This is a genomic window from Streptomyces sp. NBC_00659, from assembly GCF_036226925.1.
GTDB lineage: Bacteria > Actinomycetota > Actinomycetes > Streptomycetales > Streptomycetaceae > Streptomyces.
Window position 1 is genome coordinate 8,384,653 of record NZ_CP109031.1, and the last position, 229,209, is coordinate 8,613,861.

Here is a 229,209-nt window from a genome sequence, read left to right on the forward strand (position 1 = left end):
ACGGACGGCCGTCACCGCGCCCGCCGTCTGCTCGTCGACCGCGTACAGCGTCCGGCCGTCCGGATGCACCGCGAGGAAGGAGGGGTTGTCGACGCCCGTCACCACACCGCCGCCCGTGACCGCGCCGGTCGCCGGGTCGTACGTGGCGACACCGATCCCCTTCCCACCGCCGTCGCCCGAGGTGTAGGTACCCAGGAACAGCGGACGCGGACCGGAGGCGGGAGCCGGGGACACGGGTGCCGACGCGGCCGCCGACGCCGAGGGACCGGGCGGCGGCGCCTTCGGGAGCGGCGCCGTCACAGCGGGGTCCGCCCGGGGCGCCGCGCATGCCGGGACCGTCGTGATCGCGGCGGCCCCCGCCAGCGCGCCGAAGAAACGCCGTCTGGTCCAGCCGCCGCCCGTGCCGCGCGACGGCCCTGCACCACTGCTCATGCCTGCACCTCGGGGTGTCGGTTGCCTCGGCCGGAACGGCCACCTTGGCGTGCGACACCCCGGACGTGCAAGAACGGCCCTGCGCGTTGCGCCCCGCGCAACGCCGCGACCTACCAGTCGCCGTCCCCGACGGGCTTGCCCGGCGCGTCACCCAGCGGCTGCACCTGATGGGGCGAGGGCTGCTGCCAGGGCTCGTGGTCGTCGCCCAGCCAGTCGCCGACCGGCTGCACCGAACCGAGCTCGTCCGTGGGCGCCAGATCGGTGGCGTCCTGGTCGTAGTAGTCGAACCAGGGAAGCCCCGCGCGGGTGTACGCGGCCCGGTCCACCGGGGACGGCGGCGGCGCCTCGCCGGTGATGCGGCGCCACTCCGGCGGAGTCACGAGGTGGACGAACACGCGTCCGGCCGGCTCCTTCGCCCAGGCCTTCAGCGGCCGGTCGTCGCGGTAGACCTCCTGGCGCATCGAACCGCCGACGCCGAGACCCATCGCCGGGGCGCTGCGCGGACGCGGGGCACCCCCTGGACGCGCGGCTCCGGGCGCGGCGCCCGGCGCGGGCGGCGCGGCCGTCATCGGCATGGCACCGCCGTACGCGCCGACCGAAGGAGGCATCGGAGGCATCCGCAGACGCTCCTCCGCCTTGCGGCGCTCCGCCTCCCGCCACGCCGCCAGCTCCCCGGCCTCGAGCGGGAACGACTGGAGCTGGACACCGCCCCAGACCTCCTCGCCGGTGACCTGGCCCTCGACCGTCGCGCCCAGCCCCAGCGGCACGGCCACGAACTGGCGGACCGTCCCCTTGCCGGAGTTGATCCCGTCGAGCCAGGGCTGCCGGGGGAGACACACATAGTTCTGCGGGTCACGGGTGAGCCGGGAGGTCCAGGGTTTGCCGGACACGGCGCACACCTTGCCGACGCCCACCTGCAACGCGGCCGGCTCCGCCGTCCCGGCGAAACTCAGCCACATGGCCTCGCGCAGATACACCGGCAGCATCACGCCGCCGCGCGCCCGCCACTCGGCGGGCACCCGGTCCCCGTAGTCCTCGACGCGCCGGACGGGGAACTCGCCGAGCCCCGGCGGCAACGCGTGCGTGCCCGTCTCGGGCAGGCGCAGCGTCCGTATGAACCGCACCTGCACCCCGCCCGGCAGCCGCAGCGCGTTCCCGTCGATCCGCACGGTGTCCTCGGTCATCCGCCCGCCCCCTCGTTCTCCTGCCGCCGGGGCGGCTCACCGCCACGGCTTCGTGCCGTTTCCTCTCACGGAACTCCTCACCTAGAACGCCCGGAGACGGGGGAACGGTTCCGGTTCCGACGCGGCAGACGCAGCCGGCGCCGCAGCCGGGTCAGGCGCGGCCGCCGCTCGTGCTGCTCGCGGGTGCAGCGGTCCAGCTCCTCGAACAGGCGGCGGGTGCGGTGCTCGGTGTCCAGTTCGTCGAGGATGCGGGTGACCTCGGTCAGCACGGAGCCGTGAAGCTGCCACTGGCTCGGATCGCGCCGGACCTCTTCGAGGAAGAGCTGGGCCAGTTTGTCGCGGGTGGCGGCGGCGGTGGCGAGTTCCGCGCTGAGCCGCTCCTCGGCGGACGCGGCGTTCCGGGCGACGTCGCTGGTCACCAGCACCGCGAAACTGACGATCGCGTCGGCGACCTCGGACAGCAGCTCCCGCAGGACGGCCCCGGCCTGCGGTTCGAACAGGGGCCGGGGCTCGCGCTCCTTGGCCAGGTCGGTGAGGCTGCGCGCGATGACCCGCAGGACCACGGTGCAGATCTCCAGGGTGTCCAGGCCGGTACGCAGCACGACCCGGTGCAGCAGCCCCTCGCGCACCCGCGGGTTGAGCTTCAGACTGTCCTCGGCCTGCCGCAGGGCCGCGTCCACCCCGGCGATGTCGTTGTCGAGCCGGCGGGCCTCGTGCAGCCGCTCGGCCGCCACATGGGAGGGAGTGTGCGCCACGGCGCCCTCGCCGACCCGCAGCATGAGCTGCCGCATCCGGCGTGCCAGGTCCTCGATCTGCTCACCGGCCACGCTCACCCACACGGGGGGCGCGAGCACGAGGTTGCAGGCGAGACCCACCACCGCCCCGATCAGCGTCTCCAGCACGCGGGCCCACGCGGTGCTGCCCACGCGGGTGACACCGAGGACCAGCATGGCGCTGATCGCCACCTCCGGCACGAACTCGTCGACCCGGACCAGATGTCCCACCACCAGCGAGGCGAGGATGATCAGGCCCAGACTCCACCAGGTCAGGCCCACCAGGCTGCTGAAGCCGATGGCGATGACGACGCCCACCACCACGGAGTTCACCCGCCGGATCGCGGTGGTGATCGTCGAGTACAGGGTGACCTGAACGACCAGCAGCGCGGTCAGGGGCGCGGTCAGCGGCGCGGGCTCGGGACTGAGATGGATGGCCACCACGTACGCGATCGTCGCGGCGGCCGTCGAACGAAGTGTCTGGACGACCACCGGCTCCCGGCGCCGCTCCACGATCTTCGCGACGGATGTCGTCCACTCACCGCGTGCCTCTTGCATCCTTCGGGCCTTCCCGTTTAACACGGGTACCGAACGTGCCGATTGCGGACCGATCCTGTCCGCAAAGGGTCCTGGATTGAAGGCATCAACCGGGTCGGACCGCATCAGGAGGCACCGAATGAGCGCAATGAGCGACGTCGAGGGCATCGAACTGCTGACGCTGTCGTACGACCGGCTGCGCGCCGTGGCCGCCGGTGTGCCGGAGGGCGCCTGGTCGGCGCCGACGCCGTGCGGCGAGTGGACGGTGGCCCAGGTACTCAACCACGCCCGGCTCGACCAGCAGGCGTACGGCGCGGCGGTCACCGGCACGGGGTGGCCCGAGCAGGACGCCTTCCACCCGCAGGACACTTTGGAGGCCGACGTGACGGCGGAGCTCGACAAGGTCCTCGTGGGCGTCGCCGACGTCTACGCGGGGCTGTCCCCCGAGGCGGAGGAGGTGGCGACGCCGCTCGGGCCGCTGCCGTTCCGTGTCGCGGCCGCCGCGGCCGCCATGGACGCGGGCGTGCACGCCTGGGACATCGCCGTGGCGACCGGCCAGACGTCCCCCCTCGACGACGCCCTGGCCGGCGGCATCCGGCTCGCGGCGGACCGGCTGGCCGACCACCTGCGCGACGCGTTCGGCGTGTTCGCCGCCGCGCGCGAGGTCCCGGCGGAGGCCGGCCGGGCCGAGGCACTGCTCGCCTTCCTGGGCCGGGACCCGCACTGGACGCCTGCCGCCATCTGACGCGTCCGGGACGGCCCCCGCCCCCTCCGGCGGGGCGGGGGACGCTCCCCGGGCCCCGGGGAGCTTCCCGGGCGCCCGCGGGAGTGCGGGCGGTGCGCAGGGATCAGCCGTGCAGCTTCGCCAGGAAGGCCGAGAGGTTGCCGACCGTCCTGGCGATCTGCTGCTCCGTCGTGAGGGTCTCCTCGAAGCGGCTGCCCGACTCCAGGGACTTCTTCCCGCGTACATAGAGCGAACAGGCCAGGTCGGCGCAGATGTAGATGCCCACCGAATTGCCCTCGCGGCCCGCCGCGCCCGCCTTGCGGGCCGTCATCAGCGAGACCCCGCTGCCCGGGTGCGTCGTCAGGCACAGCGAGCACATGCTGCGGTGCAGGAGCCCGCGCCGGGAGGAGGGAAGGCGCAGGGCGACGCCCACGAGGTCTCCTTCCTGTTCGGACACGAGATAGCTCCGGTCGGGAGCTCCGGGATCTCGCCAGCCCAGGAAGTCCAGATCGTCCCAGGGGCGTTCGGCGAGATCGCGAGGCGTCGCCAGCCGCTTGGCCTCCCCCCGGGAACAGTTGACGAACGAGTCGCGGACGGCCTGCTCGGTTAGTGGTCGCATGGGGTTCTCCTGGTTCGCTCGGGTACCTTCGGTAAAACCTAGGGGTACTAGGTTTTGGCCGAAGGTACCTAGCCCGACGGAGAGGATCCACTGGATTTCCGGAATGAACGGAACCGTGTCGCGCGACGGCTGCCGATTCAGGGGTTCACCTGACAGGGTGGGCGCATGGACGAGGAGGGCTCGGGAGCCGGAACGGACGAGTGGGAGCGGGCCGGGCGGGCCCTCCGGGAGGCCGGGCTGCCGCCCGGGAGTCTCGTCGGCCGCCGGGCCCTGTCCGGCGGCACGTACAACACCGTCGAGGAGCTGAGGCTCACCGACGGCACCCGCTACGTCCTGAAGGTGCCTCCGCCGGACACCGCCCCCGCTCTGGCGTACGAGCGGCAACTTCTTGTCTCCGAAGCGGAGTTCTACCGGTGGGCTGCCACCGTCGGCGTACCGGCGCCCCGGGCGGTCGGAGATCACCGCGACGGCCACCTGCTCATGACGCACTGTCCGGGCGAGCCCTGGGGAAACCTGCCCGACGGTGAACGCAGGCCGCTGCGGCGAGAGTTGGGGCGCATGGTGGCCCGGCTGCACGGGGTGACCGGCCCGGGCTTCGGCTATCCCTCCGGCGCGCTCGGTCCGCTGGCTCCCGACTGGCGGACCGCCTTCACCGGGATGTACGAAGCGCTCCTGGACGACGCCCACCGCTACCGTGCCTGGCTGCCGCGCCCCGTCGACGAGGTGGCCCGTACCGCGCGGACCGCCTTCGACGCCCTGGACGAGGTCACCGTCCCCCGCCTCGTCCACTTCGACCTGTGGCGGGGGAACATCCTGGTCGAGCGGGCGGAGGCGGGCCCGCGCATCGGCGGTCTGATCGACGGCGAGCGCATGCTCTGGGGCGACCCGCTCGCCGACTTCGTCTCCCTGGCCCTGCTCGGGGACATCCGCCAGGACACCGATTTCCTGACGGGATATCAAGAGGGTGGTGGAGTGGCCGAGTTCGATGGAGCGGCTCGGCAGCGCCTGGCCCTGTACCGCAGTTACCTCTATCTGATCATGCTCATCGAGACCGTTCCCCGCGCCTCCGGCGACGAACGGGACGCCTGGGTACGCGCGACGGTGGCCCCGCAGTTCACGGCCGCCCTCGACGAGATCGGCCGGGGCGCGAACACCCCGGCCGAACACGGTTCCTAGACCCTGCCGCTTGGATCACGCGGCGGGACGCGCGGCCGGACGGCAGGCCCCGGAGCCGGCCGCGCGCCCGGCGGTCGGCCGGGCTCAGGCCGCCTTGCTCGCGCCCCCGCGGTGCTCGCGGACGATCTCCGCGTAGCGGTGACCGCTGCCCTTCACCGTCCGTACCTGCGTCTTGTAGTCGACGTGCACCAGCCCGAACCTCTTGTCGTAGCCGTACGCCCACTCGAAGTTGTCCAGCAGCGACCAGGCGAAGTAGCCGGCCAGCGGAACGCCCTTGCGGGCCGCCGAGGCGCAGGCCGCCAGGTGCTGTTCGAGGTACGCGGTGCGCTCCGGGTCGTCGACGGTCCCGTCGGGGCGTACGACGTCGGGATAGGCGGAGCCGTTCTCCGTGACGTACAGCTTGCGGGCGCCGTACTCGTTCGTCAGGCGCAGCAGCAGACTCTCGATACCGGCGGCCTCGACCTCCCAGTCCATGCCGGTGACGGGCACGCCGGGCCGGCGGACCTGGCGGGCGTACGGGGCAGGCCCGGTCGGGTCGTCGACGACGCTGGAGGGGAAGTAGTAGTTCAGCCCCAGCCAGTCCAGCGGCGCGGCCATGGTCTCCAGGTCGCCCGCGACCTCCGGGAGTTCGACCCCGTACACCTCGACCATGTCGGCGGGGAAGCCGCGGCCGTGCACCGGGTCGAGCCACCAGCGGTTGGTGTGCCCGTCCTGCCGCTTCGCCGCCGCAATGTCCTCCGGGCGGTCGGTGGCGGCCTCGATGCTGCCCAGGTTGTTCACGATGCCGATCTGCGCGCCGGGCGCGGCCGCGCGGATCGCCTGCGTGGCGAGCCCGTGGCCGAGCACGAGGTGGTACGAGGCGCGGACGGCGGCCGTGAGGTCGGTCAGGCCCGGGGCCATCCGCCCCTCCAGGTGGCCGATCCAGGCCGAGCACAGCGGCTCGTTGAGGGTGGTCCAGTGCTGGACACGGTCGCCGAGCCGCTCCGCGACCACCGACGCGTAGGCGGCGAGGTGGTGCGCGGTGTCCCGGGCGGGCCAGCCGCCCCGGTCCTGGAGCACCTGCGGCAGGTCCCAGTGGTAGAGCGTGACCGAGGGCGTGATGCCCGCCTCCAGCAGGCCGTCGATCAGCGCGTCGTAGTAGTCGAGCCCCTTGGCGTTGACCGCGCCGTCGCCGCCCGGCATCACCCGGGGCCAGGCGACGGACAGCCGGTAGGCGTTGGTGCCGAGCCCGCGCATGATGCCGATGTCCTCGCGCCAGCGGTGGTAGTGATCGCAGGCGACGTCCCCGTCGTCACCGTTGTCGATCTTGCCGGGGGTGTGCGAGAACGTGTCCCAGATGGAGGCGGAGCGGCCGTCCTCCGCGACGGCACCCTCGATCTGGTAGGCCGACGTGGCCGTGCCCCACAAGAAGTCCTCGGGGAGGGCGGCAAGGTCGATGGTCACTGAAGTCCCTTCGTCGTCAATGGTGTCGATGTCCTCGGCGGGGCCGGTCACTTGACGGCTCCCGCCGTGAGACCGGCGACGAGATAGCGCTGGAGCAGCAGGAAGCCGGCCACCACGGGGACGCTGACGACCAGCGAGGCGGCCATGATCTGGTTCCAGTACACGTCGTTGAGCGTGGAGTAGCCCTGGAGGCCGACGGCGAGCGTGCGGGTGTCGTCGTTGGTCATCACCGACGCGAACAGCACCTCGCCCCAGGCGGTCATGAAGGCGTAGACGGCGACCGCGACGATGCCCGGGATCGCCGCGGGAACGACGACACGGAAGAGCGCCCCGAGCGGGCCGCAGCCATCGACCAGCGCCGCCTCGTCGAGATCGCGGGGCACCGAGTCGAAGTACCCGATCAGCATCCAGATCGAGAACGGCAGGGAGAAGGTCAGATACGTGAGGATCAGACCCCCGCGCGAGCCGAACAGCGCGATCCCGGTGGCGTTGCCGATGTTGACGTAGATCAGGAACAGCGGCAGCAGGAAGAGGATGCCGGGGAACATCTGGGTGGACAGCACGGTGACCGTGAACACGCGCTTGCCGCGGAAGCTGTAACGGCTCACGGCGTAGGCGGAGAAGACGGCGATCACGACCGAGCAGATCGTGGCCGCCCCGGCCACGATCAGCGAGTTCGCGAAGTACTTCGCCAGCGGCACCGTCGACCAGATGTCGATGTACGGCCGCAGCGTCAGTCCGCTCGGCAGCCAGCGGAACTTCCCCGAGACGTCCGCGAGCGGCTTCAGCGAGCTGGAGACCATGACGTAGACGGGCACCAGGACGAAGCCGGTGAGCAGGGTGAGGAAGATCCGCCGGGACCACAGGAAGGACCGCGGGGGAGCCATCGGCGAGCGGTGGGTGGTGGTGCTAGACATCGGCCGTCTTCCTTCCCCGGGAGGTCAGCAGGAGGTAGACGCCTGTCACGACGAGCAGGAAGAGCAGCAGCAGCACGGACATCGCCGAGCCGGTGCCGAAGTTCCACGTCACGAAGGACGCCTGGTAGATGTGGACCGATATGAGGTCCGCCGCCTCCGGGGCCGTCTTGCCGAACAGGACGAACGGCGTGTTGAAGTCGTTGAACGTCCACAGGAACAGCACCAGCACCAGGACCTGGTTGACCGGCCGCAGCGACGGCAGGGTGATGCGGCGAAGCTGCTGCCACAGACCGGCCCCGTCGAGAGCGGCGGCCTCGTACAGCTCGCCCGGGATGTTCTGCAGGCCCGCCATGACGATCAGGAAGGCGAACGGCCAGCCCTTCCAAACCGACACGGTGAGCAGGGCGTAGAAGCTGTTGTCGCCGATCAGCCAGAACGAGGGCTTGTCGGTGAGGTGGAGCTGGTCGTGCAGGACGTGGTTCACCAGGCCGTTGTCGTGCTGGAACATGAACACCCAGGTGATCACGGCCGCGTAGACGGGCAGTGCGTACGGCACCAGGAACAGGGCCCGCAGAATGCCGCGCCCCCGGAAGGTGTCCTGCATGTAGATCGCGGCCGCCGTGCCGATCAGCCAGCACAGGCCGACCGAGAGCAGCGTGAAGCCGATGGTGACGAAGAAGGAGTGCAGCAGCGCCTCGCCGACGGGTTCGTCGAAGTGCACCGACACCGAGTAGTTGTCGAAGCCGGCCCAGGGCGCCGTGCCCCAGTCACGGATGTAGAACTGGGTGAGCTCCTTGAAGCTCATCACGATGCCGATCACCATCGGCACCAGGTGGACCAGGAGTTCGAGGACCAGCGCGGGCAGAAGCAGCAGGTAGGGGAGTCCGATGCGCTTGATCCGCCCGGTGCGGCGCGGGCCGCGCGCCGCACCGGGGGAGCTCTTGCGCACCGTCCGCTCGCCGGGTTCGGCGGAAGCGGCGGTCGTGGTGGTCATGACGGTGTCCGCACTCACTTCTTCGGCATCTGCTGCTGGGCCTTCTCGAGCGCCGCCTTCACCGACGCGGTGGTCACCGCGCGGCCGCCGGCGGCGTCGGCGAACAGACCCTTGATGGCCGTACCGACCGCGGTCTCGAACTGGGACTCGTCGGCGACCTGCGGAAGCGCGGCGGCACTCTTGGCCAGGGTGTCCTTGAGAACCGCGTTCGAGGGGGAGTTGAACGCGGTGTCCGTCTGGGCGGTCTTGACCGGCGGGATGGAGCTGTAGGCGCCGTTGAGGATCTTCTGCTCGGCATCGCTGGTCAGGAACTTCACGAACTTCGCTGCGCCGTCGAGGTTCTTGGTGTTCTTGAACACGGCGAGGTTGATGCCCGCGACCATCGAGTTGACGTTCGTGCCCGTGCCCGGGGTGCCGGACTGCACGGGGACGGGGGCGATGCCGTACGCGTCCTCGCTCATCCCCTGCGACTTGAGGTTGGCGGCCGCGGACTGCCACAGCAGCATGGCGTTCTTGCCCTTGGCGAAGTCGCTCACCGACTGGTTCTGCGCGTACTCGGCGTTGCCCGGGGCGATGATCTTGTCCTTCGCCATCAGGTCCACGTACTGCTTGACCGCGGCCACGGCCCCGTCGTTGGTGAAGTCGGCCGCGCCGTCGGCGGTGAAGAAGTCGGCGCCGTGCTGCTTGGCGAAGACGAACGCGTGGTGGATGTTCTCCGAGGCGTTCGAGCCCTCCGCGCCGATGCCCCACTTGCCGCCCTTGGAGAGCTTCTTGCCGTCGGCGACCAGCTCGTCCCAGGTGGCCGGCGGGTTCGCGATCCCGGCGTCGGCGAACATCTGCTTGTTGTAGTAGAGCGCGTACGCCATCGAGTACAGCGGCACCGCGGCGGGGTCCTTGCCCTCGGCGCCCGTCGAGCCGAGCGCGGAGTCGACGAAGCGGTCCTTGCCGCCGATCTTGGCGAAGTTCTTGGCGTCCCAGGGCAGCAGCGCGCCGGTGGCCTGGAGCGAGGCGCTCCAGGTGTTGCCTATGTTGAGGACGTCCGGGCCCTGGCCCGAGGTGGTGGCGGTGAGGATCCGGTTCAGCAGGTCGGACCAGGGCACGACCTCCAGCTTCACCTTGATGCCGGTCTGCTTCTCGAACTTCGCCAGTTCGGGGGCGAGCGTCTTCTTGTCGATCTCGATGCTGGCACCCTGGTTGGACGCCCAGTACGTGAGCGTCTTCGGCGAGGCGTTGGACCCGCCGCTCGACGAGCCGCCGCCACAGGCGGTCGCGGCGGTCAGCAGGGTGATGGTGACCGCACCGGCGGCCGCGGCTCGGATTCTGCGCATGGCTGCTTCTGTCCCTTTCCCGGAGGGAGCGCACGAGGGACGCCCGGGTTCACTTCCCGAACGATCCTCATGGCTTAATTTAGGACGTGAGTTAAGACCCGGAAGAAAGTCGCGTCAAGGGATCGCGCAGGGGTATCTTGCAGTTCGGGCAGGCCGGAAGGGACTTCACATGGCGGGGCGGAACGGACGGACAGTGCGTGACCTGCGACGGGGCAATCGCACCGCCGTACTACAACGGTTGTATTTCGACGGGCCGATGAGCCGCTACGAGCTCGGCCCGGCGACCGGGCTGAGTTCCGGATCCATCAGCAACGTCGTCGCCGAACTCGTCGCCGACGGTCTCGTCGAGGAGGCCGGAAGCGTCGACTCCGACGGTGGCCGCCCCCGCACCCTGTTGCGTGTGGTGCCCGGAAGCGGCCACATGATCGGTGTGGACGTCGGCGAAACCCGCGTCCGTATCGAGCTGTTCGACCTGACCCTCACCGAACTCGCCCGCACCGAACATCCGTTGCAACGCCAGGGCTACGAGGCAGACCGGCCGCTCAGGGGCCGGGAGTACGACGTCGACGTCATCGTCGGCCACATCCGCGACGGCATCGCCGAGGTCCTCGCCGAGGCGGACATCGCCCCCGAACAGCTCCTCGGCGTCGGCATAGGGGTGCCCGGCATCGTCGCCCGCACGCCCGAGCGCGGCGCGGTCGTGCACGGCCAGACCATCGGCTGGGACGCCGTCCCGCTGGAGTCCCTGCTCCGCTCCGCCTGCGAACTCCCCGACACCGTCCCGTACTTCGCGGACAACGGCGCCCGAACCCTCGGCCAGGCCGAGATGTGGTTCGGCGCCGGACGCGGTGCCCGCAACGCGGTGGTCGTCCTCTTCGGCTCCGGCGTGGGCGCCTCTCTCGTCACCGAGGACGTCGAGAACGGCCGGTCCGTCGAGTGGGGGCATCTGACCGTGCGGGTCAGGGGCCGCCGCTGCCGCTGCGGCGCCCTCGGCTGCCTGGAGGCGTACGCGGGCGCCGAAGCGCTGCTGGACCGCTGGCGCGAGGAGGGCGGGCGGCCCCCGGAGGGCACGGACGAGGAGACCGCGCTCACCGCGATGCTCGCCGCCGCCTACCCGCCCGAGGGCACCGAGCCCGACCGCATCGCGCTCGCCGTCCTGGAGGAGACCGCCGAGTACCTCGGCGCCGGCCTCTCCGACCTGATCAACCTCTTCCAGCCCGAACGCATCCTCATCGGCGGCTGGGCCGGCCTCCAGCTCGGCTCCCGCTTCCTGCCCGCCGTCCGCCGCTACGCCTCGTCGTACGCCCTGCGCTATCCCGCCCAGCACGTCACCGTGGACCTCGGGCGCCTCGGCCCCGACGCCGTCACGGTCGGCGCCGCGATCCTCCCGCTGGCCGACTTCTTCGCCCGCGGCGGCCGGCGCGCCGAACCCGCGCCGACCGGACCGTCCCCCGCCTGGCGCACGGCCCTGGAGGAACGGGCACCGCACTGATCCCCTCCGCAGGCGACCGCGTTCGCATGACCTCCGGGGTAATCGACCCCGTCGCCGCCTCCCGGAAGCATGAAGGGCACAGCGACTGCCCGAGGGCCTGTCTGGCAATTCCCGTCTGCCCTTCGGGCGACGACGCGAATTGTCAGACAGACCCTCGTACCACCGGATCCCGGGAGGACCCATGCCGTACTTCGCGAGCCCCGTCGACGGTGCCCGGCTGCACTTCGTCGACTACGGCCCCGCCACCGGCCAGGTGGCCGTCTTCGTCAACAGCTCCTACTTCGGTACGGAGATGTGGGAGTACCAGATGCTGCCGCTCGCGGACGCCGGCTACCGGTGCGTCGGGTTCGACCGGCGCGGGCACGGCCGGTCCGAGGACGTCTGGGGAGGATTCGACCTCGACAGCCTCGCCGACGACGTCGACGGGCTGCTCCGGCACCTCGATCTGCGGGAGGTCACCCTGGTCGGACACTCCGTCGGGACCGCCGAGATCGTCCGTGCTCTGACCCGGCACGGGGTCGAGCGGGTGGCGAGGGTGGCGCTGGTCGCCGGTATGACACCGGGCCCCGTGCGGTCGGTGAACCATCCCGAGGGGGTCGACCCGGCACTCGTCGAGGCGGGCAACAAGGTGTTCCGCCACGACCGGGCCGCGTTCTTCGAGGACGGCGCCCACGCGTTCTTCGCCCTCGGCCTCCCCGGCAACGACCTCTCCGAGGCCTACGTGCGATCCATGATCGACCGCTGCCACGGCGCGACCGCCCGTGCCGGGGCCGCCCTCGGCGACCTCGTCGTCACCCTGGACGTCGCGCCCGAGCTCGCGAAGCTCGACCTGCCCGCCCTCGTCGTGCACGGGACGCACGACGCGTCGGCACCGCTGGACCTGACCGGCCGCCGGGCCGCGGAACTGCTGCCCGACAGTACGTTCAAGGTCTACGAGAATGCCGGACACGGCCTGTTCGCCACGCACCGCGAACAACTTACCGCGGATCTACGGGAGTTCATGTCAGGCTCCTGATGCGGCTGATGCGGCTGATGCGGCTGATGCCCGCGTGGCTCAGCCGAAGGCGTTCACCCCGGTCAGTTCGGCCGACAACTCCCACAGCCGGGCAGCCTGTTCGGGGTCCGTCGCGTGGGCGCTCACGCCGGTCCGGGTGCCGTCCGCCGGGGCGGGCTCGGCGATGTCGCAGTCCTCGCAGTACACCCCGCCCATGCCGGCCAGTTGCGGTGAGGTCGCGGCCCACACCTGAGTGGCCGCTCCCTGCCGGGGCGTCTTGAAGCCCTCGGGGTTCAGCGGCGTGCCGTTCTCGTCGATCCAGCCGCGGTCGACCATCTCCTGTTTGGGCAGGTGCCGTTGGAGCGGGGTGAGGATGCCGCCGGGGTGCAACGAGAAGGCCCGTACGCCGAAGTCCCGTCCCCTTCGGTCGAGTTCCACGGCGAACAGGACGTTCGCCGTCTTCGCCTGCCCGTAGGCCTCCCATTTGTCGTAGCCGGTCCGCCAGTGCACGTCGTCCCAGCGGATACCGGAGTAGTGGTGGCCCGCGGAGGACACGGAGACGACCCGCGCGCCGCCCGGCGCGATCGCGGGCCACAGCCGGTTGACCAGCGCGAAGTGACCGAGGTGATTGGTCGCGAACTGGGCTTCCCAGCCGGGGCCGACCCGCGTCTCCGGGCAGGCCATGATGCCGGCGCTGTCGATGACGATGTCGATGACGCGGCCCGAGGCGAGGAACCGTTCGGCGAAGGCGCGCACGCTCTCCAGGTCGCCGAGATCCAGTTCGTCGGTCTCGGCGCCGTCGATGTCCGCCAGCGCCTCGCGCGCGGTCGCCGGGCGCCGTGCCGGGACCACGACGTGGGCGCCCGCCCCGGCCAGCGCCCGGGTCGTCTCCAGGCCGAGGCCCGAGTAGCCGCCCGTGACGAGCGCGAGCTTGCCGGAGAGGTCGATGCCCCGCAGGACGTCGTCCGCGGTGCTCCGGGCGCCGAATCCCGAACCGATCTTGTGCTGTGCAGTGCTCATGCCTCGCACGCTACGAATTCGAGCGGACTCGAAGTCAAGCGGACACGGCCGTTGCGGCGAGCGGACGGCCTGGGCAAAGGAAAGACCCCGACCGGACGGGGGAATCTCGGTCGGGGTCGTCTGTGGGGGCACAGATGGCGGTCGCCTCGCGGCGAAACACTCCGCAGGGCTTCAGCCGGACGATCGTCCCTGCGGGCTGAGGTGAGGCCCGGGGACGCTGTCCCATCCGCACCCACGGCTTGTTCAACGGGTAACTACCTGTGGGTGTTCCCCGGAACGGGGCCGTCGGCGGTGACGTGTGTCACGGTGTCTCGTGGGTCCGGGTCCAGGCGAGCAGGTCCTCCAGCGTCCATGTGGTGACGACCCGCTCCGGCGGCACCCCGCACTCCTCGGCCCGCGCGCACCCGTAGATCTGCCAGTCCAGCTGTCCGGGAGCGTGCGCGTCGGTGTCCAGGGAGAACAGGACACCCGCCCCGACCGCCTGGCGCAGCAGCCGGCGCGGCGGATCGAGGCGTTCCGGACGGCTGTTGATCTCGACGGCCGTGCCGGTCTCCGCGCAGGCCGCGAAGACGGCTTCCGCGTCGAACGCGGACTCGGGACGGCCGCGGCCCGAGATCAGCCGGCCGGTGCAGTGGCCGAGGACGTCCGCGTGCGGATTGCGCACGGCGGCGACCATACGGCGGGTCATCGGCCCCGCTTCCATCCGCAGCTTGGAGTGCACGGACACGACCACCACGTCCAGCAGCTCCAGCAACTCCGTCTCCTGGTCGAGCGATCCGTCGTCGAGGATGTCGCACTCGATGCCGGTGAGCAGCCGGAAGGGCGCCCAGCGTTCGTTGAGGGCGGCGACGACCGCCAGTTGCCCGCGCAGCCGCTCCGGCGACAGGCCGTTCGCCACGGTCAGCCCGGGCGAGTGGTCCGTGAGCACCGCCCACGCGTGGCCGAGCCGTGCCGCGGTGCGCCCCATCTCCTCGATCGGGCTGCCGCCGTCGGACCAGTCGGAGTGCAGATGGCAGTCCCCGCGCAGCAGTTCCCGCAGACCCGCGCCGCCCTCGGCGAGCGGCCCGGCGGCCTCCCGCTCCACCTTCTCCAGGTAGCCCGGCACCTCGCCGGCCAGTGCCTCCCGCACCACCTGCGCGGTCTTCGGGCCGATGCCCTTGAGCGATTCCAGTGTCCCGGTCGCCGCGCGCTCGCGGACCTCGTCGGCCGGCAGCCCGGCGAGCAGGCCTTGCGCGGTACGAAAGGCCCGTACGCGATAGGTGGGCGCCAGACTCCGCTCCAGCAGGAACGCGATCCGGTCCAGGGCCTCGACGGGGTCCATCGGCACTCCTCCCTGCGGTCGCGACGGCCGCCGAACGCTCTCCCCAGCGTTGCCCAGCCGTCGGCGGACCGCACGGCGGACGTCCGGTGCGAGGGTGGTGCCGGGTTTCCGGACGTGGGGGCGGGCACGTCACCCGACCGGGCGAACGCGTCGATGTCCGCTGCCGCGCCCCTGCCGGGCGGCACGGGCCGGACGCTCCTGGTGCTCCACCACTGACCAGCGGGAACAGCGGGAATCGCTTTACGCTCTAGTCATGACCGAAAGCGCGAGCCCTCACATCTCCCACCCGCGGATCATGGTGCTCGGGGTGCAGCCGGGCACGCCGCCGTTCCGGATCATGGAGATCGACGGCGAGATGGTGGGCGAGGCGAAGGCGATCACAGATGTCCTGGAGTACGCGGCCGCGTACGGCATCACGGTCCACGATCTGGACGACCCCGAAGTGGTCCGCTGGGTGGGCGGCGACAAACTCACCTGGCATCCCGGCTGACGCGGTTCGGGCCCGGAACCCCGTCGCAGCGTGACCCCGCGCCGGGCTCCGGCCCGGCGCGGGGTCACGCGGTCTCGTACGGTGTGGTCAGCCGCCGGTGGCGAAGCCGGGGAAGAGGGTCATCCCGCCGTCGACGAACAGGGTCGTGCCGACCACGTAGTCCATGAGGTCGGAGGCCAGGACCGTCACCGCGTCGGCGATGTCCTCGGGCTCGCCGACCCGCCGGTAGGGGATCAGCTTGAGCAGGTCCGCCTCGGCCTCGGGGGTCTCCCAGGCGCTGCGGTTGATCGGGGTCTTGATGGCGCCGGGCGCGACGGCGTTGACCCGGATTCCGTGCGGGCCGAGTTCCTGGGCCAGCGTCTGCATGAGCATGAGGACACCGCCCTTGGACGCGGCGTAGTTCAGGTGACCGGACCACGGGATGATCTGGTGCACGGAACTCATGCAGACGATCTTTCCGGCGGAACGGGAGACCTCCGGCACGACACCGCGCCGCAGGAACTCCTTCGTCGCCTCCCTGGCACACAGGAACTGGCCGGTGAGGTTCACGTCGATGACCTTGTGCCACTTCTCGAGGGTCATCTCCGTCACCGGCGCGTCCCGTTGCAGGCCGGCGTTGGCCACCAGAACGTCGATCGTGCCGAACTCCTCCAGCATGCGTGCGAACATGCCGACGACCTGACCCTCGTCGGACACGTCCGCCTCGTGGGCGAAGGCCCGCACGCCGAAACCCTGGATCTGCCGGACCACGTCCTCCGCGGCCTCCTGTCCGGCGACGTAGTTGACGACGACGTCGGCGCCCGCCCGGCCGAGCGCGACCGCCGTCGCCAGTCCGATGCCGGAGTTCGCCCCGGTCACCAGGGCTTTCTGGCCCCGCAGCAACGGCAGTGCCGCGAGCTGCGCTTTGACGTCCACATCTGAGGTCACTGCCGTCTCCCGTCGCCCGCCGAACTTCGGCACCGGGGCACAACATTCCTCGGCCCTCGGCGCGTACGCGGGCCGACGGGTCGCCCCACCCGCCCATTCGGGCGGAGATGCCCCTCCAACGGCTCAGCGCGGGCTCGGTCAGGCCTGGTCCGGCATCCCCCGCTCTCGTGGGCGCCCGAGGTCGCCGTCATCCTTCGGGCAGGGCCGTCGGCGCCGCGGCAGGCCCTCCGGCGGCGGGGAACCGGTCGGAGGAGATCCGCTGCCGGAAGACGTGGTAGGTCCAGCCCTGGTAGCAGAGGACGACGGGGAGCAGGACGAGGGCGACCACGGTCATGACCTTGAGCGCGTAGGGGCCGGACGCGGTGTTGTGGACGGTCAGGTCGAAGGCGCTGCCCGTGCTGGAGACCATCACCCTGGGATAGAGCTCGGTGAAGAGCGACGCCACGGTTCCGGCGATCGCGAAAGCGGTGGCACAGAACGCCCAGCCGTCGTGGCCGCCGCTGATCAGCCAGGCCGCGGCGGCGACGGCGACGACGGTGGCGAGTTCGGTGAGGTTGAGGAGGACGCCGCCGCTCGCGAGGGAGCGGGTCCAGAAGACGTAGGCGAGGACCACCAGACCGGCGGGCAGGACGGTGAGCCGCGCCAGTCGGCGGGCCCTCTCGCGGATGTCCCCGCTGGTCTTCAGCGAGAGGAAGGTCGCACCGTGCAGGAGGCAGAGCACGGTGAGAGTGATCCCGGTGAAGACGCCGTAGCCGGTGAACAGGTCGGCGAAGGTGCCCGTGTACTCCTGGCCGTGGCCGATGGGCACGCCGTGCAGCAGGTCACCGAGGGCGATGCCGAGCACCAGGGGCACGGTCACGCTGCTCGCGGTCAGCAGGACGGTCCAGTTCCGTCGCCATCGCGCGCTGTCGACGCGGCCGCGGTACTCGATGGCGATGCCGCGGACGATGAGTCCGGCCAGAAGGAGCACGAGAGCGAGATAGAAGCCGGAGAACAGGGTGGCGTACCAGCCCGGGAAGGCGGCGAACATCGCGGCGCCGGCGGTGACCAGCCAGACCTCGTTGCCGTCCCATACCGGTCCGATGGTGTGCAGCACGGCCTGGCGGCGCGATTCGTCGCGGGAGAGCAGTCCGTGGAGCATGCCGACCCCGAGGTCGAAGCCCTCCAGGACGAAGAAGCCCGTCCACAGCACGGTGACGAGGATGAACCAGAGGGTGGTGAATGCCATCGCGGGCCTTCCGGCGGCTCGGGACCTCAGTAGGTCATCTCGGATGCGGGCTGGTCGTCCTGGTGCAGGGGGCCGGTGCCCTTGCGCGTGTGGCGTGTCATCAGCACGGCGGCGATCACGGCCATCGCGGCGTAGAGGAGGAAGAAGGCCACGATGCTGATGGCGACCTCGGTGGTGCTGACGGAGGAGGAGACCCCGTTCTTCGTCAACTGGATGCCCTGCACGATCCAGGGCTGGCGTCCGTTCTCGGTGAGGAGCCAGCCTGAGGTGTTGATGAGGAACGGCAGCACCACGGCCCACACCGCCGCGGTCAGGAACCAGCGTGAGCGCGTGAGCCGTTCGCGCCGCAGCAGCCACAGACCCCACACTCCGAGGAGGAGGGCGAGCGAGGCGAGGTAGGCCATGACGCGCATCGCCCAGTACTGGATGAAGACGTTGGGCACGTAGTCGCCCGGACCGTAGGCCTGCTGGTACTGGCTGTTGACCTCGTTGAGGCCGAGGACCTTGCCGTTCCAGTGGTTGGTGGCGAGCAGGGAGAGCAGGTGGGGGATCTCCAGGACCTTGGTGGGCGTCTGGTCGTTGTTGCCGCCGCCGATCTGGAAGAGGGAGAAGGAGCAGGGCTGGCAGGTCTCCCACTGCGCCTCGGCCGCCGCGATCTTCATCGGCTGGTACTTGCCCTCGGTCACGCCGAGTTCGCTGCCGACGAGCATGTTGAACATCAGGGCCGGCACGAGGATGAACAGCGACAGGCGCGCTGACAGCCGGAACCCCGAGGCCGCCTCCTTCGCGGCGTCCGGGGCGCCCTCGTCCTGAACCTCGGCCTGGACCTCAGCCCCGACCGGGGTGGCCTTGTCGCCCTCGACGCTGCCCTTGTCCTCGCGGAGGACCTTGCGCAGATGCCAGGCGGACACGGAGAGCATGACCATCGAGCCGGTGACCAGCGCGGCCAGCAGTACGTGCAGGTAGCCGCGAAGGAAGACGGGGTTGGTGAACAGGGCCCAGACGTCGTCGAGCTGCGGGCGGCCGGTGGACGGGTCGACCTTGTAGCCGACCGGGTGCTGCATCCACGAGTTCGCGGCCATGATGAACAGCGCCGACAGTGCGCTGCCGGCCGCCACCGCCCAGATGGTCGCCAGGTGGACGCGCTTGGACAGTTTGTCCCAGCCGAAGATCCACAGGCCGAGGAACGTCGACTCCAGGAAGAACGCGGCGAGGCCTTCCATCGCCAGGGGCGCTCCGAACACGTCACCGACCGTGCGGGAGTAGCCCGACCAGTCCATACCGAACTGGAACTCCTGGACCAGACCGGTCACCACGCCGACGGCGACGTTGATCACCAGCAGGGTCCCGAAGAACCGTGTCAGCCGCAGGTACGCGACCTTCCCTCCCCGGTACCAGGCCGTCTGGAGCAGGGCCGTCAGCAGGCTCAGCCCGATGGTCACCGGGACGAACAGGAAGTGGTAGATCGACGTCATCGCGAACTGCAGCCGCGCCAAGTCCAGCTGGCTCATCTGCCCTCATCCATCGGATCGCACTGCGACGCAGCTGATGCGGCCGCCCAGACAAACACACTGGTTCCCTGGCAGTCGGCAAACCGTGCTCGTGAAAGACCGCGGCCATTCGTTCGGGTGATTCGCGCCGTCGTCACTGTCGTCACCGTCGTGGTCGGCGGCGGTGCCGTCGTCCTGGCCGTCAACGTGCCTGCCCGGCAACGGCGCGGACGTTCCGGGTCACCCGGACGGCTTCGTGGCGGTGCGTGCCGTACGCAGGTGTAGTGGATTGGACCTCGACGTGACTGCCTCATCCCTACGGCCGGTCCGGGTACGGCGTGCTCGGCGGATGCTCTGAAGGCAACCGTCGTCGGCGTCGAGTCGGGCACCATCGGATTTCAAGATCCCCTGCAGGCGGGGCACAGGGCTTGTGGACGCGCTTGAGATCCCGCGGCCCCGAGCGGTGGAAGGAGGACGACCGCCATGACCGACGAGGACATCCTCCTGGGCATCGCCCTGACCGTCGCCCTCGCCACGGGCTCGCAGATCCTCGCCAACAAGCTGCGCGTCCCCGCGCTGATCATCCTCCTGCCCGTCGGCTTCACGGCGGGCGCCCTGACCGACATCATCCACCCCGGGCGCCTCATCGGCCCGGACTTCCCCGCGCTGGTCTCGCTGTCCGTCGCCGTGATCCTCTACGACGCGGGTCTCGGGCTGAACCTGCGCAACCTCACCGGCCGTACCCGCTCGACCGTCGTGCGGCTGCTGGTCATCGGCATCCTGGTCACCTTTCTCGCCGTCGCCGCCATCGGGCCGGCCCTGTTCGGCATCCCGCTGCGGGGTGCCGCGATGATCGGCATGATCCTCGTCGTCTCCGGTCCCACCGTCGTCGGCCCGCTGCTCGAGTACGTCCGGCCGACGGACAGGCTGCGGCGCATCCTGATCTGGGAAGGAACGCTGACCGACCCGATCGGCGCCATCCTCGGAGCGGTCGTCTTCCACGCCGTCGCGACCTCCCACCGGGTCGACATCGGCCGGGGCTACCAGATCGGACAGTTCCTCATCAGCGTAGGAGTCGGTCTCGTGGGTGGTGCGGTGGGCACCGCCATCCTCTGGCTGACCCTGAACAAACTGCGACTCGGTGAAACGCTCGGCACCCTCGCCCAGTTGGCGACGGTGATCCTCGTCTCCGCGGGCTGCGACATCGTCCGTGACGACACCGGCCTCATCGCCGCCATCTTCACCGGACTCGCCATCACCAACCTGCGGGGGATGGACATGCCGGCCCGCCGGCCCTTCCTCGAGACACTCGTCCAGATGATCATCGGCCTGCTGTTCATCTCCATCTCCTCCGCGGTCACCCCCGACTCCGTGGTGCCCGTGCTCGTCCCCTCGCTGATCCTGATCGCCGTGCTCGTCCTCCTGGTCCGGCCGCTCATCGCGTACGCCTCCGCATGGGGTTCCGACCTGACGGTGGGCGAATGGGGCTTCATCGGGTGGATGGCACCGCGCGGCATCGTCGCCGCCTCGACCGCGTCCGCCTTCTCCGCCACCCTCGTGGCGAAGGGACTGCCCGGCGCGTCCAAGATCCTTCCGATCACCTTCCTCGTGATCGTGGGGACGGTCCTGCTCTACGCCCTGACCGCCGCGCCCGTGGCCCGGAAGCTCGGCGTCGTCCAGTCCGCGCGGACACGGCCGCTCCTGGTGGGCGGAGCCCCCTGGGTCATCGGCCTGGGGAAGGCACTGGAGGCCGCCGGACTCCACGTCCTGATGTGGGCCGGACTGGACGAGGAACGCGAGCGGATCGCCGCGGCCGGAATCGAACTCGCTCACGGGGAGATGCTGGCGACCGCGACCAATCCCCGGGCCCGTCTGGAAGGCGTGACGGCGGTGTTCCTGCTCACCGACGACGACGATTTCAACGCCCTGGCCTCCGTCGTCATCAAGGACAACGTGCGAGGGCCCGTCTACCGGGTGGGGCCGCCGCGGGACAGCCACGGCGTGGTCGCCCCCTACACCGGCGGCGACATCCTCTTCGGCCACCCGCTCGTCCGGCACCGCCTGGCGGCTCGCTACGAGCAGGGTGCCCGCTTCCACGTCCAGCCCGGATCCCAGCCGATCCCCTCGGACCGCGACATCCTGTTCGTGGTCCGGGCCGACGGCCGGCTGGTTCCGGTCACCGGCGCGCAGACGATCACACCACAGCCGGGCGACACCGCCGTACTGATGGGCTCCGTATGACCTCGTGGGCCACCCGCTTCCGGCTGCGGCAGTACGCCAAGGCGAGTCTGTGGATCGTCCCCCTCTTCGGGCTCGTGCTCGGCGTCGCCCTCGCCGAGGCCGCGGCCGCCGTGGACGGGGCGTCCTGGCTGCCGAAGACCTGGGACTACTCCGCGTCGACGGCGAGCAGTGTCCTCAGCTCCGTGGTCGGCGCGATGATCGCGCTGCTCGGGTTCGTCGTCACCATCGGGGTCCTCGTCATCCAGCAGGCCACCGGCACCCTCTCACCGCGCTACATGCGGCTCTGGTACCGCGACCGGTTGCAGAAGGCCGTGCTGGCCACCTTCACCGGCACCTTCGCGTTCGCCTACACACTGCTGCGGAGCATCGAGACCGACTCCGTGCCCAACCTCGGTGTGACCCTGGCCGGTATCGCCGTGTCCGTGAGTCTCCTGCTCCTGCTGATCTACCTCAACCGCTTCACCCACAACCTGCGGCCGGTGGCCATCGCCGACATCGTGGGACGCCTGGGCGAACAGGTCCTCGACCGCATGGCGGCCCATGTACGGAGCACCGGGGTGTCCGACGGGGTCCCACCAGCGGCCGGCCCGGTGGCCCGCATCCGGTCGGAACGCGGCGGTGTCATCCAGGCGCTCGACGCACCTGGCATGGTCTCGCTCGCGGCGCGGCACGACTGCGTGTTCGTGCTGGCCGCGTCGGTCGGCGACTTCGTCCCGCCCAGTGGCACCGTCGTCGAGATCCACGGCGGTGCGCCCGCGCCCGACCCGCGCCTGGTGACCGGCCTCCTCGCCCTCGGCGCGGAGCGGACCATCGAGCAGGACCCGGCCTTCGCCCTGCGCATCCTGGTCGACATCGCCATCCGCGCCCTCTCGCCCGCGGTCAACGACCCCACCACGGCCATCCAGGTGCTGAACCACATCGAGGCGTTCCTGCACGCCGTCGGACGTGCGGGAACGCGCGGTCACTACGTGCTCGCCGACGAGCGTGGACGGCCACGCGTCGTGGTGCCCGGCCGGCCCTGGGAGAACTACCTGGAGCTCGCGGTCACCGAGATCCGCGACTACGGCGCGACCTCCGTCCAGGTCTGCCGACGGCTCCGGGCCCTCCTCGAAGGTCTCCTCGCGGCGCTGCCGGACGCTTGCGGGCCCGCTCTCCGTGCCGAACTAGGACTCCTCGACGACGCGGTCGAGAGGGAGTTCGCCGACGCCCCCCGCCGGGCCGACGCACGGACGGCCGACCCCCAGGGCATCGGGGGGCGGCGCCGCCAGGACGCGCCCCCCGATGTGTCACCGCCCGGCGAGCCCGGCCCGTAGGACGGTCGCAGGGCGTTCCTCGCTCAGCTCAGGCGTTCCGCGATGTGGTCGCCGACCCGAAGGGCGTTGGCGATGGCGGTCAGCGACGGGTTCACCGCGCCGATGCTCGGGAAGAAGCTGGTGTCGACGACGTAGAGGTTGTCGAGATCGTGGGCCTTGCAATCGACATCGAGGGCCGAAGACTGCGGGTCCGTGCCGAAGCGCACGGTGCCCGCCTGGTGGGCGGTGGCGCCGATCGGCATGCCTTTGTGCAGGTAGAGGCTGTGCGGCAGCAAGTGGTGGGGGTGCATGCCCAGATGGCCGAGCATCTTCTGGAGTTTGTGCTGAAGACGCGTCAGCCCTTCGGTGTTGTTCTTCTCGTCCAGGGCGAGGTGAATGTCACCGTTGCCGTCGAGCGTGACCCGGTTGTCGGGGTGAGGAAGATCCTCACCGCAGAGCCAGAAGTCCACCGCGTGATGGGCCAGCACCTCGAAGGGAAGATCCGGCGAGGCCATGCCCGCCCACCGCGGTGCCTCGCCGCGGATCTGGTCGGTGTCCGACTTGCCGAGCATCTGGATTCCGCCCAGCGGGTAGTCCCAGTCGTCCGCGCCCAGATACCAGTCGTTCAGGGCGAGGGTCTTCTGGAACTGGGTGTCGTTGGGTTCCTTCGACACCGCCATCAGCGCGAGGTTGTTGTGCCGCATGTAGTGGCGGCCCACCACGCCCGAACTGTTGGCGAGGCCGTCCGGATGGCCGTCGTTCGCCGAACGCAACAGCAGGGCGGCGGAGTTGACGGCGCCACAGGCCACCACCACGATGTCGGCGGAGTACTGTGCGACCGTCCCGTCGGCGAGTTCGGCGATCACCTTGTCGACGCTGCGGCCGGTCGGCCCGGTCTCCAGCTTGCGAACGTTCGCCCCGGTGATCATGGTGACGTTGTCGTGCTCCAGAGCCGGGTCGACGCAGATGACCTGGGCGTCGGCCTTGCCCTGCACCAGGCACGGGAACCCGTCGACCCGGTTGCAGCGGATGCACACGCTTCCGTGGGCCGCGCCCCCGTCGGCGTCCTGGGTGAGGTTGACGCCGATCGGCAGGTGGAAGGGGTGCAGACCCTGCTTCTCCAGGTCGTCGCTGAGCTGCTGGATCCGTGGCTCGTGCTGCACCGGCGGATACGCGTACTGGGCACTGACCGGCCCCTCACCCGGGTCCTCGCCGTGCCGGCCATGCACCAGGTACAGGTGTTCGGCCTGGGTGTAGTAGGGCTCCAGATCCTCGTAACGGATCGGCCAGGCCGGGGAGATGCCGCCATGGTGACGCAACTCGCCGAAATCCTCGGGGCGCAGACGGAACAGCGCGGCGCCGTAGAACTTGGTGTTGCCGCCCACGTAGTAGTTCACCTCGGGCGGGAACTTCTCGCCGTGCTTGTCGTACCAGAATTCCGGTGCGCGGTATTTGCCCTTGACGAAGACCGCGGTGGACTCCCAGTTGTCCCGCTCGCGCGGCAGGTATCCGCCGCGTTCGAGGATCAGGACACGCTTGCCGGAGGGAGCGAGGCGATGGGCGAGCGTGCCGCCGCCTGCTCCGGTGCCGATGACGATGACGTCGTAGTGCTCGGTTCCTGTCATGGGGGGTGCCTCGGATCATGGGGGGATGGGTGCGGGCAGACCGGGACCAGTCGGCTCGTGGGTCATTCGCGGGTCGTTCGTGGTCGTTCGCGGGTCAGAGGACGGCGATCGGGTTGACGGGTGAGCCGGTGGCCGCGGGGAGCCGCAAGGGTGCGACGACGCAGAGGAACGACCAGCGGTCCGCCTCCTCGCAGAGCGGCACCAGGTCCTCGAACCGCAGGTAGTCCATGAAGTGCAGCCCGAGGGCGTGGATGCCCAGGACGTGCACGGGGAAGTCCACGCCCTCGGTGAGGCTGGGAGCCGTGTCGTTGTTCCCGTCGCTGCCCAGTACGGCGACCCGGCGCTCGGCCAGGAATTCCATGGCGGCCGGGTGCAGGCCGGCCCGGCTGCGCGAGGCGTCCCACGGCCCTGCCTCCTCACGCCTGCGGCGGTGGCCGACCCGCACGAGGAGGATGTCCCCGGCCCCGACCCGCACGCCCTGGGCGGCCTCGGCGGCTCCGAGGTCGTCGGCGGTGACGTGGTCGCCGGGCTCCAGCCACGGCACGCCCCGCAGCCGCGGGATGTCGAGCAGGACGCCACGGCCGACGATTCCGTTGCGAACCAGGTCGACGGACAGAGCCGTGGCGCCCTCCGCCGTCACGGTGCTCGCCGGGACGCCGCCGTACAGCGTGCCGTCGAAGACGACGTGACACAGAGCGTCGAGGTGGCTGTCCGCGTCGCCGTGAACGTTCATGGCGAAGTGGTCGGTGGCGAAGTGCAGCTCTCTGTCCGCGGTTTCGGCCTCGGGGCCGCTGGTGAGCCGGTGGCCGGCCGGGTGCGGATTGTCGGGACCCGCGCCGGTCTCGATCGGGGACGACAGGGACACCGTCTGGCCGGAGAGGACCTCGGCCGCCGCGGCGAGAACTCGCGCCGGTGTGATGGTGGACAGCGCCCCGCGGCCGCCGGCGGAGGCCGGCGGTCCGGCGGCCTCCGCCTGCTGCCGCAGGCGCGCGTACAGGGCGTCGAAGGCGGCTCGGCTCTGCGGGCGGCCGTCAGGGTTCGGCGCGCCCGGACCCGGTTGCCCGGGTTCCGGCTCAGCCACGTTGCCGCTGCCGGTTGATGGCCTCGTCCAGGGTCGACGCCGCCATGATGAGCGACAGATGGGTGAACGCCTGCGGGAAGTTGCCGAGTTGCTCGCCACTCGGGCCGATCTCCTCGGCGAACAGGCCGACATGGTTGGCGTAGGTATGCATCTTCTCGAAGGTGTAGCGGGCCGGACTGATCCGCCCGGCGCGGGCCAGGGCGTCGACGTAGAGGTAGGTGCAGAGGCTGAAGGTCCCCTCCGAGCCGCGGAGACCGTCGGGGGAGGCGGCCGGGTCGTACCGGTACACGAGACTGTCCGAGACGAGCTTGCGCTCCATGGCGTCCAGGGTGGAGAGCCAGCCGGGGCTCTTCGCGGCGAGAAACCCGACGCGCGGGATCAACAGGAGGGAGGCGTCCAGGACGTCTCCGCCGTAGTGCTGCACCAGGGCCTGCTCGGTCTGGCTCCAGCCCTTGTCCATCACCTGTTCGAGGATGCTGTCGCGGGCGTTGCGCCAGCGCGGGATGTCGGCGGGCCGGCTGAGTTCCGTGGCCAGGCGCAGGCCCCGGTCGAAGGCGACCCAGCACATCACCCGGCTGAACGTGAAGTCGCTGCGGCCCCCTCGCGTCTCCCAGACGCCTTCGTCCGGACGGTCCCAGTTGTCGGACAGCCAGTCCAGCGTCCGCGCGAGCCCCTTCCAGCCGTGGAAGCCCAGCTCCTCGCTGACATCCATGCCCTCGGCCATCGCGTAGATGGCCTCGCCGTAGATGTCGAGCTGCAACTGGTCCGCGGCGGCGTTGCCGGCTCGTACGGGCCGTGATCCCCGGTACCCCTCCCAGTGGTCGAGGATCTCCTCGGTCAGGTGCGGGTCCCCGTCCACCCGGTACATGATCTGCAGCCGCTCGCCGGGCAGGTCCGCCCGGTCGCGCATCCGCTCGCCCAGCCACTTGGTGAACGCCGACGCCTCCTCGGCGAAACCGAGGTCGAGCAGGGCGCGCACGGAGAGGGACCCGTCCCGCACCCACGAATACCGGTAGTCCCAGTTGCGCTCGCCGCCGACCTGCTCCGGCAGACCCATGGTGGCGGCGGCGACCGGCGCACCCGTCGGGTGGTAGGTCAGAAGTTTGAGCGTGATGGCGGAGCGGTTCACCATCTCGGCCCAGCGCCCCCGGTAGTGGGAGGTGTGCAGCCACCTCTGCCAGAAGTCCACCTCACGCCACAGCGACTCCGTCACGCCGTCGACCGTGAGCGGAGGCGGCGCCTCGCCGTCGACGGCGCACGTCGTGAACACGGCGACGGCCGACTCTCCGACGCCGAGCGTGACCGCGCCTTTCACGTCGTGCCCGTCCCGTACCAGCGGAAAGGACGTCTGCAGGTGTCCCGCGATCCCGGGCCCCCGGAACACCGCCTCCTGGGCCCGTAGATCCAGCTCGTGGTCGGCCCGGCCGTAGTCGAACCGCGGCCTGCACTCCAGCAGGAACCGCACGGTGCCGCGCACCACGCGAATCACCCGCGTCAGGCTGTGCCGGTCGGTGGGGGTGCGGCTGGTGTTCGCGGGCATCCAGTCGATGACCTCGCCGACGCCCTCCGGCGACATGAACCGCGTGACCAGCACACCGGTGTCCGGGTAGTAGAGCTGTTTGCACGTGACGTCCGAGTGCTCCGGCGAAAGCCGGAAATACCCGCCGCGGTCGTGATCGAGCAGCGAGGCGAAGACACTCGGCGAGTCGAATCTCGGCGAGCAGAACCAGTTCACCACGCCCTCGGACGACACCAGGGCGGCGGTCTGCAGGTCGCCCACCAGTCCGTGGTTGGCGATGGGGGGATAGCGGTCCATGAGCGTCCAATCAAGGAGGTTCCGGCGCGGTCCACTATCTGACAGGCCGTGCGCGGGCGCCTCTCGGCGTCACGGACGGTCGCATCAGGCCATGGACGACGGCCCGCAGTGCCCACGAGCCCGGATGTTCCGCGCCGCCTGCCTCCATTTCCGCCGCTCCACGGTGAGGCGGCACTCCCAGTCGGGCCGTACGGGCTACCGGGCGTCAGGCTGCCCGGTCCCCGGTAGGGGCCGATCGGCCCAGGCCAGGGCCGATCGGCCCCTACCAGGGACCTGCGGCCCCTGCGCGACGAGCCCATCGGACGCGACGCTTGAACCGGAACCCCGGTTCAGGAGGTGGACGTCATGCCCCGCACTGTCGGCGCAGGCCTCGACGGCTCCCTGGAGAGCCTCGCCGCCGCCGAATGGGCCGCCCGTGAGGCGCGGCTGCGCGGACTGCGGTTGCAGCCGGTCCACGTACGGGAACCGGTCCCGGCCCCCATGGCCCAGGCGCCGTTGCCCGGCGCCGAGACTCGCCGGCACCGGAGCGGGGGAAGCGGGACGGGGGTAGCCCCGTCCGAAGGCCGGGGGAGGCCGAGACCGGGGCCGACCGGCCCATGCGGTGCACCCGGTCAGCCCCTGGGGCATGCCCCAGGATCGCCGGATGCTCGAAGTGCCGACAGGTTTCGAGGAGGCCCGTGATGACGGACGACGACCGCCCCCCGGTGCACGCGCTGCTTCAGGACGGCACCACGGTGTGCATACGCTCCGTGCTGCCGGGCGACCACGAGCAGCTGCACGGTCTGTACGAGGAGATGTCCCCGGACAACCTCCGCCTCCGGTTCTTCGCCGCGAGCCACCGCTCCGCCGAGACGGCCGCCGACAGGGCCTGTGCCCCGCCGCGGCCCGGCTACCGGGCGCTGCTCGCCGAGACACTGGGCCAGGTCATCGGTCTCGCCGAGTACGAGACCGGGGACGCGGCCGGGGACGCGGCCGGTGACGGAGCGGGCACGGCCGAGATCTCCATCGCGGTCGCCGACGGGCTGCACCACCGGGGCGTCGGCACCCTGCTCGTCGAGCACCTGGTCTCCGCCGCCCGCGCGGAGGGCGTCCGCGCCTTCACCGCCGACGCGCTGTCCGAGAACCACGAGGTGCTGCGGCTCTTCGCCGACCTCGGTCTGCGCACGTCCCGGCACTTCGAGGGCCCCGAAGTGCGCTGCACGATCGAGCTGGCCGAGGACGGCGCCTACCTCGGTGCCGTCGAGACACGCGGCCGGGGTGCCGACGTGGCGAGCCTGGAGCCGCTGCTGCGTCCCGACGTCGTTGCGGTGATCGGCGCGGGACGCCGGTCAGGATCGGTGGGCCGGGCCCTCCTGCACCACCTGCACGCGGGCGGCTTCAAACGCCGGCTGTTCGCCGTGAACCCCGGCGTGAACTCGATCCTCGGTGTGCCGTCCTTCCCCTCGGTCAGCGCCCTGCCCCGCGTTCCCGACCTCGCGGTCCTCGCGATCCCGGCCTCCGCCGTGCCCGCCACCGCCGAGGAATGCGGCAAGGCCGGGGTACGGGCCCTGCTGGTGGTGACGGCCGGGCTGGACGCGGGCCAGGGCAAGGCACTGCTGGACGCGTGCCGCACGTACGGCATGCGGCTCGTCGGGCCGAACTGCCTCGGTGTCTCCAACACCGACCCGGAACTCGTCCTCGACGCCACCTTCGCCGCCGGCCACCCGCGCCCCGGGACGGCGGGGATCGCCGTGCAGTCGGGCGGTGTCGGCATCGCCCTGCTCGACGGGCTGTCCCGGCTCGGCATCGGCGTCTCCTCCTTCGCCTCGCTGGGCGACAAGTACGACGTCAGCGGCAACGACATGCTCCAGTGGTGGGAGAGCGACGGGCGCACCGACCTCGCCCTGCTGCACCTGGAGTCGTTCGGCAACCCCCGCGCCTTCTCCCGCACCGCGCGCCGCGTGACCCGCCGTATGCCCGTCCTCACCGTCGACGCGGGCCGCACCGACGCGGGCCGCCGCGCCGCCGCCTCGCACACCGCGGCCGCCGCCACCCTCACCATGACCAGGCAGGCCCTGTTCACCCAGGCCGGCATCACCGCCACCCGCTCGGTGGGCGAACTCCTGGAAACCGCGGCCCTGTTGCACGCGCAGCCGTTGCCCTCCGGCAGCCGCGTCGCGATCGTCACCAACGCGGGCGGCGCGGGCGTCCTCACCGCCGACGCCTGCGCGGAGGCCGGACTCTCCCTTCCGGCCCTGACGCCCGAGCTGAGGGACGACCTGCTCGGTGTGCTCCCGGAGGGCGCCGCCGTGGGCAACCCCGTCGATGCCACCGCCGCCGTGAGCGAGGAGCAGCTCAGGGAATGCGTGGAGCGGGTCGCCCGGCACGCGGGGATCGACGCGGTCCTGGTGGCCCTTGTTCCCACCGCCGTCGCCGCGGCGACCGGCGACGACCTGGTCCGGGCGCTCACCGCCGGGCCCGCACGACGGGAACGTCCTGTCGCCGTCGTACGACTGGAGCAGGCCCTGCCGGTCGAGCTGCTGCCCACCGCTGACGGCGGCACCATTCCGTCGTACTCCGAACCCGGCGCGGTGGCACGGGCGTTGGCGCACGCCGCCCACCGTGCGGCCTGGCTGAGCCGGCCCGCCGGAACCGTCCCCGACCTCGCGGACATCGACAGCGCACGCGCCCGAACGGTCGTCGCGGACTTCCTCGCGGCGCAGCCCGACGGCGGCTGGCTCGACCCTCGTACCTGCGCCGAACTGCTCGCCTGCTACGGCGTTCCGCAGCTGAACTGGGCCTGGGCCGAGACCGAGGACGACGCGGTCGTCGCCGCCGAACGGCTGCGCGGGCCCGACGGCCGTGTCGTCATGAAGGCCCACTGGCCCGGTCTGCTCCACAAGAGCGAACAGCGCGCCGTGCATCTCGACCTCCAGGGCGACGCCCAAGTGCGTTCCGCCTTCCGGGACTTCGAGACCCGGTTCGCCGGACTCATGACCGGAGCGGTCGTCCAGCCGCTCGCCGCGCGCGGCACCGAACTGTTCGCCGGGGTCGTCCAGGACGAGGTCTTCGGACCCCTGGTCCTGTTCGGTCTCGGCGGTACGGCGACGGAGGTGCTGGCCGACCACGCGGCCCGCCTCGCTCCCCTGACCGACCACGACGTCCACGACCTGATCACCTCGCCGCACTGCGCGCCCCTGCTCTTCGGCGCGCACGGCTCCGGACCGGTGGACCTCGAAGGCCTGGAACAGGTGCTGCTGCGCCTGTCCCGCATGGCGAGCGATCTTCCGCAGCTCGCCGAAGCCGACTTCAACCCCGTCCTCGCGACCCCCGGCGCGGTCAGTGTGCTCGACGCACGCGTCCGCCTGCTGCCGCGCCGCGCACAGGACCCCTATCTGCGCCGACTGCAGGGGGGAACGGACACGAAGGCTGAGCGTTGATCCCTTGGAGGCCGGCCGGCAACGAGGTCCTTGGAGGCCGGCCGGCAAGCAACGAGGGCCAGCCGGCAAGCAACGAGGGGATGCTCTCGCACGATGGCCGTGCCGCCCCCTGAGGGATCGACACGGCACCGCACTTGTGGCCGTTTCACCGCTCCCGGGTGCGCTCCGGGCCTGTGAGGTCGAAGCCGACGTCCACCACTCCTTCGACGGCCCGCACCAGACGGGCGGCCACCGGCACCAGCGCTGTGTCGCGGACGCGCCCGGTGAGGGTGACGACACCGCCCCGCACCTCGACGCGGACCGGCGGGGGCGCCCCGTGGAAGAGGTAGGACACGATCTCCCTGCGCACCTCCTCGGCGATGTCCTCGTCACTGCGCAGGAACACCTTGAGGAGGTCGCCGCGGCTGACGACGCCCTCGAGGCCGCCGGTCTCGTCGACGACGGGCAGCCGCTTGACCTTGGCGTGCGCCATGATGCGGGCCGCCTGCGCCAGGGGCGCGTTCGCGCGCACGGTGACCGCCGGAGACGTCATCAGCTCCTCAGCGGTCAGTCCGCCGGCCTTGGCAAGATCGTTCAGCCGCCGCAGTTGCGTCTCGCGGTCGGGGTCGCCGTCGCGGAACTCCTCCTTGGGCAGCAGATCGGCCTCGGAGACGACGCCGATCACCCGGCTCTCGCCCTCGACGACGGGCAGGGCACTGACCTGCCACTGCTCCATCAGTTGCACGATCTCCTTGAAACCGGCCCCGCGGCCGATGGCGGCGACGGTGTGGGTCATCACGTCGCTCACGATGTGCGGACTGCCGTGCACGGTGACTCCTTGATCGGTTCCGGAAACGTCGGTCAGCGGAGGTCGCCGCTGCCGTACGGGGCGTAGAGGTCGAGCAGCCGGGCCCGGGTAGACTGGAGCCGGTGGGCGACGATCTCGCCGGTCCACTGGGTTATGGCGACGCCGAATCCGGGATCGGCTCGGCACATCGCCCTGACGGTCTCCGCGTCGAACTCGTAGGCGCGCACCGGGCTGGTCGCCTTGGCGCCCAGATGCCAGGTGTGCGGGTGGAACAGCCAGGACCAGCCGACGAGTTCGTTGTGTCCGAGGATTTCGACGACGGCCGCTCGGCGGCCCGGCACTCGTAGGTCGAGGGCCACCGTTCCGGTCCGGATGATCCAGAACCGGTCGGCGAGCCGGCCTTCCGCGAACAGGCAGGCGCCTGCCGGGAAGGACACCTCGCGGGCCACCCGCATCAGCCGTTCCCGGTGCTCGGTGGGCAGCGCCCTCAGCGTGGTGGATGTGGTGGTGGAAGTGTTCATGATCCTGCCTCTTCCTGGCACGCGACCCTCCCACCCCCAATCTCTGCCCGTGTCCCGCCCACCGCCATGGGCCACCCGGCCCCCGCAGCGGGCCGCATGGCATCGGCGGGGGCCGATCGGCCCGGCGGAGGGTACTGCCCGGCCCCTGCGCCCGGCCCTCGACCCGTACCAGGCTCGACGGGAGAAGGGATTCCGCAGGCGGCGGTGACCACCGCGAGGTCTGTGGGCTCTCCGCCGAGCGCACGACGCCGGAGGTGCGGATCATGCTTCGACCGGTCGCGGCGGGGACCGACGGGTCCCCGGAGAGTCTGGCCGCCGCGCACCGGGCGGCCCGCTGGGCCCTGCGCCGGAACACGGTGGTTCCGTCGCCGTCGTCCGTACGTCCGAACACACCCGGAGAGTGAAGGACATGACCCGCTACGTGTACGAATTCGCCGACGGGGGCCGTGACATGGCGGACCTGCTCGGCGGCAAGGGAGCCAACCTCGCGGAGATGACCCGGTTGGGACTCCCCGTACCGCCCGGCTTCACCGTCACGACCACCGCGTGCCGCGAGTACCTGGCCACCGGAGAGGAACCGGGCGAGCTGGGCGCACAAGTCGTGCACGCGCTCGCCGAGTTGGAGCGGAGCACCGGTCGTGAGATCGGCGGACGGGACAACCCGCTGCTGCTCTCGGTCCGTTCGGGCAGCAAGTTCTCGATGCCCGGGATGATGGAGACCATCCTCGACATCGGCCTCGGGGACGAGTCCGTCCTCGGCCTCGCCAAGGTCACCGGCAGCGAGCACGTCGCATGGGACTCCTACCGCAGGCTCCTCCAGATGTACGGCCGCACGGTGCTCGGTATCGCGCCGGAACGCTTCGACCGGCACGCCGGCGGAGGCGACCCCGCGGCGCTCGTCGAGCACTTCAAGCAGGTCGTCCGCGACGCGACCGGCGAGGAGTTCCCGCAGGACCCGGCCGAGCAGCTCCAGCAGGCGATCCGCGCCGTCTTCGACTCCTGGAACGGTGAGCGCGCCCGCCTCTACCGCCGCCGCGAGCACATCCCCGACGACCTCGGGACCGCCGTCAACATCCAGGTGATGGTCCTCGGCAATCTCGGCCCGGACTCCGGCACGGGCGTCGCCTTCACCCGCGACCCGGCCACCGGCGCCCGGGGCGTCTACGGCGACTACCTTCCCGACGCGCAGGGCGAGGACGTCGTCGCCGGCATCCGCAACGCCGTCCCGCTCGCCGAACTGGAGCGCCTCGACCCGGCCTCCTACCGTCGACTCCTCCAGCACATGGAGACCTTGGAACACCACTACCGGGACCTGTGCGACATCGAGTTCACCGTCGAGCGCGGCAGGCTCTGGATGCTCCAGACCAGGGTCGGCAAGCGCACCGCCGAGGCCGCCTTCCGGATCGCGGAGGCGCTCGTCGACGAGAAGCTGATCGACGAGGACGAAGCGCTGGCCCGGGTCGGCGGGGCGCAGCTGGCACGGCTGATGTTCCCCCGGTTCGAGGCGCACGCCGAGGCCACGCCGTTGGCCCAGGGTGTCCCCGCCTCGCCCGGCGCCGCGGTCGGCGCGATCGTCTTCGACTCGGCGGAGGCCGTGCGGCGCGCGGACGCGGGGGAGCACGTCGTCCTCGTACGGCGCGAGACGACGCCCGACGACCTGCCCGGGATGGTCGCGGCCGAGGCCGTACTGACCAGCCGGGGCGGCAAGACCAGCCACGCCGCCGTCGTCGCCCGCGGCATGGGCAAGGTCTGTGTGTGCGGCGCCGAGGAACTGACGGTGGACGTCGCGTCCCGCACCCTCACCGCACCCGACGGGACCGTGCTCACCGAGGGCACCGTGATCTCCGTGGACGGCACGGCGGGCACCGTCCATCTCGGCGCCCTGCCGCTGACCGACTCCCCGGTCGGGCACTTCCTCGACACCGGAGAGGGCGACGGCGCGCTGACCGACGCGGTCGCGCGTACTCTCCGGCACGCCGACTCCGTACGGCACTTGGAGGTGCGCGCCAACGCCGACACCCCCGAGGATGCGGCCCGCGCCCGCCGCTACGGTGCCCAGGGCATCGGGCTGTGCCGCACCGAGCACATGTTCCTCGGCGAGCGGCGGAGCCTGGTCGAGGCGATGATCCTCGCCGGGGACGAGACCGGACGGCGTGCCGCCCTGGACGCCCTGCTGCCCCTGCAGCGGGGCGACTTCACCGGGATCCTCGCCGCGATGGACGGGCTCCCGGTGACGATCCGGCTCATCGACCCGCCGCTGCACGAGTTCCTGCCCGACCGCACCGAGCTGGCCGTCCGTCTCGCCACCCGGCCCACCGAGCACGACCGCCGTCTGCTCGCCGCGGTCGAGCGCATGCACGAGTCCAACCCCATGCTCGGACTGCGTGGTGTCCGCCTCGGACTCGTCGTCCCCGGCCTGGTCGAGATGCAGGTACGGGCGATCGCCGAAGCCGTGGTGGAACGGATCCGCGCCGGGGGAGAACCCCACGCGGAGATCATGGTCCCCCTGGTCGGCACGGTGGAGGAGCTTCGGATCGTCCGCGCCGCGGCGGAACGCGTCCTCGCCGACGTCTCACGGGAGTCCGGGCTCACCGTCGAGTGCCCCGTCGGCACGATGATCGAGCTGCCCCGGGCCGCGCTGACCGCGGGCCGGATCGCCGAGGCCGCCGACTTCTTCTCCTTCGGCACCAACGACCTGACCCAGACGGCCTGGGGCCTGTCCCGCGACGACGTCGAGGCGTCCTTCTTCCCGGCCTATCTGGCGCAGGGCGTCTTCGTCGTCTCGCCGTTCGAGACCCTCGACCGGGACGGCGTCGGACGTCTGGTGCGTATCGCCGTCGAGGAAGGCCGCGCCGCCCACCCCGGCCTGAAGATCGGCGTCTGCGGCGAACACGGCGGCGACCCCGACTCCATCCACTTCTTCCACGACATCGGCCTCGACTACGTCTCCTGTTCGCCGTTCCGCGTCCCGGCCGCCCGTCTCGAAGCCGGCCGGGCCTCGCTCGCCGACGGAAGGGACGGCGCGTCGGCTTCGACCTAGGGTGACCCTCACCCTCGCCCTCACCCTGACCGCGACCGTGCGGCAGGCCGGCCTCGGGGCGCCCCCGCGCATGTGCGGGGGCGCCCCGCGGCGCTCCCGCGTGCGGGAGCGAGCGCTCCACCGATGGGGCCGGCCGACCCACCGACTGCCGATCGACGGACACCGCCCGGCCCACCCACTGCCGTTCGGACGACACCGGCCGACCACCCACGGCCGGTCGGCGGACACCCTCCGACCGGGGCCGTGAAGTCCCTGTCCATGTAGGCCAGTTGGTCCCGTTCCAGGACCAGCGGCCCCTCCTTGCGCAGCCGGGCGGACACGAGACTGATCACGTATCCATCAAGGAGGCCATCACATGTCCCGCACCATCGTCGTCGGTCTGGACGGTTCGCCCGAGAGTCTCGCGGCGGCCGACTGGGCGGCTCGTGAAGCCCTGCGCACGGACGCCCACCTGCGTGTCGTGCACGCCTGGCAGTGGCACCCCTACATCTACGCCCCGCTCGTCGGCGTCGCCGTTCCGGCGCCGGAGGACGATCCGCAGCGCGAGTGGGCCGAACGTCTGCCGCACGAGACCGCGGCCCAGCTGGCTGCCGTTCATCCGGGCCTGTCGGTCAGCGCCGAGCGCGTCGCCGAGCAGCCTGTCACCGTGCTCCTTGCCATGGCCGAGGACGCGGAACTGCTGGTCCTCGGGTCCAGGGGGCTGAGCGGAGTCGCCGGATTCCTGACGGGTTCCGTCGGGCAGGCCGTGGTGGCCAGGAGCCGCACGCCGATCGTCCTCGTACGCGCGGCAGAAGGTTCCGAGGGCGTGCGCGAAATCCGGCATGTGGTCCTCGGCCTCGACCTGGAGCACTCGGACGCATCCGTGATCGAATTCGCCTTCGCGGCGGCGGCTCGCAGGACGGCGGACCTGCGCGTCGTCCATGGCTGGAGTCTGCCGGCCTACTACGGCTACAGCGGAGCCACCGACGCGGGGGCCGATGCGGAACTGTTCGCCGAGGCACAGCGGCGCCTGACCGACGTGCTGCATCCCTGGCGTGAGAAGTTCCCCTGCGTCCAGGTTCACGAGCAGGCCGTGGTGGGCGGTGCGGGCCCCCACCTCGTGGACGCTTCACGCGACGCGGAACTGGTCGTGGTCGGTCGCCGCCACCGGCAGACTCCGGTCGGCACTCACATCGGACCGGTGACCCAGGCGGTGCTGCACCACTCCGTCGCACCGGTCGCGGTCGTCCCGCACGAGTGAGCGCCCCGGTCGGGGAAGTGCCGTGAGGGGCCCGGGGTACTCGACCCGGGCCCCTCATGCCGGGACGAGGTCCGGTCGGGAACCGCGGCGCCTTTGCGCGGTGGCGGGGGCCGTCCGGTCCCCCGGTGGGGACCGGACGGCCCATGCGCGGAGCATCCGCCCCGGTCAGGCTGGAGCTACCACGTCAAGTCTCGACTTGAAGGGGATCGTCATGAAGGCACTCGTGTTCCACGGCCCGGGAAGCTCCGCGTGGGAGAGCGTGGCGGATCCCGGTATCGAAGAGGCCACCGACGCCGTCGTCCGGGTCGACACCGTCACCATCTGCGGCACCGACCTGCACATCCTCAAGGGCGACGTGCCGGAGGTGACCCCTGGCACGGTCCTCGGCCACGAGGCCGTCGGTGAGATCGTCGAAGTCGGCGGCGACGTGCGCACGGTCCGGCCGGGCGATCGTGTCCTGGTCTCCTGCATCACGGCGTGCGGCCGCTGCCGCTTCTGCCGGGAGGGTGCCTACGGCCAGTGCCGCGCCGGCGGCGGCTGGATCCTCGGCCACCTGATCAACGGCACACAGGCCGAGTACGTCCGGGTCCCGCACGCGGACCTGTCCACACATCTCCTGCCCGGGGCCGTGGACAGCAAGGACGCGGTCCTGCTGGCCGACATCTTCCCCACCGCCTACGAGGTCGGCGTGCTCAACGGGCGGGTACGCCCCGGAGACACCGTCGCCGTCGTGGGAGCGGGGCCCATCGGGCTCGCCGCGATCGCGACGGCGGGCCTCTACTCACCCGAGAAGATCATCGCCGTCGATCTCGCTCCGGCCCGGCTCGACGCGGCCAAGCGCCTCGGCGCCGACGCCGTCGCGACGGGCGAGGAGGCCGAGCAGCTCGTCTCCGATCTCACCGACGGGCTCGGAGCCGACGTCGTCATCGAAGCGGTCGGTGTCCCGGAGAGCTTCGAGATGTGCACGCGCATGGTGCGGCCCGGCGGACACGTCGCCAACGTCGGCGTGCACGGCAGGCCCGCGACCCTGCACCTCGAAAGCCTGTGGATCAAGAACGTGACGATCACCACCGGCCTGGTCGACACCCACTCCACCCCCACTCTGCTGCGCATGATGGCCGCGGGCCGGCTTCCGGCCGCGTCCCTCGTCACCCACACGTTCCCGCTGGACCGCATGGAGGAGGCGTACGACGTCTTCGCACGGGCCGCCGACACGGGCGCCCTCAAGGTGGTTCTCGGTGAACCGCAGCACGACGCGCTGACGGTCAGGACGCCCTGACGGAAGGAAGCGAAGGTCATGTCCGAACAGACACGAAGCGGCACGCTCACCGCGACACCGCGGGACGAGGGCACACCCTGGCCCACGTCGGTCGCGACAGCAGTCGCCGGGGAGACACCCCGGCCGACGGTCCGCACGGCCGCTTCGGCCGCGGCGGCACCGGGCGACATCGGGCGGCGCATCGCGGCGCGACGTGAGGAACTCGGCCTGACCCGGGAGGACACGGCCGCCCGCGCGGGCACAGCCGCCGGTTACCTTCGGTACCTGGAAGAACAGTCCACGGCGAGACCCGGAACCAGCGTCCTGATCCGGCTCGCGGGCGCCCTCGACACGAGCGTCGCCGCCCTGTACGGCGGAGAATCCGGCCTGCCGCCCGGCCTCGGCCAGGCCGCCGGCCACGCCGAACTGATCGAGCTCGGTCCCGAGGACTGCCTGGAACGACTGTCGACGCACGGCGTCGGAAGGCTCGCCACCGATACCCCGGGCGGCCTTGTCATCCTCCCCGTCAACTACAGCGTCGTCGATGGCGCGATCACCTTCAGGACCGCGCCGGGTTCGACGATCGCGGCAGCGGTCGGATCGAACGTCGCTTTCCAGGTCGATCACGTCGACGAGGCCCTCAGCCAGGGCTGGAGCGTACTCGTCCAGGGCAGCGCCCGGGCCGTGACCGACCCGGACGTCAGGCGCCGGCTCGACGCCCTCGCCTACAGCCGTCCCTGGGCCGGCGGCGAAGCGCGCGACCTGTGGGTACGCGTCGAACCGGACCGGATCAGCGGACGCCGGATCGCGGTGGGGTGATTCAGGCCCTGCGCGCAGAGCAGCCGGAAGGAATGACCTTCTCCGTTCCCCGGAGACCGGCAGGGCCGATGAGCCGTGGCCCCGATTGTTGTCCCGCCACAGGTGGAAGCGTCGCTTGCGGCCGAAGCGCTGTACCGCGTGAGAGTTGACCCCGCTGATGAATCCCAACGACGGATTTCGTGAACTCGGCCGGCAGGAATGCCTGGACCGGCTCGGTGACGCGCCCATCGGCAGGGTCGTCCACACACGAGACGCCCTGCCCGCGGTCCTGCCGGTCAACTTCTGTCTCGACGCCGACTCCGCCGTCGTCCTGCGGACGTCGGCGGACTCGGAACTGGCCCGCACCATCGACGGCGTCGTGGTGGCGTTCGAAGCCGACGCGGTGGACGCGACCGCGCACTCCGGCTGGAGCGTCGTCGTGACCGGCCACGCCCTGGTGGTGACCGATCCCGCCGAGCATGATCGCCTGGCCCGGTCAGGACCTCGTTCCTGGGTGCCCTCTCCCCGCGAGGTCTTCATCCGGATCGCGCCCGAACTGGTCACCGGCCGGGAGCTCGTCGGCGGCCGCACACAGTACGGCGTGGAGCGGACTTTCTGACGTCCGCCATCGCGGGGTGGGCCGAACGGCCCCTCGGACGAGGGCGTTCGGCGCCCCGGCCGGTGCTGTCCGGCCCTCGTCCCGGCCACCCCGAACGACAAGTATCGACGGTGCAGGACATTCCGAGCAGCGTGAGGGGAGACCGGCGATGACCACGACAGCGACGGCTGGGAGCCGGACGGGTGAGGCATGGCGGGGCTTCGCCGGCACGGCGTGGCGCGAGCGCGTCGACGTCCGCGACTTCATCCAGGCCAACTACACGCCCTACGAAGGAGACGCGGCCTTCCTGACCGGCCCGACGGAGCGCACCCGTGCCGTCTGGGGCACGGTCAGCGCACTGTTCCCGGAGGAGCGGCGCAGGGGAATCCTCGACGTCGACACCGCGACCCCCTCCACGATCACCTCGCACGCGCCCGGATACATCGACCGTGAGCGGGAGTTGATCGTCGGTCTGCAGACCGACGCGCCGCTGAAGCGCGCCATCATGCCCAACGGCGGTCTGCGGATGGTCGAGAACGGGCTGAAGGCGTACGGCTACGAGCCCGACGAGTTCGTCACCCGCGTCTTCGGGACCTACCGCAAGACCCACAACGACGGCGTCTTCGACGCCTACACCCCCGCGATGCGCGCCGCCCGCAAGGCCGGCATCATCACGGGTCTGCCCGACGCGTACGGCCGCGGCCGGATCATCGGCGACTACCGGCGGGTGGCGCTGTACGGAACGGCCCGGCTCATCGCCGCCAAGCGCGCGGAACGCGCCGGACTCGACGCCGCGCCGTCGACCGAGCACATCATCCGCGACCGCGAGGAACTCGCCGAGCAGATCAAGGCGCTGGACGAGCTGACCCGGATGGCCGCGACGTACGGCTGCGACGTCTCCCGCCCCGCCGGCACCGCCCACGAGGCCGTGCAATGGCTCTACTTGGGCTATCTCGCCGCCGTGAAGGAGCAGAACGGCGCGGCGATGTCGCTGGGCCGCACCTCGACCTTCCTGGACGTCTACCTCCAGCGTGACCTGGCCGCGGGCGTCCTCGACGAGACCCACGCCCAGGAACTGATCGACGACTTCGTGATCAAGCTGCGCATCGTACGGTTCCTGCGCACCCCCGAGTACGACGCCCTGTTCTCCGGTGACCCGACGTGGGTCACCGAATCCATCGGCGGCATCGGCGAGGACGGCCGCCCGCTCGTCACCCGCACCTCCTTCCGCTTCCTGCAGACCCTCTACAACCTGGGTCCGGCCCCCGAACCCAACCTCACCGTGCTGTGGTCGCCCCGACTCCCGTCCGGCTTCAAGGAGTTCTGCGCGAAGGTCTCCATCGACACCAGCGCCGTCCAGTACGAGTCCGACGACCTGACGCGGCCCCGCACCGGCGACGACACCGCGATCGCCTGCTGTGTCTCCGCGATGGCCGTCGGCAGGCAGATGCAGTTCTTCGGAGCCCGCGTCAATCTCGCCAAGGCCCTGCTCTACGCGGTCAACGGCGGCCGGGACGAGATCAGCGGCGAGCGGATCGCCCCCGAGACGCCGCCCCTGACCGGCGAGTTTCTGGAGTACGAGGAGCTGTCGAAGGCGTACGACGGGATGCTGGACTGGCTGGCGGAGACCTACGTCAACGCGCTCAACGTCATCCACTACATGCACGACAAGTACGCCTACGAGCGGGTCGAGATGGCGCTCCACGACTATCCCGTGCACCGCTTCATGGCGTGCGGGATCGCCGGCCTCTCCGTCGCGGCAGACAGCCTGTCCGCCGCCAAGTACGCCCGGGTCAAGGTGATCCGGGACGAGAACGGGCTGGCCGTGGACTACGAGATCGAGGGCGACTACCCGGCGTACGGGAACAACGACGACCGGGCGGACGCCATCGCCGTCGGCCTGGTGGACTCCTTCATGACGAAGGTGCGCGAGCACCCCACCTACCGGGACGCCGAACACACCCAGTCGGTGCTGACGATCACCTCGAACGTCGTCTACGGCAAGCACACCGGCAACACACCCGACGGCCGCCGAGCGGGACAGCCCTTCGCCCCAGGCGCCAACCCGATGAACGGCCGCGACCGGCACGGGGTGGCCGCCTCCGCGCTCTCCGTCGCCAAACTGCCCTACGAGCACGCCCGCGACGGCATCTCGCTGACGACGACGATCACCCCGGAGGGTTTGGGACACGTGCCCGTCGAGCGCGTCGGCCATCTGGTCGGCATCCTCGACGCGTACACGGCCTCCGGCGGCTTCCACATGAACGTCAACGTCCTGGACCGGGCCACCCTGGAGGACGCGATGGAACACCCGGACAAGTACCCGGAGTTGACCATCCGGGTGTCCGGCTACGCCGTCAACTTCGTCCGCCTGACCCGGGAACAGCAGCTCGACGTGATCAGCCGCACCTTCCACGGAACGCTGTGAGGACGATGACGACGGGCCGGATCCACTCCTGGGACCTGTCCACCGGCGTGGACGGTCCCGGGACCCGGTTCGTCCTCTTCGTCAGCGGCTGCCCGCTGCGCTGCCTCTACTGCGCCAACCCCGACACCTGGCACATGCGGGACGGGCGGGAGGTCACCGTCGACGAGGTGATGGCGGAGATCGAGAAGTACCGGCCGTTCGTCACCACCGCCGGGGGAGGCGTGACCGTCACGGGTGGCGAGCCGCTCCTCCAGCCCGCCTTCACCGGCGAGCTGCTGCGGCGCTGCAAGGAAGCCGGGCTGCACACCGCCCTGGACACCTCCGGCTTCCTGGGCGCCCGCGCGACCGACCGGCTCCTCGCCGACACCGACCTGGTGCTGCTCGACATCAAGTCCTTCGACGTCGCCGCCTACCGCCGGCTCACCGGCGGCGAACTCGCCCCCACCCTCAACTTCGCCACCCGGCTGGACCGTCTCGGCATCCCGGTATGGATCCGCTACGTCCTCGTCCCCGGCCGGACCGACGCCCCCGAGCCCATCGACGGACTGGCCCGATTCCTCTCCGGCCTCGGGAACGTCGACCGCGTGGACGTCCTCCCCTTCCACAAACTGGGCGCCCCCAAGTACGAGGCCCTGGGCATCCCCTTCCCCTTGCAGGACAACCCCGTTCCCGACCCCGCCCTGACCGAACGTGTCCGGGGTCAGTTCAGGGCCCGCGGTCTGTCCGCCAACTGAGAGCCGAGTGCCGGGTACGGCTCCCGGCCCTGGCCGTCGGGAGCCTCACGTCCGACGGACACGTGACCCGACGCGAGAGTTGACGTGCCCGAAGCGCCACCTTGAGCCCAACGGCCATGGAGAACAGGGCCGTTCGGCCCTCCGGCCGCGGACCTTCGGCATCCGTCGCCGACCGGCGTGCACAGCCAGAGTGAGTGATGTCAGGCACCGATCCGATCGCGCTCGAAGGGAACCATGACCATGGCCGTGCACGAGCAGCCTCGCCGGAGCTCCGGCTTCCACCTGCCGTCGTTCCGCGGGAACCGGACCGCCTCCGCACCCGGGTCGGCCGTGTCGGCAGGCACCGGCACGCACGCCGCGCGGGCCTACGCCTTCGCGTCCCTGCGCCTGCTCACGGGGTTCGTCTTCCTGTGGGCGTTCCTCGACAAGACCTTCGGCCTCGGCTACGCCACCCCCTCCGGCAAGGGCTGGATCGACGGCGGCTCGCCGACGCAGGGCTTCCTCGGCTCCGTCGCCGTCGGGCCGATGGAGTCGACCTTCCACTCCTGGGCCGGCGACCCGTGGGCCGACTGGCTGTTCATGCTCGGGCTGCTCGGGATCGGCCTCGCCCTCGTCGGCGGTGTCGCGCTGCGCATCGCCGCCCTCGCCGGCACCGCGATGATGGCGCTGATGTGGATCGCCGAGTGGCCGCCGGCCAAGCACCTCTCGGACGGTTCGCCGAGCATGTCGACGAACCCGTTCGTCGACTACCACGTGATCTATGCCGTCGCCCTGATCGTCCTGGCCGCCGTCGCCGCCGGCGACACGCTGGGCGCGGGCAGGCTCTGGGCCAAGCTGCCCTTCGTCCGCGACCACAGCTGGCTGCGCTGAGCACCCACGGCGCGGTGGGCCCGTCACCCGGCCCACCGCGCCGCGCAGGGAGCCGGACGGCCCGAGGTCGGGACCACTGGCCCCTGCCCGAGCAACCGCTCGAAGACGACTCTGGAATCGGAACCCTCGCCCTAGGAGGTGGAGATCATGCTCCGCACCATCACCGTAGGTCTCGACGGCTCGCAGGAGAGCCGTGCCGCCGCAGAATGGGCCGCTCGCGAGGCGGAGTTGCGCGTCCTGCCGCTGAAGATCGTGCACGTCTGGGAGCCGGTGCCGGAGCCCATGGCTCAGGCCCCGCTCCTGGGCGCCGAGACCCAGCAGCACTGGACCGAGCGGATTCCCCGGGAAGCGGCCGAGGGGATCCGGCTGCGTCACCCCGGCATCGAGGTGTACACGGAGCAGCTCTCCGGCCACCCGGGTGACGCACTGGCCGAGGCCGCGAAGAGTGCCGAACTGCTGGTGCTGGGCTCGCGCGGCCTCGGCGGGATCGGCGGATTCATGGTCGGCTCGGTCGGCCTGTCCGCAGTCGGGCACACGGACACCCCTGTCGTACTGGTCCGGGCGCTGGAGACAGCCGCCGACGAGCACGAGCTGGACCCGGCGGGTGTTCCGTCCGCCGCGACGCCGTTCCGGCCCGTGGTCCTCGGACTCGACGTCGAGCACCCGGACGAGACGCTGATCGCCTTCGCCTTCGCCGCCGCCGAGTTCCGTGCGACGTCCCTGCGGGTCGTCCACGGCTGGACCCCGCCGCCCTTCTACGCGTACGGCACGCCCGCCAACCCGGCGCTGCACGAGGCACTCGCCCTGAGCGCGTCCCAGGCCCTGACCGAGGTGCTGCTCCCCTGGCGGAAGAAGTTCCCGGACGTGGAGGTCGTCGAGGTGTCCCGTTACGGCAGCGCGGCTGTCCACGTCGTGGGCGCTTCGCGCGAGGCCTCGCTCGTCGTCGTGGGCCGGCGCATCCGGCGCAGCCCCCTCGGCGCCCACATCGGACACGTCACCCACTCCGTCCTGCACCACTCCACCGCTCCTGTCGCCGTAGTCCCGCACAGCTGACCCGTCCCGAGGAGAAGAGACCCATGAAGGCAGCGACGGCCCTCCCGATCGTCGTCGGCGTGGACGGCTCCGAACCCAGCCTGCGGGCCGTCGACTGGGCGGCCGACGAGGCCGCCCTGCGCGGGGCACCGCTGCGGCTGGTGTACGCCTCCTTGTGGGAGCGCTATGAGGGCGCCGCTCCCGGACAGGACCTCGGCAAGCCGTCCGAGGAGGTCACGGCCGGGGACATCGTACGGACCGCCGCACAGCGCGCCCGCCTGCGCCGGGCCGAGTTGGAGATCTCCACCGACGTGCTGCCGGAGGAGCCCGAGTACGCGCTGGTCCGCGAGGGACGTGAGGCCGCCGCGCTGGTGCTCGGCACCCGAGGTCGCAGCGGCTTCGTCGAGATGCTGCTCGGTTCGGTCAGCCTGACTGTCGCCGCCCGAGCGGACTGCCCGGTGATCGTGCTGCGCGGCAGCCACGACAACCAGGTCCGCGCCGGGGCGCGCGGCAGGGTCGTCGTGGGCGTCGGCGAGAAGGCGGCGGACTCCGCCGCACTGCGCTTCGCCGTCCAGGAGGCGAAGCTGCGCCACGCGACCCTGGACGCCGTGCGGGCCTGGCGGTGTCCGGCGCACGAGACCACCGACCATCCCCTGCTCGCCGGCGAACCCGCGCGTCTGCACGAGTCGCATGCCTCAGAGGTGCTGGACAAGGCGCTGGAGGACGCACCCGCGGATGTGGACCTGAACCGGCGCACGGTCGAGGGACCCGCCCGCAGGATCCTGCTGGACGCCTCGCACCAGGCCGATCTGCTGGTCGTCGGTGCTCGGCGCAACCCGGGACACCTCGGACTCCAGCTGGGGCGTGTCGCCCACGCCGTGCTGCACCACGCCGCCTGCGCCGTCGCGGTCGTACCCGAGCAGAAGTGAGAGAGGCCGGCGCCCGCTCGGCCACTGGGGCGCCTCGCCCGGCCTCGACCTCGTGCACCCACACGGGCCTGGAACAGCTGACCTGCTCCTCCCGAGCCGCCCCAGGACCCGTATCCGCGCAGAATGCGCTGAGGAGGGAACGGCCATGAGACACAACAAGGTCGGCTCCGTGATGACCGCGGACGTCGTCCGCGCCGAGTCCGGCACACCGTTCAAGGAGGTGGCCCGGCTGCTGGCGGGCAGCGTCGATGTCTCGGTGACGGAAGGCGTTGTCACGTTCACCGGGCACATGGAACGCAAGAGCGAGACGGAGATCGCCGTGTCCATGACCCGCCGGATCGACGGCGTGGTCCACGTGTTCAGCAAGCTCACCCATCGGCTGGACGACGCACACCTGCGCCCCGACGATCGCGCACCGCACGGCGTGGCCGAGGACTGGCTGCGCCGGTTGTGAGAGGAGGCGGACCGCCATGACCGATACCGTGTTGGTCACCTACGGAACGACGAACGGATCAACGGCGCAGATCGCCGAAGCCGTCGCCGACATCCTGCGCAAGGACGGACTGACCGTCGAGTCGCGGCCGGCCCGGTCCGTGACAGGCGTGGCGCCGTACGGCGCCGTGGTGGTCGGCGGCGCGCTCTACGCGGGCCGCTGGCACAAGGACGCACGCCGGTTCGTCCGCCGGCACCGCGTCGAACTCGCGGAGCGTCCGGTGTGGTTCTTCAGCAGCGGACCGCTCGACGCCTCCGCCGCCGAGCGGGACATCCCGCCCGTCCGCGGCGTGCAGCGCACCATGGTCCGACTGGACGTCCGGGAACACGTCACCTTCGGAGGGCGCCTGGAGGAAGGCGCCAAGGGACGGATGGCGGGGATGATCCTCCGCTCCGGGAAGGGCGGCGACTTCCGGGACTTCGGCGCGATCGAGGCCTGGGCGCACCGCATCGCCGAGGCACTGGCGCACACATAGGGGAGGGGAGGGGAGGAGTGGTTCCGGCCCTTTCAGGCCGGCCCGGGTGCCCGGCGCGGGCCGGGCACCCGGGCCGGCCTCATGGCGTCGTCCGGGCCGGCACCACGCAACGGGGCAGGCGGCCTTGTGGGAGTGCTTGGGCCGGAGTGAGGAGAACGACGTCTTCTCCTGCTGAGCACCGAGGCAGCTGAGGATCTACGGCAAGGACCGTTCGTCGAGCGATGGGGCCGGACGGCCCAAGCGGATCGGAAGAAGACGGGACAAGCTGGATGTATGGGGCAGGCGCCCGCGAGGAGCCCGAACAGCTGATCGCCGATCTCACCGACGGTCTCGGTGCGGACGAGGACGGACCAGCGCGGTACCGCTCTGTCCGGTGAGAGACGAGAAGGCACATGTACGCCAACGACGGATTCCGCGAACTCGACCGGCAGGAGTGCCTGGCCCTGCTGGCCACCGTGCCCGTGGGGCGCATCGTGTACACGCGGCAGGCGTTGCCCGCCGTCCTGCCGGTCAGCTTCTGCCTGGACCGTGACGGCGCGATGGTGGTGAACACCTCGGCCTCTTCGGAACTGGCGGGCGCGATCGACGGAGCCGTGGTGGCCCTCGAGGCCGACGACCTCGACGCTGCCGCACATTCCGGCTGGAGCGTCGTGGCCATGGGGTTGGCCACCCTCGTGACCGATCCCGTCGAGCACGCACGACTTCTGAGGACCGGGCCGCTTTCCTGGGCGCCGGCGCCGCAGGAGGTCTTCGTGCGCATCGCCCAAGGGCTGGTCACCGGACGTGAACTCGTGGGCGGACACACCGTGTACGGCGTGCGTCCCCCTTCCTGAACGTCCGTCGCCACCTTCGCCAGGACCTCGTCACCCTGTCCCGTCCCCGACCGAACGGCCCCTGGAACAGGGGCCGTTCGGCGTCCCTTCGGACCTCCCGGCTTCTGCCCGGGGTGATGGCCCACGAGGAGCATCGTCGGAGGAGGTCGGCGCGTCGCACGAGCGTCGCCTCCGCCGAACGGTCACTCATCGAAGGGACGGGTACGGTCATGACCTCACATCACATAGTCGTCGGGGTGGACGGCTCTCTGATTTCCGTACGGGCGCTGGACTGGGCCGCGGCCGAGGCCGTACGGCACGGCACAGGCCTGCGCGTGCTGTACGCGGTTCCCGACCGGGACGAGGCCGCACCGGTGCTGGGCAACGCCGTGTCACGCACACGTGCGCGGCATCCGGAACTGCCGGTGGAGGCCATTGCGACGGAGGAAAGCGCGGCACATGCGTTGGCCCGCGAGAGCGCGGACGCGGTCCTGACCGTCGTGGGCACACGTGGCTTGGGCGCGTTGACCGGCCCGGCGTTCGGTTCGGTGAGCCTGAGGCTGGCCGCGCTCGCTCAAGGACCGCTCCTGGTCGTCCGCGGGGACCACCCGTGCGACGACGGGCAGGACGTCGTCCTCGGACTGGCGGACGACACGGACGTGCCGGCGGCGGAATACGCCTTCCAGGAGGCCGAGCGGCGCGGTGCGAGGCTCCGTGTCCTGCATTCCTGGAGCCATCGGCACATCACCCCCGAACTTCCCTCCCTCATACCGACGTGCGGTCCGGGCCAGGAACACAAGGTCAGGGAGGCCCGGGAGGCCGGGGCAGAGGAGGCCGTACCCCGCTACGCCCTCACCCAACTGCGGGACCGGCACCCCGGAGTCATCGTGGAGACCCGGACGGTCCGCGCCGCTCCCGCGGACGAACTGCTGACAGCGACCCGGAAGGCTGCCGTGGTCGTCATCGGCGCCCACCGCCGTACCGGTGTGCTCGGCCCGCGCCTGGGGCCGGTCGCCCACACGCTCTTGCGCCGGGCGCACTGCCCGGTGGTCGTCGTGCCCCAGGTCGGTTGAGCGGGCGGACGGCCGGAAGCGCGTGCCGGGTGAAGACGATCCCCCCAGGACACGCGCCTTCGCACAGGTGCCGACGGTCCCCGGCGTGGACCGAACAGCCCTCGCACCTCGGTGACCTATCGACGGTGCATGGTCTCCAGAGCCGCCGCCAGTACGTGCGGGTCGTGGTGGCCCTTGTAGACCTGCGGCGGATGCTTGTCCAGCTTCAGGAGCTGCGCCACCGCCGTCCAGGCGGTGCGTACGGAGTACTCGACGGTGAAGACGACATCGTCGGGCACCTCGGCGAACTGCCCGATGAAGGCGAGGTTGACCGCTCCCTTCGGGACCACTCGGGGCCGGTCGTCGCGGCGACGGGCCAGGAACTGGCTGGTGATGTACGGCATCACACAGGGCACGACGGTGGAGGTCTCCAGGATCCGCGCCGCCGTCCGCTCGTCGAACGGAAGGTGGTGCAGGACCTCTTCGAGGATCTCGCGGCCCGTGCACATGGTCATCGGCTTGGGCGTGTTGTTGCCGGCGCGGCCGGGGAACAGGCCGTAGCCCCACCAGACGCCGACGTCCTCCGGCTGGTCGCGGTAGACGGGCTGGCGGTTGGCGACGATGGTGAGCAGCCAGTTGGACTCGGTGAAGGTCATCAGACCGCCTCGGCCGGCCGGACGCCCGCTGAACTCCTCGAGCGCCTTCAGGAAGGCGGGGTCTTTGGTGGTGACCGTGAACGACTCCCAGCGGGACTCCTTCACGTGTTTGTCGAAGGCGTCGGGGTTGCCGAAGTCGTCGCGGCCACGGGCCAGCCGGTGCCACAGGAGCCAGGCGTCCGAGCGATGCGGAGCCGGCGGAGGTGCGGAGGTGTGCGATCCGAGACTGGAGGCGTCGGTCATGGATCCGTTGGTGACGAGGACCAGGTCCTCGGGTGCGACGGTGACCTCTTCGTCGAAGCCGCCTCGGTTCAGGTGGATCGTCTCGACCGTGCCGCTCCCGATGCCCGGGGTGAAGCCGAGGTCGGTGACGTGGCAGCCGGTGTGCACGGTGACGCCGCGCTCCTGGAGCCAGGCGGTCAGGGGCCGGACGACGGAGTCGTACTGGTTGTAGCGGGTCCGGTGGATGCCCGACATGGACGCGAACTCGGAGAACAGGTGGACGAAGCGCCTCAGATAGCGGCGGAACTCGATCGCGCTGTGCCAGGGCTGGAAGGCGAACGTGGTGCACCACATGAACCAGAAGGTGGTGGTGAAGAAGTGCTCGCCGAAGCAGTCGGTGATCCGCTTGCCGTCCAGGTGCGCTTCGGGGGTGGCCAGGCAGCGGACCAGCTCCAGCCGGTCACGTTCGGAGAAGCCCATCGAGGTCGTGTCGACGATCTTGCCGTCCCCGTCGACGAGCCGGGCGATGTCGTCCCAGGCGAAGTCCTCATGTCCGGCCAGGATCTCCTCGGTCACCGAGACGGCGGGGTCGTCGAGGCTGGGAATGCCGGACAGCAGGTCGTAGGTGCAGCGGAACTCGGCTTCGAACATGCGCCCGCCGCGCATGGTGTAGCCGGCGTCCGGCGTGCCGCCCGCGTCCAGGCTGCCGCCGAGGGTCCGTTGTTCCTCGAAGAGGTGAATGTCGGAACCGTCGAAGCCGCCATCTCTGATCAGGAACGTCGCCGCGGCCAGGGCCGCGATCCCGCTGCCCACCAGATATGCCTTCGCCATCACACAACTCCTCGTTCTCGCCGGTCGATCGGGTGCCGCGCCTCCCACGGTTCCCTACCGCCCGGTGGTGTGTCAGGGGCCGTTGGTCACCTCATCGGTCCGGACGGCCCTGAACCGGTCCGGGCGTTGCCGCTCGCGGGTGCGGACAGCGGCGGCCCGGCCGGTGCGCCGTGACCGGCCGGGCCTGTCGTCACATGGGGGATCACGGCGTACGGGAGTCTTCCGCCCCGCTGCCGGGTCCCGCGGTGGTATCCGACCCGTCGGCTGTGCCGCGCCAGGGCGGGGCCGTCGTCCGGCGTCCGTTGTTCCAGGCCGGGGCGGCCTTGTCGGTCTGGGGTTCAGCCCGCGGTGTCGGGCAGCCACTGGTCTGGGCCGAAGACCTCGTACCGGATGCGTCGCGCGGGAACCCCGGCGCCGAGCAGCTGTCCGCGTACGTCTCGCATGAAGGGCAGCGGACCGCACAGGAACACCGCGGCGTTGTAGGGGAGTTCGGTGTTGCTCAGGTCCATCAGGCCGGTACGGGCGTCGGGTTCCTCCGGCCACGGCGGGCAGGGTGGCCCGTACGAGGGCGGCGGATTCCGCGGACAGCATGGAAGCTCCTGGGAAGGCGAGGTGAAGGGCGGGGAAGGGGGCGGGTTCGGTCAGGCCGTCTCAGTTCGCCGGAACGGTGCCACCGGTCTCCACGCCGTGGCCGTAATAGGCCGCACGCATCAGCTCCGCCATGTCGTCGAGCATCGGCATCCGGGGGTTGGCGGGCGCGCACTGGTCCTCGTAGGCGTTGAGGGCCTGCTGGGGCAGGGCGTCGAGGAAGGCGTGCTCGTCGACGCCGAGGGACCGGAAGGTCGGTTCGATGCCCACCGCGTCGCGGAGCCGCTCCACCGCCGAGGCGAGCGCTTCGACGCCCTCGGCCGGGGTGGCGGCGGGCAGACCGAGGGTGCGGGCGATGTCCTGGAAGCGTTCGGGGGCGCGGTAGCTCTCGTACTTGGGCCAGCCGGTGAGCTTGGTGGGAATGGTCCCGTTGTAGCGGATGACGTGCGGCAGCAGTACGGCGTTGGTGCGGCCGTGCGCGACGTGGAAGGTGGCGCCGAGCGTGTGGGACATCGCGTGGACGATGCCGAGGAAGGCGTTGCCGAACGCCATGCCGGCGATGGTCCCGGCGTTGTGCATCTTCTCCTGGGCCTCCGGCCGGGCCGCGCGGTCGTTCACCGCCGCCTCGATGTTCTCGAAGATCATCCGGATCGCGTGCAGGGCGAGGCCGTCGGTGAAGTCGTTGGCGTAGACGGAGACATACGACTCGATGGCGTGGGTGAGGGCGTCGAAACCGCTGTCGGCGGCCAGTGCCCGGGGCAGCGCGGTGGTGAGGAGCGGGTCGATGACGGCCACGCTGGGGGTGAGCGCGTAGTCGGCCAGCGGGTACTTCTTGCCGGTGACGGGGTCGGAGATGACGGCGAACGGGGTCACTTCGGCGCCGGTGCCGGAGGTGGTGGGGACGCACACCAGGCGGGCGAGCTTGCCGAGCACGGGGAAGCGGAAGGCGCGCTTGCGGATGTCGGAGAACTTGTGCCGCATGTCGGCGAAGTCGACGTCCTTGCCCTCGGCCTGCTGTTCGTACAGCAGCCACATCACCTTGGCCGCGTCCATGGGGGAGCCGCCGCCGAGGGCGATGATGGTGTCCGGGCGGAAGTCGCCCATCAGACGGGCGCCGCGCCGGACGGAGTCGATGCTCGGCTCGGGTTCGACGTTGTCGATGACCTGGATGGTGACCGGCTCGCGGTGTCGCCGCAGTACGCGCTCGACCCGGTCGACGAGGCCGAGGCGGGTCATGGTCGCGTCGGTGACGACGGTGACGCGGTGCACGTCCGGCATGGAGGCGAGGTAGCGGATGGCCCCCGGCTCGAAGTAGATCTTCGGCGGGACCTTGAACCACTGCAGGTTGTTGCGACGCATGGAGACGCGCTTGATGTTCAGCAACTGGGCGGCGGAGACGTTGTTGGACACCGACGTGCTGCCCCAGGAACCGCAGCCGAGCGTCAGCGACGGCAGCAGGCTGTTGTAGATGCCGCCGATGGCGCCTTGCGAGGACGGGGCGTTGACGATGATCCGCACGGTCTTCATACGCCTTCCGTACGACTCCGCCAGCGCGAGGTCCCGGGTGTGGATGACGGCGCTGTGGCCCTGGCCGTGGAAGGCGACCATGTCGGCGGCCAGGTCGAAGCCCTGCTGCTCGGAGCCGGCGCGCAGGACGGCGAGGACCGGGCAGAGCTTCTCGCGGGTGAGGGGCTCGTCGGGGCCGACCCGGGCCGCCTCGACCAGGATGAGGGAGGTGTCGGCGGGGACGGCGAAGCCCGCCTGCTCGGCGATCCATGCCGGACTCTGCCCGACGGCCGCGGAGTTGACCTTGGGCTCGCAGCCCGCGCCCGCTGCGCCGACGGGGAACAGGAAGGCTTCCAACTTCGCCTTCTCCTCGGCGGTGGCCAAGTGGGCGTGCAGGACGCGGAATTCGGCGAGGACCGCGTCGTAGATCTCCTCGTCCAGGATGACGGCCTGTTCGGAGGCGCAGATCATGCCGTTGTCGAACGACTTGGACAGCACCAGGTCGTTGACGGCCCGGCGCAGATCCGCGCTCCGGTGGACGTAGGCGGGGACGTTGCCGGCGCCCACGCCGAGGGCGGGCTTGCCGGCCGAATAGGCAGCCTTGACCATGGCGTTGCCGCCGGTGGCGAGGATCAGCGAGACACCCGGGTGCCGCATCAGCGTGCCGGTCGCCGCGACGGACGGGGTCTCGATCCACTGCACGCAGCCCTCCGGCGCACCCGCGGCCACCGCCGCGTCGCGCACGATGCGGGCCGCCTCGGCGCTGCAGCGCTGGGCGGAGGGATGGAAGGCGAACACGATCGGGTTGCGGGTCTTCAGCGCCATCAGCGCCTTGAAGACGGTGGTGGAGGTCGGGTTGGTGACCGGGGTGATCGCACACACCACGCCGACCGGCTCGGCCACCTCGGTCATGTCGTCGATGTCGTCGCGGGCGATGACGCCGACGGTCTTCATCGGGCCCATGCTGTGCGTGACGTACTCGCAGGCGAACATGTTCTTGGCCGCCTTGTCCTCGAAGACGCCACGCCCGGTCTCCTCCACCGCGAGCCGCGCGAGCTTCGTGTGCTGGTCCAGCGCGGCGACCGAGGCCTTCTTCACGATGTGGTCGACCTGTTCCTGATCGAGTGCCTCGTAGTCGGCGAGTGCCTTGAGCCCGGTCGTCACCAGGCCGTCCACCGCTACGGCGATGTCGGACGGCGCGGCTGCGGGGTCGGTGGTCGCGCTGCGGTCGTCGTGGCGGGTCATGGGGGCGAGCCTCCGTCGTCGAAAGGGCGGCACCGCGCGATCGGCGGCGCGGGGTGGGAGCAGCACCGCGAGGGACGGTGGCCGGTAGCGCTCACACCGGCAGCGTCTCTCGTCAGCCGTGTTCCACCCAGACCCCGTTGGTCCCTTCGCGGGGCCGACCGGCCCCGAAGGAGTGCGGACGGCCGGCCGCGAAGTCGTACACGTGACGGACCATGGCACTGGTCTCCTACGACGCGCTCCGATTCGCGCGACCCCACTCACAAGGGCCGATCCCGGCCCGGAGGAGACCCCCGCGACGTGCGGGGACATGGGCCGAACGTCCCCGCCGAGGGCCGGTCCGCCCCTCGTGCGGCGTGCCGATCGGTGCGACCGTGAAATGGACCCCTGTGCTGCATGGAAGGCGGTGGGGACGATGACACTTCCCCTGGTCACGGGCGTCGACGGCTCCGAGGAGAGTCTGATGGCGGTCGACTGGGCGGTGGACGAGGCCGCCCGGCACGGTCTCCCGCTGAGGCTGGTGCATGCCTCACGCTGGGAGCGGTACGAGCGGGCCGTTCCGTCCCACAGCCTGAACCGCCCGTCGGAGCGCGTGTTCCTCGAGAATCTCGTGGCCACCGCGGCTGAACGCGCCGGGCGGCGCAATCCGGAGGTGAAGGTCACCACCGAGATCGTCCCCGACGACGCGGTGGACGCCCTCCTGCGCGACGACGACAACGCGTTCGCGCTCGTGACGGGCGCGCGCGGACGCGGTGAGCTGACGGGCCTGCTCCTCGGCTCCGTGGGCTTGGCCGTGGCGGCCCGTGCTCGGTGCCCGGTGATCGTTGTCCGGGGCGACAAGGCGGGCTTGGCCGGCTCCCACGAGAGGATCCTGCTGGGTGCGGGCGAGCCGGCGACCGGTGAGGAGGCCGTGCGCTTCGCCTTCGGCGAGGCCGAGGCACGCGGATGTGCCCTGGACGTCGTACGTGCCTGGCGCTGCCCCGCGCGCGAGAGCGCCGACGATCCCGCGCTCGCCGACGAACCGTCACGCGGGCACGAGGAGCGGGCCTCCGAACTGCTCGACGCGCTGCTGCGGGACGCCATGGCCGACCATCCGTGGGTCCGGGTACAACGCGTCGTGGTCGAGGGACCGGCTCACGGTGTCCTGGTGCGCCGCTCGGCAGCCGCCGACCTGGTGATCGTCGGGGCCCGGCGCAGGCACGGCCGCCTCGGGCTTCAGCTCGGCCGGGTGAGTCACACCCTCCTCCACCACGCGGACTGCCCGGTGGCGGTCGTGCCGCACACGGTGTGAGCCTCGTACGTGCCTGTGCGTGGCGTCCGAACAGGCCGACGTGCTGATGCTCCGCCCTCCCTTGGCGCCAACTGAACTCTGATGCCGCGGTCCACCACGTCGGTTGCCCCGTCGCCGTCGTGCCCCATTTCTAGAGGAGCCCCCGAGTTTCCAGAGAGCGCCCGAGAGCGCGGGCCCGTTCTCGAAGGACTCGCGACAGCGCGAACGGACGAAGGAGGCGACGGTCATGACAAGGCCAGTGGTAGCCGGCCTGGACGGTTCGAAGGAGAGCCTCGCCGCAGCCGACTGGGCGGCCAGGGAAGCCCTTCGCCGCGGACTGCCGCTCCGTCTGGTGCACGCCTGGGAGGGCCTGCCCGACGACGGCACCGCCGCGGACCTGCCCGAGATCCGGGCACCCCAGTACCACGCACGGCGGCTGCTGCGCGGGGCCGTCGACGTACTGCACGAGCGCTATCCGGGGCTGTACATCGCCGCCGACCAGGTACGCAGGCAGCCAGGTCCCGCGCTCCTGGCCGAGGCGGAGAACGCCGAGCTGCTGGTCATCGGAAGCCAGGGGACGAGCGGTGTCGGGGGGTTCCTCTCGGGGTCGGTCGCCATGACCACCGTGGCTCACGCCGACCGGCCCGTCGTCCTCGTACGGGCGGGCGGGACGGCGACGGACGAACACCTCCCCGACGCTCTCGGAAAGGCGTCGACCGACACCCCCTACCGTGACGTGGCGGTCGCCGTCGACGCCGGCGCGCCCTGCGACGCCGTCCTCGACCACGCGTTCCGCGCGGCCGAACTCCGTGCGGCGCCGCTGCGCGCCGCGTACGCCTGGCACGTGCCGCTCACCAGAGGTGTCCCGGGCGTCGAGGAGCGTGCGCGGATCCGGGAGGCGGCGGATCGGGCGCTCGCGGAGCGACTCGAACCCTGGCGTGCGAAGTACCCCGGCGCGGTCGTCCACGCGAACCTCCACGAGGGCCGCGCCGCCCACGTCCTCGTACGCGCGGCGGGCGGGGCCGGACTACTGGTGGTGGGCCGTCGTCGTCGGCGTACCGCGGTCGGCACCCACACCGGTCCGGTGGCCCACGCGTTGCTCCACCACATGCTCCAGCCGGTCGTGTTGGTCCCGCACGACTGACAGCCGCGCCGTTCGGTCGCCGCCCGCCCCCGGTCGCCGCCCCCCGCCCGCCCCGCCCCCGGCCCCGGGACCGTGTTCCGTCGCCGGGCCCGGCGACGAGTGAGGTGACGCCGGACGGCCCTGGCGGCCGGGTCGTCCGTCCCCCTCTCGACCTGCCCCATGCCGATGGCGGCCTGGCTCCCGGGTAATTCGACAACCTGCGCTCTGCCTCTGTGGCCTGAACAACGTCCTGCGTCCGCGCTTCACCCAGGAGGAGGAGAACTGCTTCTCGCCGGCGACCTCTCCGCCCGCCGGAGGCCGCCACCAGGGCTCATACGAGGGCTCACTCGATGTCCAGCACCTCGCCCGCGGGGCGGCGCGGTGTGCCACGGCCTGCCGGGCCGTATCCGATCCTGAGCACCATCTGGATGATTCCCATCGCCGGCTCCGGGTCGCGCGCGGCCCAGCGGAGTTCGGGCCATTCGAGGGCCTGGGAGGTGAGCGAGGTGGCGAGCCCGTCGAGGGTGGCCTGGAGCAGAACGCGTTCCATGGCCTGGCCCCCAGCAGCCAGTCCCCCTGCCGGTCGCCCGTGGTACCCAGTACGGCGAGCTGGGGCGTGTTCTCGAACGCGGCGGCCGCGCGGCCGGGAGGGCTTTCACCGTCGTCGTGCCGAGTTCGCGTACGGACATCGGTCCTGCCTCCCTTCAGGCCGACCGGCCATTCACGGAAGGGCGATTCCCGTCTCTCCACTGTTCCACGGAGGCCCCGGGCGTGCGGTGCCGGGCGCGTGACCGCGGAAGCCGGAGTCTGCGGGCGGGATGCCCCTGATCCGGCACGGTTCGGATCGGCCGATCGGTTCAGGGGCGGCGCCGGTCGGCGCTCTCTGCCCTGCGACGGCGGGGACATCGAGGCCGTCGCCATCACCCCGTTTCGTGAGCAGCAGTGATGGTGCCGCAGTGCGGGGACGGCAGCACCAGGCGGACGGTGAAGGACAGCCCCGGCATGGGGCCCCGTCGCAGCGCGGGCACTGCCGCACACATCGCCGGTTCATCCGGATCGGCCGGCGGCGGCGACCCGGCCGGCTCCCGGTCGGGCGCCCGGCGCCGGGCAGATGCTCGCCGCGCCTGCGACGGCGCCCTGAAGGGCGCCGTCGCAGGATGTGTCCGCCGGTACCGGTGCTTCTCGCCCGTTCCACGGCCACGCGCATCCCTAGTTGAGATCATTCCGATATGGCGACTTGAAGAAGTCTTCATATCGTGGGCACACGTAAGCCCAGGGCTCCGAGCGTCCTAGATTTCCAGCTGCTCCTCGACGCGCTTGAGGTGGTGGCGGGCCATCGCCAGGTTCGAACGCGCCCTGTCGAGCACGAGGTAGAGGAACAGGCCGTTGCCGCTGCGCCCGGCGACCGGTCGAATGAGGTGGTACTGCTTTCCGAGGGTGATCAGGATGTCCTCGATCCGGCTCTTGAGACCCAGCTGCTCCATGGCGCGCACCTTCGCGCGGACGACGTCCGTATTGCCGGCCGCGGCGATCGTCATGTCCAGATCCTTGCCGCCTCCCAGTGTGCCCAGGGCCATGCCGCTGGTGTAGTCGACGACGGCCGCCCCCAGCGCTCCCTCGGCCTCGGTCATCATTTCCTTCAGCGACACTTCCACACTCGCCATAGCGTTTCCCCTTGGTTGTCGGCTGGGTGACAAGACCGGAAATGACCGTCCTGCCACGTGACCGCACCGTAGGTGCGCGCCCGAGCCGCTCGCGGAGTATCTCCGAGGCTGACATCCAGTGACCGGGAGTGATCGCAGGAGCACCGCTTAACGACTGCTCCTGTTGAAATCGAGTACCAGAGGCGTTGCTGTGGAACCGAACCGTCGGCGTCTACCGATCGGCCGCGGTGATACGGCGGCCCGTGAGGGTCGCGGGCCGGATCGACACCCACAACTGGCGCTCACCGCCCGCCCGGGGTGTGGTGTGCGCGTCTTGGGTGAGCCTGCCCGTGGCCTCCGGGTCCGTCACCAGCTCGTGGGTGTCGACGGGTCGCCGTCCTCGTACGAGGCCCTGCGCTGGGCCGTGCGCCACGCGGGCCTGGTCGGTGCCACCGTGGAAGCGGTCGCGGTGTGGGAGCTGCCGGGCCTGTACGGCTGGTCGGGGCCCGCCGTGGACATGGAGGCCGACGAGCAGGAGACCGGACAGCGGATCCGCACCGAGATGGCCGAAGTCCTGGGCCCGGACGCGGCCGAGTCGGTCCGGACCCATGTGGTGCACGGCAATACCGCCGACGTGCTCCTGCGGGCGGCCGAAGGAGCCGAGGTTCTGGTCGTCGGCAGCCGGGGCAGGGGCGGGTTCGCGAGCGCCCTGCCCGGGTCCGTCAGTCAGCACGTGTCCCAGCATGCGACTTGCCCGGTCGTGATCGTTCGTACCGGGAAGGAGTGACCCGAGGCCCGGATCGCTGTCGGACTCCTGCGGCTGAGCACAGCGGGTGTCGGTCCACGCCGCCTTCCAAGAGCCGAGGGGGTCCCGCCGTTGCCGAAGGTGAGTTCGCCGGTGGGGCGAAGGCGACGGTCCAGCAATGTCCGGCGGATACGGCTGACGGCCCAACGGACCCTGGAGACGGCCGGGATGCCCAGCTCATCCGGCTTGTGAAGGTGGCGCCGGAGGCTCTCGCAGGACGCTCCCGGCGAGCGGGCCGAGCAGGTCGCCGAGTCTGCGGAAGACGTCGAGAAACAGGTCGTCGATCGCCAGTACGCCGACCACCCGGTCCGCCTCGAGGACCGCGAGCCGGCGGACCCCCGTGCGGCGGAACGTCCCGTAGGCCACCTGGAGGTCGTCGGCGGCTTCGACCGTGATGACGCGTGGCGACATGACCGCGTCCACCCGGGCCCCGGTGTCCAGGCCTCCACCCAGGCCGCGCAAGGCGAGGTCGCGGTCGGTGACGATGCCGTGCAGCGCGCCGTCCTCGACCACGAGGACCGACCCGACGGCGTACTCGGACATCTGTCTGATGACCTCGGCCAGGGAGACGTGAGGCGCCACGCACACCGGAGGAGCGGTCATCGCCTCCGAGACTTTCACGCAATTCATCCTTCCTGTCCGATGTGTCCGGGTCAATGGACTTCGAGACCTCATGCTTTCACCTGCATTGTTCCGCTGCCGGGCGTGACGGTCCGGGGCCGAATGGTCCAGGATCAGTGGGCCATTGCGCCCCTGGAGGCAGCCGGGTGCAGGCCGGGATCTCCCGGACCTTCACGCCGGTCGGAAACCCCCGGCGGCCACACGGCCACCGGGGGTTTCCGACCGGCACTACAACGAGCGAATGATCAGGCATGCGTTCGTCTCGCGATGGTGTCCCTTGGGCCGGACGAAGGCCGAGGCGATGGAGAAGGGGACACCGGAATCGCGAACCCGCAAAGCAGTTCGAGCGGTGTCAGCCCACCGTCCACTTCTGGTTGGCGCCACCCGTGCAGGTCCAGATCTGCAGGCGGGTGCTGTTGGCCGAGTTGTTGCCCGTGACATCCAGGCATTTGTTCGCCTGCGGGTTCACGATGTCGTGGGCCGCGGTGACCGTCCACTTCTGGTTGGGCCCGCCGGCGCAGTCCCAGAGCTGGACCGTCGAGCCGTCCGCCGTACCGTTGCCGGTGACGTCCAGGCACTTGCCGAGCGCGCGGATCGTGCCGTCCGGGGACACCGTCCACTGCTGGGCGCCCGTCCCGTTGCAGTCGTAGAGCTGTACGGGCGTTCCGTTGGCCGAGTTGGCGGCCGCCACGTCCACGCACTTGCCCGCGAGGCCCTTGATCGGACCGCTGGTGCCGCCCGGGCTGTCGCTCGTGGTCACCTTCACCTCGTCGACGACGAGTTGCTGCGGGAAGGAGGTGGAGCCGTCGGGGTCCCCGGGCCAGTAGCCGCCGACCGCGAGGTTCAGGATCAGGAAGAACGGCTTGTTGAACACCCAGGTGTTGCCGCCCAGATCGGCGGGTGTGCGCCGCTGGTATACGGTCCCGTCCACCGACCAGGTGATCGAGTTCGGCGCCCAGTCGACCGCGAAGGTGTGGAAGGCGTCCGCGAAGGCCTGGCCGTTCGGGAGGGTGTAGCCGGCACCGATGCCTGCGGATCCGGAGTACCCGGGGCCGTGGATCGTGCCGTGCACGGTTGACGGCTCGAAGCCGACGTTCTCCATGACGTCGATCTCACCGGAGTTCGGCCAGCCGACCTGCCCGATGTCGCTGCCGAGCATCCAGAACGCCGGCCACATGCCCTGCCCGCGCGGGATCTTCATCCGGGCCTCGACATGACCGTAGGCCGTGGTGAACTTCCCGGAGGTGTTCATCCGGGCCGACGTGTACTGACATGTGCCGTACCAACACTGGTAGTTGGCCGGATTCTCCTTGCGGGCGGTGATCACCAGATGGCCCTGGCCGTCCAGCGCGGCGTTCTTGTTGCCCGAGGTGTAGTACTGCCGCTCGTGGTTGTTGACGTTGTCGCCGGTCTCCAGCTGCCACTTGGAGGAGTCGACGGCCGAACCGGCCGCCCCGTCGAACGTGTCCTGGAACGTGACCGCCGCGGTGGCCGCCGCCGGGCCCGCGTGCGCGGGGGTGACGACGGCCGAGGCGGAGGCGACGAGCGCGGCGGACAGCGCGGCGAAGAGACATCTGCGGAGCAGGCGTGGGGAGTCCATGACTCTCATTTCCGTACGGTCACCCGGGGGGAGGGTGCGCCGACTGAGGTGGGGGGTCCATGCTTCGCCTCTTGATTTAAGGAGTGAGGTAACGAGGTGTCAATACTCTGGTCCGTACCAGTGGTTGAGGGGATGCCTCAGACGCGAAGTCGTTTCCTGGGGTGCACCGCCCGGCCGAGCCGTCGGCCCAGAAGGAGGTAACCCACCAGCGCCCCGGTCGTGTTGAGGATGACGTCGTCGATGTCGAAGGAGCGTCCGGTGATGAGGGCTCCCTGAACGAGCTCGACCAGGAGCATGACCGCCGCGGTGAGCGCGAGGACGCGCAGGATTCCACGGGTCTTCGGGAACACCACCGGCAGCAGCACTCCGAAGGGCACCCCGAGCAAGAGGTTCCCGCCGATCTGCTTGACGGCGTCGCGCAGCTCCGGCTGGTCGAGATAGGCCCGCAGAGAGCGCCCGGGGTGGAGATTGTCGTGGATCAGTGCCGTGGACGCAGGTGAGGGCTCCAGGGTCAGCCTGGCCAGCGCGACGGCGAACGCCACCATGGCCGCGAAAGCGATCAGCATGGCCAGTAGCCGGAAGGGCAGCGCCAGAGCCCGGGTCTCCGGCGCGGGTGCGGGCGTCGGCCTCTTTCGGCCGAGCAGCCACCGCGACCTCTCCGGCTTCCCCCGCTCGGCCTTCGAGGCCTTTCCGCCCCGCTCCGCCTTGGACGCCGGCTTCCCCCGGTCCGATCCCGACTTCGGCGCCGGTTTCCGCCGGCCGGCCACGGCCTTGGCGGCACGAGCGCGCAACGCGGTGCGGACCATGAGACCCTCCCCTTTTCAACTGCCCTCTGGTGCAGCCCGCTTACCCCCGGCGGGGCCGACAATGCCCGGGATCTCGCCCAGGATCTCGATGCAGGGGGACTTTGCGACAAGTGGGCAGGAGGGTGTCCGGTCGTCGCTACGGGACAGCCCGGGGACCTCATGCGTGACGGACGCCGGGGCGCCGGGTGCGGCTGTGTGCTCGCCCCGGCGCCGACGGCACCGTCCGGACTCAGGCCCCGTAGGTGACCGTCACGTCCGTGAAGCCGAGAGACCGCAGCAGTCCCTCGAGCATGCTGGTGGTGTTCTCCTCGGCCCGCGCGGTGAGGCGGCTGTCCTTCGCGGCCTTGCCGATGTGCTGGGCCGCGAGCCGCTGGACGGCCCGCTCGTCGTTCGGGTTGTCCGAGAAGACGTCACCGAGCCGGTCGAGGAGACCGCGCTGTTTCGAGACGGCGTAGGAGTGGTCGGGGTCGAGGGCGGGTTTGCCCAGTGCCGCGTGCGGCAGACGGAGCGTGGCCGACGTGCGGTCGTCGTTGACCGTCACGTCCTTCTGGTCGATACGCCCGAGATCGACATAGGCGTCGACGGTGCCGGCTCCCACGTACAGCGTGCGGGTGCCTCGGATCGCGTCGGGCAGGTACTTCGCGTCCTTCTCCAGGTCCACGACCACCTGGAAGTTGCCCGACGCCGCGTCGTAACGGCTCATGTCCTGGATGGATTTGAGCAGCGTGGGGCCCGAATTGTCGTGGGTCTCCGTGCCGAACACATCGCGCAGTCCCGGCAGAACGGCCAGCCGCAGCCCGGCGAAGAGCACCACGAGCACCAGCACGAAGGCGGAGACCACCTTCGCCCAGCCGGGCATGCGTTTGATGGACGTCGTCATGTCGACGGTCCTCCTTTCAACTGTCCGGGTACCCCCCAAGCCCCCTGGCAGGCCGCCGGGTTGGCTTGCGGATTCCGCTGCCGTGAGCCCGCGGTGCCGTCCGGCGGAAGGCGGAAGGCGGAACGCGCCCTGCGGTCCTGCTCGCAACCGGCCCGGTGCGGTCCCGCCTGCAACCGGCCCGGCACCCCGCGGTCCCGCCCGCAACCGGAAATCCCCGGTCGTAGGCCCGAAAGACGCCCAGTAGCATGAGGTACGCACTCCGGGCCGATCTTGCGCCCGGCGACGCAACCCGGTTCGATCATGCGAGGAGCGGTCGTGCGTGACATCGCCGTGTTCAGCGGTAGTGCCCATCCAGAGCTCGCTGACGAGCTCTGCGCACACCTCGGTGTGCCCCTCAGCCCGACCCGCGTCAGCCGGTTCGCCAATGACTGCCTGGAGGTCCAGCTCCAGGCCAACTGCCGCGAGCGTGATGTCTTCCTGGTGCAGCCCCTCGTCACGCCGGTGCAGGAACACCTGGTCGAACTGCTGATGATGTGCGACGCCGCGCGCGGTGCCTCCGCCGGGCGCATCACCGTCGTCATGCCGCACTATTCGTACGCGCGTTCGGACAAGAAGGATATGCCCCGGATCTCCCTGGGTGGCCGGCTCGTGGCGGATCTGCTGGTGGCGGCCGGCGCGAGCCGTGTCCTCGCCATGACCCTGCACTCTCCGCAGGTGCACGGTTTCTTCTCGGTGCCGGTCGACCATCTGCACGCCCTGCGTGAGCTGGCGGCGCACTTCCGGACCAACGACCTGTCGCGGACCACGGTGGTCTCGCCCGATCTCGGCAACGCGAAGGAGGCCGCCGCGTTCGCGCGGCTGATCGGCGCCCAGGTGGCCGCCGGCGCCAAGCAGCGGTTCGCCGACGACCGGGTGAGCATCAGTTCCGTCATCGGTGAGATCGCCGAGCGCGATGTCATCGTGCTGGACGACGAGATAGCCAAGGGCAGTACTGTCCTCGAACTCCTGGACAGGCTGCGCGAGTTGGGTCCACGGTCGATCCGCGTCGCCTGTACCCACGGGCTGTTCGCGGCGGGGGCGCTCAAGCGGCTCAGCGAGCAGCCCGACGTGCTGGAGATCGTCTGCACGAACACGGTGCCGATACCGGGCGAGGAGTACACGGAGAAGCTGACCGTCCTGTCCATCGCCCCGGCGCTCGCCGAGGCGGTGCGGCGGATTCACAACGGTGAGTCCGTCAGCGCTCTGTTCGACGCGCCGCAGGACCGTTAGACGCGAGGCTCTCTCGGCGAAATTGTTCGCCGGTCCGCAGAAAAACCGCGGAGTCGTACAAGCGTCATCTGAATTCGATGACGATTCCTCGGAACGTCGGGTGCCCTGAATCCCGGATGCCATACATTCCTGGCGAAGAAATGCGTCATCCGTATGCACCACTGTGCACCCGGGCGGCGAACTGCGGGTGGGCCCCGACGCCTTGGCGTCGGGGCCCACCCGGATCCGTGTGTTGTGCCGCGCATGCCTACCAGCGGTACCAGCGGCCTCGCTTGCCGCCGCTTGCCGCGGGCCGGATCACGAAGCCGAGGACCCATACGATCAGCACGATGACGGCGATCCACCACAGGGCCTTGAGTGCGAAACCGGCACCGAAGAGGATCAGGGCGAGCAGGAGAACGAGAAGTACAGGAACCATGGTTATCAACCTCCGAGCCACCTTGTGCCCTGCCTGATGATCTGCATTCCTGCGGAACTGGGAGGGATTTTTTTACGGAACTCGGAGTGGCGACAATTCTGTGGCTGAGTTCCGAGTTTGAGGGTGTTATCAGGGGGAAGACGGCGACGAATTGCTTCGGCGACAGCCTGACGCCCTCCCCTGGTGATCGCGGGGCCGGGCACGGACGCTCGACTGGCCCACTCAAGGTGCGTCGAACCGGATACGGCCCAGACTTGAACTCATGGCAGAAGAGCGTCGGCCGCGCCCCGGAAAGTCCTCGACGACCACCGCTCGACGCACACCCCCCGTGCGTGGAGCGGAACATGCCGCGCGTGCTGCCTGCCGGGCCCTTGAGGGTCTGATCGGTCATCCCACGGAGGGCGTATCAGCGGTGGGGCGTGAGGACGACGGCTGGTGTGTCGTCGTGGACGTCCTGGAACTGCCGCGGATTCCGGACACGACGAGCCTTCTCGCTTCGTACGAGGTGCGGATCGACCAGGACGGCGAACTCATGGGGTACCGCAGGGTCCGCCGCTATCGGCGGGGGTCCGCCGATGAGTGACCAGTGACTCAGGTTTGCCCGACGACCGGAAGGATCCCCCATGCCCGCGACCACCTACTCCGATGAGGTAGTGGCGTGCCCGCCGCGCGCCGGCACGTTGTACGACGTGCTCGAACTCATCCTGGACCGGGGCATGGTGATCGACGTGTTCGTCCGGGTGTCCCTGGTCGGCATCGAGATCCTCAAGATAGATGCGCGCATCGTGGTGGCGAGTGTCGACACGTACCTGCGCTTCGCGGAGGCGTGCAACCGGCTGGACCTGGAGCGTGACTCCGGCAGTACCACCGTTCCTGAGCTGATCGGCGGTGGCGCCGCCAAGTCCATCGGCAAACGCAAGGTTCGCAAGGCCGCGGAAACCGTGGGGGACACCGTTCGCAAGGCGGTCGGGGGCGGCCGTGACGACGACTCCGACGAGCGCGACGAGGACGAGGAAGAGCGGCAGGAACGACCGAGGAAGCGGCGTGCTCCGGCCCGGAGCGGCAGCAGTCGACGACGACCCGTGGAGGCGTGAGCCGTGACAGGCGATGGTGTGTACGTCTACGCGATCATCCGGGCGGGAGGGCCGCTGCCGGTGGACGCGACGGGTGTGGGCGCCCCGGCTGCCGAACTGCGGGTGATCCGGCAGGGGCGGGTCGCCGCTGTCGTCAGTGAGGCTCCTCCCAAGCTCCGCGCCCGACGGCGCGATCTGCTCGCTCACCAGGATCTGCTGTTGCGCCTGTCGGAGCAGGGGTCGGTGCTGCCGATGCGGTTCGGTGTGGTCGCATCCGACGAGGAAGCGGTGCGTGGCCAGTTGAAGGCCCGCGAGTCGGAGCACATGGCTGCCCTGGAACACCTCTCCGACGGGGTCGAGGTCAACGTCAAGGCGCTCCCGGCCAAGGACGCGCTGGCCGGCCTTCTGACGCAGGACATGAACGTTCGCCGGCTGCGGGACGAAGTGCGCCGACGGCCCGGATACGAAGCGAGCCTGCGACTGGGGGAGGCCGTCTCGGCCGCTCTGGAGGACAGGGCCGCCGAAGCCGGCCGGCGCATTCTGCGCGAACTGACGCCCAGGGCCCGTGCGGTGGCCTCGGGTCCCGAAGTCCAGGGATGCGTGCTCAACGCGTCGTTCCTCGTCGATCGCGGCGACAGTGACGCCTTCCGAAGCGCGGCAGAGCGTTTCGCCCACACACATCGCGACCGGGTGGAGCTGCGGCTCACGGGTCCGCTGCCCTGCTACAGCTTCGTCTCCGCCGAAGGCACTCCCGTCCGAACCGCTGGAGTCTGAGATGGGACTGATCACCGGACTGCTCACCCTCCCCATCGCGCCGGTCCGCGGCGTCGTCTGGGTGGCGGAGAAGCTCAACGACGCCGCCGAGCGGGAGTTGCACGACCCAGGGGTGCTCCGTGCCCAACTGGCCCTGCTGAACCGGGAGCTTGAGGACGGAGACATCGGCCTGGAGGAGTTCGAACGAGAAGAGGAACGGCTGCTCGACCGGCTGCACGCCGCACAGACCTGTTCCACGCCGAGCGATCGAAGGTGACGAGATCATGGATGACAAGGACAAGGTGGCTCTCGCGGCTGCGGTAGTGGGCGGCTATGTGCTGGGCCGCACCAAGAAGGGCCGGATGGCCTTGTCCATTGCGACCTATATCGCGGGCCGGCGCTTCGGCCTTGAGCCTCGCCAGCTTGCCGCCGAAGGGATGCGGCGACTGGGGGAGATCCCGCAGGTCGCCGAGTTGCAGGAGCAGTTGCGGGGGGAAGTGCTGGAGGCGGGCCGCAAGGCGATGACGGCCGCCGCCGACCGGGGCATGAGCACGCTTGCGGGCAGCCTCAGCGAGCGTACGGCCCGGCTCCTGGAGAAGCCGGACGAAGAGGAGGAGTACGAGGAGGAGTACCCGCCGGAGGAGGACGCGGAGTACGAGGAGGACGCATACGAGGAAGAGGAGGAGCCCGAGGGCGAGTACGAAGAGGACCAGCCTGAGGAAGAGGAGGAAGAGGAGGAAGAGGGAGAGCCGGAGGACGAATACGAGGAAGAGGAAGAAGAGGAGGAGGAAGAGGAAGAACCGGAGGAGGAACCGGAAGAAGAGCCGGAGGCGAAGCCGCGGAGGCGCCGCGCTTCACGACCGGATCGGTCCCGCGAGACATCCGAGCCCGCCGCACGCGAGAAGGCCGCACCCGCCGGAGGACAGAAGCCCCGGGCGGCGAAGAAGGCCGCGCCGGCAAAGAAGGCCACTTCCGGCAGGGCGGCGGCGAAGAAGACCACTCCGGCGAAGAAGACCGCAGCGAAGAAGACAGCGGCCAAGAAGACAGCGGCCAAGAAGACCGCTCCGGCGAAGAAGACGGCGGCGAAGAAGACCGCAGCCAAGAAGGCCACAGCGAAGAAGACAGCTCCGGCCAAGAAGTCCGCAGCGAAGAAGACCACAGCCAAGAAGACGGCTCCGGCCAAGAAGTCCGCTGCCTCGAAGACGACGTCATCGAAGCGGGCAGCGTCCAAGCGCGCCGGTCGTGGGAGGTAGGCGGCCATGGCCGAGAAGGAAACGGACGAGTCGGCAGAGGGTACGTCGGGCATGGACAAGCTCCGTGAGGAGTTGTCCAAGTTCGTGTCCGCGCAGGTGGAGAACCTTGCCGAGAAGGCCGGCGACAAACTGACGGACGTCGCCGGGCAGCTCAGTGATTCGGCCGAGAGTGGCTCGCTTCCTGCGATCGGGTCCCGCATCCTCCAGGGCGACTCACCGCTGAAGGCCTTCGTTTCGGAGAAGGCCAAGGGTGTCAAGGACAACGTCGTGGAGAAGGCCAAGAGCGCTTTCGGGGGCGGTAAAGGGAAGCGGAAGGCCAGCGGCGGCAAGGTCATGAACATCATCGAGGTTCTCGATGTCGGAGTGCCGCTCCGGGACACCTACGACTACTGGACGCAGTACGACAAGTTCAGCAGCTTCGCCAAGGGTGTTCGCGACGTCTCCAAGGACGATGAGGGCGGGAGCGACTGGAAGGTCAAAGTCGGCCCTTCATCGCGCAGCTTCAAGGCGACCGTCCAGGAACAGATTCCTGACGACCGCATCGTGTGGACCTCGGAGGGAGCCAAGGGGAGCACCCGCGGCGCGGTCAGCTTCCACGAGCTGGCGCCCACTCTGACCCGCATCGTCCTTGTAGTGGAGTACTACCCCTCGGGCTTCTTCGAGAAGACGGGCAACCTCTGGCGGGCGCAAGGGCGCCGCATGCGACTGGACTTCAAGAACTTCCAGCGATACGTGACCCTCACCAACGAAGAACCCGAAGGCTGGCGCGGCGAAATCCGTGACGGAGAGGTCGTCGTGTCCCACGATGACGCCGTCGAAGAGGAAGAGGCCGAGCAGGAGGAGCGGGAGGGCGAGGAGCCCGAGGACGGTGCCGAGGAAGGCGCCGACTCCGCAGGCGACGGCGAGGGAGAAGAGGGGGCGGAAGGCGCGTACGCGGACGAAGACGAAGAGGGCGCGTACGAGGACGAGGACGGGGCCGACGACGAGGCCGAGGACACATACGAGGACGAGGGCGCGGAAGGCGAAGACGAGGCAGAGGCAGAGCCAGAGGAAGAGCCAGAGGAAGAGGAAGAAGCTCCCAAGAAGAAGGGGAAGAAGCGAGGACAGAGGCGACGCCGTGAGTGACGTGGACGTCCGGCAGGGCTCGTACCCCGTCTCCGGCCCTCAGACCACCAACCTCGCCGACATCCTCGAACGCGTTCTGGACAAGGGCATCGTGATCGCCGGGGACATCAAGATCGATCTTCTCGACATCGAACTGCTCACCATTCGGCTCCGCTTGTTCGTGGCGTCCGTGGACACCGCGAAGAAGGCGGGAATCGACTGGTGGGAAAACGATCCCGCGCTCAGTTCGCGAGCTTCACGCGATGCCTTGCGGGACGAGAACCGCACATTGCGCGAACGGCTGAAGGCGCTCGAATCCGATACGCCGGAGAAGCCGCTCGAATCCGAGAGCGCGGAAAATTAGCCTGAGAGAAGGCCCACGGCAACGCCCCGAGTCGGCGAGGAACGGCGAGGAACGGCGAGGAACAAGGAGAACCGAGGCACATGACGGAGCGCGGGCCCGAGCTTTCGGGCGACACCATCTACGTGTTCGCTGTCTGCCGGAAACCGGACCCCTCGGTCCTGGTCGGGCTGCCGGGTGTCACCGACGAGGCGCCCGTGAGTTCACTGCCTCTGGGGGCGCTGACGGCCATCGTCCAGTCCGTCCGGGCAAGCGACTTCACGGACGAAGTCTGGCAGGCGCGCCTGTCCGACCACCGGGAGCTGGAACGATACGCACGCGCCCACCACGACGTCGTCGCCGCCGTCGCGGCCTGCTGCCCGACGGTCCCCCTGCCGATGGGCACCCTGTACCACGGTGAGGACAGGGTGCGAGAGGCACTCGCCAAAGAGGCGGACCGGTTCGATGCAGCGCTCAAGCGCATTGCACGTCATGCCGAATGGGGTGTGAAGGTCTACGCGCCGCCCTGTCCGCGGGACGACACGGTGCAGACGGCTCCCCGGCGTGTGACGCCGACGGAGCGGTCACGCCCGGCGCCCGGGGCCGGCCTCGCCTACCTGAATCGAAAACGAGGCGCACAGGAGCGCCGCGAGCGGATCCAGGACGAGGCACTGAGGACCGCGGAAGAGGTGGACACCGAAGTCCGGGGCCTCGCCACCGCCTCCCGCACGTTGCGACCGCACGTCCAGCCCGCCGGGGAACGCCGGGTCCAGGTCCTCAACGCGACCTACCTGGTGGCCGAACACCGCGCCGACGAACTGGCCCTGCTGACACAGACGCTGCGGGAACGCACCGGGGCGGAAATCGAGCTGTCCGGGCCATGGGTGCCCTATTCCTTCGTCGGCGAGGTGTAGACCGTGACGCACGACGTGGTGCCCTGGGACGCCCCCGGGCCACTGACCGGCCCTATCGGCGTTCCGCTCGTGGATCTGCTGGACCGCGTCCTGGCGACCGGCGTGGTGATCAGCGGGGATCTGGTCATCGCCATCGCCGACGTCCCCTTGGTGCGGCTGTCCCTCCATGCCCTGCTGTCGTCCGTCAACGAGCGCGTCCCGGCTCCCTGGGCGGACGGCGGCCCCCTGTGAGCGGCTCCCGGCTCGACCTGGACTCCGAGCAGATGGGGCGCGACCTGGTCGCCCTGGTACTCACCGTGGTCGAGCTCCTCAGACAGTTGATGGAGCGCCAGGCGATCCGCCGTGTCGAACAGGGTGACCTCAGTGACGAGCAGGTCGATGAGATCGGGACCACGCTCATGCTCCTCGACCAGCGGATGGCGGAACTCTGCGAGCAGCACGGAGTGCGCCCGGAGGATCTCAATCTCGACCTCGGCCCGCTCGGGAGCCTTCTGCCCAGGAGCTGAAGCGGTTGATCCGACCGGTGGCGGAGGCGTGCTCGGTCTTTTCCGGCACCAGCCCGAATGCCTTGGGGCCCAGGCTCATCCTGGCCCAGGTTCCGAGTCGTCCCCCAGGGCGATGTGCGCCGTGACGCGTTTGCCGGACGGTTCTGCCTGGACCTGGAACTTCCGGGTGACGGCTCTGACGATCTCCAGGCCGTGCTGACCGATTCGGAGGGGGTCGACGTCGAAGACGATCGGCTGGGCGCGGCCGCAGTCGCGCACGGTCACCTCGACCGTGGTCTCCTCGATGCGCAATTCCATGAGGATGGGGCCTGGCGCGTATTTACGGGCATTGGTGACCAGCTCGCTGACCACCAGCTGGGTCAGGTCCATCACACGGGCGGAGACGACGACGTTCTGATCTGCCTGGGCATGGGTGAGGAAGTCCGCCGCGCGATGGCGCGCTGCGGCGATGCAGGAGTTGCCTCCGTTCAAAGGGACAGCGGTGGCTATGGGGGGAGTGCTCGGCGGCCCCGAGTCCTTGCCGGACGAGTCCATGTCTCTTCACCTTCATTCCCTATTGTCCCGACATGTACCCCGGGTGGCATGGAAGATGTTGCTCTCACGCACCTTCTTCACTGTTCGGGCGCCGCCCCGCGTTCCTTCAGGACGAAGCCAGGGAGCGGTCTGCGGATGTCAGGTGTGCTGCGACGGTCCAGGGCGCCGGCCGGCTCCAACCACCGGGCCCGCCGGTGTGGTGCGGGTGCGGACGGTCGGTTCGTGGGTCACGTCTGCGCTTCACCGCTGTGTCGGGGCACGTTGAAGGCCAGGACCGCGGTGTCGTCGTCCACGCCGGTGCCGAAGGTGTCGAGCAGGTCCCGGATCGCGGCCACGGCGTCGCGGGCGGTGGTGGGTGCCAGCTCCTGGGCGAACTCCAGCAGCGCTTCGTCGCCGTAGCGGCCGTCGGCGGCGCCGGCGGAGTGGGCTTCGGTGAGGCCGTCGGTGTACAGGAACAGCGTGTCGCCGGGGTCGAGGCGGATGGAGGTGGTGGCGATGTGGGCGTCGGGCAGGACGCCGACGAGTTGGCCGCCGGGGGTCGGCAGACAGTAGGCGTGGCCGTCGGAGCGCATCAGCAGGGCCGGCGGGTGGCCGCCGCTGGCCAGGGTGACCTGGAAGCCGCCCTCGTCCCCGTCCGGGGTGAGCAGGCCGAAGATGACGGTGCAAAAGCGTGGGTCGTCGCCGTTGTACTCGTGATTCAAGACAGTATTGAGATTGGCGAGCACCGCCGCGGGGTCCGGGTCGTACACGGCGGCGGCCCGCAGTGTGTAGCGCGCCAGAGAGGTGACGGCCGCGGCGGCCGCGCCCTTGCCGCAGACGTCGCCCAGGAAGAATCCCCAGGTGCCGGAGTCCAGGGGGAACAAGTCGTAGAAGTCGCCGCCCACCTCGTCGGCGGAGGCGACATGGTAGTACGCGGCGACGTCCAGTCCGGGCACGTCCACCAGGGTGGGAGGCAGCAGCGTCTTCTGCAGGGTGGCGTTCAGTCGCTTCAGGCGTTCACGTTCCCGGTCCGATTCCTGACGGGCGCGCAAGAGTTCGGACTCGTACGTGCGCCGGTCCCGGGCGTCGAAGACTGTCGTGCGGATCAGCAGCGGCTGTCCGTCACTGCCGCTGCGAATGACAGAGGTCACCAGAACCGGGAGCCGGCCGCCGCCGGCGGTTTCGAGTTCCAGGGCGATGCCGCTGATCTCACCCTGCATACGCAGCAGTGGGCCGACATGGGTTTCGTGGTAGAGCCGGCCTCCGACGGTGAGCAGATCGGCGAAGTCCTTCCGGCCCACCAGATCGCTGTTTTCGTATCCGAGCCAGTTCAGCAGAGTCTGGTTGATTTTCGCGATGCGGCCGTCGAGGGTCGTGGACAGATACCCGCAAGGCGCGTGCTCGTACAAGTCCTCCGCGCTGTCCTCCAGCAACGCGGAGAACGTGGCCTGGTCGGCACCGGGCCGACCGTCCGTTGCAGGACCCTCGCTCTTCCCGCTGGGGTCGGTTCTGCACATCAGCGGTCGGCTCCGGAGAAGGCGGCGATCGCGGCAACTGTCTCCTCCGGGGCGGCGAGCTGCGGACAGTGCCCGGTGGCATTCCGGTCGCACCCGAATCCGTGCGCGAGGACCACGACGGGGCCGCCCGTCCGGCCGGTCACCCTTACACGGTTCCTGCTCCGCACGTCCATGGAGCCATCCTCGCAGACAGTTCCTGGGCCCCGGCCCGGAAGTCCCGGCGGGCCCGTGGACCACCCGCGATCGTGTCAGCGACGTGTGGATCACCACCTGGGGGCACTCCCCGCCGCTGCCCGGCTGACCGGTCCGCCGGGCCCTCAGGACAGGTCCGAGACGGCCTCCGGCCGGTTCAGTGCCTCCTCCAGCGAGGCCGCGGGCGGCAGGATCTTCGAGAGCCCCGTCAGCCAGAACATGCGGAGCGTCAGCGGATGGGCGCAGACCAGGTGCAGCCGGCCGCCCCGGTCGAGGACGCGGCGCCTGGCGCGGTACAGCAGCCGCAGTCCCGAGCAGTCGAAGAACTCGACGCACCGCAGGTCGATCACGACCTGCGGTGCGGGGTCCGAGGTTGCCGCGTCCAGGAGCGGGGTGATCTCCGTCGAGGCGAGCAGGTCGATCTCCCCGTGCAGTTCCAGCACCACATGACCGTGGGCATGGTGGATCCGCAGATGACTGGTGCACGGTGCGAAGTCGCTCGCCACGCGGACATCACCTCCAGCCGGCTGTGGGCCTGCCCCCGATCGCTCGAGAGCGGGCTCACCGGAGGCCGGGGCGACGACTCGTCAAGCGATCACTGGACACGACCAGGGCGCCGGTTCGATGTAAAACCGTTTCCTGCTCTGCAAGTTACCCTCGTTGAGGTGAATTCCAGCATGTTCGATTGACATATGTCTTCGCTGTGCGCGGCGAGTTGGCCGCTGCGCACAGCCACCGCTGTCCCCGGTGGCCGCTGTGCCCGCCCACCGCTGCAGCCGGCCGCCCGGCGGCGCGGTCGCGCTGCCGTCAGTCGACCACCAGGACCAGCTTCCCCGTGGTCCGGCCCGTGTCGCCCAGGGCGTGTGCCTTGGCGGCGTCGGCGAGCGGGAAGGTCTCGGCGACGGTGGCGCGCAGCGAGCCCTTCTCGACGAGATCCGCGACCGCCCTCATGCCCGTCTGGTCGGCGTCGACGAGCATCCGCACCGCCCGGACCCCGAGCCGCTCGGCCTCCTCGTAGAACGTGTCGGATCCGACCGGCAGGATGGAGACGACCACGCCTCCGGGGCGCAGGACACGCAGCGAGCGCAGTCCCGTATCGCCGCCGATGGTGTCCAGGACGACATCGACGTCGCGCACGGCCTCGGAGAAGTCGACGCCGGTGTAGTCGACCGGCTCGTCCACGCCGATGGACCGCAGGAAGTCGTGCTTGCCCGCGCTCGCGGTGCCGATCACGTACGCGCCGAGGGACTTCGCGATCTGGACGGCCACATGGCCGACCCCTCCGGCCGCGGCGTGGATCAGCACCCGCTGGCCGGGCCGCACGACGGCCCGCTCGGTCAGTGCCTGCCAGGCGGTCAGGGAGACCAGCGGGAGGGCCGCGGCCTGCGTGTGGTCGATCACCGACGGCTTACGGGTGAAGGCGCGGGCCGGGCCGGTCACGTACTCGGCGTGCGAGCCGTGGCCGAAGGGGTAGGGCAGCATGCCGAAGACCTCGTCCCCGGGCTGGAAGAGGGCGACGCCGATCCCGGTCGCCTCGACCACGCCGGAGACGTCCCAGCCGAGGACGAAGGGCGGTTCGCCGAGGAACCCGCCGTTCTCGCGGTGCTTCCAGTCGGTCGGGTTGACGCCCGCGGCCCGTACCCGGACCAGGATCTCGTTCGGTCGCGGCGAGGGCCGCTCCAGGGTCACTTCCTCAAGAACCTCGGGACCGCCGAGGACGGTCTGGCTGATGGCTCGCATGGTGTTCACAGTGCTCATGGTGAACCAGCCTGCCCGGGGGCGACGCGGCAGAAAATGGCATGATTGCCAACCTTCGATAAGATCGTGCCATGCAGAAGACGGAGCGAGCGGAACAAGCGGACCGGGCGTGGTGCCGGGAGCGAGGGGAGCCGGGGCGGCGCGTGGAGCGCGTCGTGGTCCTGGCGCTCGACGGGGTCTATCCCTTCGAGCTGGGGATGCCCAGCCGTATCCTCGGCGCGGCGGACGGCCGCTACGAGGTGATGACCTGCACCGTCGACGGAGGTCCGGTCCGTACCGACGCCGACTTCTCCATCACCGTCGAGCACGGTCCTGAGGTCCTGCGGACGGCGGACACGGTGGTGATCGCCGCCGTCACCCCGGCCGCCCTCCCCGTCGGCCGTTCCGACGAGGTCGCCGCCGCCCTCGCGTGCATCCGTCCGGGCACGCGCATCGTCTCCATCTGTACGGGCGCGTTCGTGCTGGCCGCCGCCGGTCTGCTGGACGGTCGCCCGGCGACCACGCACTGGCATGTGGCCGACGAGTTCCGGCGCCTGTTCCCGCGGGTCGACCTGGACCCGGACGTCCTCTTCGTGGACGACGGCGACATCCTCACCTCGGCCGGAGCAGCGTCCGGCATCGACATCTGCCTGCACATCGTCCGCCGCGACCACGGCAGCGAACTGGCCAACAGGGTGGCCCGGCGCTGTGTGGTCCCGCCGCTGCGCGAGGGCGGCCAGGCCCAGTTCATCGAACAGCCCGTCCCGGAACCCTCGACGGCGAGCACCGCCGCCACCCGTGACTGGGCACTGGCCCGCCTCGGCGACCCGCTGACCCTGACCGATCTCGCCGCCCACGCCGGAATGAGCCTGCGCACCTTCGCCCGCCGCTTCAACGACGAGGTGGGTCTCAGCCCCGGCCGCTGGCTCATCCAGCAGCGCCTCTCCCGGGCCCGCCATCTGCTGGAGGCCAGCGATCTGCCGGTGGACCGGATCGCGGGCGAGGTCGGCTTCGCGACGGGCGCCTCGCTGCGCCAGCACCTCCAGGCGACGATCGGCGTCTCGCCCCAGACCTACCGGCGGACCTTCCAGACCGCGCGCTGACCCCGGCGAGACCGTCCGCGCGCGGCCGTGCGCCGTCCCCCGGGCGATCACCCGCAGCGGTCCGCGCCGGCCGACGAACGAACGTCCGCACCCGTGCGTCGTAGGAGCACCGACGACAGGCGGAGGAACAGTGGTGAGGACGCGCAGCGGGATCGTGGCCGCGGTGGTGCTGGTGGGGCTCGCGGCGGCGGGGTGCGGCGGGGGCGGGCACGACGCGCTGGTGGTGACCGGCACGGTCCCCGCCACCCCGTACACCGGGCCGCTGGACCTTCCGTACACGGCGGAGGACGACGGGGACGCGCAGGAGAGTTCGGGCGCGGCGGGCCGGGCGCTGGAGTGCGAGGGCGCGATCCGGGCGGGCGACGCGGGTGACGCGTGGAGCAAGGACGACGGCGGTTCGACCCCCGAGGAGGGGCTGGAGGCGTACTTCGACATCTACCAGCCCGAACTGCCCGATGGGGGCTACCGGGTGGAGCGTACCGAAGGGGATCGCGTCCTGTTCTCCTACGACGTCGCGGGCCGCACCAAGGTCGCCGTCGTCGTCGCCAAGGACCGGCCGCGGCGCCCGGGTTGGGGCCCGGAGACGAGCGCGTCCTGCGACCCTTCCGAGTTCCCGGCGAGCTGGACGAAGGCGCACGGGTACGAGATCTGGACGGACCGGGACGGCTACCGCGTGCCGACCACCGAGGTGTCCAGCACGGCCGGTGCCGAGCACTGCGACTGGCAGAGCGCGCACTTCCTCGACCTGGGCCGGTACGGCCGTCAGTACGCGCGCGATCCGCGCGGGGTCCTCCCGCCCGAGGCCCTCACCGCCGCCTACGACCCGGACGTCCGCATGCCCGCCGACGCGCGTGACACCGGTTACCGCTACGGCGACCGGAGGCTCTGGCTGACGCCGGACCGGTCCACGGCGTACGTCAGGACCTCGCACGGGGTGGAGGCGTGGCCGGCGACGACCTCGCGCTTCGGCTGCCGGTGAGCCGCCGGGCGGTCCGCCGCCCGGCCCGGCGCGTCATCTGCTCGTGTGCAGGGCGACCAGGAGTTGCCAGACCTCGTCCGCGACGGTGTCCGGGGTGCCCTCCAGCAGGCCGTGCAGCCAGTCCCCGAGGACGCCCGCGAAGGTGGCGGCCACCGCGGAGGCGACGAGGGGGGCGTCCGGCGCGCCGGCGAGGGTGCGCTCGGCCAGGCTGCGGGCCCGCAGGTCGCGGTGGAGCACGAGGCCCAGCGGGCCGCCGCCGCCCGGACTGAGCAGCGCGCGGTAGAGGCCGGCGTGCGGGGCGAGTCCGGTGAAGAAGGCCCGCAGCGCGGGGGGCGCGGACACCGGGTCGGGCCGGCCGCGCCAGGCGTGCAGAGCCTCCACGGCCTCCCGTACGACATCGGCGCACGCGTCGACCGCCAGGGCTTCCAGATCGGCGTAGTGCAGATAGAAGGTCGCCCGGCCGACCCCGGCCCGCCGCACCAGCGCGGCGACACCGGTCTCCTCCAGCGGGTGTTCGGCGCACTCCTCCAGCAGCGCCTGCCGCAGCTTCGCGCGGGTCCGGGCGGCGCGCGGGTCGTCGGGCGTCATCCGGCGAGCAGGACGGCGGCCAGGGCGAACGCCCCCGGCAGCGCCTGGGCGAAGAGGATGCGGCGGTTCGCGGTGACCGATCCGTACACACCCGCGACCACGACACAGCACAGGAAGAAGACCTGCGCGTCATGCCCGGTCGGGTCCGCCGCGATCAGCCCCCACACCAGACCCGCGGCCAGGAATCCGTTGTACAGGCCCTGATTCGCGGCGAGCGGTGCGGTCGCCCGTGCCATCGGCGCGTCGAAGCCGTGGAGCCCCCGCCCCGGCTTCTTCTCCCACAGGAACATCTCCAGCACCAGGATGTACGCGTGCAGCGCGGCCACCAGGCCCACCAGCACGCTCGCGGCCGTTTCCATCGTCAGCGGGCTCCGATCCGTCTCGTCACTTCTTGGACAGGTGTCCACTATAGCTGGACGACTGTCCAAGAAGTGACGGCCGTCTGGCGGCTCAGGCGTCCGGCGCCGCGTACACGCGCTCCCCTCCGACGTAGGTGAGCGCGACTCCCGTCTCCTTGAGCGCTTCCGGTGGTCCCGCGAACGGGTCGCGGTCCAGGACGACGAGATCCGCGAGGGCACCCGCCCGTACGCTCCCGGTGTCGTCGAGGTGGTTCACGTACGCCGTTCCCGCGGTGTACGCCGTCAACGCGGCAGTCAGATCGATGCGTTCGGCCGGCAGGAACACCGGCCCCGGCTCGTCCGGGCTCACCCGGTTGACCGCGACATGGATGCCCTGGAGCGGGTCGGGGCTGCTGACCGGCCAGTCGCTGCCCGCCGCCAGCCGCGCGCCGGAGCGCAGCAGCGAACCGAACGGGTACTGCCAGGAAGCCCGTTCGGGCCCGAGGAAGGGAATGGTCAGCTCGTCCATCTGCGGTTCGTGGGCTGCCCACAACGGCTGGATGTTCGCGGTGGCGCCGAGCGCGGCGAAGCGCGGAACGTCATCGGGGTGCACGACCTGGAGATGCGCCAGGTGCGGACGGGTGTCGCTCGGCCCGTTCGCCTTGCGCGCCGCCTCCACGGCGTCCAGGGCATGGCGTACGGCGCCGTCGCCGAGCGCGTGGAAGTGGCACTGGAACCCGAGCGCGTCCAACTCGGACACGTAGTAGGGCAGACGGGCCGGGTCGATGAAGCTCTTGCCCCGATTGGCCGTGGCACAGCCGCACTTGTCGAGGTAGGGGTCGAGCAGCGAGGCGGTGCCGTTCTCGGCGACACCGTCCAGCATCAGTTTGACGCTGGTCGCCCGGAACCTGCCGTGCTTCAAAGCGGCCCGCCGCTCCACGAGTTCGGGGATCTGCTCGGCGCCGCGCGCCCGGTCCCACCACAGGGCGCCGACCACCCGCGCGGTCAGCGAACCGTCACGGGCCGCCGTCAGGTACGCCTCGGACGGATCCTCCATGCCCAGGAAGGTGCCGACGATCGCGTCCTGCCAGGCGGTGATGCCGAGCGCGTGCAGATGCCGCTGGGCGTGCAGCAGCGCGGCGAGCCGGTCGGCAGGGGTGGCCGCGGGGGCGAGCCGGCCCACGGACTGCATGGCCCCTTCCTGAAGCATGCCGGTGGGCTCACCCGACGCGTCCCGCTCGAAGCGTCCGTCGGCGGGGTCGGGCGTGTCCCGGGTGACGCCGGCGAGTTCGAGGGCGCGGCTGTTGACCCAGGCGCCGTGATGGTCCCGGTTCGGCAGATACACCGGCCGGTCGGGTACGACCGCGTCCAGGAGCTCCTTGGTGGGCGTACCGCCCGCGAAGGCCTCCATGGACCAGCCGCCGCCCGTGATCCACTCCCGTTCGGGGTGCGCGTCCGCGTACGCGCGGACGGCGGCGACGGTGTCCTCGGCCGTCTTCGCGCCGGTGAGATCGCACTGGGCGAGTTCCAGGCCCGCCGGGACCGGGTGGACGTGCGCGTCCTGGAACCCGGGCAGCAGCAGCCGCCCGGCCAGGTCGACGACCTCGGTGTCCGGGCCGGCCAGGTCATGGACCTCGGCGTTCCCGACGGCGGTGATGCGTTCGCCGGTGACGGCCACCGCCGTCGCGGTGCGGCCTTCGGGAGTGAACACCGGGCCGCCGGTGAAGAGAAGGTCAGCGTGCATGGTTCCGTTTCCTTGTTCCGTTTCCGTCTTCGGGTCGGCGGAAGCTCAGTCGGTGGTGGCCAGGAGCCGGGGCGCGTCGGCGTCGGTTCCCCGCCCGGTGGTGAAGTACGCGGACTTGCGGCCCCACTTGGCCCACGCGCCGGCCACGAAGCCCGAGACGATCATCAGGGTCGGGGTGAGCAGCAGGAACCAGCCGTTGTCCGCGCTGACCTCGAAATGATCGGCCGAGTCGTAGAAGGACCAGGCGAGATAGCCGCCGAGGCCGAGCAGCGCCACAGCGCTCAGAGCGGGCAGGACGACCGCGCGTGTCCCGTCCCACAGGTTTTCGCGCAGCAGCCCGCGGAACCGGGCGGCCGCCGCGAGGGCGATGAGCGCGTACGACAGCGCCACGACGATCCCGACGGCGTTGACCGTCGCCATGATCATGTCGGCGAGGCGGGGAATCACCAGCGAGAGCGTCGCCACCGCCACGGCCATCGCGCCGATGAGCAGCGTGCCGGTCGCCGGAGTCCCGTACCGGGCACTGACCCTGGACCACACGGGCCCGAGCGTACGGTCCCGGCTCATCGCGAACATCCCGCGCGCCGTCGGGATCACCCCGGCCTGCAACGAGGCGACCGCGGAGAACATCAGCGCCACCAGGGGCAGCGCGGCCAGCGGCTGGTCGGCGAGCCGGTTCCCGAGGAAGGCCAGCCCCTCGGCACCGTGCCCGGCCAGCTCGTCCTCGGACAGCACCCGCTGGAAGGCCACCGAGCCGAGCAGGAACAGCCCCAGCATCGTCACCAGCGTGATGGTCCCGGCCCGCGAGGCGTCGCGCGGATCGCGCACCTCCTCGTTCACGGTGAACGCCGCCTCGAAGCCCCAGTAGCAGAACACCGACAGCAGCAGCCCCTGCGCCAGCGCCGTCGTCGACGGGATCTGGAACGGGTCGAACCAGCTCAGGCTGAAGGGGTGCGGACCGTTCACGATGCCGTACCCGCAAAAGCCCAGCAGGACGACGTACTCGAAGACCAGCAGCCCGCTCTGGAGCCGCGCGGCGGTCTTGACACCGGTCACCGCGGTGAGGGTGACGGCGACCAGGACCAGCACGCCCACGGCCGTGGTCTGGGCGGTCGAGCCCGGATCGAGCGCCAGCCCCGCCACCGTGTGCAGGCCCGCCTGGCCGGCGAGCTGGATCATCGCCGAACCGGTCACCGCCGTGGTGTACGCGAGGAACGCCACCGTGGCCACGATGCTCACCCAGCCGACCAGGAAACCCAGCCAGGGACTGAGCGAACGGCCCACCCACACATAGCCGTTGCCCGCGTTCGGCTCGACCTTGTTCAGCCGGGAGAAGGCGCCCGCGATCCCGAGGATCGGCACGAAGGCCAGCAGCATGATCGCGGGCAGATGCAGCCCGACCACCCCCGCCGTCACTCCGAGGCCGATCCCGATGCTGGTGGTCGCCGCCGTGCTGGAGGCGGCGATGGCGACACCGTCCAGCAGGCCGAGGGTCTTGCGCAAGGACGGGGGATCCACACCGTACGGCTTCTGCGTCATGGCCTGCTCCGATCGCACCCGGGGCCTGATTCCGGCCCGATGACCGGAAATGAAACTGCCCGGGGCCTTAACAGGTCAACGGTGTTGACATAAAGTGCCCGCACCGGAGGGAGACCCATGACGTCCACGAACGACCGCGTCGTCCCGCCCGCCGCCCGGCGGCGCAGACGCCCCACCAAGACCGGCGTCGTCCTGTCCGAGGAGCTGATCGTCGAAACCGCCCTGCGGCTGCTCAAGGAACACGGCGCCGACGCGCTCACCGTCCGCCGCCTCGGCCTCGCCCTCGGCGCCGACCCCAGCGCCCTGTACCGGTACTTCCGCGACACCGACGACCTGCTGCTCGCCATCGCCGACGAACTCATCGGCCGCACCCTGCGCACCTGGCATCCCACGGGGGACTGGCGCGCCGACCTCCGGGACCTCGGCCTGCGCATGCACTCAGGCTCCCTCGCCCATCCGCAGGCCGCCGTGCTCAGCTCCTACCGGGTGACCGGCCGCGCCCACGAGATCCAGGCGGTGGAGACGATCCTCGGGGTGCTCCGCGGCGCCGGATTCCCCGACCCCGAAGCCGTACGGATCTACCACGCCTTCGTCGACCAGGCCCTCGCGTTCGCGGCCCTGGACGCCGCGAGCCTCGCCCTTCCCCCGGCCACCCGCGAGGCCGAGGCCGTCGTGTGGCGGGCGACGTACGCCCGGCTGCCCGCCGACAGCCACCCGAACATCGCGGCGACCGCCCGCCACCTCGTGCACGACATGCGGCGCAGCGCCTATCCGACGGCGCTCGACCTGCTGCTCGGCGCCGCCGCGGCCCGGCTCGCGGAGATCACCGCGGGCGGGTCCGCGGCAGGACCCGCGCCGAACGGGCCCGGCCCGTCACACTGAGGTCCGCTCCACCGTCATCCGTGCGGAGCGACCTGCCCGCCCCGGGCGGGTGCGCCGCCCGTCGTACGCCGTCGACCAGGAGGCTGTCCGCAGATGAACCCGTCCGCCTGCACCCGCAAGCAGCGCACGCAGGACACGCTCGACCGGCTGGAGACCGACGTCGACGTCTGGGTGTCCACCGCCGACAGCGCCGGGGGAGCGCCGTATCTGGTGCCGCTGTCCTACCTCTGGGACGGGACGACCGTACTGCTGGCCACCCCCGCCGCCAGTCCTACGGGCCGCAACCTGCGCGCGACCGGTACGGTACGGCTCGGCCTCGGGCCGACACGCGACGTGGTGATGATCGAAGGCACCGTCCGGACACTGGAGGCCGGCGAGCTGCCGGAGGGGACCGGCGACGCGTTCGCGGCCCGCACCGGCTTCGACCCGCGCGGACTCAGCACCCACTACCAGTACTTCAGCGTCACCCCGGTGCGTGTGCAGGCCTGGCGCGAGGCCGACGAACTCTCCGGCCGCGACCTCATGCGCGACGGCCGATGGCTGTCGGCCGACTGACCTCGCCGGACGCTCGTGCCCCGTGCGTGCCGTTCAGTCGCGGCCGGACTTGGTGGGGGAGGGCCATACGCCCGTGGACCGTTCGATGGCCTTGGCGCCCGAGCGGTCCACCGCGCTGCGGACGACGGCGAAGATCGCGCCCTGGAGGGCGGCGGCGAGCAGGACCTCGCCCCAGCCGCGGTCCTTGTCCAGGGCGTCGGGAGCGTCCTCCTCATGGCGTATCGCCATCCAGGCCTTCTGGAAGGCGAGTCCGGCGACAGCGCCTCCGGCCCAGCTCAGGACGAATCCGATCGGCTTGTACGCCAGGGGCAGTTTGAGCTTCTTGGGCTTCTTGGACACCGGGACTCCTTCTCCGCTTCCGAGGCCCGCCGACCTGCGCGGACCTACTCCCACAGGGTGCGAGTGCCCTATGCGCCGCCTCGTACCCCTCGGTCCGATTGTCCCCGCCGTCCCCGTGTGAGGTGGAGCCCCGAGGGAAACCGGCCGGTGTGAGTGGTGAAGAGACGACAGAACCGGAGGGGGCGGATCGCGCCCCGGCGACACGGCAGCGGCGGAAGGAGGACGGTTCGGACGGCAGGACCAGGGTCACCGTCATCGTGGCGCTGGGCGCCAACCTGGTGATCGCCGTGGCCAAGGCGGTGGGCGGCCTGGTCTCGGGATCGCCCGCGCTCCTCTCGGAGGCCGCGCACTCCGTGGCGGACAGCCTGAACGAGGTGTTCCTGCTGGCGGCGCTGCGCCGCAGCAGGCGGCCCGCCGACCGGAAGCATCCGTTCGGTTACGGCAAGGAGCGGTTCTTCTGGTCACTGCTCGCGGCCGTCGGCATCTTCGTCATGGGCGGCTGCTTCTCCTTCTTCCAGGGCTTCGAGGCGCTCCGCAACGGCGCCGAGGAGTCCTTCAGGGGCTATATGACGGGGATCGCGGTGCTCGTCGTGGCCCTGCTCGCGGAAGGCGCCTCGCTTCTGCGCGCCCTCTTCCAGATCCGCGGCAAGGGCGGCGACGGCATGCGCGACCCGGCCCTGCGGACGGTCGTCGCCGAGGACGGCACCGCGGTACTGGGGGTGAGCCTCGCGATCGTCGGCATGGTGCTCCACATGATCACGGGCCAGGTCGTGTGGGAGGCCTGCGCCTCCTTCGCCATCGGACTGCTGCTCGTGTGCATCGCCTTCTGGCTCGGCAGCGACGCCCGCGAGCAGCTCATCGGACGGGCTGTCGACGAGGAGCAGAGCGGCCGGATCCGTGAACTGCTGAAGGCACAGCCCGAGATCGACAGCGTCGAGGCGCTGCTGACCATGGAGCTCGGCCTCGACTCGACCCTGGTGGCCGCCAGGATCGACCTGGTCCCCGGGCTCGACAGCGAGGAGGTCGAGGAGGTCGCCGTCCGTATCAAGCGCTCGGTCGCCCACACCTTTCCCGAGGCCGACCAGATCTTCCTCGACGTGACCGACGCCGGAGCGTCGCGAGCGGCCGCGCGCCGCGGCGAGGGCGGGACGAGCGAGGGGGTCCCGACGCGAGACGCGCCGACGGGAGACCCCGCCCCCGCACGCGACCCCGCCACGACGAGAAGCCCCGCCGCGACGGGGGAGCGCGGCGGGGCCTGATGTTCGGGTGCCCGACGTCCTTCGGTTCATGCGCACCGGCACGCCGGAAAATCCGGGTGGTCCGTCGGGGGTTCCCGCGGTGCGCCGGCCGGTGGGTCAGCCGGCCGGCACGTGGTCCCGGCGGTGTGCCGGAGTCAGGCGGCCGGCTCCAGCACGAAGACGGGGATCACCCGGTCGGTCTTCTTCTGGTAGTCGGCGTACGGGGGATACGCGGCGACCGCGCGCTCCCACCACCGGTCCTTCTCCTCGCCCGTGATCTCCCGGGCCGTGAACGCCTTGCGCTCGGCTCCGTCCTGGAGCTCGACGTGAGGGTCGGAGGTGACGTTGTGGTACCAGACCGGGTGCTTGGGAGCGCCGCCGAGCGAGGCGACCACGGCGTACCGTCCGTCGTGCTCGACGCGCATCAGCGGGGTCTTGCGGATCTTGCCGCTCTTGGCACCGCGTGTCGTGAGGATGATGACGGGCAGGCCGGTGTCCATCAGGGTCGTTCCCTTGGTGCCACCGGAACTCTCGTACAACTCCACCTGGTCCCGGACCCACTGCGTGGGGCTGGGCTCGTACTCGCCCTCAAGTGGCATGACTTCCGTCCCATCGTCGCGTCGGACTGGTCGTGTCTCGGCACGATTCAACACCAGCACGGACGCGAATCTTCCGCACCGCGGCCCGCGTGGCTCCCCGTGCCGGGCCGATCCCCCGGTGGGGTGTACCGGGCGCACACTGGCCGGTTCGCACAGCGGCCGGACCGCACACCGGCCGGAGCCCGGGCCCTCATGACGGGGCCACCAGCACACGTACGGCCAGCAGCATGATCACGCAGCTCGACGCGAGCCCCGTCACCAGCCGTCCCCGGTGGCCCGTCAGCGTCCGGCCGAGCAGGGCGCCGCCCCCGGCGATCAGGAGCTGCCAGCTCGCGGACGCGGCGAACGCGGCGAGTACGAACACTCCCTGCTCCAGCGGACTCACCGCCTCGGCCGTGCGGTTGGCGAGCACCAGCGCGGCGAAGTAGACGACCGTGGTGGGGTTCAGCAGGGTGATCCCCAGCAGGGACAGGTAGGCGCGGACGGGGTGCGGGGGGTCCTGCCCGGTCCGCTCGGCGAGCCGGCGCTCGCGGTAGCGGCGGACTGCGCCGACCGCGCCGTGGACCGCCAGCGCGGCGAGCACCAGCGCGGAGGCCCGGCCGAGCGGGAGCATCACCGGCTGGAGTCCGGCGGCGAGCGCCGTACCCCCGAGCGCGGCGACGAGGGCGTAGAGCCCGTCGGCCGTCGCGACGCCCAGCGCGGCCGAGGCGCCGATCCGCAGGGAGGTGCGAGCGGTGAGGGAGACGAGGTAGGTCGCGACCGCTCCGACGGGCATGGCGATGCCGTAGCCCGCGAGAAGCCCCGCGACGAGAGCGGCGGTCACGACCGGGGAAGCTCGGGCCCCCGCGGTCGGCCGGGCTGCTGCTGGACCCGCACCGGACGGACGGTGGCGGAGGTCGGCGGCAGGAAGGCTTCGTTCATGGACATGGGCAGATGTTCGGGCCGCCGGACGCGACCGCGCAAGCGGTTTTCGGAAGGGTTCCGGAGGGGTGTCCTGAGCCGAGGTCTCCGCCGACGACGCGCCCCGGCGGAGCGGAAGGCCCCTCTCCGGCGGGGGAAAGTCCCCGCGACGCTCCCCTCTCCACCGGCGGGCCGGGATCTTCACTAGGGTGCGAACGTGAGCGAACCCAGCGAGAAACCCTTCCTCTACGTGGTCGTCTGCGCGGCGGGCGTCGCCGAGGGCGTCGGTACGCTGATCACGGCGGCGCGGGAGCGGGGCTGGGAGGTCGGTGTCATCGCCACGCCCCAGGGCCTCGGCTTCATCGACGCGGCGGCCGTCGAGGAACGGACCGGCCGTCCGATCCGCTCCGCCTGGCGGGCCCCGGGCGACCCGCGCCCCTTCCCCGCCCCGGATGCGGTGGCCCTCGCCCCGGCCACCTTCAACACCGTCAACAAGTGGGCGGCCGGCATTTCCGACACCCTCGCCCTCGGAACCCTGTGCGAGGCCTACGGACTCGGCGTCCCGATCGCCGTACTGCCCTGCGTGAACGAGGCGTTGGCGGCACACCCCGCCTACCGGGCCAGCGTCGAGCGACTGCGCGGAATGGGTGTCCGCTTCGGCGACCCGTACGCCGGCGACGGCCAACAGGACGGCGGGCAAGGGGATTTCCCCTGGGAACGAGTGCTGGACCTGCTGACGCCCGGGGCATGAGCCCGCTCCGGGCCCGCTCCGGTTCCGAGTCGTGGCCGACGGAAACCGGCGCGTCCGCCGGGCCGCCCCGTCAGGCGTTGCCCTCGCAGTCGGCGGTGATCCGAAGTTCGTGCATGGGCTCGCCCTCGATGACGAGACCCGGTCCGCCGGTGCGGGTGACGAAGACCGCCCAGGTGCCACGGGTGAGCCGGCTTTCGTCGGTGCCCCCTGCCTGGACCTGCTTCCAGCCACGCGCCCGCAAAGCCGTGGTCACGTTCTCACGGGAACGGGGAGCGCTCTTCGTCGGCACGAAGTCGTCGAGAGAGATCATGCAGAGGTTGCCGGTCGGATTCTCCATTCCCTGACCTGCCATGGAGCCGGGCACTTTCGCCTCCGCCACGGCCTGGAGCAGTTCCGTGCGCATGGCCGCGTACTCGGTGCGACGCTGCCCCGCCGAAGGGTCGGCGCTCGCCGGCGGACGATTCGGGACGGGCTGTGTTGTCTGGGGGGTCCCGCAGCCCGCGAGCACTCCGAGCAGCGGCAGAACACAGGCGAGGCGGGGCAGGGTATGACGCATGCCCGAGATCATAAGCACTGGTCAGCGGGCTGGTGCTCAGGGCCCCGCGGCCCGCTCGGTTCGCGGAGCACCGCGAACCGAGCGGGCCGCGGAGGACTGGTGAAGTACGCGGCCGGAGAAGGAGTTGAACATGTTCAATTATGCTGGCAGGATGGCGGGCGCGTGATCGACACCACGGTCGAACCGCAGTCGTTTGTGGCGCCGCCTCGGAGGACCGGATGGTGAGGACCGACCCGCTCGGCCCGGTGGTACGGCGCGTCGCGGTCCTCGTGGCCGGCCTGTTCGTCCTGGTGGGATGCAATCCGCACATGTACGACGACGTGCCCGCGGTGCATGACGCGAAGCGGGCGGAGATCGTGGATTCGTGGCGCTGCGTCGACAGCACGGAAGTCACCCTCCGTGCTGACGGAACAGCCGTCATCCGCTTCCTGGACGGGCAGGAATTCGACTTCGGCGACAGGTGGCGGGTGTCGGGGACGGGGGTGTGGGAGCTGACGGACGAGCGCGGCGGGTGGAACGACGGTCAGCATGTCCGGCTGACGCTCACCTCGCGCACGGCATCGGCCACGCGCACTCCCGCTCCCGATGAGAGCCTCGGCTCGTCGGCCGGGCCCGAGCCCGCACCCGAGACCTATACCTGGACCTTCGAGCTGCAGCGGAACGACAAGAAGCGGTTGCTGCTGTACTTCTTCTTCGGCGACCCCGACTCCCGCAGCGCCTACGTCCTGGAGCGGGCGTAGGCAGGCTCGACGGCCGTCGGCCGTTCGGCGGAGGCGCCGCGCCGGTCGCCGGCCTGCCGCCCGCGAACGGCACCGGTCACGGTCTCCGGAACACGGTGATCGAGTGGCCGATCTCCTCGACCCGTCCGCTCGGGGCCAGCAGCGCCTTCAGGCGGGCGTCGGCCTTGTCGATCGCGGTGTCGGAGACGACGAGCAGTCCGTGCACCCGGGCCGCGGGCACCGTACGGGGGTCGGTCGCGTCGATGCCGTAGGCGGACGGCACCCCGGCGCCCTTGTAGACGAGCCACACCTTCTCGTGGGGATAGTGCCCCTTCAGCCGGTCGGCGAGGCGGCCGAGGTCCTGGCCCCAGTCGACGTTGGAGTCGTGCAGACGCAGATAGGTCTTCCCCGGGCCGCCGAACGCCTCGTTCGAGTACGGCAGGTAGTACGGGTACGTCAGCAGCGAACTGACGCCGACGAACAGGACCAGCGCCGCCGTCACCGGCCCCGGCCACCCCGGCCCGGGCCGCCGCGTGATCCCCGCCCACCCCGGCAGGCGCAGCCGATCGGCCCCGGCCCGTTCCGGCCGGCGCCCGCGCGGGACCACGGCGCAGCCCGCCGCGACCGCGAGGAACACCGGCATGAACAGGGCGTAGCGCACGCCGAGATCGCGGGAGCCGGTCATCGCCGAGGCCAGCAGCAGTGCCGGCGGGACCAGGAGGTACGGGGCCGCGGGGCGCAGCCGGCGTACGGCCAGAAGGGTGAGCGAACCGGCCGTCCAGAGCGCCATCATGCCGAGCGGGGTCTTCACCAGCAGCGCCGCCGGCAGGTAGTACCAGAGAGACCCCTGGTAGAGCCGGCCGAAGAGGAAGCCCTGCCAGGTCGCGTTCTCGAAACCGAACTGGACCCGCATACCGTCCCGGTACGGCCGCGGCACGGGCAGGTGGTCGACGAGCAGCGCGCGCAGTCCGTGCACGGCCGGGAGATCCGCGGGCGCCGTCCAGCGCAGCCGGGGATCGACGGCCAGATACGTCACCCACACCACGGCGACGGCGACCACGGCCATCCCGGCGGCGGCCGCGGCGGCGCGTCCGAGCAGCCGGGCCTTCGCCCGTGGGTCGCTACCCGGCGCCGTGTCCCCGCCGGTGGTGCCCGCGTGCCACACGGACACGACCGCGAGGAGCAGCACCAGCGGAACGGCCGGCAGCATGCTCATCTTGGTCGCCACCGTCGCGCCGAGCGCCACGGCCGAGAGCGGCAGGTACAGGAACGGCCGTCGCCTGGCCCGCCACACCAGCCACACCGAGGTCAGCAGGAACCCCGACGCCGGAACGTCGAGCGTGGCCAGCGAGCCGTGCGCGATCACGTCGGGCGAGAACGTGTAGAGCGCGAGGGCCACCAACGCGCCCCTCCTGCCCGAGAGTTCACGGGCGAACGCGAGGGCGACCAGACCGAACAGCAGCGTCAGGACGATCACCGGCAACCGCGCCCACAGCATCACCCGCCAGGGATCGTTGCCGGACTCGTACAGCACATGCCGCCCGAGCTCGGTCTGGTCACCCTTGAACGCGGGGTCGAGGTGCGGGTGCGCGAACAGCAGACCGATTCCGATGACCAGCTTGCCCAGCGGCGGATGCTCGGGGTTGTACCGCAGGTCGTGCCGCTGGACGTAGACCGTCGCGGTGCCCACGTACACGGGCTCGTCGATCGTCGGGGTCTGCTCGACGGCCGTACTGACCATGGCGACGGCCATCTGGAGCAGCAGCAGGGCCACGGCGACGACGAACGCGGCCCGTCTGTGCCGCCGCAGCCGTCCGAGGAGCGCGCGCGGTGCCACCGCGCCGTTCACCGGCATGCGCTCGTCGTGCCTGCTGGCCAGAGATGTCGGCATGCCCTTTGTTACGTCCGCTCCGTACGAGCCTGCTCATCGGGCGGCCCACGGATCCGGGTACGCGTCGAGGCGCCGGCCGGGTGATCCGGCCGGCGCCCTGGCAGGGGAGCCACGAGTATGCCCGGCCTTCCGCACAACTCAAGGGATCGCGGGCGGTGGTGTGCGTACGGCCGGGCGTGCTCGGTCCTCCGTCCCGGCCTCTCCTCAGTACGGGGAGGCCGGGTCGCGCGGCCCGGCGGAGACCGCCCGGCGCAGCGCGGCCCGCAAGGCGAAGGCCACGGCCAGTTCGACCAGACCGATCAGCACCATCCACAGACCGAGCAGCCGGGTCAGGGCGCGGGCCGACTCGGTCGGCAGGGCCAGTACGACGATGCCCGCGATGATGCCGATCGCCGCCGCGCACAGGACGAAGCCGCGGTGCGGCAGGTCCCTGGCCGCGAGGGCGGTGTACGCGGTCAGCACGCCGGACACGAGCCAGACGATGCCGAGGATCAGGGAGAGCGCGGCGATGGTCTGCAGCGGGTTTCGCAGACACAGGACGCCGGCCAGGACGTAGAGCACCGAGATCAGCAGCGTGGCGAACCGGTTGCCCTGCTCCCGGTGGCCGAAGACGGACACGAACCGGAACAGGCCGATCACCAGCAGGTAGAGGCCCAGGAGAACCGCGAGGACGTGCAGGGTCTCGTCCGGCCAGACCAGGATCAGGATGCCGGGGATCAGCGTCGCGACGGCCGAGCCGAGGAGCCAGGTCCAGGAGGCGCCGACGCGGTCCAGCACGACCGCGGGGTCCCCCGGGGGCGCGTAGGCCTGGCCCCCGGGCCCGGGTTCGGGTCTGGTGTGCGGTGCCGGACCATGCGATTCCGTCATGGTTCCTCCTCACGCGGTCGAGCGGACCGGTTCCGGGCCGCCGACGGGACGGTGGGTGGATTCCCGGCATCCACGCTCCCGTGCGCCGGGTTCCGGCGGCTCACCCCCGGCGGGTGATCCTCGTGGTCACCCGGGCAGTTGGCGCATCTCCACGACCCGCAGGCCGAGCGACCGGCAGCGGGCCAGCAGTCCGTACAGGTGTGCCTCGTCGACGACCGGGCCGAACAGGATGGTCTGGCCCGAGATCAGCACGTGGTCCATCTCCGGGAACGCCTCGGAAAGCGTCTCCGACAGATGTCCCTCGACGCGGATCTCGTACTGCATACGGGGCTCCCCCCGGCGGGCGGCCTGGGGTGGACGGACGGCACCCTTCCCCACGATCATCCGGCACCGCGCCCCGCCCGCCCTCACCCGCAGAAGGTGAATCGGGGCCGGGGAGCCGCGCGCGCTCACGCCGGTTCACGCGCCCCGGGTTCACGCCGGTGCGAGCGTCTCGGTTTCGCCGGTTCGAGTCCCGCGCGTTCACGCCGGTTCGACGGGAACGGTCGGGCTGCTCGTCCCGGGTTCCTTGCCCCGGCCGGCTCGTCCGGTCGGCAGGTGCGTCGTGACCAGGAAACTCGCGAGCGTGATGCCTCCGGCCGCGAGGATCGCCGCCTTCAGGCCGTTGAGCTGCGCCGTCGCGTAGGAGTCCGTGACGGCGTCGACCTCGGCCGGCGGCAGCCCGGCCTGTTCGGCCGCCGAACGCACCTGGTCGGTGGGGACGAAGCTGATTCCGGCTTCGAGCGCGACGCTGGTCTGGGTGCGTGCCTCCTGCGACACCGCCGGGTTCTTCGCCACCTGGTTGGTGAAGGCCTGCGCCAGGGCGCCGACGAGGATCGATCCGATCAGCGCGGTACCGAGGGCGGAGCCCAGATTCTGGGCGGTGAACTGGAGTCCGCCGACCTCGCTGCGCTCCTCCTCGCCGACGCTGGACTGCACCACGTTGCCGAGCTGCGAGGCGAGCAGGCCCATGCCGACGCCCAGCAGGGCCATGGCCCCGGCGAACTGGGCGTCGTCGATGTCCGGTTCGATGGTGGCCAGCAGCCACGTGATGGCTCCGAGCAGCGTCAGCAGGGCCAGTCTCACCACCCGGCGCGGTCCCATCACCCGCCCCAGCCTGGAGGCCAGTACGGACGCCAGCAGCATCGTGACGGACACCGGGAGCAGCCGCAGTCCCGTCTGGAACGCGTCGAATCCCTGCACCACCTGGAGATACAGCGGGATGGCGAAGAACAGCCCCAGCAGGATGAGGTTCTGGCTGACCAGCGTCAGCAGGCCGGAGCGCAGGGGCAGCCGGTGCAGCAGCGACAGATGGATCAGCGGGTCGGTGCCGTGCGCCTCCCTGCGGCGCTCCCACTTGGCGAAGACGGCCAGGACGAGTACCCCGGCGGCGACGACGAACAGGGTCGGAGCGAAGCCGAGGACGGTGAAGGGCGGGTTGCGGGGCTGCACCCACCCCCAGGTGCCGCTCTGGAGGACACCCAGCACGCCCAGTCCCAGTCCGGCCGCCGACAGGAAGGCGCCCACGCCGTCCAGCCGGGGGCGGGGCTCGGGCCGGGGTCTGTCGGGGATCGCCCGGCGGAAGCAGAGCATCGCGACGACGACCACGACCTCGCCCGCGAAGACCAGACGCCAGGTGAGGTACGTCGTCACCCAGCCGCCCAGCAGCGGTCCGACCGCGATGCCCGCACCGGCGAGCCCGCCGATGACACCGTAGGCGACCGCCCGGTCCTTTCCGCTGTAGGACTCCGCCACGAGGGCCGCCATGGCCGGCAGCACCAGGGCGGCTCCGAGGCCCTCGATGACCGACCAGCCGAGCGCCAGCACCCACAGGGTGGGAGCCACCGCGGTCAGGGCCGAGCCCACGCCGTAGACGACGAGCCCGACGAGGAAGAGCCGACGGCGTCCGAGGATGTCGCCGAGCCGCCCGCCGGTGGCCATGAACGCGGCCATGACCAGCGCGTAGAGCGTGATGACGGCCTGGATGGCGGTGACGTCGGTGTCGAAGTCCTCCACGAGCTGGCTGATGGACACGTTCATGACGGAGGTGTCCAGGACCATCAGGAACTGGGCCGTCCCGAGCACGGCAAGAGCGCGCCAGTGTTTCACCGGTGACCACCTCATCGATTCCGCCCGCGACGCCGCCGTGCCGGACAGGGGCGTCCGGCACGGCCGCACATCCACGGCACCTCCATGGCACCCGGACCTCGGCCTTCGCGCATCCGGGGAATCCGCTCCCATGGCACCCGGGACGGGCGCCCGGCACCTCACCCGCGGCGGGGGACCGGAGCCTGCCTTGCGACATTCGGGACAGCGGGTGACGATCAGTGTGCGGGGGTTACACCGGGGAGGGAGCCGTGGACCCGGACCACATCGGATCGGACGCGTCGCCGCTGCCGAGACATCGCGGAGGCGGGACCTCATGGCCGGGCTGCTGACCCCGGGCGGTGACCCACTGCTCGCCGTCCGGTTCACCGTCCCCGACCTGACGGAGACCTTCGTCCGCAGGCCGCGGCTGGTCGGACGCCTCGCCGAGGGTGTGCGAGGCCCCCTCACCCTGGTCAACGGGCCCGCGGGAGCGGGCAAGACGCTCCTGGTCGCCCACTGGATCTCCACGATGGACCGTCCGGACGACGTGGCCTGGCTGACCGTGGAGCCCGAGGACACCGGCCCCGGCATCTTCTGGACGTACGTCCTGGAATCCCTGCGGCGGCACGGAGCGGACGTGCCGGACGACATCGGCAGCCCGTCGAGCCCCGGCGACGTCGACCACTCCCTGCTGACCCGGCTGGCGGCCTGGCTGAGCGAACGCGCGGATCCCGTGATCCTGGTGCTCGACGAGTTCGACCGGGTGGGTGCCTCGGCCGAGGTCGCCGACGAACTCCAGTTCGTCCTGCGCCACGCGGGTGGTGGCCTGCGCCTGGTCGTCGTCAGTCGTACGGAGCCACAGCTTCCGCTGCACCGCTACCGCGCCGCCGGAGAGGTCGCCGAGGTCCGGGGCGCCGACCTGGCCTTCGTCCCGGGAGAGACGGCCGCGCTGCTGAACCGTCACGACATCCGGCTGTCGGAGGACGGCGCCCGATCGCTGACGGAGTGGACCGGGGGCTGGGCGGCCGGACTGCGCCTGTGCATCCTCGCGGCACAGCACGTCGACGACCCGGACACGTTCATCAAGAACTTCGAGGCGGGCCAGAGCACGCTCGCGGACTTCCTGCTGGCCGAGGTCCTCGAAGCGCAGACGGACGAGACACAGGACCTGCTCCTGCGTTCGAGCATCCTCGATCAGATCCACCCGGATCTCGCCAACGCCCTGACGGGCCGGGACGACGCGGATCCCATTCTGGCCGGGCTCCAGCACGCCAACGCCTTCGTCGAGGCCATCGGCCACTCGTGGTACCGGCTGCACCCCTTGTTCGCGGAGATCCTGCGGGTCCATCTGCGGGTCAGACTCCCGGGCCTGGAGCCGGAGCTGCACCGGCGGGCCGCCCGCTGGCTGAGCGAGTCGGGCCTGCTGGCGGAGGCACTGCCGCACGCGGCGGGGGCGGGCGAATGGGAGCTCGCGGCCGACCGCTTCGTCGACGAGCTGGCCATCGGCGAACTGCTGACGGGACTCGACGCCGAGCGCCTCGACGGACTGTTCGCCGCCATGCCCCCGGACGCGGCCGGCCCGGCCGCGTGTCTGGTGCGCGCCGCCCGTGAACTCGTCCGCCACGACGTCGACCGGGGCCTCGACTACCTGCGCCGGGCAGGGGAGAGCCTGGCCGGCGACGAGGCCGGCACGGCGGCCCTGAGGCTGAGCCACGCGCTGCTGCGGGTGTTCGCCGCCCGGCTGACGGGCTCGGCCGAGGCGGCGCAGGCGGCGGCCGAGGACATGACGGCGGCGGAGCTGTCCCTTCCGGCCGAGCGGCTGGAACGGCACCCGGAACTGCCCGCCCTGATGCTCACCGACCTGGGCTCGGCACAGCTCTGGGCGGGACGGCTCGACGCGGCCCGGCTCTCGCTGTCCGCCGCCGTGCAGGTCGATGACGGGCCGTCCACCGCGTACCCCCGGCACGAGTCCCTCAGCCGGCTCGCCCTGATCGACCTCCTGTGCGGCCGGCCGAGCCGGGCGGAGTCGCACGCGCGGGCGGCGGTCGCCGAGGCGGAGCGCTCCGGCCTGCCGCCCGCCGCCCGGACGGGCGTCGCCCAGCTCGTCCTGGCGGCGGTCGCCGAGGAGCGCGACGATCTGGTGGCGGCGCAGACCCATCTGGACCAGGCGACCGCCTCCGGCACGGCCTCGCACGATCCCGTCGCGACGGCGGGCCTGGCACTGCTGCGCTCCCGGATACTGCTGGCCAAGGGGCATCCGAAGGAGGCCTTGCGCGTCCTGGAGGAGCTGAAGCATCCGCCGCACGGGGTCGAGCCCTCACCGTGGGTCAGCGACCGGGCCGCGCTGGCCATGTCGACCGCGTACCTGGCGCTGGGCGAACCGCTCGCCGCGGCGGAGGTGCTGGTGGAGGAGCGGGCGACCGGGCCGGAGGCCACGGCGGCCGCCGCCCGTGCCCGGCTCGCCACCGGTGACCGGGAGGCGGCGCACGCCCTGCTCGACGCGCTCTCCGCCGAGGTGGACGAGGGGCCCGGCATCGCCGTCCGGGTGCTGCTCGCGCGGGCGCAGACCGCGGACGCGCTGGGCGACGACTCCACCGCCCAGCGACTGGTGGCACGGGCCCTGCGGACAGCCAGACCGGAGCGTCTGAGACGGCCGTTCCTGGAGGCCGGCCCCTGGATACGGGCCTTCGTACGGCACCGGCCCGCGCTGGCCCAGGGCCATGAGTGGCTCCCGGAGGCGGCCGCGGTCCGGGGTACCGGGCCGGGCCTGCGGACGGGGCAGGAATCCGTGATCGGCCCGGTGATCGAGCCGCTCAGCGAGCGCGAACAGGAGGTGCTGGAACGGCTGGCGCAGATGATGTCGAGGGACGAGATCGCGGCCGATCTGCACCTGTCGGTCAACACGGTCAAGACCCATCTCAAGAGCGTCTACCGCAAGCTCGCCGCGACCCGCCGGGGCGAGGCCGTACGACGGGCCCGCGACCTGCACATCCTGTGAGCCGCGGCCCCGTCGCGTCGGATGCCGGCCGGCCCGGTCGAACCCGGCCCGGTCCGGCTCCGGCGTCGGCGTCGGCTACGGCGTGTCCGTGTCCGGCCGGGCCACGCAGAGCGCCCAGATGACGAATCCGTACAGGGCGATCAGCGTCAGCGACCAGACGGGGTAGTACGGGATGTCGAGGAAGTTGGCGATGATCAGCAGTGCGGCGATGCCCACGCCGATCACCCGTGCCCAGGTGGCCGCCGTGAACAGGCCGATGCTCACGACCACGGCGAGCGCGCCGAGCGTCAGGTGGATCCAGCCCCAGCTCGTCAGGTCGAACTTGAAGACGTAGTTCTGGCTGGTGACGAAGACGTCGTCCTCGGCGACGGCCATGACGCCCCGCAGGATGTCCAGGACGCCGGAGACGAACAGCATCACCGAGGCGAAGATCATCAGGCCGCTCGCGGCCGTCATGGTGGCCTTGGAGCGGGTGTGATGCTGGGTGGTTGCCATGGCGAGACCTCCGTTGCACGGGCTGCGACCGCAGCCACTCACCACCGAGCCTGCGGCACCCGGGCCCGACCGGCCTCACCCCCTAAGGGTGACGGTGAACGGACGTCGTCCCCCGCTCAGTGGCCCAGCAGCGCCCTCAGCCCGGGTTGCAGGAGATCACCGTGAGCCCGTACGAGGTCGTCGCACAGGTCCCAGATGCGCTCGACGGGGAGAGCGGCGGCCGTCGCGGGGTCGGCCATCGCGGCGTGCCGGATGTGCCGCGGCTCGTTGTCGGTGGCGGCGCGGACCACCAGGTCGGTGACGGATACGTACGCGCTGTTCAGCGCGGCGCACTGCGGGGGCAGCGCGCCGACACGGGTCGGCTGCACCCCCAACGCGTCCGTCAGGCACGGGACTTCGACGACGCAGTCCGCCGGGAGGTTGTCGATCAGGCCGCGGTTGGGCACATTGCCGTAGATCGTGCGGGGGGTGCCGGTGAGCGTGCTGTGGATGATCTGCGGGGCGTACTCCAAGGTGCCCTCGACGGGGAGGGGCACCCCGCAGGCCAGGGCCTCGCGGGTGCGCCGGTAGCTCGCGGCGTTCTCCTCGATGATGTCCAGATAGGCGCCCACCGGCAGCCTGAGCCGCTCGATCTCGCTGTCGTGGTGGAGGTACCACGGCACGTACTCCGAGGAGTGCTCGCTCGTCTCGGTGGGGTAGTGGCCGAGGCGGCGGTACATGTCCACGCGGACCCGGCGCAGCAGCCCGGGGTCCTTGGCGATGGCCTCGTCGAGGAGCGGGTACAGATCCTGGCCCGCGCGCTCGAAGCGCAGCACCCACGCCTGGTGGTTGACCCCGGCGGCCAGGTGGGTGACCTCCTCGAAGGGGACCCCGACGAGCTGGGCGAGGTCGTGCATCGTCCAGTGCACCGAGTGGCACAGGCCGGTGACGCGCAGCTTCGGCGCGATGCGGCTCAGGTAGAGGACGTTCATCGCCATGGGGTTGGTGTAGTTCAACAGCAGGGCGTCCGGGCAGAGTTCGGCCATGTCGGAGGCGAGCGAGCGGAGCACCGGGAAGGTGCGCAGGGCCCGGAAGATGCCTCCGATGCCGAGGGTGTCACCGATGGTCTGGCGCAGTCCGTAGCGGGCGGGAACGGTGAAGTCGGTGCGCGTCGCGCGGTCCATGCCGACCTGGATGATGTTGATGACGAAGTCGGCGTCCTCCAGGGCCGCCCGTCGGTCGGGGTGCGCGGTGATGGCGGGCTCGGCGCCGCGTACGCCGGCGATGTGGCGGGCGGCGCCCTCGGCGGTGTCGAGCCGCTCCGGGTCGATGTCGTGCAACGCGATGCGCGCGTGCGCGAGTTCGGGGAACCTGAACAGGTCGGCCAGCAGTCCCTGGGTGAACACCACGCTCCCGGCTCCGATGAAGGCGATCTTCGGGGCGGTGACGTCGTTCATGAACGGCTCCTGGTCTCGTGGGTGCGGGGGGCTGGTGGAACTGCAGGGAGGTGCGCGCGGGCCGCGGCGAGGGCCTCGTCCCAAGTGGGCTGTGCCGCTGTACCGCCGTGTGCTCGGGTCGAGAGCGAACCGCAGGCCGCGGCCACCGTGAGCGCGGAGCGCAGGTCGAGGCCGCGCAGGGTCGCGGCGACGAACCCGGCGTCGAAGCTGTCGCCCGCGCCGACGGTGTCCACGGGGGCGACGGCCGTGGCCGGTGCGTGCGCGAGCCGCGTCCCGGTGTCGGCGAGGGCGCCGTTCGCGCCGTCCTTGACCACGACCGTCGGCCCCCGGCCGGCCAGGACGGCGGCAGCGGCGACCGGATCGGCTTCCCCGGACAGCGCCGACGCCTCGGCCGCGTTGGGCAACAGGAAATCGGTGAACTCCAGTACGGGGTCGATGAGTCGGTGGTCCCAGTGCCCGGCCGGGTCGTCATTCGTGTCGAGCGACGTCGTCGCGCCGGTCGCCCGGGCCAGGCCGAACACCGGGGCGAGGGACCGGGCCAGACGGGGCATCAGGAAGAACGAGGCCGCGTGCACATGCCGGGAGGCCGCTATCAGGTCCCGCGGCACGTCCTCGGGACCGGTCTCGGTGAGACAGCCCTGCGCCGTCAGGATGGCCCGGTCCCCGTCCCCGGCCATGACGACGGCGGTGAGGGGTGTGGGCCGGACCGGGTCGGTGACCAGGAAGCCCACGTCGACACCGCGCCCGGCGAGCGCCTCGCGCACGAAGGCACCCGCGGGATCGTCACCCACCCGGCCCGCGAACGCGACCCGCAGCCCGAGCCGCGCGGCCCCGCACGCCATGATCGCGGCGGAGCCGCCGAGCACCAACCCGGCGTGCTCGACGAGCTGTTCGCGCTGCCCGAACTCCAGGGGGCCGCGCAACGGGCCGAGGACGACATCCGGATTGGCGTCGCCGACGACGAGGAGATCGAACGATTTCATGGTGGCCTAGCCCTTCAGACCGCTCGAAGTGAGCGACTGGACAAAGGTCTTCTGCGCGAGCAGGAACGCGACCAGGACGGGCAGCACGGTGATCACGTTGCCCGCCATCACCGCCGACCACCGCGTGTGGTGCTGTCCCTGGAACGTCGTCAGACCGAGCTGCAAGGTGTACCGCGTGTCGTGGTTGATCGCGATGAGCGGCCAGGACAAGTCGTTCCAGGTGCTCAGGAAGGTCAGCACCGCGACGGTGGCCAGCGCGGGCCGGGCCAGCGGCAGCACGATCGAGAACAGCACCCGCAGCCGCGAACACCCGTCGATCCAGGCCGCCTCCTCCATCTCCCTGGGCAGCGCGAGGAAGAACTGCCGGAACAGGAAGACCGCGAACGGGGTGACGAGCGAGGGCACGATCAGCGCGCCGAGCGTGTCGATGAGACCCAGCTCCTTCATCACCAGGAAGGTCGGGATCATCGTGAGCTGGAAGGGGATCACCATCGTCGCGAGCATCAGGGCGAGCAGGGTCCGTGACCCGGCGAACCGCATCCGCGCGAAGGCGTAGCCGCCGAGCGCTCCCAGCAGCAGGTTCGACAGGACGGCCGCGACCGCGACGATCAGCGAATTGGCGAACCAGCGCGGGAACATCGCGTTCCCGAGCACATACCGGTAGCCGCCCAGGTCGATCCCCTTCGGCCACAGCGCGGGCGGGAACCGGTTGATCTCCGCGTCGGACATCACCGAGCTGAGCACCAGCCACACCAGCGGCAGCGCGAAGCACAGGGTCAGCGGCGCCAGCAGCAGGTGCCACGTGCTCGGCCTGCGGGAGGCCGCGGGTGAACTCATCGGACCACTCCTTCGGTACGTTCCTGCCATCGCCGCAGAAGCCGCAGCGCCCCGCCCGCCACCAGCAGGGCGACCGCGAGGACGTACGCCGCGGCGGCCCCGTAGCCCGCCGTGAACGTCTGGAACGCCTGCTGCCAGACGAAGTAGACGACCACGCCGGTCGAGCCGAGGGGGCCGCCCTTCGTCGTCACATAGATCAGGTCGAAGACCTGGAGTGCCGTGATCAGCTGCCACAGCAGCAGGAACACGGTGACCGGGGTGAGGGTCGGCAGGACGATGTGGCGCAGCACCCGCACGCGGCCCGCCCCGTCGATCCGCGCGGCTTCCACCAGTTCGGGCGGCACGTCCTGCAGCGCGGCCAGATAGACGACGACGCAGAATCCGACACCGCTCCACAGCGAGATGAGTACCAGCAGATAGATCGCCTGGTCGGGGTCGGTGAGAAAGCCCTGCGGGGACAGCCCGAGCTTGTGCAGCAGGGAGTTCGCGACACCGAACTCGGGATCGAGGATGAATGAGAACAGCACGCCCTGCGCGGTCGCCGAGACCACGAACGGAACGAAGACGAGCGTGCGGTAGAGGCCGATGAACTGGATACGGCGGTTCAGCGCCAGGGCCAGCATCAGCCCGCCGAACAGGCTGAGCGGCACGTAGAGGGCGGCGTACAGCAGGGTGTTGCCCACGGCCGTACGGAAGTTGGGGTCCTGGGCCAGGGCCCGGTAGTTGTCGAGGCCGACCCAGCGGCCCGGGGTGACCAGGTCGTCGGCCCGGAACGAGAGCAGCAGCGACCAGACGACGGGCACGATGCTCAGACCGAGGATCACGACGACCGCCGGACCGATGAAGGCCCAGGCGGTGGCGGTCTCCCGACGGCCGCGGCGGCGGGCGGCGCGCCGTGCGGCGGCCGGGGTCACCGCGGGGCCCGGAACGACGGTGATGGCACGGGGAAGGGTGGACATGACGGCCTCCTTCAGCCGGAAGTCGGCTGGGAACGTCTGAAGTCGAGGTGACCGGGGGACGAGCCGAGGTACACCGGGGACGAGCCGAGGTCACCGGGGGATGAGCAGGGCCGCGTCGGCCGTGTCGGCGCACCGGCGGACGGCGTGGGCGGGGGAGTCCTTGCCGAGCAGGACCGAGACGATCGCCTCGCCGAGGGCCTGGGAGATCTGCGGATAGGCGGCGTGCACGGGCCGGACCCGGGCGGAGTCCAGCGTGTCGGTGAACACGCCGAGTCCGGTGGTCGTCCGCGCGTGCTCGCGCCACTCCGGACGCCGGGCGGTGGCCGAGCCGAGCGGGAGACTGCCCGCCGCGAGGTCCCAGCGCGCGTCCTGGGCCGGCCGGATCATCCAGCGCACGAACTCGACGGCCGCCCGGGAACGGGCGGAACCGTTGTCGAAGACGGTCCAGGTGTCCGGCCCGGAGATGGTGACGGGCCTGCCGCTGTACGTCGGGAGCGGGACGACGCCGTAGTCGACCTTGGCGGTGATGACGTCCGGAAGCTGCCAGGGTCCCGTCGCCACCATCGCCATCCGGCCGCTCAGGAACACCTGGTACATCTGCTCGCTGCCGGGCTTCGGATCGACGTAGACGCTTCTGTCGTGGGCCAGTCGGGCGAGGGTCGACAGAGCCTGGGCGCCCTGCTCGGCGAAGCCGACCCTCCCGCCGTCGGCGGCGATCACCTCGCCGCCGAGGTCCCAGATCATCGGCCACAGCCGCCAGACCGTGTCCTCGTCGCCCGTGCCCGGCCAGCCCGTGCCGAACGTCCCGCGCCCGGAGTCGGTGAGTCGGCGCGCGGTGTCGGTGAACTCGTCCCAGCTCCACCCCGCCTTCGGGAAGGGGACCCCGGCCTGGCGGAACAGCTTCTTGTTGTAGACGACGGCCAGCGAGTCGAGCACCGCCGGCGCGGCGCGCACCCTGCCGTTGACGGTGACCGCGTCCCGTACCGGCGCCCAGAAGGACTCCCACGGCGGGGTGCCCTCGTGCAGCGCGGACGTGAGGTCGACGACCCGGGGGCTGCGGGCGACGCTCGCCAGGTCCGAGCCGAAGATGTAGGCGATGTCGGGGTACGAGCCGGCGGCGAGCGCGGCCGTCACCTTCTGGAGCATGGCGTCGGCCACCACCCCGCCGCCCGAACTGTCCACGCGGATGCGTGGATGGGTGCGGTTGAACTCGGCCACCAGCGACTCCACGGCCTTCCTGGCCGTGTCGTTCTGACCGTGCCACAGTTCGACGGTCACCCTGCCGTCGGTGCCGACACCGTCCGAGGGGCCGCCGCAGCCTGCCAGTGCCCCGGCGGCGGCCGCGCCCAGGAACAGCCGGCGCCGCGCGATCACGCGTGTCATCCCGGCCTCCTCAGCGCGTTTCGCGGACATAGTCCGCGCTGCCGGGTGTCGAGACCTTCACGTCCCGGCGCACGATGCTCAGCCGGTCGCCGAAGGCCGAACGGGCCTTGCGCAGACCGCTGTCGGTGTACTCGACGACCACCACCCGGTCGTGGAAGGCCTTCGCGTACTCGCCGCACTCGTCGTACTCGCCGCACTCCTCCGCCACCGCGAAGTCGAGCCCGGTCCGCGATCCGACTCCCGCCAGTTCGGCGGTGTTCTTCTGCCCGATCGCCAGATGCCGGGCGTGCGCGTGCCGCGAGAGCAGGGTGATGAACGCGGTGGCGTCCTCCGAGCTCAGCAGTTTCCGCGAGCGGGTGTAGCTGTCGTAGTTGTCGGGCTCGACGGCGTCGAATCCCTTGTCGGCGCAGTCGTCGATCCACTTCTCGACCCGCGCGGCCACCCGTCGGCGCTTGTCCGGCGTCCGGATGTCCAGCAGAGCCTCGTTCCAGTCCCGGTCGACGACGACCTTGCCGTCCGCGTCCCGCAGCAGCAGGTCGGCGGGCCACTGTCCGCGTTCCTCGGGCTGGGCCTGGAAGGCGTTGACGTAGCAGATGTTGTACAGGCCGCGGGCGGGGGAGGACGAGCGGTCGCGGCTGACGATGCGGACGTCGGCGGCCGGGGGGTAGGCGCCGCCGATCTGGTAGTCGAACCCCGTGTGGAGCGGGGGGAGTTCGACGGAGGTCGCTGTCCGGCCGGGGCGGGGCGCCGGTTTCGCCGAGGCGCTCGTGTCCGTGCCCGCGTCGCAGCCCGCGAGCGTCAGAAGAAGACCGGCGAGGGCCGTGACCGGAACTCCGGCGCGGAGAACACGTTTGACGGGGGGCATGTCCGCTCCACCAATCGCGAGTGCGTCCCCGCCTCGGACGCTTCGAGCGATCCTGGCGACTTTGGCCGGACTTGAACCTGGTCCGTTACCGGCTGGGCGCACCTCTGCGTGCCGGGTCGCACCACGGCACTCAGAGGATGAAATCGCGCAGGCCCGACTTCGTCAAGTGGCCCCCTCGGCCGAGGGGGCCGCCGGTAGGCTGCTCCGGCGTTCAGTGCGGACCGGCCGCCGTCCACTCCGTCCCGCACGGGCCCGCGCCCTCGTTCTCGGGCAGGGCCACGGCTTCACCGTCCATCGTCAGCGTGCGGTAGAAGCCGCCGATGCGCCGGGTGGAGCGGCCGACGTAGTGGCCGATGAAGGACCGGCGGAAACGGTCACGGCTGCGGTTGGGGCCGGAGCCGTGGACCAGGCTGCCGTTGAAGAACAGGACGTCCCCCGGTTCCATGTCGACGGGCACGGCGGTCAGACCGGCAGGCGGCGGTATGTACTCGCGGGCGAAGGACAGCGCCGGGTCCGCCTCGTGCGGGCAGAACAGGTCCATCCGATGGGTGCCCGGCACGACCTCCAGGCCGCCGTTCTCACGGTCGATGACATCGCAGGCGGTCCACGCGGCCACACAGGTGCCGGGCTCGACGCGCAGATAGAAGTTGTCCTGGTGCAACGCCTGGCCGCGGGCTCCGGGCGGTTTGAAGTAGAACATGCTCTGGGCGGCCAGCACCTCTTCCCCCAACAGGATCTCCAGGACGTCCCGCACCCGCGGGTCGAGCAGCAGACGCAGCGACAGGGCGTTGACGCGGTGCGGGTGCATGAAGCGGGGGAAGACGTGCAGCGGGTCGGCCGGGGCGCCGGTTCCGACGCCGCCGGACTCCGTGCCGCCGGTCCTGGGGGCCCGGGGTTCGAAGTGCCCGGGGACCGGGCCGGCCTCGTGCAGCGCCGCGAACTCCGCGCACAGCGTGTCGATCTCGTCCGGGGCGAACAGCCCGCGCCGCACCACGAAGCCGTCCTGCTCGAACCGGCCGAGCCCGCTCCTGTCCGTGACTGCCATATGACCGTCCCCTCTCGGCGTACCCCTCGTGCCCCACACCGGGCGGTTACCCCGTCCGGGGGCTCGCCCACCACCGCACGGGGGCCGTTCGTCCCGCGGCGGCACGCGACACGGCCGGGCATCCGCCGGACGGGTGTGCTCAGTGCCTGTGTCACATCGTCTTTCCGCAGGTCACGAGGCCCAGGAGCGGGTCTCCCGCGGGCATGCGGAGGACGAAGCACGCCCCCGAACCCTTCGGCTGCACCGCCAGCACGAGCAGGCCGCCGTGCCGGGCCGCCAGGTCGCGGGCTATGGCGAGGCCGAGGCCGGTGCCGCCGTCCGTACGGGTGCGGGACTCGTCCAGGCGGGTGAACCGCTCGAATATCCGTTCGCTGTCGGCTTCCGCGACGCCGGGCCCGTCGTCGCGGACGGTGCACAGCACCGACCCGGGTGCGGCCGAGTCCCGGGTCACGGTCAGCAGCACGCGGTCGACGGCGTGGCGCAGGGCGTTGTCGAGCAGGTTCCGGAGGATCCGTTCGAGGTCACCGGGTGCCGCGCACACCGTCGTCGCCGTACCCGGCGCGGCGACGAGGAGATCCACCTTCGGGGAACCCCCGGCGCGTTCCGCGTACTCCTCCACGAGCCGGCCCGCCAGCGCCGCCAGGTCGACCCGTTCGGTGGGGGCCGGGGGAGCGCCTGCGTCCAGCCGGGCCAGCAGGAGCAGTTCCTCCGTCAGACCGCTCAGCCGCCGCGTCTGCCGGCCGGCCGCGGACACCACGGCGGGCCAGTCGGCCCGGTCGGGGTAGGCGGTGGCCACCTCCAGCCCCGCGAGCAGGGTGGCGAGCGGGCTGCGCAGTTCGTGCGCGGCGTCCGCCACGAACCGGCGCTGTGCCGTGGCCGACTCCTCCAACCGCTGCAGGGTGGCGTTGATGGTCAGTGCCAGTTCCGCCACCTCGTCGGCGGTGTCGGGTACCTCCACCCGTTCGCGGGGGTCCGTCGCGGTCACCGAGGCGGTACGCGCCCTGATCGCCTCGACCGGCCGCAGCGCCCGGCGCGTGGCCAGCCAGGCCACCCCGGCCACCAGCGCGGTCGCGAGGGGAACGGCCACGACGAGTTCCCGGTCGAGTTCGCCGACCGCTTGCTCGGCATCGTCCGGGACGATCAGGACGTACACCCGGACCCGGGCGCCGGCGGCCACCCCTCGCCCCTGCGTCTCGCCGGGCAGGTAGGAGGCGGGCACCGTCCCGTCGACGGTGGTCAGGGTCTGTCCGGACAGCGAGCGGGCCGCCGGCTCGGCCACGGCGGGGAACGTGAACCGGCGTCTGGTGTACAGGGGCAGGCTCCCGCCCCGGCCCGGGCCCGGGAGGAACGCGTGGCCGTCCTTCTCGTACGGCTCCAGCTCGGGACTGGACGCCAGGAGCATGCCGCTGTCGGCGACGATTTCGTACGGCGCTCCCCAGGGGCCGCTGATGGACGAGTGGGCGGTTGCGCTGAGAAGGGTGTCGACCTGCTCCTGGGCCACCGACGAAGTGGCACGCAGCCGCTCGTCGTACAGCTGATGCCGCATCAGCAGGGCCCCGGAGGTGAAGAGCACGGCCGCGGCGAAGGCGGCGGCGAACGCGGAACGCGCCCGCACCGAGCGTGGGAGAACCCGCAGAGACCGGAGAACCCGTACCGAGCGTGGGAGCAGGCGGGCGCGCTGAGGCCGACGGAGTATGCCGGGCGGGAACGCGGGTACCAGGGTGCGGCGCCCGCTCGGATCCCGCCCGTTCGGGACGTCAGCCACCGGAGTTCCGCCCGGCCCGGGGCTCCTGGACGGCGCCTTCCCTCGTCTCTCCGCGGTCGTCGACCAGCCGGTAGCCCACCCCGCGCACCGTCAGGAGGGACTGCCGTCCGAAGGCCGTGTCGATCTTCCGGCGCAGGGCGCTGACCCGGACCTCGACCAGGTTGAGGTCCTCGGCCTCGTCCGGCCAGGCGTGGTGCAGGATCTCCGACTTCGTGACCGCTTCGCCCGGCCGCCGCGCGAGCACCTCGGCCACTCCGAACTCCCGGGGCGTGAGCGGGACGGCGACGCCCGACCTGAGGCAGGTTCTGGCCGCCACGTCCAGCACCAGGTCGCCCACCACCAGCAGCGGGGAGGCCGCTCCCCGCGCCCGGCGCATGAGCGCGCGCAGCCGTGCGACCAGGACCAGGTAGGTGAACGGCTTGGTGACGTAGTCGTCGGCGCCGGTGTCGAGGGCCTCGGCCTGGTCCCAGTCGCCGTCCTTCGCGGTGAGCACCAGCACGGGGGTGGTGATGCCCTCGCGGCGCAGCTCCGCGCAGACCCGGTAGCCGTTGAGCAGCGGCAGCATCAGGTCGAGCACGATGGCCGCGTAGTCACCCGTGCGGGCCTTCCACAGGCCCTCGCGGCCGTCATGGGCCACGTCCACGCGATAGCCCTCGGCCGTCAGCCCCAGGCGCAGCGTCTCCGCCAGTTCGCGCTCGTCCTCCACCACCAGAATCCTCACCCCACCAGCCTGGCACAGGCTTCCGGCGGCTCCCTGATCGCTTCGTCAGGTTCGGTCAGGCCCCGGTCAGCGGCTCTCCGGCACGGTGTCCGAGCCCCCAGAAAGGCGCTCGCCGTGCGGCCCCACCCGCGCGGCGAGCGCCGTATCGGTGATCCGCCGGACGAAAGGCCCGACATGCCGACCCGCCTGCCCGCGCTCCTCTCCCCGTCCCGCGACGACGCGGCCGGGCCCGCCGCCGGAACGGCCCGGCCGTCGGGGGGTGCCCCCGGCTGGGCGACCGCGCTGACTCTCGCCCTGGTGTGCTTCGTGACGTACACGGCGCTGTCCGTGCGGCTGCACCAGCGGATGCTGACCACCGGTTACGACCTGGGGATCTTCGAGCAGGCGGTGCGGTCCTACGCGCACGGGCACCTGCCGGTGGCCGAGCTCAAGGGACCGGGGTTCCCGCTGCTCGGCGACCACTTCTCGCCCGTGATGGCCCTGCTGGCACCGCTGTACCGGGTCTGGCCGACGCCGGTGACCCTGCTGGTGGCGCAGGCTGCGTTGTTCGCGGTGGCGGTGATACCCCTGGCCAGGTGGGCCGAGGAGGCACGCGGCCGGCGGGCGGCGCTGGTGGTCGGTCTCGGCCACGGCGCCTCCTGGGGTGTCGCACAGGCGGTCGGATTCGACTTCCACGAGGTGTGCTTCGCCGTGCCGCTGCTGGCGTTCTCCCTGACGGCGGTGGGCCGTGGCCGGGCGCGTGCCGCGGCCCTGTGGGCGCTTCCGCTGCTGCTGGTGAAGGAGGATCTCGGGCTGACCGTCGCGGTCGTGGGTCTGCTGATCGCGCGCACCGGCGATCACGACCACCGCCGGACGGGGAGTGCCCTGTTCCTGGCCGGAGTGCTCGGGTCCTTCCTGGAGATGCTGGTCGTGATACCGGCGTTCAACCCCGGTGGCACGTTCGCCTACACCTCCAGCGTGCCCGGCGCGGGGTCCGCCACGCCGGGCGTCGGCGAGTTGCTCCTCCACTACACGGTGGGACTGGTCACCCCGGACACCAAGGCGCTGACGGTGCTGGCCCTGCTGTCCGTGACCGGGTTCCTGGCCGTGCGCTCCCCGCTCCTGTGGGCGGCCGTGCCGACGCTCCTGTGGCGCTTCGCGTCGGACAACCAGGCCTACTGGGGAACCGGCTACCACTACAGCGCGGTCCTGATGCCGGTGCTGTTCGCCGCCTTCGTCGACGCGCTGACCCGGCCCGGCCCGGTGCGGTACGCGCTGGCGGCGAGCGCGGCCGTCACCGTGCTCCTGCTGCCCCAGTTCCCGCTGTGGCAGCTGACGCGGCCCGCCACCTGGCACACCGGCCCCCGGCTCGCGACCGCCCGGCGGCTGATGGACCGCATCCCGGACGGCGCGACCGTCGCCGCCTCCAACCGGCTGGTCCCGCAGCTCACCAACCGCACCCTGGTCAGGGTGTTCGGCCTGGGGGACAGCCGTCTCGACCCGGAGTGGATCATCGACGACAGCGCGCAGCCGCAGGGCTGGCCGATCTCACCCGACGACGACCGCAGGCTGCTGTCCGAGGTCCGGAACAACGGCCGCTACCGGACCGTCGCGGACCAGGACGGCTACGTTCTCCTGCAGCGGCGGCCCTGACAGAGCCGCAGACCGGCGACGCCTGTCCGGTGGTGTCCGCCGGGAAGGTGCCGAGGGCGCCGGCGGTGAGGACGATCGCGGAGCAGCTCGGCAGCTCGCCGGGCCCATAACCCGGAGGTAGCACCGGGCGCAGCTTCTCAGGGATGAGGGCGGTGCGGGTGATCGGGATGGTGCGGATGATCCGGGTGGTGCGGCGGATGCGGGGGCGGAGGCGGCAACGTCGTGACGTCCGGTGCCGGTTCGGGCCACACGAGCAGCACCGGGCAGGGGGCGTGGTCGACGACGAAGCGTCCGGCCGGTCCGAGGCTGTGCGGGCCGAGCCGGCTGCGGTCGCCGTCGCGGGCCAGGACGAGCAGACCGGCGTCCCCGGCCGCCGCCACGACCTCCCGCTCCACCCGGCCGGTGCGCTCCAGACGTGTCGCCGGGCTCCCGAGCCGCCGGGCCGCCGCGTCGAGGAGCTCGGCCCCGGAGACCGTGCCGAGGGTCTCCAGGAGGTCGCCAGGATCGGGCTCGGCGCGTCCGCGTCCGAGAAGCCCCGCGAAGGCGCCGTGCGCGAGACCGGGCACGGCGGGGTCGGCGACATGCAGCAGCACCACGTCGGTGGCCCCGGGGGCGTGCGTGCGCACGGCGTCCACGCACGCGGGCCATGTTCCCTCGACCAGCCAGACGACCACCCGCATGCCCATCAGCCTCCGATGACGTGGAGCGAGCCCCACAGCGCCAGTACGGCGGGCACCAGCGCCGCGGGTACGGCGATCACGCCCAGCCGGGTGAACTCCTTGAGGTCGACGCCGTGTTCGTGCTGATGCACGATACGTCGCCACAGCAGCGTCGCGAGGGAACCCGCGTACGTCAGATTGGGCCCGATGTTGACGCCGAGCAGGACGGCCAGCACCGCGCCCGCGCCCGAGTCGGCGGCCAGTGGCAGCAGGACGAGGACCGCGGGCAGGTTGTTGATCAGGTTGGCCAGGACGGCGGCGATCGCGGCGACGCCGAGCAGCGCCGCCAGTGATCCGCCCTCCGGGAGGAGGCCGTCGAGGGCGTCGGCCAGCCCGTTGTCGACGACCGCGCGGACGACGATGCCGAGTGCGAGGACGAAGGCGAGGAAGGACGGCGCGGCGGCGCGCACCACGGTGAGCGGGGTGGTGCGGCGGCGGAGGAGAGCCCGCCCGGCCAGGACGAGCGCCCCCGCGGCGGCGGACCAGGCCGGGTCGACGCCGACGGCCGAGGCGAGGACGAAACCGGCCAGGGTGCAGCCGACGGTGATCAGGGCGAACAGCGGCAGGTCCGGTGGCTCCTCCGCCTGCTGGGGGAGTGCGCCCGCCGCAAGGTCACGGGCGAAGAAACGCCGGAAGACCACGTACTCGGCGCCGATCGCGACCAGCCAGGGCAGCACCATCAGCGCGGCGAACCGGGTGAAGCTCAGACCGCTCGCGGTGAACGCGAGGAGGTTGGTGAGGTTGGAGACGGGAAGGAGCAGCGAGGCGGTGTTCGACAGGTGGGTGCACGCGTACACATGCGGTTTCGGGCGGGCCCCCATCCGCGCCGCCGTCGCGAACACGACGGGCGTCAGCAGCACGATGGTGGCGTCCAGGCTGAGCACCGCCGTGATCGCCGAGGCGAGCGCGAACACCGCGGTCAGCAGCCGGCCCGGCTGCCCCGCGGCCCAGCGGGCCATCCAGGCGCCGCACGCCTGGAACAGCCCCTCGTCGTCGCAGAACTTGGCCAGGACGAGGACCGCCGCGAGGAAGCCGATCACCGGACCCAGATGGGCGGCCTCGGCGCGGACGTGGTCCCAGGAGATCGCCCCGGTGGCCAGGACCAGCCCCGCGGCGGGCACGGCCACGACCGCCTCCGGCCAGTTGAAAGGCCGTACGACCGCGCACACGAGGACGGCCGTGAGCAGGACGGCGGACAGTGCCTCGGCGAGCGGGCTGCCGAGTGCGGCGGCCAGCGTCGCGGTGCCGGAGGTGGCGGCACCGCCGAGGTGCGGCGCGGGAAGGTGGGTACCGGGTCCGGCGGAGAAGGCCTCGGCGAGCCGGGTACCGGGCCCGGCGGAGAACGCTCCGGTGAACCTGGTGCCGGCCGCGCCGGGGAGACCTTGGACGAGCGGGCTGTACAGGATGGTGTCCTCCGGGCGGTGATGGCGGCACCCTCATCACATCAGACACCGCACGCCCGGCCCCTGAACGCCCTCCCTCGTGCCGCGGCCCCGCTCCGGCTCCGTCCCGGTGGGGTCCTCACTCCTCGCCGAGGAGGGACAGCTCCGCCCAGATGGTCTTGCCCTCCGGGGTGTGCCGGCTGCCCCAGCGCTGGGTGAGCTGGGCGACCAGGAGCAGCCCGCGACCACCCTCGTCGAAGGTCTTCGCCCGGCGCAGATGCGGCGCGGTGTGGCTGCTGTCCGAGACCTCGCAGATCAGGGTCTCGGCGTCGTGGATGAGCCGCAGCCGAATGGGCGGTTCGCCGTAGCGGATGGCGTTGGTGACCAGTTCGCTGACCACCAGCTCGGCCGTGAAGGTGGCCACGGTCAGGCCCCAGATCTCCAGCTGACCGGCGACCTGTTTGCGGATCGGTGCGACGAGGGCGGGGTCGGCGGGGATGTCCCAGGTCGCCACGTCGGACGCGGCGAGCCCCTGGGTACGGGCGAGCAGCAGCGCCACGTCGTCCGGCGCGCCGCCCGCGGGAAGGAGCGCCTTGAGGATCGCGTGGGCCGCCCCCTCCAGATGCCGCGACGACTCCTCCAGGGCCCGGCAGAACAGCCGCAGGCCGGCGTCGACGTCCCGGTCGCGGCTCTCCAGCAGGCCGTCCGTGTACAGCGCGAGCACCGTGCCCTCGGGCAGTTCGAGCTCGACCGACTCGAAGGGCAGCCCGCCCAGGCCGAGCGCCGGACCGGGCGGCACGTCGATCTGCCGGGGCGGTCCGTCCGGCGGCAGGACGAGGGGCGGCGGATGGCCCGCGCTGGCGAGCGTGCAGCGCCGGGAGACCGGGTCGTACACCGCGTAGACGCAGGTGGCGCCCACTTCTCCGGTGGTCTCCTCGGCCCCGGCCTCGGCGGACAGCCGTACGACGAGGTCGTCGAGGTGGGTGAGCAGCTCGTCCGGGGCCAGATCGATGTCGGCGAGGGTGCGGACGGCGGTGCGCAGCCGGCCCATGGTCGCCGAGGCCTGGATGCCGTTGCCGATGACATCGCCGACGACCATGGCGACCCGCATCCCGGACAGCGGGATCACGTCGAACCAGTCGCCGCCGACCCCGGCACGCGCCGCGGGCAGATAGCGCGACGCCATCTCCAGGGCCGCTGTCCGGGGGAGGGACTGGGGCAGGAGGCTGCGCTGGAGGGCCAGCGCGGTCTGCCGCTCGCGGGAGAAGCGGCGGGCGTTGTCGATGCAGACGGCGGCCCTGGCCGTGACCTCCTCGGCGAGCAGCACGTCGTCGGCGGTGAAGGGGTCGCGCCGCCGGAACCGGCTGAGGACGACGACCCCGAGGGTCCGGCCCCGGGCCCGGACGGGCACCGACATGGTGGCGTGGACGCCGTACTCCCGGACGTGTCTGCCGCGCGGCCCGTCCGAGCTCAGCCATTCCTCCAGCGTGCCGCTCGCGTTCGGCGCGACGAGGGGCCGGCCTGCGATCAGCGAGTCGGCCTGCGGGGAGGACGCGGGATAGACGTCGATGTCGCCGGGTTCGAGGACGGCCTCCGGGCTGCCCTCGTTCACCGACCGGTGGGCGGCGTGGCGGAGCGTGACCGGGGCGGCCGGCGGTTCGACGTCGTACTCGCCTCCGTTCTCCGGGGGGTCCAGCAGATCGACGCTGACGAAGTCGGCCAGGGCGGGTACGCAGACGTCGGCCAGCTCCTGGGCCGTCCGGGGGACGTCGAGGGTGGTGCCGATGCGCATGCTCGCCTCGTTGACCAGCTGGAGCCGCTCGCGGGCCCGGTACTGCTCGGTGAAGTCGTGCGCGGCCACGGACACGCCGATCACGCGTCCATGGGTGTCGGTGAGCGGGGCGATCCGCGCGAGCCAGTGCCGCGGCCGGTCCTCGCCGTCGGCGCGCGCGTACGTCGCGACGGCGCGCGGGAGTGCGGAGGCCAGGACCTCGGCCATCTCGCGCTCCAGCTCCTCGCCGGCCCGCCGGGAGCCGAGCTCGGAGACCCGCAGACCCCGGATGCGCTCCTCCGGCAGGCCGACGACCTCGCACATCGCGTCGTTGAGGCCGTACAAACGCAGCCGTTCGTCGTAGACGGCTATGGCGCAGGGAGCCTGCGCGAGGACGGCGCGGACGAGCGGGTCCTCCAGGGTGCGGGGCTCCCGGCCCTCCAGAGGGGTGAGCACCAGCCAGTCCTCGCCCCGCTCCAGGCGGTGGGCGAGCAGCCACACGGGCAGGACCCGGCCGTCGCGGTGGCGCAGGGCGAGTACTCCGTACCGGCGGTCGACGCCGGCCTCCGGGAGCGGGCCCGTGCTCCCGGGGGCCAGGAGATCGGCCGCCGGGCGGCCCTCGACCTCCTCGGGGGAGTAGCCGAGGAGCCGACGGGCGCCCTCGCTCCAGTGGATCAGGGTGCCGTTCCCGTCGATGACCGCCCGTGCGGTGGCGGCCTCGTCGAGAGGGTGGACCGGGCTCATCGTCGCCACTTTCCCTTGTGCGCACACTCACAGTGAACAAGCGCGTCGTCCGGGTTCCAGACTAGTGGCTGGGCCGACTCGAGCACCCTCGAACGCGGAGGGTCCGGACAGCCATTCGTAGCGGACGGCCCGCGCGCCGCGCCTTCGCGGCCGATGCGGCTCGCGGGACGGAAGTGAGCGCCGGGCCGGCGTCAGCCGGATCCGTGGGCCCGAATTCCTCCGTCAGAATCCGCTTGTTCGTGGGTGTTTGCCGTAATGCGGCGCGAATGCAAGGCCCCCTGAAATGGCCCCGGGGCCGCCGACCGAGGACGGGAGGAGCGGGGTCGGCGGCCGGTTTCGCGTGGGAGCGCCCGCCGTCCCGCGCGGGGCCTTCGAGAAGGGCCGGTCCCAGTGGACCGCGGAGCCGGGTGAGCGGGGAGCGTGCGTGAGAAGCCGGTGTGTGCGCACGGTTCACACGGGGCGCATGAAATGCCGAAAGCCGGACGGTCCTCCGAGTCGTCGTTCGCTTTTGACATGTTTTCAATAAGGCTGATCTGGCTCGTGCGCCTTGTTGGTGACGAGTGTGTTGTGCGAGGGTGAGCCTCCCGCGCTTGGTCAAGGGCCGGGTCTGAATCGCTGTTCGCCATTCCCGGCTGTCGACGAGCTCAAGAAGCTCCCTGAGCGACGGTCGCCGCACGGCCTTCGTCCCCGGCCGTTCTCCCGGCGCTCCGTCAAAAGGTCCACACCAATCGGGACTCCTTTTCGACGGGCAAGCACGTCCTGTGTGCCCCATGCACCTCGGAAGGAACCCGCTCCCGTGCGCACCCCCCACCCGCCGCTGCCCGACCGTCCGCCCGGCGGATATTTCGGCGAGTCCGACGAGGACCTCGCCGCCGTGCTGAGAGACGGGGAGGAGGCCGACAGCACTCGTCCCGTCGCCCTGCTGACAGCCCGGCACTGGCGGCCGGCCTACGACTACGCGGTGATCTGCCTCGCCACGTCCTCGCAGGTCGCCTCCATGGTCACCGAGGCCTCCTTCCGTCACGTCCTCGACGGCCTCGGAGAGGGTGGGCATGCTCTCGCGCTGCGGCCCCAACTCCTCGTCACGGTGCGGGACACGGTCCGGACCTGGGCCGCGGACGACCGGATGTCGGAGGCCCTGCCGGCTTTGAGGAAACCCGCGGGCGGCCGCGGAATGCGCGCGGCGAAGTCCATGACGGCGGAGAACCGCAAGCTCGCCGAACACGCTTTCCTCGGTCTTCCGGGCGTCGCCCGATGCCTGTTGTGGCACACCGAGGTGGAGGACGAGTCGCTGTCCGTGCCGGCCGGACTTCTGGGCATGGAGGAGCCCATCGCGGTCGCCGCCTGGGAACAGGCCCGCGAGCAATTCCGCCAGGCCTGTCTGCGGGCGCATCTGGAATTCGCCCCGACCAGGGAATGCGGTTTCCACAACCGGCTCCTCGACGCGCCGATCCGGCGCGGCGGAGCCCTGCTGCCGGATGTCCAGGAGCACCTTTCGGAGTGCTCCTACTGCCGGTACGCGGCAGCACAACTCAGCCATTTCGAGGGTGGGTTGGGGCTTCTGATCGCCGAGTCCGTGCTCGGCTGGGGCGCCCGCCGCTACTACGACTCCCGCCGGGCACGCGGACGGCAGGGACTGCGCCCGCGCAGCGTCTCCCGGTTCCGGGGCAGGCGGCAGCGCGGCGGTGAGAGCTCCGGGAACGACGGACGTCTCCCGGACGACGGACGCCCGGCGGGCGGCGAGCGGACCGGGAAGGACGCGCGCTCCGGAGACGACGTGCTTCGCGCGGAGAGCGGCGAGATCCCCGCGGGCCGTGGTCGCGCGGAGAGCGGCGAGACCCCGGCGGGCCGTGGCCGAGCAGGCGCGGGCGGACGCCGTGGCAGGGAGGGGCGCGCCGAAGGCGGAGCGAGCCCGGCGGGCGGCGGACGCCCCGGCGCGGGCGGGCGCCGTCGTCCGCAGCCCTTGACCGCGTCGACGGGGCGACGGGCCGCCAGGCCGGCCGAGGTGTCCCAGCAGGCCCTGGTCACCGGGGCCGGTCTGTCGGCCGCGCTGCTGGCGACAGTCCTCGCGGTCAGTCTGTGGCCGAACGAGGAGGGCGGCACCGACTCCGCCGCCGCCATCGGAGCGAGCAGCAGCCGGACGCTGTCACCGGCCCAGGGTTCTCAGGTCCCGCCCGTGATGTCCACGCCGTCCACCGCGGCCGAAGTGGCCTCCAAGGGCGAGCGGACCCGGCTGCGCAACGTGGACGCCGACCTGTGCCTCGACCTGCGGGACGCCAGGGCCGTGGAAGGCGCCGAGGCCACGCTGGACGTGTGCTCGTCCGCCTGGACCCAGCAATGGGTGTACGAGCGGGACGGACTGCTGCGCAGCGTCGCGAGCACCGGGCTCTGCCTCGACGCACGTGCCGACGACGGTGTCCTGCTCCTCGGCCGCTGTGCCGACGGGGACGAGGAGCGGCGCGAGGACATGCGCTACGACCTCACCGACGAGGGCGAGTTGCTGTCCCGCGGGCGCGACGGACTGGCCGTCGCACCCGTGTCCACGGACCCCGGTGCCGACATCGTGGTCAAGGTCCGCGACTACTCCGACATCCAGCGCTGGCGGACCGAACGCCCCTGAGAAGTTCCTGAACAGGGTCGGGTGGCGGCTGCGGTAGAAAAACCCCGTGCCCGGCGGCGGTGGCGCGGCTACGGTAGGCGCGTCCAGGTGCGCAGGTGCCGGTTACTTCGACTGTAAATCGGGAGACGCGGGTTCGAATCCCGCCGCCGGCTTCGGCAGGTGTAGCTCAGCGGCCAAGAGCGCTGTGTACCGGTACCGAACTTGATCTCTGGACACCGGACACGGGCCGCCCGCCACGGGGGAGTTGCGGGCGGCTCTGCTGTGTCAGATCCTCCGGGCGGCGCCCTCCGGCCAGACGACATCGACAGGCAGACCGGCCGCACGGGCCTCAAGGACGGTGTCTGCGGTACCTCCGCCCTTACCGCTCGGCGGTTCGCCGCTCCAGACGGCAACGAGATGATCCGCGCGCCCGAGGAGCGTGCGGTTCGCGTCCTCGTACGCGGCCCTGTCGGCCGTGTCATGGTCGAGGACGTCGATCTGGTCGGCGGCCGCGGTGAGCCGGTCGAAGGTCTCGGCGTGGTCGGGCTTCACCTTGTTCTCGCGGTAGTCCGCGGACGGGACGACCACAGCCAGGCTGCCGCCGAGTTCCAGGACGACCTCGGCGAAGATCGAATCGGCGCCCTTTGCGATGCACGAGAGGCCGACCAGGTCGCCGGACGCCGCGTGCGGCTTCAACACTTCTCGCAGAGCGTCCCGCACCAGAGGCACGCTGTCCTCGGTGAGATCCATGTGCCCGGTCACGGCGATCGTGGCCACTGTGTTCCTTTCAGGTGGAGAGGACTTCGCGGAGTCTGGCCCGCGCTTCGCTGACCGTACTTGAGGTCGATCGACCCACTGTGTACGGGTAGAGCTGGCCGAGTTGCATGCGGACCCGGCCCGACCGGGTGTCTGCCGCCGCGTCGACGGCCCTGTGGGTCTGCTCGACTGCCCCGGTCACGTCGCCCACCAGGAAGTGGCATTCAGCCAGCCCGATGAGGTCCAGGGCGTGACTGCGGCCTGCTTCCGCGCCGCGGGTTGTGAGAGCGTTGCGGATGCTCGCGGCGGCAGCCTCAGCGTGCTTGTGGGGGTTGTGCCGGGCCATGTCGAGGAGCCTGCCGCCGGTGACTCCGGCGAACTCCGCCTCGTTGAAGTAGGCGATCCAGTACGGTTCTTCGGCGCCCGGAGATTCAGCGAGGACTTCGGCTGCCTCCTGGGTCGCCCGTTCGAAGGCGGCGGTCCGGCCCATGGCTGCATAGGCCCACGCCTCGCGGGTGTGCAGCATGGCCCGGACGCGGGGACCGGCCGAGGCGCGTGCACCCTTCTGTGCCAGGCGGATGAGTTCGAGAGCGTCCTGTGGCCTGTCGGTGTACAGCATTTGCCGGGCCATTCCGGCCAGCACGTTGGCGCCGAAGCATGCGTCACCGCCCGCGTGCGCGGCGCGGAGCGCGAGTAGATAGTAGTTCTGGGCCTGCTTGTGGAGTCCGGAATCCCAGGCCATGGTGGCCGCGACGCCGCCGAGCTGCGCCATCACCCGGAACAGGGCCTGCTCGATAGGGGGCACCTGGTGCTCGTCGAGGTGGCCGGCCACCTCGTTCAGCTGGCCGACGACGGCCTTTCGGCGCAGACCGCCACCGTACTTGTGGTCCCAGGCGCGGAACGCCCGTGCCGTGGCTTCGAGTTCCTGGACCTCTCGGCGCCCGATCCTGCCGCGCCGGACGGCTGGGTCCGCGGCTGGAGGGTGTTGGAGCCAGGCTTCCAGGGAGTCGAGGAGGGTGGCGCCGAAGATGGCGGCGCCGGCGACTGTGCGCGCTGCCGTGCGGCGGTCCATCACGAGGTCACTCCTGGTCAGGTCAGCGGCCAGATGAACGGTCGCTGAGGGGCGCCAGGATGCGCCGTCGGAAGACCGTGAGGCCGGTGGAGGTGGGTCTGGCGGGTCGGGTTGAGGACGGGTCTCCCAGGGGCGGTCGGCCAAGCCGACCATGCGCCCGGGGATGCGTAATCCGTCGGCGATGCGGCAGATGACGTCGAAGCTGGTGATGTGCTGCTGCCCGCTGATGATCGTGGAGACCTTGCCGGGGGTGAGCTGGCAGGCGACGGCGATCCGGTTCTGAGACAGTCCGCCCCACTTCTTGATCAGGGCGAAGGCTGCTGCGAAGTCGTGTTCTGCCAGAGCTCGCCTGACGTCATCTCGATCGAGGAGGTCAGGGTCGAGTGGGCCGGGGGTGGTGGCATCCATCGGGCCAACTTCCGGGGTGATCGTACGCGCTGCGGTGACCTGTTCCGAACCAGGAACGAGCGTATTACCGCCTCGGTAACCCCCGCCGGTCATCCCGGAGCTAACCGCGGAAGACGACTCTCGATGCATAGACATCGCACCCCGGCGACCGAGCGACCGGTCCCGGGGGCGTGGCCAACGCTCAAACCTGTGAGGGAGCGTCGACATGACAGAGAGTAGAGCTTCGGGAGACGGACGCGAAGCCTCCGCGAAGATGACGCTCAGCGTCTACACCGTCAGCCGTACAGGAGTTGTGACCCGGCCGCGCGCTACGGTCGTCGTGCCGTACGACTACCAGCCCGACCCGGTGGCCCTGGGGACGCTGTTCCCCGACTGCGTCTGCCCGCTCCACCGCCGGACGGGAGTCGGTCGGTGAACACCGAGACCCGACGCGACAATGTGGACGTGGACGTGATGCGGCAGACGATCGCCGCACTGCTGCCGCCCTCGGAGGACCTGCCCACCGGACTCGAAGTGCCAGCGCTGACGGAGACCTTGCGCGGGCACATGACCGCGCTGATTCCGGAGGTCGAGGAACTGGCCGGCCGACTGCACCGTGACGACATCCCCCGGTACTGCGCGCTCGCGTGTGTCGGGGAGGCCCGGGGCAAGCTCCGGGCCCGGCCCGCGATGGGCCTCGGCGGGGACGTGGCGTACGCGCGGAAGCTGGCGCGCTCCCTTATCGCGCTGTGCGACCACTTCGAGAGTCTGACGGGCCAGGTCATGTGCGTCGCCTGCGACCGTGCGATCCGCCGTCCCGACGACGCCGTACCGCTGGACCAGGTCAGCAACTCGGCCGGGGCGATCACCGCCCGCGTGCACCCCGACTGCGTCGACGCGCCGCGCCCCCGCCGCTAGTTCGGCCGCCCGCCCCGGCGTACGGGGCCCTATGGCGGCCGTTCGGGTCAGGGCCGCACCCACATTCGCTCGGCCCGCCGGCGTCCCGGAAGGCGCTGGCGGGCCGGGTCTCGCCATCAACTCGCTTCAGACAGAGGAGCAACAGTGTTCGTCCACTCCGACCGCCTCCCGGCCTCGTCGCCGGTTCCGTCCGGCAGCGTCACTCCGACACCGTGGGGCATTCAGCGCATGGCGCCGTACCCGACGATGGCGCCGGCCTACGCGCACGCCGACCTCGACCCTGCCACCCAGACCGCCCGATTCTTCGACGGCGGCGGGCGGGTCATGGAGATGCCCGGCCACGGCACCAGCACGGGGACCTCCCCGTCCACGGGGACCAGCCCCGACGGCAACGGTTCGACGCAGGACAGCGACAGCGGGAGCGACTCCGACCAGTGACCGATCCGCGTCCGGTGCTGGTCGTCACCGCCCTGTACGACCCCACCGCCGACGTGGTGATCACCGAGCTGCACGACCGGGGTGTCCCGGTCGTGCGGCTCGACTCCGGGGACTTCCCCGGGTCACTTTCGGTGGAGGCTGAGATCACCGCTCACGGCATCCAGGGGACCATCAGCACCCCGTCCCGGACCGCCGACCTCGCAAGCATCCGATCCCTGTACTACCGGCGCCCCTCCGGGTTCGCCTTCCCACATCTCGACGAGCAGGACGCCCGGTTCGCCGTCACCCAGGCGAGGTACGGAGTCGGGGGAGTGCTGGCCTCCCTGCCCGGCTGTCTGTACGTCAACCACCCGCACCGCATCGGCGACGCGGAGTTCAAGCCCGCCGGGCTGGCCGCCGCCGTCGCGGCCGGCTTCGACGTACCGCCCACGCTCATCACTTCGAGTCCCGATGCCACCCGGGCCTTCATCAAGCGGCACATGCCGGTCATCTACAAGCCGCTCCACAATCCGGTCTACCTCGTCGACGGGGCGTCGTCCGTTGTGAAGGTCGCCGAAGTCTCGGCCGACGAGGTCGACGACGACGTGGCAGGGACGGCCCACCTGTTCCAACAGCGCGTGCCCAAGACCGGCGACATCCGGGTGACCGTCATCGGTGACCGCGTCTTCTGCGTGCGGATCGACTCCGACCTGCTCGACTGGCGCACCGACTACAGCCGCCTCACCTACACCGTCGTCCAGCCGCCACCGGGCATCGAACAGGCGCTGCGCAGCTATCTGCGCCACTTCGGGCTCGTCTTCGGCGCTTTCGACTTCGCCGTCGACCGTGAGCAGCAATGGTGGTTTCTGGAGTGCAACCCGTCCGGCCAGTGGTACTGGCTGGAGTCCGAGACGGGCCTGCCGATGCGTGCAGCCCTGGCAGACCTCCTTTTGGAGAGGACGACGTGAGCGATCAGGCACTGCTCCAGCAACTCGTCAGCACACTGACCGCGAACGGCAGTCTGCGCACCGCGCCGTGGAAGCAAGCCGCCGCGGCGGTCCCGCGGCACGAGTTCCTGCGGGGCGGATTCTTCCGCCGGGTCAGCGGCTCTCCCTCGGCCTGGGCGCCGATCCTGGAGGACGACCCCAGGTGGCTCGACGCCTGCTACGAAGACGAGTCGCTGGTCACCCAGATCGCCGGCACCATCGTTCCGGCCGACATCTGCGGCGAGATCATGCGCTCGCCCACCAGTTCCAGCACGCTGCCCTCCCTCGTGCTCCGCATGCTCGAAGAGCTCCAAGTCGAGGACGGGATGCGCGTGCTGGAGATCGGCACGGGGACCGGCTACTCCACCGGCGTGCTCTGCCGGCGCCTCGGCGAGGACTGCGTCACGTCGGTCGAGTACGACGAGGACGTGGCCGCCCGTGCGCAAACGGCCCTCGGTCGACTCGGCTTGTACCCCACACTCGTCACGGGAGACGGTCTGCTGGGCCACGTTGCGAAGTCCCCGTACGACCGGGTGATCGCGACGTGCGGGGTCCGCACCGTTCCTCAGTCATGGATCGAGCAGACGCGACCCGGCGGGCTGATCCTGGCCACTGTCGGCGGATGGCTGGCGTCCTCCAGCCTGGCCCGGCTGACGGTGCACGACGACGGGACGGCGAGCGGGCCGCTGCTCAGCGGTCAGGTCAGCTTCATGCTCGCCCGGCCGCACCTGGCACCGCCGCTCGGGCTACTGCCTGATCTCGGCGCGGGCAAAGAGCGGGAGGCCGTCCTTGGCGTCGACGTCCTGAACGACTGGACGGCCCGGTTCGTCGTCCAGGACGCCGTTCCGTGCGCGCAGCGCCTGACGTCGGAGCAGAACGGGCGCCACGAGCACGTCCTGGTCGACGTCGACACCGGTTCGTGGGCTGCTGTCTACGAAGAGGGCAGCCGGTGGACCGTGCGGCAGGACGGCCCGGTTGCCCTGTGGGATGCCGCGGAGGAGGCCCTTGGGCGCTGGCTCTCCGCCGGCCGCCCTCCGCTGGAGGAGTTCACCCTCAGGGTCACCCCGGACGGCCACTCCTACACCTGGTAGACCCCATTGTCGGCCCCGCTCGTCTGCTTCCCCCGTGGCGGATGGGCGGGGTCTTGTCGTGTCGTCAGTCGACGAGGACGGAGACCCGCTGATCCAGGACGGCGGCGATCCTCAGGAGGTCGCTGTAGCGAGGGTCGCTGGTGCCGGCCTCGATGTGCTGGAGGATGCGGCGGTCGATGCCGGTGGCTGCGGCACCTGAAAGCCCCCGGCCCGCCGGCGTCCCGGAAGACGCCGGCGGACCGTACGCCCTTGAGCAGGGCGCCGATCAGGCAGGGCTCCGATCCGTCGTCGCCTGTCGCCCGGGCTACGAGACCACGTCCTGGGGCGGCTTGCCCGCCACGAAGTCCGCGGCGTTCTGGACCGCGGCCAGCGCGATCCGTACGAGGGTCTCGCGGGTGACACCGGCGACGTGCGGGGAGAGCACGACGTTCGGCGCCTTGAGCAACCGCAGGGCCGGGGTGGGTGGTTCGGGGTCGAAGACGTCGAGGCCCGCTCCGGCGAGGGCGCCCGCGTGCAGCGAGTCCGCGAGGGCGTCCTGGTCGATCAGGGCGCCACGCGAGGTGTTGACGACGAACGCGGTCGGCTTGAGCAGCGCGAGCCGTTCGGCGTTCAGGAGATGACGGGTCGCGTCGGTGAGCGGCGCGTGCAGGCTGACGTAGTCCGATACGCGCAGCAGTTCGTCGAGTTCGACGTGGCGGGCGCCGAGCCGGGTCTCCGTCTCGGCGGACGCGCGTGTGGGCCCGGCGTAGACGACGCTCATGTCGAACGCGACCGCACGCCGCGCGACCTCCTCGCCGATGTGGCCGAGTCCCACGACCCCGAGCGTCTTGCCGGACAGCTCCGTGATCGACTGCTGGAGCCGGGGCAGCGCCCAGTCCGCCTCGGTCAACGCGGTGTGGGCGGGCACCAGTTGCTTGGCCAGGGCGAGCATGAGGGCGAAGGTCTGCTCGGCCACGTTCTGCTTCTCGGCGCCGCTGGAACCGATGTTGCACACGGGTATGCCCCGCTCGCGCGCCGCGTCCAGATCGACGTAGTCGAAGCCGTGGCTCGCGCACTGGATCAGCTCCAGGTCCGGTGCGGCGGCGATGTGTCCGGCGGTCACGGGGCCGAGGCCGGTGACGACGACGTGCGCCTCGCGCAGCGCGGCGGGGTCCTCGTCCGTGGTCTCCACGACGGTGACACGGGCCTGCCCCGGGAAGAGGGTGGCGAGCGCCGCTCCCGCCGTACGGCCGCCCACATGCGCGGAGACGACGGCGAGCACGTTCTTGGTGACGGTCATGCGGTCTCCTCGATGAGGTCCTCGGGGCCGAGGGAGGCGGGACGGGCGTGTCCGGACAGGGCGAGGGTGAGATCGAACTCGGCGAGCAGACAGCGGACGACGTGTTCGACACCCGGCTGCCCGTCGAGGCCGAGACCGTAGGCGTAGGGACGTCCGACGAGCACCGCCCGCGCCCCGAGGGCGAGCGCCTTGAAGATGTCGTCGCCGGTGCGGATGCCGCTGTCGAAGAGCACGGTGAGCCTCTCGCCCACCGCCGCCGCCACGCGGGGCAGCGCGTCGGCGGCGGCGACGGACCCCGCCACCTGCCGGCCCCCGTGGTTGGAGACCACCACGCCGTCCATCCCGGCCTCGGCGGCCTGCCGGGCGTCGTCCGGGTGCAGGATGCCCTTGAGGACGATCGGCCCGTCCCAGTTCTCCCTCAGGAAGGCCAGGTCCGGCCAGGTCTTGCCGGGGTCCGCGAACATGCTCACGAAGTGCATCACGGCCGCGTTCGGGTCCTCGTGCACCGGCTTGGCCAGACCCGCCCGGAACGCCGGGTCGGAGAAGTAGTTGGCGGTGCCCACGCCGTGCAGGAACGGCAGGTACGCCTGGTCGAGGTCGCGCGGGCGCCACGCCAGCAGCGGGGTGTCGAGCGTGACGAACAGCGCGGTGAACCCGGCCGCCTTCGCCCGGTCCAGGAAGCTGCGGGTGACCTCGCGGTCCTTCGCCCAGTAGAGCTGGAACCAGCGCTCGCCGTCCCCCATGGCCTCGGCGACCTGCTCCATCGGGGTGCTGGAGGCGGAGGACAGGATGTACGGGACGCCCTGCGCGGCGGCGGCCCGTGCGGCGGCGCACTCGGCGTCCGGATGCATGATCGACAGCACGCCGATCGGCGCGAGCGCCAGCGGCGCGGGCAACGGGCGCCCCAGCACCTCGACGGACAGGTCGCGTTCGTGGACGTCACGCAGCATGCGCGGCACGATCCGGCGCCGGCCGAGGGCCTCCCGGTTGGCGCGCGCCGTGCTGCCGTCGCCCGCGCTTCCCGCCACATAGCCGACCGGACCGGGGCCGAGCCGCTGCTCGGTGAGCTCCTCCAGCCGCGTCAGATCGGTGGGCAGCCGCGGCACGGCGCCCGTCATTCCGTTCAGATAGATCTCGTACTGGAAGTCGGCCCAGTGCTTCGCCATCCGTACGTCCCGCCTCTCGTCCCTGAGACCGCGCTGTACGACGACGATCCTGGCGACTGTGACAAGTCCCGTCCACCGTGGTGCGCACAACGTGCGGCTGGGATCATCACCCTGTGACAAACAAGCCGTCCGAGGACCGGGAACGCGTCCGGCAGGAAATGGTCGCCGACCCGCGTGTCGTGGAGGCGATCGTCGCGGCGGTCCACGAACAGGTCCCGGTGTACGCGGCGCTCGACGACAGCCGGCTGCCCGAGGTACGGGCGATCGCGGCCTGGGGCCTGGAGCGGCTGCTCCACCTGTGGGCCACCGACGGCACACTGGGACCGGCCGATCTCCGGCGTTTCCGGGGCATCGCCTCGGCCCGCGCGGCGGACGGGCGCCCGGTGCAGGCGGTGCTGCGCGCCTACCGGGTCGCGGGCACCGTCCTCACGGACGAGGTCGCCGCCCGCGCGCCCCGGCTCGCCGCCGCCGACGCCTTCGCGCTCGCCCGCATGCTGCTCGCCACCCTGGACACGCTCTCCGAGGAGATGGCCACCGCCTACGCCGCCACCAGCGAGGACCTGGCCGGCGACCGGAGCCGGGCGCTGCGGCTGCTGTTCGACGACCTCATCGCCGGACGGCACGCCTCGGTGGGCGCGCTCTCCGACCGTTCCGTCAGACTGGGCATCCAGCTCCCGGATCCGTACTGCCTGCTGGCGGCGGAGCCGGTCGCCGCGGACCGGCCGGATCTCGCCCACGAGACGGCGACGGCCCTGCTGGACGCACTGGCCCCTCCCGGGGGCGAGGTGACGTCCCTGGCGACGGTACGGGGCTCACGTGCCGTCCTGCTGCTGCCGCTCGCGGCGTCCGAGCGGGCCGGGGAGGTGATGGGCGCACGGTCCTGGCGCGGGTGCGTCATCACCGGCGAGAGCCTGGACCGGATCGCCCTGGCGCACCGGCTCGCCGCCGACGCGCTCGACACCGCCCCGGCCCACGCCCATCGGTCCGGGCAGGTGCTCACCGACGCCGACGCGCAGGTGCTCGCCCTGCTCGCCGGGCGCCCGGCCGCCGCGCCCGGCCACATCGCGCGCCTGGTGCTCGGGCCGCTCGCCGAGGCCGCCCGGCGGCATCTGCTGGACGCCCTCACGGCGTACATCGACGCGGGCTCGGCGAACGCCGCCGCGCGGACCCTGCACCTTCATCCGCAGTCCCTGCGCTACCGCCTGCGCCGGGTGCACGAGCTGACCGGCCGCGATCCCCGCGACCCCTGGCACCGGCTCACCCTGGACATCGCCCGGACGATCCGCGACTGAGGCTTCGGGGCGGAGCCGGACGATTCGCGACCCCGGCAGGCCCTGGGTGCCGCCCGCCCGGTCACTCCTCGTCGCCGGGATCGTCCTCCGCCCCGGTGTCCGGGCCCTGCGCCCGAACCCGCTGCACCTGCTCCAGCGAGTCGCGCAGTTCGCCCAGCCAGTCGTCGGTGTGGCGCTGCACGAGGCGGACGCACCAGGCCAGGGCGTCGCTGCGGCTGCGGGCGACCCCGGCCGCGACGAGCGTGTCGAGGACCTCGCGTTCGGGCTGGCGCAGCCGGGTCATGACGGGCGCGGCGACATGGGTGAACAGGGCGCGCTCGGTGCCGCACTCCACACCCCAGGAGACCTTCTTGCGGAAGCGGTGCTCCGCGTCACGGGCCACCTCCATGCGGTCCTCGCGGGTGCGTTCGCGGAACTCCTGGATACGGGCCCGGAGCGCCGCCTCCTTCTCGGCGTCCGAGGCGCCTTCGGCGAGCCGCGGCTCGGGGATGCGGCCGACGACGGTGATCTCCTCACGGTCGGCCGTCACCTCCGTGAGGCTCTCGAAGAGATCGTCGGGCAGGCGGCCGGCGAACCAGCCGCGCAGCTTCTCGCATTGCTCCGATGTAATCATGTAATCACCATTACTCGCCCGGGAGCGCGACGCAAGGGGTGCCGGAGAAGTCCGCCGACAGCGGAAGTCGAGGCGGCGTGACGGTTCAAGTGGAATGTTTCAGGCCTATTGCTGAGCCGTGTCTTTCCGGCCAGGTGGCTGTCGGCGGTTGTCGTCGGGCGCTCAGTTCCGGGCTTCATCCGTTCGAATTCTGTAACTTCGCGCCACTGATTCAATACTCAAAGTTACTGAAATATGTGGGGTCGATGTGTGTTTCCTGTGCGAACTCGGCAGACTCGCGCTCGCCGAACCGGCACCGACCGAGCCGGTATCGCATTCGATCGAGCGGAAGGATGCACACAATGCCGAACACCGCGCGTTGGGCAGCGACTCTCACCCTGACGGCCACCGCCGTCTGCGGCCCCCTCGTCGGGTCCGCCCACGCAGCCCCGTCCGGGCTCTACGCCCCCTCCGCCCTGGTGCTCACCACGGGCCATGGCCAGACCGCCTCCGTCGCGACGCCGGAGCGCGCGGTCACTCTCAACTGCGCCCCGACGGCCTCCGGGACCCATCCCGCCGCGGCCGACGCCTGCGCCGAACTACGGGGGGTCAAGGGTGATCTCGACGCGTTGACGCCGAGGAACGATGTCTTCTGTACCAGGCAGTACGACCCCGTGGTCGTCACGGTGGCCGGAGTCTGGCAGGGCAAGCGCGTCTCGTACGAGCACACCTTCGCCAACGAGTGCGTGAAGACCTCCTACGGGATGACGGTCTTCGCGTTCTGAGAGACCGGGATCGCGTGGCCGTCGTGGACATGGACCGGGATCCGTAGCTGGGGAGTGCGGGCACCGTCACGAGGCGCCATGTGATTTCGCACCGAGGGTCGGTCAGACGGAGTGGGGCCGTCGACCGGCCTTCGGCATGTCCGCGTGCGCCCACCGCGTCACCGCGGTACGGGCGTCACTCACCGGAGGGTGCGAGGGTGCCGCGGCGGACGCCGGCCGTTCCCGCGCCCGTGCCGTACCCCCGTACCACGCAGGGGTGGTCCATGCGCCCAACGGTCCATGCCCGTCACCGTTCCGGGTCACCCGGGATGCCGACACGGCCGAGGCGGCGTAGCGGTGGAGCATGGGTGCACTCCTCGAATGGGACCAGCGGCTGTTCACGCGGGTGGCCACCGCGCGGGTGCCCGGGGCCGATCCGGCGCTGCGGCGGCTCAGCCACGCCGCCAACCACGGCCGCCTGTGGCTCGGCACGGCCGCCGGGATCGGCCTCGTCGGCGGGCCGGCCGGGCGCCGGGCGGCGCTGCGGGGTCTCGGCTCGCTGGCGCTGGCCTCGTTCACCGTCAACACGCTGGTGAAGTGGAGCGCCCGCCGCCCCCGCCCGCTGCTGGAGGGCGTCCCCGCGATCCGGCATCTGACCCGTCAGCCGCACACCACGTCCTTCCCCTCGGGGCACTCCGCCTCCGCCGCGGCCTTCGCCACCGCCGTCGCCCTGGAATCCACGCGCTACGGCCTCCTGGTCGCGCCCGTGGCCGCCGCCGTCGCCTTCTCGCGTGTCTACGTAGGGGTCCACTACCCGGGAGACGTCCTCGCCGGCGTGGCCATCGGCGCGGGCGCGGCCGCCCTCACCTGCCGCTGGTGGCCGCCGCGCCCTGACGTGCCGGAGCGGGAACGGCCCGCCGCGCGGGCGCCCGCCCTGCCGCTGGGCAAGGGACTGGTCGTCATCGTCGACGACCCGGCCCGTGCCGGGGCGCCCGGAGCCCCCGGGGCGCCGCCGGACCACGCCCGGCGGCTGCGCGCCCTGCTGCCCGAGGCCGAGGTGATCGAGCGAGGCCCCGGCGACGACCTCGCGGAGCTGCTCGCCGCGGCGGCCGACCGGGCGGTGGAGACCGGCGGCGCGCTCGGTGTCTGCGGGGGCGACGCCGTGGCGGGCGTCGCCGCCCGCGCGGCGGCCGGACGGGGGCTGGCGCTGGCCGTGTTCCCCGGTGGCACCGCCGACCGCTTCGCGCTGGACGTGGGTGTCCGGGACCTCGAGGACACCGCCGGCGCGGTGGCCCGTGGCGAGGGGGTGTCGGTGGACATCGGCGTCGCCCGTTCGGGGGCGGGGGAGGACACCTGGTTCCTCAACGAGTTCAGCGTCGGCCCGTACCCCGAACTCGCCCGGCTGCGCGAGCGGTTGGAGCGCAGCCTGCCCGCCGCGCCGACAACCGCGCTCGCCCTGGCCCGGGCGCTCGGCACCGCCCGCCCGGTCGAGCTGAACGTCAACGGCCGGCCCCGTCGCCTGTGGCTGCTCCTCGCGGGCAACGGCCGTTTCGTGCCGGAGGGCCTCGTCCCCGCCTTCCGGCCGCGTCTGGACGACGATCTGCTCGATGTGCGCCTGGTCGACGCGGGGCGACGCCTCGCCCGCACCCGTACCGTCGCCGCCGCGGTCCTCGGGACCCTGGAGCACTCGCGGGTCTACGAAGCCGAGCGGGTTCCCTGGCTGGAGCTGGACGGTATCGCCGGAGCGGACATCCTGGCCTTCGACGGTGAACCGCTTTCCGGCGCCACCGGGTTGAGGCTGGAGAAGGAGTACCGGGCGCTGGTCGTGTACCGGCCCGTCCGGGAGAGGGCGAGCCGGTCCGGGAGACACGCGGGGCCACCGCGACGGCCCGCCGCCGACGGCGGGTGAGGGGTCGCCGCCTCCCCGCCGACGGCGGTCCCTCGGATCCCTCTTCTATGCTTTGACGGCTATATAGCCATCGAGGCATATTGGTGTCATGTCCGACGACGCCCTATGGGCCGCCCTCGCCGATCCCCGGCGGCGGGCCATCGTCGCGCTGCTCCTGGAGCGCCCCCGGGCCGTGGGTGAGATCGTCGAGGCGTGCGGGCTCAGCCAGCCGGGCACCTCGAAGCATCTGCGCGTGCTGCGTGACGCGGGGCTCGTCCGGGTACGGCAGGAAGCCCAGCGCCGGGTCTACGCCCTCGACCCCGCCCCGATCGCCGCACTCGACGCCTGGCTCGCCGGGTACCGCAGGCTGTGGAACGAGAGCCTGGACGCCCTCGGCCGCCGTCTGGACGAGGTGGCGGGCGGGCCGTCGGACCGGCGAGAAGAGCCGTTCGCGCCCGGCCGAAGGCAACCGAACGGCGCAGCACCCCCACAGGAAGCTTCCTCACCGAAGGACTGAGACACCATGTCCGCCGAAGCCACCGCACGCACCGGGACGTACCTCACCCTGGACGACGGCCGCCCCGCAGTCCGCTTCAGCCGCACCTACGACCATCCCGTCGACCGCGTCTGGCGGTTCGTGACCGACGCCGACGAACTGGCCGCGTGGTTCCCCTCCCGCGCCGAGATGGAACTGCGCCCCGGCGGCACGATCACCTTCAGCGGCGATCCGAACATGCCCGGGTCGACCGGCCGCGTCCTCGCCGTCGACCCGCCCCGCCACCTCTCCTTCGAGTGGGGCGGCGACGAACTGCGCTTCGACCTCGAAGCCCTCGACGGCGGGCGCACCCGCTTCACGCTCACCGACGTGCTTGCCGAGCCGGACACGGCAGCCCGCAACGGAGCCGGCTGGGAGGTGTGCCTCGCCGCCCTCGGCGCGAGGGCGCGCGGCGAACGCTCCGAGGGGCCGCACGCCGGCGGGATCCCGGCCTGGAAGGAGATCTACGAGGTCTACGTCGAAGCGGGCGTCCCCTCCGGCGCGCCGGTTCCGGGGACGGACTGACCGCTCACCCCGGTGGCGGGGACGACCGCTCAGGACAGCTGCCGCCGCACCAGCTCGTGCAGCCGCCCGCCCGTGTCCGCCAGCAACTGCGCGGGCGGGCCCTGCTGGGCGACCCGGCCGTTCTCCATCACGATGACACGGTCCGCGTCCAGCACCGTCGACAGCCGGTGCGCGATCACCACCCGGGTCGCGTTGAGCGCCTTGGTGCTCTCGATCACCGTGCGCTGCGTCGCGTTGTCCAGCGCGCTGGTCGCCTCGTCGAAGTAGAGGATGCGCGGCCGCCGTATCAACGCCTGGGCGATCATGAGGCGTTGGCGCTGACCGCCCGAGATGGCGCCGCTGCCCGAGACGAGTGTGTGCAGCCCCATCGGCATCCGTGCGATGTCCTCGGCCAGGCCCGCCATCTCCGCCGCCTCCATCGCCTCCTCCGGCGTGTACGGCTCGGTGCCGCAGATGCAGTCCAGGATCGACCCGGTGAAGGGCTGCGCGTGCTGGAGCACGACACCGCACTGACGTCGTACGGCGGACTGGTCGAGGGCCCCCAGATCCTGGCCGTCGTACAGCACACTGCCCGACACCGGCCGGTCGAAGCCGATCAGCAGCCGCAGCAGCGTGGACTTGCCGCAGCCGCTCGGGCCGACGATCGCCACGAACTCGCCCGGCCGGACGGAGAACGACACGTCGTCCAGGACGAGCGGACCGTCGTCGGCGTACCGGAACGACAGCCGCCGCGCATCGACCGAGCCGGACAGCACACCGGGACGCGTACTCGCCCCGCGCACCTCGGGCGTCGCGTCGAGCACCGGCCTGATCTCCTCGAACATCGGCAGCGCGGCCGCCGCGGAGACCAGCGCGCCGGTGATCTGGGTGACCGACGTCAGCAGCATCGTCACCGATGTGTTGAAGGTGAGGAAGGCCGCGGCCGACAGCGAGCCCCGCGCCGGGCCCGCCAGGAGCATGAACATCAGCAGGGAGCACAACGGCAGATACACCGCGCCCATCACCGTCGTCAGGTTCTTGACGCGGCCGACCCGCTGCTGGAGTTCACGGCTGCGCGCGAACTCGCCCGCCCAGGCCGCGTACGCGTAGTTCTCGGCCCCCGCGACCCGCAGCTTGGGCAGCCCGCGCAGGGTCTGGAACGCCTGGTTGTTGAGCTTGTTGCCCAGGACCACCAGCCGGCGCTGCCCGCGTACCTGCCACAGACCGAGACCGAGGAACGCGGCCGCGACGACCACGAGCATGCCGATCGCGGCCAGCGCCATCGGCACGCTGTACCAGAGCAGCAGACCCAGGTTCATCGCGCCGACCGTGCCCGCCTGCGCGAGCGTGGGGCCCACACCGGCGAGCAGACGGCGGATCGCGCTCACGCCCATCGCGGCACTCGCGAGCTCGCCGGTCGAGCGGGCGGCGAAGAACGACGTGGGCAGCCTCAACAGCCGGTCCCACACGGCCGGCTGGAGACTCGCCTCGATCCGGCCCTCCATCCGCAGCAGCGTGAGGTTCTGCAACAGCGTGAACGCCGCCGAGACGACGCCGGCGACCATGAGCGCGAGACAGACCTGCACGATCAGGCCGTGCTCGGCCCTCGGGACGTACTCGCCGAGCACCCGGCCGGTCGCGATCGGCACCAGCGCGCCGATCGCCACGGTCACCAGAGCGCTGATCGCGAGGTTGCGCAGATCCCCGCCCGTGCCCGCCAGACAGAACCGCAGCAGCCGCAGCGGGCCGAGCCCGTGCTCGGGCAGCGGGCGGTAGAACATCACGGCCCGCGGTTCGAACTCCGAGGCGTTGGCCTTCTCGACCGGCGTCTCCCGCCCGGACGACGGCTGTACGGCGACATAGCCGCCGCGCCGCCACAGCAGCGCCACCGGCGCACCGGACACCGCCCGGCTGCCGACCAGCGGGCCGATGTCGTCACGCCACCAGCGCCCGTCCAGGCGCACGGAACGGGCGCGGATCCGTGAGGCGAGCGCGATCCGTTCGACAGGGTCGAGCCGTTCGCTCTCCGCGCCGCCTCCCGCCCGCTCGGCGAGGGTGATCCCGGCCGCGCGGGCGACCAGTTCGCAGGCCGCGTAGGTGGCGTCCGCCTCGGCCGCGGTCGGGCGCTTCGCCGATGCTCTGCCGATCGAGGCGAGCAGCGCCCGGTCGGCCCGGTCGCGGACGTCCTCACCGGCCTTGATGCCCGCCGCCGCACGGTCCTCGTGACCGGCCTCCAGCTCCTCTATCCAGCGGTCGAGGGTGGACAGCAGCCGGTACTGCTGGTCGACCATGCTCTGCCAGACACCGGAGTCCATCAGCAGATCGGCCGCCGCCTCGGCCCCGTACAGCGAGCCGTACTGCACGCTCCCCGGCGGGACCTGCATCCAGAACACGTCGTCGTCGGTGGGAGCGGCGGTGTACTCCCCGGCCGTCGGTGCCTGGAAGAGGATGGAGAGGCCACGTCCCACGCCGAGCGCGAGGGCGTGCTCCAGCGGGCTCGACGCCGGCGGCACGAACTGCGGGTTGCCGTACGCGTCGTACGACCAGGTCGCCGTGTCGGCCGGCCGGTGCAGCTCGCGCAACCCGATCCGGCGCAGCTCGCAGCCGCGCAACGGCCGCCCCACCAGAGTGTGCTGAGGGCCCGTCACCGGACCGAGCAGCAGGGAGCCCGCTTCGAGCCGGCCGAGGTGATGCCAGTGACCCTGCTGCGCCGCGTCGACCGCGAACAGGTCCATGGCTCCCGCGGCCACCAGCCACAGGACCTGCGGACCCTCCAGATCGAGACGGCTCACTCCCGCGCAGCCGACATGGGTGCCCATGCCGCCGAGCGCGCCGAGCACCATGTCCTGCTCGTGGACGCCTTCGTGGACCGTGCTCATCTCAACGCTCCCTGACCAGACCGGCGTACGGGCCTTCGGCCGCCACCAGTGCCTCGTGCCGCCCGCGTTCCACGATCGAGCCGTGTTCGAGCACGACGATCTCGTCGCTGTCCCGTACGGTGCTGAGCCGGTGGGCGATCACCACGCAGGCGCAGCCGCGCCGGCGCAGGTTGTCCATGACGGTCTGCTCCGTCTCCGCGTCCAGGGCGCTGGTCACCTCGTCGAGCACGAGAATGCTGGGCCTGCGCACCAACGCCCGCGCGATCTCCAGGCGTTGCCGCTGACCGCCGGAGAAGTTCCGCCCGTCCTGCTCGACGCGGCTGTGGATCCCGCCGGGACGGCGGGTGACGACGTCGTACAGCGCCGCGTCCTTCAGAGCCGCTGCCACGGCGTCGTCGGGGATCGACGGATCCCACAGCGCCACGTTGTCCCGGACCGTCCCCTCGAAGAGGAACACGTCCTGGTCGACGAAGGACACGGACGACGCGAGCGCTTGGCGCGGGATGTCCTCCAGGCGCCGGCCGTCGATGCGGATCGTGCCCTCCCACGGCGCGTACAGGCCCGAGATCAGCCGGGACACCGTCGACTTGCCGCTGCCCGAACCGCCGACCAGGGCCACCTGCTGACCCGGCCCGACCGTCAGCGAGAATCCGGTGAGCAGCGGCTCGTCGAGCGGGCTGTAGCCGAACGTGATGTTCTCCAGCTCCACATGACCCCGCAGACGCCGGGTGGACCCGCCGGTGCCCGGGCGGGCGTAGAGCGGGTCGGCGCGGAAGTTCTCCACGTCCTTGAGCCGGGCCACGTCGGCCGCGAAGTCCTGGATCCGGCCGGCGACACCGTTGAGCCGGGTGATCGGCGCGGTGAACCGGGTGACCAGCGCCTGGAAGGCGACCAGCAGCCCCACGGAAACCTGCCCCTCGACCGCCCGCAGGCCGCCGATCCACAGGATCAGCGCGCTGTTGAGCATCGCCAGCGTGGGGGCGACCACCCCCAGCCATGCGCTCGGCACACCGAGGCGCTGCTGCTCCTCCAGCGTGGTGGCGTGCTGTCCCGCCCACTTGCGGAAGTAGCCATCCTCGCCGCCGGTGGCCTTCATCGTCTCGATCAACTGGAGCCCGGTGTACGAGGTGTTGGTCAGCCGGGCGGTGTCGGCGCGGAGTTTGGCGGTGCGGGTCGCGCGCAGCCGGATCACCACCCGCATCGCCACCACGTTGAGCAGCGCGACACCGATGCCGACGGCCGTCAGCTGCGGGTCGTAGGTGTAGAGCAGCACGGCGTACAGGACGACGACGACCGCGTCCACACCCGCCGCGGCGAGATCGCGCGCGAGGGTCTCGGCCACCGCGTCGTTCGACTGGAGCCGCTGCACCAGATCGGCCGGGCTGCGCTGGGAGAAGAAGGTGACCGGCAGCCGCAGCAGATGACGCAGGAACCGGGCGCTGGAGAGCGTCGAGGAGATGATGCGGCCGCGCAGCAGATTCGCCTGCTGCAGCCAGGTCAGCACCACCGTCAGCAGCACCGAGACGCCCATCGACGCGAACAGCACCCCGAGCAGCGAACTCTGACCGCCGATCAGATACTGGTCGATGAACGTCCGGCTGAGCGCGGGCACGGCCGCGCCGACCGCCACCAGCAGCAGACTCGCCAGCACCGCGGCGGGCATCGTGCCCGAAGTGCCGCGCAGCCGGGCCGGCATGGCACCCAGCACCCCCGGCCTGCGGCCGCCCCTGCGGAACCCGGGACCCGGCTCCATGACCAGGACGACTCCGGTGAAGCTGGTGTCGAAGTCCTCCATCGGCACGAAACGACGGCCCTTGCCCGGGTCGTTGATGTGCACACCCCGGCGTCCGAGACGGCGCCCCATGCCGTCGTACACGACATAGTGGTTGAACTCCCAGAACAGGATCGCGGGTCCCCGCACCTCGGCGAGAGCGGCCGTGTCCATCTGCATGCCCTTGGCCGTCAGACCGTAACCGCGCGCCGCCTTCAGCAGGTTGCTCGCGCGAGAACCGTCCCGCGAGACACCGCAGGCGATTCGCAGCTCTTCGAGCGGGACGTGCCGGCCGTGGTGGCCGAGCACCATGGCCAGGGACGCCGCACCGCACTCCACGGCCTCCATCTGGAGGACGGTGGGGGTGCGGACGCTCCTGACCCGGGTCCTGGGCACGCTGCGCCGGGGCGGCGCGGCGCGCCGTCTCCCGCGGGTGTCCGGTGCGGCGCTCACGGCAGGAGCCAGTCGACGGGGCGCTGACCGGTGAGCCGGACCGAGGCCGTGGCCAGGGTCATGGAGGTGAGCGCGTAGGGCGGCCCGTCCGCGGACGACCACTTCAGGCCGCTGCGGGTGGCGGACGACCGGTCGAGCCTGACCAGCACGGCGACCGGCCTGCCCTTCTCGCTGAACTGCTCGCCCAGTTGGGCGTCGCCCAGGTAGGCGGCGATCTGCTGCCGGGTCTGCACGCTGCGGCCCACCGCCTTCACGTGGCCGCGCAGCACTCCGTACCGCTGGGCGGGCACCGACTGGACGGTGAGGTCGACGGCGGCGTCGGCGGGAACGGCGGCCGCGCTCGCGGCGGAGACGTACACGGTCGCGTACAGGGGGTCGTCGGCGTGGGCGGCCTTCTCCACGGCGGCGACGTTCGCGCCGGTCGAGATGATCGCGCCGATGGTGGCGGCCAGGGCGGTGACACGGCCCGCGGCGACCGTACGGACGACGGCCGTCTCCCCTTGCGCCGTACGCACCTTCAGTACGGGGGCGTTCGCGGGGAGCCGTTCGCCCTCCTTCGCGAGGACCGCCGTGACCTGCCCGGCGACCGGGCTCTGCAGGAGGTAACTGCCCTGCGCCTGGGTGAGGACGGCGGGCGCTGCGACGGTGGGGGTGACGGTGCCGGTCACGGCCCAGACGGAGGCCGCGGCCATGGCAAGGACCGTCACGGACAGGGCGAGCCGGCCCTGTGGGCGGGCGAAGCGCACCGGAAGGTCGAGCTCTTCGGGGGAGCGCAGTTTGGCGAGGGCCTGTTGACGGAACTGCACGGGACTCTTCTCACCTGTTCGAGAGGCTCACGGCACCTCATGGCACCCGAGAGTCCCGGAACCGGTGGGGCGGTTCCGGGACTCGGCGGCGTGAAACGCGATCAGAGACCGGCGACCAGGCCGGTGACCGGGGCGGTGTTCAGGCCGGTCACACCCTCGACGGTGCCGATGGCCGTGCCGACGATGCCGGAGACCGGGGCAACGCCGTCCACCAGGCCGGTGACGGTGCCGACGGCGTTCAGCGCGAGGCCACCGGAGACGTTGTCGAGGTCGGCGTCGGAGATCTCGGCGGTCTCGACACGGGGGGTGGAGTTCATGATGGAACTTCCCTTCATATGGATATTCACAAGGGGGGAGAGCGGCCCCCTCTGGGGGACAGACGCGGCCGCCGCCGCAGGGGTGCGGCTCCCGTTGCCGGGAGCGGTGCTGCGACCTCCGCGGTGCAACGGATCAAAGCACGGCCGCGGGGCGCGCTTCCAATCAACCAGGGCTCTCACCTGGGAACTTGTGCTCCATGGGCGATGAACCGTGCACAGGTGCACACGCCTCTGCGGCCACTTCTTCACATGCTGCGCGGCATCGATCCACCCTCACCCTTGCCACTCCCGCGCCGAATCGGACAGTCCCGGCCCATCGGCGCGCAGGGGGCGCGCGACTGTGCAGATCCCCGGTCCGCGGTGACCTCGGTGAGCATGGGCTGTGCAGATTCCCTGAACCCGGGATTCCGCCACCACTCGTCGACGGAGTGTCGTCGGCCGGTCGCTTTCCGTGTCGCCCCGGGTGTGGCTGCCCCTTCGGCGGCACCGTCCGCTCCCTCCGGTCCCTCTCGGCCCCGGCGGTCCCGCCTGCGCCGGTCCTGCCTGCGCCGGTCCTGCTTGTCCCGGCGTCCTCCCGGTAGGCGGAATGCCCCGGTTGTCTCCGCAATCGATACCTTTGGCGAAGTCAACTCCCGCAATTTGCAATGGCAGTTGAACACCCCGGGCGACACACGCGTATCAACGGGCAAGCAGGCGCCCCCTAGTCAGCTGCCGGACGCGGCATCGACCCCGTCCCCAGGAGGTCAAGAGTTGAGTCACAAACGGATACCCAAGCGCAAGGCCGCCATCGCGGTTGGCGGCGTCGCGGCGCTCGGAGCAGCGGCTCTGCTGCTGCCCAACGCCAACGCGTCGCAGTCGAACGGGGATGCCGCCACTCCCAGAACCTTCGCGGCCAACGACGTCTCGGACGTCGCTTCCATGCTGGCCTCCCAGCTGGGTGACGCGTTCGCCGGCTCGTACTACGACGCGCAGCAGAAGCAGCTCGTCATCAATGTCGTCGGTAACAACAGCAACGTCGTCAACCAGATCGAGAAGGCCGGCGCGGTGGCTCACCAGGTGCAGAACAGCACCGCCGCGCTGCAGACCGCCGCCAAGACCCTCAAGGCCGACGCGACGATCCCGGGCACGGCGTGGTCCGTCGACCCGAAGACCAACGAGATCCGGGTGACCGCGGACTCCACCGTCACGGGCGACAAGTGGAACACGGTCGAGTCGACCGTCAAGGGCCTCGGTTCCGGCGTGGCGACCCTCTCGAAGTCTGCCGGAACCCTGAAGACCTTCGTCGACGGCGGTGACGCCATCTTCGGCGGCAACGCGCGCTGTTCGCTGGGCTTCAACGTCACCGCGGGCGACGGAACCCCCGCCTTCCTCACCGCGGGCCACTGCGGTGTCGCCGCCGCCGAGTGGTCGGACGCGGCGAACGGTGCGCCCATCGCCACCGTCGACCAGGCCACCTTCCCCGGAGACGGCGACTTCTCCCTCGTCAAGTACGACGACCCGGCGACGCAGACGAACAGCGCCGTCAACGTCGGCAACGGGCAGAGCGTCCAGATCAACCAGGCCGTCGAGGCCGCCGTGGGCCAGCAGGTCTTCCGGATGGGCAGCACCACGGGTCTGCGCGACGGCAACGTGACCGGTCTCAACGCCACCGTGAACTACCCGGAGGGCACCGTCACGGGCCTCATCCAGACCGATGTGTGCGCCGAGCCGGGCGACAGCGGCGGCTCCCTGTTCACCCAGGACGGCGGCGCGGTCGGCCTGACCTCCGGTGGCAGCGGCGACTGCACGGCCGGCGGCGAGACCTTCTTCCAGCCCGTCACCACCGCGCTGGCCGCGGTCGGCGCGACGCTGGGAGCCGGTGACGCAGGTGCAGGTGCAGGTGCAGGTGCGGGCGACGCAGGTGCGGGCGACGCGGGTGCCGGTGACGCCGGTGCCGGCGGGGCGGTGGACCCGAGTGCGAGCGCCGTGGACCCGGGCGCCGGTGACGTGGTGGACCCGAGCGCGGGCGCGGTGGACCCGGGCGCCGGCGGTGACGTGGTGGACCCGAGTGCGAGCGCCAGTGACGCGGCGGGCGCGGGTACCGGCCAGAACGGGACGCACCACCGGTCCCGCAAGCACCAGTAGTCCGGCACCGCCACCCCAGTAGTCGGCCGCCGGTGACGGATCGGACCTCGTGTCCGCCCCCGAAGCCGGTGAGTCCGGCGGTCAAGAACCACTGACCGGCCAACGGAACAGGGAATTCCGGTCGACAGTGGACAGGTCCGGCCCTCCGGCGGGAGGGTCGGACCGCTCCTCATACGGCGCCGTTCCCACCACGCGGCCGTACCCGCAGCAGAAGCAGCGCGACGTCGTCGGGCCGCTCCTGCGTGCTCTCCTCGCCCCGCTGGAGCAGAGTGTCGGCCAGCTCGTCCAGGGGCTGGTGCCCGCTCGCGGCGAGCCGTCGTGCGAGGTCGGCGAGCGCGTCCTCGATGTCGACACCGGGGGATTCGATCAGACCGTCGGTGTACAGGGCGAGCACCGACCCCGGGACGAGCGGCACCGCGGTCGTCGGATAGACGGCGTGGGGGTCGATCCCCAGCAGCGGCCCGCCGGCCAGGTCGAGCACCTTCACCTTGCCGTCCGGCCGGAGCAGCAGCGGCGGCGGATGCCCCGCCCTGGCCATCACGGCGACCCCGCGCGCCGGGTCCAGGCGCAGATACAGACAGCTGGCGAACAGCTCGGTACCCAGGTCGATGAGCAGCCGGTTCGTGCTCCCCATCACCTCCTCCGGGGCCTGGCCGACCGCCGTGTACGCGCGGACCGCGGTACGGATCTGCCCCATCAGCCCCGCCGCCGTCACGTTGTGCCCCTGCACGTCCCCGATCACCGCCGCCGCCCGGCCGTGCGAGGACACCAGGTCGTAGAAGTCCCCTCCGATGTCCATGCCCTGGGTCGCCGGCAGATAGCGCGCCGCCGCCTCGACCGAGGCCAGCGGCGGGAGCGAGGCCGGCAGCAGCGCGGCCTGGAGGCCCTGTGCGAGCTGGAGTTTCGCGTCGTAGAGCAGGGCACGCTCCAGCGCCTGGGCGATGAGACCGCTCAGACTGGTCAGTACCGCCCGCTCGTCGGGCGCGAAGTGGTGGGACTGCGCGTACCCGAGGACGCAGGTGCCCACCGGCCGTCCGGAGGCCACCAGCGGCAGATACGCCCACGCGCCCATGCCGTCGGGCGTGGCGTTCCGCGCCGGATACAGCCGCTCCAGCTGCTCGCGCGAGTCGAAGAACGCGGGCACACCGGTGTTCAGCGCCTGGGTGCCCGGGGTCTGCTCGCTCAGCGGCAGCCCGTTGAAGCGCTCCACGATGTGAGCGTCCGGATAACCGCGATGCCCCAGGACGTGCATGCGCCCCGCCCGGCTGGCGAGGACGACCAGGGACTGGCTGCCGACGGCGGGTGAGATCTCGTCCGCCACCAGCTGCACCACGTCCTGCACGCCCGCCGCCTCGGTCAAGGCGCTCGCCAGGCTCAGCACATGGGAGATCGTCACCAGGCGGGGGCTGCCGTCGCGCCGCTGCGGGCCCGCCCGCGTCATCTCGGACACCGGCCGGGCCCGCGAGATCCGCACGCTCAGCCCGCTCGTACTCGGATACAGGCGGAAGGAGAGCCAGTCGCCCGGCGGACGCAGGGCGACGAAGGAGGTCACGTGCTGGCTGATCAGCGCCGCCCGGTAGCGGTCCTCGTAGACCGGGTCGTTCAGCCAGGGCACGGCCGCCCACAGCTGGGTGCCCAGGAGACGGCTGACGGGCACTCCGAGCAGCTCGGCCGTCGCCGCGTTGGCGAAGCAGACCCGCCCGTGCAGATCCAGCGAGCACAGCCCGTACGGCAGCCGCCCCACCATCCGCGTGGCCTCCATCGAGCCGAGCGTGCCGCCGGGCGCCTCCGCGTACGGCGTGAGCAGGTCCGGCTCGGGGTGCAGCGGCCGGTTCTCCGCGGCGGCACGCTCCAGACGCAGCGTGAGCCGGTCGCAGGCCGCGGTGAGGCGATCGCGTTCCCGGTCGGAGAGGTCCGGCGGATGCGAGCCGGGCCAGGTCACGAAGACGGCGCCGTACATCGTGGCGGCCGTCGCCACCGGAAGCGCGGCGAGGGCGAAGGGGTACGGGAGCACCACCGCGATCCGGGGATACCTGCGGGCCATCTCGTGCTCGCCGCCCACCCAGATCAGCCGCCGATCCCGTACCGCCTCGGCGACGGGGATCGGCGCGTTCAGCCCCACGCGTTCCCACGGCGCGGCGAAGGCCCGTGGCAGCCCGGCGGAGACCGCCATCTCCAGCACCGGCTCGTGGGAGGACAGCAGGTAGACGGCTCCCGCGTGGGCGTCCACGTCGTCCAGCATCGTGGCCAGCGTCAGCGACAGCAGCGGACGTCCCACCGGGGCCGGCCGGCCTGCCGGCGCCTGCGCGGCCTCCTGCCCGTCGGACACGGCGACCACCTCCTCGCGGGGCCGTCCACGACTCCGCACCTCCAGGGGTCAAGGCTCCTCCCTGGAGGTCGATCCCGCACGGCGAGCCGACCCGCCCCCACGGCCGGGCGACCCGCTGTCCCGCCCGGCCGGGACACGAACCGTCACCTCCGTCATGGGCACGGTGTGCCTTCGTCACGGGAGCACGGTGTGAACGACATGAAGAACGACGGATTCGCTTTCGTCGGATCGGCCGTCCCGTATGGGCTCCGCCGCAGGCCCGGCGCGTTCGGAACGGTCGCAGGGGCTGCGCCCGAGCCCGGGAAGCGCTGTAATGACGGCGTGGTCAGTGAGGGTGCTGCGGAACGCGGAACGAGAAGGTCGCGTGCCGAACTTGCCCTGAAGACGCTCACCGCGGATCTCGACCCACGCGAACGGCTGCACCGCCTGCTGGAACAGGCACTCGTCTTCACCGGTGCGACCGTGGCCGCCGTGTACTCACCGAGTGTGAGCGGCGGTGAACTGCAGCTGGCCGAGTCCGCGGGGGTGCCCAGGACGCTGTACGGGCTCCGCGACAGCTACCCCCTGTCCGGCGGCTCCCCGGCCGCCGAGGCCCTGCGCTCGGGACTGCCGTGCTGGCTCGGACCCGAGGAGCTCGGGCGCTGCGCCGACGCCCGGCGCCTGGCCTCCCAGGACTTCTCGCTGGCCGTGCTGCCCCTGGGGGACAACGGCTGCCTGGTCGCCGTCAGCGAGCGCCCCGACGGCTTCGGCCCCGAGGACCGGGCCTGCCTCGGGCTGCTCGCCGATGCCGTGGTCTGCCCGCCCGCGCCGCCGCCGGACAACGCGGCGGACCTGCCCGCCAACGCGTTCAGCCTCGCCATGGACACCGGGCACGTCGAGGTCGACCGCGAGGTGCTCGACCTGTTCGGACTGTCCCCCACCACCTTCGACGGCAAGGTCGAGACCCTGTTGTCCATGGCCGTGCCGGAGGACCTCCCGGCCCTGATGTCCGCGGTCGAACCGGACCACATGTCGATCGGTGAACGCGAGCTGGAGTTCCGTATCCACCAGCCGTCCGGCGGACACAAGTGGCTGCGGCTGCGCGCCCGGCTGCTGCCCTCCGCCGAGGGCCGCCCCGCACGGCTCGTGGGCATCGTCTCCGACGCCTCCAAACTGCGCTCCGGCCTGAGCGACGTGGGCCGCGTCCAGCGTCTCGCCGCCGCGCTGGCCACCGCCGGCACCGTCCGCGATGTCGGCCAGGCCGTCGTCGCCGCCCTGCGCAAACCCCTCCAGGCCGACCGGATCGCCGTCGCCGAGCTGGAGGGCGACCGTCTCGTCGTCACGCTTCTGGACCCGCCACAGCCGGAGTTCTGGCCGGAGCTGTGGCGCAGTGAATGGCGCTCGGAGTGGCCCGACGCGCCCGTCCGGGCCATGCCCACGCTCGCGGCGGCCCTCAACGAGGGGCGGCCCGCCATCTGGCCCGCGGGCGCGGACCTGGAATCCGCGCTCGCCGAGGTCGGCCCCGGCGGCCTCGCCGTCCTGCCGCTGCCCGCGGGCGGCCGTATGGCGGGCGCCTGCCTGATCGGCTGGGACACCCCGCACGAGTTCGGCCCCGAGGAGAGAGCCCTGCTCACCGCTTCCGCGGGTCTCGCCGGGCAGGCCCTGGTACGCGCCCACGCCTTCGACGCCGAGCACGAACTGATCGGCATGCTCCAGCGGACCCTGCTCCCACGACGGCTGCCCCGGCTGCCCGGCGCGGTCGCCGTCGCCCGCTATCTGCCGACCACCTCCGGCCTGGACGTCGGCGGCGACTGGTACGACGTCATCCCGCTGCCCGACAACCACGTCGCCCTCGTCATCGGCGACGTCCAGGGACACAACGCCTCGGCCGCGACCCTCATGGGCCAGATGCGCACCGCCCTGCGCGCCTACGCCGTCGAGGGCCACCCGCCGGACGTGGTGGTCTCGCACGCCAACCGGCTCCTGCTCGACCTGGAGACCGACCTCTTCGCCACCTGCTGCTATGTCGACGTCGACATGGAGGAGGGGTCCGCCTGGTATGTGCGCGCCGGACACATCCCGCCCGTGCTGCGTCACCCGGACGGCCGTACCGAGGTCCCCGATTCGGAGACCGGACCGCCGCTCGGCGTCATCCGCCAGACCGACTTCCCCATGAGCCCGCTGCGGCTCCAGCCCGGCACCATCGTCGCGCTGACCACCGACGGACTGGTCGAGTCCGTCGAGGTCGACATCGAGGACGGCCTCAAACGTCTCGCCGAGGGTCTGGCCGGCTCCGACCCCGCCCACCTCGGTCTCGTCGCCGACGAACTGCTCACGGGCGCCAACCGCAGCGACGACGTGGCCCTCCTGCTGATGCGGTACGACGGCATGGAGGTCCTGCCGCTCCGCGAGAGCTGGACCGTCTGGCGGGTCCCCGAGGCGGTCCGGCACGCCCGCCGCTACACCCGGCGCGCCCTGCGGACCTGGGGCGTCGGCAAGTACACGGACACCGCCCTGCTGATCGTCTCGGAACTCGTCACCAACGCCCTCGTGCACACCGACGGCAAGGTCCGGCTCGACCTCACCCTCATCAACCACCGCCTGCGCATCGCGGTCGCCGACAACTCGCCCCGCACGCCGATCAAGCCCACCAGCATCGGCTGGGAGGCCACCGGAGGCCGTGGCATCCTGCTCGTCGAGGCGACGTCGGCGACCTGGGGCACGGTGCCGGTGAGCGGCGGGAAGCAGGTCTGGAGCGAGATCGCGCTCGACTGAGGAGGTGAAGCCGTGCGTCTGCTGCTCATGTCCGACACCCACCTTCCGAAGCGGGCCGGGGAACTGCCCGCCGCGCTGCTCGCCGAACTCCCGTCGGCCGACGTCGTGATCCACGCGGGCGACTGGGTGGACACCGCCACCCTCGACCTGCTGGAGGCCCGTTCCCGGCGGGTCATCGGCGTGTACGGCAACAACGACGGCCCCGGTCTGCGGGCCCGCCTCCCCGAGATCGCCCGCGCCGAACTGGGCGGCCTGCGCTTCGGGGTCGTCCACGAGACCGGCTCCGCGCAACAGCGCGAACAGCGCTGCGCGCGGCGCTTCCCCGACCTCGACGTGCTGGTCTTCGGCCACAGCCACATCCCCTGGGACAGCACCGCGCCCACCGGCCTGCGTCTGCTCAACCCCGGCTCACCGACCGACCGCCGTCGCGAGCCGTACTGCACGTACATGACCGCGACGGTGACCGACGACGGCCGGCTCACCGGGGTGACCCTGCACCGGCTGCCTCCGCGCAGCGGCTGATCCCAGGATCACGGGCCGCTGGGCGCGATTCGCCCGGCGCCGGGCGCGGCTCGGGCTCACCGCGGATGGATCGCCCCGCCCCTGGCTGTCAGGGGCAGCCCGCTGCCGCCCCAGCGCAGCGCGATGATCTCCGCGGCGACGGACACGGCCACCTCCTCCGGTGTACGGGCTCCGAGGTCGAGGCCGACGGGGGAGCGCAGCCGGGACAGCTCGTGCTCCGGGACACCGGCCGCGCGCAGCCGTTCCAGACGGTCGTCGTGGGTGCGGCGGCTGCCCATCGCGCCGATGTACGCGGCCGGACGGCGCAGCGCCTCCTCCAGCAGGGGCACGTCGAACTTGGGGTCGTGCGTCAGGACGCAGATCACCGTGCGCGCGTCGGTCGTCGTGCCGCTCAGGTAGTGGTGCGGCCAGTCCACGACGACCTCCACACCCGCCGGGAAGCGTTCGGGCGTGGCGAACGCCGGACGGGCGTCGCACACCGTGACCCGGTAGCCGAGGAAGGCTCCGATGCGGGCCACGGCGGACGCGTAGTCGATGGCGCCGAAGACCAGCATGCGCGGAGGCGGTGCGAAGGAGTGCAGAAAAACGGTGACGGCGTCCTCGCGCCGCTCACCGTGCGGCCCGTAGTGCCGTCGCCCCGTCGCCCCCTGGGCCAGTTCCCCCCGCGCGTCGGCGGCGACGGCGACATCCAGCCCCCCGGACCCGAGCGACCCGGCAGTCCCGGTGTCCGGGTCCGTCGGCCCGGGTGGGGCGGAGACGGCGCCGTGCGTGCCGTGCGTGCCGTTCGTGCTGGCCGTGCTGGCCGTGTCGGCCGCGCCCGCCGTGTCGGCCGCGCCCGCCGTGTCGGCCGCGCCCGTGGAGGCCGCCGAGCCGGGGGTCCCGTTCTCGGCCGGGGTCTCGTCAGGCCGGACGGCGAGCGTCGCCCCCCGTGGCGCCGGGCCGTCCAGTACCGTCGCCAGCGTCACCGGGCGGCCCGCCGCCACCGACTCGGCCACCGCCGCGAAGGCCGGATCGTCGGCGGCCGACACCCGCCGGACCAGCAGGGTGATCTCTCCGCCGCAGGTGAGTCCCACGGCGAAGGCGTCCTCGTCGCTGTACCCGAACGTCTCCAGGCGGGTCTCGCCGGAGGCGATCACCTCCCGGGCCAGCTCGAAGACCGCGCCCTCGACACAGCCGCCGGACACACTGCCCACGATCTCGTCGCCCGGGCCGACCGCCATGGCCGCGCCCGGGTCGCGGGGCGCGCTGCGGTCGACCGCCACCACCGTGGCCAGCCCGAAGGGCGATCCGGCCGCGTACCACTCGTACAGCGCGGGGAGGATGTCACGCATCGTCCGCTCCTCTCGCCGCGGGGCCGGGCCCGCCCGGGGATCCGGTCACCTCGAAGGACCAGGATCCGGTCACCTCCAAGGATCCGCCCCGCGACGAGGTTTCGTTGAGCGTTAATGCGTTGCCGTCGCGGGTGGCCACCTGCTGCACTGACGGGAACGTGTTCACCAGCACCGATGAGGAGCAGCACATGCGCGCACCGTTCATGTCCACCCAGGAAGGAATCACTCTCATCTCAAAGGACATGACACCCGGTGCATATGCTCAACCTGGGAATCCTGGCGCACGTAGACGCCGGTAAGACAAGCCTGACCGAGCGGCTGCTGCACACGGTCGGGGTCATCGACGAGATCGGCAGCGTCGACGACGGGAACACCCGGACCGACTTCCTCGCGCTGGAGCGGCAGCGCGGCATCACGATCAAATCCGCCGTCGTCTCCTTCGCGATCGACGACCTCACGGTCAATCTGATCGACACCCCCGGTCACCCGGACTTCATCGCCGAGGTGGAACGGGTGCTCGGCGTGCTCGACGGCGTCGTCCTCGTCGTCTCGGCCGTGGAGGGCGTACAGGCGCAGACACGCGTGCTGATGCGGACGCTCCAGCGGCTGCGCATTCCCACGCTGATCTTCGTGAACAAGATCGACCGCCGCGGGGCCCGGTGCGAGGAGATCCTGGACAAGATCTCCGAGCGCCTCACCCCGGCGATCGTCCCGATGGGCGAGCCCGGTGAACTCGGCACGCGGGCCGCGTACTTCGCCCCCTACCCCGCCGACCGGCTGCGGCCGCGTCTCCTCGATCCGCTGGCCGGGCACGACGAGGAACTGCTGGCCGCGTACGTCGAGGACGGCCTGTCGGACGAGCGTCTGCGCGGGGCGCTGATCCGGCAGACGGGGCAGGCCCTGATGCACCCCGTGTTCTTCGGATCGGCCATGACGGGCGCGGGCGTCACCGAACTGATCGCCGGGATCCGGGAGCTGCTGCCCACGGCGAAGGCGGACGCGGACGGGCCGCTGTCGGGCACCGTCTTCAAGGTCGAGCGAGGAGCGGCCGGGGAGAAGATCGCGTACGCGCGGATGTTCTCGGGCACCCTGCGGACCCGTGACCGGCTGACCCTGCGCGACGGCGAGGAGGGGAAGGTCACCGCGATCAGCGTCTTCGACCAGGGCTCGGCGGTCCGTGAGGCGAGTGTGACCGCGGGACGCATCGGCAAGCTGTGGGGGCTCGGCGCGGTCCGGATCGGCGACACCATCGGTGAACCGCCACGCTCGCCGGCGGGTGGACACCACTTCGCTCCGCCGACCCTGGAGACCGTCGTCTCGCCCGGCCGCCCGGCCGACAGGGGCGTGCTGCACACGGCGCTCACCCAACTCGCCGAACAGGACCCGCTGATCGGCCTCCGGCACGACGAACTGCGCGGGGAGATCTCCGTGTCGCTCTACGGCGAGGTCCAGAAGGAGGTCCTCCAGGCGACCCTGGCCGACGAGTTCGGCATCGACGTCCTGTTCCGCGAGACGACCCCGCTCTGTGTCGAACGGCCTCTGGGCACCGGCGCGTCGGTCGAGTTCAACAAGAAGGACCCGAATCCCTTCCTCGCGACCGTCGGACTGCGGGTCGACCCGGCGCCGGTCGGATCCGGTGTGGCGTTCCGGCTGGAGGTCGAGCTCGGATCGATGCCGTACGCGTTCTTCAAAGCGGTCGAGGACACCGTCGAGGAGACGCTGGGACAGGGGCTGCACGGCTGGCAGGTCACCGACTGCGCCGTCACGATGACGCACTCGGGCTATTCACCGCGTCAGAGCCATGCCCACCAGGGATTCGACAAGAGCATGTCCAGCACGGGTGCCGACTTCAGGGGCCTGACCCCGCTGGTGCTGACGGCCGCACTGCGCGCGGCCGGGACCCAGGTGTACGAGCCGATGAACGCGTTCCGTCTGGAGGTTCCCGCGGACACGCTCGGCGCCGTGCTGCCCCTGCTGGCCCGGCAGCGGGCGGTGCCGCGGACCACCCGGATCCAGGGGTCCTCGTGTGTGCTGGAGGGAGTCCTCCCGGTGGTGCGGGCGCATGAGCTGGAGCAGCAGCTCCCGGGGCCGACGCGCGGAGAGGGTGAGCTGGAATGCTCCTTCGACCACTACGCGCCCGTGGCGCGGGGCGCGATCCCGGACCGTCCCCGGACCGATCCGAACCCGCTGGACCGCAAGGAGTATCTGCTGAACCTGACGCGCAGGCTCGGAGGGTGAGCCGGCCGGCCGTGCTGTCGGCCCTGTGCGCCCAGGCGGGTGAAACGAGAAACTTACTCATGAGTCAGAGGTGTTGACGGCTCCTGATGCCGGCGGGACTGTTGTGGACATGACGAAGTTACGTGCGCGTCTGCTCGGCGTCCTCGTACTCCTCACCGGTCTCCTCACGGCGGCGGGCACCCGGCCCGCCGCCGCGGACGGACTCCCCGACTCCCTCTGGTTCGACCAGCCGGCTGCCGCCGCCCTCACGGTCGTGAACGGCCGCTTCACCGACGGCCTGGGCCGCGAGGTCGTCCTGCGCGGCTACAACGTCTCCGGCGAGACCAAGCTGGAGGAGAACAGCGGACTGCCCTTCGCCTCGGTCGCCGACGCGGCGAAGTCCGCCACGGCGCTGCGCGCCCTCGGCGGCGGCAACTCCGTGCGCTTCTTGCTCTCCTGGGCGCACGCCGAACCGGTCCGCGGCCAGGTCGACAACGCCTATCTCGCCGCGGTCACCGACCAGATGCGAGCCTTCCTCGACGCGGGAATCCGTGTCTTCCCCGACTTCCACCAGGACCTCTACTCCCGCCACCTCTTCAACCAGGGAAGCTGGTACTCGGGCGACGGCGCCCCCAAGTGGGCCGTGACCGCGGGCGGTTACCCGCAGGAGTCCTGCGGCCTCTGCCTCTTCTGGGGCCAGAACATCACCCAGAACAACGCCGTCAAGGCCGCACAGTACGACTTCTGGCACAACTCCTACGGACTCCAGGACGCCTTCCTCGCCACGGCCCAGGCCACCATGACGTACGTCCGGCAGCACCTCACCACGGCCGAGTTCGCGGGCGTCGCCGGCTTCGACCCGTACAACGAGCCCTACGCGGGCAGTTACGACTCGGGCCAGACCAGCCGCACCTGGGAACGCGACCTGCTCTGGCCGTTCTACGGGAAGTTCCGGGCCCGCATGGACGCGGCCGGCTGGCAGGACAAGCCCGCCTTCGTGGAACCCAACCTCTTCTGGAACGCCAACATCACCTCCCAGAAGCAGGAGGGCGGACTGCTCGACGCGGGCACCCTCGGCCCGCGCTATGTGTTCAACACCCACTTCTACGACCAGAAGGCCATCTCGGGCATCCTCATGTGGGGCAAGGCGGGAGACGGCCAGTACACCGGCGACTTCGGCACCGTACGGAACCGGGCCACCGCCGCCGGGACGGCGGCCGTCGTCTCCGAGTTCGGCCACCCCCTCTCCGGAACGGTCTCGGACAAGGCCCCGACCGTCGACAAGGCGATGTACCAGGCCCTCGACTCCCGGCTCTCCGGGTCCGGCTGGTGGTCAGGAGCGGCCTCGTCCGGACCGGTCCTGTCGGGTACCCAGTGGCAGTGGGACATCTACAGCGGCCGGCACCACGAGCTGATGAACGACAACCCCGACAAGGTCCTGACCTCCGCCGACGCCTGGAACGACGAGGACCTCTCCGCCGTGCGCCTCGACGACTCGGGCACGGCCGTGCTGCGCCAGGACGCCCGGCTCCTCGACCGCCTCTACCCCGGCGCCACCACGGGCTCCACCCTCGCCTTCACCTACGAGGACCGCTCCCGCGACGGCTCCACCACCCTGACCTGGAACCCGGTCCCCTCGACCCTTCCGCAGGTCTCCCAGCTCGTGGGAACGGGCCAGTACGGCCTGCTCGTCTGGCGCTCCGACGGCGGGTCCGCCCCGACGGAACTCCATCTGCCGGCCTCGTTCCCCTCCTCGGCCACGACGGTGGTGTCCGACCTCGGAGCGCTGGTCTCCCCGCCCGCCTACACCTCGGCCACGCCCGTCGCCGTGGCTCCCGAGCCGGGCGGCACCGGAAGCCGCCGCCTCCTGCTCACCGCGTCCGGCTCGGGAACCGTGCACTACGCGCTGGTCACGAACGGGGCGAACGCCCCGTCCGCCGCCCTGCTGAACGGGGCCCGGACCGAACTTGCCGCCTGGGCCGCCGCACGGTTCGGCTGAACGATCGTCAGCTACCGCCCTGGCCGGTCCAGTTCGCTTCCACATGGCCGAGCCGGACCCGCTGGGGGTGGTCGCCGACCGGCACCGACACCGTTTTCAGCCCGGTCTCGAAGTCGATGGCGGTGACCTGGTCGGCGCCGCTCTCGGAGACGACACAGTCCTTGCCGTCACCGCTCACGGTCGCCCAGTACGGCTTGGCGGCGGGGACCAGCGGTCCTTCCTGAAGGGTCGCGCGGTCGACGACCGTCGCGTAGTCGTCCATCGTCCCCGCGACGCACAGCCTGGTACCCGAGGGGTTCATCGAAATGCCGTGGTGGCGCGAGTCGTTGACCCAGGTCGTGCGGTCGCTGCTGGTGGCGGGGTTCTTCGGGAGGGTCTTCACCCGGGTGATCTTGTCGGTGGCCACGTCGTACTCCAGGAAGCCGTTGAAGAACGACACCTGGAAGTACAGCTTGGACTCGTCCGGCGAGAAGACGGCAGGGCGGACGGCGTCGGAGAAGTCCTTGAGGCCGATGGCGTCCAGGCGCTGGCGCATGTCGATCACCTTGACCTGCTTGAAGGTGGCCGCGTCGACGACCGTGATCTTCCGGTCGCCCTTCGTCCAGTCCAGCCAGGGGTCGTCCAGTGCGGTGGTGACGTCACCGATGGCCATGTTCCAGATGTACTTGCCGTCGTGGGTGAAGATGTTCTCGTGCGGTTTGTCGCCGGTCGCGAACGAGCCGAGCTGCCTGCCGGTCGTGATGTCGAGCACGTGCACGGTGTTCGCGGTGGAGGCCGAGACCGCGACCCGGGTGCCGTCGGGCGACACGGCCATGTGGTCCGAGCGGTAACCCGACACGGCGAAACGCCAGTTGATTCGCCCGGTGGCGAGGTCGATCGAGACGACATCGGCGAAACTCGGGCGCGAGACCACCACCGACCGGCCGTCCGGCGTCGAGTACATGTCGTCGACGAACTGGTCGTGTCCCTCGCCGACGCCGTTCCGGATGCCCATGAAGTAGGCCCATTTGATGGGATCGGCGTTGATCGCCGCGAGCCGTTCGGCCTTGTCCGGGATGACATTGATCCGGCCGATCTTCGCGAAGTCACCGGAGGACTTGATGACGTCCGAGGTGCCTTCCCAGTTGTTGCCGACGAACATCACCTCCCGCAGATCGGTGGCGGAGGCCTGCGAGCCGACGGCGGAAGCGGCGGTCGCAGTGCCGCCGAGGGTGAGCGTGAGGGCCGCGGCGAGTGAACAGAGGTGTCTGGCTCTGAGGACGGACATGGAGGGTCCCTGTCTGGTGGGGGAGTGCGGGTGACGGCACGGTGGAGAAGCGTGCTGTGCGTGCGCGACGTGCGTGACAGGCGAGAATCTGAACATGCCTGCTTTCAAAGTTCACTTACTGGAAAGTAAGGACTGAGGGAGCCTCTTCACAAGGGTCGGTGCACGAGAAAATCGCGGAAGGGGGCGAACACCGGTTCGTGACGGGTGCTGGGGAGGGACACGTGGCGGGCAGGCTCAGACAGCCCACCGGCCGCTACGGCGGCAGGACGGCGGAGGAGCGGCAGGCGGAGCGCCGCCGTCGTTTTCTCGACGCCGGGCTCCAGCTCTTCGGCGCCGGGCCCGGGTACCGGTCCACGACCGTGGCGGCCCTCAGCGAGGCGGCGGGACTGTCCACGCGCCAGTTCTACGAGGCTTTCCGCAGCCTCGAAGACGTACTGGCGGCGCTGCATCTGCAGGTCAACGACTGGGCCGAGCAGGCCGCTCTGGCCGCGCTCGCCGAAGCCGGCGACCTGCCGCTCGCCGAGCGTGCCACCGCTCTCTTCCGCGCCTACGCGGCGAACGTGACGAGCGATCCGCGCCGCATCCGTATCACCTTCGTGGAGATCATCGGCGTGAGCGCGCGGCTGGAGGAACAGCGGCTCGCCCGCCGGGCCCGCTGGGTGGAGTTCATCTGCGGCGAGGCGGCGGGTGCCATCGCCCGGGGGGAGGCTGCGCCGCGTGACTACCGGCTGGCCGCCACCGCCTTCATCGGCAGCGTGAACGGTCTGCTGCACGACTGGAACGCCGGCTGGGTGGACGCGACCCTGGATGAGGTGGTGGAGGAGCTGGTTCGCCAACTGCTCGGGATCCTGCGCCCTGCCGGCTGGAGCGCGGACGGGATCACGAGTACCTAGCAGGACGCGGTCAAGGGCGGCAAAAGGGTTCGCCCTCGCTGGTGCCGTCGGCGAGCAGCCGGCGTTTCCGGAGCCGTGGGAGCCGTGGGAGCCGTGGGAGCTGCCGGAGTCAAGGAGCCGTCATGGGTGTCCGAAGTGTTCGAGCCGGGTCAGGGCCTCTGCCACCGGGGTCACCCCGTCCTCCGTGCGAAGGCGTTCCGCCAGGTTCCGCGCGCTTCGCCGGAACGCGGGATCCGTGGTCGCCCGGGCCAGGGCCGGCGCCAGCCGCTCCGCGCGCAGCCCGCGTGGCGACAGGACGCCGGGCGCGACCCCGAGCGCGACGAGCCGCGCCGCCCAGAAACCCTCGTCGAACTGGACCGGCACGGGCACCGCGGGCACCCCGGCCCGCAGCCCCGCCGCGGTCGTGCCGGCCCCGGCGTGATGCACCACCGCCGCCGTCCGGGGAAACAGGATCGAGTGAGGCACCTCCCCGACCGTGAACATGTCGTCACCGGTGGCGCGCAGCTCGCCCCACCCCCGCTGGATCACCCCACGCAGCCCGGCGGCCCGCAGAGCACGTACGATCTCGCCGCTCAGCCGTCCGGGATCGGGGACCGTCGCGCTGCCCAGGCCCACGAAGACGGGAGCGGGGCCCGCGTCCAGGAAGTCCTCCAGCGCGGAGGGGAGCCGGGCGTCCTGGCCGTCGTAGGGCCACCAGTAGCCGCAGACGTCGAGCCCGCGTCTCCAGTCCCGCGGCCGGGGAACCACCAGAGGGCTGAACCCGTGCTGCACCGGCCAGGCCAGCCGTTCGCGGGCGCGACGGGCGGCGAGGGGACCCACGGGCGGCAGGCCGAGTCCCTCGCGCAGGTTCCGCACCGTCTCCGCGTAGACCCGCTCGACGGCCAGGTTCACCCCGTACCCGGCCGCCCGGTTGACCGTGGGTCCCCAGGAGCCGGTGCCGGCCACCGGGGGCGCGAACTCCCTTGTCGGTGCCAGCGGCTGGAGATGTACTCCCATGCTGGGCAGGCCCAGCCCCTCCGCGACGGCGTACCCGAGCGGTCCCAGCGAACCGGCCAGCAGGAGGACGTCACTGGAGCGGGCGGCCGCGATCATGTCGTCGGTCAGCCGCCCGACGAGCGACCGGGCGATTCCTGCCAGCCTGATGATCTTCCCGGCGCCCGTGGCACTCCGGTGGAGCCGCCGCCCTCGCCCGGACTCCAGTTCGGCCCGCGGATCGACGGGCAGCGCGTGGAACCCCACCCCCGAATCCGACACCAGGCCCGCGAAGCACCCGTGTGTCACCAGGGTCACGTCGTGCCCGGCCCGCACCAGGCCGCGTCCGAGTCCGGTGAACGGGGCCACGTCGCCCCGTGAACCCGCGGTCAGGATCGCTACTCGCACGAGATCCAGTATGGCGAGGTTCGTGGCACCCGCCGCTTCTCCGGCGGGAAGAGCTCTCAAGGAACCGGCCATGGCGGAAAGTTGCTCTGGCTCACCATCATGGCGAATGATCGAATCAGCGCTCGAACAATTTCAGTGGTGGGGGTGGACTGCGTGCGGGCGAAGTCGTACATGGATCTGCATCGGGAGATGTCCGCGGGCATCGAGGCGGAGCGCGCGTCCGCGCTCGACATGCTGGGACCGTCGGCCGTGTCCGTCCGGGCCGCGGTCGCCGAACTCCTGGAGCACCGGACCTTCGCCTACCCTCTGTCCGTGCTGCCGGTGATCGTCCACGCCGTGGAGACGGGGGCGACCGGACCGGCCGTTCCGCTGGCCGTCGTCCACGAACTGTGGTGGACCTCCGCGTGCTACCTGGACGACCTCGCCGACGGTCAGGCCGTCTTCGCCGCCGGCGGTCTCGGCGAGAGCGAGGCGCTGCTCGCCACGGTCATCAGCGGAATTCCGCTTCCCCTGCTCGTCGTTCAGTCGCCGCGGATCCCCGAGAAGGCGCGCGGGCCGCTGTCGGCCGAGGTCGTGAGGTGCTGGATCACCGCGACCGAGGGGCAGTTGAGGGACCTGCGCGCGGACGCGGCCACCCGCGACGCCGTGGTCACGGCCTACCTCGGGAAATCCGGCGCCCCGTTCAGCATGGTCACCGCCATGGCCGCGCGACTGGCCGACCGCCCGGACGAACGAGTCGAGCTCTGGCGGGAGTTCGGCAACGTCCTCGGCGTTCTGTGGCAGCTCTTCAACGATCAGCAGGACATCCTGACCGGCCGCAACGAAGACCTCGCGAACGGCACGGTGACCTATCTGCTGGCGTGCGCGCTGGAGAGCGCCGGACCGGATCGCGCGGGCGACGTCCTGGAACTGCACGCCGCCGCACGCCACTCGACCGATGCCCGGGCGGAGCTCACCGGCATCCTTCTCGCACCGGACGTGCTGCGCCGCTACGAGAAGGACACCAGCGTCTTCCGCGACCGTGCCCACCGCCTCCTGGACGAACTCGGGGGCGACACGGCCTATTCGGATGTCCTGCACGACCTCGTGGACCGGGCCTCCCCGATGCTGCTGCGGGCGGCTGAGCCCGTCGCCCGAGCGGTCACGCCCCAGCTCTGACGGCGACTCGGCCCGCCACAAGCCGGCGCACGCGGCCGCGCGGTACTCACCGGGGCCGGATACGAAGCCTTCGGGCGGTACGAGCCGCAGGGGGACGCGGATACGAACGCGCCGTCCGCAGGATCGAGTCCAGCAGGGAGGCGGACACCCGCAGGCCCGCCGCGGAGACCCCGTGCCTCCGTCGAGACCGGTCCGGGCGTGAACTCCCCATCGCCGCGCCCGCGGAGAAGGTCCAGGTCAGACGAGACGTGACCTGGACCTTCGGCCAGTTCCTCCCTACTCGTCCCATGCCTGTACCAGCGTCTGTTCGGCGATCTTGCCGTCGCGCAACGACATCATCGACGTGCTCATCACCCGTACCCCGTCCGCGTACACGCAGGTCTCGGTGTAGGCGACGTGGTCGCCCTGGATGACGCACTGGTCCATCTTGTGCGTCATGTCCCGGCTGTAGACGTCGTCGAGCATCTCGGCGATCTCGGCGCGACCGTGTTTGACCATCGGGTGGCTGGGCTGGGTGTTGCGGTCGACGATGCGCAGTTCCGCGTCGTCGGCGTAGAGCGACAGCAGATCTGCCGCACTGTGTCCTTCAATGCCCCGGCGCAGCGCCTCGGTGTCGAAGGCGGGGGCTGCCGCTGTGCCCATGGGTGACCTCCTCAGGAAGGCGTGGACCGGCCACGAGCCGACCGTGAAGCGCCTCAGTATCGAGCGTCCTCCGCCTCGGGGCCCACGGCAAACGCAAGGGGCCCGATGCGCCTCCCGGGTGAGCGCGCACCCCGGGCCGTGTCCGCTCCGGGGCCGGAGCCGTTGCTGATTGCATGATCTCAACACGACGTATCGTCGCCGCCGTTGGTCTCGCCGTCGGCGTCACGGGACTTGTCGCGCCGATGGCGACGGCCGCGGGCTCCGAGGCTCACGGCGCAGGGAAGGCGAACCCCGTCGCCACGCTCGAATCACTCGCGACGAGCGACATCCCCGACGGGCAGCAGGCCGGGCTTCCGCGGCCCTCCGCCCAGCTCGCGGGTCTGAACCCGCTGAACGACCTGAAGCAGTTGCACCAGATCACCGACCTCGCCGCGCCCGTCACGGGGCTCCTCCCGGGCATCCAGGGCTAGCGTCCGACGGGCCCTGACGGCCCTGGCAGGCGTCGGCAGCGGCGGCATCCCCTCCGTCCCGGGCCGAGGGGATGCCCGAGCCGCGTCCGCGTACCGCCGTGCGGAACGCGATGGGAGCCTGCCCGGCACGCTGGTGGAAGTACTTGGCGAAGTTCGTGGCGCTGGAGAAGCCGAGCTGCGCGGCGATGCGGGCGGCGGCCAGGTCGGTGTGGGCGAGCAGCCGCTTGGCCTCCAGGATCACCCTGCGGTCGATGAACTCCTTGGCGCCGATGCCCGCCGATTCGAGGGCGGCCCGGGACAGCGTGCGGGCCGAGTAGCCGAGGGTGAGGGCGTAGTCGTCCACCCGCCGGGTGCGCGCGAAGTCCCGCTCGACGGCCGCCCGGAAGCGAAGAAAGGTTTCGCCGGGCCCGGTGGGAGGGGCGTCCGATCCTTCCGGATGGGCCAGGCGCAGGATCAGCACGTCCAGCAGATGACGCAGTACGGCGCTTCGCGCGTCGCGCGGCAGCCGCCCGGGTGCCCGGAACTCGTGCACCAGATGCTCGGTCGCCACCCGCAACGAGGTGGCGACCTCGCCTTCGGGGGCGCACAGCACGCGGGCGTGCGGGTCGTCGAGCCGGGCCGCGCGGACGGTGGCCGCGCCCGGGAAGTCCCGCTCGAAGGCGATCAGTGTCCCCTCGGCCCCCGTGAGATCCCCCCACTGCAGGACCTGCCCGGGGCGCGTCCACAGCCAGGTGTCCCGCACGACGTCATGGGCGGTGAAGTCCACGCTCTGGCGCAGGGTGCCGGAGGCCAGCGTGAGCACCTGGTGGAAGGCGGGACGCTGCGGCGCGCCGAGATCGGTGCCGTGGGCACGGGTCCGGGCGCGCAGCGCGGCGAGCGAGATCACTTCCAGGCCGGCGGGTGGGCCGACGGGGGCCGCGCAGATGGTTCCGGGGGCGGCCTGCCCGGCCGGGTGTCGGTTGTTGACCATGATCAGTCGCCTGCGTATCCGGGTGGGACGTGCCTCGCCGCCCGGTCGGGGGTGGCGGCGTGCGGACGACCGCCCCGGGGCGGAAGGAAGGCATCACCATAGAGGAGAGCCGGGCCGTCGCCAAGGAACCGCCGCGGGATTCTTCGCCGGGCGCGGTGGAGGGGTGCCGTCCGGACGACGGGGTGTGGTCAACGTGCCGGGGCCGTTCCGAGGCGGGATGCCGGGGATGCCGGGGGTGCGGTCCGGGTGCCGGGCTGTGGTCCGGTCACCGTGCCCGGGTCATCCCGTGGTCGCGAGGAACTGGGTGGCGGCCAGTTCGGCGTAGAGCTGGTCCGCCGCGACGAGTTCGCGGTGGGTGCCCACGGCACGGACGCGGCCCGCGTCCATCACGACGATACGGTCGGCCGTCGTGACCGTGGACAGCCGGTGGGCGACCACCAGAACCGTGGTCGTACGGGCCACGTCGGCGACCGTGTCGCGCAGCGCGGCCTCGTTGACCGCGTCGAGCTGCGAGGTGGCCTCGTCGAGGAGCAGCAACCGGGGGCGGCGCAGCAGGGCCCGCGCGATGGCGACACGCTGGCGCTCGCCGCCGGACAGCTTGGTGCCGCGATGCCCGACGAGGGTGTCCAGACCGTTCGGCAGCCGGGACACGAGGCCGTCGAGGCGGGTCGTCTTCAGCACCCGTGTCAGCTCGCCCTCCTCGGCCTCCGGATTGCCGAGCAGGAGATTGTCGCGCAGCGAGCCGGACAGCACCGGCGCGTCCTGCTCGACGTAGCCGATGGCGGAACGGAGCCGGGGCAGCTCCCACTCCTCCAGCGCGCGGCCGTCCACACTGATGACGCCCGCCTCGGGCTCGTAGAACCGCTCGATGAGCGAGAACACGGTGGTCTTGCCGGCTCCGGAAGGGCCGACGAACGCGGTCAGGCCCCGGGCCGGGACGGTGAACGTCACGCCGTGGTGGACGTACGGCAGGTCGTCGCCGTACCGGAAGCGGACGTCCTCGAAGGCGAGCGTCGCCGGTTCCGCGCCCGGCGTCGGCAGGGGTGCGGGCAGGGCGGCGGGTTCGGCGGGCAGCCGCAGGGCCTCCTGGATGCGGGCGAGCGCGGCGGCACCCGCCTGGTACTGCGTGACCGCGCCGACCACCTGCTGGATCGGTGACATCAGGTAGAACACGTACAGCAGGAAGGCGACCAGTGTGCCGACGTCGATGGCGCCGGTCGCGACCCGGGCGCCGCCCACCGCGAGGACCGTGATGAAGGCGACCTGCATCGCCAGACCGGCCGTGTTGCCGGCGGCCGCCGACCATCCGGCCGCCCGCACGCTCTGCCGCCAGGACTCCTCGGCGGCCTCGTGGACGCTCCGCTCCTCGCGGTGCTCGGCGCCCGACGCCTTGATCGTCCGCAGCGCGCCGAGGGTCCGTTCCAGCGAGGCCCCCATCACCCCGACGGCGTCCTGAGCCTGTCTGCTCGCCCGGTTGATGCGCGGCACGATCAGGGCGAGCACCGAACCCGCGCACAGCACCACGCCCAGCGTGACGCCGAGGAGCACCACGTCGACCAGGCCCATCATCACCACCGTCGCGACGAGGGTGAGGCCGCCGGTGCCGAGGCCGACCAGCGAATCGGTCGTGACCTCGCGCAGCAGGGTGGTGTCGGAGGTGATGCGCGCCATCAGGTCGCCGGGCTCGCTGCGGTCCACGGCGGGTATGCGCAGCCGCAGCAGATACGACGACAGGGCGCGGCGCGCGCCGAGCACCACCGACTCCGCGGTGCGCCGCAGAACGTACGAACCCAGCGCTCCCACCGCCGCGTTGGTCACCACGAGGGCCGCCATGCCGAACAGGGCCCGGCCGATCGGCCGGTCGTGCGACAGGTCGTCGATGAGGCCGCGCGCCACCAGTGGCAGCAGCAGACCGGTGGCCCCGGTCGCGAGCGCCAGCAGCGCGCCCCCGAACAGTGCCCGGCGGTGCGGTCGTACGTACCCGGACAGCAGGCGCCACGCGGGCACCTCGGGTTCGGCCTCGGTCAGGCTCACGGCGCTCCTCGCGGGGATGTGGACGGAGCCCTCAGGCTACGTCGGCGGTCCGGGCGGACCGGCCCCGACTGCCCCGGATCCGCGCGGAGTTCAGGACACGCGCTCCCCGAGGGCCGCGAGGGTGGCGGCGAGGTCCGCAGGGCGGGGCCGGTTGTGCGGGAGTCTCGAGAGCAGCGCGGCCATGCCGCAGGTGTTCGTGAGCGCCGAGAGGACCAGGCCGCCCGCGACACCTGCGGAGAGCAACTGCCAGGAGGGGTGCAGGAGTCCGAGGCCGAGGCCGGTGAGGACGACGGTGCCGGCGGTGAAGCGGACCTGGCGCTCCAGGGACCAGGCGGTCCGCGTCGCGGTGGCCGGGCGGTGCAGCTCGTGGCCGCGCTCCGCCCAGGCACCGGTGCCGCCGGTGAGGGTGGCCGCAGGCACGCCGTGCTCGGCCAGCAGGGCGCAGGCGTTCGCCGAGCGGTTGCCGGAGGCGCAGACCACGAGCAGCTCGGTCCGGGCGTTCCCGAGCACGGGCAGCGCACGACGGAGCCGGTCCAGCGGGACGTTCAGGGCGCCCGGCAGATGGCCGGAGGCGTATTCGCCGGGGGTGCGGACGTCGATGACGGTCAGCTCGCCGAGGCGTCCACGGGCCTGGTCGACGTCGAGGGAGACGGGGGTGTTCATACGGAGTGTCATCCTTGCTCTTCAGAGGTGCCCCGCAGGGCGGAGTACAATACCCCTAGGGGTATGGACGGAGGAGTGTTCGTGGAACTGGAACTCGCGGGTGACGAGCTCAAGTCGGTGCTGAACCGGCTGCGCCGGGCGCAGGGACAGATCTCCGGAGTGATCCGGATGATCGAGGAGGGACGCGACTGCGAGGACGTGGTCACCCAGCTCGCCGCCGCCTCCCGCGCCCTGGACCGGGCCGGTTTCGCGATCATCGCCACCGGGCTCCAGCAGTGTCTGGCCGACGTCGAGAAGGGCGCGCAGAACGGTGAGACCGGTGACCGGATGAGGGCCCGGCTGGAGAAGCTCTTCCTGTCGCTGGCCTGAGCCGCGGAGCGTCCTGGCCCGAGCCTCACATCGCCACGTCCAGGAGCATCAGCGCGGCCACGGCCAGCAGGGCCCAGGCGAAGATCAGCTGAAGCGTGCCGCCGGACACCCGGGCCACCAGTCGCTTCCCGTCCCACGCGCCGAGGACGGCGGCCCCGGCGAACGGCGCGACGACCGCCCAGTCCAGGCTCTGCGCCGTACCCGCGCGGGCGAGCAGCGCCGCGAGCGAGTTCGCCGTGATCACCAGCAGGCTGGTGCCGACGGCGGCCCGCATCCGCAGACCCACGACGTTCACGAGGGCCGGTACGGCGAGAAAGCCGCCGCCCACCCCCAGTACCCCGGTCACCGCGCCGAGGCCGGCGCCCGTCCCGGTGATCCTTCCGGTCCCCGCGGGCACGGCGCCCGGCCCACCGGCCGGGGGCCGGAGCATTCGCAACGCCGCGAGGCCCGCGATCAGCGAGAACGCGCCGGTCAGCACGGCCGGAGGAAGCTGTCCGGAGAGCGCCCCGCCCAGTGCCGCGGGGATCAGCCCGGCCGCCGCGAACAGCGCTCCGGCACGCCAGCGGACAGTGCCCGCCCGGGCGTGCGCCGACAGCGCGGTCACCGAGGTCAGGGTGACGATGACCAGACTCGCGGTGGTGGCTGCCGAGGGAGTGAATCCGAGCAGGTAGATCAGGGCGGGCACGGTCAGCACGCTGCCACCGCCGCCCAGCGCACCGAGCGCGAGCCCGGTCACGGCCCCGGCGGCGAGGGCGAGGATCAGGACGCTCACGCCGCGGGGTCCTCGGACGCGCGGTAGGCCGTGCCGGGGGCGGAGGGGGCGGAGGTCGGCGTGGAGGGAGTGGAGGGGGCGCTCGGCGTCATGGGCAGGCCGGAGGCGGCCGCGGCGGCGAAGGCGTCGTCGACGGCCACGACGTCCCGGCCCGCCGCGTCGAGCAGCGAGGCGGCGACGGCGGCCCGCATACCTCCGGCGCAGTGCACCCAGACGGTCCCGGCGGGTATCTCCCCGAGCCGGTCGCGCACCTGGTGCACCGGGACGTGCACGGACCCCGCGACATGCCCCGCGGCGCGTTCGGAGTCGCGCCGGACGTCCAGGATCACGGGCCGTCCGGGGGAGGCGTACGCCTCGGCCAGTTCGGCGAAGCCGGCGCGCCGGAAGGTGCGCGGCCGTTCCCCCTCGCGCAGCCAGTCGGCCGGCGAGCCGACCGCCGCCGCGGCCGGACGGTCCACACCGACCTGTGCCAGTTCACGCTGTGCGTGGGCGAGTTGTTCCGGGGACTCGGCGAGCAGGGTGACCGGCCTGCCCCAGGGCAGCAGCCAGGCCAGATAGACGGCCAGTTGGCCGTCCGCCTCGAAGTTGACCGCTCCGGCGACGTGCCCCGCGGCGAACGCGAGCCGGCCGCGCAGGTCCACGACCCACTCGCCGGCCGCGAGCCGCGCGGCGATCTCCACGGCGTCCGCGAGCGCGGGCGGGGTCAGATCTACGGGCGCCGGGCCCCCGGCGTTGGCGGGGCCCATGTGGACGTAGTACGCGGGCACGTCGTCGAGTCCGGCGAGCAGGTCCGCGACGAACGAGTCGACATCCTTGACCAGGGCCTCGTTGCCGGCGCGCTCGCGCCCGATCGTGGTCGCGTCGCCTTCGGCGGTTCCGGCGGAACAGAAGCTGCCGAAGCCGTGGGTGGGCAGGACGGCGGTGTCGTCGGGCAGCTCGGCCGCGAGCCGGTGCGCCGAGGCGTGCTGGGCGCGGGCCAGCTCCCCGGTCAGCCGCGGCTCCACCAGATCGGGCCGGCCGACCGTGCCGATGAGCAGCGATCCGCCGGTGAAGGCCACGACGGCCTGCCCGTTCTCCCGGAGCACGTACGAGGTGTGGTGCGGGGTGTGTCCGGGCGTGGCCAGCGCCTCCAGTGTCAGCCCGGTGTCCACCCGCACGGTGTCACCGTCGGCCACGGGGACCCGCTCGAACGCGACCCGGGCACCGGCCGGGACCAGGTAGGCGGCCCCGGTGAGCCGGGCCAGCTCCAGGCCGCCGCTCACGTAGTCGTTGTGCAGATGCGTCTCGACGACGTGGGTGATCCGCACGCCCCGCCGGGCCGCCGCCGTGATCACCCGCTCGATGTCCCTGGGCGGATCGACGGCGACGGCGGTGCGCGGGCCGCCGGCCAGATAGCTCCGGTTGCCCAGGCCCGCCACCTCGATGGTGTCGACGAAGAACATGGCAGCACTCCTCTCCCGCGTGAAGCCCGACAGGCTTCGCGGCTCTGCGAAAATTACCCCCGGGGGTATGTGTCCCACGGTAGCAGAGATACCCCCGGGGGTATCTGGGAGCCGCTGGTGACGCGCCTCTCCTCGCCCTCGTCCGTGGTCCCGGCCGTGTCCTCTGCCTCCGGAACGGCGGTGCGCGGGGCGCCGCCGGCCGCCACGGGTCGGCCGTTCGCCGCACCGGGACCGTGGCCGCAGCGGCCACCTGGCCTTCTACCGGCCCGTCACCCCGTAGGGTCGGCTGACGGAACGTCGACTCAGGGAAGGGCTCACTCACATGGCGCAGGAAGTACGGGGCGTGATCGCACCGGGCAAGAACGAGCCGGTGCGCGTCGAGACCATCGTCGTGCCGGATCCGGGGCCGGGCGAGGCCGTGGTGAAGATCCAGGCCTGCGGGGTCTGCCACACGGACCTGCACTACAAGCAGGGCGGTATCAACGACGACTTCCCGTTCCTGCTCGGCCACGAGGCTGCCGGAATCGTGGAGTCGGTCGGCGCCGGTGTCACGGACGTGGCGCCCGGCGACTTCGTCATCCTCAACTGGCGTGCGGTGTGCGGACAGTGCCGTGCTTGTCTGCGCGGACGCCCCTGGTACTGCTTCGACACCCACAACGCGAAGCAGAAGATGACGCTGAAGGACGGCACCGAGCTGTCCCCGGCGCTCGGAATCGGCGCCTTCGCCGAGAAGACGCTGGTCGCGGCCGGACAGTGCACCAAGGTCGACCCGGCCGTCTCCCCGGCGGTCGCCGGACTGCTCGGCTGCGGAGTCATGGCCGGCATCGGGGCCGCCATCAACACGGGCAACGTCGGACGGGGCGACACCGTCGCCGTGATCGGCTGCGGCGGCGTCGGCGACGCGGCGATCGCGGGATCCCGGCTCGCGGGCGCGGCGAAGATCATCGCCGTGGACATCGACGACCGCAAGCTCACGACCGCCGAGAAGCTCGGCGCGACGCACACCGTCAACTCCCGGGAGACCGACCCCGTCGAGGCGATCCGCGAACTCACCGGCGGGTTCGGCGCCGACGTCGTCATCGAGGCGGTGGGCCGCCCCGAGACGTACACGCAGGCGTTCTACGCCCGCGACCTCGCCGGTACCGTCGTCCTCGTGGGCGTGCCCACCCCCGACATGAAGCTCGAACTCCCCCTGATCGACGTCTTCGGCCGCGGCGGCACCCTCAAGTCGTCCTGGTACGGCGACTGTCTGCCCTCCCGAGACTTCCCGATGCTGATCGACCTGCACCTCCAAGGACGCCTGGACCTGGGCGCGTTCGTGAGCGAGACGATCGCCCTGGACGGCATCGAGGCCGCCTTCGAGCGGATGCACCACGGTGACGTGCTGCGCTCGGTGGTGACCTTCTGATGACCGCGCGCATCGAACACCTCGTCACCTCGGGCACGTTCGAACTCGACGGCGGCACCTGGGAGGTCGACAACAACGTCTGGATCGTGGGCGACGACCACGAGGCCGTCGTGATCGACGCCGCGCACGACGCCGACGCCATCGCGAAGGCGGTGGGCGACCGCCGCCTGCGCGGGATCGTGTGCACCCACGCCCACAACGACCACATCGACGCCGCTCCCGCCCTGGCGGAGCGCACCGGAGCCACCATCTGGCTCCACCCCGACGACCTGCCGCTGTGGAAGCTCACCCACCCGGACCGCCTGCCCGACGCCTGGCTCCAGGACGGGCAGGTGATCGAGGCCGCGGGCACCGATCTGACCGTGCTGCACACCCCGGGCCACGCCCCCGGCGCGGTCTGCCTCTACGACCCGGGCCTTCGCACGCTGTTCTCCGGCGACACCCTCTTCCAGGGCGGCCCGGGGGCGACCGGCCGGTCCTACTCCCACTTCCCGACGATCGTCGAGTCCATCCGCGACCGGCTGCTCACCCTGCCCGCCGACACGGTCGTACGGACGGGCCACGGCGGGACGACCACGATCGGAGCGGAGGCCCCGCACCTGGAGACCTGGATCGCACGCGGCCACTGACGCCCCGCCGCCGCGCCGGCCGGACGTCCGTCCCCGCCGCGCGGCGACACGGCGAAGCCGCCATACGGATACCTGACAGAAGATGTCCGGCTTCCGAGAGAGGCTCGGAGGGACGCACGGGTGAGCGCCCGTGGACGCCACGAGCACGGAGGTCGGACATGTCAGGGCCGCTGGAAGGCACGCTGCGGGACAAGGTCGCGCTGGTGGCGGGCGCGACCCGGGGCGCGGGCCGCGGAATCGCCGTCGAACTGGGCGCGGCCGGCGCCACCGTCTACGTGACCGGCCGCAGCACACGTGAACGGCGCTCGGAGTACGACCGCCCGGAGACCATCGAGGACACCGCGGACCTGGTCACCGCGGCGGGCGGACGCGGCATCGCGGTCCCCACCGACCACCTCGTCCCGGCCGAGGTGGCCGAGCTCGTCGCCCGGATCGCGGACGAACAGGGCCGTCTCGACATCCTGGTCAACGACATCTGGGGCGCCGAGAAGCTCTTCGAATGGGACGTGCCCGTCTGGGAGCACGACCTCGACAACGGACGCAGGATGCTCCGACTGGCCATCGAGACCCACGCGATCACCAGCCACCACGCACTGCCCCTGCTGCTGCGCACCCCGGGCGGCCTGGTCGTCGAGATGACCGACGGCACCGCGGAGTACAACCGGGACACCTACCGGATCTCCTTCTTCTACGACATCGCCAAGTCCGCCGTCCTGCGCATGGCGTTCGCCCTCGGGCACGAACTGGGCCCGCGCGGCGCCACCGCCGTGGCGCTCACCCCCGGCTGGCTGCGCTCGGAGATGATGCTCGAAGCCTTCGGTGTGACCGAGGAGAACTGGCACGACGCCGAGGCGAACGTGCCGCACTTCGCCATCTCCGAGACGCCCTGCTACGTGGGGCGCGCGGTCGCCGCCCTGGCCGCCGATCCCGAACGAGCGCGCTGGAACGGGCAGTCCCTCTCCAGCGGGCAGCTCGCCCAGGTGTACGGCTTCACCGACCGGGACGGCAGCCGACCGGACGCCTGGCGCTACATGGTCGAAGTGCAGGACAAGGGGAAACCGGCGGACGCGACGGGGTACCGCTGACGGACGGCGGGTCCGGACCGTCCTCTGTCGCCGTCACGATCATGGAGGTACCTTCGCAGCCATGACTGCGATGAGGCGCTTCGAGGGACACGGGGTTCTGATCACGGGCGCGGCCCGCGGCATCGGTGCGGCGACCGCCCACCGCCTGGCCGCGGAGGGGGCTCAGGTCCTCGTCACCGACGTGGACCCGGTCGAGGCCGAGAAGACCGCCGCCGCACTGCGTGAACTCGGCTCGCGGGCCGAGGCGTTCACCTGTGACGTGGGGCAGCGGGCCCAGGTCGAGGCCGCCGTGGCGTACGCCGTGGACGCCTTCGGCTCGCTCGACGTCCTGGTCAACAACGCCTACCGGTGCAGCCCCGACGCCCCGCTCTTCGAGGACGAGAGCGACGAGTCATGGGCCCGTGATCTCGACATCACCCTCACCGGCGCCTACCGCTGCTCCCGCGCGGCGCTCCCGCACCTGGTCGCCTCCGGCCGCGGGGCCATCGTCACCATCGGCTCCGTCAACGGCATCCAGGACTTCGGCAACCACGCCTACAGCGCGGCCAAGGCGGGACTGATGTCGCTCACCCGCACGCTGGCAGGCCACGCCGCCGACAGGGGTGTCCGCGTCAACCTGGTGGCGCCGGGAACGGTCCGTACCACGGCCTGGGAAGGCCGCGAGGACGCTCTGGCCTCGGCGGCCCGGCAGTTGTACCCGCTAGGCCGGGTCGGTGAACCGGAGGACATCGCGGCCGCCGTCGCCTTCCTCGCCTCCCGCGACGCGTCCTGGATCACCGGGACGACCCTGTGTGTCGACGGCGGCCTGCTGGGCGTCAACAAGAGGTTCCGGCAGGCGGTCGGAGGCGGTGGCGAGGGCCTGAGCGACGACGGAAGCTGAAGCGGGCGACAGGTGTGGTGCCGGTCCGTCCGGGACCCCTGCTGACAGGATGGCCTCATGGAACGTGTGCTCGGAATCGGCGGATACTTCCTGCGCGCCGGCGACCCGGCGGCCCTGAGCGCGTGGTACCGCGACTGTCTGGGCCTGGACGCCGACGAGAACGGCCTGTGGCACCCGGAAGCCGGGCCGACCGTGTTCGCGGCCTTCGAGTCCAAAACCGCCTACTTCGGGTCCCCCGGCCGGCAGACGATGCTCAACTTCCGCGTCCGCGACCTGGACGCGATGCTCGCGCAACTGCGCGCCCGGGGAGCGGACGTGGCGGAGGAGACCCAGGACATGGACGGCGTCGGCCGGTTCGGCTGGGTCACCGACCCGGAAGGGAACCGCGTCGAGCTGTGGCAGCCCGCCTGACGCGAGGACCGATGACCGCCCCGTGACCCCTGCGCCGCCAACCGTCGCCGGCCGTCACAGGCGTGGCTCCGTGCGGTGACGCGCGACGGCCGCGAACACCCGGTCCGTGTCCGCCTCGGACGTACGCCAGTTGCTGAACGCGGCCCTCAGCCCGTGGGTGCCGTCGTAGCACGTCGGTGTCACGAACGCCTCGCCCGAGGCGGCGACGGTGTCGGCCAGCGCGCGCACCCGCCGCTCGGTCGGGTCGTCGGCGAGGGTGAAGCACACGACGTTCAGCCGCACCGGCGCGAGCAGCCGCAGTCCCGGGGTACGGGCGATCCGCTCGCCCAGCCGCCGGGCGAGCGCGACGTTCCGCTCGACGATCTCGCGATGCCCCTCGCGCCCGTAGGCCGCCAGCGAGAACCAGGCCGGGAGCGCGCGCAGCCGGCGCGAGTTCTCCGGCGTCAGGTGCAGGAAGTCGGGGTCGCCGCCGGGGAGTCCCAGATAGGGCGAGGCATTGTGGAAGACCCGGACCTGGAGGTCCTGACGACGGGTGAACTGGACGGCCGCGTCGTAGGGGACGTTGAGCCACTTGTGCAGGTCGACACAGACGGAATCGGCGTCGTCCAGGCCCGCCACCAGCGAGGAGTACGCGGGTGACAGCGCGGCGAATCCGCCGAACGCCGCGTCGACGTGCAGCCAGAAGTCATGGCGTTCCCTGAGCGCGGCGATGGCCCGCAGATCGTCGAAGTCGACCGTGTCGACGGTCCCGGCGTTCGCCACGACGACGGCCGGACGCCCGTCGAGCGCGGTGAGCGCGGCATCGAGGCGCTCGACGTCCACGGCCTCGCGGTTGCCGGGCAGCACCGGCACCCGACGCAGGCTGTTGCGGCCGAGGCCGAGGATCGACAGGGCCTTGGTGACGCTCGAATGGGGGCGGCCCGACAGCACGTCCACCGGACCGAGCGCGCCGGCTCCGTCGTGCGCGACCGACACGCCCCGGCGCTCGCCGAGCCACTCCCGCGCGATCGCGAGCCCGACCGTGTTCGAGACCGTCGCGCCGCTCACGAACGCCCCGTGGTGCTCCTCGCCGAGCCCGAACAGCTCACGCAGCCAGCCCAGCGTCTCGTGCTCCAGCGCGCTCGCGAAGGATCCGGTGGCGCCCGAGACGTTCTGGTCGTAGGCGCTGGTCAGCCAGTCCCCGGTGAGCGAGGCGGGCGTCGCGCCGCCGGTGACGAACCCGAGGTAGCGCGGGCCCGCCGAGCCGGAGAACCCGGGTGCCCAGCGTCCGGCGAACCGGGCCAGGGCGCCCTCGGCACCGGCGCCACGGCCCGGAAGGGGGTCGGGGGCGGGCGCCTTGCCGAGCCGGGCGACGGGACGGCCGTCGAGGCCGCTCACCTCCTGGACGGCGAAGTCCCGGGCGGCCTGCAGGAGTTCGGGGAGACGGTCGAGGTCGTCGGAGAGCGCGGGGTGCATGACGGCAGCCTAGAAGGAACGCCCGTCGAACAAGCGGTCCACTTCGCGGAAAGCGGACCGGTCCGGAGCGGACGCGCAGCCGGGCCCGGCCGTCCCGTCGTGATCCGGCGGACCCGGGGCGACGGCGCGACGCCGGGGGCCGGAGCCGTCACAGCGAGGAATGTCACGGTTTCGTGCCTGTCTGACCGGACGTACAACGCAATACCCTCTAGGACGGTCTAGTAGGCAGACAGGACGATGGACACAACAGGAAGGTCCGCCATGGGGGACATACGCAGGCGGGGAGCTGTCGCGCTCGGACTCACCGGACTGGTGGCACCGCTCACCCTCGCGCTGGGCGCGACGCCCGCCCAGGCCGCGAGCTGCACGACGGCCGCCGGCCCGTACCAGAAGCAGGTGGAGAAGTTCCTCGGCCGGCCCGTCGACGGCCGGCAGTCCACCACCGACTGCAAGGCGATCCAGGCCTTCCAGAACAAGCACGGCATCACCCCGAACATCGGGTACGCGGGCCCTGTCACCTGGGGTGTGATGGACCTCATGAACAAGCAGAAGGCCGTGGGGAGCAACCCCAACCGGGACGGCAAGTGCCCGGTGAACAAGGGCCGTATCGCCTGCGTCAACCTCACGCTCCAGCTCAGCTGGATCCAGGACGGCAGCCGCCTGGTCTACGGACCGGTCCCGGTCCGCACGGGCAGGGACGGCTACGAGACCCGCACCGGCCTGAAGAAGATCTACTGGCGCCACATCGACCACGTCTCGACCATCTACAACGTGGCCATGCCCTACAGCCAGTTCTTCGACGGCGGTCAGGCCTTCCACTCGGTGGGCCTCAGCATGTGGAACCCGCCCGGCTCGCACGGCTGCGTCAACATGACTCCGACGACGGCCAAGAAGTACTGGTCGCTGCTCAAGAACGGTGACGACGTCTACGTGTACGGCCGCAAGCCCGGCACGTGAGTGACGAGCTTCACGGTCCGTTATGTCGCCCGGTGGGTCTTTACTCACATCATCTTCACGTCAAGGGCCGTATGCTTCACGCCATGTGCACCACTCTTGACAACGACACTCAGCGATCCGCTGCCGAAGTCAACGAGGAGATCCGGGCTCTCTGGTTCCGGGCAGGTGGGTCGCTGAACATGGACGAGCGGCGCGAGTACCAGCGCCTCGTCCTGGAGTGGGCGAAGGCCGCTCCCTCGTCCTCGGCCACCCGGGCCGCCTGATCCTCCACGTCCGACAGGGCTCCCCGTTCCCGGGGAGCCCTCACCTCATCTCACTTCGAACGTGGCACCGACCTCCGCGGCCCGTCAGCCCCAGCTCTGTGAATACTGCCGCCGGTAGGCGTTGCGGTCCTGCTCGGTGCGGATGAACCGGGTCGCCACGAACGCGATGACGCTTCCCCCGATGACGAGCAGACCAGGCCCGACATTGTTCGGGTCGGTGAGCTCGGAGACGAACGACACGGCCGCCCCCGTCTCACCCACCGCCTCGACCGCGCCCGGAGCCGCCGAACCCGGCGCCCCTCCCTGCGAGGCCATCGCCGACGCCGACGGGGCGAGGGACGGCTGGGCCGCACCACCGGCGCCCTGCGCGGGCTGACCCGCGAGCGTCACTCCCAGCGCCGTCAGCGCCTTGGTGACGGGCTGGAAGAACGTCGTACCGCCGATCTTGCAGTCCCCGTTGCCGCCCGAGGTCACCCCGAGCGCGATGCCTTCGGAGAACAACGGGCCGCCGCTGTCGCCGGGTTCGGCGCACACCGTCGTCTCGACCAGCCCGGTGACCGTGCCCTCGGGGTAGTTGACCGTCGCGTTGAGCGCGGTCACCTTGCCGTCGCGCAGCCCGCTGGTGCTGCCGCTGCGGAAGACCCGCTGGCCCACCGCCGGATCGGCGGCGCCGGTGATCCGTACGCCGTTGCCGCCGCCGATGGACACGACGTTGTTCCCGGCAGAGGTCTGCTGCCCGGTGTCGTACTGGATCAGCGAGAAGTCACTGCCGGGGAACGCCGTGGTGACCGTGCGGCCCACCTGCTGCTTGCCCGTGTTGTCGGAGAACCAGACCGATCCGGCGGGGCCGCAGTGTCCGGCCGTGAGGATGAACTCGCTCTGCCCGTTGGTCACGTTGAACCCCGCCGAGCAGCGTCCGCTCGTCGAGAAGATCGCCTGCGCGCCGTTCACCCGCGTGGTGAACGTGCCCTGGGTCCGCTGCATCCGCACCGAGTCGCCGATGCCGTCGGCCAGTTTGGTCATGCGCGACCAGTCGGTGGCGGAGACCGTGCTGTCGGCCTGCACCACCACCTCGTTCTTCGTGTAGTCCACCGCCCACGCCGTGCCCGGTACGCGGGGTGCCGAACCGAGCGTCTGTGTCGCGGACTTGAGGTCCTGCATGCTGTGCGTCACGACCTTCGGGCGAGCACCCGCCCGCTTCACCGCGTCCGCGGCGTCCGCGTCGGTGACCGCGACGACGGGACGGCCGTCGGCGGCTATCCAGTTGCCGGCCGTCCGTGAGGTACCCAGCCGGGACACGAGTCCGGCACCCGTGTCCGCCGCGACCCGCGCCGAACTCGCCGCGGTGCCCGACGCGCCGGAGGGTTCGCTCGCCATGGCGCGTGTCACCATGAACCCCCCGCAGAGCAGCCCGCCGACGGCCGCCAGGCGCGCCCCCCGTTGGACGATCCGTCGTCGTGCGTGCCTCATGCGTGGGCTCCCGAAACCGTACGGAGCGGCGGCCTCGCCGCCGAAGGCCCCGGTCGAGGGCCCTCCCCTCATACGTGCGTCCCGGCCCGCGCGTTCACCGCCTTCCGGAGCTCTCGCACAGGTGGCCGGATCGTGTCGGGAACGGGCCGGCATCAGGGGCGCGCGGGGGCGCTCCTGATGCCGGCCCGGGCTTCGAGCCGCCGAAGTCGCCGCACTCCGAGGGGCGCTGGGACGACCGGAGTGCGACGCCGTCCGACGGGAGAAACGGGCGCTGTCCGAGGAGAGGGCCGGACCCTGTCCGACAGCAGGACGGGCGTCGGGGTCCTAGTGCCGCGGCAGGCAATGTTTGCCCGTCAAGGAGCGGCGCCCGGTGCGTGCTCTCGGTGTGCCGGCCGGAAGTCCTCGTACTGGATGTACTTGGGCTTTCGGCCGGTGCGGCGAGAGTGCGTGCCGGGAGTCGCGACGGGGCGAACGTTGCCTGTCACGGCACTAGACGCCCGTGCGGGTCCGGGCGGCCACCTCGGCCCGGCTCAGATACACGTCCGTCCGTTCGAAGTCCCGCAGGGTTCCCTTGCGGTCCGCGAGGAAGCCGGTGCGGACGAAGTCGTCGCCCGCGACGGCGTTGAGCAGCCAGTTGGCACCCGTACGGAACCGGGCGGCGCCCGTGCGCAGGGCGTACAGGTGGTATCCGCGGGCCACGAGCTGTGCGGGCGCGCCCTTGAGGCCGATGCCGAGCGGTTTGGACACGGCGTCGTGGCCGCCGAGGTCGACGACCAGACCGAGGTCCTTGTGCCGGTACGGCAGGGTGGGCTCGCCGCGCAGCTTCGCCGCGAGGACCTTGGCCGCGTGCCGGCCCTGCCGGGCCGCGTGCTGGGCGGTCGGCGGGCAGGCGGAGCCGTCGCCCCTGGCCAGGTCGGGCACCGCCGCCGCGTCGCCCAGGGCGAACACCCCGTCGAGTCCCGGCACCCTGAAGTCGGGCTCGGTGACGAGCCGTCCGCGCACCGTCTCCGCGCCCAGTGAGTCGACCAGCGGACTCGCGGCGACGCCCGCGGTCCACACCAGCGTCCGCGAGGGCAGCACCCGCCCGTCGGTGAGGGTGATCTCGTCCTTGGTGACGGAGGCGACGGAGGTGCCCAGCGAGATCCGTACGCCGCGTGCGCTGAGCATCCGCAGCGCGCTCGCGCCGAGTTTGTCCCCCAGTTCGGGCAGCAGCTTCGGGGCGACGTCGATCAGATGCCACTTGATGAGACCCGGGTCGATACGGGGGTGGTAGCGCCGTGCCGCCGCGGTGGTCAGGCGCTGGAGACAGGCCGCCGTCTCGGTGCCCGCGTACCCGCCGCCGACCACCACGAACTGGAGCCGCGCGGCCTGCTCGTCGTAGTCCGACGTGGCCGCCGCCAGGTCGAGTTGGGCGATGACGTGGTCGCGCAGATACACGGCCTGGGCGAGCGTCTTCATCCCGCGCGCCTCCTCCGCCAGCCCAGGGATGTCGAAGGTGCGGGTGACGCTTCCCGGGGTGAGTACCAGGTAGTCGTAGCGCAGATCGACGAGGTCTCCGGTGATCTTCCGGACGACGCACACCTTGGCTTCCGGGTCGACACCGATCACTCCGCCCGGTACCAGCGCGGTGCGGTGCAGGATCCGGCGCAGCGAGGGCGCGACGGACTGAGGTGTGACGACACCGGCGGCGACATGGGGCAGCAGCGGCAGATAGAGCTGATAGTCGGTGGGGCTGATCAGGGTGACCCTGGCCTCGCCGGGGGCGAGCGTCCGTTCCAGGCTTCTGGCGGCCTCGACTCCGGCGAAACCCGCGCCGACGATGACGATGTTCGGTCCTTGCATCAGAGCAGCCTCTTTCCACTGGTGCCAGCCGCGAGCCCAGGCTCACACGGGTCGCGGACGCGTGCCACTGCACCGCCGCGTACCCCGAAGCGTGCGAAGCACGATCTCTACCGATCGGTAACTACCTCTTCCCCCTCCGTACACGGGCTGCCAGGATCATTTCCGCCACGGCGACGGTCGCAGGCACCGTCGCCGTCTCGATGTGTGGGTTCGACCAACTCATGTACTCCGACCGACAGTTGTGAAAAGGGGACAGGCATGACGGGACGCGGTGTGGTGCGCAGGATGGGCGTGGTTTCGGCGGTCGTGGCGCTCGGGATCGGGGGGACGGCCACCGCGGCCGGGTCCGCCGTCGCGGCCCCGGCCCGGACGGTCGCCAGTGCCTCCGCGACGGCCGGTGTCGACTACGCCACCTGGCAGAACGACGTCCAGGCCGTCATCGACCAGGCGGTGCCGTACGTCGAGCAGCGCACCGCGAACGCCGGCGGCCAGAAGCTCGCGGTCGTCTTCGACATCGACAACACCACGCTGGAGACCGACTTCCACCCCTGGTACGCGCTGCCCACCCCGGCGGTCAAGGCCTCGCTCGCACTCGCCCGCTACGCGCACTCCCGGGGCGTGGCCGTGTTCTTCGTGACCGCGCGTCCGGGCATCATCGCCAGTGAGACGAAGTGGAACCTGAAGTGCGTCGGCTACCCGGTGGACGGACTCTACGTGCGGGATCTGCCGGACCTGTTCGGTGAGGTCGGCGCCTACAAGACCGGCAAGCGCGCGGAGATCGAGTCCCGCGGCTACACGATCATCGCCAACATCGGCAACAACACCACCGACCTGGCCGGCGGCCACGCGGAGCGCACGTTCAAGCTGCCGGACTACGACGGCGAGCTGTCCTGACCCGGACGGCTCCGGCGCCGAGGGGGCCGTGGACCGTCCCGCATACACTTCCGCCATGGACGAGGCCTCGCTTGACGCGCTGGGATCGGGCAAGTATCTGCTGATCACCAGCTATCGGAAGAACGGCACGGGGGTCGCCACGCCCGTGTGGGTGGTGCGGGACGGGGCGGCGCTGGGCGCCTGGACCGTCGCGGACAGCTGGAAGGTGAAGCGCATCCGCAACCGTGCCGATGTCCTGGTCGGTCCGTGCGACGTGCGCGGCAGGCCGACGGGGGAGCCGGTCGCCGGTACAGCCGAGATCGTCGACGCGGCGGAGACGGCCCGCTACCGGAAGCTCATCGCCCGCAAGTACGGCGTGACGGGCCGTCTCACCCTGTTCGGCAGCCGCCTGCGCCGCGGAGAGAGTGGCACGGTCGGCATCCGTATCACCCTGTCCCAGTGACGTAGTCCGTCGTGAGGACGGCTTTCGAGCCGTGTGCCGTATCCCGGGAGGGCGCCGAGGGCGCCCTCCCTTTCGCATGCCCGCCCGACCTTCCACGGCGGCGTGGGTTCGCGGCTGATACGGGAGTCGGCCGGATGAGTGCTGCCGGAAGCGTTGACTAGAAAGCGCTTACCGTTTACGTTCCCGTTCAGCAGCGTGACCCGTGTGTGACATCTCGTATACGAGACATCAGATCTCCGAGCCGCACCACCAGGGCAAGTCGCCGTATCCAGCTCGCTTTAGCTCCATGAATGTCATGTCGCACACTCCACGCTGTTCAGATACAGGTATGGCATCCGTGTACATGTCCAGAGTCGCCTCTGAAGGGACACACCCGCATGCGTACGCTCCCCCCACGCAAGCGCTCCCGCCTGGCCCTGCTGACGGCCGGGGCCGCCGCCCTGGCGGTCGCCACGGCACTCGTACTGCCGCAGTCGGCCGGAGCCGCCGAGACCGCGCCGGTCGGCTTCGGTGCCGGGACCACCGGTGGCGGCGGCGCGACCGCCGTCACCGTCACGACACTCGCCGCCTTCAAGACCGCCGTCACCGGTGACGCGGCCAAGGTCGTGAAGGTCAGCGGCCTGATCTCGCTCAGCGGTCAGGTCGACATCGGCTCCAACACCACGGTGCTGGGCGTCGGTTCGGCGTCCGGGTTCACCGGTGGCGGACTGCGCCTGAAGAAGGTCACCAACGTCGTCGTCCGCAATCTGAACATCAGCAAGCCGGTCGCGCCCGCCGACGGGATCACCGTGCAGGCCTCGACGAAGGTGTGGATCGACCACAACGCCTTCTCGTCGGACCGCGATCACGACAAGGACTACTACGACGGTCTGCTCGACATCACCCACGCCTCCGACTACGTCACCGTCTCGTGGAACACCTTCAAGGACCACTACAAGGGCTCGCTCGTCGGCCACAGTGACAGCAACGCCAGTGAGGACACCGGGCACCTGCGGGTGACGTACCACCACAACTGGTTCAACAACGTCAACTCCCGCATCCCCAGCCTGCGTTTCGGCACCGGGCACGTCTACGACAACTACGTCGTCGGCGCCGAAACCGCGGTGCACTCCCGCATGGGCGCCCAGATGCTCGTGGAGAACAACGTGTTCCGGAGCACGGCCGTCGCCGTCACCACGAACCGCGACAGCGACGTGGACGGCTACGCCAACCTCACCGGCAACGATCTCGGCGGAGCCGCGACCGAGATCTCGCAGACCGGCACGTTCACGAAGCCGCCCTACAGCTACACCGCCGAGCCGGCCTCGACCGTCGTCGCCTCGGTGACGTCCGGCGCGGGCACCGGAAAGCTCTGACGAACTCCACCACCCCCACAGGAAGAAGGCATCCGGACATGACGTCATCAGCACGTCCGCGCGCCAGGCGGCGCGCCCTCACCGGCACCCTCGCCGCGCTCGGCCTCTCGGCCGCCATGGTGATGGCCGACGGCGCCCTGACACCGGCGAGCGCCGCCACCTGGCCCACCGCGACCGGCAGTCAGGCGGTCTCCTCCACCATCTCGGTCTCCGGTACCAAGGACTACGGGATGAAGCGTCTCTACGGCACCGGTGACCTGGGCTCGGACAGCCAGGACGAGGACCAGGGGCCGATCCTGGAACTGGCGGCGGGCACCGTCCTGAAGAACGTCATCATCGGCGCTCCCGCCGCCGACGGTATCCACTGCCTGGGCAGTTGCACACTCCAGAACGTCTGGTGGGAGGACGTCGGCGAGGACGCGGCGACGTTCCTCGGCTCGTCGTCGTCCAACGTCTACACCGTCAGCGGCGGTGGCGCGAAGGAGGCCAGCGACAAGGTGTTCCAGTTCAACGGCGCCGGAACGCTGAACGTGTCGAACTTCGCGGTGCAGACCTTCGGCACGTTCATCCGGTCCTGCGGCAACTGCAAGACGCAGTACAAGCGGACGATCAATCTCAACACCATCGAGGCGACCTACAAGGGAAGCAGGCTCGTCGGCATCAACACCAACTACGGCGACAGCGCGACGCTGAAGTCCATCAGGATCGTCGGGGACAGCAGCAAGAAGATCGTCCCCTGCCAGAAGTACATCGGCAACAACACCGGGGCGGAGCCGACCACGAACGGCAGCGGCCCCGACAGCACCTACTGCAAGTACGCGACGTCCGACATCACCTACAGCTGACGGCCGTCGCCCGGCGGCTGAACGAACCGGCCTCGTACACCGGTTCGTTCAGCCGCGTCGACAACCCCGCGGGTCGATGCGCCTAGAACCTGGCGCCGTGGCCGCCGGCCCGGCCCTGCGGGCGTGCAGCACGCTGCCGTCCAGAGGCAGCGGTGTCCGGCCCACCAGGGTGAGGCCCGGGTCGGAATCACCTGGATGCCGGGCTCGGACGGCAAAGAGATCATGGCTGGGGACCGGTTCCGGGTCCCGCCGACGCGAGGTGGGTTCTCAGCTCCAGGCGCTGTACGGGCCGTCGATGAGCTGGAACACCGGCTGCCGGCGCACCGGGTCCTGGGCGGTGGAGAGCTGGACCCGGTCGCCGCTGTGGATGGTGGCGGGCGAACCCATGACCCGGCCCCGGACCGTGAAGCCCTCCGCCATCTCGATCAGGGAGACGTTGCGGGCGGCCGGGGTGTTGCGGTGGATCACCGTGGAGTGGCGCACGACGCCCGTGCCCGCGCTCGCCTCCGTACGCAGGTCGCTGCCCGCGCACACGGGACAGAGCAGGCGGCTGTACATGGCGGTGGCGCACCAGTGGCACCGCTGGAAGAGCAGCACGTCCCCGGCGCGTTGCGCCGAAGCGGTGTCGAGGCGTTCCACGGATCCCGCGTCGAGCACGTCCGTCGAGGCGTTCAGGCCCGGGTGAAGGGCGATTCCTGGGTAATACACGATGTCATCTCCCTGCGCTCGGCCGGAATCTGATGTGCGCGGATCGCCGTGCACGACCACAGGCTATGGCACTGAGTGTCACCCGTAAAGTACTCCGTACCTTTCAAATGAAACTCCGTACCTTTCGCGAAGAAGGGCGCTGGCGGCCGGTCCGCGCTCAGTCCCGCGCGAAGGCCGACTCGAGCTCCTGGACCACGCCCCAGGGAGCCGGCATCGAAGCCGAGATGGTGGCACTCGGTGCCGGTGTTATTGCTCCTCGGAGTGCGGGGTTCCTCATGCGGCTGTTGTGTGCTCACAGGTGAACTCCGCGCGCAGAGAGTGAAGTTGACAGCCCATAAGCAGTGATCGACTATGAAGTCGAGCCGTGGCCCACCTGACCGGGGGTTCCGGTGTTCTTCGACCACTCACTCCCGGGACGGCCCCAGGCAGACGTGCGCCGCCCGCCATCGGCGCGCGACGGGCACCCGTCCCCGACCCGCCGCGTCATCGCCCCCGGACGACGCGGCGAAAAGAGCCTCGGCACTCGTTCCCGCACGAGTGCCGAGGCTCGCTGTCTTCCTCTCGGCGCCGCGGTCAGCGGTCGTTGCAGGCCGTCGAGAATATGTCGTCGCCCGCGATGTGCCCGTTCCGATGGGCCTGCAGGGCGACACTCACCAGGGTCAGCAGGAGGTCGATGTCCGAGTCGACTTCGAGATGGATGGTCACCCAGCGGGAGCCGGGCACCATGCGGATCGCCGTCGAGGTCTTGAGCTGGTCCTCGAAGCGCCGGATGGCCCGGTCGGTGAGGTGCAGGTCGACATCGTGTTCGGAATGGAAGTGGACGATCTCGCACTGCGCGGCACACAGTGCGCGTCCCGTGCCGCAGCTCGGCAGGGACTCGGCGAGGTCCGGCCAGTTGGCCAGTCGCGTCATGGCTCTGGAGGCCAAGGTCATGCGCCCATCATGACGAGCACACCTCTCGGCCACCAGAACTTGGCGCAGATGTAATCCCTCTGTTGTCGAAGAATGTCTGGTTTTCGCCTGGTAATTGACGAGGGGCTGTCCGCGTCACGCCATCCAGAAGAAGACGGCGGTCATCCGCTTGTCCTCCATGGTGGTCCCGCAATAGCCGGTGGCGCTGTGCATCAGGTTGGCGTTGTAGAGGAGCAGCCGGTTGTAGCGGTGTGGGACGCGGATGTCCTCGACGAAGGAGTCCGGCGGGACGAACCGCGTACCGAGGGCCTCGACCAGGTTGTTGTGCGGTGCGACGACGACGTTGCCGCCGAGCCGGCTCCCGGGCAGGGCCTGCCGGAAGAAGGCCGTTCCGCAGTCCTTGGGGACGTTCGGGTTCAGATAGAGCACCGCCGCGTAACGGCACAGGGCGCGGGAATCCGTGTGCGGGCGGGGCTCGCCCTCGTCCTTGCCGACGACCTGGACGCAGTTGTGGTTGAGCGTGGCGCCCGACGGGGTCGACTGCTGCCACAGCTCCCGGGCGCCGGTGGCCTTCCTCACCAGCCGCTCCACACACGCCAGTTCGTCCTGCTCCAGCCCCGGCATCGTCCGCAGGCCCGGCCAGCTCTCCGAGGTGTACGGATGGCCCTTGGCCCAGTCGTCCCTTCCGACGCACCGGGCTCGTACGGCATCAGGGTCGGGCAGCACGTCGTCGAAGACCCAGTAGTCCCGGTCGCGCGTGGGCTTCCGGTACGGCAGGACCGGCAACGCCGGTGGGATGGGGGGTTGTGGGGGCATGCGGCCGACCTTATGGACGCGTCCGTCAGTGATCTCCAGGGAACTGGTCAACCTTCCGCCAACTCGGTTCATGGATTGGCCAAGGCCGGGAGCCCGGCGTCCACCCGAGGAACCGTGCGCTACCCGTGACGTCAACGGCGTCCGACAGCAACCGAGTTCACCCGTCCACGGCAGGGGCGGCCTGCCGGTGATCACCGAGGAGCGGGGGCGGTGAACGTCCCGGCCCGCGCCCGCGTATCACTGCACAGGGACGGCGGGAGACCGCGTGGACGGAAGGAGAGCAGTGTGCCGACACGGCCCGAGCGCGGGAGGTCCACCGGGCGCTCCGTGATCGAACCCACGCACGTCGAGCGCAGCCGCCGCTCCGAGTCCCTCGCGGAGCTGCTCCGGCAGGTGCGCGAGAAGGAGGGGATGACAGACGAGGACGACGACTTCGGTCCGGTTCCCGCGCCGACACCCCCCGTACGACTCCTGCCTGTCCTGGTGGAGGAGGACGAGACCGAGGAACTGCCCCCGGTCCCGGGAGGCGAGGACTACACGGCCGACACTCCGCAGGTGTACGGGGCCGACCTGGCCGAGGGGACACCTCCCGGAGGCGGACGCCCGCACGAGAAGAGGCCCGGAGGCGCCCACGGCCCGGCACGTGGCGCGGGCCTGCGCCGGGCCGCGATCACGCTGGCCATCACGGCGGCGGGCCTGACCGGTTTCGCCCTCGCCCTCCTGGTGCCGGGCGGGGCCCCGGGTGACGCGTCCGGGGCGGCAGGAGAACACTCCTCGACCGCACCGGCCGACCGGGCAGCGGACGGTGCCTCCGATCCGGACGGCGCCGGCACGCTCCGGGAGGGTGACAACGGCCCCGAGGTGACCGCTCTTCAGCAACGCCTGCTCCGTATCCCGAACGTGTACGACCACGGCAGCACCAGCGGCACCTACGACGCCGCGCTCACGGCCGCCGTCGCCCGCTTCCAGCTCTGGTACGGCATCCGGGGCGACGAGTCCGGCGTCTACGGCAACGACACCCGGGCCGACCTGGAATCCAGGACGGCGGCCCCCTGAGACGGCCGGGGCGGCCGGCGCGGTGACGCTCGCTCCCTCCGCCCCGGCCCCCTATACCTGCCGCTCCCGCGCACGGCCGACAGCTGTCCCGCCGAAGGCAGTCCCGACGACCGCCGGTCCCACGACGAGGTCGGCGCGGTCCCGGGTCGCGGCGACCAGCTCGGCGTTGCGCTGATCCGTTCCGAGCACCCACGCCACCGCCGTGTCGTGGTCCTTCCCGAACTCCTCGTGGCGCGCGACCAGCCGCCGGACACGGTCGGCCTCGTCGAGCTCGCAGAACCACACCTCGTCCAGCTGCGCACGGGCCCGCGCCCACGCGTCCTCGCGCAGCAGCAGATAGTTCCCCTCGGTGACGATCAGACGCGCGGTCCGGGGAACCGCGAGGGCTCCCGCCAGGGGCTGTTCGAGGACCCGCTCGAAACCGGGCGCGTAGACGAGCTCCTCCTCGTCCTCGCGCAGTCTGCGCAGCAGCGCCGCGTACCCCGCCGCGTCGAACGTGTCCGGAGCCCCCTTCCGGTCCCGGCGCCCCAGCCGGTCCAGCTCGGCGTCCGCGAGATGGAACCCGTCCATCGGCACGTGCGCGACACGGAAGGGCCCGTCCTCGTCGAGCCGCCTGACCAGTCGCTCGGCGAGCGTCGTCTTGCCCGCCCCGGGACTGCCGGCGATCCCGAGAAGGGCGCGCCGGCCGGGCCGTACGAGCGCGGCGGCCCGTTCCACCAGGTCGTCGAAGGACGGACTCACCTCGGTCGTACGAGTCCGGACAAGGGCGCGGGGGCAGGGGTCTCCATGCCCTCCAGTATCGGCGACGCGGGGCGCGGGGGAAGTCCCGTACCGGACGGGCCGATCGCCGGGAAGGGCCGGGAACGGCGGGGACGGTTCCTGAGCCAGGGCGGTGATGTGGCGCTCACCACCCGGTGGAGACGGTTCCCGGGGGCAGACTCCTCGTATGACTGAGCTCGGCCTGCCGAAACAGATCCTGGCCTGCCTCTTCGACCTCGACGGGGTCATCACCAGAACCGCGGTGGTCCACGCGGCCGCCTGGAAGCGGACGTTCGACGACTTCCTGCGAGGACGCGACGGCGACGGATTCCGTCCCTTCGACGACGCCGACTACGCCGCGTACGTGGACGGCCTGCCCCGAGCCGACGGCGTACGGTCCTTCCTCGCCTCACGCGGCGTCGAACTCCCCGACGGAACCCCCGACGACCCGCCGGACCGGGGCACCGTCCACGGACTCGGCAACCGCAAGAACGACCTGCTTCTCGACATGATCCGCAACGACGGGGTCGAGGCCTACGACGGCACGCTGCGCTACATCGAGGCGGTCCGGGCGCACGGCCTGCGGACCGCGGTCGTCTCCTCCAGCGCCAACTGCCGGGACGTCCTGCGCTCGGTGGGCGCGGAGGCACTCTTCGACGTACGCATCGACGGCGTCGTCGCCGCCGAACGGCGGCTCCCGGGCAAGCCGCGCCCCGACACCTTCCTCGCCGCGGCCAAGGACCTCGGCGTCGAGCCGTCCGAGGCGGCCGTCTTCGAGGACGCGCTCGCCGGCATGGACGCGGGCCGCTCGGGCCACTTCGGGTACGTCGTCGGCGTGGACCGCGTGGGCCAGAGCGCCGCCCTGCGCGCCCACGGCGCCGACATCGTCGTACAGGATCTCGACGAACTGGGGGAGCGCGCGTGATCACTCATTCCTCGTACGGGGTCGAACCCTGGAGCCTGCGCGAGAGCGAGCTGCACCTCGGGCTGCTGCCGCAGAGCGAGTCCGTGTTCGCCCTCGCCAACGGTCACGTCGGCTGGCGCGGCAACCTCGACGAGGGCGAACCCCACGGCCTTCCCGGCACCTACCTGGGCGGCGTCCACGAAACACACCCGCTGCCCTACGCCGAGGCGGGCTACGGCTATCCGGAGTCCGGGCAGACCGTCATCAACGTCACCAACGGCAAAATCGTCCGGCTGCTCGTCGACGACGAACCGTTCGACCTGCGCTACGGCCGGCTGCGCTCCCACGAGCGCGTCCTCGACCTGCGCACCGGGCTCCTCACCCGCACCTGCGAGTGGACCTCACCGGCGGGCTCCACGGTCCGGGTGCGCTCCACCCGGCTCGTCTCCTTCACCCAGCGGGCGATCGCGGCCGTCGCCTACGAGGTGGAGGCCGTCGACAGCCGGATCAGAGTGGTCGTCCAGTCGGAGCTGGTCGCCAACGAGCAACTGCCCGGCCGCGACGGCGATCCGCGGGCGGCGATCGCCCTGGAGTCGCCGCTGGAGCCGGAGGAACACTTCGCGGCGGGAGGCCGGCTGCGGCTCGTGCACCGCACCCGGCACAGCGCCCTGCGGGTCGCGGCGGCCGCGGACCACGCGGTCAGCGGCCCCGACAGGACCACCCTGAGCGGTGAGAGCAGTGACGACCTCGCCCGCCTCACCGTCACCTCCGTGCTGGAGCCGGGCCACACCCTGCGCCTGGAGAAGGTCGTCTCCTACGGCTGGTCCGGCAACCGCTCCCTGCCCGCCCTGCGCGACCAGGTCGACGCGGCCCTCGCCGCCGCCCGGCACAGCGGCTGGCGCCGGCTCGTCGACGAACAGCGCGCCTACCTCGACGACTTCTGGGCACGCGCCGACGTCGAGGTGGACGGCGACGAGGAGATCCAGCAGGCCGTCCGCTTCGCCCTCTTCCACGTGCTCCAGGCAGGCGCCCGCGCCGAACAGCGCGCCATCCCCGCCAAGGGCCTGACCGGCTCCGGATACGACGGCCACGCCTTCTGGGACACCGAGACCTTCGTCCTGCCGCTGCTCACCTACACCGCCCCGGGCGCCGTCGCCGAGGCGCTGCGCTGGCGCCAGAACACCCTCCCGGCGGCGCGCGAACGGGCCGCCCAACTCGGCCTGCGGGGAGCCGCGTTCCCGTGGCGGACCATAGCGGGATCGGAGGGCTCGGCGTACTGGCCGGCGGGCACCGCCGCGTTCCATGTGAACGCCGACATCGCCGACGCCGTCGTCCGCTACACCGCCGCCACGGGCGACACGCGCTTCGAACGCGACACCGGCGTCGAGCTGCTGACCGAGACGGCGCGGCTGTGGCGCTCCCTGGGACACCACGACCACCAGGGGAGGTTCCACATCGACGGGGTGACGGGGCCCGACGAGTACAGCGCCGTCGCCGACGACAACACGTACACCAACCTGATGGCCCGCGCGAACCTGCTGGCCGCGGCCGACGCCGTCGAGCGGCACGCCCGGCGGGCCGCGGAGCTCGGCGTCGACGAGGAGGAGAGCGAGGCCTGGCGCGACGCGGCCGACGCGATGCACATCCCCTACAACGACGAGCTCGGGGTCCACGAGCAGCACGCCGGATTCACCCGCTACCAGCGCTGGGACTTCACCTCCACCCGCCCCGACCAGTACCCGCTGATGCTGCACTTCCCCTATTTCGACATCTACCGCAAGCAGGTCGTCAAGCAGGCCGACCTGGTGCTCGCCCTCTACAAGTGCAGCCCGTTCTTCGACGAGGAGCACAAGGCCCGCAACTTCGCCTACTACGAACCCCTCACCGTCCGCGACTCCTCCCTGTCGGCCTGCTGCCAGGCCGTGATCGCCGCCGAGACCGGTCATCCCGGCCTCGCCTACGACTATCTCGTCGAGGCCGCGCTGATGGATCTTCAGGACCTGGAGCACAACACCCGGGACGGCCTGCACATCGCCTCGCTCGCAGGGACCTGGACGGCTCTGGTCGCCGGCTTCGGCGGGCTGCGCCACCACGGGGACACGCTGGAGTTCGCGCCCCGGCTGCCGGAACGGCTCAGCCGCCTCGCCTTCTCCCTCCAGGTCCTCGGACACCGGCTGCGCGTGGAGATCGGGCAGGACGTCGCCACCTACACGCTCGCGTCCGGCGGCCCGCTGGAGATCCGCCACCACCGCGAGACCCTCACCGTCGACGCCGACAAGCCCCGCAGCCTGCCCATCCCGGCGCAGAGGCTGCGCCCCGCCCCTGACCAGCCGCGGCACCGGAGGCCGAACTCCCGGGGGTGAGACGCGGCGCGGGCCCCGGCAGATCAGTCGCGGCTGACGGAGGGCGCGATGTCCTCGTGCCGCTCCATGGGCGCCACACCGGGTGCGGCGGCCCGAGCGGCGGCCCTGGTCGTGGGCTTGCCGCAGAACGCGGGCTCCAGGGCGCGGTACATGGTGTTGAGCACAGTGGTGTTGTTGGAGGTGTTGGCCAGGGCGGTGAGGCTGCGCTTGCCGTCCTTCGTGGTGAAGGCGTACGTGTAGTAGCCCTGCACGGTGCCGGTGTGCCCGTAGACCGAGATCCCGCACGACAGCTCGCGGCGGCGCAGGCCGAGGCCGTAGGACGTGGTGCTGTTGACCCGCGTCCACTTCGTCATCTCGGTGAGCTGGGCGGCGGACATGAGCTTGCCGCGCAGCAGCGCGGAGAAGAAGGTGTCCAGGTCGTGCGGCGTGGAGATGACGGCGCCCGCGCTCTGTGCCCAGGAGGCCGTCTGTTTGGTGGAGTTCACCAGAGCCGCCCCCGCCGTGTCGGGCGTGAGGTAGCCGTTGGCGTGGCGGCCCGGGATCGCGGTGTCGGGGTGGACGTAGAAGGTGCCGGTCAGGTTCAGCGGGGTGAAGATGCGCTTTCGGTACTCGGCGGCGACGGTGTGCCCGGTCAGCTTCTCGATCAGCATGCCCGCGACGACGAAGTTGGTGTTCGAGTACGCGTAGGCGGCCCCCGGCGCGTTGGTGCGCGGTTTCGCCAGCGACAGCTTCACCAGGTCGCGGTAGCCGAACACCTTGTTGCGGACCGTTTCGAAGCCGGAGACGGACCGGGCGAACATGTCGTTGGTGTAGTCGTACAGGCCGCTGCGATGGCTCAGCAGGTGCCGCACGGTGATCCTGTCGTCGGGCAGCAGGCCCGGCAGATAGGTGTTGACCGGCTTGTCGAGCTTCAGCCTGCCCTCGTCGACGAGCTGGAGCAGCACCACGGCGGAGAAGGACTTGGTGACGCTGCCGACGCGGAACCGGTCGTTCGTGCTGATGGTCCGTCCGGTGGCGCGGTCGTCGACCCCCTCGACGAGCCGGTGCACCGTGCCGTTGTCGTCGATTCTCGCCATCGCGCCGGGTGCTCCCTGACCGCGTGCCGTACGCAGGATCGTCCGCAGGCCCGCCTCGTCGGGTGCTGCGGCGGCGGCCACCGCGGTCCGTTCGCCGCCGGAGCGGTGCGTGCCCGCCGGCGCCACGGCCTGTGCCGGCCCCGCCAGCAGGGACACCACGACCGCGCCCAGCGCCGTCCCCGTAACCGCCGTTGCTGAGACCATCTGCTTCTCCCGAGTGCCATCTGCCGGTCCGACGTCCCGGCCCGGACCGCGCCGCGGATGCGGGCGACGGCACCATCTGTACGCGCTGACGGGGCGCGCGGGTTGCAACGCCATGGGGATGCAGCGGAAACAGGGCGACGGAATCGGCGAATTGGCGGAAAGCAGCACGCCGGGCCCACCCGGTCCGTACGGCGGACGGGAAGTGCCGGACGAGCCCAGGGGGGAGGGGAGCTGACGCCGGTTCAGCCGCCGAAGAGCTGGGTCCAGTACGTGCCCGCCCTGCTGCCGCCGGCCAGGCCGATGCCTATGTGGGTGAAGTCCGGCTTGAGGATGTTGGCGCGATGGCCGGGACTGTCCATCCAGCCGCGGACCACCTCGGCGGGGGAGCGCTGTCCGCAGGCGATGTTCTCGCCGATGGCCCGGTGGGCGGAGCCCGCCGCGGCGGCGCGGTCCCACGGTCGGCTCCCCTCGGGGGAGGTGTGGGCGTAGAAGTCGCGGGCCACCATGTCGGCGCTGTGGGCCTGGGCCGCGGCGGTGAGCGTCGCGTCGGCGGCGAGGGGCGGCAGCCCGGCCGAGGCCCTTTCGGTGTTGGTGAGCGCGATGACCTCGCGCGTCGTCCGGTCCAGGCCCGCCGGGCTGAACGGCCGGGCCCACAGCGCCGTCCAGTACAGCTCGCCCGTGCGGGCGTCGGGGACGCCGGCCAGTCCCGCCTGGTCGAAGGCGGGATCGCACAGCGTGCGCCGTGACGGCTCGGCGGAGAGGCAGTACTCGACGAATTCGTGCGGGGTGCGCGGGCCGGAGACCAGATGTTCGCCGATGGTCAGGTACGGGTAGCCGGCCGCGATGACGCGCTGGTAGACGGAGACGCCGTCAGGGCCCTCCGAGGCGAGCGTGGCGCGAGCCGCCATGGCGGCGGCGTGGCCTCGCGCGGCGGCGGTCAGCCGGGAGTCGAGGCGGACGGGCGGGGAACCGGCGGCGGCGCGCGCGGAGTTCACCGGCCCCAGGAATCCGTCGGGGTCGGGGCCGACTCCGGGCGCCCCCGGCGATCCGCCCCGGGCAGCCGCGCCCGGCCGCCGGGTGCCCGGCGCGACGCCCGGCGCGGAGCCCCGTGCGAAGGCCGGCCCCGGACTCGGCACCCTCGGTGCCCTCATGGGCCGCCCGCCGCCCACCCCATAGGGGCCGTCGGGCGCCGACGCGCCGCCCGACGGCGCGCTGTCCTCGGTGACATCGACCCCGAAATCCCGCGCGACGCCCGCCAGCCCGTCGGCGTACCCCTGCCCGAGGGCACGGAGTTTCCAGGCCGTACCGCGCCGGTACAGCTCGGCGAGCAGCAGCACGGTCTCCCGCTCCGGCCGGGGCGGGGTGAACCGGGCGAGGACGCGGCCGTCCGCCGAGGTGACCTGAATCGTGGGGGAGGGCAGTCGCCCCAGGGGAGTCGTGAGGTCGGTGGGGCTGACGACGACGGTGACGCGGGACGCTCCGGTCCTCAGCCGCGGCGGATCGACGGTGAGCCGGCCGCCGTCGAGACGGACACCGGGTGCGGCCGGCTGGTTGTAGAACACGAAATCGCCGTCGCCGCGCACCTTGCCGCTGTCGTCGGTGATGAGCGCGGACACGTCGAAGGGGCCGGGGACCCTGAGGGTCAGGGTCCCGTCCGGCAGGGGCGCGTTGCCCCCGGGAACCAGCTCGCTCATGCCGCCGCCCGTCGAGGTCGTGATCCGTGCCCCCGCGCCAGGGATGCGGAGCACGGGCCGTCGACCGCTCAACGGACCGCCTGTGGCCTACGGTTCCCGCGACCGGCGCGGGACCTGGCCGGGGTCGCCCTTGACGGGGGCAAGGGGTGGGCGGAGCGACCCGGAGGGTACCGCCGAGCGCAGCGAGCGCAGGGCGAGCAGCATGACGCCGATGTCGTCCAGGTAGACGGGGTCGGGCAGCAGGTCGGTCGGCAGCACGAGATAGGCGACGGCGCCCCAGAACACCCAGCGGGATCCGGTCGGCAGTCCGGCCCGCCGCAGGTCACGGCGGGCGCGTACGAGCCGGAGCAGGAGCACCAGCGCCACCGCGAGCGCGGCGGCCGCGAGTACGGCGACGATGACGAGGACCACGGTCCACGAGGTCGAATCCATGTGTCCGTCCAGAGATGTCGTCGGGTGCGCTTCCTTCCCGTGTGCCCGCTCGTGCCCAGGCTAGTGCCGCCTGGCAGCGCTGTCCGGGCACGCGTTCTCTCAGCGCCGGGTGTCGCGGCGGCAGATGACGAAGTCGTCGAAGACATGCCGGCCGGGACGTGATCCGATGGACTCGACGGCCCTGCGGACGTCCATGAGCTGATCCGTGGTCATCTGGAGCGGCGGCTCGTCGGGCTGGTAGGTGGTGCGCACGGGGTAGTCCCGTCCCGGTTCCCGGGTCATCTCGATGTGGCAGCCGAGTACGTGGGTGACGGGGCGGTGCCCGCAGAAGTCGATCAGCCGGTCGACGGTGCGGGTGAAGGCCGGCCAGTCCTCGACGTACAGGCGTCCGGGATAGACCGTGTCGCCGGTGAGCAGGATCCCGGTCCAGGGGTCGAAGAACGTCACCGCGGCCTCGTGGTGCCCGGGTGTGGCCAGGCATTCCAGCACCCGGCCGCCGAGGTCGACCCGCGCGACGGCGTCGGGATCGTCGTGGAACCCGAAGAAGTCCCAGGCACTGTCGAGGGCCGCGTTCACGACCTCGGTGCCGGGACGGCCGGTGAACTGGCCGTCCCCGGCGATGTGGTCGCCGTGCGGATGGGTGTGCAGCACCAGCAGCCCGTAGTCGTCACGGGGGTGCGCGGCCAGCCAGGAGTCCATCACCCGGTCGACGACCCGGCGCAGCGGGAAGTGGTCGGCCGAGGCCGTGGCGCCCGTGTCGATCAGGACGGCTCGCGCGGTCCCGAACAGCAGGAACATGAAGGGCGCTTCGTAGTCGATCGCCATGTTCTGGCGAAGGATCACCGTGTGCTCGTCGTAGGCGTGGACCTGGATGTCGGGGTCCGTGTTGTGCTTGGCCGAGGGCGAGCCGTGGATCCACCGCACGTCGAGCTGTGCGGCCGCCGCGAAATCGTCGCCTCCGGGGGCGCTGTCGGTCTTCTGCCCGGCACTGTCCACGCTGTCTCCTCGGACTCGGTCCTGCCGGGCCACGGCAGGGCCCGGGACCTCAGTTTCGCGGGTGGGCGTGGTCGATGAGCGCCTGGGACACCGCACGGATGCTCCGGGCGATGTGCTGGAGCTGCATCACCTCGGCGGCGTACATCTTGATGGAGTGCTCGATCACACCCTCCGCCAGGCCCAGGCCGGGCAGCTCGGAGCGGGCGGTCTGCAGCGCCGTACGGGCGACCCGTATCTCCTGCTGCACCTGAAGGTGCGCGTGGCGGGCGAGCAGGACGGGGTGCTTGTGCAGGACGGGGTAGCTCGCGTAGCGGCTCGGTACCAGCTCGCGCAGCCATTTCACCGCCGATCGCTCCCAGTCGAAGCTGCCGGGGGTCTTGACCTGGCACGGCCAGTCCGAGGTGATCGGTGAGTACGTCAGGGCCATGTTCATCGCTTCCGGATTACGTCGGCGGGGGACTCTGGGGGCGGCCCCGGAATAGGGGGACCGGGGCCGCCACCACGGGTCTCGCAGGCGAGACCCGCTCGAACACCCGGGACCCGATGCGGGTAGGAGCGGACGGCCCCCGGTGCTCATGGGTCGTGACCTGGAATCCTCCGGGGCACGATCCGAAAGAAGTATTTATATATGCCGCCGGAAGCGCAAGGGCATGAAAACATTCATGCGTGCTTTGTTGTGAATGATCCCGTGATGCCGTGGTGAGAGGGGGTACGGGAGAGGTCGCCGCGTGGGACCGGAGCCCCTCCTCGTGACAGCGGGGGCTTCCTCCGCCGGTACCGGGGGCCGAGGCCCGCCCCGGCCGGGTCAGTCCCGCAGGAAGAACTGGTGCTGCTCGGCGACGTGCTCGTACTCCTCCAGGCGCGCCTGGGTGCGCTCGGGATCGGCGTCGGTCATGGCCTGGAGCAGGGCCGCCGACAGCACCACGGGCGCCGCGTAGGAGTCGAAGACGAGCCGGGAACCGGTCCCGGTGGCGAAGGTCACGTCGGCCTCGTCGGCCAGCGGGCCCAGCCCGAGGTCGGTGACCAGGGCCACCCGCAGGCCCGCGCTGCGCGCGACCCGCATGGCCGTGAGCGTCTCCTGGGCGTGCCGGGGCATCCCGAAGGCCAGGACCCAGGTGCCGCCCGCCGCTCGCGACTGGAGCAGCGCGTCGTAGGAGACCGAGCCGCCGCGGGTCACCACCCGCACGTCCGGGTGGATACGGCGGGCCGCGTAGGCGAAGTACTCGGCCAGCGAGCCGGAGATCCGCAGCCCGAGGACCGTCAGCGGCGCCGACTCCGACAGGGCCCGGCCGACCCGGATGATCTGGTCGGGATCGGTGAAGTCCCGCCGCAGGTTCTCCAGGTTCTCGATCTCGGCGTCCACCGCGGCCTGGAGCTCGTTGCTCGTGACCTCGGCGGGGGTTCCCGGTGTGCTGCTGCTCAGGGTGTTGAGCGCGATGGCCTGGAGGTTCTCGCGCAGGGCGGGATAACCGCTGAAGCCCACGGCCGCCGCGAAACGGGTCACGGAGGGCTGGCTCACCCCCACCCGCTCGGCGAGGTCGGTGATCGACAGGAACGCTGCCTCGGTGAGGTGCTCGATCAGGTACTGGGCGATGCGCCGCTGACCAGGGGAGAGCCGGGGTCCGTCGAAGAGCTCCCTGAGCTGGGACGTGGGAGCCACGCCCGCCTCGGGTGCCGTCTTTCCCGAGGTGATCGCGGATGCCTGGGCGCGTGCCTGCTGCGGCGATGGCACCGGTGCGCCTCCTTCATGTCCCACGAGAACTCAACATAGCTCACGGACCTTTCTGACCTGGGCCGGTATGCGCGCAACCAATGCGTGCGTTCCCTGTTTCGCGTGGGATCGCGGGGTACTCGAACAACTGTCACGACGTGCTCGTCCGCGGGCGCGCGTGTCTGTTCGCCGACGCGAGGGAGAGGGTTTTCATGAGCGTGCAACAACTGCCCGCGTCAACGGTTCACGTGATGCTCGGGGACTGTTCCGCGGCCGACGCCAAGAGTGTGCTCGGTGTCCTGTGCGGCCGCTTCGCTGCGGACCGGGAAGGGGCGGACCAGCCCCACGAGTCCGAGAGCGGCAGGCCGACGGTGTGGACCGTGCTGTTCGACACCGCCGGTGATCCCAGCCGCAGGGCGGGGCCTGTCGTGGAACTTTCGGGGCAGCCGATCGTGGAGGCACAGGGTGGCCCCCAGGCGACACAGCGTCTGCGGGAGGTCCTCGGTGCCGCCTTCTCCGTGCACGAGCTGGGCACGGAGGCCGGTGACCAGGAGGTTCAGATGAGGCTGCGACTGGATTCGAGTACGGCGCACGAGACGCGGTCCGTGTGAACGCCGGGTCGGTGGCCCGCGAAGGAGAGATCGGCGCCCGCCGTGCGGCGACCGGTTCCGCGCGTGAGGGCGCGGCCCGCGCGGGGCTGACCGCCCGGGGGGTGATCTACGTCCTGGTCGGCGTGCTGGCCCTGCGTATCGCCTTCGGCGACAGCGGCGGGCGGCAGGCGGACCGGGGCGGTGCCCTTCAGGAGATCGCCACGAAGCCGTTCGGCGCGGCCCTGCTGTGGGCTCTCGGCGCCGGGCTCGTGGGCATGGCGCTGTGGCGGCTGTCCGAGGCGTTGTTCGGCGCCGCCGGACAGGACGGCGGCAAGGCGGGCAAGCGCCTGATGGCGGCCGGGCGGTGCGTGTTCTACGGATTCGTCGCCTACTCCGTGCTGGCCTTCGCGGCCGGCTCGCGCGGCAGCGGTTCGGGCGACCGGCAGTCCCGGGACGTCACGGCCAAGGCGCTGGGCATGCCCGGTGGCCAGTGGATCGTCGGTGCCGCCGGGGCGGGCCTGGTCGTCGCGGGCGTCTGGATCGCCGTACGGGCCGTGATGCGCAAGTACCACAAGCACCTCAAGCTCGGTGAGATGTCGCGGCGGGTCCGCGGGGCTGTCGACACGACGGGAGTCGGCGGCGGGGCCGCGCGCGGTGTGGTGTTCGCGGCGGCGGGTGCCTTCGCCGTCCGGGCCGCCGTGGAGTACCGGCCCGACCAGGCCAAGGGGATGGACGGCACGCTGCGGTCCTTCGCCGGAACGCCGATGGGCCCGTGGCTGCTGGCCTGCGTCGCCGCCGGCCTCGTCCTGTTCGGGCTGTTCTCGTTCGCGATGGCACGGTGGCGCAGGGTGTGAGGCACCGGATGGGCCGGATCGCGTGTCCGGCCGGCGCCGCGAGGGTGCCTCCGCCGCCGCGCGGCGGCGGAGGAGGCACCCCGATGTGGACCGGTCAGGGCTGCGCGGTGAGTGCGAAGCTCTGGGCGGCCGATCCGTCACAGCCGCGCTGGGTGAGCTGCACGCTGTTCGCGGCGGATGCCGCCGCGCTCAGGCACTTGCCGCTGTGCCGGGCGACGAAGTGATAGCGCCCGCTGCTCTCCTTCACCGGCTGCCACTGCTGGTTCTGGCCGTTCGACCAACTCCACAGTTGCAGCGGCGCGTTGTCGGCCGTCGAGCGGTCGGTGACATCGACGACCTGCTGAGGATTCATCCGCAGCGCGATCCGGGTGTAGCCGCTGTCCGTCGAACGGAACTGGAACTGCTGTGCCTGCGTGCCGTTGCAGGTGTACTGCTGGACCGCGGTCCCGTTCGCCGTGCCGGCCGAACGGGCGTCCACACAGGTGCCGTTGCCCGAACCGGCCAGGGAGTACCAGGCGGTCTCCGAGATCGGGTCCGTCGGTGGCACCGGCGTGTCAGCCCCGCCGAGCCACTTGAGTCCGTCCAGCAGGAACCGGTTCTGGGCCGTACTGGCGAACGTCGACGACAGCGTGGTGTTCGTCGCGTAGTCCATCGCGTTGTGGCCGAAGTTCGCGTACAGCATCCGGTACTTCGTGTTGGTCCACAGAACCGGGTAATAGCCGCTGTACCAGGTCTGGTTCGGGTCAGTGCCCAGCGGGAAGCTGCTCGGGTCGACCGAGGCGAGGACGCGGATGTCCGGGTTCTGCCGCAGGTCGTTCGACCAGCTGTACCACTCGCTGACCGACGAGGTGAACGTGGCCGGCAGGTTCACGGTGGAGGGATGCGCCCGGTCCTCGGCCTTCAGGACGGCGGTCGTCGGCCCCCAGGTGTTGGACGTGAAGTTCCCGCTGCCCAGGAACTGGTTGTGGTACCAGGACCAGCTCTGCGCGTCGGTGGTGAAGGCGGAGACATGGAAGCCCATCCAGCCGCCGCCGGCGCGCATGTACTGCTCGAAACCGGCGCGTTGGGCCGAGGTCTGCGGCAGGTCGTCGAGGAACAGGACGACTTGGTACGCGTTCACGCCCCCGTTGCCGAGCAGGTCCCAGTTGTTGCTGGCCGTGTAGGTGAAGCCGTTCGCCGCGGCCTGCTTCGGGAACCAGTCGTTGGCCTCGTGGACGAAACTGATGTGGGCCGCGTCCCAGGTGCCGTTGTAGAGGGCGAGCACCTTGAACGGGGCCGCCGTGGCGCTCGCGTGCGCGGCCGGCGGAGCGGCGAGGCCGAGCAGGGTCGCCAGCAGGACGAGGACCCGCAGGACACCGCGCGCCGGTGGGGACTGGCTGATGCGCATCCGGTTCTCCTTCCCGTACGTGTCAGGGGTGGTCGTCACGGGTAGCTGACCAGGTTGGCGACGTTGGTGGAGGAGTTGGAAGGACCGCCCCGGTCGTTGACGACGTGCCGGATGGTGCCCGTACCGCCGAGGGAGACGGTCACCATGTCCTTGAAACGCACGTTCGCGTTGACGGGCGCCTCGATGGCGCGCTCCGCGGCGACGGCGGGGTTGGCGTTGAAGTAGCAGTAGCTGCCGAAGCCGTACACCTCATGGCTGGTCACGGAGGGCGCGACCTTGTAGGCGGCGTAGCCCTGCGTCGAACCGTTCGTCCACGCCGCCTGGCTGGGCGGGTCGTAGGGCATCTCGTTCTGGTAGAAGTACGTGCGGCCGCCGTTGCCGTTCCAGACGGTCTGGTACTTCTGGTAGTGCTCGACGAACAGCCCGTACATGGTCACGTCGTCGCCGTTCACGACCAGGCCGGTGTCGGCCGTGTTGCTGGTCCAGCCGACTCCGCTGCCGTGGTCCGCGCGCCACAGCCACAGGTGGTCGCCGATGACGTCGTCGCTGTTGACGGTCAGGCTGGTGGTGGCCTTGCCGACGCCCGCGCCGCCGACGCGGAAGAACACGTCGTGCAGGGAGCTCGGGTTTGCGCTGTGGTCCGCGGAGGAGCCGCTCGGTCCCATCTCCAGCAGTTGCGCGGAGTTGGTCGTGCCCGCGTCGATCAGCAGCCCGGCGAGCCGGACACCGTTCACGTCGGCGACCGTCATGGCGGTGATGCCGTTGTCGGGGACGAGGGTGGCCAGACCGAGGCCCAGGACCACGGTGTCGGCCCGGGTGACCCTGAGCGTCTGGTCGAGGTGGTAGACGCCCGGCGTCACCAGCAGGTTCTTGCCCTGGGCCAGCGCGTCGTTCAGCTGGGCCGCCGTCGCGCCCGGCTTCACCACGAAGAAGTCGGACAGCGGCAGGGACGAGCCCGCAGGAGTGCCCGAACTCCATGTCGTGCCGCTGGAGTTGGTACGTACGGACGGGACGAACACCTTCCAGGCGCCCGCCGCGTCGACGTACAGGAAGGGCTTCTCGCGGGAGACCGGTGTCTGGCCCACCGTCGTGTACGGAGGGTTCGGGAAACTGTTCGCGGGGGCGTTCTTCGCGCCGACGAACACCATGTTCCAGTTGGAGCCGGTCCAGTTCGACCATTCGGTGTTGCGCGACAGCCACTGCTGCTGCGAACCGGAGTTGACCTGGCCGTCGATCTTCGTGTCGGCCATGTAGCCGCCGCTGGACCAGCCGCCGTCGTCCAGCGCCAGGTTGCCGCGCAGATGCATACGCCGGTAGGGCGCCGCCTGCGACACCGCCCAGCGGTCCGTGCCGGACGGGGGAGTCACCGACAGGTTCTCCGCCGAACGCCAGAAGTTCTGGGTCGCGTTGCCCTGGAACCAGTCCGCCTCGGCGTGCACCGAGCCCCGGATGTCGACGTCGTCGGGGGAGAGGCCCAGACCCGCGACCTGGGTGTAGAAGCCGACGTTCGCGTTGGCGCTGTAGGTGCCGGGCTTGAAGAGGAAGGCCTTCCGGGCGGTGCCGAACTGGTTGGTCTCCTGCTGGGAGAAGGCCGAGTCGAGGCTGCTCTGGATGGTCGCGGCCGGGGTCGACGGGTCGAAGACGGTGACGTTCGGGCCCAGGTCCGGTGTCCCCGGAGGCTGTTGCGTGTCCACCGCGTCGACATGGAAGGACTGGGCCGCCGTGCCGTTGCAGGTGTACTGCTGGAGCTGCACGCTGTCGGCGGTGGAGGCACTCGGCACATCGAGGCACTTGCCGCTGTTGCGGTTCACGAAGTGGTAGGCGCCGCCGGCCTCCGCCACGGCCTGCCACTGCTGGTTGCTGCCGCCGCCGTACGCCCACAGCTGCACCAGCGCGCTGTCCGCAACCGAGACGTCGGTGACGTCCCAGGCCTTGGTGCTGTCGGCCCGGTTGTCGACCTGGGAGTACCCGCCCGACGTGGCGGCGAACTGCCACTGCTGGGCCTGGCTGCTGTTGCAGGCGTACTGCTGGACGGCGGTTCCGTCGGCCGTTCCGGCGGCGCGGGCGTCGACGCACTTGCCGCTGCCCGCGTTGACGACGGTGGCCCAGCCCGTCGGCACCGCGGCCGCCTGCGCGAGCGCGTCGTCCCGGGCGGCGGCGCTCTGCGCGGTGGCGGTCAGGCCCGACACGGTCGTCGCCATGAGCGCGGTCACCGTGAGCAGCCTGGCCGTTCGACGGCGCCCGGATCTTCTTCGGGATCCGGACAGGGGGAATCTGGACATGCTGGACACTCCTGAACTGGTGGGGGGTTCATGTCCGTGAACATCGAATGCATTCATGGAGGTGTGGTGATCGGTGAACCTAAAGGTCTGCACCAAAGACGTCAAGATATGAAACAAAGAACCCTCTCAAATGGCCAGTCCTCAACCGGAGTTGAAGAGACGACGGCTGGAGGGTCCCTGAACTCGGCTCTGTTGCAGGCCTGTTCACCAGCGAGATGTGGCGCGTTGCCGCTTCGGGAGGCGATTCACTTCTTGAAGCCTCGTCACAACCGCCGCCTGACGCGGGACTACGAAGCCCTGCCGCAGTGGTTCGCCCACAGCACTGTGAACGTTGATCAGGCCGTCAACTCTCATGGGGCGCACGCTAATCTCGGAGATGTGAACGCTCCCGCACCCATCGGTCCGCCGGAAGTTCTCGTGGCGCTCGGCGCGTCGTTCCGGCTGCGCGAGCACCCTGACGTCACCAGCCCCGCAGAAGTGTGCGCCGCGTTGGGCGTTCCCCTGGAGCGGACGGTCAAGACCCTGGCATTCGTCACTCCCGGGGACCGCCTCCTGCCGGCGGCCGTGCCCGGTCATGCGCGACTGCGGTACGGCGCCCTCGCCCGCGCCGTCGGCATCCGGCGCGGTGACCTGTCTCCCGCAGGCACCGAGCGGTTGACGAGGGCGGGGATGCGGCCGGGCGGGGTGTGCCCCGTGTCCGCGGACCGGACCGCGATGGTCGTGTTCGACGAGGCGGTCGGCGGCCTGGGCCTGGTGCACCGCGGCAGAGGTCGGCCCGGCAGCAGCATCGAGATCGAGGCGGCGGAGTTGACGGCCGCCGTCCCGGCTGCCTCCACGGCGCGGATCGCCGGACTCCCGGCGGACAAACCCGCATGATCGTCCGCGACGCCGCAGCCGCGGACGCCGAAGACATCTACCGTCTGCTGAGCGGGTTCGTGACGAGCTACCGGCCCGACCGGACGGTCTTCGACGACGTCACGTTCCCCGGGATCATCGAGGCCGCCGCAGGGGGCAGAGCCGAGTTCCTGGTCGCCGAGCAGGACGCGCGCGTGGTGGGGTATCTGCTCGCGCTGCGCCTGCCGACCCTTTTCGCCGGGGGAACGGTCCTCGAACTGCTGGAACTCACCGTGGACGCACCCCTACGCGGCCGCGGTACGGGTTCCGCGCTGATCCGGGCCGCGCAGACAAGGGCCCGAGAGGCGAATGACGTCGAGGTGACCGTGCCGACCCGCAGGGCGGCCGCCTTCTACCGGGGGCTTGGATTCCACGAGACCGCGGTCCATCTCAAGTGGTCCACCGCCTGATCGCACCCCTGCGCTGATGGAGGCGCCGGCCGTGTACGGGTGGGCCGTCGACCACGGCGGCATCCCTCTCGCCCGTACGCTGCCGACGTCCTCGCCGTCCCTGTCGACCGGCTCGTCACCGGGCCAGGCCATCCGGACGACGAAGTCTTCCCAGCCGGTCAGGTTCTCAGCGGCCCACGCGCCGAGCGCGAGTCTCGACAGACAGCCCGACACCACCACCAGGACTGTTGATGCTCCTATTGCTCGTCAGTGCTTGGGTCTACCGTCTCAAGTGCGCGGTCGGCTTCCGGGGGTTCCAGCCCTGAACGAATGGTTTCATCCCCGGCCTGTCTGAGGGCGGCTCGGAGACTCGTCCGGGACCTAACCGACGGCCGGGCTTCGTCGATGGCCACGAGATGACCTGCCGGCGCCGACCGCGTGCCCCCTCTCCCATCGGTGTGGGCGGACACACGCTTTCCCACTGTGCTGGTGGGATGCAGGGGTGTGCTCGGGGGCGTTCACCTGGGTTCATGGGCGGTTGGGCGCACACTAAGGCTGTCCCGTGATCCAACAGCGGCCTTCGCCCCCGGCTCTTCCCGTGGCGTGTAGTCGGTTAGGTCGCCGGGCCCGGCCCACGTCGGTGCTGGGGAGACCGCTTCCGTGGGCGCTCTCCCCGGCTGTGTTTCACACGGTGAGGTGCTGCTTCGCACCGGAGCCGGTGGCGGGCTCGGTGGCGATGCCGTGCTGCTCGTCGTCGGGGCGGCCCTTCTTGGGCAGCAGGAAGGTGATCGCGAGGAACGCCGTCAGCAGGCACGCCTGGACGATCAGCGCGCGGTGGAATCCGCCGGTGAAGTCACCGGTCTTGGCCTGGGCGAAGAAGACCGAGCCGAAGACCGCGACGCCGATGGAGCCGCCGATGGCCTGCACGGCCGACAGGACACCGGAGGCGGATCCGATCTCGTCGTCGTCGACCGCGGCCAGGATGAAGCTGAACAGGGCGGCGATCACCATGCCGGCGCCGATGCCCGCCACCGTCACGCCGGGAACGATGTCCCAGATCGAGAACGAGGCGGCATCGAGGCCGTCGAGCTCGAACCACAGCACGGCCGCGCCGGCCAGCTGGACCAGCGGTCCGATCTGGAGCACCTTGCGGCCGATCTTGTCGGCGAGGAACGCGCCGCTGACGGCGCCGCCGATCGCGGTTCCCACTGCGAGGGGCAGGTTGCCCAGTCCTGCGTCACCGGCGGTGAAGTGCCGGCCGATCTGGAGGAACAGGGTCAGGACGAGCTGGGTGCCGATCAGTCCGCCGAAGAACAGGGCGATGCCGCCGAGGCCGACGGTGAAGGCCGGCTTGCGCAGCAGGCCCGGGGTCACCAGCGGCTCGCGGCCCGCGGCGGCTGTACGGCGCTGCTGAAGGGCGAAGAGAGCGAACCCGATCACCGAGGCGGCCATGGACAGCCACGTCCACAGTGGTCAGCCCTCCTCCTGCCCCTGGTTGAGCGGCAGCACCAGCAGGGCACAGGACACCACGACCAGGGCGGCGCCGGTCATGTCGACCCGTACCGTGCGATCGCCCGCCTTCTTGGGCACGAACTTCGCGGCGACGATCAATGCCGCGATCCCGATGGGCAGGTTGATCAGGAACACCGACCGCCAGCCCAGGCCGAAGAAGTCACCCTCGATGAGGAAGCCGCCCAGGACCGGGCCGATGATGCCGCCCAGGCCCAGGACGGGTCCGAAGATCGCGAAGACCTTGGTGAGCTCGGGGCCGGAGAAGTTCTCCCGCAGCAGGCCCAGGCCCTGGGGCAGCAGCATCGCTCCGGCGGTGCCCTGCAGCAGGCGGTAGGCGATCAGTGACTCGATGTTCGGCGCGATCGCGCACAGCAGGGAGCACGCAGTGAAGGCCGCCAGGCCGATCAGGAACATTCTGCGTCGGCCGTAGCGGTCGCCGAGCCGGCCGCCGAGCACGAGCCCGGCACCCAGGGTGAGGGCGTAGCCGCCGATCACCCATTGCAGTCCGACGGAACCGGCACCGAGGGATCTCTCCAGGTCCGGTCCGGCGACGTTGACGATCGAGGCGTCCAGGAGATCCATGATCTCCGCGACGATCATCACCACCAGGATCAGCCATCGCCACCGGTAGGGCTCGGTCGTCTTGTCAGGGGTGGGGGACGGGTCACGCACGCCAGATACCTCCATGGTGAAGTAATTCCACCATGAAGGTAAAGTGGTGACGGTAGGTTGTCAAAGTGGAGTGACCGCGCGGACCGTGCGGCAGGAGAGAAGGTGGAGGGTCGGCATGGAGGAAGCTGTGCGCGACGGCGTCGCGGAGCAGCGTGAGCGGCTGATGGAGTCGCTGAGGATCTACGGCGGCCACTACGCCGAGCTCAGCCGGCGCTTCGCCACCTGGCTGGGCCTGCACTTCACGGATGCGACCGCGGTCCTGGAGATCGCCGCCGCCGAGGAGCGCGGCACCCCCCTGTCGCCGGCGCGGCTGAGCGAGCGGATCTCCCTGTCCACGGGCGCCACCACCGCGCTGCTGAACCGCCTCGAAGCGGCAGGGCACATCACGCGGGCCCGCGAGCACTCCGACCGGCGCATCGTCACGCTGCGCAGCGGCGGGCACATCCAGGAACGGGCGGACGAGTTCTTCGGCCCGCTCGCCGGCCGCCTCGATGCCGCGATGTCCCCCTACCCGCCACAGCTCCTGGAACAGTTCGAGCAGTTCATGGCCGATCTGAACGCCACCATGGACGCCCACCTCGCCGAGCGGAGCCCGGTGACACCGTGCCCCCCGGCGTCCTCGGGGACCGCCGGCGCCAGATGATCGATTCCAAGCCGTCAGTGGTCATAGGCAGTCAGCGACCGCATGACGGGCTGGCCGGTGTGCTCGTTGTGCCAGATGGCGGCGGGGCCAGTCGAGGGGGTTCTGTTCGACGTTGAGGACAACGGGTTCTGGCACGAGATCCGGGGTGAGCGTCCAGCTGATGGGACGGTGGCACTGGCAACCGCGCGGCATCAACTGGCGGAGGTGCCGGTACTGGTGCCCGTGTATGCCCACCGCTACTGCCGGCTGGGCGGGGAAGCTTTGGGCACCCGGTGCTCTCCATGTGGCAGACCGAGGTCATCTATTACGGCCTGGACCTGGTCGACTACATGCACCAGGAGTTCGACGAGGCTAGGGGCGAAGTCGACGAGAGCTGGAACCCGCGAGCGACGGTCCCCTTTTGGAAGAACTTGCTCTGACTCTTCGGAGAGCCTGCGCATACGGCGGGCGCCCTCAGCTTGGGAAGCTCAGGGCACGGCGTTCCGGAACGGCCGGACAGGTCGTGAGCGCGATGGTCGGCAGCGGAGCCGACTCACTCCGCTGCCGGGAAGGGAAGCCTGCGATCAGCCTTTGCCGTCTGCAAGGGCGCGCCCTGTGGCATGGGCGTGCGTTCACGTGGCACGCCCATGCCGTTCTGGTCGCCCCGCGTGGGCAGCCGTCCGGTCAGCCCGCGTCGAGGGCTTCGGTGATCTTGCGGGTCATCTCGGCCATGACGGGGCTGGGCTTGCCCTGGTGGGCCTGGGCGGCTTCGACCGCGACGAGGACGGTGCGGCGGAAGTTGTCGGCCTCGGCGGGGTCCTGCTCGCTCAGCAGGCCCATGGCCGCGGTCAGGGCCGGCAGCACACGATCGGCGATCTCGGCCGTGGACCGGCCCGCCAGGTCCTTGCCCTCGGGGTACACGGCGAGCACGTGGCCGACGAGGCCGGTAGCCGAGGCCAGGGCCGTGGAGCCGTTCTTGGCGATCTTGTGAGGCTTGTCGACGGCACCGGCGGCGGCAAGCAGCGTGACGGCGCCGTGGGCGGCGGTCCGCAGGGTGGTCTCGTCCTGCCCGGTCAGGGTGACGGACATGGTGGGTCTCCTCGGGGTGAAGGGCTGAAGCGATGAGGGAGGGGGAGCCGGTTCGGCCCCGTCAGTCGTCGATCGCCTGGTAGAGCGTGGTCCAGAAGTCGAGCATGATCCGGATTCCGTCCGGGACGGTCGCGCCGACCTGGGTGAGCAGGATGCCCGTGATCCCGTTGACAGGGTCGGCGTACGTCGACGTACCGCTTCCGCCGTCCCAGCCGAACTGGCTGACGGGCGCGTAGTCACCCTGGTAGGTCCGCACAGCCATGCCGAGGCCCCAGCCGCCGTGCTGGCCCTGGCCGAAGGAGATGTGCACGTTGTCGAGGGCCAACTCCTGCCGGGCGGCCTGCTGTTCGGGGGTGAGGCGGTTGGTGGTCATCAGTCGGACGGCGGGCCGGGACAGGATCCGCTCGCTGCCGTGCACGCCCTGGCCGAGGAGCATCCGGAAGTAGGCGTGGTAGTCGTCGGCGGTGGAGTTCAGCCCGCCGCCACCTCCCTGGAACGCGGGGGGCGCGCTGTGGCGTCCCGCGGCGGCCTCGTCCCACACCTGGAACTCGCCGGTCTGCGGGTCGGGGGCGTACAGCGGAGGGAGCCGGTGGATCTGGTCCGCGGGGACGTGGAACCCGGTGTCCTTCATGCCCAGCGGCTCGAAGATCCGCTCGCGCAGGAACGACTCGAACGACTGGCCGGTGACCCGGGAGACCAGAACGCCGACCAGGTCGCTGCTGATCTGGTACTGCCAGCGCTCTCCCGGCTGGTACATCAGCGGAAGCGAGCCGAGGCGCCGCATCCACTCGTCCGGCCCGGGCATCGGCACCGGTCCATTGGGCGTGATCCCCTGCTCGAAGACCGCGTTCATGATCGGCGTACCGATCACCGTCATATCCATGCCGAGCCCGAACGTGGAGGTCAGCACGTCCCGTACGGTGATCGGCCGACGCGCCGGCACGGTGTCGTCCACCGGGCTGCCGATCGTCCTGAGCACCTGGCGGTCGGCCAGCTCCGGCAGCCACTCCTCCACCGTGTCGTCCAGGCGCAGTCGGCACTCGTCGAGCAGGACCATCGCCGCCGCGATCGAGACCGGCTTGGACGTCGACGCCATCCGGAAGATCGTGTCCCGCCGCATCGGCGCGCCGCCGTCGTGCCGCATCGTCCCGAGGGCCTCCACATGCGTCTCGTCCCCCCTGCTGAACAGGGCGACCGCTCCCGGGATCCTGCCCGAGTCGACATGCCGGGCCAGCACGTCGCGCACTCTTTGCAGTCCCGTCTTGGAGAAGCCGTGGTGCTGGTCGGTGTGGCCGATGGACATGGCCATGGCTGTGTACTCCCTTGTCGATTGAGTGGTGTGTGGGGGCGATGTGTCAGCAGCCGAGCCGGTCGGCGATCACGTCCAGGACCTGCTTCAGATCGCGTGACATGCGTGTGCACAGGCCGATCTCGGCGATCCCGGGCGCGAACCCCTGATGGTCGGGGAGCACCCGGTGGACGCGATGGGTCACCCGGGCGCCTTCGGGGCAGGCGGTGACGGTGTGCACACCGGCGTACCAGCTCTGCACCGCCAGCCTGGACCGGGCCCGGTCCACCTGGATCTCCACCGGCTCCACCGGCCCGGCGTACTGGACGCGGTAACCGTCGGCGCCGGAGCCGGCCACGACGGTCATCGCCCCCTGCCGAGCGGCCGAAGCCCTGGCCAGCACCAGCAGGTTGTCGTCGCCGACCCGCCCCTCGGCGACGGTGAGCAGGAGCGCGGCGACCGCGCCGACGGGCGCGGCGAGCGCCCCTCGTACCTCCCACCGGGCGGGCAGCGCGTCCAGCTCGGCGAGCAGGGAAGGCGTGGTGTGCATGGCGAGAAGCTTGGGCGCGGGCGGCTCGTCCGGGACGGCACGTACCGCGGTCCCGGCACGGGGGCACCCCACCGGCACCCTGTTGACCTGCGCTGTCACACCACCGTACGACTGCCTTCCGGGTGTCCCGGGACGGGACACCCGGGGCACCACCGGCACGGGCTCAGGCACCCAACCTCTCGGGACCGGCCTCAGGACACCCGCGCCAGCCCCGAACGCGCCGTCGGCACCAGGTAGGTGACGCCGTGCGCGGTGGCGATCTCCAGCGCCTGCCGGAACTGCCGCGCCGAGGCTTCCCGGTCGCCCGTGGCCAGGCAGGCCTGCGCGTACGACAGGAGGCTGCGCACCATCCGATGCGACTCACCGGCCTCTTCGAGCAGCACCATGGCCTCGGCGTGCACGGCCGTCGCCTCCTCGCTGTCACCGAGGTGGCGCAGGGCCACGGCCGCGTCCGTCCGGCTGATGGCCTCCAGGACCGGGTGGCGGGTCTCCCGGCTGATCGCGACGGCCTGCTCCGCCAGGTCGAGTGCGGTGCGGGCGTCGCCCAGACCGAGTGCCGCCCGGCCGAGCACGTCCAGGCACATGCGCACCTTCTGCCGGTCCAGCCCGCGCGCGGTTTCCAGCAGGTCCGCGACGACCTCGCGGGCCTTGTCGTGCTCGCCCAGCAGCACCAGGGCCCGCCCGAGCCGTACGCCGATGTACACCCGGACGGCGCCCTCGCCGGGAGGTACCAGCCCGGCTGCTTCTCGCAGGAGTCCGAGTGCGCCGCGGGCGTCGGCGGCGTACAGCCGGACCTCCGCCAGCTGTTCGACGGCCAGGGCCTCGCCGACGATGTCGCCCTCCGCCGCCATCAGCGTGCGGGCCGCCGCCAGCTCCGGCACCGCCTCCTCCAGCCGGCCCACCCGCAGCAGCGCGGCGCCCAGCAGGTACCGGTGGGAGGCGAGTGTCCGGCGTCCGCCGAGCGCTTCGGCGGCGGGTCTGCTGACCTCCAGCCCATGGCACAGCTGCGGCATGCCACCGCGCCGTCCGAGGGAGATCACGAAGGCGTACTGGGCGAGCCCGACAGCGGGTCCGTCGACGCGCAGTTCCACGGCGAGCGAGAGCGTCGCGGTGATGTCGGCCCACTCGGTGTCCAGCCAGTCGAGGGCTTTGTCATGAGAGAAGTCGGGAAGCGCGGGAGGACGCTGCGCCACGACGACCGGTACGGGAACGACGACCAGCTCGATCACCTCCGTCGCTGCCAGCAGGCCGCTCAGGTAGTAGTCGGCCAGCCGGGCGATCGCCGGTCCGGGGTCCGCCGCGGCGTCCTCGGCGCGGGCGGCCTGCCGCAGCAGGTCGTGCATCCGGTAGCGGCCCACCGTCGGCTCCTGCAGCAGATGGACGTCGACCAGCTCCTCCAGCAGGGAACGGGCGTTGGCCGGCGGGATCCCGGCCAGGGCCGCCGCGCCGTACGCGTCGATGTCCTCACCCGGTACGAGCCCCAGCAGCCCGAACATCCGCCGTTGAGCGGAGTCGAGCTGCCGCAGCGACATCGCGAACACGTCCGACACCGCCAACTCGCCCTCGCGCAGCCGCTCCACCAAGGTGTCGAGGGTCCACGCGGGCCGGTGCAGCAGCCGCGCGGCGGCCACCCGGATGGCCAGTGGCAGGTTCCCGCAGCGGCGCAGCACCTCCCCGACATCACCGGGGCGGGCGCCGCCCGCCGACTCGATGAACAGCTCGGCCGCCTCCTGGGTCGGTAAGACGTCCAGCGATATCGGCTGGACGCCGTCCAGCCCCACCATCCGCCGACGGCTGGTGATCACAGCGAAGCTCTGCCCGGCGCCGGGCAGCAGATCACGCACCTGATCGGCGTCGGCGGCGTTGTCCAGCAGCACGATCGCGCGCCGCGCCGCCAGCTCCGACCGCCACAGCGCGGCCCGTTCGGTGACCCCGTCGGGAATCCTGCCGGGTGGCACCCCGAGCGCGGCCAGCAGCACCCGCAACGCCTCCGCGGGCTCGACCGGTTCCCGGCCCGGAGTGAACCCGTGCAAGTCCAAATAGAGCTGACCGCCAGGGAATTCGGCGGAGAGCAGATGCGCGCCGTGCACGGCCAGCGCGGTCTTGCCCACCCCGCCCATACCGTCGATCGCCGCCATCGTCGTGGTCCGCGCGGCGCCGAGGAGCGCGGCCAGCTCCTCCCCGCGCCCGGTGAACGCGGTGATGTCGTGCGGCAGATCGTTGCGCACAGGCGCAAGTGCGGTGGTGACGCTCGGCTCAGCCGCGCCCTTGGCCCGCTCCCACACCTCACGCAGCGGCCTCGGGTCGCGCCCGGCCGCCTTGCACAGTGCGACCACCGTCGGCCAAGGCGGAACGGCCTGCCCGGAGAAATATCGCGACAGCGAGGAACTGCTCCCGCGCACATCACGGGCCAACCCCCGCAGACTCAGCCCGGTCAGATCGCGCAACTGCCGCAACTGCCCGGCCAACTCCTCACGCACGCTTGCCAGCCCCCTCCAACATCACGCGAGTTTCACGCGCTGATCTTAGAGGGGCGAAGTCGACTGGAGCGGGTGACGAGAATGGAACTCGCACTCTCAGCTCGGGAAGGTTGGGTTCTCTTGTGCGAGCTCAACTGACCTGCGGCGGAGCGGTGTCGGCGCGCCTGGCGGGCGGTCGCCTGATTTCCCGCTGTTGCCTTGGCTCCCCGCACGACTTCACCCACCTGCCGAAGGTCATGCGCTTCCCGCTGCCCACCCGACGCAGCTCAATCCCGAGCAGGCAACCGAGCGTGAGGCGAAGAGCCGATCCGGCCGCATTGCCCCGGTGGTGATACCGCACGCGCTTGCGCAGGTTCCGAGTGCTGGTCCGGTTCGCCATGTACCGCGGGGCTATGCCGACGTAGAGCAGGCGTCCGGCAGAGAGCTCCGGGCAGGGAGCCTTTTCGAAGTGCCACCCGTAGACCCCGGCCACCGCTGGGGCCTGACCGGCGCCGAAGCCGTACTCAAGCTTCGCACTCTCATCGACACCGGCGACTTCGGCACCCGTTGGCCCTGCTACCTCGCCCGCGAACACCACCGCATCCCCAGGGACCTGACCTGGCCGGATACATCCTCGCCGCCTGATCTTCAGGTCCCCGCTCTGCTGATTGGACTCCGCGATGCACACCCTGGAGGGCAGCAGCCCGCCCGCTTCGCGATCATCCCTGCAGAGGAGCTACACCCTTCTGAATATGTGTACTCATGCGTGGCATGTGCTGGCTCGGCATGCTGGGCCGCGGGCGATCGGCGGACCGGGGACCGCGAACCGAGCGGGGTGGATATGAAGCGTGGGAGGGAGCCGTCGACCGGCCGAGCCGGCATCGCGGTCGCCTGGGACGGGTGCCACTCCAGGACTGAGCTGATCGGTTCGACGTGCTCGGCCGTGAACAGGGTCAGCGCTGTGGCACCCGGCTCCTGCGTGACTGGACAGCGGCGTCGACGATCGGCGTGCGCACCGCCCGGGACAGGCTCAAGAGCGACAGCTGCCCGGTGTCCGGCACCCGTGGTCCGGTGGGGGAGCGCGGTACGTACCCGCTCTTCGGTACCACGAGGTCGATGTCCCCGATCGCGAGGGCAATCGTGCCTGACGTCAGGGCGGGGGAGGGGGCCTCGGCAAGGGCCGCGACGGCGATCATCGCTGCCGTCCCGATGGCCTCGGCTGCTGCTGAGCCGGAGCCGGCTGCCAGCGCTTCCCGGTACGCGCGTCGGCGGACCTGGTCGTCGAGGCGGCCGGCGAGTCGTTCGAGGCCGTCGCGGATGGCTGTCTCTCGGGTGGTGAGCCGGAGGCCGACATGGCCGATCGTCCGCCAGGACGGCGGTGCACCTGAGTACCGGGCACTGTGCGGTGTGGCCAGCAGTCGGTACAACGGGCGCAGGCGTACGTATGCGAGGGCGGAGTCGATGCGCGGCCCGATCACGGGAAGGACGTAGCCGGCTGACGTGAGGCAGGCACCGAGGGCGATCAGCGGGGCCATGCGGGTGCTGAGGCCGTCCCGGTTGAGACCGAGCCAGTGTGCGGACAGTGCCGCGAACTTGACGATGCTGTAGGCGCTGGTGAACAGCCAGCCCGTCACGAGCAGGGCCATGGAGGCACGGGTCCAGCGCTTGACCTGACGGGTCCAGCGCCAGCACAGCACCGTTGTCGTCAGCGCCGCCACCACGTGAGCCGCGAGGTAGAGGACGATCATCTCGCGGATGAACGGGGTCGAGGCGTAATAGGTGTCGAAGTCTTCCCGGCGTTCGACCGGGGTGTTGCCCAGGGCGAACAGGATGCTCTGGGCGAGGATCACCGCCACGTAGCTGAACAACCAGGCCCGGGCGGTACGGAAGTCGCTGCCCCGCCACTGCACGATGAGGATGAGGGACGCCGCGCTGAAGGCCGTCACCGTCCCGTACGCCAGTGGTGCCGCCATGTTCGCGATACCTGAGGCGCTGTTGACGATCGCCACTGTGGTTGGCGCGCCGAGCAGGAAGCTGAGCCCGGACAGGAAGATGACTGCGCAGAACGTCCACTTGAGGCGGTCTCTTCGGTGACGGCGGAGATCTGGGATCTGTGCGGCAAGTCCGGTCCACAGAACAGCGGTTGCGACGTAGTAGATCAGTCCGTTCACCTCAGGCTCGCCGGTCGTCACGGGGGGACGGCTGTCCGTGTGCAGGGGAACCGGCCACGCGCTGCCTGGAGGGTGCCGGTGCCACGAGCACGGCTCGATGCCGGGTCCGTCCGGTAGGAGTCACCTTTACCCCAGCTCCTTGCCTCGACGGGGCATATGGATGTCTTCCCGGCGACCAGCGCGTCGGGTCCTCCAGATGTGACCTGCCGTGCCCTTTCGGCCTCCTCATCCTTGTTCACACGAGCCACGCTGTCACCCGCACGGACGCCTTACGTGAAGCGATCGGCTGCCCGCCCGCCCCTTCGGACTCGTTCGTGCCGGAGCGATGCCCCGCGGTGGGCAGCAGGCGCGTCAACGTGCAGGCCCGGTCGTCGTGGCGGGCCGCTGCTCCTGCTGCGGCGCGATGGCTGCACCGTCCGACAACGGGCGTGTGCAGGGGAGTTCCGGCCTTCTTCTTGATCTGAAGTCGTCGAAACAAGGCGCGAGCGTACGGTGAAGTCCCGCCCGATCATTGAGCCTTGAGGAGCAGCATGTCGCGTACTGCAGTCGTCATCGGCGGTGGCTTGGCCGGCATGCTGGCGGCCTCGGCCCTGTCTCGGAGGGTCGAGGAAGTGACCGTCCTCGAGCGCTGTCCGCTGCCGGAGGGGCCAGGGCCGCGCAAGGGCATCCCACAGAGCCGTCACGCCCACATCCTGCTGCCCAGTGGCCGTGACGCGATCGAATCGCTGTTACCGGGCGCGGGCATCGGCAGTCGTCTCGCTGCTGCCGGCGCCCGTGTTTCGTCTCTCACCTCGCTCCTCACGTTTGGCACCGAGGGATGGTTCCGCCGCTGGGGGCGCGACAGCCACCCACTGACCGCCTGCAGTCGGGACCTGCTGGACTGGACGGTCCGCGAGGCCGTTCTCGAGGAGGACAACATCGCGGTTCGCACAACGCAGGCTGTGGGACTGCTGGGGAGCTCGGCACGGGTCACGGGGGTACGCCTGCGCGACGAGGACGGCCAGGAGAGCGATCTGTCCGCGGATCTGATCGTGGACGTGAGCGGGCGTGGGTCCCGGGCCGTGCACTGGCTCAAGGATCTCGGCATAACGGATGTCACGGAATCCGTTGTCGACTCCGGGCTCGTGTACGCCAGTCGGCGCTATCGCATCCCCAAGGGCGCCGAGGACTGGCCCCTGACGCAGGTGAACGCGGATCCCTTCTCCGGAGAACCCGGCCGTTCCGCGAACCTGGTGCCCATCGAGAACGACGAGTGGCTCGTCAGCCTGGGTGGGACACGGGGCGGCGAGCCCACCTCCAGCGCTGAGGACTTCACGCAGTTCGCTCTCGGCCTGCGACACCCCATCGTGGGCGAGCTCATTGCCGGAGCCGAGCCTCTCACGGACGTTGTCCTGAGCCGGAGCACGCGAAATGGCCGCCGCTACTTCGAGAAGGCCCGCATCTGGCCGGAGGCCTTCATCGTCCTGGGCGACGCCGTCGCCACGTACAACCCGGTGTACGGCCAGGGCATGTCCGTGGCGGCGCTGGGAGCGAAGGCGCTTCAAGAGGAAGTACAGCGGGACGGCGCAGCCGCCCCCGGGCTCGCGCGCCGTGTCCAGCGGGCCGCGGCGAAGCCGGTCGAGGCCGCCTGGGCGATGAGTACGTCTCAGGACAGGCAGTTCCCTGACGTGGAGGGAAATCCGCCCAACGCCGCCGAGCGCGCCCTCACCCGGTACGTGCGCCGCATGAACAGAGTGGCCACCACTTCCTACCAGGTGTCCTCCGCCATGTGCGACGTGACCACACTGCAGAAGGACGCGATCTGGCTGGTGCACCCCTCACTCCTGCTCGCCACGCTGGCAGGGCCCGTCCTGCCCCCGCTGGAGGGGCCGCCGCTGACCGACGAGGAACGCGCCTTCTTCGAGTCGCACGTTTCGGCTGCCGGCTGAACGCCTGCAGCGGAAAGTGCGGACGCACCGCTCGGCTGGGAATGAGCCCTGGCCGAGCGGTGTGGAAGAACTGATGAGGGCGGCGACGGAAAGACAGCCTCGTGCGGTGCCGCCCTGCGGCGGCGGAGCGTCAGCTCTGTGCGGTGTCGTCGCCGGCCTGCCCGGCGTTCTCGGCCGCACCCGCCTTCTCGCGCATCTTGCGCACCAGCTCCGCCTTCTGGTCGGCCGCGGCCTGGCGGTCGAGGTTGCGGTGCGGACCGTTGTTCTGCCGTTCGGCGCGGGACAGCCTCTTGCGTTTGCCGCCGCCCATGCCCACGGGGTTGTTGATGTTCTTGCTCACGGTCACGGGTTCTCCCGGTAATGAAGTGATCTACGGATTCAGCGGTGGGGACGGGCGGCGCCGTCGAAGGACGTCAGCGGGGGTCCATCACGCTCTCACTCGTACATCGGGTCTGGAAGAACATGACAAAGACGTTACCCGGTTCCGTCGGCCCCGCACACCAACCTTTCGCCGCCCCGGCGTCTGCCGGGCGTTCGGCGAGCGCCCGGGGCCGGCCGCTTCCTTTTCACCCGGCTGTCCGCCAGGCCGTCCGATGCGGTTTGCCGTCGTTCCGGTGCTCTCGGGCGGCGGCTCCGGGCCGGCGTTCCCCGTGTGGGGTTCCTTACAAGGTGATGACATGGTGGCGAATCACACCCGCCTCACCCGCATCTCAAGGCACTCTGGTTCCGGGTCGGTGGCTCCTGTCCTGGAGGGACACGGAAATCCGCCGGCCACCGCGCCGACCGGCACCGCCGGTTCGTGTCCTGCGGCAAGGGAAGCGGCTGCCGCGGAACAGCGCCCCGGAGCACCTCCGGGGCGCCGTGCGTGTTCCGCGATGGCCTCAGGGTCCCGGTCGGCGCCGTCCTCGGCGGTGCACCGGACGGTTGCTCCGCCCGGGGGACCCGGCTACGTCCAACGGCCGAGCGCGGCGAGTCCGCCGTCGCCGGCCTCCGGCGGGAGTGATTGCCTCGGTGGGGGACCGCCGAGCCCGGAGCCGGCCCGTCCGCGGCCGGAGACACCGGCGCCGTCCCGAGCGGCCACGCCCAGGACGGGACGACACCCTCCGGTCCCCGACGACCGGCAGGGAGACAGCCGTGACGGAGAATCAGATCCTCCAGGGCCTCGGCCTGATCGCCGTCCTGGCCGTCGGCTCCCAGATCGTGGCGAGCCGGCTGCGGATCCCCGCCCTGATCGTCCTGCTGCCGGTCGGCTTCACCGTGGGCGCGCTGACCGACATCGTCAACCCCGACAAACTGCTCGGGGACGCCTTCTCCCCGATGGTCTCGCTAGCCGTCGCGGTGATCCTCTACGAAGCCGGGCTCGGCCTGGACATCAGCAGGCTGCACGGACACATGCACCGGGTCGTGGCACGACTGATCTGGATCGGCGTCCTGATCACCTGGGGGGTCGCCGCCGTTCTCGCGGTGCCGCTGCTGGGCATGTCGAAGAGTTCGGCGGTCATGCTCGGTGTGATCCTCGTCGTCTCGGGGCCCACCGTCGTCGGCCCGCTGCTCCACTTCGTGAGGCCGACCGAGCGGATCCAGCGCATCCTGATCTGGGAGGGGTCGCTGATCGACCCGGTCGGCGGCATCCTCGGCGCGCTCGTGTTCCACGCGGTCGTCGCCGACGACAGCAACGGTCTGCCCGGCAAGATCGGTCAGTTCGCGGCGAGTTCGGTCGTCGGACTGATCGGAGGCGCGGTGGGCGCCGCCGTCCTGTGGTTCCTCCTCGGCAGGCTGCACCTGGGCGAGGTTCTGGGGACGACGGCGCAGCTCGCCGCCGCTGTGGGCATGGCGGCCCTCTGCGACGCGGTCCGGGACGACACCGGGCTCATCGCCGCGGTCGTGATGGGGATGGCCCTCGCCAATCTGCCGGGTGTCTCCCTCCCGGCGCGCCGCCCCTTTCTGGAGACCCTGGTCTCGCTGATCATCGGGCTGCTGTTCATCTCGATCTCGGCCACGGTCACCCCGGCGTCCCTGCGGCACGTCGTCCTGCCCGCGCTCGCCCTCGTCGCCGCTCTGGTCCTGGTGGTCAGACCACTGGTCGCGCTGCTGTCGACCGTGCGCACGGACCTGACCCGCGGCGAGCGAGCGTTCCTCGGCTGGATGGCACCGCGCGGAATCGTCGCCGCGTCCACCGCCTCGACCTTCTCCGCCACTCTCGTCGCCGACCACGTCGGGGGCGCCCAGAAGATCCTGCCCGCCACCTTCCTGGTGATCGTCGCCACGGTGACGCTGTACGGGCTGAGCGCGCACCCCGTGGCCCGGCGCCTCGGCGTGCTGCGCCCGGCCCGGGCCCGCCCCCTGCTCGTGGGCGGCGACCCGTGGGCGATCGACCTGGGCCGCGCGCTGCGCTCCGCCGGCCTGGACGTGCTGATGTGGGCCGGACGGGAGGAGCAGCGCGACCTGATCCGGGGCGCCGGACTGCACCTGGCGCCGGGTGAGCTGCTGGCAGCGGCCACCGGCGAGGGAGCCGAACTCGAAGGCATCACCGGCGTTCTGCTGCTCACCGAGGAGGACGACTTCAACGCGCTGGCCTCGGAGACCCTGCGCGGCGCGGTGGACGGGTTCGTGCACCGGCTGGGGCCGCCCGGCCTGAGCCATGGCGTGGTGGCCCCCTACACGACCGGGGACACCCTGTTCGGGGCCGGACTGAGCAGACCGGAACTGGCCCGTCACTACGAGGACGGCGCCCGGATCGTCTCCCGCCCGGCCGGGAACGGCATCCCGGACGGACACGCGCTGCTGTTCCTCGTGCGTTCCGACGGCCGCCTGGATCCGGTCACTGACACCCTCACCCCGCTGCCGGGGGCCCGGGACACCGCGATCCTGCTCGGTCCGGCCCGGACACAGGACCCGGTGCGGGCGGACTGACGGCGCCCGGCCCGGGGCGGCGTCCCGGTGCGGGTCGGGGAGCTGCCCGGCGCCTCCGACACCAACGGTCCAGTGCGGATTGCGGTCCGCCCGCCGGATGGATCTCATGGTTCCCATGCAGCGACAAGCTTCTGAGCCAGACGACCTCGTACCGCCGATGGAGCGTTCGCACTGGGTGGCCTTCGCCGGAATCCTGCTGATGGTCAGCGCCCTGTTCAACCTCCTCACCGGCTTCGTGGCGATCTTCAACCACGGCTACTACTCGAAGGTGTACTCCCAGGGCAACCGGTTGCTGATCCTCAACTACACGGCCTGGGGCTGGATCTTCGTCGCCATCGGCATCGTCATGGCCGTGCTGAGTCTCGGTGTGCTCGTGGGTTCCCGAGGGGCGCGGCTGGGGGCCATCGGCCTCGCCGCGTTCAGCCTGATCGCGCAGATGATCTTCCTGCCGGTCTACCCGTGGTGGTCGGTGTTCACGATGCTCGTGTCCCTGCTGGTCATCTACGGCCTGCTGGCCGAGCCGAAGCATGTGCACGGGGTGCGGGTATAGCCGGTCCGGCGTTCCTGTTTCAGCCGCGTTGCCGGTCGAGTGCCTCGTCGAGCGTGGTGGCGGCCATGATCAGCGACAGATGGGTGAACGCCTGGGGGAAGTTGCCCAGTTGCTCGCCGCTGGGGCCCACCTCCTCCGCGAAGAGACCGACGTGGTTGGCGTACGTATGCATCTTCTCGAACGTGTAGCGGGCCTCGGCCAGCCTGCCGGAGCGGGCCAGCGCGTCGACGTACAGGAAGGTGCACAGACTGAAGGTGCCCTCCGAGCCGCGCAGGCCGTCCGGGGAGGCGGCGGGGTCGTAGCGGTGGACGAGGCTGTCGGAGACCAGCGTCCGGCCCATCGCGTCGAGCGTCGACAGCCAGGTCGGGTCCTTCGGGCCCAGGAATCCGACCCGGGGGATGAGCAGGAGCGAGGCGTCCAGGACGCCGCCGTCGTAGTGCTGGACGTACGCCTTCTCCTGGTCGTTCCAGCCGCGGTCCATCACCTGCTCGAGGATCGTGTCCCGCGCCCGGGTCCACAGCGCGGTGTCCGCCGGCCGGCTCCAGTCGCGGGCCAGCCGCAGACCGCGGTTGAACGCGGCCCAGCACATCACGCGGTTGTACGTGAAGTCCTTGCGTCCGCCGCGGGTCTCCCAGATGCCCTCGTCGGGGCGGTCCCAGTTGTCGGCGAGCCAGTCCAGGGTGCGGGAGACGGCCTTCCATCCCGCATAGTCGGCCTGGACGACGATCTCACGCCCCTCCGAGATGCCGTAGAGGGCCTCGCCGTAGATGTCGAGCTGGAGCTGGTCGGCGGCGGCGTTGCCGACCCGTACGGGGAAGGAGCCGCGGTAGCCCTCGAAGTGTTCCAGGATCTCCTCGCCCGGCAGGGGCGTGCCGTCCACCCGGTACATGATCTGGAGCGCTTCGCCTTCCTGGTCCAGGCGTTCCACCAGGCGTTCGCGCAGCCAGTGGGTGAAAGCCGTCGCCTCCTCGGCGAACCCGAGGTCGATCAGGGCGCGCAGCGACAGGGATCCGTCCCGTACCCAGGTGTAGCGGTAGTCCCAGTTGCGTTCGCCGCCGATCTGTTCCGGCAGTCCCATGGTGGCCGCCGCGACCGGGGCGCCGGTGGGCGCGTAGGTGAGGAGCTTGAGGGTGATCGCGGAGCGGTGCACCATGTCGGGCCAGCGGCCCCGGTACCTGGAGTTCCGTACCCAGTCCTGCCAGAAGTCGAGGGTCCGCGCCAGGTTCTCCTCGGTCTCCGGCACGGTGGGCGGCGGCGGTGCCGTGGCGTCCGGACCGTCCACGGTGAACACGGCCGCCGCCGTCTCACCGGCCTTCAGGGTGACCGTGCTGCGGACGTCCCGGCCGTCCCGCTCCAGGGGGAAGGTGCTCTGGAGGAACGCGCTGATCCCCGGGCCGCGGAAGACGGCGCCGCCGGGACCGACGGTGAGTTCGTGACCGGCCCGCCCGTAGTCGAAGCGCGGACGGCACTCCAGGGCGAACTCCATCGTTCCCCGTACCGTCCGCACGGTACGGACGAGGCGGTGCCGGGCGGAAGCGGTCCCGGAGCGGTCGGGCGGCATCCAGTCGAGGACCTCGCCCACCCCGTCGGGTGACATGAACCGGGTCACGAGCACCGCCGTGTCCGGGTAGTAGAGCTGCTTCCAGGTGCCCTTCGGGCCGGAGGGCGCCAGCCGGAAGAAGCCGCCGCGGTCGTGGTCGAGCAGCGCGGCGAAGATGCTGGGGGAGTCGAAGCGCGGGGCGGCGAACCAGTCCACGACACCCTTGGCGGAGACCAGAGCGGAGCACTGGAGATCCCCCACCAGGCCGTGGTCGGCGATGGGCGGATAGCGGTCCATGGTGATCCAATCTCGAGGATCCGGGCATCTTCACTATCCGACATGCCGGTCATGTGTGCTTGTCCGCCCTGGACGGGGTCCGCGACACGGCCGTGACGCGCCCTCGTCGCACCTGTCGGCATGGAGTTCACCGGACGCGTCGCGCGGACAGGTGCCGGCCGCCTCGGCGCGCGATCCGCCGGCCTTTGACGGCCCCCGGCGTCGCGCGAGGACGCGCGGAGCGGGGACGTCCGGTCCGGTCCGGGGGAGGTGACAGACTGGCGCCATGGACGAGCGCGCATTCGACAGGTCCGGCCAGCATGCTTCCGTCATCGGTCTGGGCACCTGGCAACTGGGGGCCGACTGGGGCGAGGTGAGCGAGAAGGACGCCCTGGCCGTGCTGGAGACGGCGGCGGAGACGGGGGTGACCTTCTTCGACACGGCCGATGTGTACGGCGACGGGCGGAGCGAGGAGACCATCGCCGGCTTCCTGCGCGGCCGGCCGGACATGCACGTCATGGTCGCCACCAAGATGGGCCGCCGTGTCGACCAGATCCCGGAGAACTACGTCCTCGACAACTTCCGTGCCTGGAACGACCGTTCCCGCCGCAACCTCGGGGTCGACCGGCTCGACCTGGTGCAGCTCCACTGCCCGCCGACACCCGTGTACTCCTCGGACGCGGTGTACGACGCCCTCGACACCATGGTCGAGGAGGAGCGGATCGCGGCGTACGGGGTGAGCGTCGAGACGTGCGACGAGGCACTGGCCGCGATCGCCCGCCCGAACGTGGCGAGCGTCCAGATCATCCTCAACGCCTTCCGGATGAAGCCCTTGCGCCAGGTTCTGCCGGCGGCCCGGGAGGCGGGCGTCGGCATCATCGCGCGGGTCCCGCTGGCCTCCGGGCTGCTCTCCGGCAAGTACACGAAGGACACGGTCTTCGCCGCCGACGACCACCGGACGTACAACCGCCACGGCGAGGCCTTCGACCAGGGCGAGACCTTCTCCGGGGTCGACTTCGCGACGGGCGTGGAGGCGGCGGCCGAGTTCTCCGCCCTCGCCCCCGAGGGATACACGCCGGCCCAGCTGGCCCTGCGCTGGATCGTCGCCCAGCCCGGCGTCACCACCGTCATCCCGGGAGCCCGGTCGCCCGAACAGGCCCGTGCCAACGCCGAGGCCGCGAAGCTGCCGGAGCTGTCCCGGGCGACGCTGGACGCCATCGACGAGCTCTACGAGCGGCGGATCAAGGAGCAGGTGGAGAGCCGCTGGTGACACCGGCGCGGGACCCGCGGTCGCACCGCACCGGGTTCCCTGGAGCCCCGCGCCACCGGGTCCCGCACCGTCCGGCGCCACCGGGTCCCGCGCTGTCCGGTGCTACCGGGTCCCGCGCTGTCCGGTGCTACCGGGTCCCGCGCTGTCCGGTGCTACCCGGTACCGCAATCCGTTCCCGCGTCTCAGCCCCCGGAAGGCCGCGCCGCCGCGAGCGCGTCGAGCTGGCGGTCGTGCACCCGGCTGAGCACCAGCACCGAGACGGTCGCGCCGATCAGGGCGCAGAACATGTCCCACTGGGTGTCCCACACATCGCCCTGGGTCGCCAGAAAAGCGTCCGCGCCGTGCCCGCCGATCACCGCGGCCGCCCACTCGAACATCTCGAAGAGGGCGCTGAAGGCGAGACACGCGCACACGGTCAGGGGCGCCAGCCACCGGCTGCCGCGCAGCGGTGACGTCCTGCTGAGCAGCTCCCGCACCAGGACGGCCGGCACGAAGCCCTGCATGAGGTGTCCGAACCGGTCGTACGGATTGCGGTCGAGCCCGAACGTGTCGCGCGCCCAGTCGCCCAACGGCACCTGCGCGTAGGTGTAATGGCCGCCCACCGCGAGCACCAGCGCGTGCGCCGCGAGAAGGCAGTACAGCAGGCTCGTCAGCGGGAACCGCCGCCGGCCGAGCACCACCAGCGGCAGTCCCACGAGCACCCACACGGTCTCCAGCAGCCAGGTCATCCGGTCGTGCGCGTGCCACGCGGAGAGCGCCATACCCGTCACGACCACCGCCAGGAGCACGGCCGGGAGGGCCTTGCGCCGGGCGTGCTCGGGGATGGCGGGGTGCGGGCCGAGCGGCGCGAGGGCTGATCCGGGCATGTCGGGCTCCTTCGTCCAGGTGGCCCCATGGTGATGGAGCGCCGGGGAGGGTGGCATGAGTACGGGTACTCACCCGGGCCTGTGGGCCGGGTACGCATCCGTGACGACTCGGGCTTGTGAGCCGGGTACGCATCCGTGACGACTCGGGCTTGTGAGCCGGGTACGCATCCGTGACGACTCGGGCTTGTGAGCCGGGTACGCATCCGTGACGACCCGGGCTTGTGGGCCAGGTACGCACTCACGGTGCGACGAACATGTTCGTCACGTACTTGTTCGCAACGAACATGTTCGTTATCGTGAAGGAGTGACAGGACAACCCACCCCCCGCCCCAGCCGCCGCGAGCGCCCGGCCAAGCCGGCCCTGACCAGGGACGGCATCGTCGGCACCGCCGTGGCGCTGATGCGCGCCGAAGGCCTTCAGCGCGTCACCATGCGCCGCCTGGCACAGGAACTCGACACCGGACCGGCCTCGCTCTACGTCTATGTGCGCAATACCGCCGAACTGCACGCGGCCGTGCTCGACGACCTGCTCGGTGGAGTCGACCTGGGCCCGGCGCGGGCGGACGGCGACTGGCGCGACCGGCTCGTGCGGATCCTCACCTCGTACACGGCCGTGCTGTTCGAGCACCCGGGGCTCGCCCGCTCGGCCCTGGTGGCCCGCCCGTCCGGCGAGCGCTACCTGGACCTGGTCGAGGCGCTGCTGTCCCTGCTCGACGAGGGCGGTGTCCCCGGCGACCGGGCGGCGTGGGCGATCGACCTGCTGCTCCAGTTCGCCACCGCCACCGCGGCGGAACACGCCGCGGGGGACAAGGGGGCGACCGAGACCGAGGGCGAGTGGGCGGCGCTGGACTCGGCGGTCCGCGGCGCCTCCCACGAGCGGCACCCGCACATCGCCGAGCGGGCCGCCGACCTGCTCTCCGGTCCGGGCGAGGCCCGTCTGGACTGGGGCTTCCATGTCCTGATCAACGGCGTCCTGTGCACCGCTCTCCCCGACCTGCCCGGTGCGCAGACCGCGACCGCATCATCCGACACGCCGTGAGCGTCCCCCGTCGACGGCCGCCATCCGACGGCGCCGTCACCGGGAGCCGACGGTCACCCCTGTTTCGATGTACCGAGGAGACTCCGCCATGACGAACACCCACCACCCCATCACCGTGATCGGCGCCGGGCTGGGCGGCCTCACGCTCGCCCGCGTCCTGCATCTGAACGGCATCGAGGCCGTGGTCCACGACCTGGACGCCTCACCGGCGGCCCGGCCCCAGGGCGGCATGCTCGACATGCACGAGGACGGGGGCCAGGCCGCGCTCCGCGCCGCGGGTCTCCACGACGGGTTCCGTGCGCTCATCCACGCCGGCGGCGAGGCCATGCGCATCCTCGACCGGCACGCCACCGTCCGGATGGAGGACACCGGCGAGAACGAGTCGCGTCCGGAGATCTCCCGGGGCGCCCTGCGTGATCTCCTGCTGGGCTCGCTGCCCGAGGGCCGCGTGCGCTGGGGCTCCAAGGTCACCGCGGCCCGGCCGGTCGGGGACGGCCGGCACGAGGTGACCCTCGCCGACGGAAGCACCTTCACCACCGACGTGCTGATCGGCGCCGACGGCGCCTGGTCGCGGGTGCGGCCACTGGTCACGGACGCCACCCCCGTCTACTCCGGCCTCTCCTTCGTCGAGATGCACCTGCTCGACGCCGACACCCGTCATCCGAGGGGTGCGGAGGTCGTGGGAGGAGGCGTCCTGTTCGCGCTGGGCGAGGAGAAGGGCCTGCTGGGCCACCGTGACCCGGACGGCTCCCTGCACGTGTACGCGGCCCTGCGCGTGCCCGCCGACTGGGCGGTGTCCGGCGCCGTCGACTTCACCGACGCCGAGACGGCCAGGCGAAGCCTCCTGGAGCACTTCGACGGCTGGGACAAGAGCCTGCGCTCCCTCATCGCCGATGCGGACGGCGAACTCGTCGCCCGGCCGATCCACGCCCTGCCGCCCGGTCTGCGCTGGGAGCGCGTCCCCGGCGTCACCCTGCTCGGTGACGCCGCCCATCTGATGTCCCCCTTCGCCGGTGAGGGCGCCAACCTCGCGATGCTCGACGGCGCCGAACTGGCCGCCGCGCTCGTCGCCCATCCCGGTGACATCGAGAAGGCCCTCACCGTGTACGAGGAGGCCCTCTTCCCGCGCTCCGAGAACGCGGCGACCGAGTCGGCCGCGAACCTCGCCGTCTGCTTCGGCCCGGACGCGCCGCAGAGCCTGGTCGACCTGATGAACCAGTACCGGGGCGAGTCCGACTGACGTACGGAGACGTCGACGTGACCGCCGTCAGGTCAGGTGCCACTGCCGACTGTCTACCGCGGTGACGGCCGGGGCGGCCGGCGGGCTTCCGCGGTGACCGCCGGGAGCGGCCGGCGGGCTTCCACGTTGACCGCGCGGCCGTGCGGGAACGCCCGTTCCCGCACGGCCACTTGGCCCGCTCACTCCCGGCCGGCCGCCCCGCGCAGTGCCGCGATGGCCGTACCGATCGCCTGCTGGAGCTCCTCCAAGCGCTGCATCATGTCGTCCTCGTAGATGTCGTCGGCGTCGTCGAAGGTCAGCTCCTCGAACACCTTCGTTGCCTTCTGAAGGCTGCTGTAGAACTTCGTCCGGCGTTCCTGGACGCGCAGTTCGGGGTCCGCCTCCACCGTCTCGACGACGAGGTTCTTCATCGTGTCGTACGCCTCGGTGGCCCACTCGCCCGCGTCCTCGCCCTCGTCGAGCTCGTCGAGGAGGGACAGATGCCGTTCGGCCTCGGAGCGCAGCTCCGCCGGAGCGTCAAGCGTCTGTCCGGCCGGCGTCCTGATCTGGCCCTTCTCCGCGATCTGGCGCACGTAGCCGATGCGGTCGGCCGCCCTGTTCTCGGTGGCCACCGCCTTCTTCAGCTCGTCCGTGCGGGCGATGTCGCGGGCCAACTCGGTCTGGAGCGCCGGGTCCTCCTTCACCCGGTCGAGGAGCGCGGCCCGCGCCGCCTTCGCCGTGGAGGGGTCGGCGAGGATCGCGGCCCGCAGCGCGGTCGGGTTCTCGGCCACCTCCAGGGCCTTGGTGGGACGGATGCCCTCGGCCTCGGCGGCCTCGGTGATGGCTGCGCCGCGCTCCGAGGAGGCACTGGAGCGGGCGGCGTAGTAGGCCGACCAGGCGTCCCCGTCCGGCAGTTCGACGTCCGCGCCGGGCAGCAGGGCCTCGAAATGGGGGACCAGGCCGTCGTCGGCGGCCCTGTCCCAGGCCTTGTAGTAGCGCATGACCCGCTCGGGCGAGCAGCCGGCCAGCTCCGCGAACTCCTTCGCGGACACCTTCTGCGTGTCCTCGGCGGACTGCCCGCCCGGACGGACACTGCGCGCCACCTTCAGCGCGAAGGCCCAGCCACCGTTCCGCGCGTAGGCGCCGAAGTCATGCGCGTCGCGCTCGATGAGGCCGGGAACCCCGGTCTGCGTGGCGTCGTCTTTTGACGAGGTGATGGCTGCGGTCACCGGGAACTCTCCTGGGGTGGTGGGGCGTTGATGTCACGGAGGATGAAGCTATGGCCTAAGGTCTGCGTGGAATCAAGGAGACACGCGGAGACCGCGACCACGGCGGACACCCCAGTAAATCCGAAATGTGCAAGCCAGAAACGACGCGATGTGATGACCTTCACCCCGATGTGGCAGAAAGTGATGAATTCCTTACGGCTGTGTCACGTACGGGTGTGTATTGGCCATCGCGCGACCGCGGGAGGATCTTTCGTGCGACCGTTCACTCTCAACTACGCCCGGCCCTCAGGGCAGTCGGCCGCTGTACCCCCGTACCACTTCGACGTGTCCCTGCAACTGAACGTGCTGCCCGACGGCCGTCCGGCCGTCAGTGACCGCGCGCTGCTGATGGCGACCGGCACCACGACCTCGACGGCCGGTTCTCAGACGCACTTCGACGACTGACGGATGCCGCGCGCATGACGGTTCTCATACTCACGGCCGAACAGGACGTCACCGCCGACATGGTGGTGGCCAGACTGCATGAGCGCGGTGTGCCCATGGTGCGCCTCGATCCTGCCGACGTGCCCGGCAAGGCGGTGCTGTCAGCCGACTACGCTCACGGTGACTTCGACGGCTATCTGTCGGTCAACGGCCATGTGCTCAGCATGGGAGGCCTGCGTTCCGTGTGGGTGCGCAGACCGGGCGAGCCCGCGGCCCATGCCGCGGAACCCTCCGCATGGCTCACCGCCGAGACCAGGCAGGCCCTGTTCGGCATGCTCTACTCCGCCTCGACCCACTGGATGAACCACCCGCGCCGTGCCGAACAGGCCCGGCACAAGCCCTGGCAGCTCAGGGTGGCGCACAGCAGCGGGTTCGCCGTGCCGCCCACCGTCATCACGACCGCTCCCCGGGTGGCACAGCAGTTCGTGGAGGAGCACGGGGACGTGGTGGTGAAGTCGGCCTCGGGGCCGCCACCGGGTGAGTCTCCGGCGGCCCTGCCCACCACGCTGGTCGGACCCGGCACGGACTTCTCCGGCGTGGCGGCCGGTCCCGCCCTGCTCCAGCGCTACATTCCCCGACGCGCCGACATCCGGCTCACCGGCATCGGCACCCGGCTGTTCGCCGCCCGCAAGGCCGCCGAGCCCGGTCAGGTCGACGGCCGGTTCGGCGCGACGGACAACGGCTGGGAACCCACACCGGTGCCCCACCGCATCGCCCGTGCGGTCCACGACTACCTCGCCTTCACCGGACTCGCCTACGCGGCCTTCGACTTCGCCGAGGACGCGGACGGCATCTGGTGGTTCCTGGAGTGCAACCAGGGAGGCCAGTTCGGCTTCATCGAGCTGGAGACCGGACAGCCCATCGCCGACGAGGTCGCCGTGTGGCTGGCACAGCGAAGGCCAGGCCTCCGTATTCCGGAAGGACACTGACATGAACGCCAGATGACGGCCCGTCACTCCTTCTGGTCAGTCACTGCGTCCCGGTCCGGAAGGAGTCGAAGAAGACCTTCAGCGCCTGCCGGTTGGCGGCGGTGTCCCAGTCGTCCGCCGGGGTCGTCCAGCGCAGCGAGAAGCCCCGGTGTCCGCCGAGGAGGAAACCGCGGCCGAGGGTGCGCACTTGTACGCCCTGGGACACGGAGTACCACTCCATGTCGGCGCCCTTCATGCCGCGATAGGTCACCGGCCGGATGGCGCCCACCCGTTCGTAGCCTGTGGACACAGCGCGCAGGGACGGCTCCAGGTCGCTCCAGACGGCGACCGGGTCCGGCCCGAGCTGGGTGCTGTAGGTGACGGCCAGGGTGCGTGGATCGCCGCTCGCCCCGAACGTCACCCGGTAGGCGAGATCGTCGGAGGACTGTGTCTCCACGGGTTTCCAGCCCGACGGCAGGGCGACGGCGAAGCCCTGGGGTGCCCGGTAGAGGGAGAAGCCGGACGGCAGGGTCGCGCCGGCGGTGGCCGAGGGAGAGGGGGAGGGGGACGGCTTCGCGGACGCCGTGGGCGTCCCCTGGTCGGCGGGCGCGCCGACGTCGGTGGGGGTCGCGGACGGCGCGCGCGTGGCAGCCCGTGACGCCGCCGGGCCGGACGCGGAGGTGTCGTCCCCGTCCGGCGGTCCGCCCATCGAGGCGAACACCAGGGCGCCGGCGACGGTGACGGCGAGGGCCGCGCCCAGCAGAACCGGCCGGCCCACGGGCAGGCCTCCGCGGCTGCGCCCCGGCTGTCCCTTGTCCTCGCCCTCAGCACGCCCGTCGCGGTGGTCCCCGGCGGGATCGAGGAGATCGGGCAGCGGCTCCGGGGGCGTGACCTCCTCGAAGTTCTGCCGGAGGATGCGCGTCAGCGACTCCCGCACGACAGCCTCGGGCACCCGCTCCACGGGGTCCCAGCGCAGCAGGCCCAGGATGGCGGGAGCGAGCGGGCCCGCGCCGCGCGGGGCCCTGACCGGCAGCCGGTCCACCGCCCGGAGCGTGGCCTCCGCCTCACCCCGGTCCCGTACGGCCGGCCGCCCCTCGACCAGCGCGTACATCATCGCGCCCAGCGCCCAGAGATCGGCCGCGGGTGCGCCGCCCTCGCCGCGGGCCTGTTCGGGGGAGGCGTACGAGGGAGCGGTGACGCGGAGCGCGTCGGCGGACGCCGTCAGGCCGAACCCGGTCACGGTGACCGTGCCGTGCTCGTCGGACCACACCTGGCTCGGGCCGAGTTCGCGGTGCACGACTCCCTCGCGGTGCGCGGCGGTGAGGACATCGAGGACGCCGAGCCCGATTCCGGCAGCCCGCACATGATCGACGGGACCGTGCAGGAGGAGTTCGGACAGCGGGGCACCCGGAGGCCGCTCCGTGACGGTCCACAGGAAGCCCGGCTCCTCGACCACGTCGAGGACCGCGGCCACCCCTCCGTTACAGGCCGGCCCGAGGATCTTGGCCGTACGCAGGATCCGGTCGGCGGCGGGCTCCGGCGTCTCCTCGCCTCCGTGTCCGGCGGCACGCGACCGGGTCAGGACGACGGGCCGCCCGAAGGCGGTGTCCTCGCCGTGCCACAGGACCCGGCCCTCCTCGCGCAGGAAGGCATCGAGCAGCCGGTATCTCCCGGCGATCAACTCGCCCGCGGAGTCATGCGCCTTGGCCATCGTCATCCCTCGTCGTGTACCGGACATTCGCCTTTCCCAGAAGTACGCGGGATGTGACGAAGAGTGTTCAACGGGAGACGACTGGAGATGAGTGTTTTTACCCGGACGTCCGGCCGTCGCGCGCCCGTACGAACAGTTCAGGCCCCTGTTTCCCGCCGGTTCACCGACCGGACGTTTGGCCGGGACAGCGCTCCGGAGTGCACAGTGAACGCCAACTCGCCTTTGGGTAGGAGGAGTTGCAACGTGGCTTGGAACAGAGGAGTGCCGGTGCCGCCGGGACATGGACACCGGCGGGCCGCCCGGGAAAGATGCCGGATGCACACAATGCTCCCCGCCCGCCGTGTCCAGTCGCCGCCCGCCGCCCGAGCCATCTGGAGGCCGTCCGTATGAGTGTCCGACCGCTGCCCCAGAGCCCGCCCGCCGAGCAGGGAGTCGATGCCTCGGGCGTCACCGCGTTCCTCGACGCCGTCGAAGCCGACCCGGACATCGAACCGCACAGCCTGATGATCCTGCGCCACGGGCACCTCGTCGCCTCCGGCTGGTGGGCGCCGTACACGCCGGAGCGTCTCCAGCTCCTCTACTCGCTCAGCAAGAGTTTCACCTCCACGGCCGCCGGATTCGCCGTGGCCGAGGGCCTGTTGGACCTCGACCGGCCCGTGATCTCGTACTTCCCCGAGTTCGCGGCCGACATCACCGATCCGCGCAGCCGCGCGATGCTCGTCCGGCACGTCGCGGCCATGGCCAGCGGCCATCTCACCGAGACCTGGGCCGACGCGCTCCGGCTCGACCGGACCGAGACGGTACGCGGCTTCCTGCTGATCCCGCCGGACCGCGACCCCGGCACCGTCTTCGCGTACAACCAGTCCGCCACCTACACGCTCGCCACGATCCTCCAGCGCGTGACCGGACTTTCGCTGACCGACTACCTGCGGCCCCGCCTGTTCGACCCGCTGGGCATCGGTGAGACCGACTGGACCCGCGACCGGGCCGGCCGGGAGATCGGCTTCAGCGGGCTGCACGCCGCGACCGACGCCGTCGCCCGGCTGGGCCAGCTCTATCTGGACGAGGGCGTCTGGGAGGGGCGGCGGCTCCTGCCGGCCTCCTGGATCGCGGAGGCGACCCGCGCGCACGTCGCGACCGCGGACGGTACCCCCGAGGGCGCCCGGTCGGACTGGCAGCAGGGCTACGGGCTCCAGTTCTGGCGGGGGCGGCACGGATACCGCGGCGACGGGGCGTTCGGACAGTTCTGCGTCGTACTGCCCGAACACGACGCCGTGATCGCGACGACCGCGGCGACCGACCGGATGCAGGAACTGCTGGACCTGATGTGGCGGCATCTGCTGCCCGCGTTCGGTCCGGCACCGCTGCCGGCCGCGGGCGAGCGCGACGAGGCGCTGCGCCGACGGCTCGCCCGGCTCGCCCTGCCGCCCGTCGAGGCCGCGGCCGGGCCGGCGGAGCCCCGGGGCGTCTGGTCGCAGGCGGGGTTCGTTCCCGCCGGAGGGGTCTGTACGGCCCAGCGGACACTGACGGGAGTGACCGTCGCCGAGGACGACCAGGGCACCCGAGTCACCCTGGCCGAGGGGGACCGGCGACTCGAGCTGCGGCTCGGAGGAACCGGCTGGAGCGTCGATCCCGGCCCGACGCCGATGGCGGTGAGCGGCGGCTGGACCGCCCCGGGCACCCTGCGCGTCGACGTGCTCTTCCTGGAGACCCCGCACCGGCTGACCGTGGAGTGCGTCCTTGCCGGCCGCACCTTCACCGCCCGCTGGCACACGACCCCGCTCCACATCCGCTCCCTGGAGTCCCTCCGGGCGCCGTCGCGACAGCCGTCAACCAATCCCCGGAAAACGCCACGGCTCGCCACCCCTTCCGCCACGTAGAGATATCCACCACCATGCATATGCCGAGGTCCTGACGGGCGGACGCGGGTTCTTCCGCCCGTGCCTCCCGCGTGCCCTGCCGAGCGGAGGGAACCGGAACCGACTCCGGGGTGATGCATGACGAACCTGATGTGGTCGCGGAGCGTGGAGTGGCTGGCGGCGGCCGCCACGAATCCGAGGGCGTGCAAACGCCAGTGGGACCAGGGGAGCGGTGGTGTGCTTCTGGAGGCCGGGCGCTACTGGGACGTGCTGAGCGTGCCCGAACAGCTCGGCCTGCTCGCCCTCGACATCCTGTGGTCCGACCCGGTCCAGGTGCCGGGCCCCACGCTGGTCGACTGCGCGGCGCAGCGCGTGGGCTTCTTCCTGCCGCCCGACCCCGCGAGCCGGTGGGAGGGTTCGGGGCTCCGCCACCTCGGCAGGGGATCGTGGGTCGCCGTACCGCCGCCGTACCGTTCGGCGGGACCGCTGGAGTGGATCGTGCCGCCGGACGGGACGGGTGCGCTGCACCCCGTGGTCTCCCTGGAACTGGCGTTGCGCCAGGCCAACGGAACACTCGCCGTCCTGGCACCGCCGGCCGGCGAGTAGACCCGGCCACCCTCGGAATCGGGGCTCGGGGGCGGACCTGCCCAGTCCCGTAGAGAGACCTGTCCCGGCTCCTGGAGACCTATCCGGTCCCGTAGAAGTGCGCCTGGCCTCCGCGCCACTTCACCCACGCGGGATCATCCAGCAGATCCTCCGCGTCCGGCAGTCCCGCCCGGCCGAGGAACTCCATCAGATCCTCGTCCGAGAACGCCACGCCGAGGTTCTCGCCCCGCGCGGTCACCTCACGGCCACTGGTGTCCAGGGCCGGATGCACAACCAAAGGAGCGCGTCCGGACATGTATCCAGGATCGTCCTTCCGGCCGCGCCGCGCATCCCGGCGGACGGACACGGGCGAACACCGGTCGCCGTACGGTGGGGAAGTGGTTGTATTCGGTACTGAATGCGATACCGGTTCTCGGTGAGGAGCTTTCGATGGGCGCGACGGACCTGGCGGCGATCGAGGCGGAGCGTCAGCGGATCAGGGACGCCCATCTGAAGCCGGAGAGGGCGGCGAGCACGGCCCGCGGCGTGCACCATGTCGCGCTGCTCTCCGCGGACGTGGAGCGGACCGTACGGTTCTACCAGGGCGTCCTGGGTTTCCCCCTCACCGAGATGATCGAGAACCGGGACTACAAGGGCTCGACCCACTTCTTCTTCGATCTCGGCAACGGCAACCTGCTCGCCTTCTTCGACTTCCCCGGCCTCGACCTCGGCCCCTACGCGGAGGTGCTCGGCGGACTGCACCACCTCGCCATCTCGGTCGATCCGGCCACCTGGCGCGACCTGCGCGACCGGCTCGACGCCGCCGGGGTGGAGTACATCGAGGAGAGCGGTGCCTCGATCTACTTCCGCGACCCCGACGGCGCCCGGGTCGAACTCCTCGCCGATCCGCTCGGCGAGATGTACGGCAACAAGGTCCTCTGAGCCCCGGGCCGGGGCAGAGTCCGGGCCAGGGGCTGCGGCCTCGGGCTCAGAGGTTCAGCGGCGGCTCAGCGCAGGGTCTCGGCCCAGTTGTCCGGAACACGTCCGGCGGGGCCGGGTGCGGGCTGGTCGAGCGGGTGGCTCACCGGGGGAGTGAGGTCGGGACCGGACTCGTAGAGCTCCGAGGTGTCGTAGTCCCAGAACCAGTTCTCGCCCGGTTCGAAGCTCTGGATGACCGGATGCCCGGTGCCGCGCGCGTGCGCGGTGGCGTGCTTGGCCGGGGAGTCGTCGCAGCAGCCGATGTGACCGCACTGTGCGCAGCGCCGCAGATGGAACCACCATCCGCCGACGGCGTCGCACTCGGTGCAGCCGGTTCCGCTCGGCGGTACGGAGGGGTCGATTCCGTTCGGCGTGGTCATGACGGCTCCTCGGAGGATTCCGCGGTGGTTTCCGCCGCGGTCAGGGGCAGGCGCACCTGGAAGCGGGTGTCCCCGGGCACGGACTGCACCAGCAGACTGCCGTGATGCTTGTTGACGACGATCCGCCAGGAGATGTCCAGGCCGAGACCGGTCCCCTCGCCCACCGGCTTGGTGGTGAAGAACGGGTCGAAGATCCGGTCGCGGATCTCCTCGGGCACTCCGGGACCCGTGTCGCGGAACTCGACGAGCACATGGTCGCCGTCGGGCGCGGTCCGCACCGTCAGCGTTCCCTCCCCGGCCATCGCGGAGGCGGCGTTGTCGATGAGGTTCGTCCACACCTGGTTCAGCTCACCCGGATAGGAGGGGATCCGGGGCAGTCCACGGTCGTACTCCTTGACGACCTTGATGCCGGAGCCCATCTTGCCGGCGAGCATCATCAGGGTGCTGTCGAGCAGGTCGTGCACGTCGGCGACCTGGTAGGGCGCGCGGTCCATCTGCGAGTACTGCTTGGCCGCGTCCACGAGATGCGAGATACGGGTGGTGGAGTCCTCGATCTCGTTCATCAGCAGCTCGGTCTCGACCGTGTAGTTCAGCCACCGGACCGCGCCTTCGAGGGTCGGCCCGTCCACGGCCGCCGCGACCTGGTCCAGCCAGTCGGTGTCGAGACCCGCCTGCACGAAGGTCGGGGCGAGCTGCCAGCCACCCGCGATGTCGTGGTCGTCGAGCCAGTCGGCGAGCGCGTCCTCCCGGTCGGAGGCCTCCAGCGGGGTCAGCGGGGTGGCCTTGGCGACCTGTTCGGCGGTCCGCTCCTGGATCTCGACCAGCGTCTCCAGAGCGTCGCGCGCGTACGGTCCCGAGGCGATCATCCCCAGCTTCTGCCGCATGTGGGCCACCCGGTCACGCAGCGAGGAGGTGGCCCGTACCGCCGCCGCGGCCGGGTTGTTGAGCTCGTGCGTGAGCCCGGCCGACAGCGAGCCGAGCGCCAGCAGCCGCTCGCGCTGCCCGACGGTGCGCTGGGCGTTCTGGCTGCCGAAGAACATGCCCTCCAGCAGATGGACGGCCATCGGGAACCAGTCCCGCAGGATGGCGGAGAAGGTCGCCGCGGGCAGGACGAAGAACCGTGAGAGCTCGGTGACCCGCATGGAACCCTTGTACCGGGCGTCGTCCGGGCTGCTGAGATACGCCTGCATCGCGCCCGCGTACACCCCGCGCTTCGAGGTCCGGCTGATCTCCACGTCGTCCGCGCCGACCCGGCGCGACATCACGACCGTGCCCTCCAGGAGCACGTAGAAGCAGGTGGCCGGATCACCCTCGGTGTACACCGGCCCGGGGTCGAACTGCTCGGTCCGGCCCTCCCGGCACAGCCGGTCCAACTGGTCGCTGTCGAGCTTCTCGAACAGGAACAGGGTGCTCAGTTCGGCCGCGTCGCACGGCACCGGCCGCCCGCTCACGACTGCTCCAGATAACGGTGGACGAGCATGACGGCCATGGCTCCCTCTCCGACCGCGGACGCGACCCGCTTCGCCGACTCGGCGCGGGCGTCCCCGGCCACGAACACGCCGGGCACATTGGTTTCCAGGTGGTACGGAGGCCGGTCGAGCTCCCAGCCACGGGGCGGCTGCCCGTCGGGTGTCATGTCCGGGCCCGCCACGATGAATCCGCGGGCGTCCCGCAGGACCGTACCCTCCAGCCAGTCGGTGAGCGGGGCCGCGCCGATGAACACGAACATCCACTGCGCGTCGACGAGTTCGGTGTGGCCGCTCGCCACATCGCGCAGCGTGAGCTGCTCCAGATGACCGTCGCCGTGCGCGGACTCCACGACCGTGCCGGTGCGCACCGAGATGTTCGGCGCGTCGGAGATCTGCTCGATCAGGTAGTGCGACATCGACGCGGACAGCGAGGAACCGCGCACCAGGATGGTGACGGACTTGGCGCCCCGGGCCAGATACATCGCCGCCTGGCCGGCCGAGTTCGCGCCGCCCACGATGTACACGTCGTGGCCCTGGCAGGCGGCGGCCTCGGTCAGCGCCGAGCCGTAGAAGACGCCGCAGCCCGTCAGCTCGGCCAGCCCCGGCGCCTGGAGCTGGCGGTACGACACGCCGGTCGCGAGGATCACCGCGTGCGCGGAGATCTCGGAGCCGTCGGAGAAGCGGATGGTGCGCGAGGCCCCGGTGACCTCCAGTCCGGTCACCTCCCGCGCGGTGAGGATCTCGGCGCCGAACTTGGCCGCCTGCCGCCGCGCCCGGTCGGTGAGCTGTCCGCCGGAGACGCCGTCGGGGAAGCCGAGATAGTTCTCGATCCGTGAACTCTGGCCCGCCTGTCCGCCGGTCGCGGAGCGTTCCACGAGTACGGTGCGCAGGCCCTCGGACGCGCCGTACACGGCCGCCCCGAGCCCGGCCGGACCGCCGCCGATGACGACGAGGTCGTAGAACTCCGAGGTGGGGGTCGTGGCGAGCCCCACGTGCGCCGCGATCTCGGGGTCCTCGGGCTCGACGAGCGGGGTGCCGTCCGGGGTGACCACCAGCGGCAGCCGCTCACCGTCCTGCCCGGCGGCGCTCAGCAGCCGCTGCCCCTCGGGGGTGTCGGACGAGTACCACCGGTACGGCACCTGGTTGCGGGCCAGGAACTCCCGGACCCCCGACGAGCGGGCCGACCACCGGTGCCCGACCACCTTGCAGGCACCCACGGGCCGGTAGTCGCTGGCCCGCCACGCGTCCAGGAGGTCGTCGACCACCGGATAGAGCTTCTCCTCCGGCGGATCCCAGGGCTTGAGCAGATAGTGGTCGAGGTCGATCACGTTGATCGCGTCGATGGCCGCGTTGGTGTCCGCGTACGCGGTCAGCAGTACCCGGCGCGCTCCCGGGTACACGTCGAGGGCCTGCTCCAGGAACTCGATGCCGTTCATCTGCGGCATGCGGTAGTCGGCGAGGATCACCGCCACCTGGTCACCGCGCAGCTTCAGCTCGCGCAGGGCCTCCAGCGCGGCGTCCCCGGACTCCGCGCGCACGATCCGGTGCCCCTCGCCGTAGCGGCGCCGGAGGTCGCGGGCGACGGCCCGCGAGACCCCGGGGTCGTCGTCGACGGTCAGAATGACGGTCCGCGCCGGACTGGCGGCCTGGGTCATACCTCTCCCACCCCGAGCAGGTCAGTTGCGTTCCGGCCGAGCGGACACCGGAGGGCGCCCCGGGGCCGGTACAGGGCCAATCGTATGTACGATCGGTCACCTTTGCTCGGGAACGGGATACCCGCCGGGCGCCTCCAGGTCGTCCGCGAGGGCGGGCAGGGGGTCGTGGGCCTTCGGGAGGATGTTCGTGACGTAGTCCTTCACGGCCGCGTCCAGACCGATGTCGTGCTGGGCGCGCTCGGACAGGAACCAGCGGTGTTCGAGGAGCTCGTGGTACAGCTCGGCCGGCTCCATGGAGCCGCGGAGGTCCTGGGGCACCGCCCGGACCGCGGGCCGGAACACGTCCCGCACCCAGCGGTGGGCGAGCACCTCGGGGCGGGCGGGGTGCCGATGCCCTCCGGGCGGGGTGCCGGGGGCGGCGGAGCCCGGCGCGTAGTCGTCCTGGGTTGCCATCCAGCTCTCCAGGTCGTTCAGGAGTCTGCGGGCCTGGTTCTCCTCGGTGTCGAGTCCGGTCAGCCGCAGGAGCTGGCGCTGGTGATGGCCCGCGTCGACGACCTTGGGCACGAAGGTGACGGTGTCGCCGTTGGAGGAGCTCGCGATCTGCATCTCGGCGACGTCGAAACCGAGGTCGTTCAGGCGCCGTACGCGGCGGTCGATGTAGTGGTACTTGCCCGCCGGGTAGACGGAGGTGCGGGTCAGCTCCTCCCACAGTCCCCGGTAGCGGGCGCAGATCTCCCGGCCGAAATCGATCGGGTCCACCGAGGGGTGCAGGGCGCCGGCCGCCTCCAGGTCGAGCAGTTCGCCGCTGATGTTCACCCGGGCCAGATCGAGGTCGTAGTCCCGCTGGCCGGTGCTGAGCCGCGGATGGAGTTCACCGGTCTCGGCGTCCACCAGATACGCGGCGTAGGCTCCCGCGTCGCGCCGGAACAGCGTGTTGGACAGCGAGCAGTCGCCCCAGGCGAAGCCGGCCAGGTGCAGCCGCACCAGCAGGACGGCCAGCGCGTCCATCAGCCGGTGCATGGTGGCCGGCCGCATGGTCGTCTCGAACATCGACCGGTACGGCAGCGATCCGCCCAGATGCCGGGTGATCAGCACCGACTCCAGCGGCTCTCCGGCCGCGTCCGTGCGGCCGGTGACCACGGCGAGCGGGTCGACCGCGGGTATCCCGAGCCGGTCAAGGCCGAGCAGCAGTTCGTACTCGCGCACCGCGGGCCGTTCGGCGAGTTCCTTGACGGCCACCACCTCGTCACCGGCGCGCGCGTAGCGCACCACGTGCCGGGAGATGCCGCGCGGCAGCGGCACCAGATGGTGCTCGGGCCACTCCTCCAGGGGCAGCCGCCACGGCAGTTCGAGCAGGAGCGCGGGATGCTCCGGGTTGGTCGCGCTGATCTGCAGAGCCATGGCCGGGACGCCCTCACCTCAAGGTCGAACGCTGCTCGGGGCCCCAGCATCTACGAATGATCGCCCAGGCGGAAGACGCGCCTGGCGTTGTCCGACAGGAACAGCTCGGTGCTCTCCTCGTCCAGGCCCAGTTCGTCGAGGTGTTCCAGGGCCCGACTCGGCTCGATCATGGGGTAGTTGGAGCCGAAGAGGACCTTGCGCCGTCCCCGGCCGCGCAGATACGCGACCAGCTCCGGGGGATAGCGGCGGGTGGTGTAGGCGCTGGTGTCGATGTACACGTTCTCGTGCTTGTCGGCGACCGCGATCATCTCCGTGGTCCACGGGTAGCCGATGTGCCCGCAGACGATGGTGAGTTCGGGGAAGTCGAGCGCGACCTGGTCGATGTACGGGATGGGCCGGCCGGTCTCGGAGGGGCGCAGCGGTCCGGTGTGCCCGACCTGGGTGCAGAAGGGGACGCCGAGTTCGGCGCAGGCGGTGTACAGCGGGTAGTAGAGCCGGTCGGTGGGCGGCAGTTGCCACAGCCACGGGATGATCCGCAGGGCCACGAAGTCCAGCTCCTCGACGGCCCGCCGGAGTTCGCGCACCGCGGCGACGGGACGGGTGAGGTCGGCGCCCGCCACCCCGCGCAGCCGCCCGTCCGACCGCGCCACGAACGCGGCGACCTCGTCGTTGGTGATCAGGGCGCCCTGAGGTCCGTACCAGGCCGAGGACAGACCGGTGTCCACGTCGGCCGCCGCCAGCGCGGCCACCGTGACCTCGACCGGCATCTCCTCCTCCAGCACCTTCATGCCGGTCCAGCGGCGCAGGGACGCGAACATCTCGTGGTTGGAATGGCGGAGAGTGGGGTGCTGCATCCACGCGTCGACGACCGGCATGGTCCTGTGCCCTCCCTGAGCCGATGGCTGAGCGCTTGCTTAACGCGACCCTAGGGTGCCCGGCGCTCCGTGGCTACCTGCCCAGGGTGTCGACGCTGCGGGTCCACTCGTCCACCGCGTCCACGAGCGCGGTCAGGGCCCCGGCGAGACGCGCGAATCCCGCACTCACCGGGCCTCCCGGCTCCTTCATGTACGTGTCCCGCCGGATCTCCACCATCAGCGCCGTGACCCCGGGCTCGCGTTCGTAGTACCGCAGCGGGACGTACGCGCCGGAGAACGGACTGTCGATCCCCACACCGCCGAGCCCGGCGAACGCCTTCTCCGCGAGCGCGACGAGTTCCGGCGGTGTGTGGAAGGAGTCCGTCCCGAGGCACACCGCCGGCCGGGGCCCGTCACCGTGCAGTTCGTAGGGCAGCCGGGCCGTCGGATACGAGTGGACGTCGATGATCACGGCCCGCCCGGTGGCGGCCAGCCGGCCGGTCACCGCGGCCGTCATCGCCTGCGCGTAGGAGTGGAAGTAGCGGTCGATCAGCGGCCGCGGATCGACGTCCGCGGGCCTCAGCGGCGCCCGGTGCGTCGTCCGTGTGTAGACCGCGCCCATGCCGACCGTGAGCATCTCCTCACGTTCGTCCGGGAAGCGCTCGGGATCCACGACCAGCCGGGACAGCCGGTTGACGAACCGCCACGGCGTCAGCCCGGCCGCCTCGGCCGCGGCCGAGGCCAGTTCGGCGGTGTGCGCGTCGGTGATGTGGTCCAACTCGCCGTCCAGCGCCGTGTCGTCCAGGAGGATGCCGGCGCGGACCGGCGCGGGGATCTCCCTGGAGGAGTGCGGCACGTGCAGGATCACGGGCGAGTGGACCGCTCCGGGCAGGAGCGCGAAGGAGTCCGGGGTGTCCGGGGAACCGTGGATGTCGTTCATAAGAGATCACTGTCGCAGCCGGGTCTGACAATGGGCGGGACCCGACGACCTCGCCGTGTGTGCTCAGCCACCGCCGCCGCGGCGCGCGTAGTGCTCGATGAGTGCCGTCCGGGTCGTTTCGAGACGGTGGGCCAGGATCGCGCCGATCGTCCGCGTCAGCGACAGCTCCAGCGTCGGATCCTGGTCGCACAGCGTGCGTACCTCGGAGGCGTCGAACTCGTAGGCGCGTACCGGGCTGAAGGCCTCGGCGCCGAAGTCCCAGGTGTGCGGGCGGAACAGCCACGACCAGCCGAGCAGGTCGCCGGGCCCGAGCTGGGCGACGGTGATCCGCCGGTCGGCGATGACCCGCTGGTACAGCGAGACCGTTCCGGAACGGACCACCCAGAAGCGGTCGGCGGTGCCCCCTTCCTCGAAGATCGGCCCGTCCGCGGGAAAGGACACCTCGCGGGCCACGCTCATCAGCCGATCACGGTGTTCGGGGGAGAGCGCGTGCAGGAGCCGGAGAGCAGTGGGCATCGCGGACCTCCATCGGGTCGCCGCACGACCGAGGGGGTCGGCGG

General features: G+C 71.2%; 202 protein-coding genes and 7 pseudogenes (1 of these 209 only partly in view). 96 read left to right on the top strand and 113 right to left on the bottom strand.

What is annotated here, in order from left to right:
* The 3 genes from OG410_RS36555 to OG410_RS36565 form a co-directional block, all read right to left on the bottom strand.
* Positions 1–432 carry the beginning of a lactonase family protein gene (locus OG410_RS36555; protein WP_329303067.1) on the bottom strand. It extends 816 nt beyond the left edge of the window, so 432 of the gene's 1,248 nt are visible here — the first part of the coding sequence; its start codon is at positions 430–432; its stop codon lies off the left edge, out of view.
* 110 nt (positions 433–542) lie between these two features.
* The gene (locus tag OG410_RS36560) at positions 543–1,616 is read right to left on the bottom strand and encodes a hypothetical protein (protein WP_329303068.1); all 1,074 of its coding nucleotides are present in this window, start codon (positions 1,614–1,616) and stop codon (positions 543–545) included.
* 77 nt (positions 1,617–1,693) lie between these two features.
* Positions 1,694–2,947 carry an FUSC family protein gene (locus tag OG410_RS36565; RefSeq protein ID WP_329303069.1) on the bottom strand — a complete coding sequence of 418 codons (1,254 nt, stop codon included), beginning with the start codon at positions 2,945–2,947 and terminating at the stop codon, positions 1,694–1,696.
* Between the two features lie 118 nt (positions 2,948–3,065).
* Between OG410_RS36565 and OG410_RS36570 the strand changes: the two genes are divergently transcribed.
* Positions 3,066–3,671: a TIGR03086 family metal-binding protein gene (locus OG410_RS36570; RefSeq protein WP_329303070.1), complete on the top strand. Its 606-nt coding sequence runs from the start codon at positions 3,066–3,068 to the stop codon at positions 3,669–3,671.
* Between the two features lie 103 nt (positions 3,672–3,774).
* Here the strand turns inward: OG410_RS36570 and OG410_RS36575 are convergent, their stop codons facing one another.
* Positions 3,775–4,269: an FBP domain-containing protein gene (locus tag OG410_RS36575; protein ID WP_329303071.1), complete on the bottom strand. Its 495-nt coding sequence runs from the start codon at positions 4,267–4,269 to the stop codon at positions 3,775–3,777.
* 165 nt (positions 4,270–4,434) lie between these two features.
* Here OG410_RS36575 and OG410_RS36580 point away from each other — a divergent pair, with 165 nt between their 5' ends.
* Positions 4,435–5,445 (top strand): phosphotransferase family protein, encoded by a 1,011-nt coding sequence (locus tag OG410_RS36580; protein ID WP_329303072.1) that lies wholly within the window; start codon positions 4,435–4,437, stop codon positions 5,443–5,445.
* 84 nt (positions 5,446–5,529) lie between these two features.
* On the opposite strand, the gene OG410_RS36585 is transcribed toward OG410_RS36580, so the two are convergent.
* The 4 genes from OG410_RS36585 to OG410_RS36600 are packed head-to-tail and all read right to left on the bottom strand — an operon-like array spanning position 5,530 to position 10,127.
* Positions 5,530–6,888, bottom strand: a complete 1,359-nt coding sequence (locus OG410_RS36585; protein ID WP_329304384.1) for a GH1 family beta-glucosidase — start codon at positions 6,886–6,888, stop codon at positions 5,530–5,532.
* 47 nt (positions 6,889–6,935) lie between these two features.
* Positions 6,936–7,805, bottom strand: a complete 870-nt coding sequence (locus OG410_RS36590) for a carbohydrate ABC transporter permease (RefSeq protein ID WP_329303073.1) — start codon at positions 7,803–7,805, stop codon at positions 6,936–6,938.
* Entirely contained in the window at positions 7,798–8,799 is a 1,002-nt protein-coding gene (locus OG410_RS36595) for a carbohydrate ABC transporter permease (protein WP_326784058.1), read from the bottom strand. Before OG410_RS36595 ends, OG410_RS36590 begins: the two co-directional genes overlap by 8 nt.
* A 14-nt stretch (positions 8,800–8,813) precedes the next feature.
* Positions 8,814–10,127 carry an ABC transporter substrate-binding protein gene (locus tag OG410_RS36600; RefSeq protein WP_329303074.1) on the bottom strand — a complete coding sequence of 438 codons (1,314 nt, stop codon included), beginning with the start codon at positions 10,125–10,127 and terminating at the stop codon, positions 8,814–8,816.
* A gap of 169 nt (positions 10,128–10,296) precedes the next feature.
* On the opposite strand from OG410_RS36600, the gene OG410_RS36605 reads away from it, so the two are divergent.
* Positions 10,297–11,619 carry an ROK family transcriptional regulator gene (locus OG410_RS36605; RefSeq protein WP_329303075.1) on the top strand — a complete coding sequence of 441 codons (1,323 nt, stop codon included), beginning with the start codon at positions 10,297–10,299 and terminating at the stop codon, positions 11,617–11,619.
* Positions 11,620–11,800: 181 nt separating this feature from the next.
* Positions 11,801–12,634, top strand: a complete 834-nt coding sequence (locus OG410_RS36610) for an alpha/beta fold hydrolase (RefSeq protein WP_329303076.1) — start codon at positions 11,801–11,803, stop codon at positions 12,632–12,634.
* Between the two features lie 39 nt (positions 12,635–12,673).
* Here OG410_RS36610 and OG410_RS36615 read toward each other — a convergent pair whose 3' ends face one another.
* Positions 12,674–13,633 carry an SDR family NAD(P)-dependent oxidoreductase gene (locus tag OG410_RS36615; RefSeq protein ID WP_329303077.1) on the bottom strand — a complete coding sequence of 320 codons (960 nt, stop codon included), beginning with the start codon at positions 13,631–13,633 and terminating at the stop codon, positions 12,674–12,676.
* A 301-nt stretch (positions 13,634–13,934) separates the two neighbouring features.
* The gene (locus OG410_RS36620; RefSeq protein WP_329303078.1) at positions 13,935–14,954 is read right to left on the bottom strand and encodes a PHP domain-containing protein; all 1,020 of its coding nucleotides are present in this window, start codon (positions 14,952–14,954) and stop codon (positions 13,935–13,937) included.
* Positions 14,955–15,207: 253 nt separating this feature from the next.
* Here OG410_RS36620 and OG410_RS36625 point away from each other — a divergent pair, with 253 nt between their 5' ends.
* Positions 15,208–15,444: a hypothetical protein gene (locus OG410_RS36625; protein ID WP_328673096.1), complete on the top strand. Its 237-nt coding sequence runs from the start codon at positions 15,208–15,210 to the stop codon at positions 15,442–15,444.
* An 87-nt stretch (positions 15,445–15,531) separates the two neighbouring features.
* Here the strand turns inward: OG410_RS36625 and OG410_RS36630 are convergent, their stop codons facing one another.
* The 3 genes from OG410_RS36630 to OG410_RS36640 all read right to left on the bottom strand — a co-directional run bounded on the left by OG410_RS36630 (position 15,532) and on the right by OG410_RS36640 (position 19,110).
* Positions 15,532–16,326, bottom strand: a complete 795-nt coding sequence (locus OG410_RS36630) for an SDR family oxidoreductase (protein ID WP_329304386.1) — start codon at positions 16,324–16,326, stop codon at positions 15,532–15,534.
* 232 nt (positions 16,327–16,558) lie between these two features.
* Positions 16,559–17,599 (bottom strand): cytochrome d ubiquinol oxidase subunit II, encoded by a 1,041-nt coding sequence (cydB, locus tag OG410_RS36635; protein ID WP_329303079.1) that lies wholly within the window; start codon positions 17,597–17,599, stop codon positions 16,559–16,561.
* Between the two features lie 26 nt (positions 17,600–17,625).
* The gene (locus OG410_RS36640; RefSeq protein ID WP_329303080.1) at positions 17,626–19,110 is read right to left on the bottom strand and encodes a cytochrome ubiquinol oxidase subunit I; all 1,485 of its coding nucleotides are present in this window, start codon (positions 19,108–19,110) and stop codon (positions 17,626–17,628) included.
* A 462-nt stretch (positions 19,111–19,572) separates the two neighbouring features.
* Between OG410_RS36640 and OG410_RS36645 the strand changes: the two genes are divergently transcribed.
* Positions 19,573–21,330 carry a cation:proton antiporter gene (locus tag OG410_RS36645; RefSeq protein WP_329303081.1) on the top strand — a complete coding sequence of 586 codons (1,758 nt, stop codon included), beginning with the start codon at positions 19,573–19,575 and terminating at the stop codon, positions 21,328–21,330.
* Positions 21,327–22,643 (top strand): DUF2254 domain-containing protein, encoded by a 1,317-nt coding sequence (locus OG410_RS36650; RefSeq protein ID WP_329303082.1) that lies wholly within the window; start codon positions 21,327–21,329, stop codon positions 22,641–22,643. The genes OG410_RS36645 and OG410_RS36650 overlap by 4 nt, the downstream gene beginning before the upstream one ends.
* 23 nt (positions 22,644–22,666) lie before the next feature.
* On the opposite strand, the gene OG410_RS36655 is transcribed toward OG410_RS36650, so the two are convergent.
* From OG410_RS36655 to OG410_RS36665, 3 genes are all read right to left on the bottom strand, one after another.
* Positions 22,667–24,247, bottom strand: coding sequence for a GMC family oxidoreductase (locus OG410_RS36655; protein WP_329303083.1), 1,581 nt, complete (start codon positions 24,245–24,247; stop codon positions 22,667–22,669).
* A gap of 94 nt (positions 24,248–24,341) precedes the next feature.
* The gene (locus OG410_RS36660; RefSeq protein ID WP_443063841.1) at positions 24,342–25,328 is read right to left on the bottom strand and encodes a cyclase family protein; all 987 of its coding nucleotides are present in this window, start codon (positions 25,326–25,328) and stop codon (positions 24,342–24,344) included.
* Positions 25,321–27,144 carry a glycoside hydrolase family 15 protein gene (locus OG410_RS36665; RefSeq protein ID WP_329303084.1) on the bottom strand — a complete coding sequence of 608 codons (1,824 nt, stop codon included), beginning with the start codon at positions 27,142–27,144 and terminating at the stop codon, positions 25,321–25,323. The genes OG410_RS36660 and OG410_RS36665 overlap by 8 nt, the downstream gene beginning before the upstream one ends.
* Before the next feature lie 345 nt (positions 27,145–27,489).
* On the opposite strand from OG410_RS36665, the pseudogene OG410_RS36670 reads away from it, so the two are divergent.
* Positions 27,490–27,666, top strand: a pseudogene (locus tag OG410_RS36670) (universal stress protein); the annotation flags it as partial.
* A gap of 158 nt (positions 27,667–27,824) precedes the next feature.
* On the top strand, positions 27,825–30,563 hold the full coding sequence (locus OG410_RS36675; RefSeq protein WP_329303085.1) for a bifunctional acetate--CoA ligase family protein/GNAT family N-acetyltransferase: 2,739 nt from the start codon (positions 27,825–27,827) through the stop codon (positions 30,561–30,563).
* Between the two features lie 145 nt (positions 30,564–30,708).
* Here the strand turns inward: OG410_RS36675 and OG410_RS36680 are convergent, their stop codons facing one another.
* Together OG410_RS36680 and OG410_RS36685 are read right to left on the bottom strand one after the other, a co-directional pair.
* On the bottom strand, positions 30,709–31,371 hold the full coding sequence (locus OG410_RS36680) for a CBS domain-containing protein (protein WP_329303086.1): 663 nt from the start codon (positions 31,369–31,371) through the stop codon (positions 30,709–30,711).
* A 32-nt stretch (positions 31,372–31,403) separates the two neighbouring features.
* A complete protein-coding gene (locus OG410_RS36685) occupies positions 31,404–31,871 on the bottom strand; it encodes a cyclic nucleotide-binding domain-containing protein (protein ID WP_329303087.1) in 468 nt (155 codons plus the stop codon).
* 409 nt (positions 31,872–32,280) lie between these two features.
* Between OG410_RS36685 and ppdK the strand changes: the two genes are divergently transcribed.
* From ppdK to OG410_RS36755, 14 genes and pseudogenes are all read left to right on the top strand, one after another.
* Complete coding sequence (gene ppdK, locus OG410_RS36690; protein ID WP_329303088.1) at positions 32,281–34,911, top strand: pyruvate, phosphate dikinase; 2,631 nt, start codon at positions 32,281–32,283, stop codon at positions 34,909–34,911.
* 355 nt (positions 34,912–35,266) lie between these two features.
* Complete coding sequence (locus OG410_RS36695; protein WP_329303089.1) at positions 35,267–36,151, top strand: universal stress protein; 885 nt, start codon at positions 35,267–35,269, stop codon at positions 36,149–36,151.
* Positions 36,152–36,362: 211 nt separating this feature from the next.
* Positions 36,363–37,430, top strand: coding sequence for a zinc-dependent alcohol dehydrogenase family protein (locus OG410_RS36700; RefSeq protein ID WP_329303090.1), 1,068 nt, complete (start codon positions 36,363–36,365; stop codon positions 37,428–37,430).
* An 18-nt stretch (positions 37,431–37,448) separates the two neighbouring features.
* Positions 37,449–38,228, top strand: a complete 780-nt coding sequence (locus tag OG410_RS36705) for a helix-turn-helix domain-containing protein (protein ID WP_329303091.1) — start codon at positions 37,449–37,451, stop codon at positions 38,226–38,228.
* A gap of 157 nt (positions 38,229–38,385) precedes the next feature.
* On the top strand, positions 38,386–38,826 hold the full coding sequence (locus tag OG410_RS36710) for a pyridoxamine 5'-phosphate oxidase family protein (protein ID WP_329303092.1): 441 nt from the start codon (positions 38,386–38,388) through the stop codon (positions 38,824–38,826).
* Positions 38,827–38,974: 148 nt separating this feature from the next.
* Complete coding sequence (pflB, locus tag OG410_RS36715; RefSeq protein ID WP_329303093.1) at positions 38,975–41,233, top strand: formate C-acetyltransferase; 2,259 nt, start codon at positions 38,975–38,977, stop codon at positions 41,231–41,233.
* Positions 41,234–41,238: 5 nt separating this feature from the next.
* Entirely contained in the window at positions 41,239–41,967 is a 729-nt protein-coding gene (gene pflA, locus OG410_RS36720; protein ID WP_329303094.1) for a pyruvate formate-lyase-activating protein, read from the top strand.
* A 240-nt stretch (positions 41,968–42,207) separates the two neighbouring features.
* Positions 42,208–42,837, top strand: coding sequence for a hypothetical protein (locus OG410_RS36725; RefSeq protein WP_329304390.1), 630 nt, complete (start codon positions 42,208–42,210; stop codon positions 42,835–42,837).
* Between the two features lie 147 nt (positions 42,838–42,984).
* Complete coding sequence (locus tag OG410_RS36730) at positions 42,985–43,890, top strand: universal stress protein (RefSeq protein WP_329303095.1); 906 nt, start codon at positions 42,985–42,987, stop codon at positions 43,888–43,890.
* A gap of 23 nt (positions 43,891–43,913) precedes the next feature.
* Positions 43,914–44,798, top strand: coding sequence for a universal stress protein (locus tag OG410_RS36735; RefSeq protein ID WP_329303096.1), 885 nt, complete (start codon positions 43,914–43,916; stop codon positions 44,796–44,798).
* 241 nt (positions 44,799–45,039) lie between these two features.
* Positions 45,040–45,252 (top strand): annotated as a pseudogene (locus OG410_RS36740) (BON domain-containing protein); the annotation flags it as partial.
* 16 nt (positions 45,253–45,268) lie between these two features.
* The gene (locus OG410_RS36745; protein WP_329303097.1) at positions 45,269–45,766 is read left to right on the top strand and encodes a flavodoxin domain-containing protein; all 498 of its coding nucleotides are present in this window, start codon (positions 45,269–45,271) and stop codon (positions 45,764–45,766) included.
* 392 nt (positions 45,767–46,158) lie between these two features.
* On the top strand, positions 46,159–46,599 hold the full coding sequence (locus OG410_RS36750; protein WP_329303098.1) for a pyridoxamine 5'-phosphate oxidase family protein: 441 nt from the start codon (positions 46,159–46,161) through the stop codon (positions 46,597–46,599).
* A 209-nt stretch (positions 46,600–46,808) separates the two neighbouring features.
* On the top strand, positions 46,809–47,651 hold the full coding sequence (locus OG410_RS36755) for a universal stress protein (RefSeq protein WP_329303099.1): 843 nt from the start codon (positions 46,809–46,811) through the stop codon (positions 47,649–47,651).
* Between the two features lie 116 nt (positions 47,652–47,767).
* Here OG410_RS36755 and OG410_RS36760 read toward each other — a convergent pair whose 3' ends face one another.
* The 3 genes and pseudogenes from OG410_RS36760 to adhE all read right to left on the bottom strand — a co-directional run bounded on the left by OG410_RS36760 (position 47,768) and on the right by adhE (position 52,678).
* Complete coding sequence (locus tag OG410_RS36760; RefSeq protein WP_329303100.1) at positions 47,768–49,387, bottom strand: oleate hydratase; 1,620 nt, start codon at positions 49,385–49,387, stop codon at positions 47,768–47,770.
* A gap of 290 nt (positions 49,388–49,677) precedes the next feature.
* Positions 49,678–49,881, bottom strand: a pseudogene (locus OG410_RS36765) (hemin transporter); the annotation flags it as partial.
* A 109-nt stretch (positions 49,882–49,990) separates the two neighbouring features.
* On the bottom strand, positions 49,991–52,678 hold the full coding sequence (adhE, locus tag OG410_RS36770) for a bifunctional acetaldehyde-CoA/alcohol dehydrogenase (RefSeq protein WP_329303101.1): 2,688 nt from the start codon (positions 52,676–52,678) through the stop codon (positions 49,991–49,993).
* Between the two features lie 412 nt (positions 52,679–53,090).
* Between adhE and OG410_RS36775 the strand changes: the two genes are divergently transcribed.
* Together OG410_RS36775 and OG410_RS36780 are read left to right on the top strand one after the other, a co-directional pair.
* Complete coding sequence (locus tag OG410_RS36775; RefSeq protein ID WP_329303102.1) at positions 53,091–53,966, top strand: universal stress protein; 876 nt, start codon at positions 53,091–53,093, stop codon at positions 53,964–53,966.
* Positions 53,967–54,192: 226 nt separating this feature from the next.
* A complete protein-coding gene (locus OG410_RS36780; protein WP_329303103.1) occupies positions 54,193–55,089 on the top strand; it encodes a universal stress protein in 897 nt (298 codons plus the stop codon).
* Between the two features lie 322 nt (positions 55,090–55,411).
* On the opposite strand, the pseudogene OG410_RS36785 reads toward OG410_RS36780, so the two are convergent.
* Both OG410_RS36785 and OG410_RS36790 read right to left on the bottom strand, forming a co-directional pair.
* Positions 55,412–55,728: pseudogene (locus tag OG410_RS36785) on the bottom strand (Acg family FMN-binding oxidoreductase); the annotation flags it as partial.
* A gap of 629 nt (positions 55,729–56,357) precedes the next feature.
* Entirely contained in the window at positions 56,358–56,732 is a 375-nt protein-coding gene (locus OG410_RS36790) for a hypothetical protein (protein ID WP_329303104.1), read from the bottom strand.
* Positions 56,733–57,045: 313 nt separating this feature from the next.
* Here OG410_RS36790 and OG410_RS36795 point away from each other — a divergent pair, with 313 nt between their 5' ends.
* On the top strand, positions 57,046–57,498 hold the full coding sequence (locus OG410_RS36795) for a universal stress protein (RefSeq protein ID WP_329303105.1): 453 nt from the start codon (positions 57,046–57,048) through the stop codon (positions 57,496–57,498).
* Between the two features lie 195 nt (positions 57,499–57,693).
* On the opposite strand, the gene OG410_RS36800 is transcribed toward OG410_RS36795, so the two are convergent.
* The 4 genes from OG410_RS36800 to OG410_RS36815 form a co-directional block, all read right to left on the bottom strand.
* Positions 57,694–58,146 (bottom strand): CBS domain-containing protein, encoded by a 453-nt coding sequence (locus OG410_RS36800; protein ID WP_329303106.1) that lies wholly within the window; start codon positions 58,144–58,146, stop codon positions 57,694–57,696.
* A gap of 343 nt (positions 58,147–58,489) precedes the next feature.
* Positions 58,490–59,737: a ricin-type beta-trefoil lectin domain protein gene (locus OG410_RS36805; protein WP_329303107.1), complete on the bottom strand. Its 1,248-nt coding sequence runs from the start codon at positions 59,735–59,737 to the stop codon at positions 58,490–58,492.
* Positions 59,738–59,874: 137 nt separating this feature from the next.
* A complete protein-coding gene (locus OG410_RS36810; protein ID WP_329303108.1) occupies positions 59,875–60,543 on the bottom strand; it encodes a VanZ family protein in 669 nt (222 codons plus the stop codon).
* A gap of 229 nt (positions 60,544–60,772) precedes the next feature.
* Entirely contained in the window at positions 60,773–61,423 is a 651-nt protein-coding gene (locus tag OG410_RS36815) for a DUF4230 domain-containing protein (RefSeq protein WP_326784001.1), read from the bottom strand.
* Positions 61,424–61,738: 315 nt separating this feature from the next.
* Here OG410_RS36815 and OG410_RS36820 point away from each other — a divergent pair, with 315 nt between their 5' ends.
* Complete coding sequence (locus OG410_RS36820; RefSeq protein ID WP_329303109.1) at positions 61,739–62,692, top strand: ribose-phosphate diphosphokinase; 954 nt, start codon at positions 61,739–61,741, stop codon at positions 62,690–62,692.
* A 247-nt stretch (positions 62,693–62,939) separates the two neighbouring features.
* On the opposite strand, the gene OG410_RS36825 is transcribed toward OG410_RS36820, so the two are convergent.
* Positions 62,940–63,110, bottom strand: a complete 171-nt coding sequence (locus OG410_RS36825) for a hypothetical protein (protein ID WP_054240969.1) — start codon at positions 63,108–63,110, stop codon at positions 62,940–62,942.
* 262 nt (positions 63,111–63,372) lie between these two features.
* Here OG410_RS36825 and OG410_RS36830 point away from each other — a divergent pair, with 262 nt between their 5' ends.
* The 10 genes from OG410_RS36830 (at position 63,373) to OG410_RS36875 (ending at position 69,053) form a co-directional block, all read left to right on the top strand.
* On the top strand, positions 63,373–63,693 hold the full coding sequence (locus tag OG410_RS36830; protein ID WP_329302682.1) for a gas vesicle protein GvpO: 321 nt from the start codon (positions 63,373–63,375) through the stop codon (positions 63,691–63,693).
* 40 nt (positions 63,694–63,733) lie between these two features.
* Positions 63,734–64,204, top strand: coding sequence for a gas vesicle protein GvpJ (gene gvpJ / locus OG410_RS36835; RefSeq protein WP_329303110.1), 471 nt, complete (start codon positions 63,734–63,736; stop codon positions 64,202–64,204).
* A gap of 3 nt (positions 64,205–64,207) precedes the next feature.
* The gene (locus OG410_RS36840) at positions 64,208–64,957 is read left to right on the top strand and encodes a GvpL/GvpF family gas vesicle protein (RefSeq protein WP_329303111.1); all 750 of its coding nucleotides are present in this window, start codon (positions 64,208–64,210) and stop codon (positions 64,955–64,957) included.
* A gap of 1 nt (position 64,958) precedes the next feature.
* Positions 64,959–65,213 (top strand): gas vesicle protein GvpG, encoded by a 255-nt coding sequence (locus OG410_RS36845; protein WP_326783996.1) that lies wholly within the window; start codon positions 64,959–64,961, stop codon positions 65,211–65,213.
* A gap of 7 nt (positions 65,214–65,220) precedes the next feature.
* A complete protein-coding gene (locus OG410_RS36850; protein ID WP_329303112.1) occupies positions 65,221–66,189 on the top strand; it encodes a histone protein in 969 nt (322 codons plus the stop codon).
* Between the two features lie 6 nt (positions 66,190–66,195).
* On the top strand, positions 66,196–67,314 hold the full coding sequence (locus OG410_RS36855) for an SRPBCC family protein (protein ID WP_329303113.1): 1,119 nt from the start codon (positions 66,196–66,198) through the stop codon (positions 67,312–67,314).
* Positions 67,307–67,657: a gas vesicle protein gene (locus OG410_RS36860; RefSeq protein WP_329303114.1), complete on the top strand. Its 351-nt coding sequence runs from the start codon at positions 67,307–67,309 to the stop codon at positions 67,655–67,657. The genes OG410_RS36855 and OG410_RS36860 overlap by 8 nt, the downstream gene beginning before the upstream one ends.
* 80 nt (positions 67,658–67,737) lie before the next feature.
* Complete coding sequence (locus OG410_RS36865; RefSeq protein WP_329303115.1) at positions 67,738–68,547, top strand: GvpL/GvpF family gas vesicle protein; 810 nt, start codon at positions 67,738–67,740, stop codon at positions 68,545–68,547.
* A 3-nt stretch (positions 68,548–68,550) separates the two neighbouring features.
* On the top strand, positions 68,551–68,778 hold the full coding sequence (locus tag OG410_RS36870; protein WP_329303116.1) for a gas vesicle protein: 228 nt from the start codon (positions 68,551–68,553) through the stop codon (positions 68,776–68,778).
* Positions 68,775–69,053, top strand: a complete 279-nt coding sequence (locus OG410_RS36875) for a gas vesicle protein K (RefSeq protein WP_329303117.1) — start codon at positions 68,775–68,777, stop codon at positions 69,051–69,053. Before OG410_RS36870 ends, OG410_RS36875 begins: the two co-directional genes overlap by 4 nt.
* Positions 69,054–69,128: 75 nt before the next feature.
* Here OG410_RS36875 and OG410_RS36880 read toward each other — a convergent pair whose 3' ends face one another.
* The 5 genes and pseudogenes from OG410_RS36880 to OG410_RS36900 form a co-directional block, all read right to left on the bottom strand.
* Positions 69,129–69,587, bottom strand: a complete 459-nt coding sequence (locus OG410_RS36880) for an ATP-binding protein (protein WP_329303118.1) — start codon at positions 69,585–69,587, stop codon at positions 69,129–69,131.
* A gap of 227 nt (positions 69,588–69,814) precedes the next feature.
* Positions 69,815–71,083 (bottom strand): PP2C family protein-serine/threonine phosphatase, encoded by a 1,269-nt coding sequence (locus OG410_RS36885; RefSeq protein WP_329303119.1) that lies wholly within the window; start codon positions 71,081–71,083, stop codon positions 69,815–69,817.
* An 80-nt stretch (positions 71,084–71,163) separates the two neighbouring features.
* A pseudogene (locus tag OG410_RS36890) lies at positions 71,164–71,256 on the bottom strand (alpha/beta fold hydrolase); the annotation flags it as partial.
* A gap of 144 nt (positions 71,257–71,400) precedes the next feature.
* Positions 71,401–71,781: an anti-sigma factor antagonist gene (locus OG410_RS36895; protein WP_329303120.1), complete on the bottom strand. Its 381-nt coding sequence runs from the start codon at positions 71,779–71,781 to the stop codon at positions 71,401–71,403.
* A gap of 301 nt (positions 71,782–72,082) precedes the next feature.
* Positions 72,083–73,033, bottom strand: coding sequence for an NADP-dependent oxidoreductase (locus OG410_RS36900; protein ID WP_329303121.1), 951 nt, complete (start codon positions 73,031–73,033; stop codon positions 72,083–72,085).
* A gap of 197 nt (positions 73,034–73,230) precedes the next feature.
* On the opposite strand from OG410_RS36900, the gene OG410_RS36905 reads away from it, so the two are divergent.
* Both OG410_RS36905 and OG410_RS36910 read left to right on the top strand, forming a co-directional pair.
* The gene (locus OG410_RS36905; RefSeq protein ID WP_443063935.1) at positions 73,231–74,115 is read left to right on the top strand and encodes a GlxA family transcriptional regulator; all 885 of its coding nucleotides are present in this window, start codon (positions 73,231–73,233) and stop codon (positions 74,113–74,115) included.
* Between the two features lie 133 nt (positions 74,116–74,248).
* Complete coding sequence (locus OG410_RS36910; RefSeq protein WP_329303123.1) at positions 74,249–75,094, top strand: hypothetical protein; 846 nt, start codon at positions 74,249–74,251, stop codon at positions 75,092–75,094.
* Between the two features lie 33 nt (positions 75,095–75,127).
* On the opposite strand, the gene OG410_RS36915 is transcribed toward OG410_RS36910, so the two are convergent.
* The 4 genes from OG410_RS36915 to OG410_RS36930 all read right to left on the bottom strand — a co-directional run bounded on the left by OG410_RS36915 (position 75,128) and on the right by OG410_RS36930 (position 79,303).
* Entirely contained in the window at positions 75,128–75,682 is a 555-nt protein-coding gene (locus tag OG410_RS36915; protein WP_329303124.1) for a TetR/AcrR family transcriptional regulator, read from the bottom strand.
* Entirely contained in the window at positions 75,679–76,041 is a 363-nt protein-coding gene (locus OG410_RS36920; protein ID WP_329303125.1) for a DUF1304 domain-containing protein, read from the bottom strand. Before OG410_RS36920 ends, OG410_RS36915 begins: the two co-directional genes overlap by 4 nt.
* Before the next feature lie 91 nt (positions 76,042–76,132).
* The gene (locus tag OG410_RS36925; protein WP_329303126.1) at positions 76,133–77,764 is read right to left on the bottom strand and encodes an amidohydrolase; all 1,632 of its coding nucleotides are present in this window, start codon (positions 77,762–77,764) and stop codon (positions 76,133–76,135) included.
* A gap of 45 nt (positions 77,765–77,809) precedes the next feature.
* Positions 77,810–79,303 carry an APC family permease gene (locus OG410_RS36930; RefSeq protein WP_329303127.1) on the bottom strand — a complete coding sequence of 498 codons (1,494 nt, stop codon included), beginning with the start codon at positions 79,301–79,303 and terminating at the stop codon, positions 77,810–77,812.
* A 117-nt stretch (positions 79,304–79,420) separates the two neighbouring features.
* On the opposite strand from OG410_RS36930, the gene OG410_RS36935 reads away from it, so the two are divergent.
* On the top strand, positions 79,421–80,185 hold the full coding sequence (locus tag OG410_RS36935; protein WP_329303128.1) for a TetR/AcrR family transcriptional regulator: 765 nt from the start codon (positions 79,421–79,423) through the stop codon (positions 80,183–80,185).
* Between the two features lie 93 nt (positions 80,186–80,278).
* Positions 80,279–80,740 carry a pyridoxamine 5'-phosphate oxidase family protein gene (locus OG410_RS36940; protein ID WP_329303129.1) on the top strand — a complete coding sequence of 154 codons (462 nt, stop codon included), beginning with the start codon at positions 80,279–80,281 and terminating at the stop codon, positions 80,738–80,740.
* 33 nt (positions 80,741–80,773) lie between these two features.
* Here OG410_RS36940 and OG410_RS36945 read toward each other — a convergent pair whose 3' ends face one another.
* A complete protein-coding gene (locus OG410_RS36945; protein ID WP_329303130.1) occupies positions 80,774–81,079 on the bottom strand; it encodes a DUF4235 domain-containing protein in 306 nt (101 codons plus the stop codon).
* A 254-nt stretch (positions 81,080–81,333) separates the two neighbouring features.
* Between OG410_RS36945 and OG410_RS36950 the strand changes: the two genes are divergently transcribed.
* Positions 81,334–82,338 carry a cation diffusion facilitator family transporter gene (locus tag OG410_RS36950; protein ID WP_443063936.1) on the top strand — a complete coding sequence of 335 codons (1,005 nt, stop codon included), beginning with the start codon at positions 81,334–81,336 and terminating at the stop codon, positions 82,336–82,338.
* 134 nt (positions 82,339–82,472) lie between these two features.
* On the opposite strand, the gene OG410_RS36955 is transcribed toward OG410_RS36950, so the two are convergent.
* Positions 82,473–82,916 carry a nitroreductase family deazaflavin-dependent oxidoreductase gene (locus OG410_RS36955; protein ID WP_329303132.1) on the bottom strand — a complete coding sequence of 148 codons (444 nt, stop codon included), beginning with the start codon at positions 82,914–82,916 and terminating at the stop codon, positions 82,473–82,475.
* Positions 82,917–83,106: 190 nt separating this feature from the next.
* A complete protein-coding gene (locus OG410_RS36960; RefSeq protein WP_329303133.1) occupies positions 83,107–83,739 on the bottom strand; it encodes a LysE family transporter in 633 nt (210 codons plus the stop codon).
* A gap of 294 nt (positions 83,740–84,033) precedes the next feature.
* On the opposite strand from OG410_RS36960, the gene OG410_RS36965 reads away from it, so the two are divergent.
* Positions 84,034–84,567, top strand: coding sequence for a flavoprotein (locus tag OG410_RS36965; RefSeq protein ID WP_329303134.1), 534 nt, complete (start codon positions 84,034–84,036; stop codon positions 84,565–84,567).
* Positions 84,568–84,637: 70 nt separating this feature from the next.
* Here the strand turns inward: OG410_RS36965 and OG410_RS36970 are convergent, their stop codons facing one another.
* A complete protein-coding gene (locus OG410_RS36970) occupies positions 84,638–85,123 on the bottom strand; it encodes a hypothetical protein (RefSeq protein ID WP_329303135.1) in 486 nt (161 codons plus the stop codon).
* A 218-nt stretch (positions 85,124–85,341) separates the two neighbouring features.
* Here OG410_RS36970 and OG410_RS36975 point away from each other — a divergent pair, with 218 nt between their 5' ends.
* Complete coding sequence (locus tag OG410_RS36975; protein ID WP_329303136.1) at positions 85,342–85,863, top strand: hypothetical protein; 522 nt, start codon at positions 85,342–85,344, stop codon at positions 85,861–85,863.
* Positions 85,864–85,939: 76 nt separating this feature from the next.
* Here OG410_RS36975 and OG410_RS36980 read toward each other — a convergent pair whose 3' ends face one another.
* The 4 genes from OG410_RS36980 to OG410_RS36995 form a co-directional block, all read right to left on the bottom strand.
* Positions 85,940–87,697, bottom strand: a complete 1,758-nt coding sequence (locus OG410_RS36980) for an ArnT family glycosyltransferase (RefSeq protein ID WP_329304392.1) — start codon at positions 87,695–87,697, stop codon at positions 85,940–85,942.
* A gap of 240 nt (positions 87,698–87,937) precedes the next feature.
* The gene (locus OG410_RS36985) at positions 87,938–88,600 is read right to left on the bottom strand and encodes an HdeD family acid-resistance protein (RefSeq protein WP_329303137.1); all 663 of its coding nucleotides are present in this window, start codon (positions 88,598–88,600) and stop codon (positions 87,938–87,940) included.
* A gap of 126 nt (positions 88,601–88,726) precedes the next feature.
* The gene (locus OG410_RS36990; RefSeq protein WP_151467062.1) at positions 88,727–88,924 is read right to left on the bottom strand and encodes a hypothetical protein; all 198 of its coding nucleotides are present in this window, start codon (positions 88,922–88,924) and stop codon (positions 88,727–88,729) included.
* 198 nt (positions 88,925–89,122) lie between these two features.
* Entirely contained in the window at positions 89,123–90,748 is a 1,626-nt protein-coding gene (locus OG410_RS36995; RefSeq protein WP_329303138.1) for an MFS transporter, read from the bottom strand.
* A gap of 313 nt (positions 90,749–91,061) precedes the next feature.
* Here OG410_RS36995 and OG410_RS37000 point away from each other — a divergent pair, with 313 nt between their 5' ends.
* Complete coding sequence (locus tag OG410_RS37000; RefSeq protein WP_329303139.1) at positions 91,062–93,725, top strand: LuxR C-terminal-related transcriptional regulator; 2,664 nt, start codon at positions 91,062–91,064, stop codon at positions 93,723–93,725.
* Between the two features lie 75 nt (positions 93,726–93,800).
* Here the strand turns inward: OG410_RS37000 and OG410_RS37005 are convergent, their stop codons facing one another.
* The 10 genes from OG410_RS37005 to OG410_RS37050 all read right to left on the bottom strand — a co-directional run bounded on the left by OG410_RS37005 (position 93,801) and on the right by OG410_RS37050 (position 104,214).
* Positions 93,801–94,220, bottom strand: coding sequence for a DUF7144 family membrane protein (locus OG410_RS37005; protein WP_329303140.1), 420 nt, complete (start codon positions 94,218–94,220; stop codon positions 93,801–93,803).
* A 116-nt stretch (positions 94,221–94,336) separates the two neighbouring features.
* Positions 94,337–95,656: an alpha-glucosidase/alpha-galactosidase gene (locus tag OG410_RS37010; RefSeq protein ID WP_329303141.1), complete on the bottom strand. Its 1,320-nt coding sequence runs from the start codon at positions 95,654–95,656 to the stop codon at positions 94,337–94,339.
* Positions 95,653–96,639, bottom strand: coding sequence for a carbohydrate kinase family protein (locus tag OG410_RS37015; RefSeq protein ID WP_329303142.1), 987 nt, complete (start codon positions 96,637–96,639; stop codon positions 95,653–95,655). Before OG410_RS37015 ends, OG410_RS37010 begins: the two co-directional genes overlap by 4 nt.
* A gap of 6 nt (positions 96,640–96,645) precedes the next feature.
* Positions 96,646–97,476: a carbohydrate ABC transporter permease gene (locus tag OG410_RS37020; RefSeq protein ID WP_329303143.1), complete on the bottom strand. Its 831-nt coding sequence runs from the start codon at positions 97,474–97,476 to the stop codon at positions 96,646–96,648.
* A complete protein-coding gene (locus OG410_RS37025; RefSeq protein WP_329303144.1) occupies positions 97,473–98,435 on the bottom strand; it encodes a carbohydrate ABC transporter permease in 963 nt (320 codons plus the stop codon). Before OG410_RS37025 ends, OG410_RS37020 begins: the two co-directional genes overlap by 4 nt.
* Positions 98,436–98,525: 90 nt before the next feature.
* Complete coding sequence (locus OG410_RS37030) at positions 98,526–99,818, bottom strand: ABC transporter substrate-binding protein (RefSeq protein ID WP_329303145.1); 1,293 nt, start codon at positions 99,816–99,818, stop codon at positions 98,526–98,528.
* A 10-nt stretch (positions 99,819–99,828) separates the two neighbouring features.
* A complete protein-coding gene (locus tag OG410_RS37035; protein ID WP_329303146.1) occupies positions 99,829–100,683 on the bottom strand; it encodes an endo alpha-1,4 polygalactosaminidase in 855 nt (284 codons plus the stop codon).
* Positions 100,684–100,894: 211 nt separating this feature from the next.
* Positions 100,895–101,728 carry a phytanoyl-CoA dioxygenase family protein gene (locus OG410_RS37040; protein ID WP_329303147.1) on the bottom strand — a complete coding sequence of 278 codons (834 nt, stop codon included), beginning with the start codon at positions 101,726–101,728 and terminating at the stop codon, positions 100,895–100,897.
* Between the two features lie 151 nt (positions 101,729–101,879).
* Positions 101,880–103,343 carry a sensor histidine kinase gene (locus OG410_RS37045; RefSeq protein ID WP_329303148.1) on the bottom strand — a complete coding sequence of 488 codons (1,464 nt, stop codon included), beginning with the start codon at positions 103,341–103,343 and terminating at the stop codon, positions 101,880–101,882.
* Positions 103,344–103,485: 142 nt separating this feature from the next.
* Positions 103,486–104,214, bottom strand: coding sequence for a response regulator transcription factor (locus OG410_RS37050; RefSeq protein ID WP_329303149.1), 729 nt, complete (start codon positions 104,212–104,214; stop codon positions 103,486–103,488).
* A gap of 114 nt (positions 104,215–104,328) precedes the next feature.
* Between OG410_RS37050 and OG410_RS37055 the strand changes: the two genes are divergently transcribed.
* A complete protein-coding gene (locus tag OG410_RS37055) occupies positions 104,329–105,846 on the top strand; it encodes a DUF2079 domain-containing protein (RefSeq protein ID WP_329303150.1) in 1,518 nt (505 codons plus the stop codon).
* A 137-nt stretch (positions 105,847–105,983) separates the two neighbouring features.
* On the opposite strand, the gene OG410_RS37060 is transcribed toward OG410_RS37055, so the two are convergent.
* The 3 genes from OG410_RS37060 to OG410_RS37070 all read right to left on the bottom strand — a co-directional run bounded on the left by OG410_RS37060 (position 105,984) and on the right by OG410_RS37070 (position 110,462).
* Positions 105,984–106,526 carry a universal stress protein gene (locus tag OG410_RS37060; RefSeq protein ID WP_329303151.1) on the bottom strand — a complete coding sequence of 181 codons (543 nt, stop codon included), beginning with the start codon at positions 106,524–106,526 and terminating at the stop codon, positions 105,984–105,986.
* 5 nt (positions 106,527–106,531) lie between these two features.
* Positions 106,532–107,800, bottom strand: a complete 1,269-nt coding sequence (locus OG410_RS37065; RefSeq protein ID WP_329304394.1) for an arsenic transporter — start codon at positions 107,798–107,800, stop codon at positions 106,532–106,534.
* A gap of 286 nt (positions 107,801–108,086) precedes the next feature.
* On the bottom strand, positions 108,087–110,462 hold the full coding sequence (locus tag OG410_RS37070) for a SpoIIE family protein phosphatase (RefSeq protein WP_329303152.1): 2,376 nt from the start codon (positions 110,460–110,462) through the stop codon (positions 108,087–108,089).
* A gap of 796 nt (positions 110,463–111,258) precedes the next feature.
* On the opposite strand from OG410_RS37070, the gene OG410_RS37075 reads away from it, so the two are divergent.
* Complete coding sequence (locus OG410_RS37075) at positions 111,259–113,082, top strand: RICIN domain-containing protein (protein ID WP_329303153.1); 1,824 nt, start codon at positions 111,259–111,261, stop codon at positions 113,080–113,082.
* A gap of 264 nt (positions 113,083–113,346) precedes the next feature.
* Here the strand turns inward: OG410_RS37075 and OG410_RS37080 are convergent, their stop codons facing one another.
* Complete coding sequence (locus OG410_RS37080; protein ID WP_329303154.1) at positions 113,347–113,838, bottom strand: hypothetical protein; 492 nt, start codon at positions 113,836–113,838, stop codon at positions 113,347–113,349.
* A 10-nt stretch (positions 113,839–113,848) separates the two neighbouring features.
* Positions 113,849–115,297 carry a helix-turn-helix domain-containing protein gene (locus OG410_RS37085; protein WP_329303155.1) on the bottom strand — a complete coding sequence of 483 codons (1,449 nt, stop codon included), beginning with the start codon at positions 115,295–115,297 and terminating at the stop codon, positions 113,849–113,851.
* A 205-nt stretch (positions 115,298–115,502) separates the two neighbouring features.
* On the opposite strand from OG410_RS37085, the gene OG410_RS37090 reads away from it, so the two are divergent.
* From OG410_RS37090 to tgmC, 5 genes are all read left to right on the top strand, one after another.
* Entirely contained in the window at positions 115,503–115,712 is a 210-nt protein-coding gene (locus OG410_RS37090; protein ID WP_329303156.1) for a hypothetical protein, read from the top strand.
* Entirely contained in the window at positions 115,709–116,194 is a 486-nt protein-coding gene (locus tag OG410_RS37095) for a DUF6415 family natural product biosynthesis protein (protein WP_329303157.1), read from the top strand. Before OG410_RS37090 ends, OG410_RS37095 begins: the two co-directional genes overlap by 4 nt.
* Before the next feature lie 144 nt (positions 116,195–116,338).
* Positions 116,339–116,632, top strand: coding sequence for a putative ATP-grasp-modified RiPP (tgmA, locus tag OG410_RS37100; protein ID WP_329303158.1), 294 nt, complete (start codon positions 116,339–116,341; stop codon positions 116,630–116,632).
* Positions 116,629–117,579 (top strand): ATP-grasp ribosomal peptide maturase, encoded by a 951-nt coding sequence (tgmB, locus tag OG410_RS37105; RefSeq protein ID WP_329303159.1) that lies wholly within the window; start codon positions 116,629–116,631, stop codon positions 117,577–117,579. The genes tgmA (OG410_RS37100) and tgmB (OG410_RS37105) overlap by 4 nt, the downstream gene beginning before the upstream one ends.
* A complete protein-coding gene (tgmC, locus tag OG410_RS37110; protein WP_329303160.1) occupies positions 117,576–118,688 on the top strand; it encodes an ATP-grasp peptide maturase system methyltransferase in 1,113 nt (370 codons plus the stop codon). The genes tgmB (OG410_RS37105) and tgmC overlap by 4 nt, the downstream gene beginning before the upstream one ends.
* Before the next feature lie 64 nt (positions 118,689–118,752).
* On the opposite strand, the pseudogene OG410_RS42720 reads toward tgmC, so the two are convergent.
* The 3 genes and pseudogenes from OG410_RS42720 to OG410_RS37120 all read right to left on the bottom strand — a co-directional run.
* Positions 118,753–118,869 (bottom strand): annotated as a pseudogene (locus tag OG410_RS42720) (helix-turn-helix domain-containing protein); the annotation flags it as partial.
* A 123-nt stretch (positions 118,870–118,992) separates the two neighbouring features.
* Entirely contained in the window at positions 118,993–119,967 is a 975-nt protein-coding gene (locus OG410_RS37115; RefSeq protein ID WP_329303161.1) for a 2-hydroxyacid dehydrogenase, read from the bottom strand.
* Complete coding sequence (locus OG410_RS37120) at positions 119,964–121,133, bottom strand: lactate 2-monooxygenase (protein WP_329303162.1); 1,170 nt, start codon at positions 121,131–121,133, stop codon at positions 119,964–119,966. Before OG410_RS37120 ends, OG410_RS37115 begins: the two co-directional genes overlap by 4 nt.
* Before the next feature lie 113 nt (positions 121,134–121,246).
* Between OG410_RS37120 and OG410_RS37125 the strand changes: the two genes are divergently transcribed.
* A complete protein-coding gene (locus tag OG410_RS37125; RefSeq protein ID WP_329303163.1) occupies positions 121,247–122,425 on the top strand; it encodes a PucR family transcriptional regulator in 1,179 nt (392 codons plus the stop codon).
* A gap of 61 nt (positions 122,426–122,486) precedes the next feature.
* Here the strand turns inward: OG410_RS37125 and OG410_RS37130 are convergent, their stop codons facing one another.
* The gene (locus tag OG410_RS37130) at positions 122,487–123,038 is read right to left on the bottom strand and encodes a hypothetical protein (RefSeq protein ID WP_329303164.1); all 552 of its coding nucleotides are present in this window, start codon (positions 123,036–123,038) and stop codon (positions 122,487–122,489) included.
* Between the two features lie 341 nt (positions 123,039–123,379).
* Here OG410_RS37130 and OG410_RS37135 point away from each other — a divergent pair, with 341 nt between their 5' ends.
* The 4 genes from OG410_RS37135 (at position 123,380) to OG410_RS37150 (ending at position 126,729) form a co-directional block, all read left to right on the top strand.
* Positions 123,380–123,802, top strand: coding sequence for a subtilase-type protease inhibitor (locus OG410_RS37135; RefSeq protein ID WP_326783946.1), 423 nt, complete (start codon positions 123,380–123,382; stop codon positions 123,800–123,802).
* Positions 123,803–124,145: 343 nt separating this feature from the next.
* Positions 124,146–125,690, top strand: a complete 1,545-nt coding sequence (locus OG410_RS37140; RefSeq protein WP_329303165.1) for a phosphatase PAP2 family protein — start codon at positions 124,146–124,148, stop codon at positions 125,688–125,690.
* A gap of 88 nt (positions 125,691–125,778) precedes the next feature.
* A complete protein-coding gene (locus OG410_RS37145; RefSeq protein ID WP_329303166.1) occupies positions 125,779–126,186 on the top strand; it encodes an ArsR/SmtB family transcription factor in 408 nt (135 codons plus the stop codon).
* Between the two features lie 6 nt (positions 126,187–126,192).
* Complete coding sequence (locus tag OG410_RS37150) at positions 126,193–126,729, top strand: SRPBCC family protein (RefSeq protein WP_329303167.1); 537 nt, start codon at positions 126,193–126,195, stop codon at positions 126,727–126,729.
* 29 nt (positions 126,730–126,758) lie between these two features.
* Here the strand turns inward: OG410_RS37150 and OG410_RS37155 are convergent, their stop codons facing one another.
* The 4 genes from OG410_RS37155 to OG410_RS37170 form a co-directional block, all read right to left on the bottom strand.
* On the bottom strand, positions 126,759–129,587 hold the full coding sequence (locus tag OG410_RS37155; RefSeq protein WP_329303168.1) for an NHLP bacteriocin export ABC transporter permease/ATPase subunit: 2,829 nt from the start codon (positions 129,585–129,587) through the stop codon (positions 126,759–126,761).
* A 1-nt stretch (position 129,588) separates the two neighbouring features.
* Positions 129,589–131,811 (bottom strand): NHLP family bacteriocin export ABC transporter peptidase/permease/ATPase subunit, encoded by a 2,223-nt coding sequence (locus OG410_RS37160; protein WP_329303169.1) that lies wholly within the window; start codon positions 131,809–131,811, stop codon positions 129,589–129,591.
* Positions 131,808–132,617, bottom strand: a complete 810-nt coding sequence (locus OG410_RS37165) for an HlyD family efflux transporter periplasmic adaptor subunit (RefSeq protein ID WP_329303170.1) — start codon at positions 132,615–132,617, stop codon at positions 131,808–131,810. The genes OG410_RS37160 and OG410_RS37165 overlap by 4 nt, the downstream gene beginning before the upstream one ends.
* 101 nt (positions 132,618–132,718) lie before the next feature.
* A complete protein-coding gene (locus tag OG410_RS37170) occupies positions 132,719–132,934 on the bottom strand; it encodes a type A2 lantipeptide (protein ID WP_326783939.1) in 216 nt (71 codons plus the stop codon).
* Positions 132,935–133,684: 750 nt separating this feature from the next.
* On the opposite strand from OG410_RS37170, the gene OG410_RS37175 reads away from it, so the two are divergent.
* The gene (locus tag OG410_RS37175) at positions 133,685–135,058 is read left to right on the top strand and encodes a S1 family peptidase (RefSeq protein ID WP_329303171.1); all 1,374 of its coding nucleotides are present in this window, start codon (positions 133,685–133,687) and stop codon (positions 135,056–135,058) included.
* 169 nt (positions 135,059–135,227) lie between these two features.
* On the opposite strand, the gene OG410_RS37180 is transcribed toward OG410_RS37175, so the two are convergent.
* The gene (locus tag OG410_RS37180; protein ID WP_329303172.1) at positions 135,228–137,396 is read right to left on the bottom strand and encodes a SpoIIE family protein phosphatase; all 2,169 of its coding nucleotides are present in this window, start codon (positions 137,394–137,396) and stop codon (positions 135,228–135,230) included.
* Positions 137,397–137,708: 312 nt separating this feature from the next.
* Between OG410_RS37180 and OG410_RS37185 the strand changes: the two genes are divergently transcribed.
* Positions 137,709–140,141 carry a SpoIIE family protein phosphatase gene (locus OG410_RS37185; RefSeq protein WP_329303173.1) on the top strand — a complete coding sequence of 811 codons (2,433 nt, stop codon included), beginning with the start codon at positions 137,709–137,711 and terminating at the stop codon, positions 140,139–140,141.
* Positions 140,142–140,153: 12 nt separating this feature from the next.
* A complete protein-coding gene (locus tag OG410_RS37190) occupies positions 140,154–140,663 on the top strand; it encodes a metallophosphoesterase family protein (protein ID WP_329303174.1) in 510 nt (169 codons plus the stop codon).
* Between the two features lie 56 nt (positions 140,664–140,719).
* Here the strand turns inward: OG410_RS37190 and OG410_RS37195 are convergent, their stop codons facing one another.
* Positions 140,720–141,994 carry an XdhC/CoxI family protein gene (locus OG410_RS37195; RefSeq protein WP_329303175.1) on the bottom strand — a complete coding sequence of 425 codons (1,275 nt, stop codon included), beginning with the start codon at positions 141,992–141,994 and terminating at the stop codon, positions 140,720–140,722.
* A gap of 252 nt (positions 141,995–142,246) precedes the next feature.
* Here OG410_RS37195 and OG410_RS37200 point away from each other — a divergent pair, with 252 nt between their 5' ends.
* Both OG410_RS37200 and OG410_RS37205 read left to right on the top strand, forming a co-directional pair.
* Complete coding sequence (locus tag OG410_RS37200) at positions 142,247–144,232, top strand: translation factor GTPase family protein (protein ID WP_329303176.1); 1,986 nt, start codon at positions 142,247–142,249, stop codon at positions 144,230–144,232.
* Between the two features lie 109 nt (positions 144,233–144,341).
* Positions 144,342–146,210, top strand: a complete 1,869-nt coding sequence (locus OG410_RS37205) for a cellulase family glycosylhydrolase (RefSeq protein WP_329303177.1) — start codon at positions 144,342–144,344, stop codon at positions 146,208–146,210.
* Between the two features lie 7 nt (positions 146,211–146,217).
* Here the strand turns inward: OG410_RS37205 and OG410_RS37210 are convergent, their stop codons facing one another.
* Positions 146,218–147,477: a YncE family protein gene (locus tag OG410_RS37210; protein WP_329303178.1), complete on the bottom strand. Its 1,260-nt coding sequence runs from the start codon at positions 147,475–147,477 to the stop codon at positions 146,218–146,220.
* A gap of 221 nt (positions 147,478–147,698) precedes the next feature.
* On the opposite strand from OG410_RS37210, the gene OG410_RS37215 reads away from it, so the two are divergent.
* A complete protein-coding gene (locus OG410_RS37215; RefSeq protein WP_329303179.1) occupies positions 147,699–148,370 on the top strand; it encodes a TetR/AcrR family transcriptional regulator in 672 nt (223 codons plus the stop codon).
* 120 nt (positions 148,371–148,490) lie between these two features.
* On the opposite strand, the gene OG410_RS37220 is transcribed toward OG410_RS37215, so the two are convergent.
* The gene (locus OG410_RS37220) at positions 148,491–149,735 is read right to left on the bottom strand and encodes a glycosyltransferase (protein WP_329304396.1); all 1,245 of its coding nucleotides are present in this window, start codon (positions 149,733–149,735) and stop codon (positions 148,491–148,493) included.
* A 153-nt stretch (positions 149,736–149,888) separates the two neighbouring features.
* On the opposite strand from OG410_RS37220, the gene OG410_RS37225 reads away from it, so the two are divergent.
* Positions 149,889–150,908: a polyprenyl synthetase family protein gene (locus tag OG410_RS37225; RefSeq protein WP_329303180.1), complete on the top strand. Its 1,020-nt coding sequence runs from the start codon at positions 149,889–149,891 to the stop codon at positions 150,906–150,908.
* 276 nt (positions 150,909–151,184) lie between these two features.
* On the opposite strand, the gene OG410_RS37230 is transcribed toward OG410_RS37225, so the two are convergent.
* The gene (locus OG410_RS37230; RefSeq protein ID WP_329303181.1) at positions 151,185–151,550 is read right to left on the bottom strand and encodes a nuclear transport factor 2 family protein; all 366 of its coding nucleotides are present in this window, start codon (positions 151,548–151,550) and stop codon (positions 151,185–151,187) included.
* 173 nt (positions 151,551–151,723) lie between these two features.
* On the opposite strand from OG410_RS37230, the gene OG410_RS37235 reads away from it, so the two are divergent.
* On the top strand, positions 151,724–152,020 hold the full coding sequence (locus OG410_RS37235; protein ID WP_329303182.1) for a hypothetical protein: 297 nt from the start codon (positions 151,724–151,726) through the stop codon (positions 152,018–152,020).
* Here OG410_RS37235 and OG410_RS37240 read toward each other — a convergent pair.
* The 3 genes from OG410_RS37240 to OG410_RS37250 all read right to left on the bottom strand — a co-directional run bounded on the left by OG410_RS37240 (position 151,989) and on the right by OG410_RS37250 (position 155,687).
* A complete protein-coding gene (locus OG410_RS37240) occupies positions 151,989–152,990 on the bottom strand; it encodes an AraC family transcriptional regulator (protein WP_329303183.1) in 1,002 nt (333 codons plus the stop codon). The genes OG410_RS37235 and OG410_RS37240 overlap by 32 nt on opposite strands.
* Positions 152,991–153,269: 279 nt before the next feature.
* Complete coding sequence (locus tag OG410_RS37245) at positions 153,270–155,024, bottom strand: ABC transporter ATP-binding protein (RefSeq protein WP_329303184.1); 1,755 nt, start codon at positions 155,022–155,024, stop codon at positions 153,270–153,272.
* Between the two features lie 90 nt (positions 155,025–155,114).
* On the bottom strand, positions 155,115–155,687 hold the full coding sequence (locus OG410_RS37250; protein ID WP_329303185.1) for a rhodanese-like domain-containing protein: 573 nt from the start codon (positions 155,685–155,687) through the stop codon (positions 155,115–155,117).
* 81 nt (positions 155,688–155,768) lie between these two features.
* On the opposite strand from OG410_RS37250, the gene OG410_RS37255 reads away from it, so the two are divergent.
* Positions 155,769–156,056 (top strand): metal-sensitive transcriptional regulator, encoded by a 288-nt coding sequence (locus OG410_RS37255; RefSeq protein ID WP_329304399.1) that lies wholly within the window; start codon positions 155,769–155,771, stop codon positions 156,054–156,056.
* 25 nt (positions 156,057–156,081) lie between these two features.
* On the opposite strand, the gene OG410_RS37260 is transcribed toward OG410_RS37255, so the two are convergent.
* Together OG410_RS37260 and OG410_RS37265 are read right to left on the bottom strand one after the other, a co-directional pair.
* The gene (locus OG410_RS37260) at positions 156,082–156,828 is read right to left on the bottom strand and encodes a sulfite exporter TauE/SafE family protein (RefSeq protein WP_329303186.1); all 747 of its coding nucleotides are present in this window, start codon (positions 156,826–156,828) and stop codon (positions 156,082–156,084) included.
* A complete protein-coding gene (locus tag OG410_RS37265; RefSeq protein WP_329303187.1) occupies positions 156,825–158,270 on the bottom strand; it encodes an MBL fold metallo-hydrolase in 1,446 nt (481 codons plus the stop codon). Before OG410_RS37265 ends, OG410_RS37260 begins: the two co-directional genes overlap by 4 nt.
* A gap of 322 nt (positions 158,271–158,592) precedes the next feature.
* Here OG410_RS37265 and OG410_RS37270 point away from each other — a divergent pair, with 322 nt between their 5' ends.
* The 5 genes from OG410_RS37270 to OG410_RS37290 all read left to right on the top strand — a co-directional run bounded on the left by OG410_RS37270 (position 158,593) and on the right by OG410_RS37290 (position 162,683).
* Positions 158,593–159,678 (top strand): S-(hydroxymethyl)mycothiol dehydrogenase, encoded by a 1,086-nt coding sequence (locus OG410_RS37270; protein WP_329303188.1) that lies wholly within the window; start codon positions 158,593–158,595, stop codon positions 159,676–159,678.
* The gene (locus OG410_RS37275) at positions 159,678–160,307 is read left to right on the top strand and encodes an MBL fold metallo-hydrolase (RefSeq protein WP_329303189.1); all 630 of its coding nucleotides are present in this window, start codon (positions 159,678–159,680) and stop codon (positions 160,305–160,307) included. The genes OG410_RS37270 and OG410_RS37275 overlap by 1 nt, the downstream gene beginning before the upstream one ends.
* 158 nt (positions 160,308–160,465) lie before the next feature.
* Complete coding sequence (locus OG410_RS37280; RefSeq protein ID WP_329303190.1) at positions 160,466–161,392, top strand: SDR family oxidoreductase; 927 nt, start codon at positions 160,466–160,468, stop codon at positions 161,390–161,392.
* A gap of 61 nt (positions 161,393–161,453) precedes the next feature.
* A complete protein-coding gene (locus tag OG410_RS37285; protein WP_329303191.1) occupies positions 161,454–162,272 on the top strand; it encodes an SDR family NAD(P)-dependent oxidoreductase in 819 nt (272 codons plus the stop codon).
* 57 nt (positions 162,273–162,329) lie between these two features.
* A complete protein-coding gene (locus OG410_RS37290) occupies positions 162,330–162,683 on the top strand; it encodes a VOC family protein (RefSeq protein ID WP_329303192.1) in 354 nt (117 codons plus the stop codon).
* A 54-nt stretch (positions 162,684–162,737) separates the two neighbouring features.
* Here OG410_RS37290 and OG410_RS37295 read toward each other — a convergent pair whose 3' ends face one another.
* Complete coding sequence (locus OG410_RS37295) at positions 162,738–164,138, bottom strand: pyridoxal phosphate-dependent decarboxylase family protein (protein ID WP_329303193.1); 1,401 nt, start codon at positions 164,136–164,138, stop codon at positions 162,738–162,740.
* A 261-nt stretch (positions 164,139–164,399) separates the two neighbouring features.
* Here OG410_RS37295 and OG410_RS37300 point away from each other — a divergent pair, with 261 nt between their 5' ends.
* Positions 164,400–165,095: a L,D-transpeptidase family protein gene (locus OG410_RS37300; protein WP_329303194.1), complete on the top strand. Its 696-nt coding sequence runs from the start codon at positions 164,400–164,402 to the stop codon at positions 165,093–165,095.
* 71 nt (positions 165,096–165,166) lie between these two features.
* Positions 165,167–165,358, top strand: a complete 192-nt coding sequence (locus tag OG410_RS37305) for a hypothetical protein (protein WP_326783913.1) — start codon at positions 165,167–165,169, stop codon at positions 165,356–165,358.
* Between the two features lie 84 nt (positions 165,359–165,442).
* Here the strand turns inward: OG410_RS37305 and OG410_RS37310 are convergent, their stop codons facing one another.
* Positions 165,443–166,828 carry a S1 family peptidase gene (locus OG410_RS37310; RefSeq protein WP_329303195.1) on the bottom strand — a complete coding sequence of 462 codons (1,386 nt, stop codon included), beginning with the start codon at positions 166,826–166,828 and terminating at the stop codon, positions 165,443–165,445.
* A 489-nt stretch (positions 166,829–167,317) separates the two neighbouring features.
* Positions 167,318–168,670 (bottom strand): NAD(P)/FAD-dependent oxidoreductase, encoded by a 1,353-nt coding sequence (locus tag OG410_RS37315; protein ID WP_329303196.1) that lies wholly within the window; start codon positions 168,668–168,670, stop codon positions 167,318–167,320.
* Between the two features lie 258 nt (positions 168,671–168,928).
* Here OG410_RS37315 and OG410_RS37320 point away from each other — a divergent pair, with 258 nt between their 5' ends.
* The 4 genes from OG410_RS37320 to OG410_RS37335 all read left to right on the top strand — a co-directional run bounded on the left by OG410_RS37320 (position 168,929) and on the right by OG410_RS37335 (position 172,206).
* Positions 168,929–169,564 (top strand): HAD family acid phosphatase, encoded by a 636-nt coding sequence (locus OG410_RS37320; protein WP_329303197.1) that lies wholly within the window; start codon positions 168,929–168,931, stop codon positions 169,562–169,564.
* A gap of 55 nt (positions 169,565–169,619) precedes the next feature.
* Positions 169,620–170,006, top strand: a complete 387-nt coding sequence (locus OG410_RS37325) for a PPOX class F420-dependent oxidoreductase (RefSeq protein WP_329303198.1) — start codon at positions 169,620–169,622, stop codon at positions 170,004–170,006.
* 377 nt (positions 170,007–170,383) lie between these two features.
* Positions 170,384–171,361, top strand: coding sequence for a pectate lyase family protein (locus OG410_RS37330; protein WP_329303199.1), 978 nt, complete (start codon positions 170,384–170,386; stop codon positions 171,359–171,361).
* A 38-nt stretch (positions 171,362–171,399) separates the two neighbouring features.
* Positions 171,400–172,206, top strand: a complete 807-nt coding sequence (locus OG410_RS37335; protein ID WP_329303200.1) for a pectate lyase — start codon at positions 171,400–171,402, stop codon at positions 172,204–172,206.
* Between the two features lie 267 nt (positions 172,207–172,473).
* Here the strand turns inward: OG410_RS37335 and OG410_RS37340 are convergent, their stop codons facing one another.
* The 3 genes from OG410_RS37340 to OG410_RS37350 all read right to left on the bottom strand — a co-directional run bounded on the left by OG410_RS37340 (position 172,474) and on the right by OG410_RS37350 (position 174,642).
* The gene (locus OG410_RS37340; protein ID WP_443063937.1) at positions 172,474–172,845 is read right to left on the bottom strand and encodes a Zn-ribbon domain-containing OB-fold protein; all 372 of its coding nucleotides are present in this window, start codon (positions 172,843–172,845) and stop codon (positions 172,474–172,476) included.
* 642 nt (positions 172,846–173,487) lie between these two features.
* Positions 173,488–173,847 (bottom strand): luciferase domain-containing protein, encoded by a 360-nt coding sequence (locus OG410_RS37345; RefSeq protein WP_329303201.1) that lies wholly within the window; start codon positions 173,845–173,847, stop codon positions 173,488–173,490.
* Positions 173,848–173,961: 114 nt separating this feature from the next.
* Positions 173,962–174,642 carry a DUF6445 family protein gene (locus tag OG410_RS37350; RefSeq protein WP_329303202.1) on the bottom strand — a complete coding sequence of 227 codons (681 nt, stop codon included), beginning with the start codon at positions 174,640–174,642 and terminating at the stop codon, positions 173,962–173,964.
* Between the two features lie 285 nt (positions 174,643–174,927).
* Here OG410_RS37350 and OG410_RS37355 point away from each other — a divergent pair, with 285 nt between their 5' ends.
* Positions 174,928–175,698 (top strand): peptidoglycan-binding domain-containing protein, encoded by a 771-nt coding sequence (locus OG410_RS37355; protein WP_329303203.1) that lies wholly within the window; start codon positions 174,928–174,930, stop codon positions 175,696–175,698.
* 51 nt (positions 175,699–175,749) lie between these two features.
* On the opposite strand, the gene OG410_RS37360 is transcribed toward OG410_RS37355, so the two are convergent.
* Positions 175,750–176,439: a nucleoside/nucleotide kinase family protein gene (locus OG410_RS37360; RefSeq protein WP_329303204.1), complete on the bottom strand. Its 690-nt coding sequence runs from the start codon at positions 176,437–176,439 to the stop codon at positions 175,750–175,752.
* Positions 176,440–176,644: 205 nt separating this feature from the next.
* Between OG410_RS37360 and OG410_RS37365 the strand changes: the two genes are divergently transcribed.
* Positions 176,645–177,382 (top strand): beta-phosphoglucomutase family hydrolase, encoded by a 738-nt coding sequence (locus tag OG410_RS37365; protein ID WP_329303205.1) that lies wholly within the window; start codon positions 176,645–176,647, stop codon positions 177,380–177,382.
* On the top strand, positions 177,379–179,724 hold the full coding sequence (locus OG410_RS37370; RefSeq protein WP_329303206.1) for a glycoside hydrolase family 65 protein: 2,346 nt from the start codon (positions 177,379–177,381) through the stop codon (positions 179,722–179,724). Before OG410_RS37365 ends, OG410_RS37370 begins: the two co-directional genes overlap by 4 nt.
* 23 nt (positions 179,725–179,747) lie before the next feature.
* On the opposite strand, the gene OG410_RS37375 is transcribed toward OG410_RS37370, so the two are convergent.
* From OG410_RS37375 to OG410_RS37400, 6 genes are all read right to left on the bottom strand, one after another.
* Positions 179,748–181,004, bottom strand: a complete 1,257-nt coding sequence (locus OG410_RS37375) for a serine hydrolase domain-containing protein (protein WP_329303207.1) — start codon at positions 181,002–181,004, stop codon at positions 179,748–179,750.
* 242 nt (positions 181,005–181,246) lie between these two features.
* Complete coding sequence (locus tag OG410_RS37380) at positions 181,247–182,698, bottom strand: CAP domain-containing protein (protein WP_329303208.1); 1,452 nt, start codon at positions 182,696–182,698, stop codon at positions 181,247–181,249.
* Positions 182,699–182,785: 87 nt separating this feature from the next.
* On the bottom strand, positions 182,786–183,130 hold the full coding sequence (locus OG410_RS37385) for a YkvA family protein (protein ID WP_328673225.1): 345 nt from the start codon (positions 183,128–183,130) through the stop codon (positions 182,786–182,788).
* A gap of 99 nt (positions 183,131–183,229) precedes the next feature.
* The gene (locus OG410_RS37390) at positions 183,230–184,126 is read right to left on the bottom strand and encodes an MBL fold metallo-hydrolase (RefSeq protein WP_329303209.1); all 897 of its coding nucleotides are present in this window, start codon (positions 184,124–184,126) and stop codon (positions 183,230–183,232) included.
* 49 nt (positions 184,127–184,175) lie between these two features.
* Positions 184,176–184,559, bottom strand: a complete 384-nt coding sequence (locus tag OG410_RS37395; protein ID WP_443063842.1) for a hypothetical protein — start codon at positions 184,557–184,559, stop codon at positions 184,176–184,178.
* A 372-nt stretch (positions 184,560–184,931) separates the two neighbouring features.
* A complete protein-coding gene (locus OG410_RS37400) occupies positions 184,932–185,858 on the bottom strand; it encodes a MurR/RpiR family transcriptional regulator (protein WP_329303210.1) in 927 nt (308 codons plus the stop codon).
* Positions 185,859–186,049: 191 nt separating this feature from the next.
* Between OG410_RS37400 and OG410_RS37405 the strand changes: the two genes are divergently transcribed.
* The gene (locus OG410_RS37405) at positions 186,050–186,448 is read left to right on the top strand and encodes a hypothetical protein (protein ID WP_329303211.1); all 399 of its coding nucleotides are present in this window, start codon (positions 186,050–186,052) and stop codon (positions 186,446–186,448) included.
* Between the two features lie 11 nt (positions 186,449–186,459).
* Positions 186,460–187,281, top strand: a complete 822-nt coding sequence (locus OG410_RS37410) for a DUF1206 domain-containing protein (RefSeq protein WP_443063843.1) — start codon at positions 186,460–186,462, stop codon at positions 187,279–187,281.
* Positions 187,282–187,375: 94 nt separating this feature from the next.
* Here the strand turns inward: OG410_RS37410 and OG410_RS37415 are convergent, their stop codons facing one another.
* Both OG410_RS37415 and OG410_RS37420 read right to left on the bottom strand, forming a co-directional pair.
* On the bottom strand, positions 187,376–188,668 hold the full coding sequence (locus OG410_RS37415; RefSeq protein WP_329303213.1) for a ThuA domain-containing protein: 1,293 nt from the start codon (positions 188,666–188,668) through the stop codon (positions 187,376–187,378).
* Between the two features lie 35 nt (positions 188,669–188,703).
* A complete protein-coding gene (locus tag OG410_RS37420) occupies positions 188,704–190,869 on the bottom strand; it encodes an RICIN domain-containing protein (protein ID WP_329303214.1) in 2,166 nt (721 codons plus the stop codon).
* Positions 190,870–191,328: 459 nt separating this feature from the next.
* On the opposite strand from OG410_RS37420, the gene OG410_RS37425 reads away from it, so the two are divergent.
* On the top strand, positions 191,329–191,826 hold the full coding sequence (locus OG410_RS37425; RefSeq protein WP_329303215.1) for an aminoacyl-tRNA deacylase: 498 nt from the start codon (positions 191,329–191,331) through the stop codon (positions 191,824–191,826).
* Entirely contained in the window at positions 191,823–192,254 is a 432-nt protein-coding gene (locus tag OG410_RS37430) for a GNAT family N-acetyltransferase (RefSeq protein ID WP_329303216.1), read from the top strand. Before OG410_RS37425 ends, OG410_RS37430 begins: the two co-directional genes overlap by 4 nt.
* A 663-nt stretch (positions 192,255–192,917) precedes the next feature.
* Here the strand turns inward: OG410_RS37430 and OG410_RS37435 are convergent.
* Positions 192,918–194,432, bottom strand: a pseudogene (locus OG410_RS37435) (MFS transporter).
* 100 nt (positions 194,433–194,532) lie between these two features.
* On the opposite strand from OG410_RS37435, the gene OG410_RS37440 reads away from it, so the two are divergent.
* The gene (locus tag OG410_RS37440) at positions 194,533–195,060 is read left to right on the top strand and encodes a MarR family winged helix-turn-helix transcriptional regulator (protein WP_329303217.1); all 528 of its coding nucleotides are present in this window, start codon (positions 194,533–194,535) and stop codon (positions 195,058–195,060) included.
* 663 nt (positions 195,061–195,723) lie between these two features.
* On the opposite strand, the gene OG410_RS37445 is transcribed toward OG410_RS37440, so the two are convergent.
* The 6 genes from OG410_RS37445 to OG410_RS37470 all read right to left on the bottom strand — a co-directional run bounded on the left by OG410_RS37445 (position 195,724) and on the right by OG410_RS37470 (position 202,617).
* The gene (locus OG410_RS37445) at positions 195,724–196,128 is read right to left on the bottom strand and encodes a hypothetical protein (protein ID WP_329303218.1); all 405 of its coding nucleotides are present in this window, start codon (positions 196,126–196,128) and stop codon (positions 195,724–195,726) included.
* Between the two features lie 61 nt (positions 196,129–196,189).
* Entirely contained in the window at positions 196,190–197,437 is a 1,248-nt protein-coding gene (locus OG410_RS37450; protein WP_443063844.1) for a serine hydrolase domain-containing protein, read from the bottom strand.
* A gap of 46 nt (positions 197,438–197,483) precedes the next feature.
* Positions 197,484–197,966, bottom strand: a complete 483-nt coding sequence (locus OG410_RS37455; RefSeq protein ID WP_329303219.1) for a hypothetical protein — start codon at positions 197,964–197,966, stop codon at positions 197,484–197,486.
* 191 nt (positions 197,967–198,157) lie between these two features.
* Positions 198,158–200,446: an ATP-binding protein gene (locus OG410_RS37460; protein ID WP_329303220.1), complete on the bottom strand. Its 2,289-nt coding sequence runs from the start codon at positions 200,444–200,446 to the stop codon at positions 198,158–198,160.
* Between the two features lie 130 nt (positions 200,447–200,576).
* A complete protein-coding gene (locus OG410_RS42725; protein WP_443063845.1) occupies positions 200,577–201,113 on the bottom strand; it encodes a GIY-YIG nuclease family protein in 537 nt (178 codons plus the stop codon).
* Positions 201,114–201,378: 265 nt separating this feature from the next.
* Complete coding sequence (locus OG410_RS37470) at positions 201,379–202,617, bottom strand: MAB_1171c family putative transporter (RefSeq protein WP_329303221.1); 1,239 nt, start codon at positions 202,615–202,617, stop codon at positions 201,379–201,381.
* A gap of 509 nt (positions 202,618–203,126) precedes the next feature.
* Between OG410_RS37470 and OG410_RS37475 the strand changes: the two genes are divergently transcribed.
* Positions 203,127–204,524 (top strand): FAD-dependent oxidoreductase, encoded by a 1,398-nt coding sequence (locus OG410_RS37475; protein ID WP_329303222.1) that lies wholly within the window; start codon positions 203,127–203,129, stop codon positions 204,522–204,524.
* A 130-nt stretch (positions 204,525–204,654) separates the two neighbouring features.
* Here OG410_RS37475 and OG410_RS37480 read toward each other — a convergent pair whose 3' ends face one another.
* Positions 204,655–204,870, bottom strand: coding sequence for a DUF6243 family protein (locus tag OG410_RS37480; protein ID WP_329303223.1), 216 nt, complete (start codon positions 204,868–204,870; stop codon positions 204,655–204,657).
* Positions 204,871–205,658: 788 nt separating this feature from the next.
* Between OG410_RS37480 and OG410_RS37485 the strand changes: the two genes are divergently transcribed.
* Together OG410_RS37485 and OG410_RS37490 are read left to right on the top strand one after the other, a co-directional pair.
* Entirely contained in the window at positions 205,659–207,437 is a 1,779-nt protein-coding gene (locus OG410_RS37485; RefSeq protein WP_329303224.1) for a cation:proton antiporter, read from the top strand.
* Between the two features lie 157 nt (positions 207,438–207,594).
* On the top strand, positions 207,595–207,987 hold the full coding sequence (locus OG410_RS37490) for a DUF7144 family membrane protein (protein ID WP_329303225.1): 393 nt from the start codon (positions 207,595–207,597) through the stop codon (positions 207,985–207,987).
* Positions 207,988–208,006: 19 nt separating this feature from the next.
* Here the strand turns inward: OG410_RS37490 and OG410_RS37495 are convergent, their stop codons facing one another.
* Positions 208,007–209,824, bottom strand: a complete 1,818-nt coding sequence (locus tag OG410_RS37495) for a glycoside hydrolase family 15 protein (RefSeq protein ID WP_443063846.1) — start codon at positions 209,822–209,824, stop codon at positions 208,007–208,009.
* Positions 209,825–210,089: 265 nt separating this feature from the next.
* Here OG410_RS37495 and OG410_RS37500 point away from each other — a divergent pair, with 265 nt between their 5' ends.
* Positions 210,090–211,073, top strand: coding sequence for an aldo/keto reductase (locus tag OG410_RS37500; RefSeq protein ID WP_326783889.1), 984 nt, complete (start codon positions 210,090–210,092; stop codon positions 211,071–211,073).
* Positions 211,074–211,255: 182 nt separating this feature from the next.
* On the opposite strand, the gene OG410_RS37505 is transcribed toward OG410_RS37500, so the two are convergent.
* The gene (locus tag OG410_RS37505; protein ID WP_443063847.1) at positions 211,256–211,939 is read right to left on the bottom strand and encodes a DUF2238 domain-containing protein; all 684 of its coding nucleotides are present in this window, start codon (positions 211,937–211,939) and stop codon (positions 211,256–211,258) included.
* 304 nt (positions 211,940–212,243) lie between these two features.
* Between OG410_RS37505 and OG410_RS37510 the strand changes: the two genes are divergently transcribed.
* Together OG410_RS37510 and OG410_RS37515 are read left to right on the top strand one after the other, a co-directional pair.
* Entirely contained in the window at positions 212,244–212,978 is a 735-nt protein-coding gene (locus tag OG410_RS37510) for a TetR/AcrR family transcriptional regulator (protein ID WP_329303226.1), read from the top strand.
* Positions 212,979–213,066: 88 nt separating this feature from the next.
* Complete coding sequence (locus tag OG410_RS37515; RefSeq protein WP_329303227.1) at positions 213,067–214,218, top strand: FAD-dependent oxidoreductase; 1,152 nt, start codon at positions 213,067–213,069, stop codon at positions 214,216–214,218.
* A 179-nt stretch (positions 214,219–214,397) separates the two neighbouring features.
* Here OG410_RS37515 and OG410_RS37520 read toward each other — a convergent pair whose 3' ends face one another.
* Positions 214,398–215,426 (bottom strand): hypothetical protein, encoded by a 1,029-nt coding sequence (locus OG410_RS37520; protein WP_443063848.1) that lies wholly within the window; start codon positions 215,424–215,426, stop codon positions 214,398–214,400.
* 252 nt (positions 215,427–215,678) lie between these two features.
* Between OG410_RS37520 and tgmA (OG410_RS37525) the strand changes: the two genes are divergently transcribed.
* Positions 215,679–215,870, top strand: a complete 192-nt coding sequence (tgmA, locus tag OG410_RS37525) for a putative ATP-grasp-modified RiPP (protein WP_103547447.1) — start codon at positions 215,679–215,681, stop codon at positions 215,868–215,870.
* Between the two features lie 14 nt (positions 215,871–215,884).
* Complete coding sequence (gene tgmB, locus OG410_RS37530) at positions 215,885–216,838, top strand: ATP-grasp ribosomal peptide maturase (protein ID WP_329303228.1); 954 nt, start codon at positions 215,885–215,887, stop codon at positions 216,836–216,838.
* Positions 216,839–216,878: 40 nt separating this feature from the next.
* Here tgmB (OG410_RS37530) and OG410_RS37535 read toward each other — a convergent pair whose 3' ends face one another.
* Positions 216,879–218,528: a protein kinase domain-containing protein gene (locus tag OG410_RS37535; protein ID WP_329303229.1), complete on the bottom strand. Its 1,650-nt coding sequence runs from the start codon at positions 218,526–218,528 to the stop codon at positions 216,879–216,881.
* Positions 218,529–218,914: 386 nt separating this feature from the next.
* On the opposite strand from OG410_RS37535, the gene OG410_RS37540 reads away from it, so the two are divergent.
* Together OG410_RS37540 and OG410_RS37545 are read left to right on the top strand one after the other, a co-directional pair.
* Positions 218,915–220,408 (top strand): serine hydrolase domain-containing protein, encoded by a 1,494-nt coding sequence (locus OG410_RS37540; RefSeq protein ID WP_329303230.1) that lies wholly within the window; start codon positions 218,915–218,917, stop codon positions 220,406–220,408.
* Positions 220,409–220,525: 117 nt separating this feature from the next.
* Positions 220,526–220,993 (top strand): hypothetical protein, encoded by a 468-nt coding sequence (locus OG410_RS37545; protein WP_329303231.1) that lies wholly within the window; start codon positions 220,526–220,528, stop codon positions 220,991–220,993.
* A 79-nt stretch (positions 220,994–221,072) separates the two neighbouring features.
* On the opposite strand, the gene OG410_RS37550 is transcribed toward OG410_RS37545, so the two are convergent.
* Entirely contained in the window at positions 221,073–221,288 is a 216-nt protein-coding gene (locus OG410_RS37550; protein ID WP_329303232.1) for a hypothetical protein, read from the bottom strand.
* Between the two features lie 134 nt (positions 221,289–221,422).
* Here OG410_RS37550 and OG410_RS37555 point away from each other — a divergent pair, with 134 nt between their 5' ends.
* Positions 221,423–221,914 carry a VOC family protein gene (locus OG410_RS37555; protein ID WP_329303233.1) on the top strand — a complete coding sequence of 164 codons (492 nt, stop codon included), beginning with the start codon at positions 221,423–221,425 and terminating at the stop codon, positions 221,912–221,914.
* Between the two features lie 65 nt (positions 221,915–221,979).
* On the opposite strand, the gene OG410_RS37560 is transcribed toward OG410_RS37555, so the two are convergent.
* From OG410_RS37560 to OG410_RS37590, 7 genes are all read right to left on the bottom strand, one after another.
* The gene (locus OG410_RS37560) at positions 221,980–222,330 is read right to left on the bottom strand and encodes a UBP-type zinc finger domain-containing protein (RefSeq protein ID WP_329303234.1); all 351 of its coding nucleotides are present in this window, start codon (positions 222,328–222,330) and stop codon (positions 221,980–221,982) included.
* Positions 222,327–223,781: an ATP-binding protein gene (locus OG410_RS37565; RefSeq protein ID WP_329303235.1), complete on the bottom strand. Its 1,455-nt coding sequence runs from the start codon at positions 223,779–223,781 to the stop codon at positions 222,327–222,329. The genes OG410_RS37560 and OG410_RS37565 overlap by 4 nt, the downstream gene beginning before the upstream one ends.
* A complete protein-coding gene (locus OG410_RS37570; protein WP_329303236.1) occupies positions 223,778–225,454 on the bottom strand; it encodes an FAD-dependent oxidoreductase in 1,677 nt (558 codons plus the stop codon). Before OG410_RS37570 ends, OG410_RS37565 begins: the two co-directional genes overlap by 4 nt.
* Before the next feature lie 96 nt (positions 225,455–225,550).
* Positions 225,551–226,855 carry a DUF4032 domain-containing protein gene (locus OG410_RS37575; protein ID WP_329303237.1) on the bottom strand — a complete coding sequence of 435 codons (1,305 nt, stop codon included), beginning with the start codon at positions 226,853–226,855 and terminating at the stop codon, positions 225,551–225,553.
* A 50-nt stretch (positions 226,856–226,905) separates the two neighbouring features.
* Positions 226,906–227,730 carry an amidohydrolase family protein gene (locus OG410_RS37580; protein ID WP_329303238.1) on the bottom strand — a complete coding sequence of 275 codons (825 nt, stop codon included), beginning with the start codon at positions 227,728–227,730 and terminating at the stop codon, positions 226,906–226,908.
* A 73-nt stretch (positions 227,731–227,803) separates the two neighbouring features.
* Complete coding sequence (locus OG410_RS37585; RefSeq protein WP_329303239.1) at positions 227,804–228,649, bottom strand: N-formylglutamate amidohydrolase; 846 nt, start codon at positions 228,647–228,649, stop codon at positions 227,804–227,806.
* 63 nt (positions 228,650–228,712) lie between these two features.
* Entirely contained in the window at positions 228,713–229,165 is a 453-nt protein-coding gene (locus tag OG410_RS37590; RefSeq protein WP_326783873.1) for a cyclic nucleotide-binding domain-containing protein, read from the bottom strand.
* Positions 229,166–229,209 lie beyond the last annotated feature (44 nt).

Excerpts from the sequence above, each read along its gene's own strand:
- OG410_RS36685 (WP_329303087.1), bottom strand. The coding sequence starts at position 31,871 with ATGAACACTTCCACCACCACATCCACCACGCTGAGGGCGCTGCCCACC.
- OG410_RS36865 (WP_329303115.1), top strand. The coding sequence starts at position 67,738 with ATGACGGAGCGCGGGCCCGAGCTTTCGGGCGACACCATCTACGTGTTC.
- OG410_RS37170 (WP_326783939.1), bottom strand. The coding sequence starts at position 132,934 with ATGAACTCCACCCCCCGTGTCGAGACCGCCGAGATCTCCGACGCCGAC.
- OG410_RS37115 (WP_329303161.1), bottom strand. The coding sequence starts at position 119,967 with ATGACCGTCACCAAGAACGTGCTCGCCGTCGTCTCCGCGCATGTGGGC.
- OG410_RS37575 (WP_329303237.1), bottom strand. The coding sequence starts at position 226,855 with ATGGCTCTGCAGATCAGCGCGACCAACCCGGAGCATCCCGCGCTCCTG.
- OG410_RS36745 (WP_329303097.1), top strand. The coding sequence starts at position 45,269 with ATGACCGATACCGTGTTGGTCACCTACGGAACGACGAACGGATCAACG.
- OG410_RS37305 (WP_326783913.1), top strand. The coding sequence starts at position 165,167 with ATGCTTCACGCCATGTGCACCACTCTTGACAACGACACTCAGCGATCC.
- OG410_RS36880 (WP_329303118.1), bottom strand. The coding sequence starts at position 69,587 with ATGGACTCGTCCGGCAAGGACTCGGGGCCGCCGAGCACTCCCCCCATA.
- OG410_RS37560 (WP_329303234.1), bottom strand. The coding sequence starts at position 222,330 with ATGACCACGCCGAACGGAATCGACCCCTCCGTACCGCCGAGCGGAACC.
- OG410_RS37130 (WP_329303164.1), bottom strand. The coding sequence starts at position 123,038 with ATGATTACATCGGAGCAATGCGAGAAGCTGCGCGGCTGGTTCGCCGGC.
- OG410_RS36650 (WP_329303082.1), top strand. The coding sequence starts at position 21,327 with ATGACCTCGTGGGCCACCCGCTTCCGGCTGCGGCAGTACGCCAAGGCG.
- OG410_RS37085 (WP_329303155.1), bottom strand. The coding sequence starts at position 115,297 with ATGGATGCCACCACCCCCGGCCCACTCGACCCTGACCTCCTCGATCGA.
- OG410_RS36595 (WP_326784058.1), bottom strand. The coding sequence starts at position 8,799 with ATGACCACCACGACCGCCGCTTCCGCCGAACCCGGCGAGCGGACGGTG.
- OG410_RS36560 (WP_329303068.1), bottom strand. The coding sequence starts at position 1,616 with ATGACCGAGGACACCGTGCGGATCGACGGGAACGCGCTGCGGCTGCCG.
- OG410_RS37300 (WP_329303194.1), top strand. The coding sequence starts at position 164,400 with ATGGGGGACATACGCAGGCGGGGAGCTGTCGCGCTCGGACTCACCGGA.
- OG410_RS37500 (WP_326783889.1), top strand. The coding sequence starts at position 210,090 with ATGGACGAGCGCGCATTCGACAGGTCCGGCCAGCATGCTTCCGTCATC.
- OG410_RS37290 (WP_329303192.1), top strand. The coding sequence starts at position 162,330 with ATGGAACGTGTGCTCGGAATCGGCGGATACTTCCTGCGCGCCGGCGAC.
- OG410_RS37365 (WP_329303205.1), top strand. The coding sequence starts at position 176,645 with ATGACTGAGCTCGGCCTGCCGAAACAGATCCTGGCCTGCCTCTTCGAC.
- OG410_RS37195 (WP_329303175.1), bottom strand. The coding sequence starts at position 141,994 with ATGCGTGACATCCTCCCCGCGCTGTACGAGTGGTACGCGGCCGGATCG.
- tgmB (WP_329303228.1), top strand. The coding sequence starts at position 215,885 with ATGACGGTTCTCATACTCACGGCCGAACAGGACGTCACCGCCGACATG.
- OG410_RS36640 (WP_329303080.1), bottom strand. The coding sequence starts at position 19,110 with ATGAGCCAGCTGGACTTGGCGCGGCTGCAGTTCGCGATGACGTCGATC.
- OG410_RS37335 (WP_329303200.1), top strand. The coding sequence starts at position 171,400 with ATGACGTCATCAGCACGTCCGCGCGCCAGGCGGCGCGCCCTCACCGGC.
- OG410_RS37375 (WP_329303207.1), bottom strand. The coding sequence starts at position 181,004 with ATGGTCTCAGCAACGGCGGTTACGGGGACGGCGCTGGGCGCGGTCGTG.
- OG410_RS36805 (WP_329303107.1), bottom strand. The coding sequence starts at position 59,737 with ATGGACTCCCCACGCCTGCTCCGCAGATGTCTCTTCGCCGCGCTGTCC.
- OG410_RS37505 (WP_443063847.1), bottom strand. The coding sequence starts at position 211,939 with ATGCCCGGATCAGCCCTCGCGCCGCTCGGCCCGCACCCCGCCATCCCC.
- OG410_RS36615 (WP_329303077.1), bottom strand. The coding sequence starts at position 13,633 with ATGAGCACTGCACAGCACAAGATCGGTTCGGGATTCGGCGCCCGGAGC.
- OG410_RS36600 (WP_329303074.1), bottom strand. The coding sequence starts at position 10,127 with ATGCGCAGAATCCGAGCCGCGGCCGCCGGTGCGGTCACCATCACCCTG.
- OG410_RS36935 (WP_329303128.1), top strand. The coding sequence starts at position 79,421 with ATGACGTCCACGAACGACCGCGTCGTCCCGCCCGCCGCCCGGCGGCGC.
- gvpJ (WP_329303110.1), top strand. The coding sequence starts at position 63,734 with ATGCCCGCGACCACCTACTCCGATGAGGTAGTGGCGTGCCCGCCGCGC.
- OG410_RS36710 (WP_329303092.1), top strand. The coding sequence starts at position 38,386 with ATGAATCCCAACGACGGATTTCGTGAACTCGGCCGGCAGGAATGCCTG.
- OG410_RS36625 (WP_328673096.1), top strand. The coding sequence starts at position 15,208 with ATGACCGAAAGCGCGAGCCCTCACATCTCCCACCCGCGGATCATGGTG.
- OG410_RS36925 (WP_329303126.1), bottom strand. The coding sequence starts at position 77,764 with ATGCACGCTGACCTTCTCTTCACCGGCGGCCCGGTGTTCACTCCCGAA.
- OG410_RS37420 (WP_329303214.1), bottom strand. The coding sequence starts at position 190,869 with ATGGCGACGACCGTGTCGGGCCTGACCGCCACCGCGCAGAGCGCCGCC.
- OG410_RS37315 (WP_329303196.1), bottom strand. The coding sequence starts at position 168,670 with ATGCAAGGACCGAACATCGTCATCGTCGGCGCGGGTTTCGCCGGAGTC.
- OG410_RS37265 (WP_329303187.1), bottom strand. The coding sequence starts at position 158,270 with ATGTTCTTCGTCGACACCATCGAGGTGGCGGGCCTGGGCAACCGGAGC.
- OG410_RS37240 (WP_329303183.1), bottom strand. The coding sequence starts at position 152,990 with ATGGTCAACAACCGACACCCGGCCGGGCAGGCCGCCCCCGGAACCATC.
- OG410_RS36725 (WP_329304390.1), top strand. The coding sequence starts at position 42,208 with ATGGCCGTGCACGAGCAGCCTCGCCGGAGCTCCGGCTTCCACCTGCCG.
- OG410_RS36620 (WP_329303078.1), bottom strand. The coding sequence starts at position 14,954 with ATGGACCCCGTCGAGGCCCTGGACCGGATCGCGTTCCTGCTGGAGCGG.
- OG410_RS36695 (WP_329303089.1), top strand. The coding sequence starts at position 35,267 with ATGTCCCGCACCATCGTCGTCGGTCTGGACGGTTCGCCCGAGAGTCTC.
- OG410_RS36970 (WP_329303135.1), bottom strand. The coding sequence starts at position 85,123 with ATGCGTCATACCCTGCCCCGCCTCGCCTGTGTTCTGCCGCTGCTCGGA.
- cydB (WP_329303079.1), bottom strand. The coding sequence starts at position 17,599 with ATGGCATTCACCACCCTCTGGTTCATCCTCGTCACCGTGCTGTGGACG.
- OG410_RS37270 (WP_329303188.1), top strand. The coding sequence starts at position 158,593 with ATGGCGCAGGAAGTACGGGGCGTGATCGCACCGGGCAAGAACGAGCCG.
- OG410_RS36790 (WP_329303104.1), bottom strand. The coding sequence starts at position 56,732 with ATGGCGAGTGTGGAAGTGTCGCTGAAGGAAATGATGACCGAGGCCGAG.
- OG410_RS37250 (WP_329303185.1), bottom strand. The coding sequence starts at position 155,687 with ATGAACACCCCCGTCTCCCTCGACGTCGACCAGGCCCGTGGACGCCTC.
- OG410_RS36905 (WP_443063935.1), top strand. The coding sequence starts at position 73,231 with ATGCCCAGCCGTATCCTCGGCGCGGCGGACGGCCGCTACGAGGTGATG.
- OG410_RS37070 (WP_329303152.1), bottom strand. The coding sequence starts at position 110,462 with ATGAGCCCGGTCCACCCTCTCGACGAGGCCGCCACCGCACGGGCGGTC.
- OG410_RS37550 (WP_329303232.1), bottom strand. The coding sequence starts at position 221,288 with ATGTCCGGACGCGCTCCTTTGGTTGTGCATCCGGCCCTGGACACCAGT.
- OG410_RS37025 (WP_329303144.1), bottom strand. The coding sequence starts at position 98,435 with ATGTCCACCCTTCCCCGTGCCATCACCGTCGTTCCGGGCCCCGCGGTG.
- OG410_RS36975 (WP_329303136.1), top strand. The coding sequence starts at position 85,342 with ATGGTGAGGACCGACCCGCTCGGCCCGGTGGTACGGCGCGTCGCGGTC.
- OG410_RS37230 (WP_329303181.1), bottom strand. The coding sequence starts at position 151,550 with ATGGGCACAGCGGCAGCCCCCGCCTTCGACACCGAGGCGCTGCGCCGG.
- OG410_RS36930 (WP_329303127.1), bottom strand. The coding sequence starts at position 79,303 with ATGACGCAGAAGCCGTACGGTGTGGATCCCCCGTCCTTGCGCAAGACC.
- OG410_RS36665 (WP_329303084.1), bottom strand. The coding sequence starts at position 27,144 with ATGGACCGCTATCCCCCCATCGCCAACCACGGACTGGTGGGCGACCTG.
- OG410_RS37540 (WP_329303230.1), top strand. The coding sequence starts at position 218,915 with ATGAGTGTCCGACCGCTGCCCCAGAGCCCGCCCGCCGAGCAGGGAGTC.
- OG410_RS36610 (WP_329303076.1), top strand. The coding sequence starts at position 11,801 with ATGCCGTACTTCGCGAGCCCCGTCGACGGTGCCCGGCTGCACTTCGTC.
- OG410_RS37135 (WP_326783946.1), top strand. The coding sequence starts at position 123,380 with ATGCCGAACACCGCGCGTTGGGCAGCGACTCTCACCCTGACGGCCACC.
- OG410_RS36655 (WP_329303083.1), bottom strand. The coding sequence starts at position 24,247 with ATGACAGGAACCGAGCACTACGACGTCATCGTCATCGGCACCGGAGCA.
- OG410_RS36855 (WP_329303113.1), top strand. The coding sequence starts at position 66,196 with ATGGCCGAGAAGGAAACGGACGAGTCGGCAGAGGGTACGTCGGGCATG.
- OG410_RS37000 (WP_329303139.1), top strand. The coding sequence starts at position 91,062 with ATGGCCGGGCTGCTGACCCCGGGCGGTGACCCACTGCTCGCCGTCCGG.
- OG410_RS36920 (WP_329303125.1), bottom strand. The coding sequence starts at position 76,041 with ATGGAAACGGCCGCGAGCGTGCTGGTGGGCCTGGTGGCCGCGCTGCAC.
- OG410_RS36730 (WP_329303095.1), top strand. The coding sequence starts at position 42,985 with ATGCTCCGCACCATCACCGTAGGTCTCGACGGCTCGCAGGAGAGCCGT.
- OG410_RS36580 (WP_329303072.1), top strand. The coding sequence starts at position 4,435 with ATGGACGAGGAGGGCTCGGGAGCCGGAACGGACGAGTGGGAGCGGGCC.
- OG410_RS37205 (WP_329303177.1), top strand. The coding sequence starts at position 144,342 with ATGACGAAGTTACGTGCGCGTCTGCTCGGCGTCCTCGTACTCCTCACC.
- OG410_RS37385 (WP_328673225.1), bottom strand. The coding sequence starts at position 183,130 with ATGGATTCGACCTCGTGGACCGTGGTCCTCGTCATCGTCGCCGTACTC.
- OG410_RS37345 (WP_329303201.1), bottom strand. The coding sequence starts at position 173,847 with ATGACCTTGGCCTCCAGAGCCATGACGCGACTGGCCAACTGGCCGGAC.
- OG410_RS37140 (WP_329303165.1), top strand. The coding sequence starts at position 124,146 with ATGGGTGCACTCCTCGAATGGGACCAGCGGCTGTTCACGCGGGTGGCC.
- OG410_RS36955 (WP_329303132.1), bottom strand. The coding sequence starts at position 82,916 with ATGCCACTTGAGGGCGAGTACGAGCCCAGCCCCACGCAGTGGGTCCGG.
- OG410_RS37325 (WP_329303198.1), top strand. The coding sequence starts at position 169,620 with ATGGACGAGGCCTCGCTTGACGCGCTGGGATCGGGCAAGTATCTGCTG.
- OG410_RS37010 (WP_329303141.1), bottom strand. The coding sequence starts at position 95,656 with ATGAACGACGTCACCGCCCCGAAGATCGCCTTCATCGGAGCCGGGAGC.
- OG410_RS37155 (WP_329303168.1), bottom strand. The coding sequence starts at position 129,587 with ATGAGCACGGTCCACGAAGGCGTCCACGAGCAGGACATGGTGCTCGGC.
- OG410_RS36830 (WP_329302682.1), top strand. The coding sequence starts at position 63,373 with ATGGCAGAAGAGCGTCGGCCGCGCCCCGGAAAGTCCTCGACGACCACC.
- OG410_RS37535 (WP_329303229.1), bottom strand. The coding sequence starts at position 218,528 with ATGGCCAAGGCGCATGACTCCGCGGGCGAGTTGATCGCCGGGAGATAC.
- OG410_RS37120 (WP_329303162.1), bottom strand. The coding sequence starts at position 121,133 with ATGGCGAAGCACTGGGCCGACTTCCAGTACGAGATCTATCTGAACGGA.
- OG410_RS37580 (WP_329303238.1), bottom strand. The coding sequence starts at position 227,730 with ATGCCGGTCGTCGACGCGTGGATGCAGCACCCCACTCTCCGCCATTCC.
- OG410_RS36825 (WP_054240969.1), bottom strand. The coding sequence starts at position 63,110 with ATGGTTCCTGTACTTCTCGTTCTCCTGCTCGCCCTGATCCTCTTCGGT.
- OG410_RS37275 (WP_329303189.1), top strand. The coding sequence starts at position 159,678 with ATGACCGCGCGCATCGAACACCTCGTCACCTCGGGCACGTTCGAACTC.
- OG410_RS37280 (WP_329303190.1), top strand. The coding sequence starts at position 160,466 with ATGTCAGGGCCGCTGGAAGGCACGCTGCGGGACAAGGTCGCGCTGGTG.
- OG410_RS37285 (WP_329303191.1), top strand. The coding sequence starts at position 161,454 with ATGACTGCGATGAGGCGCTTCGAGGGACACGGGGTTCTGATCACGGGC.
- OG410_RS36675 (WP_329303085.1), top strand. The coding sequence starts at position 27,825 with ATGACGGACGACGACCGCCCCCCGGTGCACGCGCTGCTTCAGGACGGC.
- OG410_RS37210 (WP_329303178.1), bottom strand. The coding sequence starts at position 147,477 with ATGTCCGTCCTCAGAGCCAGACACCTCTGTTCACTCGCCGCGGCCCTC.
- OG410_RS37430 (WP_329303216.1), top strand. The coding sequence starts at position 191,823 with ATGATCGTCCGCGACGCCGCAGCCGCGGACGCCGAAGACATCTACCGT.
- OG410_RS36780 (WP_329303103.1), top strand. The coding sequence starts at position 54,193 with ATGACAAGGCCAGTGGTAGCCGGCCTGGACGGTTCGAAGGAGAGCCTC.
- OG410_RS36980 (WP_329304392.1), bottom strand. The coding sequence starts at position 87,697 with ATGCCGGTGAACGGCGCGGTGGCACCGCGCGCGCTCCTCGGACGGCTG.
- OG410_RS36750 (WP_329303098.1), top strand. The coding sequence starts at position 46,159 with ATGTACGCCAACGACGGATTCCGCGAACTCGACCGGCAGGAGTGCCTG.
- OG410_RS37310 (WP_329303195.1), bottom strand. The coding sequence starts at position 166,828 with ATGAGGCACGCACGACGACGGATCGTCCAACGGGGGGCGCGCCTGGCG.
- OG410_RS36985 (WP_329303137.1), bottom strand. The coding sequence starts at position 88,600 with ATGACGGAATCGCATGGTCCGGCACCGCACACCAGACCCGAACCCGGG.
- OG410_RS37030 (WP_329303145.1), bottom strand. The coding sequence starts at position 99,818 with ATGACACGCGTGATCGCGCGGCGCCGGCTGTTCCTGGGCGCGGCCGCC.
- OG410_RS37330 (WP_329303199.1), top strand. The coding sequence starts at position 170,384 with ATGCGTACGCTCCCCCCACGCAAGCGCTCCCGCCTGGCCCTGCTGACG.
- OG410_RS37585 (WP_329303239.1), bottom strand. The coding sequence starts at position 228,649 with ATGAACGACATCCACGGTTCCCCGGACACCCCGGACTCCTTCGCGCTC.
- OG410_RS37545 (WP_329303231.1), top strand. The coding sequence starts at position 220,526 with ATGACGAACCTGATGTGGTCGCGGAGCGTGGAGTGGCTGGCGGCGGCC.
- pflA (WP_329303094.1), top strand. The coding sequence starts at position 41,239 with ATGACGACGGGCCGGATCCACTCCTGGGACCTGTCCACCGGCGTGGAC.
- OG410_RS36850 (WP_329303112.1), top strand. The coding sequence starts at position 65,221 with ATGGATGACAAGGACAAGGTGGCTCTCGCGGCTGCGGTAGTGGGCGGC.
- OG410_RS37495 (WP_443063846.1), bottom strand. The coding sequence starts at position 209,824 with ATGGACCGCTATCCGCCCATCGCCGACCACGGCCTGGTGGGGGATCTC.
- OG410_RS37040 (WP_329303147.1), bottom strand. The coding sequence starts at position 101,728 with ATGGCAGTCACGGACAGGAGCGGGCTCGGCCGGTTCGAGCAGGACGGC.
- OG410_RS37555 (WP_329303233.1), top strand. The coding sequence starts at position 221,423 with ATGGGCGCGACGGACCTGGCGGCGATCGAGGCGGAGCGTCAGCGGATC.
- OG410_RS36705 (WP_329303091.1), top strand. The coding sequence starts at position 37,449 with ATGTCCGAACAGACACGAAGCGGCACGCTCACCGCGACACCGCGGGAC.
- ppdK (WP_329303088.1), top strand. The coding sequence starts at position 32,281 with ATGACCCGCTACGTGTACGAATTCGCCGACGGGGGCCGTGACATGGCG.
- OG410_RS36940 (WP_329303129.1), top strand. The coding sequence starts at position 80,279 with ATGAACCCGTCCGCCTGCACCCGCAAGCAGCGCACGCAGGACACGCTC.
- OG410_RS36990 (WP_151467062.1), bottom strand. The coding sequence starts at position 88,924 with ATGCAGTACGAGATCCGCGTCGAGGGACATCTGTCGGAGACGCTTTCC.
- OG410_RS36735 (WP_329303096.1), top strand. The coding sequence starts at position 43,914 with ATGAAGGCAGCGACGGCCCTCCCGATCGTCGTCGGCGTGGACGGCTCC.
- OG410_RS36570 (WP_329303070.1), top strand. The coding sequence starts at position 3,066 with ATGAGCGCAATGAGCGACGTCGAGGGCATCGAACTGCTGACGCTGTCG.
- OG410_RS36915 (WP_329303124.1), bottom strand. The coding sequence starts at position 75,682 with ATGACGCCCGACGACCCGCGCGCCGCCCGGACCCGCGCGAAGCTGCGG.
- OG410_RS37090 (WP_329303156.1), top strand. The coding sequence starts at position 115,503 with ATGACAGAGAGTAGAGCTTCGGGAGACGGACGCGAAGCCTCCGCGAAG.
- OG410_RS37490 (WP_329303225.1), top strand. The coding sequence starts at position 207,595 with ATGGAGCGTTCGCACTGGGTGGCCTTCGCCGGAATCCTGCTGATGGTC.
- OG410_RS37590 (WP_326783873.1), bottom strand. The coding sequence starts at position 229,165 with ATGCCCACTGCTCTCCGGCTCCTGCACGCGCTCTCCCCCGAACACCGT.
- OG410_RS37015 (WP_329303142.1), bottom strand. The coding sequence starts at position 96,639 with ATGAAATCGTTCGATCTCCTCGTCGTCGGCGACGCCAATCCGGATGTC.
- OG410_RS37455 (WP_329303219.1), bottom strand. The coding sequence starts at position 197,966 with ATGCACACCACGCCTTCCCTGCTCGCCGAGCTGGACGCGCTGCCCGCC.
- OG410_RS36565 (WP_329303069.1), bottom strand. The coding sequence starts at position 2,947 with ATGCAAGAGGCACGCGGTGAGTGGACGACATCCGTCGCGAAGATCGTG.
- OG410_RS36800 (WP_329303106.1), bottom strand. The coding sequence starts at position 58,146 with ATGAATTGCGTGAAAGTCTCGGAGGCGATGACCGCTCCTCCGGTGTGC.
- OG410_RS37515 (WP_329303227.1), top strand. The coding sequence starts at position 213,067 with ATGACGAACACCCACCACCCCATCACCGTGATCGGCGCCGGGCTGGGC.
- OG410_RS37005 (WP_329303140.1), bottom strand. The coding sequence starts at position 94,220 with ATGGCAACCACCCAGCATCACACCCGCTCCAAGGCCACCATGACGGCC.
- OG410_RS37380 (WP_329303208.1), bottom strand. The coding sequence starts at position 182,698 with ATGAGCGAGCTGGTTCCCGGGGGCAACGCGCCCCTGCCGGACGGGACC.
- OG410_RS36810 (WP_329303108.1), bottom strand. The coding sequence starts at position 60,543 with ATGGTCCGCACCGCGTTGCGCGCTCGTGCCGCCAAGGCCGTGGCCGGC.
- OG410_RS37295 (WP_329303193.1), bottom strand. The coding sequence starts at position 164,138 with ATGCACCCCGCGCTCTCCGACGACCTCGACCGTCTCCCCGAACTCCTG.
- OG410_RS37150 (WP_329303167.1), top strand. The coding sequence starts at position 126,193 with ATGTCCGCCGAAGCCACCGCACGCACCGGGACGTACCTCACCCTGGAC.
- pflB (WP_329303093.1), top strand. The coding sequence starts at position 38,975 with ATGACCACGACAGCGACGGCTGGGAGCCGGACGGGTGAGGCATGGCGG.
- OG410_RS36775 (WP_329303102.1), top strand. The coding sequence starts at position 53,091 with ATGACACTTCCCCTGGTCACGGGCGTCGACGGCTCCGAGGAGAGTCTG.
- OG410_RS36575 (WP_329303071.1), bottom strand. The coding sequence starts at position 4,269 with ATGCGACCACTAACCGAGCAGGCCGTCCGCGACTCGTTCGTCAACTGT.
- OG410_RS37145 (WP_329303166.1), top strand. The coding sequence starts at position 125,779 with ATGTCCGACGACGCCCTATGGGCCGCCCTCGCCGATCCCCGGCGGCGG.
- OG410_RS36845 (WP_326783996.1), top strand. The coding sequence starts at position 64,959 with ATGGGACTGATCACCGGACTGCTCACCCTCCCCATCGCGCCGGTCCGC.
- adhE (WP_329303101.1), bottom strand. The coding sequence starts at position 52,678 with ATGACCCGCCACGACGACCGCAGCGCGACCACCGACCCCGCAGCCGCG.
- OG410_RS36755 (WP_329303099.1), top strand. The coding sequence starts at position 46,809 with ATGACCTCACATCACATAGTCGTCGGGGTGGACGGCTCTCTGATTTCC.
- OG410_RS37415 (WP_329303213.1), bottom strand. The coding sequence starts at position 188,668 with ATGCGCATCAGCCAGTCCCCACCGGCGCGCGGTGTCCTGCGGGTCCTC.
- OG410_RS36815 (WP_326784001.1), bottom strand. The coding sequence starts at position 61,423 with ATGACGACGTCCATCAAACGCATGCCCGGCTGGGCGAAGGTGGTCTCC.
- OG410_RS37475 (WP_329303222.1), top strand. The coding sequence starts at position 203,127 with ATGTCGCGTACTGCAGTCGTCATCGGCGGTGGCTTGGCCGGCATGCTG.
- OG410_RS36885 (WP_329303119.1), bottom strand. The coding sequence starts at position 71,083 with ATGTGCAGAACCGACCCCAGCGGGAAGAGCGAGGGTCCTGCAACGGAC.
- OG410_RS36700 (WP_329303090.1), top strand. The coding sequence starts at position 36,363 with ATGAAGGCACTCGTGTTCCACGGCCCGGGAAGCTCCGCGTGGGAGAGC.
- OG410_RS37395 (WP_443063842.1), bottom strand. The coding sequence starts at position 184,559 with ATGAACATGGCCCTGACGTACTCACCGATCACCTCGGACTGGCCGTGC.
- OG410_RS37020 (WP_329303143.1), bottom strand. The coding sequence starts at position 97,476 with ATGAGTTCACCCGCGGCCTCCCGCAGGCCGAGCACGTGGCACCTGCTG.
- OG410_RS37350 (WP_329303202.1), bottom strand. The coding sequence starts at position 174,642 with ATGCCCCCACAACCCCCCATCCCACCGGCGTTGCCGGTCCTGCCGTAC.
- OG410_RS37235 (WP_329303182.1), top strand. The coding sequence starts at position 151,724 with ATGATCTCAACACGACGTATCGTCGCCGCCGTTGGTCTCGCCGTCGGC.
- OG410_RS36605 (WP_329303075.1), top strand. The coding sequence starts at position 10,297 with ATGGCGGGGCGGAACGGACGGACAGTGCGTGACCTGCGACGGGGCAAT.
- OG410_RS37445 (WP_329303218.1), bottom strand. The coding sequence starts at position 196,128 with ATGTCCGTCACCCTGACCGGGCAGGACGAGACCACCCTGCGGACCGCC.
- OG410_RS37320 (WP_329303197.1), top strand. The coding sequence starts at position 168,929 with ATGACGGGACGCGGTGTGGTGCGCAGGATGGGCGTGGTTTCGGCGGTC.
- OG410_RS37035 (WP_329303146.1), bottom strand. The coding sequence starts at position 100,683 with ATGCCCCCCGTCAAACGTGTTCTCCGCGCCGGAGTTCCGGTCACGGCC.
- OG410_RS36645 (WP_329303081.1), top strand. The coding sequence starts at position 19,573 with ATGACCGACGAGGACATCCTCCTGGGCATCGCCCTGACCGTCGCCCTC.
- OG410_RS36590 (WP_329303073.1), bottom strand. The coding sequence starts at position 7,805 with ATGTCTAGCACCACCACCCACCGCTCGCCGATGGCTCCCCCGCGGTCC.
- OG410_RS37440 (WP_329303217.1), top strand. The coding sequence starts at position 194,533 with ATGGAGGAAGCTGTGCGCGACGGCGTCGCGGAGCAGCGTGAGCGGCTG.
- OG410_RS37405 (WP_329303211.1), top strand. The coding sequence starts at position 186,050 with ATGAGCGTGCAACAACTGCCCGCGTCAACGGTTCACGTGATGCTCGGG.
- OG410_RS37060 (WP_329303151.1), bottom strand. The coding sequence starts at position 106,526 with ATGCGGGTGGTCGTCTGGCTGGTCGAGGGAACATGGCCCGCGTGCGTG.
- OG410_RS37570 (WP_329303236.1), bottom strand. The coding sequence starts at position 225,454 with ATGACCCAGGCCGCCAGTCCGGCGCGGACCGTCATTCTGACCGTCGAC.
- OG410_RS37450 (WP_443063844.1), bottom strand. The coding sequence starts at position 197,437 with ATGGCCATGTCCATCGGCCACACCGACCAGCACCACGGCTTCTCCAAG.
- OG410_RS36900 (WP_329303121.1), bottom strand. The coding sequence starts at position 73,033 with ATGAGCACTGTGAACACCATGCGAGCCATCAGCCAGACCGTCCTCGGC.